Genomic DNA, 220,048 nt, shown 5'->3' with positions numbered 1-220,048 from the left:
GGCGGCGGCATGGTCAGCGTGACGCTGAAAGGCACCGGCGAACTCACCGCGGTGCGCCTCGACGAGAGCCTGCTCGCCCCCGGCGAGGGCGAGGTCGTCGCCGACCTGATCGTCGCCGCCCATGCCGACGCCAAGCGCAAGCTCGACGCCCAGCAGGCCGAACTCATGCGCGAAGCCGCCGGCCCGCTCGGCGCCATGGGCCTGCCCGGGCTCGGGTTCTAGAGCCCACCCCACCGGGTTGCGGATCTGCGCCCGCCGCTGCGCTCCCCCTCGACAGCGGCCGGTCCCGTGTGCTCGATCAGCGCGAACACTGCATCGGAGACACCTTGGCCGCGTCCGCAGGTCCCGAGATCGAACGGCTGATTTCGCTGCTGGCCAAGCTGCCGGGGCTCGGCCCCCGCTCGGCCAGGCGAGCGGCGCTGGCCCTGCTCAAGCGCCGCGACCAGCTCCTGAACCCGCTGTCCGAGGCGCTGGCCGACGCCGCCGCCCGGGTGAAGACCTGCGGCGTCTGCGGCTCGCTGGACACCCAGGACCCCTGCGCCGTCTGCGCCGACCCGGAACGTGACGCCAGCCTGATCTGCGTCGTCGAGGAGGTGGGGGCGCTCTGGGCCATGGAACGGGCCGGCGCCTTCCGCGGCCGCTACCACGTGCTGGGCGGGCTGCTGTCGGCGCTCGACGGCGTCGGGCCCGAGGCGTTGCGGATCGGACCGCTGGTGAACCGCGCGGCCGACGAGAAGGTGCGCGAGGTGATCCTCGCCTTGCCCGCCACGGTCGACGGCCAGACCACCGCCCACTACCTCGCCGAGCGGCTGGCCGGCACGGGCGTGGCGGTGACAATGCTGGCCCGCGGCGTGCCGGTAGGCGGGGAGCTCGACTGGCTCGACGACGGCACCATCGCCCAGGCGATGCGGGCGCGGCGGCCGGCCTAGAGGCGGGCGGCGGCGGTCCAGGCCTGCGTCCACCAATCCCGGTTCGGCAGGCCGGAGGCGGCGATCGCGTCCAGCACCTGTCCCGGATCGTAGGGGACCCGGAACAGTTCGAAGGAGAGGCCGTCGTCCGACCCGGCGAGGATGGCGTATTCCGCCCAGGCGGCGAAGCGCACCTCGCCGGGCGCGCCCGGGACGCGGTCGTAGGCCATCCCGACGCTCCCCGGGTTGACGAACACGGCCGCATCGATGCGCCGGAACATCTGCAGGTGGGTGTGGCCGCCGGCGTAGACCGCCGCCTCGTGCGCGGCGAAGGCCTCCCGGAACACCTCGTCGGGCGTCGCCGGCTTCAGCTCGGCGTTGAAGTCGGCGGGTGAGCCGTGGAACAGCAGCGCGGGGAAGCGTCCCAGCGTCAGCGACAGGCGGGGCGCGAAGCCCTGGATGAAGGCGCGGTCCTGCGCCGTCAGCTCGGACGCCGCCCACCGGGCGCTATCGGCGAACACCTGCATCTCCGGAGGAAAGTCGATCGGGTCCAGCCCGACGAGCTGCGCATCGGCGTTGCCCATGATCACCGGACAGCCGAGGCCGCGCAGCCGCTCCAGCACCTGCCGCGGCTGCGGCCCGTCCGAGGCCACATCGCCAAGGCAGACGATGCGATCGACGCTGCGGCGCGCGATGTCGGCCAGCGCCGCTTCAAGCGCCGTGAGGTTGCCGTGCAGGTCCGAGATCAGGGCGAGGCGCATGGTCGCTCCGCCCTCACCCTAGCCGCGATGGCCGACTCCGGCTATGGAACACAGCATGAACGCGGCTGTCCTCGTCGTCCTGATCGCCCTGGCGCTGGTCGCCATCGCCGCCATCGCCTGGGCCTGGAGCGAGCGGCGGCGCGCCGCTGCGGCGGAGGCGGGCGCCTGGGAGATGAAGTCCCGCGCGCTCGAGGCCGAGGCGCGGCTCAAGGCGCTGGAAGAGCAGTCGGCCATGCAGGCCGAGGTGCTGAAGGCCCAGGCGGCGCAGTCGGCGAACGCGGCGGCCGAAGCGCTGGTCAAGCAGACCGAGGAGACCTTCCGCAACCGCGAGCAGCTGGCCCAGGCCCGGCTCGAGGCCCAGCTGAAGCCGGTGGCCGAGACGCTGGCGAAGTTCCAGGAGCAGGTGACGGCGGTCGAGAAGGCCCGTGCGGAGGAGACCGGCGGCCTGAAGGAGCAGATCGCCCGCATGCTGGCCGCCTCCACGGCCACCCAGGAGGAGGCCCGCAAGCTCTCCGCCGCCCTGCGGCGCGGGGCGGGCGTGCAGGGACGCTGGGGCGAGCAGGCGCTGCGCAACGTGCTCGAGGCGGCGGGCCTGACCCACCACTTCGACTTCCACGAACAGACCTCCACCGACACCGAGGAAGGCCGCCGGCGTCCCGACGTGACCGTGCGCCTGCCGGGCGGGGCGGTGTTCGTGATCGACGCCAAGGTCTCCTGCAACGCCTACCTCGAGGCGCTGGACGCCACGGATGAGGCGGTGCGCGACGGCTGCCTGATGCGTCACGTGCAGAGCGTGCGCACCCACATCCAGGGGCTCTCGGCCAAGGCCTACTGGAACCAGTTCGACGCCTCGCCGGACTTCGTGGCGATGTTCGTGCCGTCGGACGCGATCCTCGCCGCCGCGCTGGACAAGAACCCGGAGCTGCTCACGGAGGCCATGGACCGGCGGGTGCTGGTGGTGACGCCCACCACCCTGTTCGCCCTTTGCAAGGCGGTGGTCTACGGCTGGCGGGTGGAGGAGCAGGCGGCCAACGCCCAGGAGATCGCCAAGCTCGGCCAGGACCTCTACAGCCGCATCTCGGTGATGGCCGGGCACATCGACGCGCTTGGCGACAGCCTCGGCCGGGCGGTGGGCAAGTACAACGCCTTCGTCGGCTCGCTGAAGGACCGGGTGCTGCCGCAGGCGCGCAAGTTCGAGCAGCTGGCCGCCGACCACCAGGCCAAGAAGATCCCCGATCCGGTCGAGCTGGAAGTCGCCCCGCGCGAGCTCGAGGCCCGCGGCAAGAGCTTGCTTTCGCAGGTGATCGGGGCAGACTCCAAACCCGCCCCCGCCTTGACGGACAAGGGCGGCTAACCTACCTGCCAGCCATGGCGATCCGCGAAATCATCACCGTCCCCGATCCGCGCCTGAAGTTGAAGTCGCAGCCCGTGGAGGCCGTGGACGACGAGCTGCGCGCGCTGATGGACGACATGCTGGAGACGATGTACGCCGCGCCGGGCATCGGCCTGGCGGCCATCCAGGTCGCCGTGCCCAAGCGGGTCATCGTCATGGACCTGGCCCGCGAGGGCGAGGAGCCGCAACCCCGCTACTTCGTCAATCCGGAGATCGTCTGGGCCTCCGAGGAGACCCAGCCCTACGAAGAGGGCTGCCTGTCGATCCCCGAGTACTACGACGAGGTCGAGCGGCCGGCGCGGGTGAAGCTGCGCTACCTGAACTATCAGGGCGAGCAGGTCGAGGAAGACGCCGAGGGCCTCTTCGCCGTCTGCATCCAGCACGAGATGGACCACCTCGAAGGCGTCCTCTTCATCGACCACCTCTCGCGCCTGAAGCGCGAGCAGGCGATCAAGAAGGTGAAGAAGCAGAAGGCGGCGTAAGCGCTGCGCAGGGTGACAGGTAGGCGCTCCGCGCCAACCAGTCACCGAAGGCCGCCGGTGACTGGTTGCCCGTAGGGCTACCTGTCACCCGTCCATCAGATCAGCGCTTGGCGTCCTCGGCCGCGTTGTCCGCCGCCGTCCTGGCGTCGCCGGCCTCTTCGGCGGTCTCGTCCCCGGCCCGCTCGACGCCTTGCCTGACGTCGCCGGCGGCGTCCTTGACGGCGCTGCCGACGTCGGAGGCGACCTCCTTGGTCTTTTCGGCGGCCTTCTCGATGTCGACGCTCTCGACCGCTTCCTTGAGTTCCGAACCAGCCGCGTCGGTGGCTTCCTTGGCCTCCTCGCCGGCGTCCTCGCGCTGGGCTTCAGTGCAGCCGGCGGCGGCGAGCGCCAGGGCGGCGGCGGAGGCGATCAGCAGGGTGCGCATGGGGAAACTCCTTTCGGCGAGTGCAACGGCCACGCTTGGCGAGCGGTTCCCGCCCTTCCCGGCCCGGCCCCCCGCGGGCTAAAGGCTTGCCCGTCATGCGCCTCGCCTTCCTCGGAACCCCCGACTTCGCCGCCCGCGCCCTTCAGGCGGTGCTGGAGGCCGGCCACGAGGTCGCCGCCGTCTATTCCCAGCCGCCGGCCCCGCGCGGCCGCGGCCAGGCGCTGCGGCCCTCGCCCGTGCACGCCTTCGCCGAGGAGCAGGGCCTTTCCGTCCGCACCCCCGCCTCGCTGCGCGATCCGGCCGAGGTCGAGGCCTTCCGGGCCCTTGGCCTGGACGCCGCCGTCGTCGTCGCCTTCGGCCAGATCCTGACCCGCGAGATCCTTGAGGCCCCGCGCCTCGGCTGCTTCAACGTCCACGCCTCCCTGCTGCCAAGGTGGCGGGGCGCGGCCCCGATCCAGCGGGCGATCATGGCCGGCGATGCCGTGACCGGCGTGCAGGTGATGCGGATGACCGAGGGGCTGGACGAGGGCCCGGTGCTGTCCACCGCCACCGTCCGCATCGGCCCGCTGGACACCGCCGGGAGCCTGCACGACCGCCTCGCCGAGGCCGGGGCCCGGCTGCTGGCGGAGACGCTGGAGGCCATAGCGCGCGGCGAGGCCGTCGAGACGCCCCAGGCGGAGGAAGGGGTCACCTACGCCAAGAAGATCAGCGCCAAGGCCGCCCGCCTGAAGTGGACCCGGCCCGCCGCCGAGATCGACCGCAAGATCCGTGGCCTGTCGCCCTTCCCCGGAGCCTGGTTCGAGGCGCCCACCGACAAGGGCCCGGTGCGGATCAAGGCGCTGCTGTCGCGCTACGAGGACGGGGAGGGGACGCCCGGCGAGGTGCTGGACGATGGGCTGCTGATCGCCTGCGGCGAGGGCGCCGTGCGGCTGCTGAAGGTGCAGCGCGAGGGGCGGGGGCCGCAGGACGCCGACGTCTTCCTGCGCGGCTTTCCGCTGAAGCCCGGGCAGAGGCTCTCCTGATGCCCCGCTACCGGCTGACGCTGGAGTACGACGGCGGTCCCTACCGCGGGTTCCAGGCCCAGGGCGATCTGCCGACCATCCAGGCCTCCGTCGAGCGGTCGGTGAAGGCGTTCAGCGGCGAGACCCTGCGCCTGCAGGCGGCCGGGCGCACCGACACCGGCGTCCACGCCACCGGCCAGGTGGTGCACATCGACCTGCAGAAGGCCTGGAAGCCGGACGTGGTGCGCGACGCGCTCAACGCCCACCTGGTCCCCGAGCCGATCGCCGTGCTGGAGGCGGTCGAGGCGCCGGAGGGCTGGCACGCCCGCTTCTCGGCGACCACCCGCCGCTATCTCTATCGCATTCTCAACCGCCGCAGCCCGCCGGCCCTGGGCCAGGGGCGGGTCTGGCACGTGAAGAAGCCGCTGGACGCGGGCCTGATGCACCAGGCGGCCCAGGCCCTCGTCGGCCACCACGACTTCACCACCTTCCGCGACCTGCAGTGCCAGGCCAAGAGCCCGATGAAGACCTTGGACCTGGCCGCCGTGCGCCGCGAGGGCGAGGAGGTGCTGCTGGAGTTCGCCTCGCGCTCCTTCCTGCACCGCCAGGTCCGCTCGATGACCGGCTCCCTCGTGGAGGTCGGGACCGGCCGCTGGCCCCCCGAACGCATCGCCGCCGCCCTCGCCGCCGCCGACCGCAAGGCCTGCGGGCCGGTGGCTCCGGCGCACGGGCTGTACCTGACCGGGGTGGAGTACTGAATCACCCTTCCTCTCCCATTCCATGGGAGAGGGGGACCGCCCGCCGAAGCCGGCGACGCCGGCCGAAGAGCGGGTGGGGGAGAGGGAAAGCCAAGCACACCGCGAGACGAACTGTGCTCACTGGAGCGGCGGCAGCGCCGCGCCCGCGGCTTGCCCTTTCCACCACCGGCTCTTCGCTCCGCTCGGCCGGCGGTCCCCCTTTCCCGTGAACGGGAAAGGAAAAACGGCTCACATCGCCTCGAAGTACCGCGCGATCAGCCGCTCATAGACCTGCTGCAGCTGGCGGATCTCGGCGACGGGGGCGCGTTCGTCGACGGCGTGCATGGTCTTGCCGACGAGGCCGAGCTCGACGACGGGGCACAGCGCGCGGATGAAGCGGGCGTCGGAGGTGCCGCCGGTGGTGGAGAGCTCCGGGTCGGCGCCGGTGACATCGCGGACGGCGGCGCAGATCAGGTCGGTGAAGGGGCCGGGCTCGGTCAGGAAGGCCTCGCCGCTGATCTGCGGCGTGACGGTCACCGTTCCCTTGAAGCCTTCCGCGACGGCCTTCGCCTCGCCCTCGATCCAGGCGGCGAGGCTGGCGCCGGTGTGGGCCGGGTTGAAGCGGATGTTGAGCCGCGCGCGGGCGGCGGCCGGGATGACGTTGGTGGCGGCATTGCCGACGTCGATGGTCGTGACCTCGAGGTTGGACGGCTGGAAGCCGGTGTAGCCCTCGTCCAGCACCTTGTCCTGCAGCCGGGCCAGCAGCCGGATCAGCACCGGCACGGGGTTGGCCGCCCGCTGCGGATAGGCCACGTGCCCCTGGATCCCGTCGACGCGGATGTCGACGTTGATGGAGCCGCGGCGGCCGATCTTGACCATGTCGCCGAAGCTCTCGGCGCTGGTGGGCTCGCCGACGATGCAGTGGTCGATGGCCTCGCCCTCGGCCTGCAGCGCCTCGACCACCTTCTTGGTGCCGTGGGTCGCGACGCCTTCCTCGTCGCCGGTGATCAGCAGGGAAAGCGAGCCGCGCACCTTGCCGGCGGCGATGGCGCCCGCGGCGGCGGCGGTGAACGCGGCCAGCGCGCTCTTCATGTCGACGGCGCCCCGGCCGATCAGCACATCGTCGACCACCTGGGCTTCGAACGGCCCCGCGCTCCAGGCCCCGGCGTCGCCCACCGGCACCACGTCGGTGTGGCCGGCGAAACAGAGGTTGGGCCGCTGGTTCCCGTAGCGGGCGTAGAGGTTCTCGATCTCGCCGAACTTCATCCGGCGGCAGGCAAAGCCCAGCGCCTCGAGCTCGCGCTGCAGGACGTCCATGGCCCCGGCGTCGGCCGGCGTCACCGAGGGGCGGCGGACGAGCTCGCGGGTGAGGGTGACGGCGTCGATCAAGCTTGGCCCCTGGCGGCGGTGTTCCTAAGGTCAGGGCTTCCTAGACCGGAAAGCCCCCATGAAGAAGATCGACGTTGCGTCCCTGCCGGAGCGCCGCGGCAGCGCCTATCCCGCGCCCTTCGACGAACCCTGCCGCGGCCGGAGCCGCCGAGCGTTGGGGAACGCCGCGGGCCTGACCCAGTTCGGCGTCAACCTGCTGACGCTGGAGCCCGGGGCCTGGTCTTCCCAGCGGCATTGGCATACGGCCGAGGACGAGTTCGTCTATGTGCTCGAGGGCGAGGTCGTGCTGGTGACGAACGCCGGCGAGGAGGTGCTGCGGCCCGGCGACTGCGCCGGGTTCAAGGCGAACGATCCGGACGGCCACCACATGATCAACCGGTCGGACCGCCCGGCCCGGCTCCTGGAGATCGGGACGCGCACGGAGGACGGCGTGGACGCGGTCGACTATCCCGACATCGACCTGATGATCCCGCTCGGCGCCGACGATTATCACCACCGCGACGGCACGCCCTACCCGGCCTAGCCGCAGCGTCAGATCAACCGATCCGCGAGTCAGGAGTCGCGCCCCGGCCGGCGCGATCCGCCGCCTTGCGCGCCGCCCGTCGCCCGTTCCGGGACGCCGTTCGGCAAGCTTAACGGCGGCCTCAAATTGGGGAGGTTCGCTCTATAGGCGAGCTTGGGGGTGCGGCATGATGCCCAAGTAAATCTGGCGCGGAGAGAAGTAAGCGTTGCTCGCGCTTTTCGGTGGATACGGTCACAAAGAGGCCACATTTCCTTGGCTGCGCCGGACGCACGCCGGGGATCTGGGCGAATCAAGAAGTTTCCGACCGGTCGCTTTGCGTAGGGTGTCTGAACTCGGCGAACTATACTTCGCCGTACGGTCAATGGGCGTGTCGACTAGTGGTTATCACGTCCTCCAGTACGCCTTCGTCGACAGCCGCGGCGAAGTCGTGATGAGCGCCTATACCCATGCCCCCAGTCCGGTGGCGCTCATCGGCTCGGCGCCGGCGAAAGTCGGCGCCGAGCCGCTATCCCCCGAGGCCTTCGAGCGGATGGCGACGCAGATCTGCGCGGGGGCGCGGCTGATCGGCTTCCACAAAAGGTTGCAGGGCGGCCTGCTGCCCGAGCGCGCCCGCCGGGCCGCCGCCGGGCTGCAGTGCGCCGCCCAGACGTTCGAGAAGAGGGTTGGCCGGGGCGAAGTGGGCGGCCGCGGCGAGGCCCCGAGCCTCGCCGCGTGCCTCGAGCACGCCGGGCTGCCCCAACCCGCCAGCGACGACGCCGAGGCCCAGGCCCTGGCCGTCCGCGACCTCTGGCGCTGGGCGACGGCGGCCTAGAGGCGCCAATTCCCTTGGAGACTGGTTGCCGCGTCCGGCGCGGCCATCGATCCACACGATAGGACGCGGCTAGCTGTCACCACTCGTTGCGCGGGGTGACAGGTAGAGGTGTCCCGCTGAGCGGCGGCGGATCGGCGCTGGGACACCTCAACCAGTCACCGGTCGCCGTGGGCCCTCACCGCTCCAGCTTGACGATGTCCCAGAGGGGCTTCAGCTCGTTGAGGACCTCGTCCACGCTGTAGGCGTCGCCGAGGTAATAGAGGCCCTCCTCGTCGCGGCGCAGGTAGCCGGCCTGGGCGAGGGCCAGCAGCTTGCGGCGGGCGGTCTCGCGCGGGATCTGGGTGATCTCGGAAAGGCTGAGGGCGTTCAGGCCGCGCTTGCGTCCCGACCCGTTCCCCGCGCTGGAGATCTCCTGCAGCACGAAGACGAGGTAGAGCAAGTATTGGTCGAGATCGCCGTCGAACCGGCTGCGGATGCGCACCAGGGCGGCCGAGAACTGGCCGGCCCAGCGGTAGAGGAAGCGGGCGGCGAGGGCCGGATCCGCGGCCTGCGGTTCGCTCCAGCTCGTCGGCTCCGACGCCGCCTCGGGCTTGCGGTTGGCGCCGCCGGAGAGGTCGTGAGGATCCGTCATCAACATGCGCGCCCCTCAAAGGCTTAACGAAGTATTAACCACTCGGTCCGTGGCGTCGCCTCCGAAGACATGCACATGCCAACGGACCTTAGCCTGCAAGGTTCCGTTGGTTATTGTTCAGATTATGGCGAGATGTCCCTGTTAACTATATTTCCGGTGGAAGACCGCCGGTTTCCAGCGGTCAACACTAACGTTAACCTATTCTCGCAGTAGCTCGTTGATGCTGGTCTTGGACCGCGTCCGCTCGTCCACCGTCTTCATGATAACAACGCAGTAGGTCGACGGCAGCCCCTCGTGGGGCGAGGGACGCGAGCCGGACATCACAACCGAGTAGGGCGGGATCTCGCCGGTCCAGGTCTCGCCGGTCTTGCGGTCGATGATCGGCGTGGTGGCGGTCACGTAGACGCCCATCGACAGCACGCTGCCGCGCCGCACGATGACGCCTTCGGCCACTTCCGACCGGGCGCCGATGAAGCAGTCGTCCTCAATGATGGTCGGGTTGGCCTGCAGGGGCTCCAGCACCCCGCCGATGCCGGCGCCGCCGGAGATGTGGCAGTTCTTCCCGATCTGCGCGCAGGAGCCGACGGTGGCCCAGGTGTCGACCATGGTCCCCTCGTCGACGTAGGCGCCGATGTTCACGAAGGACGGCATCAGGACGACGTTGCGAGCCACGAAGGCCCCCTTGCGGACCACGCAGCCGGGGACGGCGCGGAAGCCGGCGGCCTCGAACCGCTCGGGGGTCCAGCCTTCGAACTTGCCGGGCACCTTGTCCCAGAAGGGACCGGGCGTGGGGCCGTCGGTCAGCCGGTTGGGGTTCAGCCGGAAGGACAAGAGGATGGCCTGCTTGACCCACTGGTTGACCACCCACTGGCCCCCCTGGTTCTCGGCCACCCGCAGGTCGCCGGCGTCCAGCCGCTCCAGCGTCACCTCGACGGCGTCGCGGACGGCGCCCTTGGTTCCGGTGGTGACGGTGTCGCGCTGTTCCCAGGCGGCTTCGACGGCGCGCTGCAGGTCGGTGGTCATCGGGCGGCCTCCTTGAGTCTGGCCGTCATCAGGAACGGCGCGAGGTCTTCGGTGCGGTGGTGGATGAAAGGGGCGGTCGAGGCGGGGGCGTGCGGCCCCACCAGGACGGTGGTCATGCCGAGCTGCGCGGCGGGCGCCAGGTTACGCTCGGAGTCCTCGAAGAAGGCGGTGCTGGCCGGCTCCACGCCGTGGTTGGCCGCCATGCGCTCGAAGGGCGCGGGGCTGGGCTTGGGCGTGTAGTCGAAGCTGGCGATGTGGAAGACGTCCTCGAACAGGTCGCGCAAGCCCAGCCGCTCCAGCACCCGCTCGGCGTGGATGTCGTCGGCGTTGGTGAAGATCAGCCGCCGCCCCGGCAGGCGGGCGATCGACAGGACGAGGTCCGGATCGTGCGCCAGGGCCTCCAGCGACAGGTCGTGGAACAGGGCGTGGAACTCGTCCGGATCGACCCCGTGGTTCTCCATCAGGCCGCGCAGCGTCAGGCCGTGCTCGGCCAGGTACTTCTTCTGCAGGGCGTAGGCCTCGTCGCGCGGCAGGCCGGTGACCTTCTGGACGTAGGCGGTCATCCGCGCCTCGATCTCGCCCATGAAGCCGCTGGAGGCGGGATAGAGCGTGTTGTCGAGGTCGAACAGCCAGGTGTCGACGTGAGTCAGGTCCGCGCTCATGCGCGAACCAGGGTGCCCGCGCCGTGCTCGGTGAACAGCTCGACCAGCATGGCGTGCGGCCGGCGCCCGTCGAGGATGACCACGGCCTCCACGCCGGCCTCCACGGCGGCGATGGCGGTTTCCAGCTTGGGGATCATGCCGCCGGTGGCCACGCCCGAGGCGATCGCCTCGCGGGCCTCGCCGACGCTCAGCTGCCGCATCAGCTCGCCGTTCTTGTCGAGCACGCCGGGCACGTCGGTGAGCAGCAGCATGCGCTTGGCCTTCAGCGCCCCGGCCAGCGCCCCAGCGACCGTGTCGGCGTTGACGTTGTAGGTCTGGCCCTCTTTGGACACGCCGATCGGCGCCACCACGGGGATGTAGTCGTGGTCGGCGTGGATCAGGTTGAGGATCATCTGCGGATCGATCCGGGTGGGCTCGCCCACGAAGCCGAGGTCGATCTCCTCCTCGGCGCCCGTCTCTGGGTCCTTCCGCGTCTTGCGGGCCTTCTCGACGGTGATCAGCCGGGCGTCCTTGCCCGAGAGGCCCACGCCCCGCACGTCGGCTTCGGCGCCGGCCAGGGTGATCCAGTTGGCGATCTCCTTGTTGATGGCCCCCGACAGGACCATCTCGGCGACCTCCATGGTGGCCGCATCGGTGACCCGCAGGCCTTCGACGAAGGTGGACTCCACGCCGGCCCGCTTCAGCATGGCCGAGATCTGCGGCCCGCCGCCGTGCACGACGACCGGGTGCAGGCCCAGCATCTTCAAGAGCACCGCGTCGGCGGCGAACAGCTTGGCCACGGCCTCCTCGCCCATGGCGTGGCCGCCGTATTTGATGACCACGGTCTCGCGGTCGTAGTGCTGGATGTAGGGAAGGGCTTCCGCCAGAGTCTTGGCGGTGGCCCAACCCTGCTGTTCGGAGGTGTCGGTCACGAAAGGCTCCGGCGCATCGGAGCGTCCCGATAGCGAACGACGGCGGGGCTGTCGATACGACTCAGTCCGTCATCCCGGCCGAAGCGTATGAGTCCGCGTCGCGGCTCTCCGGGAGGACGGGGATGGGTTTAAGCCGGCGCCAGCTCCCGCGCGGCCTCCTCGACCTGGCCCAGCCGGTCCTTGCCGAAGAACATCTCCTCGCCGACGAAGAAGGTGGGGACCCCGAAGGCGCCGCGGGCGGCGGCGGCCTCGGTGTTGGCCATCAGCTCGGCCTTGACCTCGGGGTCCTGGGTCGCGGCGAGGAGGGCCTCGGCGTCGAGGCCGGCCTTCTGAAGCACGTCGCGCACGACGGCGGGATCGTCCATCTTCAGGCCCTGCTCCCACATGGCCGAGACCGCCGCCTCCAGGTAACGGTCGCCGACGCCCATCCGCCGGGCGGCGATCAGTCCGCGCATGATCAGCAGGGTGTTGACCGGGAAGTGGGGGTTCGAGCGGTAGGCGGAAAGCCCGTGTTTGGCCACGAACCGCTTCGTCTCCAATCCCTCGTAGGCGAGCTTGTTCTTGACGCCTGCGAAGGCCTCCACCGGCGAGCGGTTGTTGGTCAGCTTGAAGAGCCCGCCCAGCAGCACGGGGACGATGTTGACCTTGGCGCCGGTGCGCTCGGCGATGTTCGGCAGCACCTTCCAGGCAAGATAGCCGTTGGGGCTGCCGAAATCGAACAGGAAGTCGATGGTCGCGGGCATCTTTGGGCTCCTCCTCACCAGGGCTCGGACCAGGGGCGCAGGTCCATCTCGTGGGTCCAGGCCGAGCGTTGCTGCTTGTGCAGCCAGACGTAGTTGGCGGCGATCTCGTCGGGCTTGAGGATGGCGTCCTTCGCCAGCAGCTCCTCCACCTGATCGCCGCGGTTGGTGCGGGTGAAGACCCCGTCGATGGCGCCGTCGATCACCACGTGGGCCACGTGGATCCCCTTGGGGCCGAGCTCGCGCGCGAAGCTCTGGGCGGTGGCCCGCAGGGCGTGCTTGGCCGAGGCGAAGGCCGAGAGGCCCTGGCGGCCGCGGATGCTGGCGGTGGCGCCGGTGAACAGGATGGTGCCGCGGCCCCTGGGGAGCATCACCCGGGCCGCCTCGCGCGCCGCCAGGAAGCCGGAGTAGGCGGCCATCTCCCAGACTTTGGTGTAGACGCGCGTCGTCGTCTCCAGGGCGTCGAAGCGCACGTTCGCGCCGATGTTGAACACCACCACCTCCAGGGGCGCGACCTCGGCCTCGATCCGGTCGACCAGCGCGACCATCGCCGCTTCGTCCCGCGCATCGACGCCGAAGGCCCGCGCCTCGCCGCCTGCGCCGCGGATCTGGCCGGCCAGGGCCTCCAGCTGGTCGAGGTTGCGTTCCCTGCGGGTGACGCAGGCGACCAGCCCCTCGCGGGCGAAGGCCCTGGCGATCGCCCCGCCCACCCCGTCGCCTGCGCCGACCACCAGACACGCGCCCTGCTGAGCCATGATCACCAGTCCGTTTAATTTCTGGACGGACTGTGCTACCCGATTGCGAGACGAGTCAACCGAAGAGCCGAGCTGCGCGATGAAATGGGACGAGCTGCCGAAGGAGGCCTGCTCCGTCGCCCGGACGGTGGCGGTGATCGGCGACCGCTGGACGCTGATGATCCTGCGCGACTGCTTTCTGGGGGTCCGCCGGTTCGAGGCCTTCCAGGAACGGCTCGGCATCTCCCGCACCATCATCGCCGACCGGCTGAAGCTGCTGACCGACGAGGGCGTCCTGCGCCGCGAGGCCTACCAGGAGCGGCCGGTCCGCTACGAGTACCGGCTGACGCCCAAGGGGCTGGAGCTGCACCCGGTGCTGATGGCCATCGTCGGCTGGGGCGACCGCCACTACGCCGGCGAGGCCGGGCCGCCCGTCCTCAACCGCCACAAGGCCTGCGGCTGCGACTTCCACGCGGTGATGACGTGTTCGGAATGCGGTGAGGCGGTGGGCCCGCGGGACGTGCAGAGCCGGCCGGGGCCGGGAGCGCGGAACTAGCGGCAGCCCCCTCCACCGCCTTCGGCGGTCCCCCTCCCCCAAGGGGGAGGAGAGGTGGTGCGGCGCTGCTGCGATTCTCCTCCCCTTCTGGGGGAGGGGGGCCACCCGAAGGGTGGTGGAGGGGGCCTACTCCAGCCCGCAGGCCGCGATGATCTCGGCGCGGAGCTCGGCCAGGCCCGTGCCCTTCTCGGACGAGGTCGCCGCCACGCGCGGGAAGGCCGCCGGGCGCTTGGCGATGGCGGCGAGGGTCTTGTCGCGGACGGTCTCGAGCTCGGCCGGCTTGATCTTATCGGCCTTGGTGAGGACGATCTGGTAGGAGACCGCGGCCTGGTCGAGGGCGTCGAGGGCCTCGGCGTCCACCGCCTTGAGGCCGTGGCGGGCGTCGATCAGCAGGTAGGCGCGCTTCAGGTTCGGGCGGCCGCGCAGGTAGGAGCGGCCGAGGTTCTGGAACTTCTTCACCGCGGCCTTGGAGGCCTTGGCCCAGCCGTAGCCCGGCAGGTCGACGAGGCGGATCTTCTCGTCCAGCACGAAGATGTTCACCTCGCGCGTGCGCCCCGGCTCGTTGGAGGCGCGCGCCAGGTCCTTGCGGCCGGTCAGGGCGTTGATCAGGCTCGACTTGCCGACGTTGGAGCGGCCGGCGAAGGCCACCTCCGGCAGGTCCGGCGGGGGCAGGCCCTCCATCTGGACGACGCCCAGGGCGAAGACCGCCGGCCGGGCGAAGAGGACGCGTGCGGCCTCCAGCTCCTCGTCGGTGAAGGCCGGATCGGCGCTCACCCCACGGCCTTGGGTTTGCCGGTCAGCTTGCCGAGCAGCTGGTCGATCGGGTTGTCCACCTTGAAGCGGCGCATGATCACGTACTGCTGCAGGATCGAGAGCACGTTGCTCCAGGTCCAGTAGATCAAGAGGCCGACGGCGAACGGCGCCATGATGAAGGTGAAGATCAGCGGCATCAGCTGGAACATCCGCTGCTGGATCGGGTCCGGCGCCGGCGGGTTCATGGCCGTGGTCAGCCACATGGTGAAGCCGTAGAGGGTCGCCCAGGCGCCGATGCCCAGCGGGCCGGCGAGCAGGCCGCCCAGCAGGGGCGTTGCGGCCACGTCCCACGGGATGGCGCCGAACAGGTTCCAGATCAGCGTCGGGTCGCGGTCCGACAGGTCCTGGATCCAGCCGAAGAAGGGCGCGTGCCGCATCTCGATGGTGACGGTCAGCACCTTGTAGAGGGCGTAGAACACCGGGATCTGGACCAGCACCGGCAGACAGCCGGTCAGCGGGTTGATCTTCTCCCGCTGGTAGAGGCCCATCAGCTCCTGCTGCTGCTTGGCCGGGTCGTCCTTGAACTTCTTGCGCAGCTCCTCGACCTGGGGCTGCACCTTCTTCATCTTGGTGATCGACTCGTAGCTCTTGTTCGCCAGCGGGAAGAAGACGAGCTTCACCGCCACCGTCAGCAGCAGGATGGCGATCCCGAAGTTGCCGACGTGCCGGTAGATGAATTCCAGGAAGTAGAACATCGGCCGGGTCAGGATGAACAGGAAGCCCCAGTCCACCGCCCGGTCCAGCTCGGGGATGCCGAGGCTCTTCTGATATTCGCGCAACAGCGGCACGGTCTTGGCGCCGGCGAAGAAGCGGGTGGTCTCGGTGATCTGGCGCCCGGGCGCGATGGTCACGGGCTGGCCGACGAAGTTGGCGTCGTAGATGTTGAGGCCGCCGGCCCGGGTCACCCGGAACTGGCCCTTGAAGGCCTCGCCCTGCTCCGGGGCCAGCGCGGTCAGCCAGTATTTGTCGGTGATGCCGACCCAGCCCTCGTTCGACGAGAACTCCTTGCCGCCCTTCTCACGCCAGTTCTTGTACTTGTCGAGGCGCAGCTCGCCGTCCAGCCAGCCGATGGCGCCTTCGTGGACGATCTGGTTGGCGCCCAGACCGTCGGGCAGGCCCTGGCGCTGCACCGAGCCGTAGGGGGTCAGGCTGACCGGCCCGGCGCCCAGGTTGGCCACCGTGTCGGTGACGGTGAACATGAACTTGCCGTCCACCTCGATGCGGCGGGTGAAGGTCAGGCCGTTCGGCGCCTGGTGGCGCAGGGTCACCGGCCGGCCGGGAGCCAGCCGGTCGCCGGAGACCAGGGTCCAGACGGTGTCGGCGGTCGGCAGGCCGGGCAGGTTCTGGCCGGTCCAGCCGATGTCGGCGAACCAGGCGTGACGGGCGCCCTCGGGGCGCAGCAGCTCCACGGGCGGCGAGCTCTCGCTCACCGTTTGGCGGTAGTCCTTGAGGAACAGGTCGTCGACCCGGGCGCCGCGCAGCGACACCGAGCCGGCGAGGCTGGGCGTATCGATCGGGATCCGCGGGCTCGCCGCCACCGCCGCCTGGCGGGGCAGGTTGGCGACCTCGCCGGCCGCTGGGGCCGCGCCGGGCGCCTTGGCGGCGGCGGCGGCGGCCTGCTGCTGGGCGCGCTGGGTCTGCGCCTGCTTCGAAGCCGGCTCCAGGTAGAACACCTGGTAGAGGATCATGATGATCACCGCGCTCACGACGAAGATGATCGTGTTGCGGGTGTTGTCGTTCTGCATGGAGGTCGCGCTCAGGCGGGAGGGGAGGCGGCGGACCCCGCGGGCCGCCGGTCTTTGTCGGCGGCGAGGCTTATCAGCGCGCTTTTCACATCGTCAAGCAAGGCCGCCCAGGGGCGTGTCGTCACACTGCCTCTGGCGATGAACACATAGTCGTGGCCGGGCCGCCCGAGGAGCGGCACGAGCGCGCGGGCGGCCTCGCGCAGCCGCCGCTTGGCGCGGTTGCGCACGACCGCGCCGCCGATCCGCTTGGTGGCGGTGAAGCCGAGCCGCACGAGATCGCTCCCGTCGGCCCGGTCGCGGGCCTGGACGAGCACCGCCCCGCGGGGCGCGGCGCGCGCCTTCGCAGCGGCCAGGAAGTCGGCGCGCTTCTTCAGGCGTTCGATCGGGAAGGCGGCGTCCGTCACCCGGACACCATGACGGCCCTTAGGCCGACAGCCGCTTGCGGCCCTTGGCGCGGCGACGCTGAATCACCTTGGCGCCGTTCTTGGTCGCCATGCGCGCGCGGAAGCCGTGACGGCGCTTGCGCACGAGTCGCGACGGCTGATAGGTCCGCTTCACGAGATTGGCTCCGGTCTAAAATCGAGCGGCGGTCCTTAAGGGATGCCCTCTGGCGTGTCAACCTCGCCGGGCCCCGGCGCCCTCGATTGCGGAGGCGGGGACCTGCCGCTAGGTTCCGCCGCGCCGGCGAGCGCCGGCCGGGGGAGAGCATCCAAAGACAATGAGCGCGACGTCCAGCGCCGCCGAGGGCGGCCACATCACCGGTTTCGGCAGCAAGCCCTACCGCAGCTACGTGCTGACCGCGCTGCTCTTCATCTACATCCTCAACTTCGTCGACCGGGGCCTGCTGTCGGTCGTGGCGCCGGCGATGAAGCCGGAGCTGGGGATCAGCGACACCGCCTTCGGCCTGCTGACCGGCTTCGGCTTCGCCCTGCTCTACACCTTCGTCGGCATCCCGTTGGCCCAGTTCGCCGAGACCCGGCACCGGGTCTGGATCATGACCGTGTGCGTGGCCCTGTGGTCGCTGATGACCGCGCTGTGCGGCCTGGCGGCGGAGGTGACCATCGGCTCGATCACCATCGGCGCCTTCTGGATCCTGCTCGCCTGCCGGGTCGGCGTCGGCATCGGCGAGGCCGGCTGCACGCCCCCCGCCAACTCCCTGATCGCCGACTACTATCCCCCCAAGAGCCGCTCCACCGCGCTCGGCTACTACGCCATGGGCGTGACCCTGGGCGGCGTGCTGGCCAACGTGATCGGCGGGCCGATCACCGACGCCTTCGGCTGGCGCTGGGCCTTCTTCATCGTCGGCCTGCCCGGGATCCTGGTGGCGGTGATCTTCAAGGCGACCGTCAAGGAGCCGCCGCGCGGCTACACCGACCCGCCCGGCACGGTGCGGCGCGAGCGGGCCAGGTTCAGCGACGGCCTGCGCGAACTGGCCTCCAAGCCCTCCTTCTGGGCCATGGCCGTGGGGGCGACCATCGCCGCCTTCTGCGGCTACGGGATCGGCTCCTTCCAGTCGCTGTTCATCAACCGCTCGTTCGGCCTGACCGCCGGCGAGGCGGCGCTGTTCATCAACACGCCGGTGGGGATCGCCTCGGCGGTCGGCACGGTGGCCACGGGCTGGCTGGCCGAGAAGATGGCCGCCAAGAGCCCCAACGCCATCGCCTGGCTGCCGGCCATCGGCCTGACCGCCAGCGTGCCCTTCTACCTGCTGGCCTTCAGCACGGGGAACCTGATGATCTGCCTGGCCGCGCTCTCCATCGGCGGGGCCATCAAGTACGGCTACCTGGCGGCCCAGTACACCATCGGCCAGGGCGTGGTGTCGGCCCAGGTGCGGGCGGTGGCCACGGCCATCCTGCTCTTCATCGTCAACCTGCTGGGCTACGGCCTGGGGCCGCTGTTCATCGGCGCGATCAGCGACGTGCTGTTCACGCTCCAGGTGGCCGACCTGGGCGCCGCCGCCCTCACCCGTCAGGCCTGCGAAGGCGCCGCGCGCGCCGCGCTCGCCCAGGCCCAACAGGACGTCTGCGCCATCGCCCACCCGCAGAGCCTCGAGCGTTCGCTGCAGATCACCGCCTGCCTCTACGCCGTCGCGGGCCTCTTCTTCCTGATCACCACCCGCTGGCTGAAGCGGGACATGGTGGCGAAGTAGGGAACAGCGCCCCCTCCGTCTCGGCGCTGCGCGCCGATCCACCGCCGAAGGCGGTGGAGGGGGCGCTCACCTGACAACCCTGCTCCGCCGTGGCACGTTGGCGTCCCATGGAGACCTGGCTGATCGCGGGCCTGCTCGGCCTCGGCCTCGCCGCGGCGACGGGGCTGAAGACCTTCCTGCCGCTGCTGATGCTGTCGGCGGCGGCCCGGTTCCAGCTGTTCGGGATCGAGCTCTCGGGCGCCTTCGCCTGGCTGTCGTCGGATGCGGCGCTGATCGCCCTGGCCATGGCCGCCCTGGCCGAGTTCCTGGCCGACAAGATCCCGGTCGTCGACCACGCCCTCAGCGCCTTCGGGACGGTCGCGCGCCCGGCGGCCGGGGCGCTGGCCGCGGCGGCGGCGTTCAGCGGCCTCGATCCGGCCATGGCGGCCATCCTCGGCCTGATCGTCGGCGCGCCGACGGCGCTGGCCTTCAACACCGCCCAGACCGGCGCGCGGCTGACCAGCACGGCCACCACCGGCGGCCTCGCCAATCCGGCGGTCTCCTTCGCCGAGGACCTGCTGGCCTTCGTCACCGCCGGCCTGGCGCTGGCCGCCCCGCTGCTGATCCCGCTGGTGCTGGCGCTGATGCTGTTCGCCGCCTGGAGCCTGCTGCGCAGGCTGACCCGGCGCGCCGGCTAGGCCAGCGTCAGCACCATCGGCCCGTTCCGCGTCGCCACCAGCGTGTGTTCGTACTGCACCGTGGGCTCGCCGCCCGGCGGGCGCAGCGTCCAGCCGTCGTCCAGCTCGTCGACCCACTCGGCGCCCAGCGAGAGGAAGGGCTCGATGGTGAAGACCAGGCCCTCGGGGATGCGGCGCGCGTCGGCCGGCTCGTACCAGGTGGCGAGGTTCTCCGGCTCCTCGTGCAGCCAGCTGCCGACCCCGTGGCTCGCCAGGTTGCGGACCAGGGTGTAGCCATTCTTGCGGGCGAAGGACTCGATGCTGCGGCCGATCTCGTTCAGCCGCCCGCCGGCCCGGACCGCGCGGATGCCGGCCCACATGGCGCGCCGGCCGTCGCGGCACAGGCGCTCGATGCGCGGCGCGGTGGGCGGGACGGCGAAGCTCGCGCCATTGTCGGCGAAGAAGCCGTCGAGCTCGGCCGAGACGTCGATGTTGACCAGGTCGCCGGCCTCGATCCGCCGATCGCCGGGGATCCCGTGGGCCACGTCGGGTCCGACGGAGATGCAGGTCGCGCCGGGAAAGCCGACGCAGATCTGCGGCGCCGACTGCGCCCCCTCAGCCTCTAGCAGGCGGCGTCCCAGGGCGTCGAGCTCGGCGGTGGTGATGCCGGGCTCCAGGGCCTCGCCCATGGCCTTCAGGGTGCGCGCGACGAGGCTGCCCGCCGCCTTCAGCTTGTCGAGCTGGTCCTGGTTCTCGATGGTCATGAAAGGTCCGGTCGGATGATGGTCTTGCCGATGACCTGGCGATCGGCGAGCGAGTCGAACGCCGCGCGCCAGTCGGCCAGCGGGTATTCCTTGAAGACGCGGGGCTTCACCCTGCCCTGGCCGGCCAACTCCCAGATCGCCTGGGTGTTCTCGCGGCCCTTTTCGGGGAACTGGCGACCGTACTCTCCGGCCCGCACGCCCATCACCGAGAAGCCCTTGATCAGGGCGATGTTCACGGGAAGCGTCGGCAGCCGGCCGGAGGTGAAGCCGATCGAGAGGATCCGGCCGTTGAAGGCGATGCAGCGCGTGCTCTCGTCGAACACGTCCCCGCCGACGGGATCGTAGACGACGTCGGCGCCGTGGCCGCCGGTGATCTCCTTGACCCTCTCGCGGAAGCCGCCGGTGACGTTGACGGTCGCCTCCACGTCGTACTCCTGGGCGATGACCGCCAGCTTCTGGTCCGACGCCGAGGCGGCGATGACCTTCGCGCCCAGCACCTTGGCGAGGTCGACGGCGGCCAGGCCGACGCCGCCGGCGGCGCCGTGCACCAGCACCCACTCGCCGGGCTCCAGCTGCGCCCGGCGGACGAGGGCGACGTAGGCGGTCAGGTAGGCCGTGCCGTAGCCGGCGGCCTGGGCGAAGGACAGGTGCTCCGGCTTCTCGCGCAGGGCCATCGCCGGGCTGACGGCGAACTCGGAGAAGCCGCCCACCCGCGCGCCGCCGACCACGGGATCGCCCGGCCTGAAGCGGGTCACGCCCTCGCCGACCGCGTCCACCTCGCCGGCCACCTCCATGCCGGGGATGAACGGCAGCGGCGGCTTGTGCTGGTACTCCCCGCGGGTCTGCAACAGGTCCGGGAAGTTGACCGCGGCGGCCTTCACCCGGATGCGGACCTCGCCGGCCTTGGGCTCGGGGGTCGGGACCTCCTTCAGCACGCAGCCGGCGTAGTCGGCGGCGAGCTCTTCGACGACGAGGGCGCGCATCAGCAGATCCGTCCTTCCAGGCCTTCCCGCACCAGGCCCGCGATCTCCCGGCAGGCGATGTCGGCGGCCGGCACGGCGCCGGTGAAGGCGGTGAAGCCGTGGGCGAGGTGGTCGTAGCAGCGGTAGACCACCGGCACGCCCGCCTCGCGCAGCCGCAGGGCGTAGGCCTGGCCCTGGTCGAGCAGCGGATCGAACCCCGCGGTCACCACGACGGCGGGGGCCAGGCCCGAGAGGTCCTTGGCCTTCAGCGGCGACAGGCGCGGATCGGCCGGGTCGTCCTCCGGGCCCATGTAGTGGCCGATGAACCAGTCCAGGGTCGGCCGGTTCAGCGGAAAGGCGTCGGCGTAGGTGGTCATGGAGGCGCTCTCGCTGGCGACGTCGACGCACGGGTAGATCAGCAGCTGCAGCGCCGGCTGCGGCTCGCCCATGCGCTTCAGCTCCTGAGGTATCACGGCGGCGAAGTTGCCGCCCATGGAGTCGCCGGCGATGGCCACCGCCCCGTCCGGCGCGCCGAACCGGGTCGCATGCTCCCGCGCCCAACGGTAGGCGGCCAGCACATCCTCCAGCCCGGCGGGGAAGCGGTGCTCCGGGGCTAGCCGGTACTCCACCGAAAGCACCGGGGCGCGGGTGATGCGGGCCAGGATCTGGCAGAAGGCGTCGCTGATCTCCAGGTCGCCGATGACCCCGCCGCCGAAGTGGGCCCAGACGATCACCGGGCAGGACGGGTCCTGGTCCTGCGGCCTGTAGACCCGCAGCGGGATCGGAAAGCCCTGCCCCTCCAGCACCACCGGCTCCTTGCGCACGCCCGGCTCGGGCCTGCCGGCCAGGGGCGCAAAGCCCTCGGCGCCCGCCCGGCGGGCCTCCTCGGGCGTCATGCCGGTCATCGGCGGGGCGTTGCGGCTGGCGCTGGCCAGGAACTGCAGGCGCGGATCTAGAGTGCGCCCCCCGCGATAGACCACGCCGCCGCCGGACAGGGCCCTGAGGATCGGCGAGGGGAGGGACAGCAGGCTCCTCAGCACCAGCCGCCGGACGCCGGCCTCGGCCATCCGCCGCTAGCCCTTGGCGCCGGGCAGGGAGCGGGCGCCGCCCAGGATCATCGCCATCGTGAACTCGGCCGCGCCCTCGGTGTCGATCGGGCGGCGCTGCAGCATCTTCTCGCCGACCTCGCGGGCGATGGCGATGCAGGCGGCGGCCAGGTAGTCCGGGTCGGCGGCGGGCCCGCCGCGGCGGCTTTCCTCGACGATCGCGGCGCGGACCTCGGCGAACACCGCCTGCCCCTCGGGCGTCTCCGAGCGCAGATGCGGGTGCGGCTCGTCGGGCGGGCGGCGGGCGATCCAGTTGGCGTGCTCGTCCGCCAGGAAGCGGTAGTAGGCGCGGATGGCGCCGCGGACGAAGGTCTCGAAGTCCGGCGCCCGGGCCCGCTCGGCCTTCAGGATCGGCTGGAACTTGCGCGCGCCTTCCTCGGCGAGGGCGGCGAACACCTCCTCCTTCGACCGGTAGTAGTTGTAGAAGGTCCCGGCCGCCAGGCCGGTGCGGCGGATGATGTCGCGCACCGTCGCCGCCTCGTAGCCCAGCTCCCCGAACACCTCGCGGGCGGCGTCCAGGATGGCGGCGCGGTTCTGGAGCTTGGTCTGCTCGCGCTTACCGGCCGGCAGAAAGGCGACTTGCGACATCGGGTCTCGGAAATCTCTAAAGTGACGCGCGTCATTCTAGAGAGGCTTCTCGACCCGCGCCAACGCTTTGGCGCCGTTTCGACGAAATCGGCTCAACTTCTGCGCGCTTCGCACTTCGTGCGGCACTGGCCCCAGCTGGTCGGGCAGCTGTCGCCGTCGCCCGCGGACAGGCAGAAATAATAGGTGCGGTCGCAGGCCGCGCGGCACTGGCGGGCGGCCCCGTGGTCGGGCGGCGCCTTCCAGGTCACCGAGGCGGCGGCCCCGACGGGATCGGCAAGCTGCGGGTCGGCCGGCGCTTCCGGCCCGGCGGGGGCCAGCGGCGCCGTCACGGCCCGGGGCGCGGAGATGGGCCCGCGCAGCCCGGGCTCGCTCTTGGGCTGAGGCTTCACCATCACGAACCGGCTCTTCTCCTGGCCGGCGGCGGGGCCGGCCAGCGCAAGGCAAAGGGCGGCGAGGGCGAGGAGCGGGCGCATGGGCGAAAGCCTCCGCCGCGCCGCTTAAGCTGCGGTTAACTATACCGTCCGCTGGGCCCGGTCCTTCTCGTTGGTGGCGCGGATGGAGTCCCTGGCGGCCTGCCACTGCTCGTCGGTCCAGGCGCGCAGCGCGGCGAAGTTGCCGCCGGTCGCCTGGTAGGCGGCCCCGTCGATGGCGATCGCCTGGCCGTTCACATATTCCGACAGCGGATGGAGCAGGTAGACGGCCAGGTTCGCCAGCTCGCGCATCTCGCCCACCCGGCCCATCGGGTTGCCGGGGCGGGCGCTCTCGCCCATGTCGCGCGCCGCGCCGGGGTTCAGCCGCGCGCTCATCCCCTCGGTGGGGAAGGGGCCGGGCGCGATCGAGTTGAAGCGGATGCCCTTGCCGCCCCACTCCACGGCCAGCGACTGGGTCATGGCGTTGAGGCCGGCCTTGGACATGGCCGAGGGCACGGTGAACGGCCCGCCGTTCCAGATCCAGGTGGTCAGGATGGAGACCACCGAGGCCTTCCGACCCTCCGCGATCCAGCGCTTGCCGCAGCCGAGGGTGACGAAGAACGACCCGCGGAAGACGATGTTGGCGATGGCGTCGAAGCCGCGGGGCGAGAGGTCCTCCGTGCGGCTGATGAAGTTGCCGGCCGCGTTGTTGACCAGGCCCGTCAGCGCCCCGCCGTCGGCCCAGATGCGGTCCAGCATCTCCTCGATGGCCTCGGGCACGCGGATGTCGCAGGCGATGCCCACCATCTTGCCGCCGTGGGCGTCCGTCAGCTCCCGCGCCGTCTCGTCCAGCACCCCGCCGCGCCGGCCGCAGATGTAGACCTCCGCCCCCAGCATCAGGCAGGCCTCGGCCATCGCCTTGCCCAGACCCGTCCCGCCGCCGGTGATGAGGATCCGCTCGCCCCTCATCAGGCCGGGGCGGAACATCAGGTCGTCCATCGAAAGCTGCGGCATCGGGCGTCCTCCTGTTTTCGCCATCAGGCGGCAGCGTGGAGGGGGGCGCAAGCATGACGCCGGGGTAGGGCGGCGCCCTTTCCTCTCCCATTCATGGGAGAGGGGGACCACGGGCCGAGCGAAGCGGAGAGCGCGTGGTGGAGAGGGCAAGACACAGGCGCGGCGCTGCGGACCGCTCCAACCTGCACCTGTCGTTCCGGCGGAGCAAGACGGTTCGCCCCCTCCACCACCCGCTCTTCAGCCGGCGTGCGCCGGCTTCGGCGGGCGGTCCCCCTCCCCCGCTTCGCAGGGGAGGAAGGAGGGCCAAAGAAAAAGAGCGCCCGGTTTCCCGGGCGCTCTTCGTGACGCTTGGTTCGAGGCGGGCCTAGAACTCTTCCCAGCCCTCTTCCTCGGGCGCTGCGGTCGGCGCGGCGGCCAGGGCCGTGGCGCCGATGGTCTGCGGAGCGCTGGCGGCCGGCGGCGGCGACGAGGGCCGCGGGGCCGGCGCGGCGGCGGCGGACGGGCGCGGGGCGGGCTTGCGGTTCGGGTTCTCGACGCCGCTGACCTTGAAGCGGGCGACCAGCTTGCCGAGCTCCTGCGCCTCCTGGGCCAGCACCCGCGAGGCGGCGGTCGATTCCTCGACCATGGCCGCGTTCTGCTGGGTGACGTGGTCCATCTGGTTGACCGCCGTGTTGACCTGGTTGAGGCCGAGGGCCTCCTCCTTGGCCGAGGCGGCGATCTCGCCGACCACGTTGGAGATCTCGGCCACCTGGGTGACGATCCGCTCCAGGGCCTTGCCGGTCTCGCCGACCAGCGCCACGCCCTGCGCGACCTGTTCGGTGGAGGCCGAGATCAGGCCCTTGATCTCCTTGGCGCTCTCGGCCGAGCGCTGGGCGAGCGCCCGCACTTCCGAGGCGACGACCGCGAAGCCCTTGCCGCTTTCGCCGGCGCGGGCGGCTTCGACGCCGGCGTTCAAAGCCAGCAGGTTGGTCTGGAAGGCGATCTCGTCGACGACGCCGATGATCTGGCTGATCTGACGGGCCGACTGCTCGATCTCGTTCATGGCCACGACCGCCTTGCGGACGATCTCGCCCGAGCGCTCGGCGTCGGACTTGGCGCTGCCCACCGCCTCGCGGCCGTGGGTGGCGCCCTCGGCGGTCTTGTGGACCGTGGCGGTGATCTGGTCGAGGGCGGCGGCGGTCTCCTCGAGGGTGGCCGCCTGGTGCTCGGTGCGCCGCGACAGGTCGTCGGCGCCGTGGCTGATCTCGGTGGTGCCCGACTGGATCGAGTAGGTGGCCATGGCGATGGCGCGCATGGCGTCCTCGAGCTTGGCGACCGAGGCGTTGAAGTCGTCGCTGAGCTTCTTGTACTCGCCGGGGAAGGCGGTCTGCAGGCGGAAGGTCAGGTCGCCCATGGCCAGGCGGTCCAGGCCCTCGGCCAGCTGGCTGACGATGAGGTTCTGCTCCTCGGCCACGGCGGCGGCGGCCTCGGCGCTCTGCTTGCGGGTCTCTTCGGCGGCCTGGCGGGCGGCCTCCTGTTCCTTGCGCAGGCGCTCCATCTGCTGCTGGTTGTCGCGGAACACGACCAGCGAGGTGACGATGGCGCCGAGCTCGTCGCGGCGGAACAGCTTGTCGAGGTCGATCGAGTTGTCGCCGCGGGCCAGGGCTTCCGTCGCGCCGGCGATCTGCTTGACCTCCCGGCGCATGGTGATGACCGAGAAGAGGGTGATGGCGCCGGCCGCCAGCAGGGTCACCAGCGCCGCGATGAGCGTCATGGTCTGACCGGCCTGCGCGGCCTGGATGGAGGCGGCCGCGTTCTTGTCGGTGGCGGCGCTCTGCGCCTGGACGATCTTGTCCAGGTTGGCGTTCATCTTGGTGTACTGCTCTTCGAAGGGCGCGGCGAAGCCGGCGGCGGTGCCGAAATCGGTGGTGATCATCGCCGCGATCAGGTCGAGCGCGTCGCGCGTCTCCTTCAGGTCCTTGGTCAGCTGGTCGAAGGCCGGCTTCTGGGCGGCCGGGGCCGCCTTGCTGATCTCCGCCACTTCCTTCTGGATCGCGTCGACCTCGGCCAGCATGGCCTGGGACTGACCTTCGATCTTGTCGACGTCGATGGAGGCGGCCTGGTTGGTCAGCAGGAAGTAGAGCTCGCCATGGACGTCGGTGATGCGCTCGGAGATCTTCTGCAGGCGCATGGTGCTGGGCATGTCCTGCTCAACCACCCGGCGCAACTCGCCGGCCTGATCCTGCTGCAGCACGACGCTGCCCGCCGCCGACAGCGCCAGCATGATCAAGGCGAAAGCCGGCGCGAAACCGATCTTCACGATCAGCGGCAAGTCTACGAGCCGAAACCGCTTCACTTCATCCCCCCATGGAAGCCTGGACCCGAATCCGGGCTGCGACATCATGAATCGATGGTGCTAACGGAACGTCACCAAACCGTGTGCGGCGGGGCCCAGGCGCCTGCCCAACCTTGAGGTTTGCGGCCGCCTAACAATGTTAGGCTGATGTTTATCTGATGTTTACCTAGAATAGATTTGCCGGGTCAGTCTTTCTTAACCTGAATCCAGTTTGATCCGCACACTTCCGAGGAGAAGGAGTGGGGATGATGAAGAAACTCATCGCGATTGGCGGCGGCGTTCTTTTCAGTGTTGCGCTGGCGGGCGCCGCTTCGGCGGGCGTCTTCGAAGAGAAGATGGGCTCGTGCCTGGCCAAGCACGCGAACGTAAGGGATTCGGCTGCGGTCGTGCTCGAGTGCACGGCTGAGGGCGGCAAGCTCTCGGGCTGCACGGTGGTGAGCAACAGCGCCGGCGGCAAGGGCTTCGACAAGGCGGCCCTGTGCGTCGCCGAAGTGCTGCCGATCGGCTCCAAGACCGGCGTGGTCAAGGTTCCGGTGCGCTTCCCGGGCAGCTAAGCCCAAAGGCTCACGACCAGAATTCCAGAACGCCCCCGCGCCTCACGGCCGGGGCGTTCCTATGCGTGGGTCATCCGGCCGGAAGCTCGAGGCCCGCGGCCTCGAGTTCGCGACGCGACACCGCGGCGAAGCCGGTGATGTGAGGCGCGATCCGCAGGCCTACGTGGGCGCTGTCTCCATGGAGACCGCGGAGCGCGAGCTCGACGGCGCGGCCGTCAAGGGAGCTGGCGGGCGCGACGGTGCGTCCGCGCGCTGCGGCGCCAGACGCCTCATCGAGCAACAGGTGAAAACGCTCCGGGACGGCCATGGCGATGTCGCCGTCGAACCAGCCCCAGCCATAGATCGGCTCGAGTTCGATCCGTACGCTCACTTCGCGCAGGCGTCGGCCCCGCAGTCGGTGAGCTGCTCGCGCCAGCGGGCCAGTTCCTTCTCGTAGTCCCGCTGGGCGGCCTCGTAGGCTTCCAATGCGCCGGCGGCCTTCTTGGCGTTCTCCAGATTGAGGGCCCGCGCGCGGGCGACGCCGTCGTCCCGCTCGCCGACGAGCGCCGAGGCCTGCACGCCCTGGCTGGAGGCCGCGGGCGCGCCGAGCCGTCGCGGGTCGAAGGCGTCGGCGACGGTGAAGTCGATGTCGTGGGCGGCCTCGAACACCGGCTCCGGCTCCTCCTCCGCCGCGGCCAGGCCGTGGGCCGGCGGCAGGGTCTGGCGGAACTCGGAGCGGAACGCGGCGGCCATCTGCGAGAAGGCGGCCCGCAGCGAGGGCCGGGGCGTGGTCCAGGGGTTGCGCCAGGTCGGCCGCGAGGCCGGCGGGACGGCGCGCGGCGCCGGCGGCTCGGCCGGGCCTGGCGTGAAGGCGTCGGCGACGGTCATGTCGATCCCGGACTTGGCGGCCATCTCGGTGGTCCGCGCCACGTCCTGCAGCGAGGAGACGTCCTGCGCGGACGCCGCCGCAGCAGCGCAGAGCACGGCGACAGCACAGGCGGCGCCCATCGCCAGATTGCTTGAGTTCATCCCAGGCCCCCAGGCCGCGGCGCCCAGATTGGGCGCCGGCGTCACGTTAACCATTTCGCAATGGCGACGTAAAGCAAACCGCCGGAAGACTTGCGCCGGGGCTAGGTATTCACCCGCTTCAGCAGCTCCATGGCGGCGGCCGGCGCTCGGACCTTTCCTTCGTGGATGAAGAAGGCGAAGACGTCTCGGGGCGTCTTCTCAGGGGCCGTCTTGTCGATGGTCGGCAGGTCGTCCGGAACGGCGCCCTGGGCGTACTCGGTGAAGCGGCGGGCCCACAGGTCCAGCGCCTCGGGCGGGTAGGCGGTGGGGATGTCGTCGGAGCCGAGCTGCAGGCGGGCGTAGACGAAGTCGGCGGTGACGTCGGCGATCATCGGGTAGCTGGCGTGCTCGGCCAGGCAGATCCCGATCTTCCGCTCGCGGCACAGGGCGACGAACTCAGGGGTCATGAAGCTGTCGTGGCGCGGCTCGACCACGTGGCGCAGCTTCGCGCCCTCCCACTCCGGCGGCAGCAGGTCCAGGAAGCCCGCGAAGTCGTCCGGGTCGAACTTCTTGGTCCCCATGAACTGCCACAGGATCGGGCCGAGCTTGGGCCCCAGGCGGCTGAGGCCCTGCGAGAGGAAACGCTCGATCCCGGGGCCGGCCTCGGCCAGCACCTTGCGATTGGTGCAGTAGCGCGAGCCCTTGACCGTGAAGACGAAGTCGTCCGGCGTCTCGGCCGCCCACTTGGCCCAGCTCTCCGGCTTCTGCATGGAGTAGTAGGTGCCGTTGATCTCGATGACCGTGACGTGCCGGCTGGCGTAGGCCAGCTCGTCCTTCTGCTTGAGGTCGCCGGGATAGAAGACGCCGCGCCAGGGCTCGAAGGTCCAGCCGCCGATGCCCGCCCTGATCTTTCCCGCCATCAGCGCCGCTCCGCTTCGCTCGCCTCCCGGACCGCCTTGAACTCCGATCCGGCCTTCCACTCGGGCCAGATGTCGCTGTCGGCCAGGCGTCGGCCCAGAGCGTAAAGCAGCTCGGCGTCCGCGGCGATGCCGTCGAAGCGCCAGTCGGGCGACAGCTCGTCGGAGGGCTGGTGGTAGCGCTCGGCGGTGTAGGCCCGGCTCCAGGCCGACCCGGCCTCGGCGCCGCCCTCGACCAGCGTCTGGCCGGAGCCGAAGGAGATCGCCGGCACGCCGCGCTTGGCGAACGGGAAGTGGTCCGAGCGGAAGAAGCTGCCCGCCTCCGGCCGCGGATCGGGGCTGTAGGTGCGGCCGCGGGTCGTCGCCAGGGCGATCAGCTCGTCCTGCAGCGTCACCGGCGCGTTGCCGGAGGTGGTGAAGTCGCTCGCCGGCCCGACGGGCTTCAGGGCGTCCATGTTGATCACGCCCACGGTGGTGGCCAGCGGGTAGATCGGGTTTGAGGCGTAGTATTCGGAGCCGATCAGGCCCTTCTCCTCGGCGGTCACGGCCAGGAAGGCGACGGAGCGGGCCGGCGCCGGACCGGCGGCGAAGGCGCGCGCGATCTCCAGCAGGGCGGCGATGCCCGTCGCGTTGTCCACGGCGCCGTTGTAGATCGCATCGCCCGTGGCGTCGGGCAGGGCCACGCCCAGATGGTCCCAGTGGCCGGTGTAGAGGACCACTTCGTCCGGGCGGCTCCGGCCTTCCACCAGGCCGATCACGTTGCGGCTGACGATCTTCTGGGCCTTCACCGGGAAGCTGACGCTGGCCTTGGCGTTCAGCGGCACGGGGCGGAAATCGCGGCTCTGGGCGGCCCGCTTCAGCGCCTCGAAGTCGTGGCCCGACCTGCGCATCAGTTCGGCGGCGGCGTCACGCTGGATCCAGCCTTCCAGCACCGGGTGCACCTCGCCCGGCTTGTCGCGGATCACGTCGATGATGGTGTTGGTGTTGGAGTTCTTGACCGTCTCCCAGCCGTAGGAGGCCGGGGCGGTCTCGTGGATGACCAGCAGGCCGAGGGCGCCCTGCTTGGCCGCCTCCTCGTACTTGTACGGCCAGCGGCCGTACCAGGTCATGGCCTTGCCGCCGAAGTCGCCCTGGCCGGTCTCGAAGTCCGGGTCGTTGACCAGGGCGAGCGCGATCTTGCCCTTGAGGTCCACCCCCTTGAAGTCGTCCCAGTTCCGCTCCGGGGCGTGCACGCCGTAACCGACGAAGACGATCGGCGCGTCCTGGATGTCGACCTGGCTGGTCAGCTGCGAGGCGCGCAGGGCGACCTCGCGGCCCTGCTCCCAGGCCAGGTCGCCGCTGGCCGAGACCCGCACCGACACCGGGCCGGAGATGTCGAACTGGGCGAGGGGGACGTCCTGCGTCCAGCTGCGGGCGCCGCCCTTGAGCTTTCCGCCCGGCTTCACGCCGGCGGCTTTGAACTGGCCGACGAGGTAGTCGACGGTCTTGGTCTCGCCGGGCGTGGCCGGCGCACGGCCCTCGAAGGCGTCGGAGGCGAGGGTCTCGACGTGGGCCTTCAGCCGGTCGGGGGCGATGGTCTGGGCGGCCGCGGCCTGGGCGGCGAGGGCGAGGATCAGGGCGAGGGAGACGGTGCGCATGCCCAAGCCTCTAGGCGAGCGCGCGCCGTCGGCCAAGCTTTGCCGGCACGGTCCTGCCCCTGTGACCCGCGAGGCACAGAATGAGGAGGCGGATTTACAACGTATCGTTACTGTAATTTGCCTGAAGCGCCCGTGTGGTGGAGAACGACCCCCTCGTCGGGCGGACGCGCCCGTAGCCAAAGACGTAAAGACAGAATGCGCCCCTCTTCGCCTGCAGCCACGGCGGCTGTGCTGGCCGCGCTGGCCCTCACGGCCTGCGCCACCGGTCACCGCCAGCCCGAAGTCGCCCTCCCGGCGGCCTTCGAGGCGCCTGCGCCCGTGGACGGCGTCGTCGACCTCGACCGCTGGTGGACGGCTTTCGGGGACCCGCAGCTGACGACCCTGATCGAGGGCGCGCTGGTCGAGGGCTTCGACGCCCGCATCGCTGCGGCCCGCCTGGCTGAGGCGCGGGCCGTGCGCACCAGCCAGCTCACCGCCTTCCTGCCGCAGGGAAACCTGACCGGGTCGGCCCGCCGGACCGAGACCGAGCAGCTCGAGGGCGAGACCATCGACATCCCCGGCTTCTCGAACAGCGGGACGAGCGAGAACTATCAGGCCAACTTCAACGTCAGCTGGGAGATCGACCTCTTCGGCCGCATCTTCGCGGCCAACCGGGCCACCCGGGCCGACGTGGCCGCCGCCCGCTTCGCCTACGAGGGCGCGCGGGCCAGCCTGGCCGCCGCGGTGGCCGACGCCTACTTCCAGGCCAGGGGCCTGGCGATCCAGCTCGAGGACGCGCGCGAGACCGCCCGGGTCCGGAGCGAGCTGCTGCGGATCGCCAGGATCCGCGCCGAACGCGGGATCGCGGCGACCTCCGACGCGGACCGGGTCGCCGGCGACCTCGCCCAGGCCGAGAGCCAGGTCGAGGCTCTCCAGGCGGACCTGCAGGCCGCCCGGCGTTCGCTGCTGGTGCTGGTCGGGCGCGGGACCGATCCGCTCGCCAACCTGCCGGTGGGCGCCAGCGTCGGCGAAGCGCCGCCGGCGCCGCGCACGCTGCCGGGCGAGCTGCTGGCGCGGCGGCCCGACGTGTGGGAGGCGGAAGCCCGTTTCCGCGGCCAGCTCGGCCGCAAGGACCTGGCCGCCAAGGCCTTCTTCCCGACCTTCACGCTGACGCCGGGCCTCGGCATCCAGCGGCAGGTGCAGCCGAACTTCGAGTCCACCTCGTCGAACTGGTCGATCGGCGCCGGGGTCACCGTGCCGGTGCTCGACATTCCCCGCCTGCTGGCCGAGCTGCGCGCCCAGGATGCGCGGACGGAGCAGGCGGCCCTGACCTACGAGCGCGCCGTCCAGACCGCCTACGGCGAGGCCGAGAACGCGCTCGTCCTGCTGGACGCCGACCGCCGGCGCGTGGCCCTGCTGACCGAGGGCGAGCGGCGGGCCCGCAGCGCCTACGATGCGGCGCGGGTGCGCTACCAGCGCGGCTTGGGGGACCTGGAGTCGCTGCTGTCGGCCGAAGTGGCCTGGCGGCAGACCCGGGTGCTGTTGACGAACGCCCAGGTGCAGTCGGTGCGCCGGGCGGTGCAGGCGTATCAGGCGGTCGGCGGCGGCTGGCCTGCGTCCATTGCGAGCGCTCCGGGGGGAGTGGAATGAGAATGCGATCGTTGTTCCTGGCCGCCGGCCTCCTGGGCCTGGCCGCCTGCCACAGCCCGGAGGCGCCGGCGCCCAAGGCCGACGCCCAGGCCCGCGCGGTCAATGTGGTGACGGTCGAGCCCCGGGTACTGGCGGGCACCCTGTCGGCGTCCGGACCGCTGATCCCGCGCGAGGAGGCCGCCGTCGCCCCCGAGGTGACGGGGTACCGCGTCTCCCGCGTGCTGGTGGAGGAGGGCGCCTATGTCCGCCGCGGCCAGACCCTGGCCCAGCTCGACCCGGCGCTGATCGAGGCCCAGATCGCCCAGCAGGCGGCCCAGGCGCAGCAGGCTCAGGTCCAGGCCGAGCGGGCCCAGGCCGAGGCCGCCCGCGTGGAGGGCCTCGACGCCCAGGGCGTGCTCTCCAGCGAAGACGTGCAGGGCCGGCAGTTCGCCGCCCGCGCCGCCCGCGCCACCGCCGCCGCCCAGCAGGCCGCGCTGCGCGACCTGCGGACCCGGGCGGCCAAGCTGTCTGTGACCGCGCCCGTGGCGGGCCTGGTGCTGGAGCGCACGGTGCGCCCGGGCGACCTGGCCGCCGGCGGGGCGACGCCCTGGTTCCGCATCGCCCGCGACGGGCAGATCGAGCTGGAGGCCCAGCTCGCCGAGGCCGACCTCGCCCGTGTCCGCCCCGGCCAGTCGGTCGAGGTGGAGCTGACCGGCGGCGCCCGCGTGCAGGGGACCATCCGCCTGGTGGAGCCGGCGATCGATCCTCAGACCCAGCTGGGCGCCGTGCGCGTCAGCCTGCCGCCGCACCCGCAGGTGCGGGCCGGCGGCTTCGCCCGCGCCAACTTCGCCAGCGGCGTCACCCCCGTGCTGGCGGTGCCGGAGTCGGCCATCCGCTACGACGCCGACGGCGCCTCGGTGATGGTGGTCGGCCCCGACAACCGCGTGCGGCAGGTGGCGGTGAAGACCGGCGCCCGCGGCGACGGCTATGTCGAGCTGGTCAGCGGTCCCGCCGCCGGTTCGCGCGTGCTGCAGCGCGCCGCCTCGCTGGTGCTGCCGGGCGACGTGGTCAAGCCCGTCCAGGCCGCTCCGCCCGCCGCCAAGGCGGCGCCCCAACCGGCGGCCAAGCGATGAACGACGTGCGCCAGCTGAAGATCTCGGCCTGGGCGATCCGCAATCCCCTGCCGGTCACGGTCCTGTTCATCGGGCTGCTGATCTGGGGCGTGTTCGCCTACCTGATGCTGCCCATCAAGAACTTCCCGAACGTGGAGTTCCCGGCGGTGTCGGTGACGGTGACCCAGCCGGGGGCCGCCCCCTCCGAGATGGAGAACCAGATCACCCGGCCGGTGGAGAACGCCGTCGCAAGCCTGCCGAACATCGAGGCGATCGCCTCGACCGTGTCGCAGGGCGTCTCCACGACGATGGTCCAGTTCGAGCTCGGCCATGACCTGCAGCAGGCGACCGAGGACGTCCGCTCGCGCGTGGAGCAGGCGCGGACCGAGATGCCCAGCGGCATCGAGCCGCCGCTGGTCCAGCGCATCGAGTTCGACGACCAGCCGATCATCACCTACGCGGTGCTCGCCGACGGGATGAGCACGGCCGAGCTCTCCTGGTTCATCGACAACACCCTGGCCCGCGAGCTGCAGAGCGTGCAGGGCGTCAGCCAGGTGCGCCGGGTGGGCGGCGTCGAGACTGAGATCAACGTGATCATGGACCCGGTGCGGATGGCCGCCCTCGGCGTCACCGCCGCCCAGGTCAACCAGGCCCTGTCGCAGGTCAGCGTCGACGCCTCGGGCGGACGGGCGCAGGTGGGCGGGCGCGAGCAGACCGTGCGGGTGCTCGGCGCGGCCGTCACCGTCGACCAGATCCGCGAGCTGACCCTGCCGGCCCCCGGCGGGCGGATCGTGCGGCTGTCCGACGTGGCCGAGGTGGGCAACGGCGAGTCCGAGCCCAGGAGCCTGGCCCGCCTCGACAACCGCCCGGTGGTCGGCTTCCAGATCACCAAGACCAAGGAGGCCAGCGACGTCAAAGTCGAAGACCGGGTCGAGGCCAAGCTGGAGGAGCTCGAGGAGACCTATCCGAACGTCCGCATGGAGAAGATCATCTCCTTCGTGGACGACACCCGGGTGGAGTTCTCCGCAACCGAGCACACCCTGATGGAGGGCATGCTGCTGGCGGCGCTGGTGGTGTGGCTCTTCTTGCGCGACTGGCGGGCCACCCTCATCACCGCGATCGCCATGCCGGTGTCGCTGATCCCGACCTTCGCGGTGATGCACCTGGTCGGCTTCTCGCTGAACGTCGTGACCCTGCTGGCGCTGACCCTGGTCATCGGCATCCTGGTGGACGACGCCATCGTCGAGATCGAGAACATCGAGAAACGCATCCACCGCGGCCTACGCCCCTATCAGGCTGCGATCGAGGGCGCGGACGCCATCGGCCTGGCGGTGGTGGCGACGACCTTCACCATCGTGGTGGTGTTCACCCCCGTCTCGTTCATGCCGGGCATTCCGGGGCAGTTCTTCAAGGAGTTCGGCCTGACCGTCTCGGTGGCGGTGCTGTTCTCGCTGGTGGTCGCGCGCCTGCTGACGCCGTTGCTGGCGGCCTACTTCCTGAAGCCCAAGCCGGCCTCCCCGCGCCGGGAGCTGCCGGGCTTCTATCGCAACCTGCTGGAATGGGCGCTGGACCACCGGGTCGTCGCCAGCCTGGCCGGCCTGCTGATCTTCGTCGCCTCGGTGGCGCTGGTGGCGATCATCCCCAAGGGCCTGCAGCCCGAGGGTAACCCGAACTTCTACAACCTCGACATCGAGGGGCCGCCGGGCGCGAGCCTTGCGGACATGGAACGGACCGTGCGCGTCCTGACCGACAAGCTGAAGGAGCGGCCGGAGACCGCCGCGGTCTTCGCCAGCGTCGGCGGCAGCTCGTTCAACCCGTTCGGCGGCGGCGGGGGCGGGGGCGTCAACACCGGCACGGTCACCGTCGTGCTGAAGCGCGAGCGCGACCTGAAGGTGCCGGAGATCCGCGGCCAGCTGCTGCCCCTGCAGCGGGCGGTCCCCGATGCGCGGGTCACCTACGCCGGACAGGGCTTCGGCGGCTCGACGGTGCAGATGATCCTGACCACCGAGACCGGCGAGGGCCTGGAGGAGGCCGCGCTGCAGCTGCAACGGGAGATGGCCACCCTGGACCTGGTCCGCGACCCGCGGCTGGACACGCCCCCCAGCGGCCCCGAGATCATCATCACACCCCGCGTCGAGGACGCGGCCCGGCTGGGCGTCAATGCCCAGGACATCGCCCAGGCGGCGCGTATCGCCACCGTCGGCGACATCGACGCCAACGTCGCCAAGCTGACCCAGGGGGAGCGGCGCATTCCCATCCGGGTGCGCCTGCCGCAGGACGCCCGCGCCGACCTGTCGGTGATCCGCAACCTGCGGGTCCCCACCGCCGGCGGCGGGACCACGACGCTGGACGCGGTCGCCGACATCGAGTTCCGCGCCGGTCCCGGGCAGATCGACCGCTTCGACCGCAAGCGCCAGATCACCGTCCAGGCCGACCTCGCCCCCGGCGTGCAGCTCGGCGAGGCCACCACGGCGGTGCGTCAGCTGCCGATCATGAAGAACCTCCCGCCCGGCGTCGCCCCGGCCTCGGCCGGCGACCAGGAGGCCATGGCCCAGCTGTTCGGCGGCTTCGTGATCGCGATCTTCTCGGGGATCGGGCTGGTCTACGCGGTGATGGTGCTGCTGTTCGGCAGCTTCTTCAAACCGATCACCATCATCTCGGCGCTGCCGCTGGCGGTGGGCGGGGCGTTCCTGGGCCTGCTGATCATGGGCCAGTCGCTGAACATGCCGGCGCTGATCGGGTTCCTGATGCTGATGGGGCTGGCGGCGAAGAACTCCATCCTGCTGGTCGAGTACGCCATCGAGCAGGAGCGGGCCGGCATGCCCCAGCGCGAGGCGCTGCTGGAGGCCTGTCGCGAGCGGGCCCGGCCGATCATCATGACCACCATGGCCATGGCCGCCGGCATGCTGCCCACGGCGCTGGCCATCGGCCAGGGCGCCGAGTTCCGCCAGCCCATGGCGGTGGCGGTGATCGGGGGCCTGATCACCTCGACCCTGCTGTCGCTGGTCATGGTGCCGGTCGTCTATGAGTTCATCGACGACTTCGAGGAATGGCTGCGGCCGAAGTTCGCCCGGCTGATCACGCCCCGCGACGCGCCGGAAGGGGAAGCGCCGCCGGCGCACTAGCTCGTCGTCCCGGACAGCCGCAAGGCCGATCCGGGTCCCCGGCGGCGCCGCGCACGGAGTCTTTGTCCCGGCTCTCGGCTGCGCTTCGGCCGGGATAACGGTGGTTTAGAGTTCGCCCTGAACCACCCTGGCGAACAGCTCCGGATCCACGTTGCCGCCGGAGAGGATCAGGCCGACGGTCTTGCCCCGGGCGTCGAGCTTGCCGGCGAGGAGGGCGGCCAGGCCCACGCAGCCGCCGGGCTCGACGACCAGCTTTAGCATCGCGAACGCCAGGCGCATCGCCTCGGCGACTTCGGCGTCGCTGACGGCCACGACGCCGGCCAGGCAGCGCTTGATGATGGGGAAGGTGAGTTCGCCGGGCGCCGGGCTCTCCAGGGCGTCGCACAGCGAGCGGACCTGCGGCTTGATCGTCACCCGCTCGCCGGCCGCCAGCGAGCGGCGGGTGTCATCGTAGGCCTCGGGCTCGACGCCGAAGATCTGCGTCTGTGGGGACAGGGTCTTGATGGCCACCGAGCAGCCGGAGATCAGCCCTCCGCCGCCGACGGGACAGACGACCAGGTCGAGCGCCTCGCGCATCGCCTCGGCCTGGCGCACCAGTTCCAGCCCGACGGTGCCTTGCCCTGCGATCACATGCTCGTCGTCGAAGGCCGGGACGATGGTCGAGCCGCGATCGGCGGCGACCTCGGCGGCGATAGCCTCGCGGCTCTCGGTCATCCGGTCGTAGAAGCGCACCTCGGCGCCGTAGCCCTTCGTCGCCTCCACCTTCACCTTCGGCGCGTCCGACGGCATGACGATCAGCGCCGGGATCCCAAGCAGGCGGGCGGCCAGCGCCACGCCCTGGGCATGGTTGCCGGAGGAGAAGGCGACGACGCCGCGCGCCCGCTCCTCCGTCGACAGCTGGACCATCCGGTTGTAGGCGCCGCGGAACTTGAAGGCCCCGACCCGCTGCATCGTCTCGGGCTTGATCAGCACCTTGGCGCCCAGCCGCTCGTCCAGGGCCGGGCTGTGGATCAAAGGCGTGTGCACCGCCTGGCCCTCCAGGCGGGCCGCCGCCGCGCCGATCTCGACAAACGACACGCTCATCGGGCGAACACCATCTCGTCGCGGGCGAAGGCTTTGAATTCCAGGGCGTTTCCGGAGGGGTCGAGGAAGAACAGGGTCGCCTGCTCGCCGGGCTGTCCCTGGAAGCGGATCTGCGGCGGAATGACGAACTGCACGCCCGCCCGCTCCAGCCGGTCGGCCAAGGCCCGCCAGTCCTTCATCGGCAGGATCACGCCGAAGTGGCGCACCGGCACGTCCTCGCCGTCGACGGCGTTGGTTGAGCGGTGGCCGGCCTCCTGCGGCGCCAGGTGGGCGACGATCTGGTGGCCGTAGAAGTCGAAGTCGATCCATTGGCCGCTGGAGCGGCCCTCGGGGCAGCTCAACAGGCCGCCGTAGAAGGCGCGGGCTTCGGCCAGATCGCGGACCGGAAAGGCGAGGTGGAAACGCGGACGGGGCATCGTCAAAGGTCTTAGCCGTCCGCAAGGGGGTTGACGAGGCGCCCCTGCGCGAGGAAAAGGGCGCCGCCGTGCGGGCGCGCCGCGCCCCGGCCACAACCGATCTCACGTCCCCCCGCCGAGCGCCTGTCGAAGGGCGGGGTCAGACCCGCCCGGCAGGCTGGGAGATCGTATCTATGGGTAATGTCACCGTCATCGGCGGCCAGTGGGGCGACGAAGGCAAGGGCAAGGTCATCGACTGGCTGGCCAACCGGGCCGAGGTCGTCGTCCGCTTCCAGGGCGGCAACAACGCCGGCCACACCATCGTCGTCGGCAACTCCACCTACAAGCTGAGCCTGCTGCCGTCGGGCCTCGTGCAGGGCAAGCTGTCGATCATCGGCAACGGCGTCGTGGTCGATCCCTGGTCGCTGCTGGACGAGATCGAGCGGGCCAAGGCGCAGGGGCTGGCGATCTCGCCCGAGCTGCTGGTGGTGGCCGACAACGCCACCATTGTGCTGCCGCTGCACCGCGACCTCGACGCCGCCCGCGAAGCGCGGGCCGGCGCCGCCAAGATCGGCACCACCGGCCGGGGCATCGGCCCGGCCTACGAGGACAAGGTCGGACGCCGGGCGATCCGCTTCGCCGACCTGGCCGACAAGGAGGCGCTGGAGGTCAAGATCGAGCGGCTGCTGGCCCACCACGGCGCGCTCCGGGCGGGCTTGGGCCTGCCGCCCGCCACGCCTGAGCAGCTGATGGCCCAGCTCAGCGAGATCGCCCCCAAGGTCCTGCCCTACGTCAAGCCGGCCTGGCGGATCCTCGGACAGGCGGTGAAGGACGGCAAGCGGGTGCTGTTCGAAGGCGCCCAGGCCACCCTGCTGGACGTCGACCACGGCACCTATCCGTACGTCACCTCGTCCAACACCGTCGCCGGCCAGGCGGCGGCCGGTTCCGGCGTCGGCCCCTCGGCCGGCGGCTTCGTGCTCGGGATCGTCAAGGCCTACACCACCCGGGTGGGCGAGGGCCCGTTCCCGACCGAGCTGCACGACGCGACCGGCGAGCTGATCGGCACCCGCGGCAACGAGTTCGGCACCGTCACCGGGCGCAAGCGCCGTTGCGGCTGGTTCGACGCGGTGCTGGTGCGCCAGTCGATCGCCGTCGGCGGCATCGAAGGCGTGGTGCTGACCAAGCTCGACATCCTCGACGGGTTCGACACCCTCAAGGTCTGCACCGGCTACCGGCTCAACGGCGAGGTCATCGACTACCTGCCGGCCGGCCTGAAGGAACAGGCCGCCTGCGAGCCGGTCTACGAGGAGCTGGAGGGCTGGAAGGGCGCGACCCACGGGGCCCGCTCGTGGAAGGACCTGCCCGCCCAGGCGGTCAAGTACGTCCGCCGGATCGAGGAGCTGGTGGGCGCCCCCGTCGTGCTGCTCTCCACCAGCCCGGACCGGGACGACACCATCGTCATGCGCGATCCGTTCCAGGACTGATGGCGACGGTCCAGATGCGGTCCGGCGCGGCGAGCATCGTCGGCGCCGGGCCGCGGCCCGTCGACCTGCGACGGCGGCCGGCGGAACACGGATCGTTTACCGTGTAAGTGCGAGTATGGGCTCGGTTATTCGAGGTTGTGGCCGATGCTCAGCGAGGGCGACAAAATCCTTCAGCGCGTCGCGCAGGCGTTGCAGAAGGTGCTCATCATCGACCCGCAGCCGGCGGGCGCCAGAATGCTCGCCGATGCGCTCCGCAACCTCTACGCCTGCGAGGTGTGGATCGCGCCCACGCGGCAGAAGGCGATCGAACTCCTTCAGTCGGTGATGCCGCAGGCTGTCTTCGTCGAGCTGAGCGGGCCCGGTCTCGACGGCGTCGAGCTGACGCGCCAGCTGCGCAGGTCCGAGTTCGCCTGCCGCAAGGTTCCGGTGATCGTCACCACGGCCACGGCGACGGCCCAGTCGATCATCGCTGCGCGGGACGCCGGCGCCCACGAGTTCCTCCGCAAGCCCTACACCAGCAAGGACCTGCTCCGCCGGCTCGAGGCCGTGGCGCTCAAGCCGCGTCCCTGGGTCGAGGCGGTGGCCTACGTCGGGCCCGACCGGCGCCGGTTCAATTCGGGCGAGTACGCCGGGCGCCGCAAGCGCAAGGCGGATGTGAGCGAGACGCCGGAGGCGGCCAAGCTCGCCCAGGCGTTCAAGATCCTGAAATCGGCGAGCCTCGCCATGTCGGGCGACCCGAACCAGGCGCTGCGCTCGATGCGCGTCCAGGCCGACGATCTCTACGAGGCGGCGGTGGCGTTGAAGGACGTTCGGCTGGCCCGCGCCGCCGGCGAGCTCCAGAAATACCTGCGGGCCGTTCAGACGATCACGGCCGAGAACGCGCAGGCGCTCTCGGCCGTCGTCGGCGAACTGCTCAAGCTGGCTCCGGGCGAGCCGGCTCCGCGCCAGGCGATGAAGGCGGCCTGAGCCGCCCCCTTACGCGTCGACCAGGTTCCGCTCTTCGGCGGCGGCGCGCATCGACTTCTGCAGCTTCTCGAAGGCGCGGACCTCGATCTGGCGAACCCGCTCGCGCGAGACGCCGTACTGCGAGGCGAGCTCCTCGAGCGTCGTCGGGTCGTCCTTCAGCCGGCGTTCGGTGAGGATGTGCCGCTCCCGGTCGGTGAGCTCGGCCATCGCCTCCTCGAGCAGGCCCATGCGCAGCGAGCGCTCCTCGGTCTCGGCCAGCACGCTCTCCTGGCTGGGCGTGACGTCGTCCTGCAGCCAGTCCTGCCACTCGCTTTCCGAGTCCGAGCGCAGCGGCGCGTTCAGCGAGGCGTCCGGGCCGGAGAGGCGCCGGTTCATGGAGATCACTTCCTCGTCGAGCACGCCGAGCTTGGTGGCGATCTGGCGGACCTGTTCGGGGCGAAGGTCGCCTTCCTCCAGGGCGCTGATCTCGCTCTTGGCCTTGCGCAGGTTGAAGAACAGCTTCTTCTGCGCCGCGGTGGTCCCCATCTTCACCAGGCTCCAGGACCTGAGGATGTATTCCTGGATCGAGGCCCGGATCCACCACATGGCGTAGGTCGCCAGGCGGAAGCCCTTGTCCGGGTCGAACTTCTTCACCGCCTGCATCAGGCCCACATTGCCCTCGGAGATCACTTCCCCGATCGGCAGGCCGTAGCCGCGGTAGCCCATGGCGATCTTGGCGACCAGCCGCAGGTGGCTAGTGACGAGCCGGTGGGCGGCCTCGGGGTCCTCATGCTCGCGCCATCGCTTGGCCAGCATGAACTCCTCGTCCTTCGCAAGCATGGGGAACTTGCGGATTTCGTTCAGATATCGGCTGAGGCCGCCTTCCGGCGACATCACCACTGGCAAGCTGGCAGCCATGGTCTATCCCCTCATGCTTCCGGACATCGCTAGCCGCTGGTGTCGCCGCGTGGACCGTCCGCCCCCCCAACCAGGGGGGAGGGTCCTTGGTTGCGGGTGACGTATGGCCGCACGCGATGGGGGAGGGCGGCGGCGGCGATATCCGACTTCTTCGCTCAGGTATTTACTACAGTCCGATGAGGGCGCCTTCAAGGCGAGCGTTTCTCAACGGGACCGCAGTAAAGCTTGCAGGGCGCTGCTCTCTCCCAGCGCTTGCGACCCGCAAGCAGACGACTATATGGTGGACCGATTAGGTTTTGCAACTGGTGAGCCATGAACGCCGCCAACCGATCGGGCTGCCCGATCAATCTCACCCTCGAGGTGCTGGGCGACCGGTGGAGCCTGCTGGTGATCCGCGACATGATGTTCGGCGGCCGGCGGCGCTTCCGCGAGCTGCTCACCCGCTCGGAAGAGGGCATCGCGTCGAACATCCTGGCCGACCGGCTGAAGCGGCTGATGGACGCCGGGTTGCTGACCCGCGCCGATGATCCCAGCCACAAGCAGAAGGCCATCTACAGCCTGACCGAGGCGGCCATCCAGCTCGTCCCGGTGTTCGCCCAGATGGGCGCCTGGGGCCGCCGCCACCGGCCGGTCAGCGACGAGCTCAGCATCCGCGCCCAGCTGCTCGAGGAAGGCGGGCCCAAGCTCTGGGACCGGTTCATGGACGAGCTCCGCGCCGAACACCTGGGCGCGCCCGCCAACCCCGGGCCCACCGTGCGCGAGGAGCTGCAGGCGGCCTACGAGGAGGTCGCGGCTCGGGCCGGCTGACGCCTTCCCCTGAAGAGGAGGGAAAGCAGGGTCAGAGCGCCTCCAGCCCGCGCTCCAGCGTCGCCAGGTCGGCGGGAAGGGGGCTCTCGAAGGTGAGCCGCTCGCCGGTCACCGGGTGGACGAAGCCCAGCACCGCGGCGTGCAGGGCCTGGCGCGACAGGCCGGCGGCGGCGATGGCCTCGCGGATCGCGGCGGCCGGCTGGCCGGAGCCGTAGACCGGATCGCCCAGGCAGGGGGCGCCCTTGCTGGCCAGGTGGACGCGGATCTGGTGGGTGCGGCCGGTCTCCAGCCGGCAGGCGAGGCGCGCAGCCAGCGGCTTCTCGGCCGGCCCGAAGGCGCGCTCCACGACGTAGTGGGTGACGGCGGCCCGGCCGCCGCTCCGGACGATGGCCATCTTCTTGCGGTCGTGGGTCGAGCGGGCGATGGCGCCGTCGATGCGCCCGCGGGCCGGGTGCGGCGCGCCGCGGGTGAAGGCGATGTAGAGCCGCTCGATGTCGTGGGCGGCGAACAGCCTGGCGAGGCCCTGGTGGGCCGTGTCGGTCTTGGCGACCGCCAGCACCCCGGAGGTCTCCTTGTCGATCCGGTGCACGATCCCGGGGCGGGCCACGCCGCCGATCCCCGAAAGGCTGTCGCCGCAGTGGTGCAGCAGCGCGTTGACCAGGGTCCCGCTCTCGCTGCCGGGCGCGGGGTGCACGGCCATGCCGGCCGGCTTGTCGACGACGATGAGGTGCTTGTCCTCGAACAGCACCGCCAGCGGGATCGCCTCCGGCTGCGGGTCGGCCGGGACGGCGGCGGGGATCAGGATCCTGTAGGCGCCCGGTGCGGCCTTGCCGGAAGCGTTCCCGAGTGTCTGGCCGTCGCGGCTCACCCGGCCTTCGGCGATCAGCGCCTGGATGCGGGCGCGCGACAGCTCCGGCAGGCTGGCGGCCAGCGCCTTGTCGAGCCGCTCGCCGGCGTCCGCGGCCGTCAGCTCGACGACGCGCACGGCCGCATCGGCCGGCTCGACGTCGTCGTCCTCGATTTCGGGAGCTGGAGGCTCGATCAACCCTGCAGGTGTCCGCCGGCGCTGAGGCCCTTGGACATGCTGTTGGCCCAGCTGGACAGCAGGAACAGCTCGCCGACGCCGGCCTCGACCGCCTTCGGCCCGATGTCGCGGATCAGGTGGCGGCGGACGTCGTCGGGCAAGGTCTCGTCCGGCGCGGCCGGATCGGAGGCCAGAAGGTCGGCGCAGTGCTCGTCGTCGGCCTCCTTGTCGCCCGTCAGGTCGCCGATCCGCTCCATAATCACCGGGTAGGCCGACGGCGTGCGCGCCGCGTTCAGGGCCGCCGCCAGGATCAGGCCGTCGAGCTGGGCGGCCCGGTGCAGCGAGACGCCGTTGAAGATCAGGAACACCGGCGTCTGGCCGACGGTGTCGAACAGGATGGCGAACAGCTGGCCCTCGACCGGCAGCAGCCAGCCGTCGAACAGCAGGCCCGAGCCGCCCATCTTGAACGAGAGCAAGCCGTCCGGGCCTTTGCGGATCATGCCGTAGTCGTGGAAGAACCGGCCCGGCATGGCGATCGAGGGGCGGGTGGTGCGCCAGAATCCCTCGTAGGTCGCCGCGCGGCGCTCGGTGACCATCCGCACCAGGTCCAGCCCCGGCAGCGGCAGGCCGCCGGCGGCCGGCTGGGCGGCGGGCGCATAGGTGACGGTCGCGGGCGGCTCGATGCCGAAGACGTGGGCCAGGCCCGCCAGGTCGCGGTCCCAGTCGAGCATGGTGAAGCCGGCCTGCTTGCTGGCGATCAGCTTCGTCAGGTTCTCGAGGTTATGGGCCGACGGCGTCACCGCGCCCGAGCACCAGCGGCCGACCAGCGATTTGTCGACGCCCAGGTCGGCGGCCAGCCGGCCGCGGCTCATCGAAAGTGCCTTCAAAACAAGGTCGAGCTTCGCGGGAAAGGAATCCGGTGCGGTCATCCGACGTCCCGCCCCCAAATCTGAATCCGGATGCAACCGTTGCATGCAACCGTTGTAAAACTGCGCAAGCTCGCCTGCAACCCCCGTGCAACCGGTTGCGCCGCGATACGCACAGGTTGCTTGGCCCTCTGCAACGCTTGCGCACGTCGCCGAGCGTCGCTGCAACTGCACGTTCAGGGCGGCGCTCCATAAACCTCTCATTAACGAACAAGGTTCGTCGGGCTCAGGGGTGTCTCATGAAGACGCTGGTCCTTTCCATCGCTGTCGCGGGCGTCGCCGCGGCGATGGCTCTGACCGCCCCCGCCGATCCCGGTCGAGCCGTCGGAGGCGCTCCGGCGCCTTTGTTGAAGGTCGGGTTCGCTCGCTGAGTGAACGCGGCTCATTTTGGGATTGGGGAGAGGCAGATGGCGGATAAGTTCAAGACGGAGTTGGTCGCGTTGATGCCCCGGCTGCGGGGCTATGCCATGGCCCTGACCGGGTCGGCCGCGGAGGCCGACGACCTGGTGCAGGACGCCCTCGTCCGGGCCTGGCGCTTCCGCGACAGCTTCCAGGAGGGCAGCAACCTAAAGGCTTGGGTTTGCAAGATTTTGCGCAACACCTTCTACACCGCCGCGGTCGCCCGCCGGAACACGGTGCAGGACGTGGAAGGCAAGTTCGCCGCGCGGCTTTCCTGCGCGCCGGACCAGGAATGGCGGCTGCAGTATTCGGAACTCCTGGGCGCCCTCGAGGACCTGACCCAGGACGCCCGTGACGCGCTGCTGATGGTCGTCGCCGCGGGACTGTCCTACGAGGACGCGGCCGAGATCGCCGGCTGCCCGGTCGGCACCATGAAGAGCCGCGTGAACCGCGCCCGCGAGCAGCTGGCCGAGATGGTCGACATCGACCTGCCGAAGGCCCGCCGCCGGGCCGAGAAGAACGCCCGCGCCGGGACCGGCGTCCGCGGCGCGAGCCTGGTTCGCCCGCCGATCGCCGCGGCCCCGAACGTCGCCTGATCCGACTCCCCAATCTGAGCACTCCAGTCCGCCGGCGGCGCCCCAGGCCCGCCGGCGCCGCTTTTTCAGGCGTTGCGCAACCCCCCGCGCCGCTCATCTCCCAAAACCAGCCCTCGACACGCGACACGCGCCTGTCGTGAACTGCCCCTAAGGGCGAAGGCCGATCGGGGGAGGCTGGGGCATGACCATCCATCGCAGACAACTCCTGGCGCTGCTCGGCGTCTCGGCCGGCGCGCCCGCCGCCGCGCAGGCGCAAGGCCGCAGCGGACCTGTCGCATTCCGGCACGGCGTGGCCTCGGGCGATCCCCTGCAGGACAGGGTGGTGCTGTGGACGCGGATCACGCCGCTCCAGGGCGCTGGCGGGGCGATCGACTACCGGTGGCGCATCGACCCCGTGGACGGGGGACGCGGCCGCTCGGGCGCCGGCCGGACCGGCCCGGATCGGGACTACACCGTCAAGGTGGACGTGGCCGGCCTCCAGCCCGGACGCGAGTACCGCTACCGCTTCGAAGCGGCCGGCGCGGCCTCGCCGGAGGGCCGCACCCGGACCCTGCCCGACGGGCCGACCAGGGACGTGGTGCTGGCGGTCGCCTCGTGCTCGCTGTTCCCGAACGGCTACTTCAACGCCTACCAGGCCATCGCCGACGCGCCGCGCGTGGACGCGGTGCTGCACCTGGGCGACTACATCTACGAGTACGGCGGGCCCGGCAGCTACGGGATGGATTCGCCGGTGGCCGCGGAGCGCCTGCACGAGCCCAACCGGGAGATCATCTCGCTGGACGACTACCGGCGCCGCCACGCCCAGTACAAGTCCGACCCCCAGCTCCAGGCCGCCCACGCCCGCGCCCCCTGGATCGTCGTCTGGGACGACCACGAGAGCGCCAACGACAGCTACACCGCCGGCGCCGAGAACCACCAGGAGGGGGAGGGCGACTGGGCCAGCCGCAAGGCCGCGGCGCTGAAGGCCTACTTCGAATGGATGCCGATCCGCGAGCCGGCGAAGGGCCGCCCGCTGGATGCGGCCTGGCGCAGCTTCCGGTTCGGCGACGTGGCCAACCTGATCATGGTCGAGACCCGGCTCGCCGCCCGCGACGAACCGCTCAACTACCTGAAGGACCTGCCCGTCAGCGCCGGCGAGGCCGAAGTCGCCGCTTTCAAGACCAGGCTCGCCGACCCGCAGCGGCGGCTGATGAGCGAGGAGCAGCTCGACTGGATCGCCGCCGAGGCCGCCCGGCCCGGCCCGGTCTGGCAGGTGCTCGGCAACCAGGTGCTGATGGCCCGCATCCATCCGCCCGACATGATGGCCATGGTCGGCGAGGCGAAGATCGAGGAGCTGGGCAGGGCCGCGCCGGGCGTGAAGTCGCGGGCGCTGCGCATCTCCCGCCTCGCGCGCCTCGGCCTGCCCTACGGCCTGGACATGTGGGACGGCTATCCGGCCGCCCGCGAGACGCTGCTGCAGCGGCTGACGGCGGCGAAGGCCAACACCGTCGTCCTGACCGGCGATTCCCACGCCTTCTGGGCCAACGAAGTCCACACCGACGGCGGCCGCCGGGCCGCGGTGGAGTTCGGGACGACGTCCATCACCAGCCCCGGCGGCGGCGATGCGGTGAAGGAGGTCCCCGTCGCCCAGATGTTCGAGGCGGCGAACCAGGAGGTCCTGTTCACCGACCAGAGCGCCAAGGGCTTCACCCTGCTCACCCTCACCCGCGAGGCCGCCCTCGCCGAGTTCGTCGCTGTCTCGACCATCCACGACAAGGCGTTCGACACGAAGGTGGTGAAGCGCTACCGCGCCACGCCCGGGCCGGACGGCGTGTCGGGACTGACCGAGGCCTAGCGCCTTCTTCCCTCCCCTGAAGGGGAGGGAAAAAGTCAGGGCCGCTCGACGAGCTTGCCGTCCTCCACGACCCGGTAGAAGCAGGAGCGGAAGCCGACGTGGCAGGCGCCGCCGTCGCCCTGCGGCAGGCACTTCACCCAGACCGCGTCCTGGTCGCAGTCGATGCGGATCTCGACGACCTTCTGCACCTGGCCGCTGGTGTCGCCCTTGCGCCAGAGCTCGCCGCGCGAGCGGCTGAAGTAGTGCACGTCGCCGGTGTCCAGCGTGGCCTGCAGCGCCTCGGCGTTCATCCAGCCGACCATCAGCACCTCGCCGCTCTGGGCGTGCGTCGTCACCGCGCAGATCAGGCCGTTGGCGTCGAACTTCGGGGCGAGGATCTCGCCGCGCTCGAGGGCGTGCTTGTCGGGAGCGGTGGGGAAGGGGGGCATGGCGAGGGTCTATCTCACGGCCTGTGCCGATCGACCTCTCCCTCCGCGAGCGGAGGGAGAGGGTAGGGTGAGGGAGGACCGGCGGCGCCGTCGCGGCGGAGAGTCAGCAGGCCCCTCACCCTACCCTCTCCCCGCATGCGGGGAGAGGTCTCGCTAGCGCCGGTTCACGAAGTCCAGGAACCGCTGGCGCAGGGAGGCGTCGGTCTTGAAGACGCCGGTGAACTGGGTGGTGATGGTCGAGACGTGCCGGTGGTGGACGCCGCGGGTGGTCATGCACTGGTGGGCCGCGTCGATCAGCACGGCGACGCCGGCCGGGCGCAGGGAATCGGTGATCGCATCGGCGATCTGCTGGGTCATGGTCTCCTGGGTCTGCAGGCGGCGGGAGAAGATCTCCACCACCCGGGCGATCTTGGAGATGCCGACGACCCGGTTGGTCGGCATGTAGGCGACGAAAGCCTTGCCCAGGAACGGCGCCATGTGGTGCTCGCAGTGGCTCTCCACCTCGATCTCGCGCAGCATGACGATGTCGTCGTAGCCCTGCACGTCCTCGAAGGTGCGGGAGAGCTCCTTGGCCGGATCGGCGGCGTAGCCCTCGAACCACTCGGCGTAGGCGTCGACCACCCGCTTGGGCGTATCCAGCACGCCTTCGCGGCGGGGGTCGTCGCCGGCCCAGGCGATCAGCGTGCGGACGGCCTCCATGGCCTCCTCGCGGCTCGGGCGGCGGACAGGCTCCAGATCGTCGGCGACGCCGATCGATTTACGGTCGCGGCTCATGGCGTCCATGTACGGCAAGCTTCCCTGAGGGCTGAGTTGCGCCGGGACGAAGGCCCCGGAAATTACGCGTGCCACCCTCCTGCGGCGGTGCAGGATACTGAAGTGCAGGCCCCCGTGGCCTGACCGCCGGGCGCTCTGTATATGGGGCCAACCCGCATCCGGGCAACAGTCACGCCGCGTCAGCTGGAAATGACCCTCACCCTCTACGACACCATGGCGCGCGAGAAGCGCCCCTTCGTCCCGGCCGATCCTGCGCGGGTGACGATGTATGTCTGCGGGCCGACGGTCTACAACTACGCCCACATCGGCAACGCCCGGCCGGTGGTGGTCTTCGACCTGTTGTTCCGCGTCCTGCGCCATCTCTACGGCGAGGACGCCGTGCTCTACGCGGCCAACGTCACGGACGTGGACGACAAGATCAACCAGAAGGCCATCGAGGAGGGGGTGCCGATCGAGGTCATCACCGACCGCTACCTGGCCGCCTACAACGCCGACATGAGCGTGCTGGGGGCCCATCGGCCGACCTTCCAGCCCCGGGCCACCCAGACCATGGCGGCCATCGTCGACTTCATCGAACGGCTGGTGCGCAGCAACGCCGCCTACGCCGCCGAAGGACACGTCCTCTTCAACACCCAGGCCTTCACCGACTACGGCAAGCTGTCCGGCCGGCCGATGGACGAGATGATCGCCGGCGCCCGCGTGGACGTGGCGCCCTACAAGTCCCATCCCGCCGACTTCGTCCTGTGGAAGCCGTCCAAGCCCGGCGAGCCGGTGTGGGACAGCCCCTGGGGGCCTGGCCGGCCTGGCTGGCACATCGAATGCTCGGCGATGATCGAGCAGACGCTCGGCCTGCCCATCGACATCCACGGCGGCGGCATCGACCTGGTCTTCCCGCACCACGAGAACGAGCTGGCCCAGGGCATGTGCGGCAGCCACGCCCACGGCTACGCCAACTACTGGATGCACAACGGCTTCCTCAACTTCGGCGAAGAGAAGATGAGCAAGTCGCTGGGCAACGTGGTGCTGGTCCACGACCTGGTGACCAAGGTCCCCGGCGAGGCGATCCGCTGGGCGCTGCTCGTCGGCCACTACCGCCAGCCGATGGAGTGGAGCGGCGAACTGATCGAGCAGTCGAAGAAGTCGCTGGACCGGCTCTACGGCGCCCTGCGCCGGGCCGCCGATGTGACCCCGTCGACGGCCGAGCCTTCGCACGCCTTCCTGGCCGCCCTGCACGACGACCTCAACACGCCGCAGGCCTTCGCCGAGCTGTTCGCCCTGGCCTCCGAGCTGGAGACCGGCGATCCCGACCGCCGGGCCCGGGCCAAGGGCCAGCTGCTGGCCGCCGGCGCGCTCGCCGGCTTCCTGCAGGCCGACCCGGAGGCCTGGTTCCAGGGCGGCGCCGACCCGGCGCTCAAGGCCCGGGTGGAGGCGCTGATCGCCGCCCGCGCCGCCGCCCGCGCCGCCAAGGACTGGCCCGAAGCGGACCGCATCCGCGACGAGCTGGCCGCGCTGAATGTGGAGGTGATGGACGGCCCGGCAGGTGCGACCTGGCGGGTGCGCACCTAACTATGCGGGAAGACTGAAGGAGTTACGCCCGTCCCATGGCTCTCGCGCCCCCCGTCAGCACCTTGAGCGGCCGCAAGCAGGCCGCCGCCAAGATGAAGGCCACCGCCGGCCCCATCCCGGTGAAGGTCGAGCACCGCATAGGCGTGCAGGCGCCGCCCGAGGTGATCTGGGAGCTGATCTACGACCTGGCCGGCTGGTCCCGCTGGAACCCGCTCCACAAGGGCGCGGAAGGCGAGATCCGCATCGGCGGGCGGCTGCTCACCACCGAGATCCTGCCCGGCCTGCCCGAGCGGCCGGCGACCTTCCAGGTGATGGAATGGGTGCCGCTGGAGCAGCTGCACCTGCGCAACGCCGCCCTGGGCGGGTGGGTGAAGTCGATCCGCTACGTGGAGATCGAACAGCTCAGCGAGGCGGCCTGCATCGTCTCCACCGGCGAGATCTTCGCCCAGGGCATGCTGACCAGCCTGCACCTGAGGAAGCACCGCCGCCCCCTGCGACTCGGCTTCACCGCCCACGGCGAAGCCCTGAAAGCCGAAGCCGAAGCCCGCTGGCGCGAACGCCGCGGCGGCTAGGGCGGCGGCGCCTTCTCCCGACATTGGATCGGGGACCGCCAAGACCGCCAAGACCGCCAAGGACTCGAAGCGCGTGCGCGCGCGCGCCATCAAAGGACGCCGGGTTGTAAAGGTTCGCTTGGCTGCTCCGCAGCCTTGGCGGTCTTGGCGGTCTTGGCGGTCGACTGACCCGCGCACGGCGCAGGGTCTCGGGGCGCTGGAGGTCAGAGCACCAGGTAGGGGACGATCACGCTGGCGCCGCCGGCGAAGAGCACCCAGACGGCCACGCGCATCACCTCGCGCCGACGGTTCGGCGAGTTGGCGAGGGTCCGCCGCTTGGCGCGGGCGGACGGAGCGGAAGCGACGGGCGAGGGGGCCGGCACGGCGGTGGTCCTTGAGGTCTGATTCGCGCCCCAGCGGCGCGTCGGATGGCTCAGATATGGACCCGCCCGGGCGTCCACAATCGGCGTTTTCGCATACTGGCTCTGCAGGACTGCAAAGGTTCGCGGTGTTGCCCAAAAGCCGCGCTTATGTGGCGGTTGCGTGACGATCGCAGGTCAGGCCAGCGGCGTCGCCTGCAGCCGCGCGATCCACATCGCCGCCCGCTTCTTCAGCTCGTCGGCCCGCGCGAAGTCGGAGAGGTCGTCGGCCAGCCGGTCCAGCTGCTCGTAGCGGAACTCGGCCTCGCCGTGCTCGCGCCAGGCCGCCTGCAGCGTGGGCGTGCGGCAGCTGCCCAGCCGCAGGGTGAACCACAGCCCGTTCTGCTGGGTGTCGATGTGCCGGCTCTGCCCGACCCAGGCCTGGCCGGTGGCGTTGCAGATCACCGCGTAGACGCCGGCGACCGTCTTCTTCTCCTTGTAGGCGGCGACCAGCGCCTTGCGGTTGGGCCTGTCCATGGCGGGCTCCTATTTACCCGGATGGAAATAGCGCAACATATCACCCGGGTAAATAGCCGGCGGCGCGGCCGCGAGGGAACTTCACCCTGGCTCGACGTTTAGCGCCAAGGCGCCCGCGGCAGCGCGGAGGATGGGCCTCCGCGCGAAAGGCGCGCGCCGGAGGAAAGCGAACTTGCGCACCTTGATCCTTGGGGCGGCCGCGACGCTGGCGCTCGCCGGCGCCCTGTCGGCCTGCCAGCAGAACACCGCCGAGGAGCCGGCCCGGTCGGCCGAGGCGAGCGGCTCGGACGCCGACGTCACCATCAACCCGCCGGACAACGTCACCGTCGTCCAGCCCGACACGACGCCGGACGTGAAGATCGATCCGCCCGACGTGAACATCAATCCGCCGGACGTCGACGTCGACCCGCCCGGCGGGACCACCACCAAGGAGTCGACCACCGTCACCGTCCCCGGCGTCGGCTCCCACACCACCACGGTGGAGAAGCGGGACTAGCCCCCCGCCGCGCCTCCCGGCGGCCGCGAAGGCCCCGGGAGGCGCAGCATCGGCGCGGCGGGGGGCGGGCGCTGCGCGAGTCGGCTAGGCTGTGCGGCCTTCCCGCAGACCTCAGCCAGGCCCGCCCCATGATCATCGACTTCGAATGCGACACCCCCACCCGCGAGGCGGTGGAGGACACCGTCCGGCTGATCCAGCAGGGGCGCGGCTTCGACAAGGAAGGCTACGCCCAGATGATGGCCCCCGGCTGGGCCGCCCAGCTGGGCATGAGCCTGGAGGAGTTCAACGACGCCAAGGCCGCCCGCGGCCTCACCGCCCTGGCTTTGGAGCTGTGCGAGAAGGACATGGCCCGGGCCATGAGCCACCAGGACGTCATCGCCATGCTGGACGGCGCCGGCGTTTCCATGGCCTGCATCGGCAACGCGGGGCGCCGGGCCTCCAACGAGGACGTCGCCCGCTTCGCCGCCGAATACCCGGATCGCCTGATCCCCTGGTTCCGCATCTGGGGCGACGAGGGCGAGGCGGGCGCAGCGGCCCTGGAGCACGGCGTGCGCGAGCTCGGCTGCCGCGGCTTCGAGGTCTCCTGCTACCGCGAGAACCGGCGGATCAACGATCCGGCCTACTGGCCCTTCCTGGCCACGTGCGTGGAGCTCGACATCCCCGTGCGGATCACCGCCGGCATGCACCTGCTCTCCGACCGCGCCTACGACCTGGCACACCCCAGATACCTGGACGAGGTCGCCATCCGCTTTCCGGAGCTGCGCATCGTGGCGGCCCTGACCGGCTGGCCCTGGGTCGCCGAGACCTGCGCCATCGCCTCGCGCCACAAAAACATCTGGATCGACTTCGCCTGCCGCCGCGTGAAGCACATGCTCGCCCCCGGCGCCGGCTACGAAGCCCTGATCTACTACGGAGCCCGCAACCTCCAGGACAAGGTGATCTTCGGGTCGGGGTGGGGCACGCAGGCGGTGCCGCTGGCGCAGCTGGTGGCGGAGACGGCCGAGCTGCCGCTGAAGGAGAGCGTGCGGGCGAAGTGGATGGGCGGGAATGCGGCGAGGGTGTTGGGGGTGGGGTAGCAACATCCTCATAGGGGCGCTGCTGACTCATCCCTGACCTTCGGAAGGTCCGCTCGTCGGAGGGGTTCTGGAAAGTAAATCCAGTGCCGCTGGAGCTGACTCAGTTGAGACCCTCTCAAGCCCCGCTCCCGCGGCTAGCGGACCATGAGAGCTGACCCAACGAACCATGTTCAAGCTTTACGGGCCGAGCCCTTTTGAGTTGGGCGGGCGTGGACGAACCCGCCAGGAGCGTTGGCCCAGACCTCACCTGGTCGCTACCGGAGAGCGCCTCCTACGGCGGTAGGCCGCGACGTCGCTGGGCGGCGGCTTGCTTGCAAGCTGCGGGGCCATCTGAAACTCTGCTGTTGCGTAGGGGAGGGGGACAACCTGGCCGATCTTGCAAATCTCGACGGGCAAGGGCGCCGGGCGGTCGCTGAGGGCCTCTGGGACGCTTGGCGTGGGCAGGGTCGCTCCGCCGCGATGCTCATCGGCGTTTCCGGGGTCGGCAAGACCGACCGCGTCATCACGCCCCTGGTCGCTCGCGCAGGCGAGGCGAACATCGTCGCGGTCCAGATCGACGTTCCGGCCCAGCCGACGGATTTGGAGCGCGAACTTCTGGGGGACCTGGGCGCGGCCCTGCGGGACATAAGCGAGACGACACTGGCCGAGGTGGTGGGCTCCTCGCCAAATCTCGCCACAGGCCTGCGCGCCGTTTTTCGTCGTGGAGGGCTCGTCGTCATCGACGAGTTCCAGCGCCTTCTCCAGCCCCAATCGCCGGCGCCCATCGAGCCCTTCGCTGACCAGTTCGGCAAGCTCGCGCGGCGGCCCGCGGACGGAGGCGCCTTGTGGCTGGTCTCCAATCGGTCCGTCGACCCGCTGTGGAGCGAGCCATTCCACATCGCGCGTCTCGAACCCCCCGACGAGGTGAGCGATGCGGTCAGGATCGTTGTCGAGGCGATCGGTATGGGCGACGCCCGCGACCGTTTGCCCGAAGCCCGGCATGAGGAGGTGGCGCGGCGGTTCGGTCGGAATCCCCGCGCGTTGCGCCTGCTCGGCAATCTGTTGCGCGATCACGACCTGGACGAGCTGATAGGGCCTCCCCAAGTCGTTTCAGAGGGGCTCACGGACGAGGAGTTGGCCAACGACATAGAGCGCAGCCTGCTGACGCGGGCCCGCCAGGGCTTGTCCAATGCAGCAAGCGCGCTGTTGCGCGAACTCACCATCCTGCCAGAACCCGCGCCCCTGGGGTTGATCCAAGCGGTCGGCAGCCATCTCGGCCCCGTTACGCCCTTGCTAGCCGAGATTGCCGAGCGGTTCCTGCTCGAGCAGAGGCGCGCGCTGCGCCAGGTGCACCCCATTGTGCGCGAGGTGGAACTGCCCCGCTTCGCGGGACACGAACAGGCTTATCGCGCCGCCCATTTAACAGCGGGCCAATGGTACGCCGCCAGGCTCGCCCCGCCGGATTCATCCGCAGACGAAGCGGCGCTCGCGCGGAACCTTGCCGGCGCTCGCCACCATCTGCTAGCCGCCGCCGCGCCGGGTGATCTGAGGGCCGCGCTCGACACGATCCGCTCCTGGATCGACCGACGATTCCATTTCACGACAAGGCCACCGTCGAGCGCTCCGGAACGGGACGCGCAGATTTCGCTGCTGGAGTTGGTCCTGGAGGGGCCCGGCTCCCCGGCCGCCGAATTCTACTTGGCGAGACTCCTGCAAGTTCGTGGTGGTGCGGATGACCTAATCCGCGCGCGGGTTCACGCCGGACGCGCCACGGTGGGCGCAGACTTTTCCGATCCGTGGGTCCTGCGTCTTCAGCTTGCGTATGGACTGCAGGGCCCCCAAGCCGTCGTAGCCCTGGGACCGGAAGCCATCCAGGCGGTCAACCCCGCCAAGAGTCTGTACGCGGTCTATCAGGTCATGGCCGCCGCTCTGAATCATCTCGGCCGTGATGAGGAGGCGATCGAGCTTTGCCTGGAGGGTGCTGAACGCGCGCGGGGGAATGCAGCTCGACTTGTGGAAGGAGCGCTCGCCTGTGCGGCCGCGAGCGGGACCGATGCTGCGCTGAGGCGTGTGCAGGGCTGGGCCACAGCCCGAGGTGGGATGCAGCCTCAACTTGCCTTGGCCGACGTCCTTCTTATGGAGCGCGCTGGCCAATGGCGCGGCGGCGCCGAACGGGCGCAGATCGCACGGCGGGTCCATCAGAACTTCCTGCACCTGGCTTTGCATGAAGCCTTCTGCTGGCTGGCGGCCGAGGCGCCAGAGCAAGCGCAAGCCGCACTCGACGCGTTTCCGCGAGGCATCAGGTCGGTCGGTCGGGCTGGCTCCGTCTGGCTTGCCGCCCTGGTCGCGCTCCGGTGCGGTGACACCGCGCGCGCCCGAAGCCTCGCCGAGGTCTACCTTGAGGGGCCGGCACCCAGCTCGTCCGACAGGATCGAGAAGCGTCTCGTGTGGGAGTGGGACACGCGGGTCTCGACGCTAGGCGAGGCTAATCCGGCGCTGAGTTTCCCGATCCTGCCCCCGACGCTTTCCGGCCTCCCGGCTGCCGCCATCCGACCTCAGCATGGCCCGGTCGTGCTCCCGCAACATCGCAGCGCCGCGGCGGCGGTCAAGGCCATCAGCCGGACAAGGGTGCTCGCAGTCGCCACCGAGTGGGCGTCGGGCCAAGGCGGGCTCAGCACCTTCAACCGACAAGTTTGCCGTGCGCTGGCCGCGGCCGATGTGGATGTGACCTGCATTGCCATCGATCCAGGCGCGGCCGAGATCGAGCAGGCCCGCGACGCAGGCGTCACCCTCATTCCTGCCAAGCGGACACCGGGGGTCGAGCGACGGGAATGGCTGGCGCGGCGCCCTGACGAGCTGCATGCGGACTACGCACCCGACTTCATCATCGGCCACGGCCGCATCACCGGCCCCGCCGCACTGAGGTTGAACGACGTCTTCCCGGACGCCAAGCGCCTGCACTTCGTGCACATGGCGCCGGATGAGATCGAGTGGCACAAAGCGGATCGCGAGATCCCCGCAGGGATCTCAGCGGAGACGCGAACCCAAGACGAACTCAAGCTTGGGAAGAGCGCCCACCGAGTGATCGCTGTCGGCCCTCGGCTGTTCGAGCGCTATTCACGCGACCTGCACCCCCACGGCCCGCCGATCCGGTTCGATCCGGGTTTCGACGCGCAGGAGGAAGGTGCGTCCGGACCGCCGCCCGGCGCTCCCTGGAAGGTGCTGCTGATGGGGCGAATGGAGGACTATCCCCTCAAGGGCGTCGACCTTGCCGCGCGGGCGCTCGGGCAGGTGGTGGAAGGCCGGTACGGCAAAGGATTGCCCGAGATAGAGTTCTACGTGCGCGGGGCCAAGCCGCAGGAGGTGAACGACCTTCGCCAGAAGCTGATCGCCTGGGCAGTCTCGCCGCGCCTCTCTATCGTGGTTCGGGCCTACACCGCCGATGAAGCAAGCCTCTCGGACGAGCTTCGAACATCCAGCCTCGTGCTGATGCCATCGCGAGCCGAAGGCTTCGGCCTTGTGGGGCTGGAAGCCATCATCATGGGGACGCCGACGCTGGTCAGCAGCAGGAGCGGTCTTGCCCAGATGTTAAGTGACGAGCTCAAACCCGAGGAGGCTGCCCGCGTCATCGTCGAGACGACAGGGGGCGACGGTCCCGGCGATGACGATGATGTCGAAGAATGGAGGCGCGCGATCGATCGCGTCCTCAGCGATCGCGACGCCGCCTTTGGCAGGGCGGCTGCTCTCAAAGCCGACCTCGGCGCCCGCCGCACGTGGCAACGCTCCATCGAAGAGTTCCTGGCTGCGCTTAGGTAGGCGCTTGGCCCAGGTAGGCGGTGGGCGAGCGAATGCGCGGCAGCATCCATAGAGGCTTGAGTTCACGCGCCCATGGCACCCCACCCAAGTTGGCGCGCTGCACCGCAGAAGCCAGCGAGGGTTCATGCGCCGTCGACTTTGGAACTGAGACACCGTGAGGCGGCACGACGGGAGATCCGTCGGTGAGCTGGTGCATCTCTGATGTTGGCGTCCACAAAGCGGATGAAGGTCCGCTCTTAGGCCAAGTGCTAACGTCAGCTCCTGGCGCATGCCCGACACGTGCTCACCCCCCCCATTTGACATCCGCCTCCGCCGCCCCGACCTATCTCCCATGATCGACGACCTCTACTCGGCGAAGGTCCTCAAGCTCGCGGCGAACCTGCCGCGCGTCGGCCGCCTGCCTGCGCCGCACGCGAGCTCCGAGAAGGTGTCCAAGCTGTGCGGCAGCCGGGTGGTGGTGGACGTGACGGTCGACGGCGAGGTGGTCACGGGCTTTGCGCAGGACGTGAAGGCCTGCGCGTTGGGGCAGGCGTCGGCGGCGGTGCTGGGGGCGGCGGTGGTGGGGGCCTCGCTCTCGGAGATCGAGATGGCCCGGGATGCGTTCCGTGCTATGTTGAAAGAGGGCGCAGCTCCGCCCGAAGGACGTTTTGCGGATTTGGCCATGCTGGCGCCGGTGAAGGATTATCCCGCCCGTCATACCTCGACGCTGCTGGCGTTCGAGGCGGCGGCCGAGGCTGTCCGGCGCGCCGTGGAGCGAACTAGCCGCGCCGGCGCGGCTTGATCTGAGGCCCCTCGCGCGCTCTAAGCGCTCGACTATTCGCCAAGTCCGCGAGCCGGCATGACTCTCTACGAGACCTGCGTCACAGGCGCCCTTCGCGCCTACAAGCTGACGCTCTCGCCCCTGATCGGGCGCCAGTGCCGCTTTGCTCCGACCTGTTCGGAGTACGCCGCCGAGGCCCTGATCAGCCACGGCCCCTGGCGCGGATCCCATCTCGCCGCCCGGCGGCTGTGCCGATGCAACCCCTGGGGCGGTTCCGGCTACGACCCGCCGCCCCCGCCGCGCCCCAAGGCCGAGCGCCCGGCGCGGAAATGGACGTGTGAGACATGATCGAGCTGATTTTCCCCGACGGCTCCAAGCGCCAGTACGAATCCGGCGTCACGGGCCGCGACATCGCCGCCTCCATCTCCAAGTCGCTGGAGAAGAAGGCGATCCTCATCAAGCTGGACGGCGAGCTCTTGGACCTCGACCGGCCCCTGGAGAAGGGCGGCCGCTTCGAGATCCTGACGCGCGAGGCGCCTGAGGCCCTGGAGACGATCCGCCACGACGTCTCCCACATCATGGCCGAGGCGGTGCAGGAGCTGTTCCCCGGTACGCAGGTGACGATCGGCCCCTCCATCGAGGACGGCTTCTATTACGACTTCGCCCGCGACGAGCCGTTCAGCCTGGAGGACCTGGCCAGGATCGAGCAGCGGATGAAGGAGATCGTCGACCGCGACGAGCCCATCAAGCGCGAGGTCTGGAGCCGCGAGGAGGCCATCGAGCACTTCAAGTCGATCGGCGAGAAGTACAAGGCCGAGATCATCGAGGGCTTCCCCGAGGGCGAGACGATCACGGTCTACCGCCAGGGCCAGTGGAAGGACCTGTGCCGCGGGCCGCACCTGCCGTCCACGAAGCACGCCGGCAAGGCCTTCAAGCTGACGAAGCTGGCCGGGGCCTACTGGCGGGGCGACCACCGCAACGCCCAGCTGCAGCGCATCTACGGCACGGCCTGGGCCTCCGAGGCCGACCTCGAGGCCTACATCAAGCGGCTGGAGGAGGCCGAGAAGCGCGACCACCGCAAGCTCGGCCAGGCCATGGACCTCTTCCACATCCAGGAAGAGGGCAAGGGCATGATCTTCTGGCACCCGAAGGGCTGGACGCTCTACCGGACGCTGCAGAACTACATGCGCCGGCGCATGGAGGCCGAGGGCTACGAGGAGGTGAAGACGCCCCAGGTCCTCGACAAGACGTTCTGGGAGCAGTCCGGCCACTGGGCCAAGTTCCGCGAGAGCATGTTCGTCTGCGAGGAGGAGGACGGGTCGGTCTCGGCCGTGAAGCCGATGAACTGCCCGGGCCACGTGCAGGTGTTCAAGCACGGCCAGCGTTCGTACCGCGACCTGCCGATCCGGCTGTCGGAGTTCGAGGCCCTGCACCGCAACGAGTCCTCCGGCTCGCTGCACGGCCTGCTGCGCGTGCGCCAGATGTGCCAGGACGATGCGCACATCTTCTGCACGGACGAGCAGATCGAGGCGGAGTCGATCGCCTTCATCCGCCTCCTGAAGCAGGTCTACGAGGACCTGGACGTGGAGCTGCACGCGGTGAAGCTGGCGCTTCGCCCCGACCAGCGGTTCGGCACGGACGAGCAGTGGACGATCGCCGAGGACACGCTGGAGCGGGCGGCCAACGCGGCGGGCGTCGAGGTGGAGCGCATCGAGAACGAGGGCGCCTTCTACGGGCCCAAGCTGGAGTTCCACCTGAAGGACGCCATCGGCCGCACGTGGCAGTGCGGCACGCTGCAGCTCGACTACGTGCTGCCCGAGCGGCTGGACGCCTTCTACATCGGCGAGGATGGGGCCAAGCACCGGCCGGTGATGCTGCACCGGGCGATCTGCGGCTCGCTGGAACGCTTCCTGGGCGTGCTGATCGAGCACTATGCGGGCGCCTTCCCGCTGTGGCTGGCGCCGACGCAGGTGGTGGTCGCCACAATTACGTCAGACGCCGATGACTACGCTCGCGAAGCAGTACAGGCGTTCCGAAAGGCTGGGCTTCGCGTGGAGAGCGACCTCCGCAACGAAAAGATCAACTACAAGGTCCGCGAGCACAGCCTGGCGAAGACGCCGGTGATCGCTGTCGTCGGCCGCCGTGAGGCGGAAGAGGGCAAGGTTGCGCTGCGGCGCCTCGGGTCGGATCGTCAGGTAATCCTGTCTCTTGCCGAGGCCGTTAAGACTCTTGCCATAGAGGCGAGTCCGCCTGATCTTGCGATTCGCGCATTAGGCGAGGAGTCGTCTCGCCGCACCTCGGTCGCGGCCATGGAGGCTGGATGAACGGCATCGCCGCACCGATCGTCGCCGTAGAGCCCGCCCCTGAGTCGGTCTTCTGGTCGCCCCGCCGCCGCGTGTCGGTGGTGATGGTCGTCTACATGACCGGCGAGGCGCTCGAGCAGAGCGTGCAGTGCGTGCTCTCCGACCCGCTGGTGGACGAGTTCGTCATCGTCGACAACGGCTCGCCGGGACGCCAGGCGGCCAGGCTGCAGAGCCTGGCCGAGCGCGACCGGCGCGTGGTGCTGATCTCCGGCCACGGCAACGTCGGCTTTGCGCGCGGCGCCAACCTCGGCGCGCGCAAGGCCAGCGGCGACATCCTGGTGTTCCTCAACCCCGACGCCTTCCTGCAGCCGGGCTGCATCGCCAGCCTGGTGCGCGAGACCGAAAGCCGGCCCTCGCCCTGCATCGTCGGCGGCCGGGTGCTGAACGCCGACCGCACCGAACAGCGCGGCGCGCGGCGGGGCGACATCACCCCGATGACCGCCCTGCTCTCGCTCAGCCGCCTGGCCCGCAAGGTCCCCGGCTGGCGCCGCTACGAGGTGCACTGGGAGGACGAGGCCGCCCCCGAGACGGTGGCGCCGGTGCCGACCATCTCCGGCGCCTGCTTCTGCATGCGCCGCACCGACTTCGACAGCGTGGGCGGCTTCGACGAGGGCTACTTCCTGCACGTGGAGGACGTGGACCTGTGCTGGCGCGTGCGCCAGGCCGGCGGTCAGGTGCTGTTCCACCCCAAGGCCGAGGTCATCCACCTGGGCCACACCAGCCAGGCCAGCCCGGTGAAGGTCGAGTTCCACAAGGGCCTGGGCCTGGCCCGCTACTTCCGCAAGCGCAGCGTGCGGCCCGCCGAACGCGCGCTCGCCTGGGCGCTCTCGCCGCTCATCGTCTGCACGGCGGTGCTGCGGCCGGTCGTCTGGCGCCTGCGCGGCCGGGCGGCGTAGCCCCCTATCCGCTCATCCCAGCGGAGGACGGGACCCAGAATGGCGGGCGCAGACTTACGGCGTCCAATCCGAGAGCTCTTCCAGCGACTGAGATCCGGGCGGGATGAGCGCTGAGCATCCACGGCCCGCCTCTTCGCTTTCCATCTGGGTCCCGGCCTCCGCCGGGATGAGCGGAGCTGGAAGTGAAGATCGCCACCTTCAACATCAACAACGTCGTCAAGCGGCTGCCCAACCTGCTCGAGTGGCTGGCGGAGGCGCAGCCGGACGTCGCCTGCCTGCAGGAGCTGAAGGCGACGGACACGGCCTTCCCGGCTGCGGCGCTGGAGGCGGCCGGCTACGGCGCGGTCTGGCGGGGCGAGCGCAGCTGGAACGGCGTCGCCATCCTGGCGCGCGGCGCCGAGCCGGTGATGACGCGCAATGCGCTGCCCGGCGATCCCGACGACCGCCAGGCCCGCTACATCGAGGCGGCGGTGAAGGGGGTGCTGGTCGCCTCCATCTACCTGCCCAACGGCAATCCGCAGCCCGGGCCGAAGTTCGCCTATAAGCTGGCCTGGTTCGAGCGGCTGATCGCCCACGCCCAGGGGCTGCTGGAGAGCGGCCACCCGGTGGTGCTGGCCGGCGACTACAACGTCGTGCCGACCGACTTCGACATCTATCCGACCAAGAACTGGAAGGATAACGCCCTGCTGCAGCCGGAGCCCCGCGCGGCCTACCGGCGGCTGTTGGACCAGGGCTGGACCGACGCCCTGCGGGCGCTGCACCCGGGCGAGCCGATGTTCACCTTCTGGGACTACAAGCGGAACCGCTGGCCGCGCGACGCGGGCCTGCGCCTCGACCACCTGCTGGTCAGCCCCAGCCTCGCCCCGCGCCTGGCCGCCGCCGGCGTCGACCGGGGCGTCCGCGGCCGCGACAACGCCAGCGACCACGCCCCGGCCTGGATCGAGCTTGAGTAACGCCCCCTCCGTCTCGTCGCTCCGCGCCGAGCCACCTCCCCCGTCCTCTGCGGGACGGGGGAGGAGCTTGGGTCAGATCCTCCCCCGCAGCGCAGACTGCGGGGGAGGGGGACCGCCGAAGGCGGTGGAGGGGGCGCAGGCCTCAAGCGGTCGCCGGCGCCTTGACCGGGTCCTCGGCGAACTGGCGGGCGCCGTCGCAGATCTCGTACCAGGCCGGCTTGGCGCTGACCCACTCGTGGAAGCGGTTGCGCACGATCGGGTCGTCGTCGAGGCAGTGGGCGTTGAGCGGAAAGCCCGCGCCCTCGGTCGCGAACGGCTCGCCCAGCGCGGTGCCGCAGCGGCGGCAGAACTGTCGCGCTAGGGTGAAGGGCGGGTCGGGATAGAAGGTCTCCACCAGTTCGCGCCCGGCCACCCAGCGGAAGGTCTCGCGCTTGACGAACACCAGGTTGCTGGCCCCGGCCTTGCGGCAGCGCGAGCAGTGGCAGGTTCCCATCATGGTCGGCGGGGCGGCGAGCTCGAACCTCACCCCGCCGCAGCAGCAGCTTCCGCGGATCATCTGGTCTCTCCGTCCTCGTGGGGCGGGGAGTCTGGCGAGGGGCTGCTGACGGCGTTGTGTCAGCAGCGGCGCACGCTCAGGCGCTGTTGCGCACCAGCTGCAGCTGGCCGCGGCCGTGGTCGAGGACGGCGCGGAAGCGGCGCAGGGCGCCGACGCCCAGGAGGCCGCTGGGGAAGCCGGGCATCGGCTGGCGCTGGTAGATGTGGACCGGCACGTCGCGCAGGACCTCGCCGCCGAACGCCAGGGTGCTGACCGTCACCATCCGGCCGGAGGCGACGCCGCCGAGCACCATGCTGCGGGCCGGACGGACTTCCCGCCCGGAGAGCAGGCCCGCCTCTTCGGCCACGTCGTGAGCCAGCACCAGGGCCGAGGAGGCGCCGGTGTCGAGCACCGGCTCGAGCGGCGCGCCCTCGACGCGGACCTGGGCGAGCAGGGCCCGGCCCTTGCGGCGGGCGGGGACGGCGAAGGCGCCGGCCGGCGCCTCGTACGCCTCCGGCTGCACGAAGCGCACGCGCCGGCCCGGGAAGTCGATGTCGGCCACCACCTCGCTCAGCAGGTCCTGGCCGAGCACGAACGGGACCGACAGGCCTAGCCCGCCGGAGATCGGCCCCAGGTCCAGCACCGCCGCCCGCAGCGCCGGCACGGCCAGCCCGCCGACGGCCACGTCCAGGCTGACGCCGCGCCCGAGCTGCGGCTTGCCGCCCACCCCGTAGGCGATCATCGGGGCGGCGAAGGCGCCGGGCAGGCCGAGCTGGGCGGCGAAGGCGGCGTCGATCACCGAGTACTGCGCCCCGCTGTCCACCAGGGCCCGGACCGGCCGGCCGTTGACCGTGGCGTCCACCGTCACCGCGGGGCCCCGCCGGCCGGCGAAGTCGAGCCAGCCGCTGGAGCCTTCCCCGCGGGCGAACTGCGGCTCGGGCCGGCGCCAGAGGATCTGGTCGCGCAGCAGGAAGGCCGCCCCGCCCACGAGGGCGAGGGAGCCGAGCTGGCCTAGGATGGAGCGCCGGGTTCTCAAGCCTCTAGACTTGGACCTTGCGGCCGCCGGGCGCCAGGGGAGGGGGCCGTCAGTCGGCGATGTGGATCAGCATCTTGCCGATGTTCCGCCCCTCGAAGAGGCCGATCAGCCCCTCGGGCGCACGCTCGAAGCCCTCCAGCACCGTCTCCTGGTACTTGATGCGGCCGCTCTTCAGCCACTCGGTCATGTCGGCCTGGAAGGCGGCGTTCAGGTGCGGGAAGTCGGAGGCCACGAAGCCCTCCATCCGCAGCCGGCCGTAGATCATGCTGAACAGGTTCCGCACGCCCTCGCCGCCGCCGTTGTAGGTGGAGATCATCCCGCAGACCGGGATCCGGCCACGCACGTTCATCCGCGGCAGGGCCGCGTCCAGATGCGCGCCGCCGACGTTCTCGAAGTAGACGTCGATGCCGTTGGGGGTGGCCGCCTTCAGCGCCTCGGCGATGGGCTCGGCCTTGTAGTTGATCACCGCATCCAGCCCGACCTCGTCCTTCAGCCAGCGGACCTTGTCGTCCGAGCCGGTGGATCCGACCACATAGCAGCCCTTGATCTTGGCGATCTGGGCGGCGACCGAGCCCACCGCGCCGGCCGCGGTGGAGATGAACACCTGCTCGCCGTCCTTCAGCGCGCCGATCTCCAGGAGGCCGCCATAGGCCGTCAGGCCCGTACCGCCGAGGGCGTGCATGTAGACGGTGAGCGGCAGGTCCGGATCGCGCTTCAGCACCGAGACGCCGCGGCCGTCGGAGACGAACCGCTCGCGGAATCCCGCGCCGTGGCGGACGATGTCGCCCTCCTGGAACTTCGGATTGCGGGAGCGGACCACCCGGCCGATGCCGCCGCCCAGCAGGGGCTGGTCCAGCGGCTGGTCGGCGTCCAGCCGCGGGCGCATGTAGGGGTCCACGGACATGATCAGGGCCGCGACCTCGATCTCGCCCTCGCTGGGCTCGGCCACGTCGGCCTCCACCAGCGCGAAGTCTTCCAGCACCGGCATGCCCTTGGGGCGGCGCACGAGGTGGATCTGGCGGGTGGCGGTCATGGTCGGTCCCTCACTCACTGTGTCGTTCCGCCCAGGCGCGACTCAGGCGGCCGGCTCTGGTCCTAGCTGGCGGGAAAGCCGCCGGCGCGGCTGACGCTGGCGGTGGGCGGCTTGCCCAGCACGCCGGCCATCCATTGGGCGGTCTCGATGAGGGCCGCAAGGTCGTAGCCGGTTTCGAAGCCGGCCCGCTCCAGCATGTAGACCAGGTCCTCGGTGCCGATGTTGCCGGTGGCGTTCGGCGCAAACGGGCAGCCGCCGAGCCCGCCGCAGCTGGCGTCCAGCACGTCGACGCCGGCCTCGACGCTGGCGTAGGCGTTGGCCAGGCCCGTGTTGCGGGTGTCGTGGAAGTGCATGCGCAGGCGCGCGTCCGGCGCCGCCCTGCGCGCCGCCTCGACCCGGCGGCGGACCATCCAGGGATCGGCGACCCCGATGGTGTCGGCCAGCGCGATCTCCGGCACGCCCAGGGCGCCCGCCTCGCGCACCAGGGCTATGACCTGGTCCTCCGGCACCTCGCCGTCGAACGGGCAGCCGAAGGCGACGGAGAGGGTCATGGTGATCGGCGGGCCGCCCTCGGTCTTCCGCCGCGCCACGATGTCCGCGAGCGCCTGCATCTGCTCGGCCGTGGAGGCGCCTTGGTTGCGGATGCCGAAGCCGTCGGTGGCGCAGACCACCACATTGGCTTCGTCGCAGCCGGCCGCCACGCACCGGTCCCAGCCGCGCATGTTGAGCACCAGGCCGATGCGCGAGACCGCATTGCTGGGGGCCAGCTCGGCCATGATCTCCTCGGCGCCGGCCATCTGCGGCACCCGGCGCGGATTGACGAAAGAGACCGTCTCGATCCGCCGCGCGCCCGCGGCCTCGAGCCTGCGGATGAACTCCAGCTTCTGGGGCGTCTCCAGGACGGCGGACTCGTTCTGCAGCCCGTCCCTGGGCCCGACCTCGACGATCTCGATGCGCCGGCTCATGGGGCTCTAACCGGCGAGCGCGGGGCGTAGATGCGCAGGTCCATCTCGTCGCCGTTGGAATAGTCGAGGCCCTGGACGCGGCCGACCAGCGCGGCGCGGGCGCGCAGGATCTCGAGACCGGCCTGGAAGGCGGCCTCCTCGCGTCCCTCGACCACCGCCGGGCGGCCGGCGGCGATCGCCGCGGCGGCGTCGCCCGCATCGCCGAGGTCGGTGGGCGTGCCCAGGGCGAACACCAGGCTGGGCTCGGCGTAGCCGGCCACGGCGACGGGGGCCGGGGCGATGCCCTGGCGCGGCAGCAGCCGGCGCGCGGCGAGCGCTTCCTCGACCTCTCGCGACAGCCACAGCGGCTCGAGCCGGGGCAGGAAGGCGGCGGCCAGGGCCCCGTGCGCCAGGATCGCCAGCGCCCCGGCGGTGAGCAGCGCCCCGCGTACGGCCTTGCGGGCCAGCATGTAGGCCCCCGCGCCGCCGGCGGCGACGAACAGCCCGGCGGCCAGCGCCGCGGCGCCGACGTCGGACGGGTCGCCGTACTCGCTGGCCAGGTAGAAGATCAGTCCTGCGAACAGCGCGCCGGCCAGCAGGCTGACCACCACCCCGCCCCAGCGCCCGACCTTGCCCATCGGCGCCAGCAGGGCCGCCGTCGCCAGCCACGCCAGGCCCCCGAAGCCGGGCAGGGTGTAGTGGACCAGCTTGGTCGGGGCGATCTCGAAGGCCAGCCAGGTGGGGATCACCCAGGCCAGGGCGAAGCGCACCCCCGGCTCGTCGCGGTACTTCCACCCCGCGATCAGCGCCGCCGGCAGGAGCAGCGAGCCGGGGAAGAACAGGAAGGGCGTCAGCAGGGCGTGGTAGCCGGGCGGGCCCCAGTGGCGCTCGTGGCCGCCGACCAGCTTAGGGGCCAGGTCGCCGCCGATCGCGGTCAGCCAGAAGCCGCCGTCGGTGGCCACCGTCACCGCCGCCGACCAGGGCCCGACCACGGCCGCGAACAGGATGACGCCCCAGTCCCAGGCGAGGTTGCGGAACCAGGGCGCCTTGCGGTCCATGATCCACAGGGCCAGCATCGCCAGGCCGACGACCATCAGCCCCACCGGTCCCTTGATCAGCGCCGCCATCGAGACGCCGATCCAGAACATCAGCTTGGTGGGCCAGCCGACCGGTGCTCCCCCGTTGGCCGCCCCGTAGACCCGCGCCAGCGCGGCCATCGCCAGGGTGGTGAAGCCGCACAGCGCCGCGTCCGTCTTGGCGATGAAGGCTTCCGTCGAGAGCAGGATGGAGGCGCCCAGGATCGAGCCGGCGATCATCCCGCCGGGCCGACCGAAGAAGGCCGCCGCGCCCCAGGCGCAGGCCGCCGCCGCCAGCATCGCCCCCAGCAGCGAGGGGATGCGGTAGGCCCAGATCTCCCGCGCCGCCTCGTCGGAGAGCAGGGAGACGCTGGCCGCCTGCATCCAGTGGATGCCCACCGGCTTCTTGAACCTGGGCTCGTCCTGGAAGCGGATCACGACGTAATCGTCGGTCTCCAGCATCTGGGCGGTGGCCTGGGCGAAGCGCGATTCGTCGCGATCCAGGGGCGGGACGGTGAAGACGCCCGGGAGGCCGGCCAGGAAGGCGACCAGCGCCGCCACGGCCATGCCGCGCCATCCGCGGCTCAGCCGCTCCAGGTGTCCCTCCAGACTCATGTGCGGCTTGATAGCACGATCCTTCCGCGGGCCGACTTTTCCGCTATGGAGGGACGATGGCGAACGCCCCCGAAATCTCCGTCGTGGTCCCCGTCTTCGACGAGGAGGGCGCCGCCGCCGCGCTGGCGCGCGAGATCGCGGCCGCCTTTGCGGGCGCCGACTATGAGATGATCTTCGTCGACGACGCCAGCCGCGACGCCACCCGCAAGGTGCTCAGCAAGCTGAAGTCCGAGATCCCGCAGCTGCGCGTGCTGGCCCACCGGGCCAACTCCGGCCAGAGCCGGGCGATCCGCACCGGCGTGCTGGGCGCCCGGGGCGACATCGTCGTCACCCTGGACGGCGACGGCCAGAACGACCCGGCCGACGCGCCGCGGCTGGTGGCGGCGCTGAAGGCCGGCCCGCCGAGCCTGGCGATGGTCGGCGGCGAGCGGGTCAAGCGCCAGGACAGCCAGGCCAAGAAGGTCGCCTCCAAGGTCGGCAACGGCGTGCGCAAGGCGCTCCTGAAGGACCAGGCGAACGACACCGGCTGCGGCCTGAAGGCCTTCCGGCGGGAGGTGTTCCTGAGGCTTCCCTACTTCGACCACATCCACCGCTACCTGCCGGCGCTGATGCTGCGCGAGGGCTACGAGGTGGCCTTCCAGCCGGTGCACCACCGTCACCGCGAGACCGGCCGGTCGAAATACACCAACCTCGGGCGCCTGGTCGCCTCGCTGTCGGACCTGCTGGGCGTCGTGTGGCTGCGCTCGCGGGCGCGGCTGCCGGGCGCAATCGACGAGCTCTAGGTTTCGCGGCATCCTCGCCGGGCGAGGGGAGGGGTTCGATGATCGCTGCGCTGCCGCTGCTGGCCCTGCCGGTGCTGGTCTACAACCTGATCGCGCTGACGGGCGGGGCCGCGGGCCTGACCCTCACCCTGTTCTCGGTCCGCATGGCGTCCGGCGCCGACTGGCCGGTCACGACGGGCGACCTGCTGCTGGCGGCGAGCCTGGTGGTGCTGTTCGTCGAGCTCCTGAAGTCCACCAACAGCCGGCGGGCGGCCATCGTGAACCACGGCCTGTCCATGCTGCTGTTCGTGGTCTGCCTGGTGGAGCTGCTGCTGGCGCCGGCCTTCGCCACCTCGACCTTCTTCCTGATCACCCTGATGGTGCTGCTCGACGTCCTGGCCGGTTTCATCGTCACCATCCTGGCGGCGCGCCGCGACGTCGACTTCGGCGCCGGCGTCGGGCTCTAGGTGAAGGCGGTGAAGATCAGGGCGACGATGAAGACGTCGATCAGGCGGGTGGCGAGCGCGGTCATCGGGAGCCCCGGCGTTGGATTCACCCGCGGTTAAGCAAGACCGGCGCCAAGCCTGATGGCCCTCTTCTTCGACGCCGAATGGTTCGATGCGCGCCTGGCCGAGCGGGGGATCTCCCGCACCGTGCTGGCCGCCGCCGCCGGCATGGCCGAGGCGGACCTGATCTTGGCATTCAAGGACCAGCGCGAGCTCTCCGCGGCCGAGGTGCAGGCCTTCGCCGACGTGTTGGGCGTTCCCGCCGCCGAGGTGGCGAACCGCGCGGGCGTCTCCACCCCCGTCCCGGGCGGCGACCGGATCTCCGAGTTGGAGCGGCGCGTGGCGGCGCTGGAGGCCGAGGTGGCGCGGCTGAAGCGGGGTGACAGGTAGGGCCATGCCGGCCCAACCAGTCACCGATGGCCGCCGGTGACTGGTTGGCCGAAGGCCTACCTGTCACCCTCTGCTCAGATCTCTTTCTTGGTCAGCGCGCCCTTGGGCGTGCGGCGGTCGGCAGAACCGGACCATTTGGTGCGCACATAGGCAGTCTTGGCCGCCTTGAGCACGGGCTCGCCGCCGCGCAGGCCGCGGCGTTCGCCTTCGCCCATCAACTGGACGGCGACCGCGATCTCGGGCTTGGGGGCCGGCGCCGGGGCCTTGGCGATCGGGACCGGCAGGGTCTGGGCCGGCTCGGCCGCCTGGCCGCGCGCCACCAGGGCGCGCTTGGCCCGGCGGATTCGTTCGGCTCTGCGGATCGGGTCGATCGGCGTGGTCATGGCGGCCTCATCCTCACCCGGGCGCGTTAAGAAACGCTCGACCGCGCCCGCCGCCGCATCTTGGCCGCAGGTCCATGCGGCGGCTCAAGAGGCGGGCGGCCCAGCCTGGGCTAGCGCTTGGCCAGCTTCTCGATCTGGGCCTGCATCTCCTCGAGCCGCTTGCGCAGCTCGGCGACGGCGTCCTCCTGCGCAGGCGGGGCCGCCGCCGCCGGCGGAGCCGTCGGCGCCGCCTCGGGCGCCTTGGCGGCGGACGGGGCGTCTTCGGGCCGGGCCGGATAGGCGAAGGGGGTGAACATCTTCATCGCCCGGTCGAACATCTGCATGTTCTGGCGGATCTGCTCGTCGAACGGCCCGCCGCCCTGGCCCAGCTTGGCGAACTGGGCGCGCATCGCCTCCTGCTGCTGGGCGAAACTGGCCAGGCTCATCTCCAGATACGAGGGGAGGAAGGCCTGCATCGAGTTGCCGTAGAAGCCGATCAGCTGCCTGAGGAACTGGATCGGCAGCAGGTTCTCGCCGCGGCTCTCCTCCTCGAAGATGATTTGGGTCAGGACCGTGCGGGTGATGTCCTCGTTGGTCTTGGCGTCGTAGACGACGAAGTCCACGCCCCGCTTCACCATGTCGGAGAGGTGGTCGAGGGTGACGTACGAACTCGAGGCCGTGTTGTAGAGCCGGCGGTTCGCGTACTTCTTGATGACGACCCGTTCGTCGCCCTGGGGTTTGTTTCCGCTGGTGTCGGGCATTTGGCCCCCTTTTCGCGGGCGCCGCGGGCGCGGCTCCGCCTTCTTGCAACGCAGTATCGCTGTTGCGAGCAGAATGGCAATTCTCTTCAAGGTGTAAGCCCGCGGCCTTGCCCTCGGCGCTTCCAGGCCCCTAGATGGCTCTCGACCTTCCTCTCCCAAGGACAGTTCCCATGACCGACGTCGTCATCGTTTCCGCCGCCCGCACCCCGGTCGGCTCGTTCAACGGCGCGCTCGCCTCGCTGCCGGCCCACGAGCTCGGGAAGATCGCCATCAAGGCCGCGGTCGAACGGGCTGGGATCGAGGCGGCCGAGGTGAACGAGGTGGTGCTGGGCCAGGTCCTGCAGGCCGGCGCCGGCCAGGGCCCGGCCCGCCAGGCGGCGGTCAACGCCGGCATCCCGGTGGAGGCGCCCGCCTGGAGCCTCAACCAGCTCTGTGGTTCGGGCCTGCGGGCGGTCGCCCTCGCCGCCCAGCAGATCGCCGACGGCTCGGCCGGGATCGTCGTCGCGGGCGGCCAGGAGAGCATGAGCCAGTCGCCGCACGCGGCCCACCTGCGCTCGGGCCAGAAGATGGGCGACCTGTCGTTCGTCGACACCATGATCAAGGACGGCCTGTGGGACGCCTTCCACGGCTACCACATGGGCCAGACGGCGGAGAACATCGCCGCCCGCTGGCAGATCACCCGCGAAGACCAGGACCGCTTCGCCGTCGCCTCGCAGAACCGCGCCGAGGCGGCCCAGAAGGAGGGCCGGTTCAAGGACGAGATCGCGCCCGTCACCATCAAGGGCCGCAAGGGCGACACGACCGTCGAGAACGACGAATACATCCGCCACGGCGCGACGCTGGAGAGCGTGGCGGGCCTGCGTCCGGCCTTCACCAAGGACGGCACGGTGACCGCCGCCAACGCCTCGGGCATCAACGACGGCGCCGCGGCGCTGGTGCTGATGAGCGCGGCCGAGGCCCAGCGCCGCGGGCTGAAGCCGCTCGCCCGCATCGCGTCCTGGGCTCACGCCGGCGTGGAGCCGGAGATCATGGGCACCGGCCCCATCCCGGCCAGCCGCAAGGCGCTGGAGAAGGCCGGCTGGAACATCGCCGACGTCGACCGGATCGAGTCCAACGAAGCCTTCGCCGCCCAGTCGCTGTGCGTGGTGCGCGACCTGGGCCTGGACCCGGACAAGGTCAACGTCAACGGCGGCGCCATCGCCATCGGCCACCCTATCGGCGCCTCGGGCGCGCGGATCCTCACGACGCTGCTGTACGAGATGCGTCGCTCGAGCGTTCAGAAGGGACTGGCCACCCTCTGCGTCGGCGGAGGCATGGGCGTGGCGATGTGCGTCGAAGCGGTGTGACGCGCCGGGCTCAACCGGCGCGCTCCAGTTAGGGAAGAGGTGACCATGGCGAGGGTGGCGTTTGTCACGGGCGGGACCCGTGGCATCGGGTATGCGATCTGCCAGCGGCTGCAGAACGAGGGGATCCGGGTGGCGGCCGGCTACTCGGGCAACGACGAAGCCGCCCAGGCCTGCGCCCGGGACCTCAAGTGCATGGTCGTCAAGGGCAACGTCGGCAACTTCGAGGACTGCAAGCGGGCCGTCGAGTTGGTCGAGCAGGAGCTCGGGCCCGTCGACATCCTGGTCAACAACGCCGGCATCACCCGCGACGGGGTGTTCCACAAGATGACCCCCGAGCAGTGGAGCGACGTCATCCGCGTGAACATGGACAGCGTGTTCAACATGACCCGCCAGGTGATCGAGGGCATGCGCGACCGAGGCTGGGGCCGGATCATCAACATCTCCTCGATCAACGGCCAGAAGGGCCAGATCGGCCAGACCAACTATTCCGCCGCCAAGGCCGGGATGATCGGCTTCACCAAGGCGCTGGCCCTGGAGAACGCCCGCAAGGGGGTGACGGTGAACTGCATCGCCCCCGGCTACATCGACACTGAGATGGTGCAGGCCGTTCCGGAGAACGTGCTGCAGTCCATCATCAGCCAGATTCCCGTCGGCCGGCTTGGCAAGGGCGAGGAAATCGCCGACATGGTGGCCTTCCTCGCCGGGGAGCACGCCGGGTATGTGACCGGCGCGACACTCTCCCTTAACGGCGGTCAGTACATGGTCGGGTGACGACTTAGGGTGTCCAAAAAGCGCCCTAGTCGCTCGGCAATGGGTAGAACGCCATGGCGAGCGGAGAGACTAGGGTCCTGAGACGGGGCGTCATAGGGTTGGCGTTCCTGACGGCCCTCAGCGGATTCGCCTGGGAGGCGAGTGCGCAACCGAGCTCGCTGCGCGAAAGGCTGCAGCCACGCGGGCCCGCCTTCCGCCGGGACGTCACCCCGCCCATCGGTCGGTATGTGACCGAGGACGGACGCGCGTTCGTCTTTGATCGGAGCACCTCGCGTCCGCTGCTGAAGTTCGAGAACAGCTACGAGGTCTGGGCGCTGCAGCCCCAGGCCGCGCCGCGCGGCGACATCATCTACAAGAACGACCTGGGCCAGCCGGTGCTGCGGGCGACGCGCCTGGGCGGCCTGACCCTGTTCAGCGCCACCCAACCGGGCGGCAGCGCCGCGGCCCTGTCCGGCAATGGGGATCCCCTGCGCCTGCCGACGCTCGGCCCGCAGGCTCTCCTCGAGAAGCTGGCCCAGGCCAGCGCCCGCGCGAGCCGCGCCGCCCGCCGGTTGATCCCCTTCGACGCCGACGCCGATCCGTCCTCCGCCGCGCTGGTGGCCGACGCGGCGATGATCACCGCCGAGGCGGTGGTCCGCATCTCGCGCCGCCCCGACGGCCGCGCGCGCCTGGCGCAGGTCAAGAAGGTGCAGCTGGTGCAGGGAAACCGCGCCGCCGCGACGCTCAACAGCGACGTCATGCGCATCACCGTCGCTCCCGGCCAGGGCCTCGCCGGCCGGCCGTCGTCCGACCGCATCGCCTATGCGGTGGGGGTGCGGTGAGTCCTTGCCTCCCCTTCATGGGGAGGCAAGAGGCTAGCCTTTGAAACCATCCTTCGCCGCGCGCACCGCCGCGAACGCCTCGTGATCCGGCCCCTGGACGCCCAGCGCCGGCGCCAGCAGGGGCGCGCGGAGGAACGGGTTGGTGGCCTTCTCCAGGCCGATGGTGGTGGGCACGGTCGGCTCCCCGCGCTCGCGGGCGGCGAAGATCTCGTCGGCGCGGGCCTTCAGCGCCGGCGCCTGGTCGACGGAGAGCGCGAAGCGGGCGTTGGAGGCGGTGTACTCGTGGGCGCAGTAGACGACCGTCTCGTCGGGCAGGGCGGCCAGCCGCTGCAGGCTGGTCCACATCTGCTCGGCGGTGCCTTCGAACAGCCGCCCGCAGCCCAGGGCGAACAGGGTGTCGCCGACGAAGGCGACTTTGTCGGCCTCGTCGAAGTAGGCGATGTGGCCGAGCGTATGGCCGCCGGAATCGATCACTCGGAAACGCGTGGCCCCGAGCTCGACGACGTCGCCGTCATTGACCTCGCGGTCGAGGGGAGCGATCCGCGTCACCTCCTTCGGGCCCACGATCTGACAGCCGGTGGCGGCCTGGATCTCGGCGTTGCCGCCGGCGTGGTCGGGGTGCCAGTGGGTGTTGAGGATCAGGGCCAGCTTCCAGCCGGTCTTCTCCAGCTCGGCGAGGATCGCCTTGGCGTCGGGTGTGTCGACGCAGGCGGCCAGGCCGCTCTCCCGGTCGCGGACCAGGAAGCCGTAGTTGTCCGAAAGGCATGGGAACTGGTGGACGTCTATGGCCATTGCGCTCGCTCCGCCCATCTGAGGACAAGTTGACGCCCGACGTTTTAGGTTGGGCCCCCGAGCCGAGTCGAGAACAGCCTGTCGAATGCGCCGCGACGTCCTGGAGCTCCGCGAGTTCTACGCCAGCCCCCTGGGCGAGGCGGCGCGCCAGATGGTCGGGCGAAAGGTGTCCGAAGCCTGGGGCGAGACGACCGGCCTCGACATCCTGGGCCTGGGCTACGCCACGCCCTTCGTCGGCTTCTTCCGGCCGGTGGCCCGGCGGGTGGTGGCCGCCATGCCCGCCCAGCAGGGGGTCGAGGTCTGGCCCGCGGGCGAGAAGAACCTCACCTGCCTGGCCGGCGAGGACAGCCTACCCTTCGCCAACGCCCTGTTCGACCGGATCCTGGCGGTGCACGCCCTGGAGGAGAGCCCCGATCCGCTGGCCCTGCTGCGCGAGGTCTGGCGGGTGCTGGCGCCCTCCGGCCGGGTGATCGTGGCCGTCGCGGCGCGCAACGGCCTGTGGGCAAACTCCGAGGCCACCCCGTTCGGACACGGCCGCCCCTACAGCCGCAGCCAGCTGGCCGAGCTGCTGCGCGAGGCCGAGCTGGAGCCGTCCGGCTGGACCCGGGCGCTCTACGTCCCGCCGGTCTCCTGGATGAGCCGCTGGGCGGAGGGGTTCGAGCAGGCCGGCTCGCGCGTCTGGCCCAAGTTCGCCGGCGTCGTCCTCACCGAGGCCGTCAAGCAGACCTTCGCGGTCAAGCCCAAGGGCGCCCGCGCCCGGGTGCGCATCGCCCCGCCGGTCCTGACGCCGGCGCCGGCCGGTCCGCGGGTGCTGGTGGAGCCCCGCGCCGGCGCCCCCCTTGGAGCGGGTGAAACTTCGCCCTAGCTTGCAGATTGATGTGTGCCCGCGCGATGCGGGCGAGACGGACGTATCGGAGACCTCCCGCATGAAGATGATCGTCGCGGTCATCAAGCCCAGCCGCCTCGACGCCGTGCTCGAGGCCGTCACCGAGGCCGGCGCCTCGGGCCTCACCGTCACCGAGGTCCGCGGCTACGGCCGGCAGCGGGGCAAGACCGAGGTCTACCGGGGCGCCGAGTACGAGGTGAAGCTGCTGCCGAAGGTGAAGCTGGAGATCGCCGTGCCCTCCGATATCGCCGACCGGGTGGTCGAGGCGGTCGCCAAGACCGCCAACACCGGCAAGATCGGCGATGGCAAGGTGTTCGTTCTGGACCTGGAGCAGGCCATGCGCATCCGCACCGGCGACAGGGACGCGGCCGCCATCGCTGGGTGAGGAGCGGCGCCTTGCGCTAGGCAAGGCGGCGATCGATCCGGGGGATCGATCGCAGCGACGAACGCCCGGAGCGCAAGCGTAGGGCCGGGCGCCTTTCCTCCCCTTCAGGGGAGGGTGGCCCGGAGCTCAGCGACGGGAAGGGGGGGAGTCCCGGCCAGGGCTTCGCAGTTCGACACTCCCCCACCCCGCGATGCCTCGCATCGTCGGCCCTCCCCTGAAGGGGAGGGAAGGAGATCACCCGAACAGATCCGCCTTGTCGGCCTTAGGCGCCGGCGCGTCCGCCCGCCGGCGGCTGAGCAGGAACAGCGCCTGTTCGGACCGCCAGTTCTCCACCGGCTTCCAGGGATCGATCGGCCGGGCGGGGCGCCCTTGCGCGAAGGCCGAGCAGGCGTCGACGCGCAGGTCGAGGTCCTCGCAAAGGTCGGTGAAGTCGCGCAGGGTGCACAGGTGGATGTTGGGGGTGGAGTACCAGGGCTCGGGCAGGGCGCCGGTCTCCGGCATCCGGCCGGTGGTCATCAGCGCCCAGCGCACCCGCCAGTGGCCGAAGTTCGGCACCGAGACGACGGCCCGCTCGGCGATGCGCAGCAGTTCGGCCAGCACGTGCTTGGGTTCGCGCATCTGCTGCAGGGTCTTCGACAGGATCGCGTAGTCGAAGGCCCTGGTGGGGAAGTGGTCGAGGTCGCGGTCGCCATCGCCCTGCACGACGGCCAGGCCCTTCTTCAGGCAGGCGGCGACGCCCTCCTGGCTGATCTCCAGCCCCTGGCCGTCGACCCCCTTCTCGCGGGCCAGGAGCTCCAGCAGCTCGCCCTCGCCGCAGCCCACGTCGAGCACGCGCGAGCCGGGCCGCACCAGCCGCAGGATCTCGCGGAAATCCTCGCGCAGGCCGTTCACGAAAGGCCCCGCGCCTCGGCCTGGGCGTTGAGGAAGCCGCGCAGAGTGGCGTCCAACTGCGGCTCGTCGAGGAAGAAGGCGTCGTGGCCCTTGTCGGTCTCGATCTCCACGAAGCTGGCCCGGCAGCCGGCGGCGTTCAGCGCGCGCACGACGTCGCGGCTCTCGGCCGTCGGGTAGAGCCAGTCGGAGGAGAAGGAGAGCACGCAGAACTTCACGTGCCGGGCCCGCTCGAAGGCCCGCGCGAGCTGGCCGTCGAAGCTGGCGGCCAGGTCGAAATAGTCCAAGGCGCGGGTGATGTAGAGGTAGGAGTTGGCGTCGAACCGGTCCACGAACGCGGCCCCCTGGTGGCGCAGGTAGCTCTCCACCTGGAAGTCGGCGTCGAAGCCCCAGGACAGCCCGTCCCGCTGCAGCTCGCGGCCGAACTTGCGCTGCAGCGCCGCCTCGGAGAGGTAGGTGATGTGCGCGGCCATGCGCGCGACCGCCAGCCCCTTCTCCGGCCGCACGCCGTGAGAGAGGTAGTCGCCGCCCCGCCAGTCGGGGTCGGCCATGATCGCCTGCCGGCCGACCTCGTGGAAGGCGATGTTCTGGGCCGAGTGGCGCGCCGCCGCGGCGATGCACACCGCCGAGAACAGCTTCTCCGGATAGTCCGAGGCCCAGCGCAGCACCTGCATGCCGCCCATGGAGCCGCCCACCGCCGCGAACAGGGTCTCGATGCCCAGCGCCTCGATCAGCATCGCCTGGGCGCGGACCATGTCGGCGATGGTGATCATCGGGAAGGTCAGCCCGTAGGGCTTGCCCGTCGCCGCGTCGATCGAGGAGGGACCGGTCGAGCCCATGCAGCCGCCGATGACGTTGGTGCAGATGATGAAGTAGCGGGCCGGGTCGAGCGGCAGGCCGGGCCCGATCACCCGGTCCCACCAGCCGGGCTTGCCGGTCACCGGGTGCACCGAGGCGGCGTGCTGGTCGCCGGTCAGCGCATGGCAGACCAGAACGGCGTTGGACTTGTCGGCGTTCAGCGCCCCATAGGTCTTGTAGGCGATCTCCAGCGAGGCCAGCACGCCGCCGCCGTCCAGGCGCAACGGCTTGTCGGCGGGAAAGCGCATCACGCCTCCGCCGGTCAGCAAGCCGCCGTTGACCGAGCCGGTATCGTCCATGGCCGCGTTGGAGCCTCGATCGTATGCGCAGTCAACCGCTTCGCGCGGGCGCGAGCTTTAGCTAAGACCTCGCCCATGAGGATGCGATGGACCGCCTGATTCTCTTTCGCCACGGGGACGCCGAGCGGCAATCGGCCAGCGGCGAGGACTTCGACCGGCGGCTGACGTCGACGGGACGGCGCGAGTCCCTGGAGACTGGCGAGAACCTGGCCCACCTGGGCTTTGCGCCGGACGTGACGCTGGTCTCCGGCGCCGCGCGCGCCCGCGAGACCTGGGCGTCGGCCCAGCCGGCCCTGCCGTGCCGCGAGGTGCGCTTCGACGACCGGCTCTACCTGGCCGAGGCCCCGGTGATCCGCGAGGCGGCCGAGACCGCTGGGGAGGCGGCCCGCACGGTGATGGTGGTCGGGCACAATCCCGGGCTCCAGGAACTGATCGTCGGCCTGCTGATCGAGGGGGCTTCGGCGCCCCAGCTGATCGCCCGGGCGAAGGCCGGCTTCCCGACCGGCGCGGCGGCCGTCTTCCTGATCGACGCCAACGGCCGCCCGGCCTTCGACGGCCTCCTGCTGCCGAGCGGCCGGAGCCGCTGATGCGGGTCTACAAGATTCTCGCCCGCGCCGAATGGGAGGCCGCCTGCGCGGCCGGCCGCTATGAGGGCTCGGCCGTCGACCTGAAGGACGGCTTCATCCATCTCTCCACCGCCGCCCAGGCGCCCGAGACCGCCCGCCGCCACTTCGCGGGGCAGGCGGGGCTGGTCGTCGTGGAACTGGAGACCGACGACCTCGGCCCCGCCCTGAAATGGGAGCCCTCCCGCGGCGGCGACCTTTTCCCCCACATCTACGGTCCGCTGGACCCGGCCAAGGCGCTCTCGGTCCGCGACGCCGCGCTGGGCGAGGACGGCGTCCCGAATCTGGGGCCGCTGACATGATCCACGACCTGGCGACCCGCGTGCTGCACCGCTACGAGCCGGAGCGGGCGCACGAGATGACCATCAAGGCGCTGAAGGCGGGGCTGGGGCCGAAGGCGGGGCCGAGATTCGATCCGGTGCTGGAGACGACGCTGGCCGGCATCCGCCTGCCCAACCCCATCGGCCTGGCCCCCGGGTTCGACAAGAACGCCGAGGTGTTCGGACCCATGCTGCGGGCCGGCTTCGGCTTCGTGGAGGCCGGGACGGTGACTCCGAAGGCCCAGGAGGGGAACCCCAGGCCTCGCCTGTTCCGGCTCGCCGAAGACCGGGCGGTGATCAACCGCATGGGCTTCAACAACGAGGGACTGGAGCCGTTCGCCGAGCGGCTGGCCCGGCGCGGACGCGGCGTCGTGGGGGCCAACATCGGGGCCAACAAGGACTCCGAGGACCGCATCGCCGACTATGTGGCGGGCCTCACCCGCCTGTGGGGCCTGTGCGACTACTTCACCATCAACATCTCCTCGCCCAACACCCCCGGGCTTCGGGCGCTGCAGACCAAGGACGCCCTCGAGGAGCTGCTGGGGCGGATCTCGGAGGCCAGGGCCCAGCTGCCGGCGCGCGGCCGGGTCCCGGTGTTCCTCAAGGTCGCGCCGGACCTCGACGACGCCGAAATCGAGGCGATCGTCGAGACCGCGGTGGCCGAGGAGCTTGCGGCCATCATCGTCTCCAACACCACCCTCTCGCGGCCGGCCCTGCGCTCGGCGCACGCGGGCGAGGCCGGCGGCCTGTCCGGCGCGCCGCTGTTCGAGCTCTCCACCCAGGTGCTGCGCCAGTTCCACGCCGCGGCGGAGGGACGGATCGCCCTCATCGGGGCCGGGGGCGTCGGATCGGGCGAGGCCGCCTACGCCAAGATCCGGGCCGGCGCCTCGGCCGTGCAGCTCTACTCCGCCCTCGTCTACCAGGGCCCGGGCCTGGTCGGGCGGATCGCCAGGGATCTGGCGGCCCGCCTGAAGGCGGACGGCTTCCTTTCCGTGGCCGAGGCTGTAGCGTCGGGATAGCCGTCGCCGATGGCGGCTCGCGCCAAGGCTGCGCCGCGTTGCCGCCAAAGCGTTAGTGCAGTAACGGGTTCGTCATGGCGGACGCCCCCTCGCCGAAGGAGCCGACCAGGCCGCACCGGCGCCGCTTCTATTGGCCAGGCGGCCTGTCCGCGCGCCTGCTGATCCTCACCGCGCTGTTCGTGGCGTTCGGCGGCCTGCTGGTCGTGCCGCCGGCGCTGGCCGCCTTCGAGGAGCAGTGGCTGCTGGAGCGCGTCCGGGCCGCCGAAATGGCGGCGCTCGCCGCCGACGTGGCGCGCGGACAGGTGACGGTGCAGCACCGCACCCAGCTGTTGCGCGCCGCCGGCATCGAGCGGGTGGCGACCCAGGACCCGGACGGGGTGCGCCGGCTGGTGCTGGGCGGCGGGCGGGCGCTGGAGAACCCCTACCTCGTGGACCTGCGCGAGCAAGCGGTCGGCTCGTGGCTGGCCGCGCCCTTCCAGACCCTGACCGCCCCGCAGGACGCCAGCGTGCGCGTGCTGGCCGAGCCGCGGCAGATGCAGGTGGATTTCATCGAGGTGGTGGCGCCGCACGCGGCCCTGAAGGCCGAGCTGCAGAACTACCTCGGCCGCCTGCTGTTGATCGTGCTGTTCGTGTCGGGCACGGCCGGCGTCTTCGTCTACTTCACGCTGAACTTCTTCCTCGTCCGCCCCATGCAGCGGATCACCCGGGCCATGGAGCGGTTCCGGGCCGATCCGGAGGATCCGGCCGCCCACGTGGAGCTGTCCGGGCGGCGGGACGAGATCGGCCGGGCCGAAGCCGAGCTCGATCGCATGCAGGCCGACCTGCGCGCGGCGCTGAACTCGCGCGCCCGGCTGGCCGCCCTCGGCGAGGCGGTGGCCAAGATCAACCACGACCTGCGCAACATGCTGACCAGCGCTCAGATCGCCTCCGAGCGGCTGGCGGCGCTGGACGACCCCAAGGTCAGCCAGGCGCTCCCCAGGCTCGAGCGGGCCCTCGACCGGGCCGTGAAGCTCGCCTCGGACGTGCTGACCTACGGGAAGACCGAGGAGCCGGCGCCGGACGCCCGGCCGCTGGCGCTGCTGCCGGCGCTGGAGACGGCGGCCGAGGACGCGCGGCTGTCGGATCAGGGGGTTCGGCTGGTCGCCGAAGTCGACCCGGCCGACCAGGTCCGCGCCGACCCGGACCAGCTGCACCGGATCCTCGTCAACCTGATGCGCAACGCCCGCGAGGCGATCGAGGCCCAGGAGGGCCGCAAGGGCCCCGGCCATGTCCGCGTCTCGCTCGCCGAGGCCGAGGGGATCAGCCGCGTCCGCCTGGCCGACAACGGCCCGGGGCTGTCGGAGCGGGCCCGGACGCGACTGTTCGAGCCGTTCGCCGGCTCCTCTCGCCCGGGCGGCGCGGGCCTGGGCCTGGCCATCGCCCGCGAGCTCGCCGAGAAGCACGGCGGCGCCCTCACCCTGGCCGAGACCGGCCCCGCCGGCACGACCTTCGAACTCCAGCTCCCCGGCGCGCCCGGCCGCCTGCGCCCCCGCCGCCGCGCGCCGGCCAAGGCCAAGGGAGAGTAACGGCGCGGCGGCCCTTTCCTCCCCTGCGAAGCGGGGGAGGGGGCGAGCCGCCGGCGCGGAGGTTGGGGAGAGTGCGGATTGGAGCGGCGGCCAGCGCCGCGCCTGTGGCTTGCCCTTTCCACCACCCGCTCTTCGCTGGCGCTCGGCGGGCGGTCCCCCTTTCCCATGAATGGGAAAGGAAGGGCTCTAGAACCCCTTCGCCACGCCCTCGCGGCGGGGATCGGCGCCGCCGATCAGGCCGGCCGGGGTCGCCTGGACGCCGTGCAGGCCCGAGCCCTCGGCCGCGCCGCCGCCGCGCAGGGTGACGCCCTTGGCGGCGAGGCCCTCGACGACCTCGGGCGAAAACTTGTCGACCTCTGCGCCGTAGGTCTCGCCCCGGGCGATCAGGTTCGGAAGGTCGATCGCCTGCTGCACCGGCAGCTCCCAGTCGAGCACGCCGACCAGGGTCTTGAGGTTGTAGGCCAGGATGGCCGGCCCGCCCGGCGAGCCGGCGGCCAGCACGAAGCGCCGGTCCTTGTCCAGCACGATGGCCGGGGCCATCGACGAGCGGGGCCGCTTGCCGGGGGCCACCGAATTCGCCGCCGGGGCGCCGTCGCGCGTGCGCGGCGAGAACGAGAAGTCGGTCAGCTGGTTATTCAGGAAGAAGCCGCCGACCATCCGCCCGGAGCCGAACACGCTCTCCACCGTCGTGGTCATGGAGACCGCGTTGCCGGCGGCGTCGACGACGACGAAGTGCGAGGTGCCGGCCGGCTCCAGCGTGGCGTCGGCGGCGAGGGCCGGCGCTCCCTTGGGCTGTCCGGGCGCGGGCGCCGGGCCGGCCCGCTCCCCGATCAGCGCCGCGCGCTCGGCCAGATAGTCCTTGGCCAGCAGCCCCTCGACCGGCACCTGCACGAAGGCCGGATCGCCGATGTAGCGGTCGCGGTCGGCGTACATCAGCCGGCTGGCCTGGCTCAGCAGGTACCAGGCCTCGGCGTCGGCCGGGCCGAAGTCGGCGATCTTCGTCCGCTCGAGGATGCCCAGGCCCTCCAGCACCGCCGGTCCGCCGGACGGGGCGTCCGGCGTGCAGACGATGAAGACGCGGTAGGGGCGGCAGAGCGCCGGCCCGGCCTTGGGCCGGTAGGCCTTGAGGTCCGCCAGGGTCATGGTCCCGGGGCGCGGGCCCTCGGCGACCTTGGCCACGATCGCCTCGGCGATGGCGCCCTCAAGCAGCGCCTTCGGCCCCTCGGCGGCGATCTTGCGGACGGTCTCGGCGTAGGCCGGGTTGCGCCAGGTCTCGCCGGCCTGGACCTTGGTTCCGTCGGGCTTGGTGAAATAGGTCCGGGCGTCGGGCGTGCCGGCCTGCGGCGCGGGCGAGGCGGCCGCCGCAGCCATGCGGCGGGGAACGGGGAAGCCCTGGTCGGCCAGCCGCTCGGCTTCGCCGAACAGATCCTTCCACGGCAGCTTGCCGTGACGGTCGTGGGCCATCGCCAGCATGGCGACCGCGCCGGGCACGCCGGTGGAGCGGCCGGAGAGGACCGCGTCCCGGAAGTTCAGCGGCTTGCCGGCCTCGTCGAGGAACATGTCGGGGCTGGCGCCGGCCGGGGCGACCTCGCGTCCGTCGAAGGCGGTCACCTGCCGGGTGCGGGCGTCGTAGTAGGTCATGAAGGCGCCGCCGCCGAGGCCCGAGCTCTGCGGCTCGACCAGCCCCAGCACCGCCTGCACGGCGATGGCCGCGTCCACCGCCGAGCCGCCGGCTTGCAGAACCTTCAGCCCCGCCTCCACCGCCATCGGGTTGGCGGCGGCGACCATGGCCCGCGGGCCCGGGGCGGCGGCCTCGGTCGGCGCGCCCGCCGGCTTGGGCGCGCCGGCGCAGGCGGCGAGCGTCAGGGCCAGGGCGGCGGCGAGCAGGCGGGGCAAGCGGATCAAGGACGAACTCCGGAGTGGGGACGGGGCGACAATAGCTGTGCAGGCGTGGACAACAATCGCCGCCCCGTGCGAGGCAGGCCATCCATGACCGGCGCCCCTGGACGACGCAACCTGATCACCGATGTGCCCGGTTTGGCGGTGGGCCAGGCCGAGGACGCCGCCGCGCGCACCGGCGTCACCGTCATCCTGCCCGGCGATCGGGCGGTGGCCGGCTGCGACGTGCGCGGCGGCGGGCCCGGCACCCGCGAGACCGACGCCCTGGCGCCGGAGAACCTGGTGGAGGCGGTGGACGCCATCGTCCTGGCCGGCGGCTCGGTCTACGGCCTGGCCGCCGCCGACGGGGTGGTCGCCTGGCTGGGCGCGCAGGGCCGCGGCTTCGGCCTCGTGCGTCGGGACGGCGTGCCGCTGTCGCCGGTCGTGCCGGCCGCCATCCTCTACGACCTGGCCAACGGCGGCGACAAAGCCTGGGGCGAGGAACCGCCCTATCGCCGGCTCGGCCGCGAGGCCGCCGCAGGGGCCGGCGAGGCGTTCGCCCTGGGGACCGCCGGGGCCGGGGCCGGCGCAATGGCCGGGGCGCTCAAGGGCGGCACGGGCTCGGCGTCCTGGATCCTGGACGACGGCGTGGCGGTGGGCGCGCTGGCCTGCGTCAACAGCCACGGCTCGGTGCTGGCGCCGGGCGGGCGGACCTTCTGGGCCGCGCCGTTCGAGGTAGGCGCCGAGTTCGGCGGCCTGGGACCGGCGGGGCTGTCGGCCGCGCCGGGGGACTGGGGCCCGTCCAAGGGTTCGGCCGTCCCGCGCCAGAACACCACCATCGCCTGCGTGGCCACCGACGCGTCGCTGACGCCCGCGCAGGCCAAGAGGATGGCGATGATGGCCCAGGCCGGGCTCGCCCGCGCCATCCGCCCGGCCTTCGCGCCGTTCGACGGGGACGTGGTCTTCGCCCTCTCGACCGGCGGTCGGCCGCTGACCGGCGGGGAGGCCCAGCTCGCCCGCATCGGTTCGATCGCCGCCGACTGCCTGGCGCGGGCCGTGGCGCGGGGCGTCTACGAGGCCGCCGCCTGGCCGGGGGCGGCGGCGTGGCGCGATCTGCCGGCCTGACGCGAGGGCGACGGTTCCCTTCCGGAAACTATGACAAAACAGTAACTTCCTCGCCGCCTAGCGGCGTTCGGCCACCCCTGCTAGGTTCCCCGGCAAGCTGATTTGGAGAACCTGTTCTATGGCTTGGGGGCGTAAGGCGCTGCTGGTGACGGCGGCGGCGGCATTGGCGGGCACGGCGACGGCCCAGCCGGCGAACCGGGGCGGCCCGGTGGCGACCTATTGGATGAGCGCGGCGACCGCGACCGGCTTCGGCGCCGGCATGCAGCCCGGCGCGCGGCCCTCGATGGGCCAGATCATGGGGATGATGAACGGCGGCGGCGGCAATGTCGCCAAGACCCTGACCCTGCAGCTTGGCTCCTCGCGCCGCCCGACCGGCGAGCCGCAGGCCGACCACCTGCCCCCGTCCAGCCTCGGCGCGGGCCAGATGCTGCCGCTGGTGACGCCGCGCAGGACGCCGCCGGGGCCCGAGACCCCCTACATTCCGCACGAGTACCAGAAGCCCAAGGGCCGGATGCTGATCTTCTGGGGCTGCGGCGAGCGCGCCCGGCCCGGCCAGCCGCTGGTGCTCGACTTCGCGCAGATGGCCGAGGGCAAGCTGCCGCCCGGCATGCAGAACCTGTCGCAGGTCTTCGCCTCGAGCCAGAACCCGCCGTCCCTGGACCGGAACACCACCTACGGCGAGTGGCCCAACGAGCGCACGCGGATCAACGTGCCGGCCAACGGCTCGCTGGTCGGCGAGCATGTGGTGCGCGGCAACTACAGCCCGGAGATCAAGTTCGCCCTGGCCCAGAACCAGGACTTCATGGGCCCCTTCAACCTGACCACCAACCGCAAGAACCCGTCGGGCTCGGGCCAGCTCGGCTGGCAGCCGGTGCAGGGGGCCAAGGCCTACCACGCCATCATGATGGGCGGCGGCGAGAACGACACCGTGGTGATGTGGAGCTCCAGCGAGGTCCAGGCCATGGCGATGATGCCGGACTACCTGTCCGACGGCGAGATCAGCAGGCTGGTCGCCCAGAAGGCGCTGATGGCCCCGACGACGACCAGCTGCGCCATCCCCAAGGAGGCCATCGACGCCAGCCCCAGCGGGGTGGTGCAGATGGCGGCCTACGGCGGCGAGGCCAACTTCTCCTACCCGCCGCGGCCGGCCAAGCCGCCCCCCGGCTGGGCGCCGGAGTGGGTCGCCAAGGTGCGCTACAAGTCCACCACCGGGGGGATCTTCGGCATGGACATGGCCGACATGGGCGGCGGCGACGATGACGCCCGTCCCCGTCCCGGCGCCCGCCCGCGCCCCGGCCAGCCCTCCCAGGGCGAGCGGCCGCAACCGGCCCCGCGCCGGCCCGGCCTCGGCGACGTGATCCGCGGCGGCCTCGGCCTGCCCGGCCTCTAGGAAAGACCGACGGGGCGTCGGCGCGACATTTCCCGCCGACGCCCCGCTTGATCTTCGCGCGGACCGCCACTAGGTTCCGCGCCTCGCCGCAAGGCGGTGCGCGCCCGTAGCTCAGCTGGATAGAGCATCAGACTACGAATCTGAGGGTCGGACGTTCGAATCGTTCCGGGCGCGCCATTCTTCTTCCCCCACGAAGGCGATCTCTGCGGCTCCGGCCGTCCGCCGCCGCGTGCCTGGCCCGCGAGCCTCGTGGCGGCGATCCCGGCGACGGGTGAGACGCGCGGGGGACCTCTCGCGGGCCGAACGCGGTCTCGCCGCCTGTTCCGCCTGCCCCGGCCCGTTCACCATCCCCGCCAACCCATCGGCCACCAAGCTCGCCAACCCGCGGTTGACGGGGCGGGGGCAGACTGCCGCGCATGGAAGAGCTGTTCGGTCTTACCCGGACTCTTTGGCGGCTGGGCGATGCGGTCAGCCACCTGCTGCTGGTCGCCGCTGCGGTCGCGGCGGGGGCGGGGCTGGTGATCAGTCCGCACCTGCGCGGGGTCGCCTTCGCCACCGCGGCAGGACTGGCGGCGCTGCACCTGCTGCATTGAGGCCGCGCCCCGGCGCCTGAGCGCCCGACGCCTACCAAGCGCCACTGTGGCGCCGATATCGCATGCCTCCCGCTGAACATCAGGGCCCCGTCCCAGAATGAAACTCGCGCACCGCGCGAGGGTTTGGGGGGCCGTTCAGGTGCAGGGAGTTGTGGGGCGATGGCCTTCTATTCGTTCGATTCGATCACCGCAGCGCAGGCGCTGGCGTACAGCGCCGCCGCCGACCAGCTGCATTTCGGTCCCGGCCAGCGGGCGAACCAGGTGTGGGTCGGCTTCCTGCCGGCCGCCGACGGCGAGCCGGAGCGGGTGACGCTGACCTGGGGCGGCCGCACCGTCACCTTCGGCGCCAGCCTCTACGGCGAGAGCGACTTCGTGTTCGCCGACGGCTCGCGCCTGTTCGTCGGCACGCCGAACGCCGACCTGGAGTCGGCCGAGCTCGACACCGGCGATGCGCTGTTCGGCGGCCTGGGGACCGACACCCTCGAAGGCGGCCGCGGCGACGACCTGATCCACGGCAACATCGGCGACGACGTGATCGACGGCGGCCTGGGCAACAACACCCTCGTGGGCGGCCAGGGCGCCGACATCATCGAGGGCGGCGACAACGCCGACTACATCCTCGGCAACCTCGGCAACGACCAGCTGGAGGGCGACGACGGCGACGACACCATGCTGGGCGGCCAGGGGAACGACTTCATCGACGGCCAGAGCGGCGCCGACCTGATCTTCGGCGACATGGGCGACGACCAGATCTTCGGCGGCGACGGCGACGACTCCATCCAGGGCGGCGACGGCGCCGACTCGATCGCCGCCGGCCAGGGCGGCGACTTCCTGCACGGCAACACCGGCGACGACTATCTCGACGGGGCGTCGGGGAACGACACCCTGCTCGGCGGTCAGCAGAACGACCGGGCGTTCGGCGGTTCGGGGGCGGACCTGCTCCAGGGCAACCTGGGCGACGACACCCTCGAGGGCGGCCTCGACAACGACACGCTGTCCGGCGGCCAGAACAACGACGACCTGTTCGGCAACAGCGGCGACGACCTGGTGTTCGGCGGCCTCGGCTCGGACGAGCTCCGCGGCGGCTCGGGCGCCGACACCCTGTGGGGCGAGGGCGACGCCGACCGTCTGGACGGCGACTCCGGCGCCGACGTGCTGATCGGCGGCGACGGGGTGGACAACCTGACCGGCGGGACCAACGCCGACACCCTGACCGGCGGGGCCGGCGCGGACCGATTCATCTTCGAGGCCGGCGCCTCGAGCGTGGACGAGGTGGACGTGATCACCGACTTCGCCGGCGACGCCTTCTGGGTCGGCATCCAGGGCACGGCGGCCAACTACCTGGAGACGTCGGCGGCGAGCTTCGCCGAGGCGACCACCGCGGCGCAGGGCCAGATCGGCTCCAACGCCAAGGACATCGTCGCCGTGCAGGTGGGAGCGGACGTCTACCTCTACGTGGACTCCGGGACCAACGCGCTGGGCGCCGTCATACGGTTGCAGAACGTCAACCTCAGCGGGCTGAGCGAAGCCAACTTCCTGCTGAACTAGGCGGCTGGCAGGGGCCGCCGCGCCGGCGGCCCGCCCTCAGCGCCGGGAGGGGCGGAGCAACCGCTCCTTCCACTCGTCCTCGCGGATCATGATGTAGCGGGGCTCGGCCAGCCGCCGGACATAGTCCCCGGCCGCTTCCAGGGCCTGGCGCTGGCTGTCGTATTGGCCGATCTCGAAGGCGCGTTCGTCGAGCAGGACCCAGCGCGCGCCGACCGGAAACAGAGTCATGTCCGACATGGGCGACCTCGTCCGGGACACTCTGCCGCGCAAAGGGTTAAGGGGCCGTTAGCCTTTCCTTAAGGCCAAGCTGCTTCGCCCCCGGCGGTTCGCGCGTTGCGGCGGGGCATGGACTTCATCTCCCAGACCGTACAGCTCGGATCCGGCCGCTCCCTCCATCTGCTCAGGAGCGACGGGGAGCCGGCCGCCGCGCCGGCCGCGCTGCTGATCCACGGGGCGCTGGCCACCGCCCACGACTGGCTGAGCGGCCCGGCGGACGTGCTGGCGCAGGGCGGCCCGGTGGCCGTCGTCGATCGCCCGGGGCACGGGTCGAGCCGCCGCCCGCGGTTCGCCTCGGCGCCGCGCGACCAGGCGGCCCAGATCCGGGACGGCGCAAGGGCGCTTGGGCTGGAGGCGCCGATCCTGGTCGGCCACTCGTTCGGCGCGCTGGTCGCGCTCGCCTGGGCCGAGCAGTGGCCGGACGAAGTGGGCGGGCTTCTGCTGCTCAGCCCGATCGCCTTCCCCGAGGTGCGGCCGCTGGAGCACGCCTGGCTGGCGCCTCGCTCGGCGCCCATCGTGGGGCCGATGTTCGCCGAGGCCGGCCGCTGGACGGGCGATGCGCCGATGCTGCGGCTGGCCCAGCGGCTGATGTTCGCCCCGGACCGTCCGCCGCCGCGCTGGCTGGCCAGCTATCCCTATCGCCAGATCCTCGACCCGCGCCAGATGGTGGAGGAGGGCGAGGACGCCGCCAGCCTGTTTCCGCCGACGGGACAGGCGCTTGTCGATTTTCGGCGGATCACCGCCGAGGTGACGATCCTGGCCGGCGAGGCCGACCTGGTCGCCGATCCGAGCCGCCACGCCCGGCGGCTTCATGCGGTCTTGCCGGGCTCGCGGCTGGTCACGTTCCCGGGCGCCGGACACATGATCCACCACGCCGCGACGGCCGCCGTGGGGGCCGAACTGGACCGTCTCCGCGCCGGTTGCATGGCCCAACGATCCGGCTTGGGAGTTGCGTTTTGCCGAGGTAAGGTTGGCTCGCGAGCGAGGGTGGAAAGCGACGAAGCCCTGAAACTGCCGGCAAACGCGAGCGCCGGCGCGATCTTCCGAAAGAGCACTTGATGGAAAGCGGTACGGTAAAGTGGTTCAACACGGCGAAGGGCTTCGGTTTCATCCAGCCTGACAACGGGGGACCCGATGTCTTCGTGCACGTCTCGGCCGTGGAGCGGGCCGGGATCGGCGGCCTGAACGAAGGCGACAAGGTGACCTACGACCTCGAGCCGGACCGCCGGTCCGGAAAGATGGCGGCGGAAAACCTGACGGTGACCGAGCACGGGACCGGCGGCGGCGGCGGCGGCGGTTTCGGCGGCGGCCGGGCCCGTGAGCCCCGCGGCGGCGGTTACGGCGGCGGCGGATACGGCGGCGGCGGCGCGCGTGGCGGCTACGACAGCGGCGGCGGCGGCGGAACCGGCGAAAGCGCCAGCGGCACCGTGAAATGGTTCAACTCGACCAAGGGCTTCGGCTTCATCCAGCCGGACGGCGGCGGCCAGGACGTGTTCGTGCACATCTCGGCGGTCGAGCGCTCGGGCCTGGGCGCCCTGAACGAGGGCCAGACGGTCACCTTCGAACTGGGCCGCGACCGGCGGACCGGCAAGACCAGCGCCGAGAACATCCGGGTCACCGGCGAAGGCGCCGGCCCGGCCCGCGGCCCGCGCGCCCCGCGCCGGGAGCAGGAGCGCTGGTAGGCCCAGGCCTCTCAGCCTGACCACAAGACGGAAAGGCCCGCCCTCTCGCCGAGGGCGGGCCTTTTTCTTGGTCCGCGAAAGCGGGCCGCTACTTCGCGGCGGTCTCGGCCTTCACCGGCTGGGCGGCCATCGGCGGGCGGCCGATCCAGATCTGGCCGCTCTTGGCCATCACCTTGCCGGCGGCATCGAAGAGGGCCACGCCGGAGAAGTACTTGCGGCCGTCCACCTCGCGGGCCCAGGCCAGCACGATGTAGTCCTCGCCGGCCTTGGGCTTTTCCAGCACCTCGCCGGACATGGTGCCCAGGAGGCCCACCGGCGTGCCGGTCTTGATGTACCAGGCCATCGAGCCGGAGCAGTCCAGGGCGCCCCAGGTGATCTCGTCGGGCATCCGACCGTCGGCGTCGGCGAAGTTGGCGTGCGGGCGCCAGACGCCGGCGCAATGGCCGGCCGGCGCGCCCTCGATCTGGCCGACGAACACCCCCAGGCCCTCGCCGTCCTCGCGCTCGATGCAGCAGGAGAAGCAGCCCCGGTGCAGGGACTTGGCCGCGAACGGCGAGGTCGCGGCGAAGCGGCGGGCGTCCTCCAGGCTCGGCGGCGCCGGCGGCTCGGGGATCGCGCCCTCGGCGAGCGGCTTGGCGGTCGCCACCAACTGGCCCTCGGCGTTGGTGAGGAAGGCTTCGCCGTCCTCGCCGTGGCCGAGCTTGTGCGGCTGGTCGACCAGCACGCCGGCGCGCAGCATCGCCGTGCCCTTGCCGCCGACGGCGTTGGCCATCACGCCGCAGATGTAGCCCCCGTTGGCGGTGACCGGCGGTCCGCGGAACTGCCGCGGGACGAGAACCTCGGACATCAATCAGTCCCTTGAAATGCGGCGGGCGCCAGCGGCCCCGCGGACGAAGTATGGGCGTCGAGCCGCACGGCCGCGAAATGAGCGGCGCGCGTACCGGCAGATCGGAGGAACCCCCGGGCCTCGACGGCGAATCTCATAGCCGCCGGGCCGGTGGGGGACAAGCTGCGCCGGTCGCTACTCGCCGGGCGGCTTGGTGGTCATCGGCGCGTCCGGGTCGCTCGGCGGCGGGGCGGCCAGGCGGATGGCGATGGGCGGCTCCACCGGCGGCGGGACGACCGGCGTCGGGTTCAGCGCCACGGCCGGCGGGGCGGCCTCGGCTGGCGGCGCGGCGGCGGGCGGCGGCGCGGCGGCGGGCGGAGGCGCCGGCGCGATGGCCAGCCTCGGGGCGCTCGGCGGATCCGCTTCCCGCCGGGCGGGCTCGCGCGAAACGGCCGCGGCGGCGAGGGGCCGGCTTGTGGGCGCAGGCGCCGTGGGCGCGGCCGACGGCGCCGAGGCGAGCTCGGCGGCCGGCGCCGCCGGGGCGGCGGGCTCGCTCGGGAAGGTGGTCTCCGGGGCCAGGGGCGCAAGCGCCGCCTGGGCGGGCTCCGCCGGCGGGGCCGGGTCGCGGTCCATCAGCACGAAGGCGGCCGCGGCGCTGGCGGCCACCGCCGCGCCGGCCCCGATCAGCGCGGGCGCGCGGCCCGCGCGGCGGCGAGCGGGCCGGCGGCCCGGCGCGGCGGGGATGGCGAAGCCCGCCTCGGTGGCCGGGGGCGGCGAAGGCTCCACCGGGATCCGGCGTTCCATCGCCGGCTCGGGGGCGCGGGCCGCCGCCGGCTGCGGCGCCTCGGCGGGCCGGGGCGCGGCGGGGGCGCGGGCCGCGGGCGCGGGCGTCGGCCGCGGCTGGGGCGGGATGACGCCGGCCGGCCGGTGCGGATTGGCCGTCGGGTCGGCGACGGGGCGCGGCTGGGCGGTCGCCAGGCCCGCGCCGGTCAGCACGCCGCCCGGCAGGGTCACGGCCGGCGAGGGCCGCGGCGCCAGGGCCGAGCCCATCAGGATGCCGGCCCCCGGCTGGACGCCCGGCGTGGGCGTCGGCACCACGATCGGGGTTCCGGCGATCCGCGACGGCTGCGGCGCGGGCGCCTGCGCCTGGGCCGTGGGGCCGGGCCCCTGCGCGGGCGGCGCAGCGCCGGGGATCGGCACGGTGATCGGCGTCAGCTTGGGCCGGGGCGGCGGCGGCGCCGCCGCCTTGGGCAGCGGCCCCACGCGGAACGGCGCGGCCTTGGGCTGGCCATACGGCGTGCGGCGCGCGAACGGGTTCGGCTTCTCGTCGGTGTCGGGAGGTGACGGCATAGGTGTCCTGCGCCTGGTGGGCGGCGCTTGTTAAGTCCCCTTGGCCTCGAGTGATGTACGCCCTCGCGGCGGCGGGTCAATCCTCGCCGGGAGTTGGCCGGTTCTGTGGCCGCGGCCAAGGTCAGTTCGCCGCAGGCGTGGGGCGGCCTGCCCAAGCCGGGCGTTCGGCGCTAGTGTGGCCTCAGTCGGACCGGGGACCGCCGCCCATGCCCAAGCTCTCTCGCGTCGGCCTGATCGGCTTCGGCCAGGTCGGCCAGATCCTGGCGCGGGAGCTGGCCGCCGCCGGCGCCTCCGAAATCGCCGCCTTCGACCTGCAGTTCGCCGACCCGGAGAGCGGGCCCAGCCGGGCGCTGGACGGCTGCGCGGCCCACGACTGCGCCAGCGCCGCCGAGGCGGCCGACGGGGCCGAGCTGGTCGTCTGCGCGGTGACCCCGGCGCAAGGCCTGGAGGCCGCCCGGGCCGCGGCCTGGGGTGTCGAGAAGGGCGCCTACTATCTCGATCTCAACTCGGCCGCGCCCAGCCTGAAGCAGCTCAGCGCCGGCGCGATCGAGGGCCGCGGCGGCCGCTATGTCGAGGCCGCGGTGATGGCCCCCATGGCCGAGGCGCGGCTGGCGGCGCCGATGCTGCTCGGCGGCCGCTACGCCCCGGCCTTCCTCGACCTGGCCCGGCCCCTCGGGTTTTCCGGCGCCGTCCTGTTCTCCGACCAGGTCGGCAAGGCGGCGGCGGCGGAGATGTGCTGCAGCGCCATGCTCCGGGGGTTCGAGGCGCTGCTGGCCGAGTCCCTGCTGGCGGCGCGCCGGCATGGCGTCGAATCCACGGTGCTCAGCGTGCTGACCGACCTCGCCCCCGCCGCCGACTGGCCGGCGCTGGCGCGGGAGATGATCGCCGGCTCGCTGGAAGGCGGCGCCCGGCACGCCGCCGACCTGTCGGAGATCGCCCGCACCCTCGAGGAGGCGGGCGTCGCGCCGCTGATGACCCGGGCGGCCGCCCGCCGGCACGACTGGGCCGCCGCGCTCGGCCCGTCGGCCGTCGACGAGGACCTGACCGCGGCGCTCGACCGGGTGCTGGGCCGGATCGACCAGGCCTGACGCCCGGCGTGGCTGGACCGCATCGCCACCGCATGGAATAGCCGGGCGATGGCTGGGGTCGGAGATTTCAAGCGCCTGGTTGGGCAGGCGGTCGGCGCCGCCGACCGTTTCGGCGACCGGCTGGGCGGGTTCGGCGAGGTCCTGCGCGCGGTCGGCCGCCCGGTGGTGCGCTGGATGAACCAGGCCGGGCTTCCGGTGGCCGAGCAGGCCCGGCTGGACCCGCGCACCTATGGCCAGTGGGCCCGCGCCTTCGACACCCTGGGCGGCGACGAGCGCAAGGCCGTCGCCCAGGCGGTGGAGGCGCTGCCCCGCCGTCCGGTGTTCAGCCTGGTGGCCCTGGGCGGCGCGGACGTGGCGGGCCTGCAGGCGCAGATCTACAGCGACTGGGAGCTGATCCTGCCGGCCGGCGCCGCGGCCGAGGGCGATCCCCGTATCCGCACCGCCGCCCCGGGGGCCACCGCCCAGGCCGCGCTCGCCGAGGCCCGCGGGCACTGGATCGGCCTGATCGGCGAGGGGGTGAGGCTGCGGCCGCATGCCCTGGCCGCTGTCGCCCTGGCGCTGAACGGCGCCCCCGAGGCCGAGCTCGCCTTCGCGGACGAGGACCGGCTCGGCCCCGGCGGAGAGCGGCTGGCGCCGTGGTTCAAGCCGAGCTTCGACCTGGAGCTGATGCTGGGCGGCCAGGACCTGGTGGGCGGCGGCCTGGCCCTGTTCCGCCGTGAGGCGCTCGCCCGGGTGGGCGGCCTGCGCGGGGGGACCGAGGGGGCCGAGGCCTTCGACCTGGCGCTGCGGATCGCCGGGCCCGCGCCGGCGCGCGCGCTGCATCTGCCGTTTGTTCTCGCCCACCGGCTGGCCGAGGCGCCCGACGCCCTGGCGGCGCGCCGCCGCTGCGTGCAGGACTTCCTTCAGGAACACCCCCTCCCGCACGGGGCGGGACGCGTGGAGGCGGCGCCGAAGGGCGGCCTGCGCATCGCCTGGCCCGTGCCCGATCCGGCGCCGCTCGTCTCGATCATCGTGCCCACCCGCGACAGGGCCGAGCTGCTGCGGACCTGCGCCGAGGGTGTGCTGTCGCGCACGGACTACCGCGAGATCGAGTTGCTGATCGTCGACAACGGCAGCGTCGAGCCCGCGACAATGGCGCTGTTCGACAAGCTGCGCGCCGACCCGCGGGTGCGGGTGATCGAGGATCCCGCGCCGTTCAACTACTCGCGCCTCAACAACCTGGCCGCCCGCGAGGCCAGGGGCGAGGTGCTGGTGCTGCTCAACAACGACATCGACGTGATCGGACCCGGCTGGCTGACCGAGCTGGTCGGCCAGGCGCTGCGCCCGGACGTCGGCGCGGCGGGCGCGCGGCTGCTGTTCGCCGACGGGCGGGTGCAGCACGCCGGCATCGCCCTGGGGATCGCCGGGGTCGGCAGCTACTACCATCCCTACGTGGAGCGGGAGGCGCGGGGCTATCGCGACGCCCTGGTGCTGACGCGCGAGGTCTCGGCCGTCACCGGCGCCTGCCTGGCGCTGCGCCGCGAGGTTTACGAGCGCGTGGGCGGCCTCGAGGAAGAGCACCTGGCGGTGGCCTTCAACGACATCGACCTGTGCCTGAAGGTCCGGGAGGCGGGGCTGCGCGTCGTGGTCACGCCCTTCGCCGAGCTGCACCACTACGAGTCCGCCTCGCGCGGCCGCGATCGCTCGGCCGAGAATCGCGAGCGCTACGCCCGGGAGAGCGCCTACATGCGCCAGCGGTGGGGCAAGGTCCTCGACGAAGACCCCTTCTACAACCCCAACTTCTCCCTGCGCAGCGGCGGCTTCAAGCTGGCGAGCCCACCGCGCGCAAGGAAGCCGTGGGGCGGCTAGGGCCTGCCGTCAGGGTCCGCTTCCTGCCGGAGTTCCGTCGTCCGCTTTCGACCGTACCGGACATTGCATCCGCTCAGCCGTCGCGACAGCATGTCGTCGCTGCGGTCTTTTCCTGGGGGGATGCATGAGCTTCCGTACGGTGCGGCTCGGGTTTCGAGCCTTCGCAGCGGCGTTCCTGCTGACAGCGACCGCGACGTGGGCCCAGTCGCCCGTTCTTGGTTCCGGTCGCGGCGTCGATCACGTGACGATCCTGTCCAAGAGCCTGGTCAGGCTCTCGCGGACGTACGCCGATCTGGGGTTCACGATCTACCCGTACGGTAGCGACGAAGGTGGGTTCGAGAACAGCGTCGTGTACTTCCCGGACGAAACCTACCTCGAACTGTACGGCATCCATGACATTGCCGCGGTTGCTAAGAGCTCAGAGCCACATGCCGCCACCGCGCCGGAGGGGCTCACGTGGTTGACGCTTCACACCAGCTCCGCTGACCGCACCGCCACACATCTGAGAGGGCGGGGTCACAAGCTATTTGGCCCGGACACGATCAAGGGAAGCACCGGCGAGTGGTCCTACAAGCTCACCGGCCTTGAGACGGATGCCTTGCCTGGCGCCAAGGTGTACTTCATCGAGTACAACGAGCCGGTCCTTAACGCGAGCCGCCAGCGACGGATCGACATGATGCGAGCGCGGGAGACTCACCGGAATGGCGCGCAAGGCCTTCACGCGGTTTGGGTAGGAGTGAAGAGCCTCGCAGACGCCGAGAAGGCATACCGAGACGCTGGTTTTGCTGTCGGGGAGCGGTTTGCGCTCCGCGCATTGGCTGCGTCTGCGCGCGAGATAAGGACCGGTGGGAGGGCTCTCCTGCTGGTCGAGCCGTCGACGCCAGAGAGCCCGGTTCGGCAACTGCTTGGATCGAGAACGGCGGCGTTCATTGGATACAGCGTCAATGTCGTTGAACTGCAGCAGACGCGGTCTGTCCTCACCGAACGGGATCTTCCCGTTGCGCCCGACTATCAAGGCAGGTTCGGACGAAGCATCTTGATCCCGCCTGAACAGGCGGGCGCCGCATGGCTTGAGTTCTTTGAGCGTCCTGCGGCGGAGCCGCGCCCGTCGCGGCGCTGACGTCCGCTTTCCACCCATGTCAGACGTTCGCAGCGTCCGATTCTCGGCCCCTAGGCCGCCGCCTTGGCCCAGGTCCGCGGGTGCTGGCTGCGGAAGCCGACGGCGATGCGGTTCCAGGCGTTGATGGTGGTGATCAGCAGCGTCAGGTCGACGATCTCCGCCTCGGTGAAGCAGGCGCGCAGCGGCTCGAAGTCCGCATCGGGGGCGGCGGTGTCGGCGATGCGGGTCAGCGACTCGGCCCAGGCCAGCGCCGCCCGCTCCCGGTCGGTGTAGAGGCTGGACTCGCGCCAGGCCGCCAGAAGGTGCAGCCGCTCCTCGCTCTCGCCGGCCGCCCGGGCGTCGCGGCTGTGCATGTGCAAGCAATAGGCGCAGCCGTTGATCTGGGAGACGCGCATCTTCACCAGTTCGATGAGGCTGTGCTCCAGCCCGCAGCCGGCGAGATAGGCCTCCATGTCCAGCATCGGCTGCAGGGCCTTGGGCGAGATCTGGTGGGGATTGATGCGTGCGCGCATGAGAGCCTCCTGTTGATGCAGGCAAGACGGATGAGCGCGCTCAGTTGTGACATGGCGGGCCGCTCGCCCGCCATTTTCAGGCGGCCAGCAGCTCGCCGATCTTGCGGATGGGCACGATCTCGGAGGCGACGCCGCCTTCCATCCGCATGACCTTGTTGCAGTAGAGCTTGAGCAGCTCGATGTCGTGCGAGGCGAGCACCAGGATGCCGGCCCGCTCGACGAGGTTGAGCAGGCGCTCGTGGGCGATCTTCTGGAAGTCGGAGTCGCCGACCGAGATCCACTCGTCCATCAGCAGCACGTCGGCCTCGACCGAGGTGGAGACGGCGAAGGCGAGCCTGGCCTGCATGCCGGCCGAATAGGTCTTCATCGGCATCGCCAGGAACGGGCCCAGGCCGGTGAAGGCGGCGATCTCCTCGAGCCGCGCGTCGATCTCCCTGGACGACAGGCCGGCGATCCGCCCGCGCAGGCGGATGTTGTCCAGGCCCGTGGCCGATGGATCGAGGCCCAGCGAGAGGTCGAGCAGGGCGGCGATCCGGCCGAAGATCTCGATCTGGCCCTCGTCGGGCTCGTAGGCGCCGGACAGGGCCCGAAGCAGGGTGGTCTTGCCCGAGCCGTTGTGGCCGATCAGGCCCAGCCGGTCGCCGGCCTTGAGCTGGAAGTTGATCTTCGACAGCGCCGTCACCTCGGTGGCGCCGGCATGCGAGGAGCCCAGCCGGCCGCCCACGGCGACCTGGGCCAGGTACTTCTTCAGCGACTTGGCGTCGGCGCCGTAGACCGGGAAGCGGAGCGTCAGGTCGGTGACCTTGATCGAGACCGCGGGCGGCTTGATGGGGATGGCGGTCATCAGAGGTAGTGCACGATCCGCCGGCGCGTCCGGCTGAAGAGGAAGAAGGCGCCGGCCCAGCCGACGAGCGCCATGACCACCAGCACCACCCAGGTGATCCCCGGCACGGCCTCGCCCAGCAGGGGGCCGCGGACCGCCTGCAGCATGTGGGCGAAGGGGTTGAACAGCAGCACCGCGTGCCGCTCAGGGAAGACGGTCGGCAGCCAGAACACCGGCGTCATGAAGATGGCGAACTGCATGATCGAGGCGACCACCGGCGGGATGTCGCGGAAGCGGGCCGAGACGATCCCCGCCACCATGCTGAGCCAGCCGGCGTTGAGCAGCAGCAGCAGGGCCCCGAGCGCCGCCAGCGGCAGGTTCATGCCCCGCCAGGCGCCGAAATAGGCCAGCACGGCGGCCACGATCACCAGGTGGTGGGCCAGGTTGATCGCGTTCCGGAAGATGGTCCGCCAGACGAAGGTGAACATCGGGATCGCGGTCTGGCTGAGCATGCCGCGGGCCAGCACGAAGGTGTCGCAGCCCTCGGTGATGATCCCCGACATGGTCTGGAAGAACACCAGGCCAAGGGCCACGAACGGCAGGAACTGGTCGATCGGCTGCCTGAACAGCGAGGCGTAGAGGAAGCCGATGCCCAGCACCATCAGGCCCATGGACAGGGTGATCCAGAAGGGGCCGAGGATCGAGCCGCGGTAGCGGGCGACGACGTCGTGACGGGCGAGCGACCACGCCAGGCCAAGACGCTTCAGCGACCCGTTGAGGTCGGCGGCCGCCATCTCGAACTCGAACCGCGCGCCGCGCCGGCCGATCCGCAGCAGATGTTGGGCCGCTTCCATTGAGTCTCCCGACAGGCGGGCTCCGGTAACAGTCGCCGCCAGAGCGTGCAAGCGCAGCCGCCTCCACCCGATATGACGGATTGAAGCGCCCGATTCGGGCCGAATTCCGCGGACTTGGGCAGAGATTGGCGCTTGGCCGGCGCCCATGCTAGCCCTGCTGGCGGCTTTCTCACCCATGTCCACGCTCCGCCCCTCCTTCGCATCCGCGAGCCCGGCCCCTCCGGCGCCGGCCGCGCCGCCGTCGCTGGCCAGCGCGGGCGTGTGGCTGGTGGTGCCCTGCTACCGGGTTGTCGCCCACGTGCTGCGGGTGATCGAGAAGACCCCGGCCTGGGTGGAGGGGATCGTCTGCGTCGACGACGCCTGCCCCGACCGCTCCGGAGATTTCATCGAGGCCAACGCCAAGGACCCGCGGGTCGTGGTCGTGCGGCTGCCGCAGAACCAGGGCGTCGGCGGGGCGACCATGGCCGGCTACCGCGAGGCGGACGCGCGCGGCGGGCGGATCTTCGTCAAGGTCGACGGGGACGACCAGATGGACCTTTCCTACCTGCCCCAGCTGATCGCGCCGATCTTGCTCGGCGAGGCCGACTACGCCAAGGGCAACCGGTTCACCTCGGCCAGCCACCTGTCGAACATGCCGCCGATCCGGGTGTTCGGGAACGCCGTGCTGAGCTTCCTGTCGAAGGTCTCCAGCGGCTACTGGAACGTCTTCGATCCGACCAACGGCTTCACCGCCATCGAGGCCAGCGTCGCCCGGCGCGTGCTCGAGAAGAAGATCGCGCAGCGCTACTTCTTCGAGACCGACCTGCTCTACCACCTGGGCACCCTGCGCGCCGTGGTGCGCGACGTGGCCATCCCCGCCCGCTACGGCGAGGAGGTCAGCAACATCAGGATCGGCCGCATCGTCGGCCCCTTCGCCCTGCGCCACCTGCACAACTTCGTCCGGCGGATCGCGGGCCAGTACTTCATCCGCGACTTCAACGTGGCCACGGTGGAGGCCATCGCCGGCGTCGCCTCGATGATGTTCGGGCTGTCCTACGCCCTGTGGTGGATCAGCGTGCGCGAGCCCGGCCAGGCGGCCTCGGCGGGCGTGGTCATGGCCGCCGCCCTGCCGGTGATCGTCGGCGTGCAGCTGCTGCTGCAGGCGCTGAACTTCGACGTGCTCAGCGTGCCGACGCGGCCGATCCATCCGCACCTGCGGGCGGTCGAGCAGCTCACCGAGACCTGAGCTTGCGCGCGGCCGACCTCGCGCGCCTGGCCGCCTACGCCGCCATGGTTCCGGTCGGGCAGGTGCTGTTCAAGCTCGCGAGCCTGAAGCATCAGGACCTGGACGGTCCGATCCTGTGGCGCCTGATCCAGAACCTGCCGCTCCTGGCCGCCTTCGCCTGGTACGGCCTCTCGGCGGTGCTTTGGCTGGCGATCCTGAAGCGCACGCCGCTGTCCGTCGCCTATCCCGCCGCCATCGTCGGCGCGGCGCTGGTGCCGCCGCTGGCCTGGGCCGCGTTCGGCGAGCCGCTCTCCTGGACCATGGCCGGCGGCTACCTGCTGATGCTGGCGGGCCTTTGGCTGCTCAGCCCGAGATCAGCCTAGGGCGTCCAGCGCCGCCCGCACCTCCTCGTAGGGCACCTTGTACATGCGTTCGTACAGCAGCGGCCCGGCGTGCGGCCGCTCGCGGACCCGCTCGGGCGCCAGCCTCTGGTAGCCGTAGCCGGAGGTCGCGAAGGTCGCGAACATGGCGGGCCACAGGCCGGCCCAGGTGCGCCACTGCGAGGGAAAGCAGCGGACCGCGTCGGCATAGAGCGCCCAGTCGGCGGCCGACAGGCGCGCCCGCTCCACCGGCCCGTTCTCCGGCAGGGGCGATGCGCCGCGGAACAGCCGGCCCGGCAATCCGCGGCCGTGGTAGAGCGAGACCTGGTCGATGGGAACGCCGCCCGCGGCCGCGCTGAGCCGCACCGCCAGGAAGGCCAGGCTGTCGTGGTCGGGATGGCCGCCCTCCCAGGCCGGGACCACCAGCCGCTCGATCTCGTCCAGGCCTTCGGCCGACTCCCGCAGCACCGCCTCGGCGGCCGGCAGCGCGCGGTGCAGGGCGCCGTCGAGGACGCCCGCGCCCCGTCCGGCGTGGCGGGCCGCGTCGGCGGGCAGGCCGATGCGCTCCAGCAGCCGGCGGGTCTCCGAGAAGCGCCGCTCGGCCAGCGCTGGCGACGCGTAGTCGGCGACGTAGACCAGCCGCTGCTCCACGCCCGCCCGCGCCCGCGCCAGCAGCAGCGGCAGGGCGGCGTACTCGTCGTCGAAGTGGGCGAAGAGGTATAGGACGGTCATCGGGGCGTGCGCGACCACACCACGATCCCCCGCGCCGGCCAAGCCGGGCTTTTCAGCCGCCGCGCCGCAGCTTAACCCCAGCCCGTCATCCCGCTCGGCCTTGCAGGTTGTCCAGGATGACGGTGTTTGTCGCTGATGGTCGGAGGCGGGGAGGCGATGGGGGAACGGCGGCCAGGCTCATCGGCGGCCCTCGCGTACCGCGCCGCCCTGGCGGCAGGCTTCGTCGCCATGCTGGTCCTCAGCTTCCCCGGCCACCTGACCTACGATTCCGTCACCCAGCTCGCCGAGGGCCGAGCCAACGCCCAGCAGTCCTGGGGGCCGGCGATCTACGCCTGGGTGCTGGGCCTCTCGGACCGGATGGGCGGCGGGACCGGCGCCTACCTGCTGGCGAGCGCCGCCCTGCTGCTCGTCAGCCTCTGGTCGCTGCCGGGGCTGCGGCGACGGACCTCCTGGGCCGCCGCGGCGGCCGCGGCGCTCGTCGCCGCCACGCCGGCGGTGGTGCTCTACCAGGGCATCGTCTGGAAGGACGTTCTGTTCGCCAATCTGGCGGTCGCCGGCTTCGTGGCCCTGGCCCACGCGGGCGAGGCGAGGGGCGGGGCCGGTCGCTGGATCGCCCTGGCGCTGGCGGCCCTGGCGCTGGCGCTCGCCAGCCTGGTCCGCCAGAACGGGCTGATCGTGGTCGTGATCGCCGCCCTGACCGTGGGGCTGATGGTGCGGCGGCGCGGATGGGTGCGGGCGGCCCTGGCGGCGGCCGGCAGCTCGGCCGCCGTGCTCCTGCTGGCCCTGGCCATCGATGCGGCCATCCAGCCGCCGAACGCCGACCCCGGCCGGCGCACCGACACCGGCCTTCGCATCCTGCTGCACTACGACATCCTGGGCGCCGTCGCCCGTGACCCGACCATCCCGCTGCCGCACATCGACGCCGCCAATCCGGCCGCCGACGACCTGATCCGCGCCAAGGCCGGGCTCGCCTATTCGCCCGAGCGGGTGGACCAGCTGGAGCAGCATCCGGACGTGCGCCGCAGCTTCTGGCGTACGCCGGCGCCGGCCATCCGCGCCCAGTGGCTGGAGGTCGCGAGCCAGCATCCGGGCGCCTACCTCGGCCATCGCCTGGAGGCCTTCCGCTGGGTCTTCCTGACGCCCAGGCTCGAGCGCTGCCTGCCGGTGGCGGTGGGGGTGGAGGGCGTTCCGGCCCAGCTGGAGACCCTGGGCCTCACCGCCGGCCAGGACGCCAACGACCGGCGGCTGGCGGCCTATGCGCTGCGCTTTGCGGACACGCCCATCTATTCGCACGCGGCCTACGCGCTGCTCGCCATGGTGCTGGCGGGGCTGTTCCTCGTCCGAGGCGGGGCGGCGGACCTGGCCATGGCCGGGATGCTGGCCGCGGGCCTGGCGACGGCGGCGAGCTATTTCGCCATCTCCATCGCCTGCGACTACCGCTACCTCTACATCCTCGACCTGACGGCGCTGACCGGCCTGCTCTACTTCGCCCTCGATCCGTCTCTGAGGCGGGTCAGGCGGTCTTCCTGAGCCACAGCCCGCCGCCGGGATTGTCCAGGAAACGGGGCAGGGTGGCCCGGGCGTGGTCCGCGTGATGGCGGCCGAAGTAGTCGTTGAAGAACAGGATCTCGAAGGCGCTGTTGAAGGCCAGGAAGGCGCGCAGGGCGTAGGCCTCGTTCCACGAGCGCCGTTGCCGGAAGATCCAGTCTTCGGGGTACTCGAACGGGTAGAAGATGTCGTGCACGTGCACGACCACGCCCGGCTTGAGCCGCGGCAGGATCTCGAACAGCTCGAAGTTGACGTCCGAGCCGGCCTTGCTGACGTGGGTGGAGTCGATGAACAGGACGTCGCCGGGACCGAGCGCCTCGTAGAGCTCCGGCCCGGTCGCCTGGACGGGAACCTCCAGCAGGGTGCAGCGGGCCCGGTCGGCCTCGGTCAGCAGCCCCTTCAGCCGGTCGGCGTAGGGCTCCACGAAGGTAAAGGCGGTGGAGAGGCCCATCGCGTCCACCAGGTCCAGCATGCAGGCCGAGGAGAATCCCGAGCCGATCTCGACGATCCGGCCGGGCCGGTGGGCCGCCAGCATCGCCGCCAGCACATAGGCGTCGCCCCAGGAGTAGAGGTCGTTGCGCGCATAGTACCGCCGCCCCGGCGTTTCCTCTTCGGGGAAGTCCGCGGCCCGCATCGCGGGCAGCTGTTCGTCCCAGAAGCGCACCATCCGGTCCGGGTCCATGGCCAGGCCAGGCAGGGCCGACGGCGGGACGTCGCGGTCGACCGAGAAGCCCGAGGCGGCGAGGGCCTCCGGGTCGACGACCGGAGAATAGAAGTGGCCGGCGTAGAACTCCGAGCGCCGCGCGACGCGATTGCGGTGCTGGAATTCGTCGGAGCCGAACATCAGGTCGAGCACCTTGCCGGGGCCGATTTCGCCGGCGGTGCGGGCCCAGTGCTCCAGCTCGTCCGGCGTGGGCTCGCGCTGCAGGATGTTGCGGAAGGCGCTCAGCGCGAACTCGCGGCGGCGATCGGCCTCGTTGGCCGGCGGCGCCCCGCCCAGCAGGCGCACGAGCAGTCGTCTGACGCCCATCTCCGGCTCAGGCCGCCGCCTGGTCCTGCTCGGCCAGCCAGCGCTTGAAGCCGCGGGCGTCGAACGGGTCGGGATAGGCGGCCTGCAGGTCCGGCCGGGTGCGGTAGAGGACCCGGTGCGCCTTGGCGATCGGCGAGCCGTCCGAATAGGCGCCATAGGCCCAGTAGCGGGCGGGCAGGCCGGGCAGGGCCTGGCTCTTCACCTGCCGGCGGTACCAGTCCCAGATCTCGTAGACCTGGAAGTTGTCGCCTGCGTACTTCTGGGTCATCGCATCGCCCAGCGGTCCGAGCTTGGTGAAGTGCCAGAAGCGCAGGGGGACGCCGTTCACCTGCACTTCGCCGTCGTGGCCGATCGCCACTTTGCGGCGCGACAGGTTCCAGCTGGCGACGTTGTAGCCGGGGTCGCGCAGGACCGCGTAGTTGTCGAAGAAGCTGGGGATGTGGTCGCCCCAGCGCTGGTCGGTGAACAGGCCCGCCGGGATGTCGTCGTAGCAGTAGTCGCGCAGCATGCGCGCCCACCAGGCGGCGAACTTGGCCCCCTCGCCGCGCGTGCGCATGGCCACGAAGCCGAAGTTGAAGACGCCGGTCCGCAGGGCCGAGATGTCGTTGTCGAGGATCGCCTCGTGGCCCTCGTTCGGCTCCACGAGGTGGGGCGTGACCAGGATGTCGGCGCGCTCCAGCGCCTGTTCGATCGGATCCAGGCTCGAGAAGACCGCGATGTCGGGGTCGAGGTAGACCACGGCGTCGGCCTCCCCCTGACGGCAGACCATCTCGGCGAACGGGCCCTTCACGGCCGTGCAGGCCTCGACCACGTCGTGCTTGAAGAGCCAGGCCGGGAAGTCGGGCAGGCCCAGGTCCTCGGCCCAGACCACCCGGTCGAACGGCTCGTCCTCGATGCGGAAATCCACGCCGGCCGGCGGCCTGTCGGTGATCAGCGCGACGCGCGTCCAGCCCGGCTGGTGGCGCTTCACCGTCTCGAACAGCACCCGGGCGCGATCCAGGTAGCTGAAGGTGAAGCTCGAGAAGCAGACGACGTTCATCGGAGGGCCAAGTCCGCCTGACGGCTGGGGTTTCGGGCGCCGCCCGGGCGCGGGCCGTGTGTGGAGCATGTCGCCGCAGCAGGCAAGCGCGCTTGGCGCCGCCCGCCGTTCCGCTTACAGCCGCAACCGATGACCTCCGCCGGAACCGCGCGCGCCGTCTACCTGGTGCTGGGCATGCACAGGTCCGGGACCTCGGCCCTGACCAAGGCGCTGGCCGCCCTGGGGCCCGACCTTCCGGCCCACACCATGCCGGGGGACGAGCACAACGAGGCGGGCTACTTCGAGTCCTGGCCGATCGCGGTGCTGAACGACCAGTGGCTGCGCGCCGCCCACAGCGCCTGGGACGACCCGTTCGCGTTTCCGCTGGAGCCGCTGCCGGCCGTGCTGAACGAGGCGTGGGTCCGCAAGGCGTCCGACCTGTTCGACGAAGAGTTCGGCCAGGCGCCGCGGCCGCTGCTGAAAGACCCGCGGATCTCGCTGCTGGCCCCCGCCTGGTTCGAGCTGTTCGACCGGCGGGACATCGCCGTTCGCAACGTGATCTCGATGCGCCGGCCCATCGCGGTGGCCAAGTCGCTGCAGCGGCGCGACGGCTTCGCCCTGGAGCGGGGCGTGCTGATCTGGATCAGCTACATGCTGGCCGCCGAGCGCCACAGCCGCGGTCGGGCGCGCATCTTCGTCTCCTACGAGCAGCTGCTGGAGGACTGGCGGGCGCAGGCCCTGCGGGTCGCCGCGGCCTTCGGCGAGGAAGGGCTGGACGCGTCCAAGCTCGGGCAGGAGGAGGCCGTCTCCAAGGCCCTGCGCCACCACGCCGGCGACGACGACCTCAGCGGCCTCGGCGAGACCGGCCAACTGGCCGCCCGCCTGACCGACTGGATGGAGCGGGCGTGCGCCGACGCCGCGCCGCCGGCCGAAGAGATCGACGCGATCGCCGCCGACTTCGCGGCCCTGAAACGGCGCCTCGGCGGCCTCGTCTCGCCGATCGCCCGCGACCTCGACCAGACGCGGGCGGACCTGCTCTTTCAGCGCCAGCTGGTCGACTTCCAGCGCAACCGCCTGGAGAACGAGGTCCGCGCCGTCGCCGCCGAACTGCACGCGGTCCGCGCCGAGCGCGACGAGCTAGCCCGCAGGCTGCAGGCGGCTCCGGCGGCGGATGCGCCCGCCGCGCCGAGCCGCGTGGACATCGCCGGCTACGGCCCGCCCGACCAGCTGATCGAGCGCTTCCACCGCCCGGAGTACCGCGAAGTCTGGACGGCCCTCGACCCGGAATTCTACCTGGCGAGCTATCCGGACGTGCGCGGCTTCGACCCCGTCGCCCACTACCTGGAGGTCGGCTGGCGCGAGGGACGCGACCCCAACCCGTGGTTCTCCACGCGCGCCTACCTGGAGGCCAAGCCGCAGCTCGGCCCGCTGGGGATCAACCCGCTGGTGGACTACCTGCGCGGCGGCATGGACGCCCCGCCGAAGCCGCGGCCGCCCTCGGCCCCGGTCGCACCCGCCGCCCGGCAGTCGACCAGCTTCGACGAGCAGCGCGCGGTGGTGGAGCCGGCCTTCGACCGCGACTACTACCTCGACCTCTACGTCGACATCGCCCAGTCCGGCGCCGACCCTTTGACCCACTACCTGGAGAGCGGCTGGCGCGAGGGGCGCGACCCGAGCCCGGCCTTCTCCACCCGGCACTACCTCGAGGCCTATCCCGAGGTGGCCGACGCGGACATCAACCCGCTCTACCACTACCTGACCATCGGCCGGGCGGCCGGCTACCGGCCGCGGCCGCACCTGGGCTGGCGCTACGACATCCTGGAGAAGCTGCAGGACGTGGAGGCGCGCACCGCCTGGGCCGCCAAGAAGCGCGGCCCGGTGGAGATCCGCGATCCCCACATCCTGCGGGAGGCGTTGGCGGGGCTGGCGAAGGCGCACCTCACCGTCAGCCACGACGATTTCACCGACAAGGTCGGCGGCGTGCAGCTGTGCATCGCCCGCGAAGGCGCGGCGCTGCGCGAGGCCGGGCGGGCCCACATCCACATCTTCCCCAGCGTCCCCGCGCCGGTGCTGATCGAGGACCGCGACTATCCCATCGCCGTGCTGGTCGAGGGCCGGATGGTCGGAGACTTCCGGGCCGGCGACGTCCGGCAGGTCGCGGCCGAGGCGCTGGCCGGCGTCGACCTGACCGCCGCGATCCACAACCTGCTGGGCCACCAGGCCGACGCCGTGGCCGAGATCGTCGAGGCGGCCGCCCCGTCCGAGACCTTCTTCTGGGTGCACGACTTCGCCGCGGTCTGCGCCGGCTACACCCTGCTGCGCAACGACGTGGAGTTCTGCGGCGCGCCGCCGGTCGGCAGCACGGCCTGCGGCCTGTGCATCTACGGCGGCCACCGCGTGCGGCACATGGAGGGCTACCGGCGCCTGTTCGAGCGGCTGTCGCCGACGCTGGTCTCGCCCTCGCAGGCGGCGCTGGACATCTGGCGCAAGGGCGGGGCGCCGCGCGCGGCGGTGGAGATCGTCCATCCGCACGCGACGCTGACGCCGCGCGGCGAGCGCAGCCGCCGCAAGGGCCCCGTGGTCGTCGCCTTCCTGGGCCTGCCGGTCAGCCACAAGGGCTGGCCCGCCTACCGCGATCTCGCCGCCAAGGTCCGGGGCGACGAGCGCTACGAGTTCTACCAGCTGGGCGATGCGCCCGATCCGTCGGCGCCGGTGGAATTCCGCCGCGTGGCCATCGCGCCCGACCATCTGGACGCCATGTACAAGGCGGTCGAGGCGCTGCAGGTCGACCTCGTGGTGATCTGGTCCATCTGCCCGGAGACCTTCTGCCTGACCGCCTTCGAGGCGCAGGCGGGCGGGGCCGGCCTGGTGGCCTTCGCCGACAGCGGCAACGCCGCGGCGGTGACCGCCGCCACCGAGGCGGGCGTGGTGCTGGGCTCGGAGGCCGAACTGGTCGAGTTCTTCGCCTCGGGACGGGCCGCCGAGATCGCCGAGGGGCGGCGGCGGACGCTGCACGACCTGACCCTCAGCCGGATGAGCGCCGACCTCGCCGAGGCCGCCGGGGCCGCCCGGCGGCGGCGCGACATGGGCGCCCGTTGACCCTCATATTTGCGACGTGTAGCGACGGCCCAGCCTTGCGGCCCCATGGCGGCCGGCGAGGGCGATTCTGCGCCGCAACGGGGGCGGCCCCAATGAAGCCCACCACAATCCGATGAGCGAGCTGCCGGTCAGGGTGCTCAGCCGCGCCGGCGCCGGCGCGCGTCCGGAAGAGGCCGCTTCTCCGGTGGCGACCGCGCCGCTGTTCGAGCGGCCCATCCGCTCGAGCATCGCCGCGCCCGCCCTGGCCAGCCCCGCCACCCTGGTGCGCGTGCAGTTCCCCAGGGCCGGCGCCCGCTTCGCCCTGCATTCGCTCGTGCTGCGCGGCGAGGATGGCGCGGACCTCTACCGCTGGGCCGGGGCCGGCGACCTGTTCCGCCAGGCGCGCGACGTGCGCACCGAGCGCTGCGGCAAGGCCGTGGTGGTCGAGTGCCTGAGCGACGCCACCGAGCTGGAGATCGAGCTCGATCCGCGCCTCTCGTCACGGGCGATCACCGCCTTCGTCACCGTCTCGGCGGCCGCCCAGGGCGAGGCCGCGCCCGCCGCGCGCACCGAGGGCGCCGACGACCTGGCCGGTCTGTGCCGCGAGCTCGCCGACGTCGCCGAGAGCCTGCGGGCGATCCGCGACGACGTGGCCGCGAGCCAGAGCCAGCTGACCGCCCATCGCCAGTGGCTGGAGCGGCAGTTCGAGATCGAGCGCCGGCGCAGCGACATGCAGGCGGCGATGGCCGAGATGCAGTACCGGGCGCTGACCAAGCGGATCGGCGACTACGAGGAGGCCCAGCGCCAGCTGGAGAGCGTCTACGGCTCGGCCTCCTGGCGGCTGACGCGGCCCCTGCGCGGCGCGGCGCGGGTGATGCGCGGCGACATCCCGGCCGGCCAGGCCGCCCGCCGGGTGTTCCTGGCGCTGCTGCGGCGCGCGCCGCTGCGGCCGGAGCTGAAGGCCAGGCTGCGCGAGCGGTTCACGCCCGGCGCCGCGCCCGCCGCCCGCCCCGCCGCAGCGGACGGCGAGGCCGAGAAGGATGGCCCGGCCGGTCCCGTCGCCTTCCCGCTGCCCGGGCGGATCCTGACGCTGCCGGAAGTGGCCGGCGAGACGCCCGAGCCGCTGAACCTGACCGTCTCGGTGGTGATCCCGACCCTGAACGCCGGCGACGAGTTCTACTGGCTGCTGCGCAAGCTGCGCGCGCAGAAGGGGCTGAAGGGCGTCGAGATCGTGGTCGTCGACTCCGGCTCGAGCGACGGCACCGATGCGATGGCCGAGGCGTTCGGGGCCACCCTCGTGCGGATCCCCAACAGCGAGTTCTCGCACAGCCACGCCCGCAACCTGGGGGCCGACGCCGCCCGCGGCGACCTCTTCCTGTTCATGGTCCAGGACGCCTATCCGGTCGGCGACTGGTGGCTGCATTCCCTGGCCAAGGCGCTGGTCCACCCGCGCAACGAGGCCGAGCGGCTGGCGGCGGTGTCCTGCGCCGAGTTCCCGCGCAAGGACTCCGAGCTGCTCTACAACGCGGCCATCGACACCCACTACCGGTTCCTCGGCTGCTGGGACAAGGACCGGATCGGGGCTTACGCCGGGGCCGACCACGAGTCCCTGCGCGCCCAGGGGCAGGTGAGCGACGTCGCCTGCATGATGAGCCGCGAGATCTTCGAGGCCTACCGCTACCAGGGCCGCTACGCCGAGGACCTGATCCTGGGCGTGCGGCTGATCAAGGACGGCCGGCGGACCGGCATGCTCTCGTCGGTGAAGGTGGTGCACTCGCACAACCGCAAGACCGGCTACTACCTGCGCCGCGTGTTCGTGGACGTGGTCTTCCTGACCGAGGTGTTCCCGGACTTCGCGACGCCGCAGGCGCGCTCGTTTTCCGGCGCGCTGCTGGGCGCGGACCGGCTGAAGCAGGTCGTCGAGGCCTGGCGCCCGGCGCTCGGCGTCCCGGCGGCGGCCAGCCTGCGCGCGCTCGCCAACAAGGCCAGGGACATCAAGCTCTCGGGCCGCCCGCCCGCCAGTCCGGACGACTTCGGCCACGCGCCGATCCGGCCCTGGTTCGAGCGCGTCGTGGCCGAGGAGGGCCAGGCGGGCCTGACCGACGCCGAGCAGGTGCGGACCATGTTCGTCGACCGCATCGAGCACACCGCCGCCTTCGTGGAGGCGGTGTTCACCGAGGTGGACGAGCACCTGGCCGAAGAGCTGGTCGCCACCGCCCAGAAGACGCTGGCCATGAGCCTCGGCGCCCAGCTCGCCTACATCTACCTGCACAACCGGCCGAACGCGGCCGGGGCGGAGGCCGAGCGGCTCGACGCCCTGCGCGACATCCTGCTGGCGGGCATCTGATGCGCATCCTCTACCTGGTCCACCAGTTCCTGCCCGAGTTCGCCGGCGGCACCGAAAAGGTGACGCTGAACCTGGCCCACGCGGCCCAGTCCGAAGGCCACCACGTGGAGGTCTTCACCACCTCGCACCGTCCCGGGCCGCCGTGGCGGGAGGCGGCGGGGCTTCGCACCTGCCTGGTGCAGGGGGTGCCGGTGCATGCGCTGCCGCACCAGGACGGGCGGCCGCTGGACGACCTCGGCTTCCGGCCCATCGACGGGCTGCGCCAGAGCTTCGAACGCTTCCTGGACTCCCGCCCGCGCTTCGACGTGGTGCATGTGATGCACGCCCTGCGCCTGGCCGACGCGGTGGAGCTGCTGCGCGACCGGCGGGCGGGCTATGTGGTGACGCTCACCGACTTCCACCTGATCTGCCATCGGATCAACCTGATCCGGCTGGACGGTTCGCTCTGCGAAGGGCCGGCGGGCGGGCGCAACTGCCAGCTCCACTGCTGGTCCCCGGAGATCGGCGAGCGCGAGTTCGCCGGCCGCATCGAGCGCCTCGGAAGCCTGCTGCGCGGCGCCTCGGCGGTGGTCGCCGTCTCGCCCTATGTGGCCGAGCGCTTCGCGGCCGAGCATCCGGACCTCCAGATCCGGGTGGTCGGCAACGGCGTGGACCTGCTGTCCTTCCCGCGGCCCAAGGCCCGGACGGCGGACGGGCCGCTGACCTTCGGCTACCTGGGCACCGTTTCGGAAGCCAAGGGGGCCGGCCTGATCGCCCGCGCCTTCGCCCAGGCGGCCCGCCCCGACGCGCGCCTGCGGATCGTCGGGCCCTGCTACGAGCCCGAGCTGGCCGCGCGCATCGCCGCCGAGGCGGGCGGGGCGCAGATCAGCGTCGAGCCGGCGGTTCCGGCCGCCGACGTCCCGCGCCTGCTGCAGGAGTTCGACGTGCTGTGCGTGCCTTCGCAGGTGCCGGAGTCCTACAGCCTGGCCTTGCACGAAGGCTTCGCCGCCGGCCTGCCGGCGCTGGTCTCCGACCTAGGCAACGCCGGCCGGGTGGTGCGCGAGCACGGCTGCGGCGCCGCGCTGCCGGCGACCGACGCGGCCGCCTGGGCCGAGGCCATCGCCCGCCTCTGCGACGACCGGGCCCGCCTCGCGGCCTGGCGCGACAAGATCCCGCTGCCGCCGCGTGTCGAGGAGGAGGGGTTCATCTACACCCAGCTCTATCGCGCCGTCGTCGCCTCGCGCCGCACCGCGGCCGCCTAGATTCCCAGCGCCTTCAGCTGGCGCAGCACGTCGCGGTAGTAGTCCGGGATGTAGTGGAAGGGGCTGAGGCCCCAGCGGTGGTTCTCGTCGGCGATCAGGACCTTCGGGTCGGCCTTCACCCGCACCAGGCCGTGGATCAGGTCGTCGATGCGGCCCTGCGTGTCGGCCAGCAGGGCGTTGTGCTCCGAAAGGCTGGCCGGCAGGCCTTCCCAGACCTGCAGGGCGTCCGGCAGCTCCTGGCGTCGCCCCTCCGTGTCGAGATAGGTCTGCGCCCACTGGGCCTCGTGCAGGATGATCCTGGCCTTCAGCAGCCCGTGGCGGCGCAGCGCCTCGACGAAGGTCGGCGCGGCGGTACGCCACAGGGCGCGCGCCTCGTCCGAAGTCCGGGGGATGCGCCGGGCGGCCTTCGCCCAGGGCTGTTCGAGGTAGCCGGACTCCTTCAGGTCCCAGCTGTGGGTGATCACCGACCCGCCGACCTGCAGCAGGTCGTAACGCTCGTCGATGAAGTCGAGGATGATGTGCGTCGGCTCGAACGCGGCCAGGCTCGCCAGGGCGGTCTTCTGCAGGTCGGCCAGCACCGAATTGCGCTGTGAGCGGCTGATCCCGCCGTGCGGCTGATCGGCGATCGGCTCCAGGCCCTCGACGGGCGCCGAAACCAGGCTCGGCAGGGACGTGCGCGACAGGTACAGGAGCTCGGGCGTGGGCTCTTCGAGGATGGGCCAGATGTCGCGGGTGATGCAGCTGCCGATGATGGCGACCTTGGCCACGGACACTCCATTTGCGCAGGTTCTGTCGCGCTTCGATTGCGGCTGTCTAACACAGGGCCCGTAAGGTCGGCGCCATTGACTTCAATCCGCCGGCCAATCATCTGTCGCCGACGTTCGACGGCGCCTGTCCACCACAGGGCTGTTGAAGGATTGTGGCCGAACGGGCTTCAATAGGGCGTCGCCTTCGGGTGGGCGCGCCACGTCGGCACGCGATACGGGAACGGTCCAGCCAGCATGAAGATCATCAACCTGTTGGGCGCGTTGCCGGACAACCTGCTGAGCCGCGCCCTGAAGGAAGGCTACGTTCCGCTGGCCGTGGCGGGGGCGTTCTCGCTGGTCAGCAACATGCTGTACCTGGCCCTGCCGATCTACACCTTCCAGGTCTACGGCCGGATCCTGTCGAGCTACAGCGTCTCCAGCCTGGTGGTGCTCACCTTCATCGTGCTGGCGACCTTCGCCATCTCGGGCGTCATCGAGGAGTTCCGCACCAAGGTGCTGGTCAACTACGGCCAGGTGCTGGACCAGCGCGTCTCCGGCCACGTCTTCTCGGCGCTGTTCGAGGCGGCGGTGCGGGGCAACCCGGGCGTCCGTTCGCAGGCCCTGCGCGACGTCGACACCTTCCGCCAGATGCTCACCGGGCCGGCCTTCGGGGCGATCTTCGACCTGCCGCTGATGCCGGTGTTCATGATCATCCTGTTCCTGATCGACCCATGGATCGGACTGGTCACCCTGTTCGGCATGGTCGCGCTGTTCGGCCTGACCATCATGCAGGACCGCCTGAGCCGGCCGCCGCTGCAGGAAGCCAACGAGGCCGCCCTGCGCAGCTACGCCTTCACCGACGCGGCCCTGCGAAACTCCGAGGTCGTCCGCGCCATGGGCATGGTGCAGCCGCTGGGCAACCGTTGGGCCGGCTTCCGCGCCGTCACCATGGAGCGCAGCGCCTCGGCCAGCGGCCGGGCCAGCAACATGCAGGCGCTCAGCAAGTTCCTGCGCCAGGCGATCCAGGTCGGCACCATCGCCCTCAGCGCCTTCCTGGTGATCCGCGGCGACATGCACCCGGGCCTGCTGTTCGCCAACATGATCCTGGCCGCCCGCGCCCTGCAGCCGATCGAGCGGCTGGTCGGTTCGTACGACAACATCATCAACGGCATGCGCGCCTACGAGCGGCTGAACGCGCTGGTGTCCCAGTACCAGCCGCCGAAGGCCGGCACCGCCCTGCCGCGGCCGGTCGGCCAGCTCAGCGTCGAGGGGCTGAACTTCGCCCCGCCGGGCGCCAACCGGTTCATCCTGCAGGGGGTGACCTTCAAGATCGAGCCGGGCGAGACCCTGGGCATCGTCGGGCCCTCGGGCGCCGGCAAGTCGACCCTGGCCCGCCTGCTGGTCGGCATCTTCCGCCCCAACAACGGCCACGTGCGCCTGGACGGCGCCGACGTGTTCGCCTGGGACCGGGCCGACTTCGGCCGCCACGTGGGCTACCTGCCGCAGGACACCGAGCTGTTCGCCGGCACCATCCGCGACAACATCGCCCGGTTCCGCACCGACGTGACGGACGAGGAGGTGGTGGCGGCCGCCCAGATGGCCAACGTCCACGAGCTGATCCTGCGCCTGCCGGCCGGCTACGAGACCGAGCTGGGCGACGGCGGCTACATCCTCTCGGCCGGACAGCGGCAGCGGGTGGGCCTGGCGCGCGCCCTGCTGGGCGACGTGCGCCTGCTGGTGCTCGACGAGCCCAACGCCAGCCTCGACGAAGAGGGCGAGCGCGCGCTCGTCCAGGCGCTCGAGGCGCTGAAGGAACGCGGCTGCACGGTGGTCGTCGTTTCCCACAAGCCGAGCATCTTCCGCTCGGCAGACAAGATGCTCGTCCTTCGGGACGGACGGGTGCAGATGTTCGGGCCGCGTGATCAGGTCATGAGCCGCGTGATCCAGCCGGCGCCCGTCAGACCAATCGAGGCCAACGGATGAACAGGCAAGTGGGACCGGCGCGGCCCTTCCAGGCGCCCGCCTTCACCGTCGAAGACGCCGACGTCGTCGACCTGGAACTGAAGCGCCGGCTGCGCCGGCCGATGGTGATGGGCGGCGCCGTGGTCGGCGTCTTCGTCCTCGGCCTGGGGTTGTTCTCGGCGGTGGCGCCGCTCAACGCGGCCGTCCTGGCGCCCGGCCAGGTGCGCGTCGAGGCCAACCGCAAGACCCTGCGCCACCTGACCGGCGGGACCGTGCGCGAGATCCTGGTGCGCGAGGGCGAGCAGGTGAAGGCCGGCCAGCCGCTGCTGCGCATGGACGAGGTCCAGGCCAAGGCGGCCTACGACGTGCTGCGCAGCCAGCAGGACGCCCTGCTGGCCCAGATCGCGCGGCTGCAGGCCGAGTCCAGCGGCCAGCGGTCGATCACCTTCCCGCCGGAGCTGACCTCGCGGATGTCCGATCCGGCGGTCGCGGCGGTGGTGCGCGACCAGGAGTTCCTGTTCAACTCCCGCCTGTCGCTCTACGAGAGCCAGTCGAGCATGCTCTCGCAGCGGGTGCAGCAGTTCCAGGCCCAGGCCGGCGGCATCCAGGCCCAGCTCGAATCCATCGCCGAGCAGACCCGCCTGACCAACGAGGAGCTGGCCGGCTACAAGACCCTGCACGAGAAGGGGTTCGCGCCCAAGACGCTGATCCTGCGCTACGAGCGCAACCTGGCGGATCTCGCCGGGCGCCGCGGCCAGCTGCTGGGCGAGCTCGGCCGCAATCGCGAGCAGATGGCCGAGGCGCAGATCCAGCTGGCCGCGCTGCGCGAGGAGCGAATCACCAAGGGCGCCGAGGCGCTGCGCGAGGCGCAGGTCAGGCTGGCCGAGGTGACGCCGCGACTCACCGCGGCGACTCAGTCGTTCCAGCAGACGGTCGTCCGCTCGCCGGCCGACGGCTACGTGCTCAACATGACGACCCACACCCCCGGCGGCGTGGTCGCCGCCGGCGAGGTGATGATGGACGTGGTGCCGTCCAACGCGCCGCTGATCGTCACCGCCCGCCTCAAGCCGGAGGAGATCGACGACGTGCGCCCGGGCATGGACGCGCGGGTCCGGCTGTCGGCGTTCAACTATCGCAAGGTGCCGCCGGTGGACGCCAAGGTGGTGACCGTGTCCGCCGACGCCCTGGTGGACCAGAAGACCGGCGTCTCATACTTCAACGCCGACCTGCGTATACCTGTCGAAGAGTTGCGTAAGCTTCCGAAGGGCGTGAAGCTCGCCCCCGGCATGCCGGCCCAGGCGATGATCACGACCGGCCAGCGGACCATCCTCGGCTACATCATGGGGCCGATCACCGACACTGTCCGGACGGCCCTGCGCGAGGAGTGATTCCAGGTAAAACGTGGCGCCGAGGCCACGGTCCTTGAGAGCGGATTCAGCGGCGTTTTTTGCTGTTGCGCGACGCACGCCCTTCCGATACGTCTTCCACGGGCTCGTTTAACCTTCCGCCGCGAAGCTGCGTGGTAGGAGGCGAGGGCCGCTGGGGACCGCTTCATCCTTCGATGTTGACTGGCGCCTCCGGGGCTCGAGTGACACAGACTGGAGAGAAGAATGGCGACTTTTACTTTTGAATCGATCACGCAAGCGCAGGCGTCGACCTACGGGGCGACCGACGTGCTCGTGTTCGGTGCGGCCGGCGCTTCGGCCAGCAACGCGACCGTGGCCTATCAGGTCACCGCGGCGACCGTCACCACGCCCGAAGTCACGAACGTGGTGATCAGCCACGCCGGCAAGAGCGTGACCTTCCCGCTGGCGACCATCGGCGGCGACACCGCCGTGTTCACGGCCGGCACCGGCCAGCTGATGATCGGCACGGCCGGTAACGACACCTTCACCGGCAGCGACCTCGGTGACGCGATCTACGCCGGCAACGGCGACGACGACCTGTACGGCGCCGGCGGCAACGACTTCATCCACGGCAACATCGGCGACGACGACATCACCGGCGGCTCGGGCAACGACACCCTGGTCGGCGGTCAGGGCATCGACACCATCCGCGGCAACACCGGCAACGACTACATCGTCGGCAACCTGGGCAATGACGTCCTGCAAGGCAACGAGGGCAACGACACCATCCTCGGCGGCCAAGGCGACGACAACATCCAGGGCAACGACGGCAACGACGTCATCTACGGCGACCTCGGCGACGACACCCTCAGCGGTGCCGACGGCGACGACACCATCAGCGGCGGCGGCGGTGCCGACAACATCACCACCGGCAGCGGCGTGAACTTCGCGCACGGCAACGTGGGCAACGACACCATCGCTGGCGGCACGGGCAACGACACCCTGCTCGGCGGTCAAGACGACGACGTCATCACCACCGGCACGGGCAGCAACTGGGCCCAGGGCAACCTCGGCAACGACCTCATCACCGGCAACACCGGTGCTGACACCCTGTCGGGCGGCCAAGGCAACGACACCCTCACGGGCGCTGCCGGCAACGACGTCCTGCTCGGCGACGCCGGCAACGACACCATCATCGGCGGCCTGGGTCAGGACACCATGACCGGCGGTGCGGGTGTGGACACCTTCTTCTTCACGGGTCCGCTGGTGGGTCCGCCGGCCGTTGCGTCTGAAAGCCCGGCGACTGCCGGTGCGCTCGACCAGATCACCGACTGGACGGTCGCTGACTTCATGGATATCGGCGTGGCCGCGGTTTACGACGAGACCGCCAGCACCCTCGGGTGGGACGATCTCCTCGCGGCCGTGAACGCCGAAATGGCCGGCACGGGCACGCTCACCGCTTCGGCGGCGACCGAGAACGTGATCGCCGTCCAGCAAGGCAGCAACGTGATCGTGTTCATGAACCTGGACGCGACCGCGGGCGCCGACACGGCGGTCCTGCTGACCAACACGAACCTCGACGCGATCTCCGCGGCGAACTTCGTGGTCTAAGACTTCGATCCTTCGGGATCGGGAAGGGGCCGCCCTCTGGGCGGCCCCTTTTGTTTTGGCCGGACGGCCCGTTGCCGGGTCGCGCAAGGGATGCGATCTCGCAAGTAGGGCGCCCGCGATCCGCGGGCGGGGCTGGGAGACGTGGGCGTGTCCAACGCGGCCATCATGATTCATCCGGACGCCTACGACACGCAGGGGCGCCGGCTGATGGGACGTCAGTCCGCAGGCGAGAGCTTCCTTCGGGGCCTGCTGCGCCACGCCGACGTCGACCGCTTCCACTTCTGGAACGCCACGCGCCAGCCAGCCGCCGAGCTCGAGCAGATGGTGGCGCGGATCGAGCCGCCTCCGCGCCCGGTCCGGTGGCTGGCCACGCGGCCCGAGCTGGCCGACCCCGGCGTCGCCTTCCTGCCGGGCGCCGGCTTCGGCAAGGAGCCCTGGTTGCGCAGGTCCGTGGGGGCCCGGCGTTACGGGCTCTGCGGGGTCACCCATACGACGGCGACGCACCGGATCATGGATTCCTTCGCCGAGCTGGTCGCAGGTCCGGTCGAGCCGTGGGACGCGCTGATCTGCACCTCCACCGCGGTCCGTCAGAGCACGGAACATCAGTTCGAGCTGGTCCGCCAGGATCTGCGGGAACGCCTGGGCGCCACCCGCTTCGCCACGCCCCTGGTGACGACCATTCCGCTGGGGGTGCACGCCGCCGACTTCGCGCCCAGACCGGAGGCCCGCAAAAGCTGGCGCGAGCGGCTGGGCATCCCCGAGGACGCCCTGGCGGCCTTCTCCATGGGACGGCTGTCCGCCAGCAGCAAGATGAACCCCGCCCCCGCGGCGCTGGCCCTGGAGCAGGCGGCGCAGCGCACCGGCGCCAGGCTCTGCTGGATCGTCGCCGGCTGGAGCGAGACCGAGGCCATGGCCGAGCGCCTGCACGCCCTGACGCGGGCGCTCTGCCCCTCGGTGACCTACATTCCCGTGGACGGCCGGCCCCCGGACGTGCGGTTCTCCATCTGGTCGGCCGGCGACATCTTCATCTCGCTGTCGGACAACATCCAGGAGACCTTCGGCCTGACCCCCGTCGAGGCCATGGCCGCCGGCCTGCCGGTCGTGGTCAGCGACTGGAACGGCTATCGCGACACCGTCCGCCACGGGGTCGACGGCTTCCGCATCCCGACCAGCGCCCCGCGCCCGGGCCTCGGCCGCGACGTCGCCTTCCAGTACGCCGCCGAGCGGCTGACCTACGACGCCTACATCGCGGTGACGACCCAGGTGACCGCCGTCGATCCCGCCCTGACCGTCAGCGCCCTCACGCGCCTGATCCTCGATCCGCAGCTGCGCCGCCGGATGGGCGAGGCGGGCCGCAAGCGCGCGGCGGAGGTGTTCGACTGGTCCGTGGTGATCCCCCAGTACCAGGCGCTGTGGGCCGAGCAGACCGCGCGGCGGCTGGCGGCCATCGAGGCGGGCGGGCCGGTGCTCGGCCCCGCCGACGATCCCGCCCGGCCCGATCCCTTCACGCTGTTCGCCGGCTATCCCACCCGGACCCTGCGGCCCGACCATCGGCTCGCCATCGCGCCCGGGCTCAGCTGGAGCGGGGCCAGGGCCCGGCTGAGCCACGACCTGGCGGCCATGATGAGCGGCTTCCTGCCCACCCTTGAAGAGGCCGAGCAGGTGTTCGAGGCGCTCTCCAGGGTCGGCCATGCGAGCGTCCGCGACATCGTCGCGCCGTTCGGCCCGCGGGCGAGCGTGGTCGAGCGCGGCCTCACCTGGATGCTGAAGTTCGAGGTCCTGAGCCTGCTCGGGCAGCAGGAGCTGCCGCGCCAGGCCGACACGGCCGACTGAAAAAGCACCGCTCTGCTGGACAAGACTCGCCGCGATTCCCTAAGGTCCGCGCGCGTTAACAGGGGGATCTCGCCGAGCATGCCGGTCATCGCCGTCACCAAGGAGCGCCGCGCCGGCGAAACGCGCGTGGCGGCCACGCCGGAGACGGTGAAGAAGCTGGTCGGCTCGGGCTTCTCCGTGACCGTCGAGCGCGGCGCGGGCGCGGGCGCGTCCTATCCCGACGACGAGTACGAGGCGGCCGGCGCGGCCCTGGCGCCCGGCGCGGCCGAGGCGATCGGCGCCGCCGACATCCTGCTGAAGGTCCGCGCGCCGGTGGACGAGGAGATCGCCGCGCTCAAGGCCGGCGCCATCGTCGTGGGCCTGCTCAATCCGCACCAGGAGAAGGACGCCCTGAAGGCCCTGGCGGCCAAGGGCGCCACCGCCTTCGCCATGGAGTTCGTGCCGCGGATCACCCGTGCCCAGGTGATGGACGCGCTTTCGTCCCAGGCCAACCTCGCCGGCTACCGCGCGGTCATCGAGGCCGCCGCGGCCTACGGCAAGGCTCTGCCGATGATGATGACCGCCGCCGGCACCGTCGCGCCCGCCAAGGTGTTCGTGATGGGCGCAGGCGTCGCCGGCCTGCAGGCCATCGCCACCGCCAAGCGCCTGGGCGCCGTGGTCACCGCCACCGACGTGCGCCCCGCCGCCAAGGAACAGGTGGAGAGCCTGGGCGGCAAGTTCGTCGCCGTCGAGGACGAGGAGTTCCGGCAGGCCGAGACCGCCGAGGGCTACGCCAAGGAGATGAGCCCCGAATACCAGGCCAAGCAGGCCGCGCTGGTCTCCGACCACATCCGCAAGCAGGACATCGTCGTCACCACCGCCCTGATCCCCGGCCGGCCCGCACCGCGGCTGGTCACGGCCGAGCATGTGGCCTCCATGCGCCACGGTTCGGTGCTGGTGGACCTGGCGGTCGAGCAGGGCGGCAACGTCGAGGGCGTGCGCCCGGGCGAGATCTTCCAGACCGAAGGCGGGGTGACCATCGTCGGCCTCGCCAACCTGCCCGGCCGGGTGGCCGCCGACTCCTCGGCCCTCTACGCCCGCAACCTGTTCGCCTTCGCCGGCCTGTTCCTCGACAAGGAGGGCGGCTTCGCCCCCGACTACGAGGACGAGATCCTGAAGGCGGCGCTGGTCACCCGCGACGGCGCCGTCGTCCACCCCGCGCTTCAGTAGGGCGCGAGCCTTGTCGCGTCTTCCGATGCCCCTTCCCTTGAGGTTCTGACCATGGATGCGGTCGATCCCACAGTCTTCCGGCTGGCGATCTTCGTGCTCTCGATCTTCGTGGGCTACTACGTGGTCTGGAGCGTCACCCCGGCGCTGCACACGCCGCTGATGGCGGTGACCAACGCCATCTCCTCGGTGATCATCGTCGGCGCCCTGCTGGCCGCCGCCGCCCACGCCGAAGGCGGAGAGCTGACCCGCAACGTGCTGATCTCCAAGGGCTCGGGCGCGATCGCCGCGGCCCTGGCCGCCGTCAACATCTTCGGCGGCTTCCTGGTCACCCAGCGGATGCTGGCGATGTACAAGAAGAAAGAGAAGTAGGCGCGCCATGAACGCCAACCTCGCCGCGCTCGCCTACCTCGTCTCGGGCGTGCTGTTCATCCTGGCCCTACGCGGCCTGTCCAGCCCCGCCTCCAGCCAGGCCGGCAACCGCAACGGCATGATCGGCATGGCCATCGCCGTGGGCACCGTGCTGCTGACCCTTTGGGGGCAGGGGGCGCTGGACGCCCTGACGCTGGGCCTGATCGGCGCCGGCGTGGCGGTCGGCGGCGTGATCGGCGCGGTGATCGCCAAGCGCGTGGCGATGACCTCGATGCCCCAGCTGGTCGCCGCCTTCCACAGCCTGGTCGGCCTGGCCGCCTGCCTGGTGGCCGTCGCGGCCATCCACACGCCGGCCGCCTACGGCATCGTCGACGCCGCCAGCGGCCACGTCCACCTGATCTCCCTTGTCGAGCTCTCGCTGGGCCTGGCCATCGGCGCGGTGACCTTCACCGGCTCGGTGATCGCCTTCGCCAAGCTGAACGGCAACATGAGCGGCGCGCCCATCCTGCTGCCCGCCCGCCACCTGCTGAACATCGCCCTGGGCCTCGGCATCGTGGCCCTGGTGGTGGTGCTGGTGATGAGCGGCGGCGAGGCGCTGTGGGCCTTCTGGGGCATCTTCGCCCTGGCGCTGATCATCGGGATCACCCTGATCATCCCGATCGGCGGCGCCGATATGCCGGTCGTGGTCTCGATGCTGAACAGCTACTCGGGCTGGGCGGCGGCGGCCCTGGGCTTCACCCTCGAGAACATCACCCTGATCATCACCGGGGCGCTGGTCGGCTCCTCGGGCGCGATCCTGTCCTACATCATGTGCAAGGGGATGAACCGCAGCTTCGTCTCGGTGATCCTCGGCGGCTTCGGCGGCGAGACGGCCGCCGCCGCGGGCGGCAAGGTCGAGACCCGGCCGGTCAAGCAGGGCTCGGCCGACGATGCGGCCTTCATCATGAAGAACGCCTCCAAGGTGATCATCGTCCCCGGCTACGGCATGGCCGTGGCCCAGGCCCAGCACGCCCTGCGCGAGATGGCCGACCGCCTGAAGGAAGAGGGGGTGGACGTCGCCTACGCCATCCACCCGGTCGCCGGCCGGATGCCCGGCCATATGAACGTGCTGCTGGCCGAGGCCAACGTGCCCTACGACGAGGTGTTCGAGCTGGAGGACATCAACTCCGAGTTCGCCACCGCCGACGTCGCCTTCGTCATCGGGGCCAACGACGTGACCAATCCCTCGGCCAAGACCGACCCCGCTTCGCCGATCTTCGGCATGCCGATCCTCGACGTGGAGAAGGCCCGCACGGTGCTGTTCATCAAGCGCGGCATGGGCTCGGGATATGCGGGCGTCGAGAACGAGCTCTTCTTCCGCGACAACACGATGATGCTGTTCGGCGACGCCAAGAAGATGGTCGAAGGCGTGCTCAAGGCGCTTTAACAAACGCTGTAAAACTCGCCCAAGACGAGAGTCGACCTCTCCGCTTCGCCCAGCAAATTCCGTAGGTAAGCGACTCAGAGCTTGCCTCTCCGCCCTGTTTTCGCCCAGAACAGAGTTAACGTGGCCCCGCCTAGACGGGTCCGACAGTCGCAAGCCGACCGCTTACACCTTTTCGGGTCGGCCCACTTGTACGACGGTTCGAAAAAGGGGTTCTCGTTGACTCAGCAAAGCTTGGCGGCTGAGGGCCGCACGCCGAACTGGATCGCCGATCTCGTCGTCGGGGGAACCGCCGCCCTCCTGGCCATCACCGTCGCCCAGGCGGCCCTGCCGGACCAGGGCCAGCGCCTGCCCAAGCTGACCATCTCGCAAGGCCCGGCGGCCGTCGACGAGGCCGAGCCCGCCGCCCCCGCCCCGCCCGCGGAGCCGCAGGGGATCGTGTTCGGCGAGCCGGTGCCGGGCTATCCGATCATCTCGCCGTTCGGGCTCCGCAAGCTGCCCTGGGAAGAATACGGACGGCTGCACCAGGGCGTCGACATCGCCGCCCCCGCCGGCCTGCCGGTGCAGGTGATCGCCGACGGGGTGGTGGTGCGGGCCGGCCAGGACGGCGCCTACGGCCGCTTCGTCGAGGTGCGCCACGCCGACGGCCTCAACTCCTTCTACGCCCACCTCGGCGGCTTCTCGCCGAACGCGCGGGCCGGGATCGCGGTGAAGCGCGGCGCCTCCATCGGCCAGGTCGGCTCCACCGGCTCGTCCACCGGCGCCCACCTGCACATCGAGGTCCGCCGCAACGGCCGGCCGCTGAACCCCAGCTACTTCATCGGCAAGAGCTACGAGAGCGCCGAGGAACTCCCCTTCCGCCAGGCCAGCTACGTGCCCCGCCGGGTGCGGATCGCCTACGTCTCCTACATCCCCAAGAGCAAGCGGGAGAAGATGGAGGCGCGGGAGGAGGCCAAGATGCTCGCCGCCGAGGAGGCCCGCGCGGCCAAGGCCCTGGCCGAGGAGACGCGCCGGCTCAACCTGATGGCCCAGAACGAGGCGCGGCTGACGGCGCTGGCCAAGCTGCCCGGGGCCCGCCCCGAGACGATGGAGCGGATGCCCGCCACGCCGCCGAAGGTCGATCTGCCGCCGATCGTCGACATGCCGGTGAAGAAGGCCGAGCCCGCGGCCCAGCCGGCCGCCCAGCCCGCCACGCCCCCGCCGGCCACCGTCACCATCGACACCGACGCCAACGGCCGGGTGCGCGCGACGATCGATCCCGCCGGCTGAGCCGGCCCGCGGCGCGCGCGCCCGCGTTCCGATGTTCTGGCCCGCCGCCGGCGATGCTAGGTTCCCGGCCCTGCGCCGAGGGCTGACCGGGTCTCCATGGAAGACGACAAGTTCAAGCGAAACTACGACCGCACGCGCGGCTATCTCGACGACATGGGCGGGCTCGATCCCCGGGCGGTGCTCAACTCCGTCTACAACGTGTTCCCGCTCGCCTTCGATACGCCGGAACGCCAGGAACAGGTGCGCCGGCTCTATCCGCCGCCGGACCGCCGCCTCACCGCCTTCGACATCAACCTGGCGCGCACCTTCGTCAAAGGGAACGGTCTGAAGGTGGCGGTCTGCTGCATGCCGAAGTCCGGCTCGACCCACCTGATGACCTCGATCCAGCGGATCCCCGGGCTGAAGCTCCCGGTCGCCTACCTGCACAAGCCCTACATGAACCCGGACTTCGTCGGAGCGATGTCGGTCGAGCACGAGATCGACGAGCTGTCGCTGCTGTTCCTCGAGCTGCGGGGCGGCGACTGGATCTCCCACATGCACACCAAGTGGACGCCCTACACCGAGCAGGTGTTCAAGGCCCACGACATCCGGCCCATCGTCGTCTTCCGGAACATCTTCGACGCCATCGTCAGCATGGACGACATGCTGCGGAAGGACGAGGTCAGCGGCTTTTCGATGATCCGCGTGCCGCAGAACTACGCCGCCATTCCGGACGAGGAGCGGCTGGCCTTCCTCTGCGGCTATGTGGGGCCCTGGTACCTCGACTTCGTGGTGTCCTGGTCGCGCATGCGCACGCCGCATCTGAAGCTCCACTACGAGGAGGACGTGCTGGGCTTCGGGCCGGCCACGATGACCAGGCTGCGCGACTTCCTCGGGCTGACGGCCACCGACGCCGAGCTGGCGCAGGCCTTCCAGCTGACCGACGAGGTCAAGGGCCGGTCCCGCTGGAACCAGGGCGTCGCCGGCCGCGGCGAGCGCATCCCCGCCGAGGCGCGCGAGCGGCTGCGCCAGCTCAGCCGGATCTACGGGCCTGAAGTCGATTTCTCGAAGGTGCTCTGAGCGGCCCTGGCGGTGCAAAGGAAGCTTAACCATATGTCGAGGGTGAGCCAGACCTTCGAGCGCCTCTCGACGGCGGACCGGACCGGCCGGTCGGGCCGGGGCGAGCTGATCGACATCGGCGGGCGCCGGCTGCGGATGGTCCGCGCCGGCCCGGCCGACGCCACGCCCACCATCGTCTGCGAGCACGGGGCGTTCGGCTGCGCGGCCGACTGGGCCGAGGTGCAGCGCCGGCTGGCGGCGAAGGGGCTGAAGAGCCTGGCCTACGACCGGGCCGGCCTGGGCCTGTCCGATCCGGGGCCGCCGCCGCGCAACGGCCCGGCGCTCGCGCAGGACCTGGAGCGGCTGCTGGAACGGGCCGGCGAGCCTGGTCCCTACATCCTGGTCGGCCACTCCATGGGCGGGCTGATGACCCGGATCTTCGCCTGCCGCCATCCCGACCAGGTCAAGGGCGTGGTGCTGGTGGATGCGGCCACGCCCCAGGTCTGGGACATGCGGCTCGTGCCGCGGGTGCTGGGCGCCTACCACGCCGGGATGCGGGTGCTGGGCGCCGGCGCCCGGGTCGGCCTGATGCGTCCGGTCGCGATGGTGTTCGGCAACCTGATCGGCCTCACCGGCGAGGCGGCGGTCGAGAAGCGGCGCATCTACGGCTCGCCCTCCCATGCCCGCGGGGCGGCGGAAGAGGTCGGCCGCTGGGCCGAGATCTCCGCCTGCGCGGGAGAGCTGGACTTCGACCCCGAGCTGCCGATCGCCGTGGTGACCGCCGGCCACGAGAACCTCTGGCCGCGCCTGAAGGCGCTGCAGGTCGCCCCCGCGCTCGCCTCCCGCCACGGCTACGTGGAGCACGTCGCCGGGGCCGACCACGCGAGCCTGCTCGGCGTCCGCTTCGCCGATCCCATCGTGCGGGGCGTGGAGCACGTGCTGCGGGCGATCTGAGAGGCGCCGGTGACGGATCGGCCGCGCAGCGGCCTGCGGGGTGACAGGTAGCGCCAGGTGGCGCAACCCGTCACCGGTCAGGCTCGCGCTCCACCGCGCCGCAGGCGGCGAGAAGGCGGGCGTGGGCCAGGAAGGCCGCGCTCGCCGCAGAGGGCCCCAGGAGCGGCGAGTGGACGGCCTCGCCGGCCACGATCAGCGGCAGGGCGCCCCGGGCGCCGGCGCGGATGGCGGAGAGCGCACGCTGCTGGCCGGGGCTCAGACGGGCGGCTGCGCCGGCCAGCCGGCGAATGGCCGCCGGCTCTGGGGTGCAGATCTCGTACCGGCCGTCCCAGACGAGCCGCGCGCCCGCCGGAATCGCCATCTCCGCCAGCCCGCCGCGTGCGGCCTCGCCGGCTTCGCGCGTCAGCCAGACGCTCTCACCATCGGCTTCGATCCGGGCGCCGGCCAGGGTCGCGATCACGCCCGCCTCGCCACGAAGGCGCGCCGCCAGGGCCTCGACGCGCTCGCCCCGGGGCGGGCGCTCGCCGCCGCCGGCGCAGAGGCATGCGGCGGAGAGGAAGGCGTGCGCCGCCTCCGGCGCGGCCTGACCGAGGCGGTCCCGCTCCACGCGCATGACGTCGCCGGCTTCAAGAGTGACGGCCCGGGCGATGTCCGCGGTTCCGGGCCCCAGCGGCTCGGCCCGCGCGCCGCCCTGGGCGCCGGCGGCGCGGGCCCGGGCGCGGGCGTAGCGCAGGTCGGCGTTCGCCGGGTCGTCGATCCAGCTTTCCCCGAGGGCCGTGAGCCAGGCGCGGATCTCCGCCCGCTCAAGCGCCAGCAGCGGCCGAAGCAGGAAGACGCCGCGGCCCTCCGGCCAGACCGGGGAGGGGCCCCACTCGCGCGCCAGCGGCGTCGTGGAGCCTTCGGCCCGCATCGCCAGCGTCTCGGACAGGTCGTCGGCGGTGTGGCCGAGCAGCATCACCCGCGCGCCGGCCTCGCGCGCGGCCTTAGCCAGCAGTCGGTGCCGCGCCAGCCGGGCGGCGGCCGGCAGCCCCCGGACGGGCTTCTCGCCGCGCCAGGCGAGGGTGCGGAAGGGAACGTCCAGCCGCGCGGCGGCTTCGGCGCACCAGGCCGCCCACGCCGCGCTCTGCGGCTGAAGCTGGTGATCGACATGGAGGGCGATCAGGCGCCGCCCATGCGCCTGCGCCCAGCCGCTCGCGGTCAGCAGCAGGGCGAGGGAGTCGCCCCCGCCTGAGAAGCAGACGGCGATGGGCGCCTGGGCGTCGGACCGCAGTCGCCGGTCCAGCGCCGCACGGGCGCGCGTCTGGATGTCCGCGGGTTCGGCGGCGTGGGCGGCTGAGGCGCGCCTCAGGCGGCGCACTTGGCCTGGGCGCGCGCCGAGGCGGCCCGGCTCTTCACGGCCGCGGCCGCGTTGGGGTACCGGCGCGAGAGCTCGGCCAGCGTCTGGCAGGCCTGGCTCGTACGCTTCAGCGCGATCAGCGAGCGGGAGAGCTCGACCACCGCGTCCGGCGCCCAGTTGGTCTTGGGCCAGCCGCGGATGGATTCGATGTAGGAGGCGGCCGCCTCCACGTGGGCGTTGCGCACCGCCTGGGCCTTGGCCAGCCAGTAGTGGGCCTCGGCCGCGCGCGGGCTGTCGCCGTGCTGCTCGAGGAAGGCGGCGAAGGCCTGTTCGGCGGCGTCGAAGTCGCCGGCGTCGATCAGCGCCTTGGCCCCGCGAAAGGCCTCCTGCGGGTCGGCGCTCACGGGGGGCGGCGGCGGCGGCTCGGCCGTGCGCTGCTCAAGCACCTGCAGGCGCTCGGTCAGGGCCTTGTTCTCCGCCTGCAGCGTCTCGCTGCGCCGGCGCGCCTGGTCGAGCTCGAAAGTGGTGGTCTCCAGCTGGCCGTTGATCCGGGTGAGCGCCAGCTCGAGGTCGGCGAGGCGCCGGTTCAGCTCCTGGATCTGGTAGTCGGTCTCGGCCGGCTGGACGACGACCGGCTTACCCGTGTCGCGGCCCTGGTAGACGATCGAGCGCAGCTCGCGCACCACCTGCTCCATGCGGTCCAGCCGGCGCGCGTCGCGTGCGTCCAGCGGGTCGGGCATGGGCGTCTGGGCGAGCGCCGGGAGCGCGGCGCCGAGCATGAGCGCCAGGGCGGTGGTGGCGGCGAAACGGCGGATCGTCATGGTCCGGATCATCTGGGATGCGGCGCGCGGAACCGCGGCCGGGAACTGGGGTGCAGCGAGTCGGCGGGGGGACCGTCGGCCGATCCCCCCGCCTGGTCGGTCTAGCGGGCGCCGCCGGTGATCGCCGTGCGGGCGTTCCGATTGCGCTGGTAGGCTTCCTCGCTGGCGCCCGGATCGATGGGCTGCTCCTTGCCGTAGGAGATGGTGGTGATCCGGCCCGCGGAGACCCCGCGCGAGACCAGGTAGTCGCGCACCGAGTTGGCGCGGCGGGCGCCGAGGGCGAGGTTGTATTCGCGGGTGCCGCGTTCGTCGGCGTTGCCTTCGATCCGCACGCGGACCGCCGGATAGCGGTTCAGCCAGGCCGACTGGGCGTCGAGCACCGGGCCGGCGTCGGCGCGGATCTCGTAGCTGTCGAAGTCGAAGTAGACCCGGTCGCCGACGTTGATGACGAAGTCCTGCTCCGAGCCGGGCACGGCGGCCTGGCCGACGTCGCCGGGCTGGCCGGGGATCACCGGGCTTTCGGGCCCCTGGGCGCCGGGGGCGGGGCCGGTGGGGCCGGCCGGCTGCGGCTTCGGCTTGGAGGCGCAGGCCGCCATCGAGGCGGTAGCCGCGACGACCAGGGCCAGTCGTAGGACGCGATGGGTGGAAAGGCTCGTCATCAGCACTTAGCCGTCTCCTCGTGGAGGTTGTGAATTCGGGAGCCGCCTGCGGCGGCGATCAGGCGCACAGGCGCCATGATTTTGGCGAGATTGCGAACTTTCGCGATGGTCCCTGAAGGTGCGGTCACGATCGTATCAGTTGAGCAACGGCGACCACGCCGGGTCCGAGGCGGAGTAGGGGTAGGGGGCGGCCGCCGAGATCCGGCCGGTGACGTCCACGGTCCACAGCCGGGGCGCGCCGCCCGGCGTCTCGCGCGAGAACATCAGCACCCGCCCGTTGGGCGCCCAGGTGGGGCCTTCGTCGAGGTAGCTGGAGGTCAGGATCCGCTCGCCCGAGCCGTCGGCGCCCATGACGCCGATGTGGAACTGCCCGCCCTGCTGCTTGGTGAAGGCGATCAGGTCGCCGCGCGGGCTCCAGACCGGGGTGGTGTAGCGGCCCGAGCCGAAGGAGATGCGCCGCACGCCGGTGCCGTCCACGTTCATGACGTAGAGCTGCGGGCTGCCCCCGCGGTCGGAGTTGAAGACGATCCGCGACCCGTCCGGCGAGAACGACGGCGAGGTGTCGATGGACGGATCGGCGGTCAGCCGCCGGCTGGCCCGGCTGCGCAGGTCCATCACGTAGACGTCGGAATTGCCGCCGCGCTCGACGGAGAAGGCCACCTTGCTGCCGTCCGGCGAGAAGCGCGGCGCGTAGACCATGCCCGGGAACTGGCCCAGGCTCTCGCGCCGGCCGGTCTCCAGGTTGAACAGCCAGATCGCCGAACCCTCCGGGCGCAGCGACATGTAGGTGATCTCCTGGCTGGTCGAGGAGAACCTCGGCGACATGACGATGTACGAGCCGTCGGTCAGGTACTCGGGGTTGGCCCCGTCCTGGTCCATGATGGCCAGCCGCTTCACCCGGTTGGTCCGCCCGCCGCTCTCGGCGACGAACACCACGCGGGTGTCGAAGTAGCCCTTCTCGCCGGTCAGCCGCTCGTAGATGGCGTCGGAGATCTTATGGGCCACCCGCCGCCAGTTCTCCGGCGTGGAGGTGAACTCGAAGCCCGAGAGCTGCTGCTCGCCGAACACGTCCCACAGCCGGAATTGGGCGCGCAGGCGCCCGCCGGGCTCGACGGTGACCTGACCGTTGACCAGCGCCTGGGCGTTGATCGCCTTCCAGTCGCCGAACCTGGGCTGGATGGCGACGTTGAGGTCCCGCTCGATGTAGCTGCCGGGGTCCAGCGGCCGGAACAGGCCCGAGCGTTCCAGGTTGTTGCGGATCACGTTCGAGATGTCCGCGCCGACCTGCCCGCCGCCGAAGGCGGGGATGGCGATCGGCAGCGGCTGGACGTTGGCGCGGTTGACGTCGATCTCGACCTGGGCCTGCGCGGCCATCGGGGCCGCGGCGAAAGCGGCGACGGCGGCGGCGACGGCCAGGGTCAGGGCGCGAAATCGCATGTGAGACTTCTCCTTCAGCCGCGCCCGAAGCTTTGCAGCTCCAGGTGCGCAGATTCGCGATGAACGGCGTATGACGGCCATTTTATGGATTCATCAGCCGGCGCACCCCTTGGTGGGGTCGAAGTTGGCGGTGATCGGTTTTCCATAGTTGGACCGGGGCACCATGGTCAGCGGCGCGGCCTGGCGCACGGCGCGGATCGCCCGCTCGGCGGCGACCCGGACGACGGGGTTCGACGAATTCTCGAGGCCGCCGGCCGTGGGCGGGTTCTCCCGGTCGATGACGCCGCCTGGGCCGACGACGAAGGTCACGCGCACGCGCACGTCGCGGCCCCCTTCGACGGTGCAGTTGGGGTTCCAGACATCCTCCAGCCGCTCCTGCAGGCCGGGGATGGAGCTGGCGGCCATGCCTTCGCCGGCGTTCGGCCGGGCCTCGCGCGCGGTCTCCGGCCGGTTCTGGCCCTTCTGGGCCGAGGAGCGGCTGCCCCCGGAGGGGCGCATCTTCGCCAGGCTGTTGGCCAGGGCGTCCAGGTCGAGCGAGTCCTCGGTCTTCTCGGCCGGTCGCTTCTGAGCCGGGGCCTTGGGCGCGGGCGCCTTGGGGGCCGGAGTGGGGGTCGCCTTCTGGGGCGGCGCCTTGGGCGCAGGGGTGGGCGTCGCCTTCTGGGGCGGCGCCTTGGGGGCGGGCGTCGGAGCCGGCGCCGTCTTCTGAGGCGGCGTCTTGGGCGCCGGGGTCGGCGCGGGCGCGGGCGTCGGCGGGGCCGGGTCCGGGATCGGGGCGACGGTCTCCAGGGGCGCGTCGGGGACCGGCGACTCCGTCTGGGCCGTCTGCTCGGCGGGCGCCTCGATGGCGGGCCGAAGGTCCGTCTGCGAGGCGTTGGTGATGATCTTCACCGGCACCACCGTGCCGCCCTGCATGTCGCGGCTGTTCCAGCTGACCAGCGCCGCGGCGATCAGGGCGCCGTGCAGCAGCACCGAGCCCAGCCACGCTGTCGGAAACTCACGCTCGCGCGTGGCGGCGGTCACGGCTGCGGCGTCTCCGGCGCGATCGCGGCGGCGCCCGACGAGGGGCCGCCCGTGTCGGTGAGCAGGTTGATCGAGGTGAAGCCCGAGGTCGACAGCGAGGCCATCACCTGGGCGACCGTCTCGTAGGCGGCGCGGCCGTCGGCCCGCACGAACACCGGCCGCTCGCGGTCCGCGCCGGCCACCGCGGCGAGTCGCTCGCCGAGGCTCTGGAACGGCACCTGGTCCTCCTGGATGAAGATCGCCCCGTCCTCGCGGACCGAGACGCTGATCGGCTCCGGCTGGTCCTCCATCGCCGCCGCCTCGGTCTTGGGCAGCTCCAGCGGAATGCCGGCGGTCAGCAGGGGCGCCGAGATCATGAAGACGATCAGCAGCACCAGCATGACGTCGACCAGCGGGGTGACGTTGATCTCGGAGAGGGCGCCTCTGCGGCCGCGGCGGCGCCGGCCGCGCCGGCCGCCGGCGGCGAAGGCGTCATGGACGGAGAGCGCCACGGCTCAGGCCCTTTCCGCCAGCCGCCGCTGGATGGCGGTGGAGAGGTCGTCGGCGAAGTGCTCGAGCCTGGCGGTGAAGCGGCCGGCGTCGGTCGAGAACTTGTTGTAGGCGATGTAGGCGGGGATGGCCGCGGCCAGGCCGATGGCGGTGGCGAACAGCGCCTCGGCGATGCCGGGCGCCACGACCGCCAGGTTGGTGTTCTTCTCCACGGCGATGGCCTGGAAGGACCGCATGATCCCCCAGACGGTGCCGAACAGGCCGACGAACGGCGAGGCGGTGGCGACGATGGCCAAGAGGCCCAGGCCGTCCTCGATGCGCTGCGACTCGCGGGCGATCACCGTGTCCAGCACCCGGTCGATGCGCTGGATCAGGAACGCCGCCTGGCTGTCGGAGCCGGGCTTGCCGCGGGCCTCGCGCCATTCGCGCAGGGCGCCCTGGAGCATGCGGGGCAGGGCGTGGCGGGGCGCCTCCCCCGCTTCCGCGGCCAGATCCTCCAGCGGCCGGCCGGCGGCCACCGCGTCCTCGAAGCGGTTGGCCTCGCGGTTCAGCGCGGAGAAGCGGAACAGCTTGTCGAGGATCACCGCCCAGGAGGCGAGCGAGGCCAGGGCCAGCCCGATCATCACCAGCTTCACGACCCAGTCCGCGCGCAGGAACAGGTTCAGGAAGGTGAAGGACTCAGGCGTGACTTGGGCGTCCAAGGGCAGGGCTCCGGATGCTTTCGGGGTGGGGTGGGTGTGATTCGTCCCGGTGGCGAACTTAAGGCGAATCGCAGGGAGCGCGTCCCGCAAAAGTCGTCGCCGGCTCTGTGAAAATGACGCGCTCCAACGCCAGAAGCTGAGCCATTTCCGATCCTATTCGGACCGGGAACGGCTCGGGCCCAGCAGAGGGCGAACCGCCTCGAGCAAGACGCTCGGGGGCTTGCGCGCCCGGCCGGTGCGAAGGTCGATGCAGGCGGCCTGGACCAGCGCCTCGGCGATCAGCTCCTGGCCGCGCAGGATCCGCTGGCGGACGAATAGCCGCGGCCCCTTCATCGCCTCGTAGGCCGTGCGCACCGCAAGGGCGTCGTCGATCCGCGCCGCCTTGCGGAAATCCACCTCCATCCGGACCACCGCGAACCCCGCCGGCTCCGGCCCCGCCGCCAGCTCGGCGTGATGGACCCCGATCGCCCGCAGACAGTCGCTCCGTCCCCGCTCGAAGAAGCGGACGTAGGCGCCGTGGTAGACCACGCCGGTGAAGTCGGTGTCCTCGTAGTAGACGCGCACCGGCAGCACGTGCTCGGCGCCGTCGAACCAGCCGGCGGTGGGGGTGGGGTCGGACATGACGGCCTCTTAGCCTTTCCCTCCCCGTCAGACACCCCTTGCTCCCTCGCGAAGCGGGGGAGGGGGACGACGCGCCGAAGCCGGCGGACGCCGGCTTCGGCGGGCGGTCCCCCTTTCCCATGAAGTGGGAAAGGAGCGACTACTCCTCGAACAGCCCGGGCTGCGCCTTCGCCGGCGGCACGACCACCGGCGGCGGGGCGGTCAGGCCCAGGTGGGCGTAGGCCTTGGCGCAGGCGGTGCGGCCCCTCGGCGTGCGCTGGATGAAGCCCTGCTGCATCAGGAACGGCTCGATGACGTCCTCGACGGCGTCGCGGGCCTCGGCGATGGCGTAGGCCAGGGTCTCCACGCCGGCCGGGCCGCCGGCGTAGTTCTCGATCAGCGCGCGCAGGTACTTGCGGTCGAGGGCGTCGAGGCCGGCCTCGTCCACGTCGAGGCGGGCCAGCGCCTTGGCGGCGGCCTTCTGGTCGATGACCTTGGCGCCGTCGGCCTCGGCGAAGTCGCGCACCCGGCGCAGCAGCCGGCCGGCGACGCGGGGCGTGCCGCGCGAGCGGGCGGCGATCTCGGCCGCGCCGTCCTGCGCCAGGTTGACGCCCATCTTCCCCGCCCCGTGGGCCAGCACCTTCTGCAGCTCGGCCGGCGTGTAGAACTCCAGCCGCAGGGGGATGCCGAAGCGGTCGCGCAGGGGCGTGGCCAGCAGTCCCGCCCGAGTGGTCGCCGCCACCAGGGTGAACGGGGCCAGGTCGATGCGGATCGAACGGGCCGAGGGGCCGTCGCCGATGATCAGATCGAGGACGTGGTCCTCCATCGCCGGATAGAGGATCTCCTCCACCGGCGCGGCCAGGCGGTGGATCTCGTCGATGAACAGGACGTCGCGCGGCTCGAGATTGGTGAGGATGGCCGCCAGGTCGCCGGCCTTGGCCAGCACCGGGCCGGAGGTGGCGCGGAAGTTCACCCCGAGTTCGCGGGCGACGATCTGCGCCAGGGTGGTCTTGCCCAGGCCCGGCGGGCCGAACAGCAGCACGTGGTCCAGCGCCTCGCCGCGCGACTTGGCCGCCTCGATGAACACCGACAGGTTGCCCTTGGCCGCCTCCTGGCCGACGAATTCGGACAGAGTCTGGGGCCGCAGGGCCCGGTCGGAGGGCTCCATCGGCTCGGCCTCGCCGGAGACGATGCGGGTCATCGGCCGAGCTCCTGCAGGGCGGCCTTGATCAGGGCGGGCGCCTCGGCCTCTTCACCCAGCCGGCCCAGGGCCTGCTCGATGACCCGGCGGCCCTGCGCCTCGGCGACCCCCAGGCCCATCAGCGCGGCGACCGCCTCGCCGGCGGCCGACGGTCTGGCCGCGGCGCGCGCCGTGGCGGCGACTTCGGCGTGGAAGGCTGCGGCGGGCGTATCGGAGATCGGCTTGCCCTTCAGCTCGGCGACGATGCGGGCCGCGAGCTTGGGGCCGACGCCGGAAGCGCGGGCCACGGCGGCCTTGTCGTCCCGGGCGGCGGCGGCGGCCAGCTCGGCCGGCGGCAGCACGTCGAGCACGGCCAGGGCCGCCTTGGGCCCGACGCCCTGGATGTCCTGCAGCATGACGAAGGCGCGCCGCTCCTCGCGGGACAGGAAGCCGTAGAGCCGAAGCCCGGTCTGCTCGCCGAACTGGCTCTCCACGTGGATCACCACCTCGGAGCCGAGCTCGGGCAGGCGCGACAGGGTGCGGGCGCCGCAGCGGACGAGGTAGCCCACGCCCATCACGTCGATCAGGGCCTCTTCCTCGCCGACCTCGGCGACCTGGCCGCGCAGCCGCCCGATCATCCGGCCCTCGCCCGGGCCGAGACGGCCGTCAGCTTGCGCGAGTTGGCGTGGGTGATGGCGACCGCCAGGGCGTCGGCCGCATCGGCGCTCGCCTGCCCGGCCGAAGGCAGGATGCGGCGGACCATGAAGGCCACCTGGGTCTTGTCCGCCGCGCCGGTGCCGACCAGCGCCTTCTTCACCACCGTGGCCGCGTATTCGGCGACCGGCAGGCCGGCCTGGGCGGGCGCGATCATGGCCGCCGCCCGGGCGTGGCCCAGCTTCAGGGTCGAGGCGGGGTTCATGTTGACGAAGGTCTCCTCCACGGCCGCCTCATCGGGCGCATGCTCGGCGATGATTGCGCAGATCGCCTGGAAGAGGTGCAGCAGCCGCTCGGAAAACGGGGCCGTCTCGGACGGGACGATCACCCCGTGGGCCACGTGCGACAGCCGCGCGCCGTCCAGGCTGACGACGCCCCAGCCGGTGCGGCGCAGGCCGGGGTCCAGCCCCAGGATGCGGACGGGCGCGGGTCCGGCCCGGGCGGCGGCGAGAATCATCGCGTTCGGCATTCGTTCCAAGTGTACTTGGCCGATGAAGGGGGCGGTAGGGTTAAGGATGGATTGAGGGCTGCGACCGATCTTCCGGCCCCGCGCTTTGACTCCGGGGACGTCGGGTGGAAGCGTGGCCTTATGAGCGCCTCCGAGCCCCCCTGGTCGCCAGGCCAGGCCATTCCGATCCGCCACGTGCAGCAGGGCAAGGTCTGGTTCGCCATGGCCGCGACGGTGGTCAGCGACACGCCCGAGCTGCTGGCGCGCACGTGCCGCTGAGCGCGGGGATGCAGTGGGGGCGGGTCGACTGGGAGAAGGGGCTCATCGAGGAGCCGAAGCCGACGCGCTGGACCACCACCGAGACGCTGCGGCTGTTCCCGGCCGGCGCCCGGCACATGGTCACCCTGATGTGGCGGGGCGGCAGCGGCTATGGCGCGGGCGGCGATTTCCTGTGCTGGTACGTCGACCTGGCCGAGCCCTGGCGCAAGGCGGGCGGCGGGGTGGTGACCTTCGACCGTTCGCTGGACATCGTCATCGGGCCGGACCGCCGCTGGCGCTGGAAGGACGAGGACCATTTCGCCTGGATCCAGGATTTCGGCTGGATCACGGCTGAAGAGGCCGCCGTCCTGCGGGCCGAGGGGGAGCAGGTGATCGCGCTCGCCGAGGCCGGCGAGCCGCCGTTCGACGAAAGCTGGCTGTCCTGGACGCCGGATCCGGCCTGGGCCGTCCCCGAACTGCCCCAGGACTGGGCGCGCGTGCCCTGAACGCAGGGGCCGGCGGACCCCGCCCCATTCTGAACGCGTTTTTGGTCAAAGGGCCGCAGGCATGAGACCAAGAGCGACTATCGTGAAGACGGCGTGGTGGGCGGCGGCGGCCCTGATGCTGGCCGGGTGCGGCCAGGGCGGCGGCGCAGACTCGGCCGATCCGTATGCGGGCCTCGACGCTGCGATCAAGGACTGGCGCGCGGAGATCATCAAGACCGACGCGGCCTGCCAGCAGGCCAAGGGCCCCGAGGGCGAGGCCTGCCAGCGGTTCGAAGTGACCTGCAAGGTTGAGAGCCCGATCGACGAGGCCGAGCGGACCGCCGGCGTGACCCAGAAGGTGCTGGCGGCGATGACCTGGACGGCGCGCAACCCGGCGATGAACGAGCAGCAGCCGGCCTCGGCCACGGCGACCTTCTCGCGCACCTCCGACGGCTGGACCCGCAAGGCCGCGGACCCGGTGAACCTGCGGACCTGCGCTCCGGCCTAGAGCCTCTAGTCGTTGCGCGGCGCGAGGGAGAATTCCAGGACCCGCGCATCGGCCTTCAAGCGCTCCGCCAGGGCGGCCGTCTCGGCCCCCTTGGCGGCATGCAGGGTGGCCGCGAACTCCACCACTTCGCCGGAGTCGACGAGCCGGTGGCTGACGCCGCCCATCCGGAACCCCTGCTCCCGCATTGCGGCGCGGAACTCATCCTCGGTGGCCGCCTGGCCGCGGCGATAGCGGACGGCCGCGTCGATCACCCGCAGGCTGGGGAACCGCTCGTCGCACAGGCGCAGGACGGCCAGCACGATGAGGGTCGCGATGGTCCCGGTGACCGCCAGCCCGTAGGCGGCGACGCCGAAGAGGGTGCCGAGCGCCGAGGTGATCCACAGCGAGGCGGCGGTGGTCAGGCCGTGCACCGACAGGCCGTGGCGGAAGATCACCCCGCCGCAGAGGAAGCCGATGCCGGTCAGGATGCCGTGCGCCATCCGCACCGGGTCGATGCGGATCACCTCGGGGCTGGTGTCGCGCATCCACTCGACCTGGTTGACCGCGCCCAGCATCAACAGCGCCGAGGCCAGGCAGACCAGGATGTGGGTGCGGAACCCCGCCGGGCGGCCGCGGTACTCCCGTTCGAAGCCGATCAGGGCCCCGGCGATGATCGCGCCCGCGATCGGGCCCACATAATCCCACAGCCAGTGCTCGAGCATCGCGCCTCCGCTTCGTCCGGATGCGGAACGCCCAAGGTCCGGGTTGGGTGCGCGCGGGGGCGTGCTAAGGAGCCTCCATGGCCGACGCCTTCGAGAGCCTCTACGAGCAGGGCTTCCAAGCCTTCCACATCGGGAACTACGAGGCGGCGACCGCGGCGCTGGTCCAGGCCCTGCAGCTTCGCCCGGACCATCAGCGGGCGATCGCCGGGCTCGGCATGGCGCTGCTGGGCCGCGGCCTCTACCCCCAGGGCTGGGCGCTCTACGAGGCGCGCAAGGCGCTCGATCCCACGCCCCTGGACGGCGGCGCCGTTCCGGAGTGGGACGGCGGCCCGCTGGAGGGCCGCAGGCTGCTGGTCTGGCCCGAACAGGGCCTGGGCGACGAGATCCAGATGGCGCGCTACATCCCGCACCTGCGGGGGGCGGGGCCGATCACCCTGGCCTGCTCGCCGCCGCTCGCACGCCTGTTCGAACAGCTGGGCGTCGACGTCTTCGCCCGCACCGAGGGCGCCGCCCCGCCGCCGGCCGATGTCTTCGTCCGCAATTTCTCGCTGCCCGGCCTGCTCGGCACGACGCTCGAGACCATCCCGCCCGCGCCCTACCTGCGCGCGCCGTCCGAGCCCCGGCGGGGCGGGGTCGGCTTCGTCTGGCGGGGCGATCCCACCCATCCGAACGATGCGCGGCGCTCGCTGCCCTCGCCGGACGTGCTGGCGCCGCTGGGCGCGGTCGCCGAACTGGTGGACCTGCAGGCGCCGCGCGGCGACTTCCTGGACACCGCAACGCGCATCCAGGCGCTGGACCTGGTGGTCACGGTCGACACCTCGATGGCCCATCTGGCCGGCGCGCTCGGCGTCCCCTGCTGGGTCATGCTGCCGGCCCACGGGACCGACTGGCGCTGGCTGCGCGGGCGCAGCGACAGCCCCTGGTATCCCTCGCTGAGGCTCTACCGGCAGGCGATCCCCGGCGACTGGGCCGAGGTGGTGGCGCGGATGAAGGCGGACCTGGCGGCCGCCCGCCGCTAGCTCGCCAGCCGCTCCAGCTCGTCGGCGGCGATGTCGTAGTTGCCCCAGACGTTCTGGACGTCGTCGTCGTCCTCGAGCGCGTCGAGCAGCTTCATCAGGGTGGCGGCGGCGTCGCCCGAAACCGGCGTCAGGGTCTTGGGCCGCCAGGCGATGGCGGTGGACTTGGCCTCGCCGAGCTTGGCCTCCAGCGACTGGGCGACTTCCGACAGCTGTTCGAAGGCGGTGTAGATGGTGTGGGACTCCTCGTCCGACTCCACGTCCTCGGCGCCGGCCTCGATGGCCGCCTCCATGACCTCGTCCTCGCTGCCGGCCGAGGCCGGATAGACGATCTGGCCCACCCGGTCGAACATGAAGGAGACGGCGCCCGTCTCGCCCATGTTGCCGCCGTTCTTCGAGAAGATCGCCCGAACGTTGGCCGCCGCGCGGTTGCGGTTGTCGGTCAGCACCTCGACGATGATGCCGACGCCGCCGGGCCCGAAGCCCTCGTAGCGGATCTCGTCGTAGGTCTCGGCGTCGCCGCCGCTGGCCTTCTTGATCGCCCGCTCGATGTTGTCCTTGGGCATGGACTCGGCCTTGGCGTTGGCCACGGCCAGCCGCAGGCGCGGGTTCATGGCGGGATCGGGCAGTCCCGACTTGGCCGCCACGGTGATCTCGCGGCTCAGCTTGGAGAAGAGCTTCGAGCGGATCGCGTCCTGGCGACCCTTCTTGTGCATGATGTTCTTGAACTGTGAGTGTCCGGCCATCGGGCTCTCTTGGCTCTCAGCGATGATGCGTCAGCGCGCTTCTACAGCCCGGAACGGGGCAAGGCCAGCGTCGCCCCCGCGCGGAACCGTCGCTGTCCGTGCTAGTTTGGCCTCGGGTAGCGGGAGCGCGACATGAGCGAATACGTCCTCGACGACGACTTCTCCGAAGAGCCGGACAACGAGGTGGTGCAGTGGATGGCGCCCAAGCCGGTAAGCATGGGTCCCGCCGGCATCGCCAGCGTCGCGAGCGCCGCCTTCGTGCTGGGGGCGATCACCGCCGTGGGCGTGCTCGCCGCCCTCCACTGGATCGAGCCCCGCGGCCGCGACACCGGCTGGCGGCCGAGGCTGCACTAGCTCAGGCCCCAGGGCGACAAACTCCCAAGCTTCGTCATCCCGGACGGCCCGTAGGCCGATCCGGGATCCAGCTACGGCGCTCGCGCCCTCCTGGGTCCCGGCTCTTCGGCCCGCTCGCGCGGGATGACGGTGTGAGTTCAGCGCGGGTCCTGGACGCAGAAGGGATTGCCCTCCGGGTCGAGCATGACCGTGTAGCCGTCGTGGTGCTCGCGCACGGCAGCGCCGAGCCCGGCCAGCCGCTCGACCTCCGCGGCGCGCGGGCCGCCGACGAGGTCCAGGTGGACGGGATTGCGGGCCAGGTCCGGCTTGTCCACGCGCTGGAAGCAGAGGGTGGGGCCGGGCCCGTCCACCATCACCGTGGGATCGGTCTCCGGCGTGAGGCCGAGGGCGGCCAGGCGCGCGATCTCCGCCTCGTCGTAGGGCCTGACCGCATACCCTTCCAGCGCCGCCGCCCAGAAGCGGGCCAGGCGCGCCGGACAGCGGCAGTCGAAGACGATCTCCTTGATCCGCATGGCCGCATGTTGGGGGCGGAGCGCCGCCCGCTCAACTCCTACCTCCCCCGCGAAGCGGCGGGAGGGGGACCAGTCGCCGAGCGCAGCGAAGAGCGACTGGTGGAGGGGGCGGGCCCAGGCAAAGCGCTGCGGCTCGCGACCAACACTCGCGCACCGATCAGGTGGAGAGGCGGAGCGTGTGGCTCGCCCCCTCCACCCCCCGCTCTTCAGCCGGCTTTCGCCGGCCTCGGCGGGCGGTCCCCCTCCAGCCGCTGCGCGGGGGAGGTAGGAGGCGTTCTCTGCGCTTCCGCAGGACAGTCGATGCGCTCGATGCGGCCGTCCGCCAGTCGGAAGACGGCGTCCTGCGGCACGTCCAGCTCCAGCATCGCCTGGCGGGAGAAGCCGCCGTAGAGGCCGCGCAGGACGCGGCCGGCCATGCCGTGGGAGACGGCGACGACCCGGCGGCCGGAGGCTCCGATCTCGGCGAGCCAGTCGGCGATGCGGGCGGAGATCGCCTCGAAGCTCTCCCCGCCGGGCGCATGCAGCTGCCGCTCCCAGACGCCGGCGCCGGGCGGAAGCTTGTGCACGACCTCGTCGATCAGCAGCCCGTCCCACTCGCCCAGGCTGATCTCGCGCAGCCGATCGTCGAAGCCGAGCGGCAGCCCGAGGCGCGCGTTGATGATCTCCGCCGTCCGCCGGGCGCGCCCCTGCGGGCTCGCCGCCATCGTCCAGCCCGCGCCGTCCAGTAGCCCTTCCAGCAGCGCGCCGATCCGCTCCGCCTGGCGCAGGCCGTGTTCGGTCAGCGGCGAATCCAGCGCGCCCTGGTAGCGGCGGGCGAGGTTGAACTCGGTCTGGCCGTGGCGGACGAGGTAGATCACCGCTTGCCGCGGCGCGCGACCGGGTGGGAGGAGGACAGGCCCCCGTCCACGACGATCGCCTGGCCGTTGACGTAGGAGCTGTCGTCGGAGGCCAGGAATAGCGCCGCGTGGGCGATCTCGGACGGCTCGCCGCCGCGGGCCAGCGGGTTGAGCTGGCCGATCCGGTCGGCGGTGCCCTTGGCGCGGGCGTATTCGTAAACGCCGCGGGTCATGCCGGTCTCGATCAGGCCGGGGCAGATGGCGTTGACCCTGACGCCCGTCCCGTAGAACTCGTTGGCGGTGGTCTGCACGAGGTTGATCACGCCCGCCTTGGAGGCCGAGTAGGGCACGCCGCCCGCGCCCGAGCGCAGGCCCGCCACCGAGGCGGTGCAGATGATCGAGCCCTTGCCGGCCGGGATCATCACCTTCGACGCGTGCTTGATGGCCAGGAACGGGCCGATCAGGTTCACCTTCAGCACCGTCATCCAGTGCTCGGCGGTGAGCTCGGCGAAGCCGGCCTGGCCGGCGCTGGAGATGCCGGCGTTGGCGTAGCAGGCGTCCAGGCCGCCGAAGTCGGAGACGGCCCGGGCGATGAAGCTCTCCACGAACGCCTCGTCCGAGACGTCGCCGGTCATCGCCACCGCCCGGCCGCCCGCGTCGGTGATCTGCTTCACCGTGTCGGCCACGGCCTCGGCCCTGTCGACGCAGACCACCGTGGCGCCTTCCTGGGCGAACAGGATGGCGCTGGCCCGGCCGATGCCGCTGGCGGCGCCGGTGACGACGGTCGAGCGGCCTTGCAACCTGCCCATGGCTAATCCCCTCTTCTGTTCTCGTTCAGCTGCGGTCGGTCAGGCCGGCGCCTTGGCCCGCGCGGCGGCGGCGAAGATGGCGTCGGCCACGGTGTCGTACAGCGCCGGCGGCAGGTCGTGGCCCATGCCCGGGATCACCCGCAGTTCCGCGCCCGGGATCGTCGCCGCGGTGCGTTGGCCGCCGGCCAGCGGGACCAGCGGATCGGCTTCGCCGTGGAGCACGACGGTCGGGCAGGCGATGGTCTTGCACCACTCGGTGCGATCGCCGGTCGCCCGGATCGCCGCCAGCTGCCGGGCGACGCCCGCCGGGTTGTAGGCCCGTTGGTACTCCGACGTGACCCGCTGGCGGATCTGCTCGTCCGTCCAGGGATAGCCCGGGCTGCCGATGGTGCGGGCGTTGCGCATCCCGTGCGCCACGAAGGCCTCGAAGTCCTTGGTCGGATCCGGCGCGGGGGTGTTGAGGACGGCGCCCGCTTCCGGGGTGGAGCGCATGCCCTCCGGATCGCCCATGGCCGACATGATCGACGTCAGCGACAGCGCCCGGTCCGGATACTTCGCCGCGACGGTCTGGGCGATCATCCCGCCCATCGAGACGCCGGCCAGATGCGCCCTCTCGATGTTCAGGGCGTCCAGCAGGCCGACGGCGTCGGCGGCCATGTCCTCCAGCCGGTAGGAATCGCCCGGCTTGAACCAGGTGGAGAGGCCCACGTCGCGGTTGTCGTAGCGGATCGCGAAATAGCCCTTCGCGGTCAGCTTCCCGCAGAAGGCTTCCGGCCAGCGGGTCATCTGCGAGCCGAGGCCGTTGATCAGCAGGACCGGCGCGTTCGCCGGATCGCCGAAGGTCTCGTAGTAGATCTCGATCCCGTTCGCCTTCGCCTTCGGCATGGGGGTTTCCTCCTGTTGTGGTTCTTATCTTCGTCCGTGATCTGGCGGGGCGCCAGCACCTAGACCTCTCCCCGCTTGCGGGGAGAGGGTAGGGTGAGGGGCCTGAGCCTCTGCGCGAGCGCCGCGTGGCCCGGCGGCCCCCCTCACCCAACCCTCTCCCCCCGCGGGCGGGGGGAGAGGTCTAAGATCACGGGATCAGCAGCACGCGCCCCACCGCCTGGCGGCTTTCGATGTAGCGGTGCGCTTCGGCGGCCTCGGACAGCGGGAAGGTGCGGTCGATGACGACCTGCAGCTCGCCGCGGGCGACCTGTTCGATCAGCCGCTGGATGTTGTTGTAGACCCGGTCGGTGGCGATCTCGGCGCCCAGGAAGACGCCGGAGAGGCTCTGGTTGCCGCCCATCATCGCGCCCACGTCGACCTTCATCGGCTCGCGGCCGGCGGCGCCGACCATGGACACCCGGCCGCGGTAGGCCAGCGAATTGATCGAGCCCTGCAGGGTCGAGCCGCCGACGCTGTCGACGACGACGTTGGCGCCCTTGTTGTCGGTCAGGCGGCGGACCTCGGTCGCGACGTCCTTTTCCTTGTAGTTGATGCCGTGGTCGAGCCCGAGGGGCTTCAGCATCTCCAGCCGCTCGTCGGACGAGGCGGTGGCCAGCACCAGCGAGGCGCCGCCTTGCTTGGCGAGCTGGATGGCCGCGACGCCCACGCCGCTCGCGCCGGCCTGGACCAGCACCACGTCGCCCTTCTGCATCCGGCCGAACTCGAACAGGCAGTCGTGGGCGGTGCCGAACGGCACGGGGATGGCGGCGGCTTTCTGGATGTCCATGCCGTCGGGGATCACCCAGGCGCTGCGGGCGGGGACGGCGCGCAGCTCGGCGTGGCTGCCGTGGTTGCCGCTGGTCACCACCTTCTGTCCGACCTTGAGGTTCGTCACCTCCTCGCCGACCTCGACGATCTCGCCGGCGGCCTGGTAGCCGACGATGTGCGGGTTGGCAGCCATCCGGCCGCGGAAGCGGTTCAGGGTGTCGCCGCCCTCGATGGAGACCGCCTCGACGCGGACGATCACGCCCTTGCGGTGGCAGACGGGGTCGGGAACCTCCTCGTACTTGAGAACCTCGGGCCCGCCGGTTTCATAATAGACCGCCGCCTTCATCACGCGCTCCTCACACCACGATTGTTTGACAGGGTGCTTGTCACGGCGAAGGTGGGGGCGCAACCGGACAAGACACGCATGGACCTCGCCAAGCCCCAGGTCGACATCGGCCTCTCCACCAACGACCTCGAACCAATGCTGCGGTTCTGGCAGGAGGAGGTGCGGGTCCCGTTCGACCATCTGCTGAAGATCCGCCGCGGCCAGGACCAGCACCGGCACGACGTGCTGGGCACGGTGCTGAAGATCAACCACCACGCCGAGCCGCTGCCGGACGCCCCGCCCAGCGGCTACCGCGAGCTGATCATCGCCCGGCGCGGCGTCGCCTCGCCCCAGCCGATGGCCGATCCGGAGGGCAACCGGGTGCGGCTCGTCCCGCCGGGGACGGAGGGCGTCACCCAGATCGGGGTGCGGGTCGCCGTGCGCGACCTGGCCGCCCACCGCCGCTTCTACGGCGAGGCGCTGGGCCTGCCGGAGGAGCCGTCGGCCACCGGCGCGGCCTTTCGCGCCGGCGAGAGCCTGATCCTGCTGGAGGAGAGCCCGGACGCCCCTTCGGACGCCGGCATGCGCGGCCGCGGCTGGCGCTACATCACCTTCCAGGTGTTCAAGGTCGACGAGGTCCACGCCGCGGTGCTGGCCAAGGGCGGGCGCGAGGCCATGGCCCCGACCACGCTGGGGACCACCGCGCGCATCTCGATGGTGCGCGACCCGGACGGCAACTGGATCGAGCTGTCACAACGCGCCTCGATCGTGGGCGCCCTCGACTGACCAAGGGAGGACGACGAGCATGACGACGCGCGCACTGGTGCTGGGCGGCGGCGGCCCGGTGGGGATCGCCTGGGAATGCGGCCTGATCGCCGGCCTCGACGCGGCGGGCGTGAAGCTGGCCGAGGCCGACTTCATCATGGGCACCTCCGCCGGCTCCTTCGTCGGGGCGCGGCTGGCCATGGGCGTGGAGCCGAAGACGCTGGCCGGCGCCATCCTCGCCGAGGCCGAGCGGGCGCGCCCCGCGGCGCCGGCGAACGGCGCCTCAGCGTCCGAGCGGCCGGCGGACACCAGCGCCCTGATGCAGATGCTCTCGGGCGAGGGCATGGCGGGCCTCTCGCCCCAGGAGACGATGCAGCGCATCGGCGCCTTCGCCCTGGGCGCGAAGACCATGGACGAGGACGCCTTCATCGCCACCTTCGGCAAGAGCTTTTCGACCCTGCCGCCGGACGCCTGGCCCGAGCGGGGCTTCGCCTGCACGGCGGTCGACGCCGAGAGCGGCGAGTTCCGGCTGTGGACCGGGGAGGCGGGCGTGGGCGTGACCCGCGCCGTCGCCTCCAGCTGCTCGGTGCCGGGCGTCTATCCGCCGGTGACCATCGAAGGCCGCCGCTACATCGACGGCGGCATGCGGTCTGGGACCAACGCCGACCTCGCCAAGGGCTACGACAAGGTGCTGATCGTCGCCCTGCGCATCGGCGGGACCGGCCCCGCCGCCGAGCGCGCCGCCCAGCGCCTCGCCTCCGAGGTGGAGGCGCTGAAGAGCGCCGGCGCGGCCGTGGAGGTGATCACCCCCGACGAGGCCAGCCAGGCCGCCTTCGGCCCCAACCTCATGGACTTCCGCCGCCGCCCCGACGCCGCCCGCGCCGGCCTGGCCCAGGGCGAGTGCGAGGCGGAACGGGTCGGCGGGTTCTGGGGCTAGGTCGCCGAGCCGGACCTCCTCTCCCCCGACGCGAAGCGCGAGGGGAGAGGATTGAGGAGAGGGGCGACGCAGGCGCTGCAGCCGCACCGGATAGTTGGGCGAGGTTCCGGGGCGGTGGGCCCTTGGGCGGCCGCCTCGCAATCCGAGAGGCCGCTCCACCCCTCTCCCGGCCTCTCCCCTCGGGCTTCGCCTCGGGGGAGAGGAGGGAGTGGCGTCAGGCCTTCACGACCTTGTCCGACAGCTCCGCCGGCAGCTTCGCGGTCGCGTTACGGGTGTCGACCACAAGGGGGACGGTCTGGACCAGTTCGGCGTAGTCCACCGCGTCGTGGTCGGTGCAGATGACGGCGCAGTCGTAGGCGGCCAGCGCCTCGCGGCTCCAGGCGATGCTGGACATCCCCGCCACCTCCGGGTGCTCGGGCATGTCGAGGGCGTGGGGGATGAAGGGGTCGTGGTAGTCGACCTCGGCGCCGCGGCCGCGCAGCCGCTCGATGATCTCCAGCGAGGGGCTCTCGCGCATGTCGTCGACGTTCTTCTTGTAGGCCAGGCCGACGACCAGCACGCGGGCGCCGCGCACCGCCTTGCCGAGCCGGCTCGACAGCGCCTCGGAGACCTGCCCCACCACCCGCCTGGGCATGGCGGTGACCACGTCGCCGGCCAGCTCGATGAACCGGGTCGCCTCGCCGTGCGCCCGGGCCTTCCAGGTCAGGTAGAAGGGGTCGATGCCGATGCAGTGGCCGCCCAGGCCGGGGCCCGGATAGAAGGGCATGTAGCCGAACGGCTTGGTCTTGGCCGCGTCGACGACTTCCCAGATGTCGATGCCGAGGCTCTCGTAGACGACCTTCAGCTCGTTCACGAGGGCGATGTTGACGAGGCGGAAGACGTTCTCGGTCAGCTTCACCGCCTCGGCGGTCTTCAGGTCGCTGACCGGCACCACCTGGGTCAGCGTCGAGTAGAGGGCGATCGCCATCCGCCGCTCGGGCTCGGTGTCGGCGCCCACCACCTTGGGGATCGAGGTCGCGCCGAACTGGATGTTGCCGGGATCCTCCCGCTCGGGGCTGTAGGCCAGGGCGAAGTCGGCGCCGGACTTCAGGCCGCCGGCCTCGAGGATCGGCCGGATCAGCTCCTCGCTGGTGCCGGGATAGGTGGTGGACTCCAGTACGACGAGCTGGCCGGGACGCAGGTGGGCCGCGATGGTCCGCGCGCAGGCCTCGACGAACGACAGGTCCGGCTCGCGGTGAACGTTCAGCGGCGTCGGCACGCACATCAGAAGCGCGTCGGCCTCGGCCAGGCGGGCCGGATCGGTGGTCAGCGCCAGCCGGCCGCTATCGCGCATGGCCGCCACCCGGGCGTCGTCGATGTGGCGGATGTAGGTGCGGCCGGCCTCGATCGCGGCGATCTTCTCCGCGTCCGGGTCGAAGGCCAGCACCTTGAAGCCCTTGCCGAGGAAGGCCTCGGTCAGCGGCAGGCCCACGTAGCCCAGGCCGAGGACGCCCACGACCAGCTGGCGGGCGGCGGCCCGGCGCTCGAATTCGGCCGCCATGGCCTCGGCGGCGGCGACCGGCGTCGGCGCGTTCATGCGGCCTTTCCGTGGAAGCTGCGGACCGCGTCGATGATCTGCGACTGCACCTGCGGCTCCAGATAGGGGTGCATGGGCAGGCTGATGACCACGCCCGACTTGGCCTCGGTCACCGGCAGTCCGCCGGGCGCCTTGGGGAAGCCAGCATAGACGGCCTGCTGGTGGATGGGGATGGGGTAGTAGACGGCGGTCGGAACGTCCCGGCTCTTCAGATGGGCGGCCAGGGCGTCCCGGTCCGGCGTCTCGATGGTGTACTGAGCCCAGACCGAGCGGCCGCCTTCGATCACCGTGGGGACCTTCACCACGTCCGACAGCGCCTGGGCGTAGCGGTCGGCGACCTCGTTCCTGAGGCGGATCTCGTCCTCGAAGATCTTCAGCTTCTCCAGCAGGACCGCGGCCTGCAGGGTGTCCATCCGGCTGTTCATGCCGATGCGCAGGTTCAGGTAGCGCGGGTCGTGGGCGAACTCGCGGCCCTCCACGTCCGATTTCACCGCCTGGCCGTGCACCCGCAGCGAGACCAGGATGTCGTGCAGCCGCTCGTCCTTGGAGAGCACCGCCCCGCCGTCGCCGTAGCAGCCGAGCGGCTTGGCCGGGAAGAAGCTGGTGGTGGCCACGTCCGCCCAGTGGAGGGGGTGCTTGCCCTCCAGGGTGCAGCCGAAGCCCTGGGCGCTATCGGCGATCAGCTTCAGGCCGTGCTTCTGGGCGGTGCGGGAGATGGCCGGATAGTCCGCCGGCTGGCCGAACAGGTCGACGGCGATGATCGCCTTCGGCGTCAGCCGGCCTTCGCGCTTCACCGCCTCGATGGCGGCCTCGAGGCTCTCGGGATCGAGGTTGTAGGTGTCCGCGTCGATGTCGACGAACACGGGCTCGGCGCCCACCAGGGGCACGACCTCGGCGGTCGCCGCGAAGGTGAAGCTGGGGCAGAACACCGCGTCCCCGCGGCCGACCCCGAAGGCCATCAGCGGCAGGATGAGGGCGTCGGTGCCGTTGCCGCAGGAGAGGGCGAAGGGCGCCTCGCCGAACGCCGCCAGCTCGCGCTCGAACTGGCCGATCTCCGGGCCCATGATGTAGGCGCCCGAGCGCACCACCTTCAGGATGGCGGCTTCCAGCGGCTCGCCCAGGCGGCGGCGCTGGGCCTGCAGGTCGATGAAGGGAATGGCCATGCGCCGTCCTCAAGTCTTGAAGCGGGCGCCTTTTACGCTGCGTCGCGGGGCGTCTCCAAACACGCTTGGTGACGCGGTGTTGCCGCCCGCCGCCGGCCTGGGCCAAATGCGCGCCCGAACCGGAGGAGGGCCATGGCCGAGCGCAAGCACCGTTACGAGGTCGATGTCGTCTGGACCGGCAATACGGGCGAGGGGACGAAGACCTACCGCAGCTACAGCCGCGACCACGAGATCCGCGCCGAGGGCCGCCCGCCGATCCCCGGCACGTCGGACCCGCTATTCCGCGGCGACAAGAGGCGCTGGAACCCCGAACAGCTGCTGATCGGCGCCCTCTCGGCCTGCCACAAGCTCTGGTACCTGCACCTGGCCGCCGAGGCCGGCGTGGTGGTCCTCGCCTACGAGGATCGCGCGGAGGGACTGCTGCTGGAGAGCGACGAGGGCGGCGGGCGGTTTTCGAAGGTCGTCCTGCGCCCGGTGGTGACCATCGCGCCGGGCAGCGATCCCGAGGTCGCCCAGCGCCTGCACGGCCCCGCAGCCGAGAAGTGCTTCATCGCCTGCTCGGTGAACTTCCCCGTGGAGCACGAGGCGCGGGTGGTGGTGGTGGGTTCATGACCTCTCCCCGCGCAGCGGGGAGAGGGTAGGGTGAGGGGCGAGGCGCGGTCGGCTTGCCGGCCGCGGCGGCCCTGAGCGTAGCGAAGGGCTCGCAGGTGGTTGGGTGCGGAGACGCCCCCCTCACCCAACCCTCTCCCCCCGCCGAGCGGGGGGAGAGGTCTAGTTCTAGATCTGCCGGGTGCGGCCCGCCCAGAAGGGCTCGCGGACCTTCTTGCGCTGGATCTTGCCGGCCGGGCTGCGGGGCAGCTCGTCGACGAAGTCGAGGGTCTTGGGGATCTTGTAGCCGGCCAGGGTCTGGCGGGCGAACTGCAGGATCTCCTGCTTCAGCTCCTCGGACGGCGTGAAGCCCTCGCGCAGCTGGACCAGGGCCTTGACCTCCTCGCCCCACTCCTCGTTGGGCACGCCCACGCAGCAGACGTCGTCCACCGCCGGGTGCTTGACCAGCTCGTTGTCGATCTCCTGCGGGTAGATGTTCACCCCGCCCGAGATGATGGTCTCGGCGTCGCGGCCGGTGAGGAACAGGTAGTCGTCCTCGTCGAAGTAGCCGACGTCGCCCAGCGTGAAGAAGTCGCCGACCCGGCTCTTGGCCGTCTTCTCCGGGTCCTTGAAGTACTGGAACCCGCCGCCCGGCGGCAGCTGGTGGTAGATGGTGCCCGGCACGCCGGTCGGGCAGTCCTTGCCCTCGTCGTCCAGGATGCGGACCTGCAGCAGCTGCGGGCGCTTGCCGACGCTGCCCGGCTTCTTCAGCCACTCCTCGGCCGTGATGAAGAAGCCCGCGCCGCCTTCGGAGCCGGCGTAGTACTCGTGGATGATCGGGCCGAACCACTCGATCATCGCCTTCTTCACCTCGGGCGGGCAGGGCGCCGCGCCGTGGATGATGTATTTGACGTGGCTGACGTCGTACTTCTTCTTCACCTCGTCCGGCAGCGCCAGCAGGCGCTGGAACATGATCGGGACGAGGTGCATGTGGGTCACCTTCTTCTCCGCGATCGTCTTCAGGACGAGCTCGGAGTCCCACTTGTCGATGAACACCAGCGGCACGCCGTTGGCCATCGAGGCGCGCACGTCGAAGGCCAGCGGCGCGGCGTGGTAGGCCGGCCCGGCGCACATCTGGACGTGCTCATCGCGGTTGTAGTCGGCCCGCGTGGACGAGGCGGTCGCGGTGGGGACCACCGGGTTGGGGCGGTAGACGCCCTTCGGCCGGCCGGTGGTGCCCGAGGTGTACATCATCTGGTTGCCCAGCGAGGGGTCGGTGATGTTGCTCGGGTCGAGCGGGGCCAGGGCCTCGTCGTAATTCAGGAAGCCTTCCACGTCGCCGTCGATGGCGACCTTCAGCAGCAGCTGGGTGGATTCGTCGCCGGCGACCTTGCCGGCCGGGTAGCGGGCCTCGGCGAACAGCGCCTTCGCCTCGCAGTCGGAGACGATGTAGGAGACTTCGTCCGCCTTCAGGTGCCAGTTCACCGGGGTGATCCGGAAGCCGGCCCGCTGGCACGCCGACAGCACTTCCACGAACTCGGCCCTGTTGGAGCAGAGCAGGGCGACCGCATCGCCCGCCTTCAGCCCGGCGTTGCGCATCAGGCGCACCAGGCGGTTGGCGTTGTCGTTGACCTGCTTGAAGGTCCGCGTCCGTCCGGACGGCTCAAAGATCTGCACCTTGTCGGGCTGCACGTCGGCCCAGACGGCCTGGGTCATGCCCGTCACGGCCGCCTCGGCGAGCCGATCCGTCAAATCCGCAACGCGGTCCTGAACATCCGTCATCAAATTCCTCCCGGGCGCGCCCGCTCATTGGACTCGGCGGGGGCGTCAAAATGAATGGCGAGGGCGGCGACCATTGCGGGTCGCCCGGACCAATATGTCCGCGAAAGGCCGCCCGCACCGTCCTCTGGCCCCACTATGGCGGGGGATTGCCGCATGGGCAATTCCGCGCGCCAATTCTGACGCACGCGTCAAAACCACCGGCGGGCCCGCTATTTCGCCAGGCTCTGCTCCACCCAGTCGAGGCGCGCCTTCAGGTGATGCTCGCGCACCGCTATTCCGTCGGACCCGAACTCCAGCGACGGCCCGCGGGCGGCGTCGAACCGCGGCCAGGCCGGCCCGCCGGCGGCGTCCGGATCGCCGGCCCTGGCGAACGCGGCCCAGTAGGCGTTCATCGCCTGCGCCAGCGGCGCCTCATCGGCGGTGAGGTTCTGGGCCGGGCCGCCGAACACGTAGCGGATCTCGGCCGTGTGGCGGGCGCCCAGGGACGTGGCCCGCCGCTCGGGCGGCACGTAGGAGAAGTAGTAGAGCCAGGTCGGCGCGGCCTTGCTGTGCAGGCGGGCGAGGTTCCGGTCTGGCTCGGTGACCAGCTGGGCGGTGACCAGGTCGTTGACGATCCGGTTCTTGTCGCCCGTCCCTTGCGGATCGAAGACGGCCAGCATGGCGTCCCGTCCTTCGACGATCGCGTCCAGCTGCGGCGGCTGCGGGCGCACCAGGCTCGCCTCGTTGGAGTTGCCGCCGATGATCAGCGGGATCTTCATCTGCCGGCCGGCCGCGAAGCCCTCGGCGATCCCGCCCTGGATCAGACGTCCGTCGAGGATCGGGAAGGGGCCGTCCGGCGCGCCGATCAGCGGCCCGCTCGGGAAGGCGCTGAGCGGCAGCTTGCGCAGCGCCGCAGCGGCGGCGGCCTCGTCGCCGGTGACGCCGGCCTTGGCGGCGGCTGCGGCGCCAAGCGCCTCCATCTCGGCCAGCGGCTTGGGCTCGGTGCGGGCGAAGCCGGACTGCACGACCGCTTTGTGGAACAGCCCCTTGGCCTCGGGCGCCAGCATCAGGAACAGGATGGAGATGCCGCCCGCCGACTCGCCGAAGACGGTGACGTTGCGCGGGTCGCCGCCGAACGCGGAGATGTTGTCCTTCACCCACTTGAGGGCCTGGACCTGGTCCATCAGCCCGTAATTGCCGACCGGGCCGCCTTCCTTGGTCAGAGCCGGGTGGGCGAACCAGCCGGCGCGGCCGAGCCGGTAATTGATCGTGACGAGGACCACGTCCTTCCTGGCGAACTCGCCGCCGTCGTGCACCGCGCCGAAGCCGGCGGTGGAATCGCCGATCGCGAACGCCCCGCCGTGGATCCAGACCATCACCGGCAGCTTCGCGCCCGGCTTGGCGCCGGCCGGCCTGGTGACGTTCAGGTAGAGGCAGTCCTCCTGCCGGGCGCAGCCGACGGCCGGGGCGGCGGCGTCGCGCACCTGCGTCCAGGCCGCGGCGGGCCGCGGCGCGCGCCAGCGCAGGTCGCCCACCGGCGGGGCGGCGTAGGGCACCCCCTGGAAGCGGGCGACGCCATCCTCGATCGTCCCGCGGACCGGTCCGGACCGGGTCTTGACGACCGGCGCGGCGGACGCGGCGGCGGGCGCCTCCTGGGCCGGGGCCGTCGCCGGCGAGAGCATGAGGGCCACCGCCGCTGCGGCGGCCACAAGGCGACTGACGACCATCGAAACCTCCCCCGATTTTTCGAAGTTTCGGTCTACCAGCCTGCGGCCGCCAACGTGTGTCGCCGGCGAAAATCGGCGTTCCTTGACCCGCCCGGGCAGGACGGTGACAGTCCGGCTGTCACAAAAGGGGGCGGCCATGATCGTCGAGCGTCCGATGGCCGAGGCCGTCTACATCGTCACCGACATCGAGGCGGACGGACCGGCGCCGGGGCGTAACTCGATGCTGGCTTTCGCCTCCGTCGCCGTCACGGCGGACGGCGAGGAGAGGGGCGCGTTCGAAGCCGTGCTCGAGCCTCTGCCCGGCGCGGCGCCGGACCCCGACACCTACGCCTGGTTCCAGACCCAGCCGCAGGCCTTGGCGGCGGCCACCCGCGATCCGCGGCCGGCCGAGGCGGTGATCGCCGACTATGTGGCCTGGGTGCGCGGCTTCTCGGGCGGGCGGGTCTTCGCCGCCTATCCGCTGGCCTTCGACGGCCTCTGGCTCGACCACTACCTGCGGCGCTTCACGCGGCACGCGCTGGTGGAGGGCCACTACGCCCGCGACCGGCTGTTCGACGGCTCGGGGCTGTGCCTGAAATCCTACGCAGCGGCGATCACCGGCCGCCCGCCGTGGGACTGCGCCCCGCGCGACCTTCCGCCCGACTGGTTCGGCGGCCACAGCCACACCCACCGGGCCATCGACGACGCCCGTGGGTACGCGCATCTGCTGGGCGTGCTGATGCGGCGCGGCGCCGAACGGGGCTGGCAGGCTTCCAGCCGCCGCGATAGTTAGGTAACCTACCTAACTTCGGGGGTTGGCGGCGCCGCATGTGGCGCGGCACAATCAGGGTCGATGGGACGACGGACAATTGCGTATGAGTGATTCACGCCCCAGCCGGCGGTGTGCGGGCCATGACTGACTCTGCGGCTCCGAGCTTCGGGCAGGTGGACGTCAAGGCGATGCCGGGGGTCCTGAAGCGGATCATCCGGCTGGCCCTGCGCTATCCCGGCCGCGTCGCCCTGGCCATCGGCTGCTCGCTGGGCTCGGCGATCGCCAGCCTGACGCTGCCCAAGCTGTTCGGCCACGCGGTGGACCAGGCGACGCGCCTGCTCTCGCAGGGGCCGGCGCTCGCCGACGAGGCGCGGGACGCCCTGCTGGTCACCGCCGGACTGGTGATCCTGGCCTCCAGCGTCCGCGGCTTCCTCACCGGCTTCGGCGGCTACATCGCCGAGGTGGTCAGCCAGAAGGTCGGCTACGATCTGCGGATCGCCTTCTTCCAGCAGCTCCAGCGGCTGTCCTTCGGCTTCCACGACCGCATTCATTCCGGGGACCTGATCACCCGCGGCATGCTCGACCTGGAGGGCGCGCGCGCCTTCATCCAGGGCGGCATGATGCAGACCTTCACCCTGGTGCTGCTGCTCACCGTCGCGACGGCGATGATGTTCGCCACCGACCCGGGGATGGCGGTCGTCGGCCTGCTGTTCGTGCCGATCGCCGGCTTCGCCCTGGCGCGGATGGGTTTCCTGCTGCGGGTCACCTGGCTGAAGGTCCAGCAGCTGCAGTCGATCCTGACCTTGAAGATGGAGGAGAACCTCCAGGGGATCCGGGTGGTCCGCGCCTTCTCCGGCAAGGCGCACGAGCTGGGCAAGTTCGACGCCGCCGCCGAGGACGTCCTCAAGTACTCCTACAAGCGCATCACCCTGCGCTTCCGGGCCATCTCGGCGATGACCCTGTCGTTCTACGGCTCGATGGCGCTGCTGCTCTGGTTCGGCGGGCACAAGGTGGCGGCCGGCCAGATCTCGGTGGGCAAGCTCACCGAGTTCCTCACCTACATGACCCTGCTGCAGACCCCGATCCGGCAGATCGCCATGATCTTCGCCTCGGCGGCCCGGGCGACCTCCTCCGGGGGGCGGCTGTTCGAAGTGCTGGACCTGGAGCCCGACATCGCCGACGCGCCCGGGGCCCAGCCGCTGAACCCCGCGCGCGGGGTGCTGCGGTTCGAGCATGTGGACTTCGCCTACGACGCCGGCCGGCCGATCCTGAAGGACATCAGCTTCCAGGTCGGCCCCGGCGAGACGGTGGGCATCGTCGGCCCGCCGGGCAGCGGCAAGTCGACCATCGCCCAGCTGATCCCGCGGTTCTACGACGTGACCGGCGGCCGGATCACCATCGACGGGACCGACATCCGCGAGGTCACCCTGCCGTCGCTGCGCGAGTACGTGGGCCTGGTGCAGCAGGAGGCCTTCCTGTTCGACACCACCATCACCAACAACATCGCCTACGCCGATCCCTGGGCCAGCGAGGACCGCATCGTCGGCGCCTCGCGCACGGCGCAGCTGCACGACTACATCGCCGCCCTGCCCGGCGGCTACGAGACCCGGGTCGGCGAGCGGGGCGTGGCCCTCTCCGGCGGCCAGCGCCAGCGGATGAGCATCGCCCGCGGCGTGGTGCCCGGGCCGGGGATCATGATCTTCGACGATTCCACCGCCGCCATCGACGCGGTGACCGAGAAGAAGGTGCGGGACGGGATCAAGCAGGCCACCCGGTCGATGGCCACAGTGATCATCGCCCACCGGCTCTCCTCGCTGATGCACGCCGACGAGATCCTGGTGATCGACGAGGGGCGGGTGATCGAGCGCGGCACCCATCCCGAGCTCCTGGCCAAGGGCGGGGTCTACGCCGACCTCTACGCCCTGCAGACCCGCACCGAGCAGGGCGGCGTGATCGACGACGAGGTCGCGGTCGAAACCGTGGAGGCGGCCCGGGCATGAGCGACTTCGCCTTCGAACGCGACGGTGCGGCGGCCTCCAGCGCCCCGCGACGTCCCCGCGCCAGCCTCGGCTCGGCCGAGGCCGAGGAGATCTTCGCCTCCTTCGACCCGAAGATCCTGCGCCGGTTCTTCGCCTTCCTGAAGCCGCACAAGACCTACCTGGTCCTGGCCCAGATCGCCGTGCTGACCTCGGCGGCGACGGCCATGTCGATCCCCTACATGATCGGCCGGGCGGTGGACGCGGCCGCCAAGCGCGACCCCTCGCGGCTCGACCAGCTGCTGATGGTGTTCGCCGGCCTGGTGGTGCTGAACGCCGGCGCCTTCTTCCTCGAGCAGTGGATGAGCGCCCGGCTGGCCCAGAAGGTGATCTTCGACGTCCGGCGCGCGATGTTCAGCCACTTCCAGGACGTGTCGCTGTCGTTCATGGACAAGACCCACGTCGGCCGGATCATGGCCCGGCTGCAGGGCGACGTGAACGCGTTGCAGGAGTTCCTGGAGAGCACCACCGGCGCGCTGGGCGACCTGGTCCTGCTGGTCGGCATCGCCATCGTGCTGCTGGCCACCGACCTGCAGCTGGGCCTTTTGACCCTGACGGTGATCCCGATGCTGATCGCCGTGCGGGCGATCTGGCTGCCGTTCTCCAAGAAGACCTTCCGCCAGGCCCGCGACGCCAGCTCCTCGGCCAACTCGGCGCTGGCCGAGAACATCCAGGGCATCCGCACGGTGCAGGAAACCCGGCGCGAGGCGATGAACTTCGACCTCTACGAGGAGAAGGCGCGCGAGAACATGCAGGCCCAGGTCGGCTCGGCCAAGCTGACCCAGGTCATGGTGCCGACGGTCGACGTGCTGACCGGCTTCGCGATGGCCATCGTCATCGTGGTGGGCGGCAACGCGGTGCTGGGCGGGCGGCTCGACGTCGGCGTGATGGTCGCCTTCATCTTCTATGTGCAGCGGTTCTTCGACCCGGTCCGCATGCTGTCGATGCAGTACACCATCATGCAGCGGGCGATGGCCGCCGGGCACCGGATCTTCGAGGTGCTCGACGTGCCGGTGACCATCAAGGACAAGCCCGGCGCGGCGCCGCTCGGCCGCGACATGGAGCCGACGGTCGAGTTCCGGAACGTCACCTTCGGCTACGACCCCAAGCGGCCGGTGCTGCACGACATCTCGTTCAAGGTCCGGCCGCACGAGGTGGTGGCCCTGGTCGGCCCGACGGGCTCGGGCAAGACCTCGATCATGTCCCTGACCCACCGGTTCTACGACGTGGACAGGGGCCAGGTGCTGGTCGGCGGCCAGGACGTGCGCGACGTGGAGCTGGACAGCCTCGGCCGGGTGATCGGCATGGTGCTGCAGGAGCCGTTCCTGTTCACCGGCACGATCGAGGAGAACATCCGCTACAACACATCGGCCTCGCTGGAAGAGATCATCGAGGCGGCCAAGGCGGTCAGCGCCCACGACTTCATCATGCGCCTGCCGGAGGGCTACCAGACGAGACTCGGCCAGCGCGGCCGCAACATCAGCCTGGGCCAGCGCCAGCTGGTCAGCTTCGCCCGGGCGCTGGTGGCCGATCCCAAGATCCTGATCCTCGACGAGGCCACCGCCAACATCGACAGCTTCACCGAGCAGGCCATCCAGAAGGCGCTGAAGGTGCTGTTCGCCGGCCGCACCTGCATGGTCATCGCCCACCGGCTGGCGACCATCCGCGACGCCGACCGGATCATCGTGCTGCAGCAGGGCCGGATCATCGAGGAGGGGCCGCACGATGAACTGATGGCCCAGGACGGCCTCTACGCGAGGCTCTACCGCTCGGCCCACGCCTCCTTCGACGACGCCACGGTCGCCGCGACCGGCGACGCCGAGTTCGCGATGCGGACGTAAGGGGCCCCGCCTGCGCTACGCCTTCCGGAAAACGAACACCTCGCCCGAGGCGCCGAGCGGGACCGGGTCGCGCTCCGGCTCCAGCCCGGCCTCGATCGCGAAGGGGGTCGGGTCGCCGGCGTAGAAGGTGAGGCGTTCGGTGGAGCGCCGCTCCTCCTGGCCCCGGGCGTTCAGCAGCACGTAGTCGAGCACCTGGTCGTAGCGCCCGATGTCCGGACGGCGCCGCCGCTCGCGGATGAACAGCTGGAGCGTGCGCCCGCCGTCCACGCGGACCGACAGCACCGCATCCTTCGGCCCCTTCGGCGGCGGCTGGTCCAGCGAGGCCTCCACAGGCATGTGGAAGGCCGCCAGGGCGCCGGGCGCCAGCCGCGGCGAAAGGCCCGCGAACACGTTGCGCCAGGCAGAGCCGCGTGGCGCGTGCGAGAGGGTGAAGAAGGGGAAGATGGCCGCATCGAACGGCCCCTCGACCGCCAGCGCGGTCATGTCCCCCTGCACGAAGGTGATGCGGGCGGCCACCTGCGGGTCGGTCGCCGCCTGCTTGGCCCGGGCCTGGCGAAGCATGGTCGGGGCGAGGTCGACGCCGACCACCTGGAAACCCCTCTCCGCCAGGGCGAAGGCGATGCGGCCGGTGCCGGTCCCGACTTCCAGCAGGCGCCCGCCCGCCGGCGCGAGGCCGGCGTAGAGCTCGATATCCCCCGCAAGCGTCCCGTCGAGGGCGGTCAGCAGGTCGTAGTAGGCCGCGCTCAGGCTCTGCTCGGCATAGTAGGGACGGACCTGGACCATCGATCGTGCGTTAGGGCCTCGCGATTGCGCCAAGTCAATCCTGCGACCATGCTGTCAGGCCAAGCTTGCCGAGAGACCCACGCCGAACAAGGAGCGCCGCCGTGATCCTTAGCCGCCTCGCCCGCCTGGGCCTGCTGATCGCCCTGCCGCTGGCGCTCGCCGGCTGCGGCTACAACACCATCCCCACCAAGGAGGAGCAGGCGAGGGCCGCCTGGGCCAACGTGCAGGCTGCCTACCAGCGCCGCGCCGACCTGATCCCGAACCTCGTCGAAACGGTCCGCGGCTACGCCGCCCAGGAGCGGGCGGTGCTGACCGAGGTGACCCAGGCGCGGGCGCGGGCGACGGCGGTCAGCGTCGACGCCTCCACCCTCACCGATCCGGCGGCGATGGAACGCTACGCCGCGGCGCAGGACCAGCTCTCCGGCGTTCTCGGCCGGTTGCTGATGATCCAGGAGCGCTATCCGGACCTGAAGTCGAACCAGAACTTCATGGCCCTGCAGCACGCGATCGAGCAGGCCGAGAACCGGATCAACATCGCCCGGCGCGACTACAACGAGGCCGCTCGGGACTACAACACCTCGCTCCGCACCTTCCCGACGGTGATCTGGGCCAAGACCGCCCACGCCGGCTCCAAGCCGATGCAGCTCTTCACCGCCTCGGCGAGCGCGCAGACCGCGCCCACCGTGGACTTCGGAACCGTCGGCGCGCCGGCCGCCGGGACAGCTCAGCCGACCGCGCCCGGCGGCGGCGCGGCGCCCGTGACGCCCGGCTCGGCCCCGCCGCCGGCGGCCCAGCCCGCGCCGGCGCAATGAGCCTTGCGGGGACCGCGCGCGGCGCCGTCCTCGCCGCCCTGATCCTGCTGCTCGGCGCGGCGGCCGCCCTCGCCGCGCCGAAGTTCCCGCCGCTGACCGGCCGGGTGGTCGACCAGGCCGGCATCCTCTCGGCCCCGACCGAGGCGCAGCTGACGGCTGAACTCGCCCAGCTCGAACAGCAGACGGGACGGCAGATGGTGGTCGCCACCATTTCCGACCTCGGCGGCTATCCGATCGAGGACTATGGCTACCAGCTCGGCCGCGCCTGGGGGATCGGCCAGAAGGGCGAGGACGACGGCGTCCTCTTCATCGTCGCGCCAGACGACCGGCAGGTGCGCTTCGAGGTCGGCTACGGCCTGGAGCCGGTGTTCACCGACACCCTGGCCTTCCTGATCCTGCAGGAGCGCGTGCTGCCCAGGTTCAAGGCCGGCGAAATGGAGGAGGGCGTCGTCGCGGGGACCCAGGCGGCCATCGCCCAGCTCAGCCTGCCGGAGGGCGAGGCCAAGGCCCGGGTCGCGGCGGCGGCGCAGGCCCGTGCGGCGGAGACCGACGACGGCGGCGGCGTCCCGGTGTTCCTGTTCATCCTCTTCATCTTCTTCGTGCTCAGCATGCTCGGCGGCGGGCGCCGCCGGCGGCGGGGGCTGTGGTGGCTGTGGCCGATCATCTTCTCCGGCGGCGGCCGGGGCGGCGGCTGGAGCAGCGGCGGCGGAGGCTGGAGCAGCGGCGGCGGCGGCTTCTCCGGCGGCGGCGGATCGTTCGGCGGCGGCGGCGCTTCGGGCAGGTGGTGAGATGCTGACCGATCAGGAGCGGGCGGACATCGCCGCCGCCATCGCCGCGGCCGAGCAGCGCACCAGCGGCGAGATCTACTGCGTGCTGGCCGCCCAGTCCTCCGACTACCGCGAGACCCCGCTGGCCTGGGCCGCCGGGGCCGCCCTGCTGGCTCCCGCCCTCCTGCTGCTGGCCGGGGTCGAGGTCGCGGCCCCAGCCGCGGTCACCGGCTGGACCGCCGCCCAGGCCGGCGCGGCCGCCGAGACGGCGGTGCGGGGCGCGCTGATCGGCGCGGTCCTGTTGCAGGCCCTGTTGTTCGCGGCCGTCGGCCTGCTGGTCGCCTGGCGTCCGGTGCGGCTGTTCCTCACCACGCCCGGACTGAAGGCCGAGCGGGTGCGCCAGCGGGCGCAGGAGCTGTTCCTTTCCAAGGGCGTGCACGAGACCGCCGGGCGGACCGGCGTCCTGATCTACGTCTCGCTCGCCGAGCACCGCGTGGAGCTGGTCGCCGACGAGGCGGTCGACGGGGTGGTGGACCCCGGCGCCTGGGACGCCGTGGTCGCCGACCTCGTCAAGGAACTGCGCCTTCGCCGCACCGCCAAGGGCCTGATCGACGCCGCGGCCCGCTGCGGGGAGATCCTGGCGGCCCGCTTCCCGCCGGGACCGCAGAACCCGAACGAGCTGCCGAACGCAGTGGTCGAGCTGCCCTGACTCCTTCCCCCCCTTCAGGGGAGGGAAGGGGCTACTGAGACTGCAGCCTGGCGAACTCGGCGTAGGCGCCGCCGCGGGCCATCAGTTCGGCGTGGGAGCCCTGCTCGCGGACCTTGCCGTCCTCCAGGAAGACGATGCGGTCGGCGTGGACGATGGTCGACAGCCGGTGGGCGATGATGATCACCGCGCGGTCCTTCGAGGCCTCCTCCAGGGCCGCCACCAGATAGCGTTCGGTCTCGGGATCGAGTGCCGAGGTGGGCTCGTCGAGGATCAGGATCTTCGATTCGCGCAGCAGGCCGCGGGCGATGGCGATCCGCTGCTTCTGGCCCACCGACAGCTTGCCGCCCTTGGCGCCGAGGTCGGTGTCGTAGCCCTCCGGCAGGGCGGTGATGAAGCCGTGCGCGCCGGCGATCTTCGCGACGGCCTCGATCTCCTCACGGCTGGCGCCCGGCTTGGCGTAGGCGATGTTGGCGGCGATCGTGTCGCCGAACAGGTGGGTCTCCTGGAAGACGTAGGTGACCTGCCGCCTCAGGCTCTCCAGCTTCACCTCGTCCAGGTCGTAGCCGTCGATGGTCACCTTCCCGGCGGTGGGACGGTGGAAGCGCGGGACCAGGTAGGCGAGGGAGGTCTTGCCGGCCCCGGTGGGACCGACGATGGCGACGATCTCGCCGATGCGGGCCTCGAAGTCCACGTCGTCCAGCGCCTTGCGGCCGTCCGGATAGACGAGGGTGACGGCCTCCATCTTCACGCCCTGCTGGATCGGCGGCAGGACCTTGGTCCCCAGGTCCTGCTCGACGGGCATGTCCATCAGCTCGAACACCCGCTTCAGGCCGGCGGCGTTGTCCTGCAGGTCGACCCAGAGGCGGCCGGTGAGGATGGCCGAGCCGGCCATGCTGGCGAAGTAGATGGTGATGACCATGTAGTCGCCGACCGACATCTCCCCGGCGATGATCTGGGCGCTCACCACCAGGAAGACCGCCGAGAGCAGCAGCTGCTGGGCCAGGCCCGAGGCGACCAGCACCAGGATGTTGGCCAGCACCACCCCGCGGAACCGCCGGAAGGACTCGGCGCTGGCGGCCGCGAACCGCGCCCGCTCGCGCTTCCACCCGCCGAGGCTCTGGATGGCCAGGATGTTGCTCATCCCCTCCTCGATCGCGCTGGTGGTGTCGCCGCCGGCCAGCCGCGACTGGGTCGAGCGGCGGCGTGCGAAGCCCGCCAGCGGCAGGGTCATGAGGAAGGCGGCGGGCGCCACCGCCAGCGCCGCCCACACCACCTCGGGGGCGTCGCCGAAGCTGAAGGTCAGCACGTAGCCGAGCGCGGCGATGGTCAGCAGGGTGGTGATCGGTTGCTGGATCAGCGTCTGGCAGACCGCGCTGATCATCGGCGTGTCGTACATGACCCGGTAGAGGCTGTCGCCGATCCGGCGGTCCTCCAGGGTGGTCATCGGCAGCGCCTTGATCCGCTCGAACAACTGGCAGCGGTAGTAGTGGTTGAGCGCCTGGGAGAAGCGCAGCTCCCACCGGTACTCGAGAAAGCCCCAGATCCCCGACGCGTAGCTGCGACCGCGGTTGGCTTCGTTCTCGGTCCGGGTGGCCGTGTCCTGGCCCTCGGCCAGCTGGGCGTCCGTGGTGTCGCGGCCGGCCGCGCCCTGCCCGAATACGCCGAAGGTCAGGAGGAAGCTCGCCGCGAGCAGGATGGTGGCGAAGGCCACCTGCTGGGGGCTCCAGCCGATCATCATCTCCATGAACCACTGCAGGAAGGGCGGGAACTTCTCCACTTCCGCTTCGGTGATCGGCTTCCTCAGCACCACGTAGTCGGTGAGGATCTTCAGCGGCCAGGGCGCGACGATCGAGGCGACCACCGCGATGCTCGCCAGCGCCAGGCCGACGAAGAACCGGCCCCGCATGGGCCAGATGTAGGTCAGCGCCCGTCCCATCAGCCACAGGGTCTCTCTGAGGCCGATGCGTTCGGCGCGGTCCTGCGCAGGGCCCGCCGCGGCGGCGGGGGCGAGGCTCTTGAGGGCGGCGTCGGTCATTCGGCGGCTCCGGCGAGCGCCGGCTCGCTCTCGGCGGTGACCAGCTTGCGATAGCCGCCCCCCGCCATCTGCATCAGCTCGGCGTGGCTGCCGGCCTCGCAGACCTTGCCGCCGGACAGGTAGAGGATCTGGTCGGCCTGGCGGATGGTGGACAGCCGGTGGGTGACGATGAAGATCGCCCGGCCCTGTCCCCAGTCGTGCAGGTTCTTGAGCACCTGGTGCTCGGTCGCCGCATCCAGCGCCGCGGTGGGCTCGTCGAGGATCAGGATCGGGGCGTCCTTGATCACTGCGCGGGCGATCGACAGCCGCTGCCGCTGGCCCGCCGAGAGCCGCCCGCCGCGGTCGCCGAGCACGGTGTCGTAGCCCTCCGGCAGGGCCATGATGAAGTCGTGGGCGCAGGCCACGCGCGCGGCCGCCTCGACCTCGTCGCGGCTGGCGTCCGGTACGACGTAGCGGATGTTGTCGGCGATGCTCATGCCGAACAGGATGTTCTCCTGCAGGGCGATGGAGATGTTGTCGCGCAGGCTCTCCACCTGCAGATCCCGGATGTCGCGGCCGTCGACGGTGATGCGGCCGCCCTCGGGGTCGAACAGGCGCAGGGCCAGCGCCATCAGCGTGCTCTTGCCCGACCCGGTCGGGCCGACGATGGCGGTGATCGTCCCCGGCGTGGCGGTGAACGAGACCTCCGACAGGATCGGCCGCTCCGGCTCATAGCCGAAGCTCACCTTCTCGAAGGCCAGCGCCGTCTCGAACGGCGGCATCGGGATGGCGTCCGGCTTGTCCTGGACGTCCGGCTCGATGTCCAGGATGTCGAACACCCGGTGCAGGCCCATCGCCTGGTCCTGGGCGAAGGTCCACTCGCGAGAGAGGGTGCGCACGTCGACGGCGCTCTCGAAGAACTTGTCCTGCACCCAGCGGAAGGACTGCACGTTCCAGACGGTGAAGGACAGGCCCACGAGCCCGATCAGCCCCGCCGCCGCCGCCGGCCGGCGCTCGGCGGCCCAGACGGCCATGAAATAGAGGCCGACCAGCAGCACGACGCCGGTCAGCACGAAGCTGACGATCATCGTCAGGGCCGCCAGGCTGCGGGCCTTGAAGGCGGCGTTGAAGGCGACCACCGACTCGTCCTCGAACCTGGCCTGCTCGGCGTCCTCGCGGCCGTAGGCCTTGATCACCCGAAGCCCGGAGAAGATCTCCTGGATGCGGCTGGTCAGGTCGCTGTTGCGCTCGCGCGCGACCAGGGCGCGGGTGCGCAGGCGCGGCGAGAACCAGCGCGCCCAGGCCAGCACCGGAAGACCGATCCCCGCCGCCAGCAGGGCGAGGAAGGGGTCGAAGAACATCAGCAGGAAGACCGCCGAGACCAGGGCGGTGATCATCGAGAAGGCGGTGACCAGCCGGGTGATCACCTGGGTCACCTGGGCGCTGTCCTGGTAGATCCGGTAGACCGCATCGCCCACCCGCTGCTCGGCGTGGTGGCGCATGGACAGCTTGTGCCAGCGCTCAACCAGGGCGACCCGCAGGTCCTGGTTGATCATCTGCTGGATCCAGGTGGAGTAGTAGCGCAGCGCCAGCGCGCCCGTGCGCTCCAGCAGGAAGGCGCCCAGCGCCAGGCCGATCCACCACCACTGCAGCGACAGGCGCTGGTCGGTCGTGAGCCGGGCCGCCTCGCCATCGGCCATGCCCGAACCGCCGATGATGCCGGCGAGCAGCGGGCTCAGCGGCTCGCCCACCAGGATGGACTTGTAGAGCAGGTCGGCGACGATGGCCGTCAGCAGGGCCAGCACGAACTTCCGGACCCAGTCGATCAGGTAGTAGTAGAGCAGGTGGCTGCCGACCCGGAACGACACCACCGTGGCCCCGTCGCGGCGCTCGAAGCGCACGAACCAGCCGGCCGCATAGGCCGCCCAGGTCCCCAGCGCAGTGAATTTCGGCCCGTAGCCTTCCGACGTGACCCAGAACAGGAAGGTCGCCAGGAAGCCGGCGAGCGCGCCGGCGATGGCGAAGACGGCCTGCAGCCGGTTGCGGGTCGCGAGCGTCGCCCAGGCGCAGGCGGCCATGGCCACGAACAGCCCTTCGCCGATCAGGCTCCAGCGCGCCGCGCTCTCGCTCGTCGCGGTCTGGGCGCCCAGCACCAGCCAGGCGACCAGGCCGGTCACCAGGAACGGCATGTAGAGGTAGCCCGTCGGGTGGGAGTCCCGGGCGGCCTCGGCCGGCCCGCTCAGCGCCCGGCTCGCCCAGCGGCCCTCGATGTAGCGGTAGAGGAAGGGCCAGGCGCGCCAGACCAGCTTGAACACGCCGCCGAAGCTGTAGTGGTCCGCCCGGTGGTCCCGGTCACGGTCCTTCGGCAGGGGCGCATCGCCCCAGATCGGCAGGACTCGTCCCCTGCGCGCCTCGTCCAACATGGCGCCGATCCTCCCAGATCGACCCCCTCCGGATCCGGCCGCTCGAGCGCCTTGCAACGCCCTTCGGCCGTTATGCGGTCCGGATTGGGCTTTCCTGTTTTTGTAGTCAGAAGTGTCGGTAGGGCTTCGCGGGGCGTCAAGCGAAGTTCGATGACGCGCCTGAAACAGGCGCCCAAACATTGGGCGCCGCTGCCTTTCGGCCGCCATCGCGCAGACGGTCGATTGATCTGCCGGCCGGACCCGGCCATGCGGGGCCTCGATGCGGGTGCTTATCATTGATCCGGACGAGGCGCGGGCGGCGCTGGTCGCCGAGGGCCTGAGCGAAGTTCATCCGCTCGAGGTGACGCGCGCCTCGACGTTGGAGGAGGTGGAGGCCGACCTTCCCCGCCTCGCGCCCGACGTGATCGTGATCGCCTGCGAGAGCCCCGACCGGGACACCCTGGAGAGCCTGCGCGAAACCAGCCAGATCAACCCGCGCCCGGTGGTGATGTTCGTCGACCGCTCCACCCCGGGCCTGGCGGAGGCGGCGGTGCAGGCGGGCGTCGCGGCCTATGTGGTCGACGGCCTGGCGCCGGGCCGCGTCCGCCCGGTGCTGGAGGTGGCGATGAGCCGCTTCTCGATCATGCAGCGGATGCGGGCGGACCTGGAGAAGGCCAAGGCGGATCTGGCCTCCCGCAAGACGGTCGAGCGGGCCAAGGGCCTGCTCATGAAGGAACGCGGGCTGGACGAGGACGCGGCCTATCGGACCCTGCGCAAGCTGGCCATGGACACCGGCCGGCCGCTCGGCGCGGTGGCCACCGACCTCCTGACCTTCGCCGGCGTCCTCAAGGGAGACGACAAGTGAGCCTCGAGCAGCGCGAGCTTCGGCTCGGCTTCATCGCCCTGAACGACTGCGCGCCCCTGGTGGCGGCCCAGGAGAAGGGCTTCTTCGAGGACGAGGGCCTGGCGGTGTCGCTGAGCCGCGAGGCCTCCTGGGCCAACATCCGCGACAAGGTGGCGATGGGCGCGCTGGACGGCGCCCACATGCTGGGGCCGCTGCCGCTGGCGGTGAACCTCGGCGTCTGCGGCGAGCCCACGCGGATGATCGCGCCGCTGTCGCTGAACCTGAACGGCAGCGCCATCACCGTATCCACGGCCCTGGCCGAGGCCATGCGCGAGGTCGATCCGCAGGGCATGGCGGCGCGCCCGCGCTCGGCCCGGCCGTTGAAGAAGCTGATCGAGGCGCGCCGGGCCCGGGGCGAGACGCCGCTGATCTTCGCGGTGGTCTTCCCGTTCTCGGTCCACAACTACCAGCTCCGCTACTGGATGGCGGCGGCCGGGATCGACCCGGACCGGGACGTCCACGTCGTCGTGGTGCCGCCGGCCCGCATGACCGCGCGCCTGGCGGTGGGCGAGATCGACGGCTACTGCGTCGGCGCGCCCTGGAACGCCGCCTCGGTCGCCAGCGGCCACGGCGAGATCATGATCTACGCCTCCGAATTCTGGCGCGTCGGCCCCGACAAGGTGTTCGGCCTGAAGGAAGCCTGGGCGAAGCAGAACCCGCAGACGCTGCAGGCGGTCCTGCGCGCCCTGCTGAAGGCCGCCGCCTGGTGCGACCTGCCCGAACGGCGCGCCGAGCTGGCCGCCACCCTGGCCCGCCCCGAGTACGTGGACGCCCCGGAGGAGGTCATCGCCCGCTCGCTGGTGGGCTCGCCGCCCTACGCGGCGGACGAGCCGGGGCCCGACAGCCTCGACTACATCATCTACCACCGCTACGCGGCGAGTTTCCCCTGGCGCAGCCACGCCGTCTGGTTCCTGACCCAGATGCGGCGCTGGGGCCAGATCGGGCCTGAGGTGGACATCCTGGCCGCCGCCGAGGCCGCCTACCGGCCCGACCTCTACCGGACGGCCGCGGCGGACCTCGGCGCGCCGGCGCCCGTGGTCGACGAGAAGGTCGAGGGGCTGCACGCCGCCCCCTGGACCCTGGACGAAGCCACCGCGCCCATCCCCATGGCCCCCGACCTGTTCTTCGACCAACGCGCCTTCGACGCGGCCCAGCCGGACCGCTACGTCGCCGGCTTCGAGATCGGCCGGGCCTGACGCCGTCTCCTCTCCCCCCGGGGCTTCGCCTGGGGAGGAGGCGCGCCGACGCGGCTCAGAAAATGTGCGGCGGCGCACAATCGGGCGCCCGCGCTGCAAGCAAATCGCGCCGCGGCCGGAAGAAGCGTCGCCGCAGTCTCTTTCGCACTTGCGAGACAAACCGCCGGCTGGCGCCCTCCTGCCCGGCGCGGAGCAAGGATGTTTCGCTTGGCCCGAGAGGGTCCCGGGGCAGCGACGCGCCGGCAACGAGAGGACACTGACGTCCAAGCAGGGGGGCCCCCTCCCTGCCTGGGCGTCTTTTTTTTGGGTCTGGAGGGGATGGATGGCCGGAGAATCGTTGCGGGCCCTTGCGGCGGGCCTTGCGCTCAGCGCCGCCTGCGGGGCGGCGAGCGCGCAGGAGGCGGCGTCGCCGCCGGCTGCGCTGGCGGCGGGCAAGCCGATCCTCGAGATCCGCCAGCGCTACGAGCACGTGGACCAGGCGAACATCGCCCGGGACGGCGAGGCGCTCACCGTTCGCTTGCGCCTGGGGTACGAGACCGGCGTCTGGAACGGGCTGAAGGGCCTGGTGGAGTTCGAGGGCGTCGCCGATCTCCTCGACGAGGACTACAACTCGACGATCAACGGCAAGACCCAGTATCCGGTGATCGGCGACCCCGAGGTCGCGGAGATCAACCGGCTGCAGGTCAGCTGGAACCCGAGCCCCGCCTTCGGCGCCACGCTGGGGCGCCAGCGGATCAACTTCGACGACCAGAGGTTCGTCGGCAGCGCGGCCTGGCGCCAGGACGAGCAGACCTTTGACGCCGTCCGCGCCGACCTGGCGCTCGGCAAGGTGAAGGGCTCGCTCGTCTACGTGGACCGCGTGAACCGGGTGTTCGCCGAGGACCTGGACTGGAAGAGCGACAGCTGGCTGGTCAACGTCGCCTACGCCGGGCCCGAGGCCTTCAAGGCCGCCCTGTTCGTCTACGCCCTCGACTTCTCGAACGCGCCGGGGAGCTCCAGCCTGACATCGGGCGTGCGGGTGACCGGCAAGGCCAAGGCCGGGTCCGTCGCCCTCGGATACGCGGCCAGCTACGCCCGCCAGAGCGACCACGCGAACAACCCGGCCGACTTCGACCTCGACTACTGGGCGGCGGAGGTCTCCGGAACGTCGGGGATGTTCACCGTCCGCGGCGCCTACGAGTCCTTCGAAGGGAACGGCGCGCGCGCCTTCCAGACCCCGCTCGGCACGCTGCACGCCTTCCAGGGCTGGGCCGACGTCTTCCTGACCACGCCGCCGAACGGGCTCGAGGACGCCAACGTCGGACTGACGATCAAGCCGGCGTGGAAGGCCGACCACCTGTTCAACATCGAGCTGACGGCCCGCTACCACAGCTTCGAGGCGCAGCGCGGCGGCGCCGATCTGGGCGACGAGTTCAACCTGCTGGCCCAGGCCGCGGTCACTAGGCAGATCACGGTGCTCGCCAAGTGGGCCGACTACGACGGCGCGCCGGGTTTTCCGAGCCGCCAGCGGTTCTGGCTCGGTTTCGAATTCAAGCTGTGAGAGGCCCTACCGCGCCAGGCTGGCGATCAGCAGGATGAGCAGCACCAGGCTGACGATCTGCCAGAAGCGGAGCGGATCGCGGTCGTAGAGCGACAGCGGCCGCGGCCTGGCCGGCGGGGCGCCGAGGGCGCCGTTCTCCAGGGCCGAGAGCAGCTCGAAGGCGTCCTGGAACCGCTCGTCCGGATCGGGAGCGACCGCCCTGGCGAGCGCGGCGTCCAGCCAGGCGGGCAGGTCAGGGCGGTGCGAGGAGGCGGGGGCGGGCCGGCGCAGCTTGGGCGTCGAGAAGGGCTCGATCTCGCCGTAAGGGTAGGCCCCGCCGGTGAACAGCCGGTAGAGGGTCACGCCCAGGGCGAAGACGTCGGTGCGCACGTCGCCCGCGCCCCCGGCGTGGAGCTCGGGCGCCATGTAGCTGGCGGTGCCGGGGATTTCGGGGGCCGGGAAGGCCTCCAGGTGGGGCAGTCGCGCGACGCCCAGGTCCACCAGCTTCAGCCCGGCCTCCGGCTCGAGGATGACGTTGTCGGGCTTGATGTCGCGGTGGATCACCCCGGCCCGGTGCAGCGCCGCCACCGCCTTGCAGAGCTTGGCCGAGAGCTCCAGGCCGGCCGGCAGCGGGATGGGCGTGCGGGAGAGCCGCCGCTCCAGCGTCTCGCCCTGGTAGAAGGGCTGGACGAGATAGAGGCAGGTGCGCCGGCCGGGCTCCGGCTCGATCACGCGGCCAACCCAGGGGCTCGCCACCCGGCTCGCCACCCACGATTCCCGCAGGAAGGCCGAGCGGGCGCTGGCCTCGGCGCCCAGGGCCTGGGGCTTGGGGAACTTCAGCAGCACCGGCTGCTCGCTGCGCCGGTCCATGGCGCGGAACACGCGGCTGTAGCGGCCGTCGGCCAGCAGCGCGTCGAGGCGATAGTCGTCCACCGTCTCGCCGGCGGCGGGCGGCTGGCGCATGGGCAGGGCCGAGACCGCCTGGCCGAGGTCGGTCAGGTCCACCGCCGGCAGCTCCAGCACATCGATCACCAGGGCGGTGGCGTCGTCCTGTCCGCCGGCGGCGACGGCCGCGTCCACGAGCTCGCGGGCGCTGGCCTCCGCGCCGCCGCGCCGGCCGAGCGCCTCGGCGATGCGCTTCTCGCCGAGCGGGCCGTGCACGCCGTCGCTGCACAGCAGGAGCCGGTCGTGGGCCAGCAGCTCTTCGCTGGCGTAGTCGATGGCGATCCGCGCCTCGCCGATCGACCTCGACAGCGCGTTCTCGAACCCGGGCACCCGGTGGTCGTCCGTCAGCCGCGCGACCTTGCCGTCGCGCAGCCGATAGAGGCGGCTGTCGCCCACGTGCAGCACGTGCAGGCGTCGGCCGCGCAGCACGACGGCGGTCAGCGTGGAGGCCATCCCCTCCAGCTGCGGGTCCGTGCAGCCTTGGGCGTGGATCCAGCGGGAGACCGCGTCGATCGCCCGCCCGGCGCTCTGCCGGACCGGCAGCGTCTCGCTCTGGCCGAAGTAGCCGTCGAAGAAGCCGCGCACGGCGGTCTCGGCGGCGACGCGGCCGCCTTTGGCGCCGCCGACCCCGTCCGCTAGGGCGGCGGTCAGGCCCGCCAGGCGGCCCGGCTCCTCCAGCTGGACGGCCGCAAAGTCCTCGTTGAGGCGCTTGCCCGGCCCCATCGCCGTCGCGTGGCCGACCTGCACCTTCAGCTGCGCCGCCTGTTCCATGGGCCTCTGTGGGCCACCGCCCGGCCGCCAAGTCCAGCCCGCCGCCAATCGCTGGGCGCCCGCCGGCGCATTCCGCCCAAGCCTTGGGCAATCGCGTTTTTGCAGGTGCGAACGCCGCCGCCGCGGTTCAGGCCTCCGCCGGCCGCGCGTAGGGAAGAGACGCCCCTGCGGCGGGGCTGGCGCCAATGCGGGCGTCGGCGGTCAGGACGCTCTGACGTCGCGACGGGTTTCCTCCCCCGATTCGCGGCTTCGGCCGGAGCAAAGAGCGTTCACATGATCGGCAAGGACTTCATCAAGGCCGGACACGCCCCGACGCTGTTCGCCGCCTTCCTCTACTTCGACATGAGCTTCATGGTCTGGGTGGTGCTGGGCGCGCTCGGCGTGCAGATCTCCACCGACCTGTCCCTCACCCCGGCCGAGAAGGGCTTCATGGTCGCCGTGCCGGTCCTGGCCGGGGCGCTGCTGCGCCTGGTCGCCGGCGTGCTGGTCGATCGCATCGGCCCCAAGCGGGCGGGGATGATCTGCCAGCTCGTCGTGATCGGCGGTCTGCTCGCCGCCTGGGCGATCGGCGTCGACACCTACGCCGAGGTCCTGGCCGTGGGCGTGGTGCTGGGCGTCGCAGGCTCGTCCTTCGCCGTGGCCCTGCCGCTCGCCTCGCGCTGGTATCCGCCGCAATACCAGGGGATCGCCCTGGGGATCGCCGGCGCCGGCAACTCGGGCACGGTGTTCGCCAGCCTGTTCGCCCCCTCGCTCGCCGCAGTGGTCGGGTGGCAGAACGTGCTGGGCCTGGCGACCCTGCCGCTGGCCGCAGCCTTCGTGGTCTACTTCTTCTGCGCCAAGGACAGCCCCGACCAGCCGCCGCCCAAGTCCCTGCCGGAGTACCTTGCGGTGCTGAAGATCCCCGACGCCTGGTGGTTCATGTTCTTCTATGGCGTGACCTTCGGCGGCTTCGTGGGCCTGTCCTCCTCGCTGACCATCTTCTTCAACTCCGAGTACGGCCTGACGCCGGTCATCGCCGGCTTCTTCACCGCCGGCTGCGTCTTCGCCGGCTCGATGTTTCGCCCGCTCGGCGGCGCGCTCGCCGACCGGATCGGCGGAATCCGCACCCTCTCGATCATGTACCTGGCCGCGGCCGCCGCCCTGGCGGTGGTGAGCTTCGGTCCGGCCTCGCCCTGGACGGCGCTAGTGGTGATGATCGCCGGCATGGGCGCGCTCGGCATGGGCAACGGGGCGGTGTTCCAGCTGGTGCCGCAGCGCTTCCGCGCCGAGATCGGGGTGATGACCGGCTTCGTCGGGATGACCGGCGGCATCGGCGGCTTCTACCTGGCCTCCAGCCTCGGCCTCGCCAAGCAGGCCACCGGCAGCTACCAGGCGGGCTTCCTCGCCTTCGCCGCCCTGGCCCTGGTGGCGCTGGTGGGACTCACCTCGATCAAGCGGCAGTGGCGCACCACCTGGGGCGCGGCGACCGCCACCACCGCCCGGGTCTAGCGGGCGCCCGCGGCTTGGTCAGCGTCTGGGCGCCCTCGCGGCAGGGCGCCCATTTCGCGGGCGCCGCACCAAATAAGGGCACCTCTGCTGCATTGCAGCACGCCGCCCTCCAACACAGGGCGCTAACCTGGCTTCGAACGGGCCAACGAAGGTCCGAGTAGAGCTTCCCCGGCGCGGCCGGGTCGTAGGGCAAAGGCGTCCGATCCATCTGGTTTTCGGGCCCGCCGCTTCGGCGCCGGGCAAGGTTCGGAGAGCGGCGATGCCCAAGCAACGTCTGGTCGTCATCGGCAACGGCATGGCCGGGTGCCGCGCGGTCGAGGAGGTCCTGAAGCGGGACCCGGGCCGCTACGAGGTCACCATCTTCGGCGCCGAGCCCAGGGTGAACTACGACCGCATCATGCTCTCGCCGGTGCTGGCGGGAGAGAAGACCTTCGAGCAGATCGTGATCAACGACATGGCCTGGTACGAGGCCAACGGCATCACCCTGCACGCCGGCCGGGCGGTGACGCGGATCGACCGCGAGGCCCGCACGGTGGAGGCCGAGGGCGGTCTCTCCGTCCCCTACGACAAGCTGATCCTGGCGGTGGGCTCGGACCCCATCCGCCTGCCCCTGCCGGGCGCGGACCTTCCGGGCGTGGTCACCTTCCGCGATCTGGACGACGTGCAGGCGATGACCGAGGCGGCCGGCAAGGGCGGCCGGGCGGTGGTGATCGGCGGCGGACTCCTGGGGCTGGAAGCCGCCTACGGACTCTCCAAGCGCGGCATGCACGCCACCGTCGTCCACCTGATGGACGTCCTGATGGAACGCCAGCTGGACGAGAGCGCCGGCTATCTGCTGCGCGAGGCCCTGGCCGAGCGCGGGGTGGAGACCCTGCTCGAGGCGCACTCCGAAGCGATCCTTGGGGAGGACGGCCGGGTGTCGGGCCTGAAGCTCAAGGACGGCCGCACCATCCCCTGCGACCTCCTGGTCATGGCCGTCGGCATCCGGCCGAACACCCGCCTGGCGGCGGATGCGGGCCTCAACGTCGCCCGCGGCGTGGTGGTCGACGACCAGATGCGCACCTCCGATGAGGCCATCTTCGCCATCGGCGAGTGCGCCGAGCACCGCGGGATCGCCTACGGCCTGGTGGCCCCGATCTGGGAGATGTGCCGCACCCTGGGCGACGTGCTGACCGGCAAGGACGGGGCCTACGAAGGCTCGATGCTGCAGACGAGGCTGAAGGTCTCCGGCGTCGACGTCTTCTCGGCCGGCCGCTACGCCGGCGGCCCGGGCTGCGAGGACGTGGTGTTCCGCGACGCCGGCCGCGGCGTCTACAAGCGCGTGGTGCTGGAGAACGGCAAGATCGCCGGCGCGGTGCTGTTCGGCGATGCGGCCGACGGCGGCTGGTATTTCGATCTGATGAAGCGGGGCGAGGACGTCTCCGACGTCCGCGACACCCTGATCTTCGGCCAGCAGATCACGGAGGCCCTTCGGGGAGTGGACCCTAAGGCGGCCGTTGCGGCCATGCCGGACTCCCAGGAGGTCTGCGGCTGCAACGGCGTGTGCAAGGGCGCCATCGTCGAGGCCATCGGCGAGAAGTCCCTGACCACCCTGGACGGCGTGCGCGCCCACACCAAGGCTTCGGCCTCGTGCGGCACCTGCACCCCGCTGGTGGAGAAGATCCTGCAGCTGACACTGGGCGACGCCTTCGAGGCCCAGACCGGCCCGGCCGCCGTCTGCAAGTGCACCCACCACGGCCATGACGCGGTCCGCAAGGCGATCGTCGAGTACGAGCTGAAGTCCATGCCGGCGGTGATGCAGGCGATGGAGTGGACGACGCCGGACGGCTGTTCGTCCTGCCGTCCGGCGCTCAACTACTACCTGCTCTGCGCCTGGCCCGGCGAATACCGCGACGACAAGCAGAGCCGGTTCATCAACGAGCGGGCCCACGCCAACATCCAGAAGGACGGCACCTATTCGGTGGTCCCGCGGATGTGGGGCGGCATGACCTCGGCTTCCGAGCTGCGGGCCATCGCCGACGTGGTCGAGAAGTTCGACATTCCCTCGGTGAAGGTCACCGGCGGCCAGCGCATCGACCTGCTGGGCGTCAAGAAGGACGACCTGCCGGCCGTCTGGGCGGACCTCAACGCGGCCGGCATGGTCTCCGGCCACGCCTACGGCAAGGCGCTGCGCACGGTGAAGACCTGCGTCGGCTCGGACTGGTGCCGGTTCGGCACCCAGGACTCCACCGGCCTGGGCGTGCGGCTCGAGAAGTTCATGTGGGGCTCCTGGACCCCGGCCAAGGTCAAGCTCGGCGTCTCCGGCTGCCCGCGCAACTGCGCCGAGGCGACCTGCAAGGACATCGGCGTGATCTGCGTCGACTCTGGCTACGAGATCCACGTGGGCGGCGCGGCCGGCCTGCACATCCGCGGCACCGAGCTCTTGACCAAGGTCGCCAGCGAAGAAGAGGCGGTCTGGACCATCTGCGCCATCACCCAGCTCTACCGGGAAGAGGCCTGGTACCTGGAGCGGATCTACAAGTGGATGGACCGGGTGGGCCTGGATCACATCCGGGCCGCGGTCGAAGACCCCGAGCGCCGCAAGGCCCTCTACGACCGCTTCGCCTACTCGCAGCGCTTCTACCGGATCGACCCCTGGGCCGAGCGCGTCGCCGGCCGCCACCAGGACGAGTTCAACCCCCTGTCGCGTCGAATGGAGTTCGAGCCCGCATGAACGCCCTCGTGAAGGAACCCGTGGTCGCCTGGACCGATGTGGGCGCGGTCACCGACGTGCCGCTCCGGGGCGCGCGCCGCGTGCCGGCCCCCGGCGGCGACATCGCCGTCTTCCGCACCGGCGACAACCAGATCTTCGCCCTGCGCGACAAGTGTCCCCACAAGGGCGGGCCGCTCAGCCAGGGGATCGTCCACGGTCACGCCGTCGCCTGCCCGCTGCACAACTGGTCGATCGAGCTGGCCACCGGCGAGCCGTTGGGCGCCGACCGCGGCAAGGGCTGCGCGCCCGTCGCCCCGGTCAAGGTCGTCGACGGCCGCATCCTGCTGGGCGTGGTGAGGGGGTAGGGCCTTGGAGGCGCAACGCCTCACCACCTGTCCCTACTGCGGCGTCGGCTGCGGGATCGCGGCGCAGCCGGGGGAGGCCCGCGCGCTGACGCTGAAGGGCGATGCGGCCCACCCGGCCAACCTCGGCCGGCTGTGCTCCAAGGGCACGGCCCTGGCCTCGACGGTCAGCCTGCAGGGCCGGCTGCTGCACCCGATGATCAGCGAGGCCCGCACGAGCTGGGCCGCCGCAACCCGGCTGGTGGCCGACACCTTCGCCCAGACCATCGCCGAGCACGGGCCTGATTCTGTAGCCTTCTACGTCTCCGGCCAGCTGCTGACCGAGGACTACTACGCCGCCAACAAGCTGATGAAGGGCTTCATCGGCTCGGGGAACATCGACACCAACTCCAGGCTCTGCATGGCCTCGGCGGTGGCGGCCCACAAGCAGGCGTTCGGCGCGGACCTGGTCCCCGGCTGCTACGAGGACCTGGACCTGGCCGACCTGGTGGTCTTCTCCGGCCACAACGCCGCCTGGACCCACCCGGTGCTGTTCCGCAGGCTCGAGCAGGCGAGGGGCCGCGGCCAGAGCTGGATCGTGATCGACCCACGCCGCACCGACACCGCCGAGGGCGCCGACCTCTTCCTGCCGATCGCGCCGCAGACGGACGTGAGGCTGTGGAACGGCCTGCTGGCCTTCCTCGACGCCCATGGCCACGTGGACCGCGCGTTCGTCGACGCCCACGTCGCGGGCTTCGGCGAGACGCTCGCGGCGCTCGGCGCCGACGACCAGAGCCTCTCCGCCATCGCCGCCGACTGCGGCCTGCCGGAGAAGGCGGTGGCCGACTTCTACCGGGCCTTCGCCGCCACGCCCCGCACCGTCACCCTGTTCAGCATGGGCTCCAACCAGTCGGCGCAGGGCGTGGCCAAGGCCCTGGCCGTGATCAACGCCCACCTGGCGACGGGGAAGATCGGCAAGCCGGGCGCGGCGCCCTTCTCCATCACCGGCCAGCCCAACGCCATGGGCGGGCGCGAGACCGGCGGCATGGCCACCACGCTGGCCGCCCACATGGACTTCTCGCCCGAAGAGCGCGACCGCGTCGCCCGCTTCTGGAACGCGCCGCGCATCTCCAAGCGGCCGGGCCTGAAGGCCGTGGAGATGTTCGAGAAGGTCCGCTCGGGGCAGGTGAAGGCGCTCTGGGTGATGGCCACCAACCCGGCCGTGAGCCTGCCGGACGCCGGGAAGGTGCGCGAGGCGCTCGCCGCCTGCCCGTTCGTGGTGGTCTCCGACTGCATGACCCGGACCGACACCTCCGCCTTCGCCCACGTGCGCCTGCCGGCCCTGGCCTGGGGCGAGAAGGACGGCACGGTCACCAACTCCGAGCGCCGCATCTCCCGCCAGCGGGCGCTGTTCCCGGCGCCCGGCGAGGCCCGCGCCGACTGGCGGATCGTCGCCGACGTCGCCCAGGCCATGGGTTTTTCCGACGCCTTCGCCTGGAGATCGCAGGCCGACGTGTTCCGCGAATACGCCGAGCTCACCGGGTTCGAGAACGCCGGGCGCCGCTACCTCGACCTCGGCGCGCTCGCCGGCCTCTCGGACGCCGAATACGAGGCGATGACGCCGGTCCAGTGGCCGGTGAAGCCCGACGGCGGGACGGATCGTCTGTTCACGGACGGCCGCTTCCAGACGAGCGACGGCCGGGCCCGGATGATCCCCGTGGCGGCGAAGGGACCGGCGAGCGCAGTCAGCCCCGACTTCCCCTTCGCGCTGAACACCGGCCGGGTGCGCGACCACTGGCACACCATGACCCGCACGGGCCTGGCGGCCGAGCTCTGCCGCCACACGCCCGAGCCGATGCTGGAGGTCCACCCGGCGGACGGAGCCGCCGCCGGGCTCACCGACGGCGAGCTCGCGCTGGTGGAGACGCCGGCCGGGCGGGCGGTGGTGACGGCGAAGTTCACCGACCGCCAGCGGCGCGGCGGCCTCTTCCTGCCGATGCACTGGACGGACGCCTTCGCCCCTTCCGGCAAGGCCAATCCGCTGATCGAGGCGAAGGTCGACCCGACCTCGGGCCAGCCGGAGTTCAAGCACACCCCGGCCCGCGTCGCGCCCTACGGCGAGACCTGGCGCGGCTTCTTCGTCGCCCGCGATCCGTGGGCGGCCCCCGCCGGCTTCGACCTCGTCTGGCGGCGCACGCCCTACGACGGCTGCCACGTCCACGAGTTCGCCGGCCGCGGCGAGGAGGCTGAGCGGCAGGGCGTGCTCAATGCGCTGCTGGCCGGCGCGGCCGGCGAGGTGCTGGCCATGGACGATCCGGCCCGGGGCGCCATGCGCCGGGCGCTGGTGCTCGAGGGCCGGCCCGAGCGGGTGCTGGTGATCACCAAGATGGGCGCCCTGCCGGCCCGCGGCTGGATTGCCGACCGTTTCCTGGACGATGCTTTGGCGCTCACCGACCGCGTCGCCCTCCTGGCCGGCCGGGCGGCGGACGCCGTCGATCCCGGCCGCATCGTCTGCGCCTGCTTCCGGGTGGGGGAGCGCGCCATCGCCGCGGCCGCCGCGGACGGGGCGCGGACCCTCGACGCCATGGGCGAGGCCACCGGCGCCGGCACCAACTGCGGCTCCTGCCGCCCCGAGATCGCACGCCTCCTGAAGGAGACTGTCCATGCCCATGCCGCCTGAAGCCGGCCGCGTCCTCCTGGTGGGCGCCGGCCCCGGGGCCGTCGACCTGATGACCGTCCGCGCCATGAGGGCGGTCCAGGGCGCGCAGGCGCTGCTGTACGACGCGCTGGTGCCGGACGAGATCCTGGCGCTCGCGCCCGCGACCTGCCTTCGCATCCAGACCGGCAAGCGGGCCGGCAAGGCTTCGATGAAGCAGGAGACCATCAACCGGCTGATGCTGCGCCTGGCGCGGCGGGGCCTGGAGGTCGTGCGGCTGAAGGGCGGCGATCCCTCGGTGTTCGGCCGTTCGGGCGAGGAGCGCGCCTTCCTCGAGGCGCATGGGATCGCGGTCGAGGTCGTGCCCGGCGTCACCGCCGCCAGTGCGGCGGCCGCCCAGTTCGGCTTCCCCCTGACCCATCGCGGCGAGGCCCGCCGCGTGGCCTTCGCCACCGCCCGGGTGCAGGACGGCTCCATCGTCGAGGAGGGCTGGACGGCCCTGGCCGACGCCGAGACCACCGTCGCCCTCTACATGGCCCGCGACGCCGCCGCCGCGGTCGCCGAGCGGCTGATCGGGGAGGGGCGGAGCCCCGCGACCCCCGCCGTGGCGGTCGAGAACGCCGGCCGCGCCGACGCCCGCCTCGTCCAGAGCACGCTCGCGGCGCTGCCGCAGGCGCTGGCGGCCCACGCCTTTAGCGGCCCGGTGGTGCTGGTCATCGGCGAGGCGGTCGCCCAGGCCCGCGCGCTCGCGACCGAAGCTGCGGAGCGCCGCCGCTTCACCGCCTGAGGCTTCCCGCCCGCGGCGTTTACGGCCAAGCTTGGCGGAACGCCGGCGTCCTCGAGTCCGGTGACTTGGGGAGGCTTCGTCCGCGCGTGCTCGCCGTTCTCGCGTTCGCCATGGTGGCGAGCTTCATGGCCCTGATCATGTCGGGGCGCGTCTCGGCCCTGGTCGCCCTGATCCTGGTCCCCATCGCCTTCGGCCTGGCCGCGGTCGGACTGGGTTACGCGCCGGGCGACGAACTCGGCGCCATGATGCTGAACGGGGTGCGGGAGCTCGCGCCCACCGGCGTCATGCTGGCCTTCGCCATCCTCTACTTCGGGCTGATGGTGGACGCCGGGCTGTTCGACCCGCTGGTGCGGCTGATCGTGCGGCTGGTGGGCGGCGACCCGGTGAAGATCACCACCGGCTCGGCGGTGCTGGCCCTGCTGGTCTCCATGGATGGGGACGGCTCGACGACCTACATCATCTGCTGCTCGGCCATGGTCCCGCTCTACCGGCGGGCCGGGCTCGACATGCGGATCCTCGCCTGCCTGCTGATGCTGGCCTGCGGGGTGACCAACATCACCCCCTGGGGCGGGCCGACGGCGCGCGCCGCCAGCGCCCTGCAGCTCGACCCGGCGGACATCTTCGTGCCCCTGATCCCAGCCATGCTGGTCGGCGCCGCCTCGGTGATCGGCCTGGGCTGGTTCCTCGGTCGGCGAGAACGGGCCAGGCTCGGCGTGCTCAAGGGCCCGGCCATCTCGGCCGGCCTGCCCGACGACCCCGTCGCCTTCAACGACGAGACCCAGCGGCCGGACCGCATCTGGATCAACCTGGCGCTCACCGCCGCCCTGCTGACCGGGCTCGTCATGGGCGTCCTGCCGCTGCCGGTGCTGTTCATGATCGCTACGGCGATCGCCCTGCTGGTGAACTATCCCGCCGTCGCCATGCAGAAGGCCCGCATCGCCGCCCACGCGCCTAACATCCTGGCCGTGGTCTCGGTGATCTTCGCCGCCGGGGTGTTCACCGGCATCCTCAACGGCGCGGGCATGACCGACGCCATGGCCCGCAGCGTGGTGGACGTGATCCCGCCGGAGCTCGGCCGCTACATGGCCCCGATCGCGGGCCTCGTCTCCATGCCCTTCACCTTCTTCATCTCCAACGACGCCTTCTTCTTCGGCATCCTGCCGATCCTGGCCGAGGCCGGCGGCCACTACGGCGTGGCGCCGGTGGAGATGGCCCGGGCCTCGCTGACCAGCCAGGCCGTGCACCTGTTGAGCCCGCTGGTGCCCTCGACCTACCTGCTGGTGGGGCTGGTCGGCATCGACATCGGCCAGCACCAGCGGTTCACGCTCATCTGGGCCGCCTTGCTGTCGCTGATCCTTCTTGCGGCGGCGATACTGCTCGGCGTGGTCCCGCTGGCCGGCTGATCTTTCCTTGCCGGTGGGGTGCGCGGCGCTCTAGGATTCTGCGCGTGTAAGGGGAGGCATGGCATGCCCTACAGTCTGAATGTGAACGGCAAGTCCCAGACGGTCGACGTCGACGAGGACACGCCTCTGCTCTGGGCGCTGCGCGACAGCCTCGGGATCGTGGGGCCGAAGTACGGCTGCGGAGTGGGCCTGTGCGGCGCCTGCACGGTCCACATGGACGGCCAGCCCGTGCGCTCCTGCAGCCTGCCGGTCTCCGCCGTCGGCGCGGCCAAGATCACCACCATCGAGGGCGTCGGCGCCAACCCGATCGGCAAGAAGGTGCAGGACGCCTGGATCGAGCTGGACGTCGCCCAGTGCGGCTATTGCCAGCCGGGCCAGATCATGAGCGCCACCGCGCTGCTGGCCTCCAACCCCAAGCCCACCGACGCCGACATCGACGCGGCCATGAGCGGCAACCTGTGCCGCTGCGCGACCTACACCCGCATCCGCAACGCCATCAAAAAGGCGTCCGGCCAGCCCGTGACGAAGGAGGCCTGAGATGACGCCCTTTGACGGACTCGCCACCGACCGCCGCACCTTCCTGACGGTCAGCGCCGCCGCCGGCGGCCTGGCGCTCACCTACGACATCGCCGCCGCGGCCGCCCAGGGACAGGACGGGGCCAAGATCGGCGCCTACCTGACCGTGGCCCCGAACGGGCAGGTGACCATCGTCTCCAAGAACCCGGAGATCGGCCAGGGGGTGATGACCTCGCTGCCGATGCTGATCGCCGAGGAGCTGGACGTGGACTGGAAGAACGTCCGCGTGCACCAGGCCGGCAACAATCCCAACGCCTTCGGCCGCCAGTTCGCCGGCGGTTCGATGGCCACGCCCCTCCACTGGGAAGAGCTGCGCCGGGTCGGCGCGGCCGGCCGGAACATGCTGATGCAGGCGGCCGCCCAGCAGTGGAACGTGCCGGTCGCCGAGCTCTCCACCGAGCCCGGGTTCGTGGTCCACAAGGCCTCGAAGAAGCGCGCCTCCTTCGGCAGCCTGGCGGCCAAGGCCGCGGCCCTGCCGGCGCCCACCAAGGAACAGGTCGCCGCGCTGACGCTGAAGGATCCGAAGGACTACCGGATCATCGGCAAGTTCACCCCGCAGGTCTCCTCGCCGCAGATCGTCACCGGCCAGCCGCTGTTCGGCATCGACACCCGCCTGCCGGGGATGGTCTACGCCACCTACGAGAAGGCGCCGGTGTTCGGGGCCAAGGTCGCCAAGGCCGACCTCGACGCCGCCAAGTCGGTGAAGGGCGTCCGGGACGCCTTCGTCATCGAGGGCGGCGACCAGCTCGACGGCCTGCTGCCGGGCGTCGCCGTCGTGGCCGACACCTGGTGGGCCGCCAACAAGGCCCGCCAGAAGCTGAACGTCCAGTGGGCGGACCATCCCACCTCGGCCCAGTCCAGCGCCGGCTTCGCCGCAAAGGCGGCCGAGTTCGCCAAGGGCGCGCCGGCCCGCAGCCTGCGCGCCGACGGCGACGTGGCCGGGGCGCTGAAGGGCGCGGCCAAGACCGTCGAGGCCGCCTACTACTACCCCTTCCTGGCCCACGCGACGCTGGAGCCGCAGAACTGCACGGCCCACTTCAAGGACGGCAAGATGGAGATCTGGGCGCCGACCCAGCTCCCGGAGCCCGGCCAGCAGCTGGTCTCCAAGACGCTCGGCATCGCGCCGGAGAACGTCATCATCCACATGACCCGCTCCGGCGGCGGGTTCGGGCGCAGGCTCTCCAACGACTACATGGTCGAGGCCGCGGCCATCGCCCAGAAGGTCGGGGCGCCGGTCAAGCTCGTCTGGACGCGTGAAGACGACATGCGCCACGACTTCTACCGCCCGGCCGGCTTCCACCACTTCAAGGGCGGGGTAGATGCGGCGGGGAACCTGGTCGCCTGGGAAGACCACTTCGTCAGCTTCGGCGAGGGCGAGGGCTTCGCCCGCAGCGCCAACATCAGCCCGACGGAGTTCCCGGCCCGGTTCGTGCCGAACTACAAGCTGGGCGTCTCGACCATGCCGCTGGGCGTGCCCACCGGCCCGCTGCGCGCGCCCGGCTCCAACGCCATCGCCTTCGTGGTGCAGTCATTCATCGACGAGCTGGCCCATGCGGCCGGCGCCGACCCGGTCGCCTTCCGCCTCAAGCTGCTGGGCGACCAGCCGGTGGTCGGCGGGCCGGGGCCGGGCGGCTACGCGGCCGGCCGTATGGCGGGCGTGCTGAAGCTCGTCGCCGAAAAGAGCGGCTGGGGCCAGCCGCTGCCCAAGGGCACGGGCAAGGGCGTCGCCTTCCACTACAGCCACCTGGGCTATTTCGCGGAGGTGGTGCAGGCCACCGTCGCGGCCGACGGCGCGGTCAAGGTCGACAAGGTCTGGGTCGCGGCCGACGTGGGCGGCCACATCATCAACCCGGCGGGCGCCTACAACCAGGTGCAGGGCTCGGTGCTGGACGGCCTCTCGGAGGCGCTGCACCAGGAGATCACCATCGAGAACGGGGCGGTCCAGCAGACCAACTTCAACGACTTCCCCCTGCTGCGGATGAACGAGGCGCCGCCGATCGAGGTGCACTTCCTCAAGACCGACAACCCGCCCACGGGCCTGGGCGAACCCGCCCTGCCGCCGGTGGTCCCCGCGCTCACCAACGCCATCTTCGCCGCCACCGGCAAGCGCATCCGCGCCCTGCCGATCCGCGCGGAGATGCTGAAGGCCTAAAAACTTCACGTCATCCCGGACGGCCCGCCAGGGCCGATCCGGGACCCAGGGCGCACCGAGCTGGGTCCCGGCTCTCCGCTTCGCTCCGGCCGGGATGACGGGCGGGTTATTCGGGCGCTAAGGTCTGGCCAAGAGGCGGCGCGAGACCGCCGAGCCAGGGACGCCCCGATTGAAGAAGCTGCTGATCGCCAACCGCGGCGAGATCGCCGTGCGCATCGCGCGCACCGCGGCGGAAATGAACATCCCCACCGTCGCCGTCCATTCCGAGGACGATGCGGCCTCGCTGCACGTGAAGAAGGCCGATGCGGCCGTGGGGCTGACGGGCTCCGGCCCCGCGGCCTACCTCGACCAGGCGCAGATCATCGCCGCGGCCCGGCAGCACGGCTGCGACGCCATCCATCCCGGCTACGGCTTCCTCTCGGAGAACGCGGCTTTCGCGCGGGCCTGCGCTGAGGCGGGGATCGCCTTCGTGGGGCCGAGCCCCGAGACGCTCGAGCTGTTCGGCGACAAGGCCAAGGCGCGGGCGCTGGCCATCGCCCATGAGGTCCCGGTTCCTCCGGGCACGGACGGACCCGTCGACCTGGCCGGCGCGCGCCGCTTTTTGGAGAGCCTCGGCCCCGGCGGGGCGGTGATGGTCAAGGCGGTGGCCGGCGGCGGCGGGCGTGGCATGCGGCCGGCCGCCTCCATCGAGGAGCTGGAGCAGGTGTTCGACCGCTGCCGCTCAGAGGCCGAGGCGGCGTTCGGGGACGGCGCCGTCTACGTCGAGCAGTTCCTGCCCAAGGCGCGGCACGTGGAGGTGCAGATCGTCGGCGACGGGGCGGTCGTCTCCCACCTCTGGGACCGCGAGTGCAGCCTGCAGCGCCAGCGCCAGAAGATCGTCGAGGTCGCCCCCGCGCTCGTCCTGCCCCTGGAGGTGCGCGAGCGGCTGTTCGAGGCCGCCGTGGCCCTCGGCCGCGCCGCCCGCTACCGCAGCCTGGGCACCGTCGAGTTCCTGGTGGAAGCGGGCGCCGCCGAGCCGAACATCGTCTTCATCGAGGCCAACCCCCGCCTGCAGGTGGAGCACACGGTCACCGAGGAGGTCACCGGCCTCGACCTCGTGCGCCTGCAGCTGGAGATCGCCCGTGGCCGCATCCTCGCCGACATCGGCCTGACCCAGAGCCAGGTCCCGGCGCCGCGCGGCGTGGCCCTGCAGGCCCGGGTGAACCTGGAGACCATGGCGGCGGACGGCTCCGCCCGGCCGGCGGGCGGCGTGCTCTCGGCCTACGAGCCGCCGTCAGGGCCGGGCGTGCGGGTCGACGGCTTCGGCTACGCCGGCTATCGCACCAGCGCCCGGTTCGACGCCCTGCTGGCCAAGGTGATCGTCCACGCCCCGCTGGGCGGGGTGGAGGCGGCCTCCGCCAAGGCCTACCGGGCGCTCGGCGAGTTCCGCATCGCCGGGGCGGCCACCAACCTCGGCTTCCTGCAGAGCCTGCTCTCGCACCCCGAGGCGGCGGCCGGCCAGGTGCACACCCGCTTCATCGACGAGCACGTCCGCCTGCTGCTGGAGAAGGCGGGCGAGCACCGCCGCCTCTACTTCGAGACCGCCGCGGGTCCGCAGGCCAAGCGCGCCGGGACCCAGGTCGACACCATCGACCCCCTGGCGGTGCTGGACCTCGGCAAGCAGCAGGTGGACCGGTCCGTCGACGAGGAGGAGGAGATCGAGGGGCCGGAGGGCACGCTGGCCCTGCGCGCGCCGCTGCAGGGCACCGTCGTCTCCATCTCCGTCGCGCCGGGCGAGACGGTGAAAGCGGGCCAGCCAATCATGGTCATGGAGGCCATGAAGATGGAGCACGTGATCGCCGCCGAAGCCGGCGGCGTGCTGCGCGAGATCACCGTCGCGGCCGGCGACACTGTGTTCGAGGGCCACCCGCTGGCCTTCGTGGAGCCGCGCGAGGACGTCGGCGGCGCCTTCCAGGCCGAGGAGAACCTCGACCCCGACTATATCCGCCCCGACCTGGCCGAGGTGCTGGAGCGCCACCGGCGCACGCTCGACGAGGCGCGGCCCGAAGCCGTGGAGCGCCGCCGCCGCACCGGCCAGCGGACCGCGCGGGAGAACATCGAGGATCTCTGCGATCCCGGGACCTTCACCGAGTACGGCCCGCTGGTCGTGGCCGCCCGCCGGCGGCGCAACACGATCGAGGAGCTGATCGCCCAGACGCCCGCCGACGGGCTGGTCATGGGCCTGGGCCACATCAACGGCGACAAGTTCGCCGAGGAGGCCAGCCGGGCGACCGTGATGGCCTACGACTACACGGTGCTGGCCGGCACCCAGGGGGCGCACAACCACGACAAGCTCGACCGCATGGCCGAGGTCGCCCTGCGCTGGCGCCTGCCGACGGTGTTCTTCACCGAGGGCGGGGGCGGGCGGCCCGGCGACACCGAGGGCGGCGGCTTCACCCGCGGGTTCGAGTTCTGGGGCCGCCTGTCGGGCGCCGTGCCTCTGGTGGGGATCAGTTCCGGCCGCTGCTTCGCCGGCAACGCGGCCATCCTCGGCTGCTGCGACGTGATCATCGCCACCAAGGACTCGGCGCTCGGCATGGCCGGCCCGGCGATGGTCGAGGGCGGGGGCCTGGGCGTCTTCCGGCCGGAGGAGATCGGGCCAATCAACGTCATGCAGGCCAACGGCACCATCGACGTGCTGGTGGAGGACGAGGCCGAGGCGGTGGCCGTCGCCAAACAGTACCTCTCCTACTTCCAGGGCCCGCTGAAGGACTGGACCTGCGCCGACCAGCGGCTGCTCCGCCGCGCCGTGCCGGAGAACCGGCTTCGGGTCTACGACGTGCGCAAGGTGATCGAGCTGATCGCCGATACCGGCAGCGTGCTGGAGCTGCGGCCCAAGTTCGGCCTGGCCATGATCACCGCCTTCATCCGCATCGAGGGCCGCCCCGTCGGCGTCATCGCCAACAACCCGGCCCACATCGGCGGGGCGATCGATTCTGACGCCTCGGACAAGGCCGCCCGCTTCATGCAGGTCTGCGAGGCCTTCGACATCCCCATCCTGTCGCTCTCGGACACGCCCGGGAACATGGTCGGGCCGGAGGCGGAGAAGACGGGGCTCATCCGCCACTGCTCGCGGCTCTTCGTCATCGGCGCCAACCTGACGGTGCCGATCTTCTCGGTGATCCTGCGCAAGAGCTACGGCCTGGGCGCGATCGCGATGACCGGCGGCAGCTACCAGGCCTCGATGTTCTGCGTCTCCTGGCCGACCGGCGAGTTCGGCGGCATGGGGCTGGAGGGCTCGGTCAAGCTCGGCTACCGCAACGAGCTCGCCGCGATCCAGGATCCGGTCGCCCGCAAGGCCCGCTTCGACGAGATGGTCGCCAACGCCTACGAGCGCGGCAAGGCCCTCTCCCGCGCCATGGGCCCCGCCCTCGACGACGTCATCGACCCCGCCGACACCCGCCGCTGGGTCGTCGCCGGCCTGAAGGCCCAGCCGCCGAAGCCGGTGCGCACGGAGAAGAAGCTGCCCTGGATCGACGCTTGGTGACTCAGACCCCGTCATCCCGGACGGCCTGAAGGGCCGATCCGGGACCCAGATGCGGCGCTGGGACTTCTGGGTCCCGGCTCTCCAGTCCGCTGGCGCGGACTTCCGGCCGGGATGACGGCGGGAGTTAGCGCGCGGCCAGAGCCGTGATGAGTTCGCTGATCGCCAGGGCCGTCTCGCCGGGGCGGAGGAACGGGTCGAGGTGGGTGCCGGCGAGGCTTTGGACGGGCCAGCCGCGGGCGCTGGCCGCTTCGGCCTGATCGGCGAGGCGCGGGGAGGTCTGGAGGTAGCCGGCGCGCAGGTGGTCCCAGGGCGGGGTTTCGATGACGTCGTCGAACCATTCGGGGCGCAGGCGGGGCAGGTCGGCCTCGAAGGCCTCCCTTGTCCACCGGTCCGGGATGAGGGTGGCCATCCCGCCCGGGCCCCACCACTGCGACCACCTGGGCAGCCGGCCCTGCTCGACCGGCAGGGCCTTCACGAAGGCGTCGAACTCGGGCTCGGCGGGCGGCGTCGGCCCCCGAGGCGGCGGAATGCGCCCGTCGAGGAAGATCATCCCCCAGGCCTCGAGCGGTCCGGCCAGGGCGGGCAGCAGCAGGCACCCGGCGCTATGGCCGACGAGCAGGGGGCCGGAGAGTTCCGGCAGCGCCGCCAGCACAGCGCCCGGCGCGTCCCGCCAGGCCACGTCCGAGCCCTCGATGCAGGGGGTGTAGGAGCGGAACCCCCGCCGCTCCAGCGCCTCGGCCGTCGGCGCGAGGGAGGAGGGGCCCACGAGCGGGGAGTGGACCAGCACGATCTCGCGGGGCGGCGGCGCGGGCATGGGGGATTGCTAGCATGTTCGATCCTCCCCCGCAGGGGGAGGGGGACCGCGAAGCGGTGGAGGGGGTGTACGACCGCCGCGCCGGGACTGGGCAGCTCCTGGACGCGGTGCGCGTGAACCCCCTCAGTCGCTTCGCGACAGCTCCCCCTGTGGGGGAGCAGCTTCGCTAGTGCGCCACGTAGGTGCGGAGCACGTCTTCGACGATGCGCTCCAGGCCCTCCAGCGTGTTGCAGGTCTTGGCCACGTGGCAGAACCGCTCGTAGCGGTGCATCACGCTATCGCCCTGGCCCCAGTAGGCGTCGGGCTCGGGGTTCAGCCAGATGACTGAGCGGACCCGCTGCTGGATGGTGTGCATCAGGTCCAGCCGCGGGTCGGCGAAGTTGGAGCGGCCGTCGCCGAGGAAGATCACCGTCGTGTGCCGGTCGAGCCGGTCGAGGTGGTTGTCGCAGAAGTCCTCCAGCGCCTTGCCGTAGTCGGTCTGCTGGAAGCCGATGCGCTTGAGCACCTCCAGGATCGCCCCGTCGACGCCGTACTCGTTGAGGATGTCGTCGACCGGCACCAGGCGGCCGGAGAAGGCGTAGCTGTCCAGCCGGTCGACCACCTCGTTCAGCGAGTAGAGGAAGGTCAGCAGGAACTGGGCGGCGGCGGCCACCGATTTTGAGACGTCGCAGATGCAGACGATCGACGGCTTTTCGATCTTCTCCCGCTTCCAGACGATCTCGAACGGCACCCCGCCGTAGCCCATCGACCGGCGCAGCGTGCGGCGCACGTCCAGGTGGCCCTTCTTGGCGCGGTTGCGGCGGCGGCTGTAGCGGTCGGCCAGGCGCTTGGCCATCTTCCGCACCAGCGCCTGCATCATCATCTGATCGACGGGGTCGATGCCGCCTTCGGAGTTCAGCGCCTTCCGGGCCAGCAGCTCCTCGCGCATCTTCTGGCCCGAGCCGGCGGCATAGAGCTCGTGCTGGCGCTCGACGTAGCGGGTGGCCTCGGCCATCAGCCCCTTGCGCCGCTCCTCCAGCCGCTTGGCCAGGCCCTCGCCGTGCTCGGTCTGCAGGCGCTTGGCGGCGGAGATGATCTTCTCGATCTCGGCCAGGCCCATCTCCTCCAGCAGCCGGCGGGTCATCCGGCTGCGCTGGGTGGAGAGGCGGATCTCGGTGACGCCGGCCCGCTGGGCGGCCTCCTCCATCGCCTGGGCCAGGCCCGCGGCGTCGCCCAGCAGCAGCATCTGGGCCAGGGGCGAGCCCTGCACCTCCTCAGGCAGCTGGTCGGACCGCTCGCCGCCTTCGCGGCCTTCCGGCGGCGGCGCGGACATGAAGTTGTCGCGCTTGAAGAAGGTCTCGAAGGTGGAGTCGAACCGGTCCACCTCGTCGGCGCTCTTGGCCAGCGTCGCGCAGAGGGCGTCCTTCAGGAGCGCCCGGTCGGTGAAGCCCACGGCGGCCACGGCCCGGTGGGCGTCGATCGCCTCCACGGGGGAGACGCGCACGTCCGCCGCGCGCAGCGCCCGGATGAACTCCTCGAGGGAGCGCTGCATGACCGATCAGCCCGCGTTGGCGGGCTTGCGCATCAGCTCGCCGATCTGCGGCTCCACCGCGGCGATGTCCTGCTCGAACTTCAGGATCACGTTCAGGGTGTCGCGGACCATCTCCGGCTCGAGGCTCTCGGCGTTGAGCAGGATCAGGGCGCGGGCCCAGTCGACGGTCTCGGAGATCGACGGCGCCTTGCGCAGGTCGATGGTGCGCAGGCTCTGGACGAAGGACACCAGCTGCTTGGTCAGGGCCGCCTCGATGCCGGGCACGCGGCTGGCGACGATCCGCTCTTCCAGCGAGGCGTCGGGCAGCGGGATGTGCAGGTGCAGGCAGCGGCGCTTCAGGGCGTCGCCCAGGTCGCGCACGTTGTTGGAGGTCAGGAAGACCAGCGGCGGGGTCTTGGCCTTGATGACGCCGAGCTCGGGCACCGAGACCTGGTAGGCCGACAGCACTTCCAGCAGGAAGGCCTCGAACGCCTCGTCCGACTTGTCGATCTCGTCGATCAAGAGGACGCAGCCGTCGTTCTGCCGCAGCGCCTGCATCAGCGGGCGCGGCTCCAGGAAGGGCTCGGAGAAGAACAGGTCGCCCATGCCGTGCAGCCGGTCCATGGCGTCGTCCATGGTCTTGGCGTCGGCCAGGGACTCGCCCATGCGGTCCTTCAGGATCTGGGTGTAGAGCAGCTGCTTGCCGTACTTCCACTCGTACAGCGCCTTGGACTCGTCGAGGCCCTCGTAGCACTGCATGCGGATCAGCGGCAGGCCGAGCAGGTTGGCGGTCGAGAGCGCCAGCTCGGTTTTGCCGACGCCGGCGGTGCCTTCCACCAGGATCGGCTTTTGCAGGTTCACCGCCATGTAGAGCGAGGTCGCGATCCGCTGCGAGGCGATGTAGCCGACGCTGGCGAGCCCCTCGATCAGGGCCTGAACGGACGATAGGGGATCGGCGGTGGGCGCAAGACGCGCCGCCTGGCTGGAAACGGTCAAAGGCTCATGCTTTCAAAATTAAGACGCGCGCGCGCCGACGTTCGGTAATGCGCGCGATTGTGCCAACCGAGCGTAGGCCAACGCAACCCTCAATGACCTCTCGCCCGCGCCATGCGCGCCTAGACCTCTCCCCCCGCTTGTCGGGGGGAGAGGGTAGGGTGAGGGGGGACTCTGGGCGTCGCCGAGTTCCGTCGCTTCGCGCCGGGCGCGGCCTGTGGCCGCGCACCCCTCACCCAACCCTCTCCCCGCGAGCGGGGAGAGGTCTGGCGGCGCACAGCGGCGGAGTTAGAGCCCGTACGGCCGGTAAGGCCCCGCGATCAGCTGTTCGAACACGCCCAGGCCCTCCTGCGGCGCTTCGCCCGGCGTCTCCAGCCTGACCCGCGAGAGCGCCTGGATGTGCCAGTTCTCCGGTGAGCCCATGTTCACCTCGGAAAGGCGGATGTCCTCGCGCCCGACGGCGAGCTCGCCCTTGAACATGCCGTGCCGCCACTCGCCGCCGTATCCGATGCCGCGCATCAGGAAGGTGAGGAAGGGCTCGAACGAGATCTTCGCCTCGCCCTGGTCGAGAGGGATCGCGAGCCGTCCGGTGCGGGCGTGGCGCGTGCCCGGGATCAGCTCCACGTCCTCCATGCGGCAGGCGGAGGTCTCGTAGCCGCCGTCGGGGCCGGCGCCGTCGGGCAGGATGACCGCCCGGGTGTTCCAGGGTCGCCCGTCGGGATCGGCGTTGACGTGGAAGAAGACGCTTCGGTCGGCGAAGTTCAGCGGCGTCCACTGCCAGAAGAAGCCGGTGACGGTCTGCGGCACGGCCGGTTGCGGGTCCGGCGCACCGACGGGGCGGATTCCCCAGGATCGGTCGCGCGAGCCGAACCAGCCGTCGATCGCCTGGCGGCGCCCGTCCACGTCCAGCCAGCCGGTGCAGCGCACGTTCTGGGTCAGCCGGGTGTAGTCCATGAAGGCGCGCGGCCCGTTCCGGCGGATGAAGCGCGGCTCCTCGATGGGGAAGGCGCGGCCTTCGAAGACGATCTCGGCCGACAGCCCCTCGGCGGCGGCCACCGTGACCTTCAGGCGCTGCAGCGGCTCCAGCACCTCGATGCGGATGGGCCCGACCGTCAGGTCGAGGCGGTCGGACAGCAGCGCCGAGACGTGCAGGCAGTGCTGGACCCCGCCCCGGACGACGGAGAAGTGCGCGTCGGCGACGTTCAGGTGCGGATAGACCCCGAAGGCGACGGCGAAGAAGGTCTCTCCGTCGGGCGCGTAGCCGTTGAAGAAGTAGCGGTCGTAGAAGTTGCGGTCGGTGCCCGCGTAGGCGATCGGCTCGGCGGTCTGGTGGATGGGGTAGTCGTCGCCCTTGGTGAGCATTTGCGCCTCCTCGCTTGCGTCGACGTATTGCCGCCGCGCCATTTGCGGCAGTATCAATTGAGCCAAGAAAAGAACACAAGGGAGGCGTCGGCGTCCTTGACGCGGCGTAAGGTCAGGCGGGGCCCGCTCCAGTCTTGACCTGCGCCGTCTGGGTGCGCGGGCGATGGAGATGCCGTCATCTGACCTGAAGATTCCCGCCGAGCACGCCTCGAACCTAGTAAATCCCGCAGCTTATGCGGGCCCGCGCATCCACGAGACCTATGCCTGGCTGCGCGCCAACCAGCCGCTGGGGATCGCCGAGATCGAGGGCTTCGACCCGTTCTGGGTGGTCACCCGCCACGCCGACATCCTGGAGGTCAGCCGGCAGAACGCGCTTTTCCTGAACGGCGCCCGCTCGCCCACCATCGTCAATAAGGAGATCGACCAGCGGGTCCGGCAGATGATGGGCGGCTCGCCGCACCTGCTGCGCACGCTGATCCACATGGATGCGCCGGACCATCCCAAGTACCGCATCCTGACCCAGGCCTGGTTCCTGCCGCAGAACCTGCGCCGCATGGAGGAGCGGATCCGGATCATCGCCCGGGCGGCGGTGGACCGGATGCTGGCCACCGGCGGGCGCTGCGACTTCGTCCGCGAGGTGGCGCTGCACTATCCGCTGCACGTGGTCATGGACATCCTCGGCGTGCCCGAGGAGGACGAGCCGCGGATGCTGCAGCTGACGCAGGAGCTGTTCGGCGCTTCCGACCCAGAGCTTCGCCGCAAGGACGAAGAGCAGACCGACGAGGCCAACCAGCTGCGCCGGGGGGTGATCGCCGACTTCTACAACTACTTCGCCAAGCTCTCGGCGGCGCGCAAGGCCGAGCCGCGCGACGACCTGGCCAGCGTCATCGCCAACAGCCAGATCGACGGGCGGCCGATCTCCGAGTTCGAGGCGATGAGCTACTACATCATCGTCGCCACCGCCGGGCACGACACGACGTCGTCGTCCACCGCGGGCGCCCTGTGGGCGCTGGCCGAGCGGCCGGCCGAGCTGGCCAAGGTCAAGGCCGACCCCTCGCTCATCCCCGGCCTGGTGGACGAGTCCATCCGCTGGACGACCCCGGTGAAGACCTTCATGCGCACGGTCGCGGAGGATGTCGAATTCGCCGGCCGCCAGATGCGCAAGGACGACTGGATGATGCTCTGCTACGCCTCGGGCAACCGGGACGAGGCGGTGTTCGACGATCCGCAGGAGTTCCGCGTCGACCGCAGCCCCAACAAGCACCTGGCCTTCGGCTACGGCGCCCACGTGTGCCTCGGCCAGCACCTGGCCAAGATGGAGATGCGCATCCTCTGGGAGGAGCTGCTGCCGAAGATCGACCAGCTGGAGCTGGCCGGCGAGCCGAAGATGAGCGAGGCGGCCTTCGTCAACGGGCCCAAGACCCTGCCGGTGCGGTTCGAAGCGGCGTGACCCATCCGCTGGAGCCCCGCCTGGCCGCCTACCTGGCCGGGAAGATGCCGCAGGCCGCCGAAGTCGCCGTCGACCAGCTCAGCCGCATCTCCGGCGGCGCCTCGCGCGAGACCTACCGATTCCGGCTGACCTGGAGCGAGGGCGGCGAGCGGCGCGAGCGGCGGCTGATCCTTCGGCGCGACCCGCCCGCCAGCCTCATCGAGACCGAGCGGCGGATCGAGTTCGAGGCCTACCGCGCGTTTCGCAATACGCCGGTGCCGGTGCCGGAGATGCTCTACCTGGAGGAGGAGAGCGACGCCCTCGAGCACCCCTTCTTCATCGCCGAGGAGATTTGCGGCTTCCAGGCGGGGCCCGGAACCTTGTGGACCGAGCCCTACCTCGGCCGCCACGCCGAGCTCGGGCGGCGAAAATGGGCGATCCTCGGCGAGATCGCCAAGGCCGACCCGCAGGCGCTGGGCCTGACGGACGTGCTGGCGCCGGTGGCTCCGGAAGACTGCTGGCGAAGCCAGCTGGACCACTGGGAGGGGGTGCTCGACGAAGACGAGACCGAGCCCCTGCCGATCGTCCGCGCCGCCATCCGCTGGCTGCGCGCCAACCCGCCCCCGCCGCCGGCCCGGATCAGCGTGGTGCACGGCGACTACCGGACCGGCAACTTCCTGTTCGACACCGAAGGCGGGGTGCACGGCATCCTCGACTGGGAGATGTGCCACCTGGGCGATCCGCTGGAGGACCTGGGCTGGAGCTTCAATCCGGTCTGGAGCTTCGGGCGCGACCTGATGGGCGGCCTGCTCCCCCGCGAAGAAGCGGTCGCCGCCTGGGAGGCCGCCAGCGGCCTGACGGCCGACCCGGCCGCCCTGCACTGGTGGGAGCTGATGGGCTGCGTCAAAGGCCAGGCGATCTGGATCTCCTCCGGCAAGGCCTGGATCGACGGCGGCAACCGCGAGCCGATCATGGTCTATCCGCCCTGGGCGCTGCAGAACGCCCAGGACCGGGCGATCCTCAAGGTGATGGGGCGGCTATGACACCCAAGGTCCCGGAAGTCCTCGGCGAGATCGCCGGCCTGATCGGCCGCAGCCTCGTCCCCGGCGGCGATCCGGCCGAAAAGGCGGCCCACCTCGGCCTCTCGGCCATGCTGCTGGGCCTGGCCGCCCAGCGCTGGGACGGCATGGCCCACGCCCTGGTGGAGGAGAACCGGGCGATCCGGCCGATCCTGGCCCGCGGCGCCGATCTGCTGGGGGAGGGGCGCTGGCGGGCCCTTTCCCAGACCACCGACGAGGATTTCCGCATCTCCGCCCTGGAGAAGGCGAACTCCGAACTCCGCGGCGCCCTGCTGGCCCTACACGAGGCGGTGGAGACGGCGCAGGGGGAGGCGGCGCGCGAACTCGAGGGCCTCATCTGGGCCGAGCTGCGCGCCTCGACCGAGCGGCGCATGGTCGCCGGCTCGCCCGTCTAGGAACCGCACCGCAAAGAAAAGGGCCCGCCCCGGAGCGCGGGCCCTGACACCGGTCGTCCGTATGCGGACTAGTGGCGGAAAGTCAGCGTCAGCATCCAGGTCTGCGGCGCGCCGTAGTAGGCGGTGCGAATGCCGCCGACGGACGAGAACTCCTGGGCGTCGGTCTTGTAGACCTCGTCCGTCAGGTTCTTGCCGTAGAGGCCGGCCGAGAGGGTCTTGTCGGCGTTCTCCCAGACCAGCTGGGCGTCGACGAGCCAGAAGTCGTCCTGCCACATGCCGGCGAAGCGCTGGCGGGTGACGAGGTCGGCGTTGTCCACCGCCAGGGCCGCTTCCGACCGGTAGCGGGTCTGGGCGCCGAGCGTGACCGAGCCGGCGTCGCCGAGCTCGAACTCGTAGGCGCCGGCGAAGCGGGCCGTCCATTCCGGCGCGAAGGCCGGGGTCTGCCAGCTGCGGTCCAGGGGGATGAAGACGCCCGGCGTGCCCGTCGGGCGCTCCTCGAAGAACTCCCCGTATTCGGCGTTGAGGTAGCCGATCTCGGCGTTGAGGGTCAGCTGCGGGACCGGGTTGGCGGCGATCTCCAGTTCGGCCCCCCAGATCTCCAGCTGGCCGGCGTTGAGCACGGCGAAGTCCACCGAGGGCACCGGCTGGTTTGGCGAGACGATCGCCCGCCCGACCCGGGCCTGGAAGTCCTGGTAGTCGTTGTAGAAGACCGTCGCATTGGCCCGCATCCGCCCGTCCAGCAGGGTGCTCTTCAGGCCGGCTTCGTAGGAGACCATGGTCTCCGGATCGTAGGGGAGCTCCTCGCCCGGATTGTTGGCCCGGCCGTTGAAGCCGCCCGACTTGAAGCCCTTGGCGATGCGTCCGTAGAGGAACAGGTCGTCGGTCGCCTGGTAGTCCACCGACACCATCGGCGAGACGTCGTCCCACTCCTCGGCGCCCTGGAAGGCGAAGGTGGTGTTCAGCGCCGCCAGGTTCGAGAGGACGGTGGTGGTCCGGTAGTAGTCCTTCTCCTCCATGGTGTAGCGCAGGCCGCCGGAGAGCCGCAGGCGCTCGGTCAGCGCGTAGCTGACGTTGCCGTAGGCGGCCCAGCTGGTGGTCTCCAGGTCGTCGCCGACCAGCCGCCGGAAGGTGAAGGGGGCGGTGAAGGCGTCGGCGTCCGCGATCTGGAACGAGCCGACGTTTTCCTTGAGGTAGTAGAGGCCGCCGACCGCCTGCCACGGGCCGCTGTCGTAGGCGAGCTGCAGCTCCTGGCTGAGCTGGTCCTGGTCCACCGCGACAAGCGCGCTGGTGACCTCGATCTCGGTGGCGTCGAAATCGATGTAGTCGTCGGAATCGAGGTTCCGGTAGGCGGTGATCGACTTGAAGGTCAGCGCCTCCGACAGCTCGTGGGTCACCGTCGCCGCCACGCCCCAGTGCTCGAACTTGGTCGAGTTGGGCAGGCCCGGATCGGTGCGGGCCGTGAAATCGAACTCCGGCGGGTTGGCCGGGATCACCCGCAGCACCTGGCCGAAGGCGGTGGTCAGGGTGTTGGTGGCCTGGCCCACCGTCAGGGACGAGTCGTCCTTGGTGTAGTCGGCGGTAAGGTCGACCGTGGTCGCGTCGGTGGGCGTCCAGGCCAGGGCCGAACGCAGGCTGAGCGTCTTCTTGTCGTTGTAGTCGCGGCCGGTGACCGGATCCTCGACGTAGCCGTCGCGGGCCGAGCCGGAGGCGGCGAAGCCGGCGGCGAGGGTGTCGGTGAGCGGGCCGGAGAGGGCCAGCTTGCCCTCGAACAGGCCATAGTTCCCCACGCTGGCCGACGCCTGCGAGCGAACCTCCTGGCCGGGCCGGCGGGTGACCAGCTTCAGGGCGCCGCCGATGGTGTTCTTGCCGTACAGCGTGCCCTGCGGCCCGCGCAGCACCTCGACCCGCTGAAGGTCCAGAAGGTCGAACTGGGTGCCGCGGATCCGGCTGATGTAGACGTCGTCGATGTAGACGCCGACGGCCGGGTCGAAGGTCTGCAGCGCGTCCGGCTGGCCGACGCCGCGGATGTAGATGTTGGTGGAGTTGGACGAGGCCCGGCCTTGCACGAGGTTCAGGTTGGGCACCGCGCCCTGCAGGTCGGTGATCTGGGTCGCGCCCTGCCGCTGGAGGGCGGCCTCGGAGAAGGCGGAGATGGCCACCGGCGTGGTCTGCAGGTTCTCCTCGGTCCGGCGGGCGGTGACCACCAGCTCCTCGACCTGGGTCTCCTGGGCCAGCGCCTGGCCTGCCCAAACGCTAAGCGCCGCGCCGGACGCCAGCGCCACTTTCTTACTCAACTTCAAAGGAATGCCTCCCAAGTCCCGCGCGGACGCGCGGTCAGTGAACGGCGTTTAGCCAAGCTGTTGAGTCGCGTCGAACATGCCCCAGCGGAATGGGCGCATATGACGCAAGCTTGGCTGTGGGCTCGTGCCTCCTCTCCCCCGAGGCGAAGCCCGAGGGGAGAGGTCGGGAGAGGGGTGGAGCGGCCTCTCCATTTCCGAACGGGCGGATCAAGGACCCGCCGCCTGAGGGCGTTGGCGGACCATCCGTGCGGCCGCAGGTCCTGCGTCGCCCCTCTCCTCAAATCCTCTCCCCCCGCGCTGCGCGTCGGGGGAGAGGAGGCTTTGGCTCAGCGCCGGAAACGGGCCTTCAAGCGACACCGCTTATCGACAAGCCGGCCAACCTCGTCTTTGTTGTCGCCGCCCGGTCCGCCGGGATTTGAAGCCAACGAATTTCAAGGGGACGGAATTTCATGCCACCGAGGATGGCGCCCCAGCCCACGCCAGAGACCCAACATTTCTGGGACGGCTGCAAGCAAGGCGAGCTTCGCCTGCAACGCTGCAAGGAGTGCAGCAACACCTACTTCCCGCCCAGGCCCTTCTGCCCGAAGTGCGCCTCGCGGGACGTGGAGGTCTTCAAGGCCAGCGGCCGCGGCGTCCTCTGGAGCTATGTGATCAACCACCGCCCGCGCCCCGACCTTGGGACCGAGCCCCACTCGATCGCGGTGGTGAAGCTCGATGAAGGCGTGCAGATGATGACCAACATCGTGAACTGTCCGCAGACGCCCGAGGCGCTGAAGCTGGACATGCCGGTGAAGGTGACCTTCCTGCCCGTGGGCGAGACCGCCCTTCCCCTGTTCGAGCCGGCGGAGGGCTGAGCCGATGAAGCCGAAGACCGTAGCCGTCGTCGGGGCGGCCGAAACCACGCGCCTGGGCAAGATCCCGGACATGTCGGTGATCCAGCTGCACGCCGACGCCGCCCTCAACGCCATGGCCGACGCCGGCCTCAAGCCGTCCGACATCGACGGCGTGGCCACCGCCGGCGAGAGCCCCACCGCGCTCGCCCACTACCTGGGCATCACGCCCAAGTACGCCGACGGCACCAGCGTCGGCGGCTGCTCCTTCATGCTGCACGTCCGCCACGCGGCGGCGGCGATCAATGAGGGGCTCTGCGAGACCGTGCTGATCACCCACGGCGAGAGCGGGCGCTCGCGCGTCGGCGCCGGCGGGCGGATGATGGGCGGCTCCAGCCTCAACGGGCAGTTCGAGATGCCGTTCGGACCGGTGGGCCCGCCCACCATGTTCACGGTTCCGGTGCTTCGCTACATGAAGACCTACGGGGTCACCGAGGAGGACCTGGCCAACGTCGCGGTCATCCAGCGCGAGTGGGCGGCCAAGAACCCCCGCGCCAGCTTCCGCGATCCGATCACGGTCGACGACGTCCTAAACTCGGACATGATCGCCTGGCCGTTCCGCAAGCTGATGTGCTGCCTGGTCACCGACGGCGGCGGCGCGCTCATCCTGACCAGCGCCGAGCGGGCCAAGGACTTCCCGCACAAGCCGGTCTACATCCTGGGCACCGGCGAGAGCGTCGAGACCCCGATGGTCAGCCAGATGGAGGACTTCACCTCGTCCAAGGCCTTCCGGGTCGCGGGCAAGAAGGCCTTCGAGGAGGCGGGCATCACCCACAAGGACGTGGATCACCTGATGATCTACGACGCCTTCGCCCACCTGCCGCTCTACGGCCTGGAGGACCTCGGCTTCTGCAAGCCGGGCGAGGCCAAGGACTTCATCAACGAGCGCAACACCGCCATCGGCGGCAAGCTGCCGCTGAACACCAACGGCGGCGGCCTCTCCTACATGCACTCGGGCATGTACGGCATGTACGCCATGCAGGAGAGCATCCGTCAGATGCGGGGAACGGCGCCGGCCCAGGTGGAAGGCGCCAAGATCAGCGTCAGCCACGGCGTCGGCGGCATGTTCGCCGCCTCCGGCACGATCATCTGGTCGAACGAGGCGCCGTAAGGCCTCTCTTCGTCATCCCGGACGGTCGCAAGGCCGATCCGGGACCCAGAGGCCTCACGCGGGCGCCTGGGTCCCGGCTCTCCGCTTCGCTCCGGCCGGGATGACGAAGTTCGCTACTCCGCCGGCGCTTCCTCAGCCGGCTCCTTGTACTTGTCGGTGACCTTCCACAGGCCGTCCACGACGGGGCGGAACTGGGCGGTGTTGCGCGGGTCGACGCCGTAGATGAGCTTCAGGGCCTCCACGTGGACGGCGACGGCCGACCAGTCGACCTTATCCTGCGTGCGCAGCCGGTCGGTGAGTTCGCAGAGGCTGTAGGCGGCGTCGCAGAGGATCCGCTCGTCGAACAGGCCGGCGACGTCGATGACCGCCGTGGCCACGTCGTAGACGGCGTCCATGCCGCCCGTCTGTTCCTTACACAGCTGCTCCAGCTGGGAGAGGCTCTCGCCCACCACCTCGCGCGAGCGGCCCTCCTCGGCCGACATCTCGTGGGTGACGCGCTGGATGGCGATCTGGGCGGTCATGCCGCCCGGCCGGTCGACCTGCTCCGACAGCCGCGAGGTGACCTTGAACAGGTTGGGGTCGCTCATAGGATCACTTTCTGCGGCTTCATCAGCGAATCGATTTCGTACTGTTCCATGTTCGGGTCCTTCGCAGCCCCGACCTTCAGGGACAGATCGGTGGAACGGCGGCCCTTCTTGCCGGGAGGCGGGCCAAGGTTCCGCACCCGCCGGTCCGGGCCGACGTAGCCGGCGGTGCGCACGAACTGCCGCTCGTCCTTGGCCACCCAGAACACCCGCTGCAGCAGCACCTGGGGCGTGAACGGCTTGGAGATGACGAAGTTGGCGCCGCAGTCGCGGCTCTTCTCGACGAGGCTGCGGGCCGCGTGGCCGGTCATCAGGATGGCCGGGATGTAGGCCGCATCGCCCGGACCCTGGGTGCGCAGCCATTTGACGAAATCGTAGCCGTCCATGTCCGGCATGCCGCAGTCCATGACGATCAGGTCCACCTCGCGCGAGGTGACGATCCCCATCGCCTCCTTGGCGTTGCTGGCCTTGTACTGCCGGTGCATGCCGAAGCCGCGGAACATCGCGCTCTCGACCGACAGGGCCTGCTCGTTGTCGTCGCACAATAGGAGCCGCGTGCGCTCCAAGTTGATGCGCATCTCGGGAGGCAGGCCGAATGTGCTCATTGGCTCAGAAGAGCTGCAGCTCTCCCTCCTCGTGTCCGGGTCCGTGGGCGCCGCTCGCCTGACCCGTTTCGGCCGCGAGTCGTGCGGCCAGGGCGGCGAGGGTGATGGTCTTCAGGGCCGGGGCGACGTCGTAGCCGACGGGGCCCTTGCCCTGCTGCGAGAGGGTCTCGACGAAGCCGGCCAGGCCCCGCAGGGTCTGTCCCAGCGCGTCCACCGCCTGGGCGTCGCGCATGGCGTCCTCGGGGGCGGCCGAGCCGCTGGCCTCGACCAGCCGGGCCATGACCGTCTCGAGCTGGTCGCACAGCTCCCCGGCGCGTTCCAGTTCCAGGGCCAGCGCCCCGAAGATGTCTGCTGAGGGGACGGCGGCGTTCATCAGAACAGCTCCAGGTCGCCTTCGGCCACGACGGGCGGCGGGGCGGCCTTCAGGTTCAGCTGGGTCAGCTCGGCCTTGTCTTCGACGATCTTCTGCTGGGCCCGGCCGCTCACCGGCCAGTACTTCAGCCGCCGCGCGCCGACGCCGCCGAGACTGGCGCTGGCCACGTTGATGCCCTCGTCCCGCAGGAAGCGTTCGGCGAAGGCGGCGTTGGCCGCGCCGACGTCCGACAGGCCGTTGAACATGCGCGCCCCGCCGAACAGCTTGGCCTCGAGGCGGCCGCGCTGGGCGCCCTGGTGGAGCAGGGCGTTGATCAACAGCTCCATGGCGTGCACGCCGTAGCGGCGGGCGTCGTCGTGGGAGTCGGCCTGGCCCTCGGGCAGCAGGAAGTGGTTCATGCCGCCCACCCCGCGGTCGGGATCGCGCAGGCACACGGCCACGCAGCTGCCCAGCACCGTCGTGAGGAACACGTCCGGATCGTTCGACACCAGGTACTCGCCCTGGATGACGTTCAGGCGGCGCTGCGGCCGGGAGGAGAGGACGGTGTCCGTCATGTCAGGGCGCCGAACACCGCTTCGATCTTTTCTTTGAGGGTCTGCGTGGTGAAGGGCTTCACCAGGTAGTTGTTGACGCCGAACTGCACCGCCCGCTGCACCAGCTCGCGGTCGGCCCGGCCGGTCAGCATGATCACCGCGGTCTTGGCGATCGGCGGGTGGGCGCGGATGGCGCGCAGCAGGCCCAGGCCATCCAGCTTGGGCATGTTGTAGTCGGTGATCACCAGGTTCACCTGGGCGGTCAGCAGGAAGCGGAGGGCGTCCTCCCCGTCCGGGACTTCCTTGGTGTTGCTGATGCCGAGCGCGTGCAGGCTGGTGCGGACGAGGCTCCGCATCGTCTGCTGATCGTCGACGATGAGCGTCTTGAGGGAAGAGGCGGCGGGCATCAGGCGCTCCGTTGCGGCTCTTTGGCCGCGCACAGGTTCAGGATCGCGTTGCTCAGGCGTTGGAGCGGCAGCTCCTTCTCAACGGCCCCGCGTTCATAAGCGGCCCGGGGCATGCCGTAGACGACGCAGCTGGCCTCGTCCTGGCCCAGCGTGTGGGCCCCGTTCCGGCGCATGGCCAGCAGGCCTTCGGCGCCGTCGCGGCCCATGCCGGTCAGGATCACGCCGACCGCGGCCCGCTTCAGCCGGGCGATCGAGTGGAACAGCACGTCCACCGACGGGCGATGGCCGTTGACGGGGTCGCCGGCGACCAGCCGGCAGGAGGGGGCGCTCTGGTGGACGACCTCCAGGTGGCTCGCGCCGCCGGGGGCCAGCCAGATATGGCCGGGCTTCAGCCGGGCCCCGTCGTGGGCCTCGGCGACGCTCGCCGCGCACACCCGGTTCAGCCGCTCGGCGAAGCTCTTGGTGAAGGCGCCGGGCATATGCTGGGTGATCACGGTCGGCGGGCAGTTGGCCGGGAAGGCGGAGAGCAGGGTCATCAGCGCCTCCACCCCGCCGGTGGACGAGCCGATGGCGACGACCACGTCTTCGGGGATGTACTCCGGCTTGGGCGGCGGCTCGGGCGCGGTGACCGGCCCCTCGTAGGGGCGCACCTGCGAGCGGGCCGCGGCCTTCACCTTCTCGGGCAGGTCGAGGAAGGCCTCGGACGCGGAGACCCCGCCGGCCGGCTTGCCGATGCAGTCGACGGCGCCGAGCTGCAGGGCCGAGATCGTCGCCTCGGCGCCTGCCTGAGTCAGGGTCGAGACCATCACCACCGGCATCGGCCGAAGGCGCATGATCTTCTCCAGGAAGTCGAGGCCGTTCATGTGCGGCATCTCGACGTCCAGGGTGATGACGTCGGGGTTGAGGCGCTTGATCGCCTCGCGGGCCTCGATGGGATCGTTGGCGAAGCCGAGGACCTCGATCTCGGGGTCCATCCGCAGCGACGCAGCGATCAGGCTGCGCATCGTCGCGGAGTCGTCGACCACCAGTACGCGGACGGTCATGCGGCGTTCCTCAACTGATAGGCGGTCAGGCCGCAGGTCTCGAGCTGGTGGGCCGCCCGGCCCGTCACGCGCTCGGAATGGCCGATGTAGAGCACGGCGCCGGGCTCCATGGCCGGCACGAAGCGCTCCCAGATGCGCTCCTGGGTCTCGTCGTCGAAGTAGATCACGACGTTGCGGCAGAAGATGACGTCGAACCGGCCCTTCATCGGCCAGGGGCCGACGAGGTTAAGTTCGCGGAACGCCACCAGGCTGCGCAGCTCCGGGGCCACCGACCAGCCGTTCGCGGCCTTCTCGAACCAGCGGCGGCGGTGGTGCAGCGGCAGGGCCGAGAGGGCCTCGTCGCTATAGGTCCCCGCCTTGCCCTCGGCGATCATGTTGGGGTCGATGTCGGTGGCCAGGATCTTCACGTCCAGGTCGCAGGCCTCCGGCAGCGCCGACAGCACCGTGATGGCGATGGAGTAGGGCTCCTGGCCGTTCGAGCAGGCCGCCGACCACAGCCGCACGCGGCCGCCCGCGCGGGCCCGGCGGGCCAGGGCCGGCATGACGTCGTGCTCCAGGTGCTCGAAGTGGTGCGGCTCGCGCATGAAGCGGGTGACGTTGGTGGTCAGCGCGGCGGTCATCGCCTGGCGCTCGTCGACGCCCTCGGCGGTCTCCACCAGCTTGCAGTATTCGCGGAAGTTGCGCAGCCCCAGCGCGCGCAGCCGCTTGGCCAGCCGCGAGTAGACGAGCGCGGCCTTGCCCTCCGGCAGGTGGATGCCGGCGTGCGCATGGACGATCTGGGCGATCGTCCGGAAGTCGCTGGCGGTCAGCAGGAATTCCCCCTCGACGATGCCGGGGCCTGCCGCCTGCTCGTTAGGGCCGGAAGTCCTGGTCATGCAGCCTCGGCTTCGGTCTCCGGCAGCACACGGTCCAGGGCGATGAGGCTGACCATCCGGCCTTCCAGGGCGAACAGCCCTTTCACGAAGGTCTTCACCTGGTCGCAGGCGACGTCCGGCGTCGGCTGCACCATGTCCTCGGTCAGGTTGATGATGTCGCTGACCGCATCGACCAGCAGGCCGAGGGTCCGGTCGCCGATCTTCACCACCATGATCACGTGCCGGGCGGTGGGCGCCGAGGTCTCCAGGCCCAGGCGCGCGCCCAGGTCGATGATCGGCAGCACCGCGCCGCGCAGGTTGATGACGCCCTTCACGAACGAGGGCGTGCGGGGCAGGGGGGTGGCCGGCGTCCAGCCGCGGATCTCCCGCACCGACATGATGTCGACGCAGAACTCCTGGTCGCCGATGCGGAACGAGATCAGCTCGCGCCGCTGGCCGGTTCCTTGCGGGGCTTGGGTCTCGGTCATGTTCAAACCGCCATTCGCTTTTCACGGGGCGCCGGCTTGCGGCGCGAAGTTGAGACGAGCGCGTCGACATCGAGGATCAGGGCCACCCGGCCGTCGCCGAGGATGGTCGCGGCCGCGACCCCGTCCACGTGCTGGTAGTTGGCCTCCAGGGATTTGATGACCACCTGGCGCTGGCCCTGGATGGCGTCGACCAGCAGGGCCGCCTTCCCGCCGCCCTCGCTCTCCACGAGGATGGCGACGGAGTCGGCGGCGTTCAGGGGCGCGTCGCGGAAGCCGAGGGCGCGGCCGACGTCGATCAGCGGCACGAAGGTGTCGCGGATGCGGATCACCGCATCCTGGCCGCCGATGTAGTGCACCTCTTCGGCCTTGGGCGTCAGGCTCTCCACGATGTTGGACAGCGGCGCGACCAGGGTCTGCTCGGCGCTGGTCACCACCATGCCGTCCAGCACCGCCAGCGTGAGCGGCAGGCTCATGGTGAACTTGCTGCCCTTGCCCGGTTCGGAGCTGATCGAGATCCGCCCGCCCAGGGCCAGCACCGAGCGCTTGACCACGTCCATGCCGACGCCGCGGCCGGAGAGGTCGGAGATGGTCTCGGCGGTGGAGAAGCCGGGCAGAAAGATCAGGTTGTCGGTCTCGTCCTCGGTCAGCACCGCGTCCTCTGCGATCAGACCCTTGGAGACGGCGATGTTGCGGACCCGCTCGCGGTTGATCCCGCGCCCGTCGTCCGAGACCTCGATGACGATGCGCCCGCCCCGGTGCAGGGCGGCCAGCCGCACGGTGCCTTCCGGCGGCTTTCCTTCCATCTCCCGCTCGTCCGGCGGCTCCAGGCCGTGGTCGATGGCGTTTCGCAGCATGTGGGTGATGGGATCGGAGAGACGCTCGATGACCGTCTTGTCGACCTCGGTGTTCTCGCCCTCCATGACCAGCCGGACCTTCTTGCCGGTCATGTCGGCGGCCTCGCGGACCAGCCGCGGCATCCGCTGGAACACCGACTTCACGGGCTGGGCCCGGATGGCCATGACGCTGTCCTGGATCTCCCGGGTCAGCAGCTCCAGGTCCTCGAGGCCCAGCGCAACGGCGGAGGAACGGGCCAGGCCGCTTTCGATCACCCGCTGGGACAGCATGGCCTGCTGGATGACCAGCTCGCCGACGGCGTTGATCAGCCGGTCGACCCGGTCGAGATCGACGCGGATGGTCGGCGCGGGGGCGGCGGCGCTCGCCGCCGCCGGGGCGGACGGGGCGGACTGGACGGGCTTCGTCTCGGCCTTGGGCGCAGGCTCCGGCGCCTGCTCGACGCCGGTGCTGGCCTTCTGGGCCAGGGCGATCAGGCCGGCGACGTCCATCGCCTCGGAATCGGCGGCGGCCGCCGCCTCCGGCGCGGGCGGCGTCTCGGCCGGGGCCTCGGCGGCGGCGGGCTCGCCGGTCAGCCGGGCCAGCAGCGCGGCGGGGTCGAAATCGTCCTGGGCCGGGACCACGGCGGGCGGCTCGTCCTCGAAGCCGCCCCCGGCGCCCTCCTCGACCATGGTGAGGATGCAGTCGTCCTCGACGAACTCGAAGACGTCGCGGATCGCCGCCTCGTCCTGGTCCGTGACGAGCTTGATGTTCCAGCGCAGGTAGGCGTGCTCGGCCATCATCTGGTCGAGCGGCGGGACCTCGGCGCCGTCCAGCTCCACCTCGATGCGGCCCAGGCGCGCGAGCTCGCGCAGCACCAGCCCCGCTTCGTTGGCCTTGGCGTACATTTCCGCCTTGGGCTGGAACTCGATGCGCCAGATGCGCTCGCCGGGGACGGCCGCCTCGGGCGCGGCCGGCTCCGGCGCGGCCTCGTCGGCGTCCTCGACGACCATCTGCACGGGCGTGAAGCCGAAGTCGTCCTCGTCCTCGTCGCCGCCCTCCAGGGCCGCGGCGGCGTCCGCCCCGATCAGCGACTGCAGCTCGTCCAGCATCGCCGCCGAGCGCGAGTGCTCCACCGCGCCGTCGCTGCGGGCGGCCTGCACATGGTCGGCCAGCACGTCGTTGGCGCGCAGCAGGATCTTCACGACCTCGTCCGTCGGCTCGATCTTGTCCGAGCGGATCAGGTCCAGCGCGGTCTCGAAGACGTGGGCGAAGCGGATCAGCTCTTCCAGGCCGAAAGCCCCGGCGCCGCCCTTGACGGAGTGCACCGCCCGGAAGACGGCGTTGATCGTCTCGGAGTCCTTCTCGCCCCTCTCCATGGCGAGCAGCCCCGACTCGAGATCGGTCAGCAGCTCTTCGCATTCCTGGAAGAAGGTCGCCTTGATGCTCTCGAACGGGTCCAAGTGGCGCTCCCGACTGGGGTCCTAGTGCCTTGAGGTCAGGCCGCGACGCGCCGAACGGCGTCGATCAGCTTGACCGGATTGAAGGGCTTCACGATCCAGCCGGTGGCTCCGGCCTGGCGGGCGCGTTCCTTCTTGGCGACGTCGCTCTCGGTGGTCAGCACCAGGATCGGCGTGGCGCGATGGTCCGGATTGGCCCGCACGCCCTCGATCACGCCGAAGCCGTCGAGCCGGGGCATGTTGATGTCGGTGATGACGACGTCGGCGCCCTCGCTCTTGAGGATCTCCAGCCCTTCCACGCCGTCGACGGCCTGGATCACGCGGTAGCCCGCCTGCACCAGCGCCATGCTCAGCATCTCGCGCATGGTGCGCGAGTCGTCGATCGTCAGAACTGTCTTGGTCACGAAGCTCCCCCTTCGGGCAGGAAGCGCAGCTCGGGATCGCCGAAGCTGGCCAGTTGTTCGGTGAACGCCTCCGACGGCTCGTCCACGGAAAGCGGATGGCCGTCCTCGGCCCAGGTCTTCTGGGCCGAGATCAACACCTGCAGGCAAAGGCCGCCGAGGCGGCTGACCTGCGACGCATCGATGCTCAAGGGGCGTCCCCTCAGCACCATGAGTTCGGCCCGCAGCGGCTCGGCCGCCTGCAGGTCGAGGATCGGGGCGAGGCTGAGCACGGCCGCGTCCGTCATCAGAATTCCTCCCAGCCGTCTTCGGCTTCGACGTGGGCCGGCTCGGGCTTGCGCGCCGCGCCGCCGCGGCCGGCGGTCTTCAGGGCCGGGACCGGCGCATGGGCCATGCGAGGCGCGATCGGGGCGGCCTCGCTGAGCTTGAAGCGCTCGATGCTGCGGGCCAGGGCGTCGGCCTCGGTCAGCAGCGCATGGCCCGAGGCGGCGCCCTGCTCGACCTGTACGGCGTTGCGCTGGGTCACCTGGTCCATCTCGTTGATGGCCGTGTTGACCTGCGCCAGGCCCGTGGACTGTTCCTTGGCCGATGCGGCGATCTCGGCCACTAGGGTCGAGATCTCGGCGACCTTGGTGACCATCCGGGTGAGGGCCTCGCCGGTCTGGCCGACCAGTTCGACGCCGGAGCCGACCTGCTGGCTCGAGGCGCTGATCAGCGCCTTGATCTCCTTGGCGGCCTCGGCCGAGCGCTGGGCCAGGGCCCTCACCTCGGAGGCCACGACGGCGAAGCCGCGGCCCGCCTCGCCGGCGCGGGCGGCTTCCACGCCGGCGTTGAGCGCCAGCAGGTTGGTCTGGAAGGCGATCTCGTCGATCACCCCGATGATCTGGCTGATCTGCTTGGCCGACTGCTCGATGCCGCTCATCGCCGAGACGGTCTCGCTGACCACCTCGCCGCTCCTCTCGGCTTCGGCCTTGGCCTCGCGGGCGGCGCCGTCGGCCTGGGCGGCGCCTTCGCTGGTGCGCTTCACCGTGGCGGTGATCTGGTCGAGGGCCGCGGCCGTCTCCTGCAGGCTGGCCGCCTGTTGCTCGGTGCGGCTGGCCAGGTCGTCGGAGGCGCCGGCGATGGCCTCGGCCCCGCTGCGGATCGCCGCGGCGTTGGCCTGGATCACCGTCATGGCGTCTTCCAGCCGGGCGGCCGCCTCGTTGAAGTCGCGGCGCAGCTCGTCGTACTCGCCGGGGAAGGCCTGCTCCAGGCGGAAGGTCAGGTCGCCGCGCGCCAGCCGATCCAGCGCCTCGGCCAGGCCCCCGACGACGGTCCTCTGCTCGTTCTCGGCCTTCTCCTGGGCGGCGCGGGCCTCGGCGCGGGCGCGCTCGGCGCCTTCGAGGTAGACCGCCAGGCCCAGCTCCAGGTCCAACATCGCGGTCTTGATCAGGGCGCCGACGCCGTCGATCGCCTTGTCGCGGTCGGCCTTGCTGACGCCGCCGAAGCCGCCGGTCTTGATCGTCTCGGACAGCACGCCGCGGACCAGCTGCTCCAGGATCACAGCGTAGCCGCCCATGTACCAGCGGGCGTCCATGCCGAGCTTGGCGTTGGATTCGCCCAGGGCGCGGGCCCGGCGGGCGAAGTCGGCGTCGAGCTGGCCGGTGGCGAGCGCCGCCCAGTGGTCCGCCTGCCGCGCGGTCGCGCGCGTCACGTCCACCTGGGCGAACACCTCGCGGGTGTCCGGGAAGTCGTTGAGCTTGGAATAGAGGCCGGCCACCACTTCGGGCAGGATCCGGCGGGCGATGGGCGCGGTGGCGGCCAGCCGGCCGCGCGCCGCCTCGTCCAGCCCGACGAACGCCAGGCGGCGTTCCAGGTCGTCCGCCGAAGCGGTCCTCAACGGCTCACTCATACGCGATCCCCAGTCGGGGACGAGATTCGCTGCGCGCGCCGGCGGTCGCCATCTGCTCCGAACGAATCATTTCCCCCGCCCCGTTCACTCAGCAGGGCCGAACAGCGCCGCTGAACGCGTTGTCTTTGAACGCGAACGTCCCCCGGGTTGCGTAACCCTGACGCGTTGAAGAAATGGTTACCCGCCCACTTCGGGCGAGAGTGAACGCCGGCGCGGCGTCAGGCCGGCTCGAGCGCCTGGAGCGGCGGGGCCGTGAAGCCGCGGCCGAGCTCGCGCTCCACCGCCGCGGCGAAGGCGAGGCTCGTGCGGTCCTCCAGGAATGGCCCGATCGCCTGCAGGCCGACGGGCAGGCCGGTGTCGCTGAGGCCGGCCGGGAAGACGGTGGCGGGCAGGGCGCCGAACAGGGCCACGCTCGGCCAGGCCAGCTGGACCCCGTAGGGCGTCTTCGCGCCGTCGATCAGCAGGCCCCGCTCGCCCCAGGCGAGGTCGGTGTGCGGGAAGGCGAGGGCGCCGAACACCGGCGCCAGCACCACGTCCACATCGCCGAACACCTGCGCCCATTTGGCGCGGACGCGGTTCTGCGCGTCGAGACAGTCGAGATAGGCGTGGGCCGAGATCGGCTCGGCGTCGGGCCGGCCGCGGGAGACGACGCTGTTCAACAGGCCGAGGTAGGCGTCCATCGCGGCGCCCAGGTCCGGCAGGTCCGGATGGCTGCGCACCACCCTGGCGCCGGCGCGGGCCAGCTCGTCCGCCAGGCCGTTCAGGGCCGACAGGATGGCCCCGTCGGTGGCCGCAGCCGGGTGCCGGTCGAGGATCAGCACGCGGAAGCCGGAGAGCCGCGTCTGGCGCGGGGCGGGCAGGGCCAGGCGATAGGCGATGGCCATGTCCTCGTCGGGGCCGGCGACGACGTCCAGCGCCAGGGCCAGGTCCTCGGCGGTGCGGGCCAGCGGCCCGACGACCGCCAGCGGCGCATCCTCGCCCTCCAGGGCGGGCGGGCCGTGGCCGCGCATGGGCACGAGCTTGTAGCTGGGCTTGTGGCCGAACACGCCGCAGAAGGCCGCGGGCACGCGGATCGAGCCGCCGATGTCCGAGCCGAACTCCAGCGGCGCGTAGCCGGCCGCCAGGGCCGCCGCCGAGCCGCCGGAGGAGCCCCCCGGCGAGCGGGTCAGGTCCCACGGGTTGCAGGTGCGCCCGAACAGCGGATTGGTCGACTGCCAGTCGGCCAGCATCGGCGGCACGTTGGTCTTGCCCAGGATCACCGCCCCGGCCGCCTTCAGCCGCGAGACCGCGACCGCGTCCTCCACCGCCACCACCTCGCGGAACATCTCCGATCCCCAGGTGTGCGGCAGGCCGGCGACGCCGAAGGACTCCTTGACCGTCATCGGCACGCCCAGCAGCGGGGCCCGCTCGCCGGCCCGGATCGCCATGTCCGCCGCCCGGGCCGTCGCCAACGCCCGCTCGAAGTCGCGGACCACGACGGCGTTGATCGGCCCGTCCAGCCGCTCGATGCGGGCGATGGCCGCCTGCGCCAGTTCCTCGGCGCTGACCTCGCGCGCATCCAGCGCGGCGCGCAGCTGGCGGACGGTGGCGGCAGGGTAGTCGATGGCCATGGCGCTTCTCCCTTGCCGGGATTGAGGCGCCCCTGAGCGGCGGCGTCAAACCCTGCGGCGCGCCTTGCGCAGGCGCCGGGGCCGTGCATCTTGGCCGCAACCAACGACAAGAGAGAGGGAGGCGCGCATGCGTCTGACGGCGCCCAGGATCCAGCCTGTCCGCGACGAGGAGCTGACCCCGGATCAGAAGGAGCAGCTGGAGCCGTTCGGCGGGCGGGTGCTGAACATCTTCCGCACGCTGGTCCGCGAGCCGAAGGCCATGCGCGGCTTCATGGGCTGGGGGAACTACATCCTCTCGCGCCGCAACGGCCTGCCGGCCCGCGAGCGGGAGATCGTGATCCTGCGCATCGGCTACCTGTGCAAGTCGGGCTACGAGTGGACCCAGCACGTGCCGATCGGCGAACGCTCGGGCCTGACCAGGGACGAGATCGAGCGCATCAAGCAGGGCGCGGACGCGCCCGGCTGGAGCGAGGCCGACCAGGCGCTGCTGCGGGCCGCCGACGAGTTGCACCACGACCAGTTCATCACCGACGCCACCTGGGCCCTGCTCGGCAAGCACTTCGACCAGAAGCAGCAGATGGACGTGGTCTTCACCGCCGGCCAGTACACCCAGGTCTCGATGATGCTGAACAGCTTCGGCGTGCAACTGGACGAGGGCCAGACCCTCGATCCCGACCTGAAGGGTTTCTGAGCATGGCCGGCCGTCTGGAAGGCAAGGCCGCCATCGTCTCCGGCGCCGGCCAGACGCCGGGGGAGACCATCGGCAACGGGCGGGCCATCGCCGTGCTGTTCGCCCGCGAAGGGGCCGAGGTGCTTTGCGTCGACCGGGTGCTCGAACGCGCCCAGGAGACGGCGGCGATGATCGAGGCCGAGGGCGGCAAGGCCTTCGCCCTGCAGGCCAACATCGTCAAGGCGGGCGAATGCGAGGCCGTGGCCAAGGCGGCCATCGACCGCTGGGGCCGCGTCGACATCCTCGTCAACAACGTCGGCATCGGCGGCGGCGACGGGCCGGCCCACCGGATCGAGGAGGCCGCCTTCGACCGCATCCTCGACGTCAACCTCAAGGGGACCTGGCTGATGACCAAGGCCGTGCTGGGGCCGATGCGCGAGAAGGGCGGCGGCGCGATCGTCAATATCTCGTCCCTCGCCAGCATCGCCGGCGGCGGGCAGGTGGCCTACGAGGTCTCCAAGGCGGGCGTGAACCGGCTGACCACCTCGGTCGCCCAGGCCAACGGCCGCTACCGCGTCCGCTGCAACGCCATCACGCCGGGCCTGATGGATACGCCGATGGCGATCGAGGGCATCGCGCGGGCGAGCGGGCGCACGCCGCAGGCGGTCCGCGACGAGCGCAACGCCCGCGTGCCGCTCGGCGGCATGATGGGCACGGCCTGGGATACGGCCTACGCCGCCCTGTTCCTCGCCTCCGACGAGGCGAAGTTCATCACCGGCGCCATCCTGCCGGTGGACGGGGGCGGGAGCGTGCGGATCGCTTGATGACCTCTCCCTCCGCTCGCGGAGGGAGAGGGTAGGGTGAGGGAGGTGCGGCGGCCGCGCATCACCGCCGAGGCCGGCGCGCGCGGAGAGTCCCCCCTCACCCAACCCTCTCCCCCCGCCGAGCGGGGGGGAGAGGTCTATTCCCCTTCCGGCGCGTCCGACTTGAAGTAGGGCTCGACCTTGCCTTCGAGCTTCAGCGTCAGGGGGTTGCCCTTGCGGTCGACCTTGTTGCCGACGGCGACGCGGATCCAGCCTTCGCTGACGCAGTACTCGTCGACGTTGGTCTTCTCCTCGCCGTTGAACTTGATGCCGACCCCGCGCATCAGCAGGGCCTCGTCGTAGAAGGGGCTCTTCGGGTGGGCGGAGAGGCGGTCGGGCGGGGTGTCGCTCATGGGGCGGCTCGCAAACTGGATTTGCGCCCCTCCTAGGGCCTGTTCGCCGGCTTGCATAGATGGGGCTGGACAGACACATAGCCGGATGGTTATGGATCAACTCATAGCCAACGGATTATCGATCGCACATGCCGGACGCCCGCGACCTGCTGTTCAAGACCCTCGCCGATCCGACCCGGCGGGCCCTGTTCGAGCGCCTGTGCCGCGAGGGCGAACAGACCGTCGGGGCGCTGACGGCTCAGGCCGGCGTCTCGCAACCGGCCGTCTCCAAGCATCTCGGGGTGCTGAAGCAGGCCGGGATGGTGCAGGATCGCCAGCAGGGCCGCCAGACGCACTACAGCGCGCGGATCGAGGCTCTGGCCCCCCTGATCGACTGGACCAGCGAGATGTCGGCCTTCTGGCGAAGCCGGTTCGACAGCCTGGAAGACCTGCTCAAGAGGATGGACCAATGACCGAAGCCCAGACCGAGACCCTTTCCGTCGTCGTCGAACGGGAGCTGCCGCATCCTCCGGAGAAGATCTGGCGCGCGCTGACCCAGCCGCACCTGATCGAGGAGTGGCTGATGAAGGCCGACTTCAAGCCGGACGTGGGTCACGACTTCAGCCTGCGCGCCGACTGGGGCTCCATCGCCTGCAAGGTCCTGGAGGTCGAGCCGAACCGGACTTTGGCCTATACCTGGGACGCCTATGCGCTGAAGAGCGTGGTCACCTGGACCCTGACGCCGACCGACGCGGGCACCCGCCTGCGTATGGAGCAGTCCGGCTTCCTGCCCAACCAGCCGCAGTTCTACGAGGGCGCCAAGGCCGGTTGGCCGCAGTTCTTCGGCAAGCTGGAGCAGGTCCTGGAGCGGCTGGACTGAGGCCCCTCGAGAAGGAGTGAAGCTTTGGAGACCAAGACCGGCGGCAAGTCCGCCAAGGCGGCCGCGCCTGAGAGCGGCGCGTCCGCCTCGCGGCTCATCGACCAGCGGATCGCCGACCTCGGCGGATGGCGGGGTCAGACGCTGGCCCGCATGCGGGCGCTGATCCTAGAGGCGGACCCGCAGGTCGTCGAGGAGTGGAAATGGAACAATCCCGTCTGGTCGCGCCACGGGATCATCTGCACCGGCGAGGCCTACAAGAAGGCGGTGAAGCTCACCTTCGCCAAGGGCGCCCGGCTCGCCGATCCGGCGGGCCTGTTCAACTCCAGCCTGGAAGGTAATCTCCGCCGGGCGATCGACATCCCCGAAGGCGCCGAGGTCGACGCGGCGGCGTTCAAGACGCTGGTCACGGCCGCCGTGGCGGAGAATGCGGCCGGCGCCAAGACCAGGTGAGGTCAGGCCGATGAGCAAGCAGGTTGGCGAGAACGGCGTCGTCCTCCTCTCGGGCGGCAATCCGCAGATCCCCAAGGGCGACGGCGACGGGCCGGTGCAGGCCTACATCGCCGCCATGCCCGGGTGGAAACGCGGGGTGGGCGAACGGCTCGATGCGCTGATCGTCAAGACCGTCCCCGACGTGCGCAAGGCGGTGCGGTGGAACTCGCCGTTCTATGGGGCGCGGGAAGGCGACTGGTTCGCCTCGTTCCATTGCCTGACCCGCTACGTGAAGCTGACCTTCTTCAACGGCGCCGCGCTGAAGCCCCTTCCGCCCGGAGGCACGCCGAAGAGCGGCCAGGGGCGCTGGATCGACATCTACGAGGGCCAGGAGATCGACGAGACGCAGCTGGCCGACTGGATCCGGCAGGCCGCCGCGCAGCCGGGCTGGAGCTTCGGCGACAAGTCCTGAGCTAGTGGCGCAGCCGCCGGGCGATCGCCTCGGGCAGCAGTCCGCCGGTCTTCGCCTCGCCGACGGTGTCGGCCATCTCCGCCCCGCGGGCGCCCATGGGCTGTTCCGGGCCTTCGGTGGTGTCCTTGGCTGTCTGGTGCTCGATCTCGGAGTTGATCTCGGCCCCGAAGAGCACGACCACGGCCGACAGCCACAGCCACATCAGGAAGCCGAACACCGCGCCCAGCGAGCCGTAGGTCTCGTTGTAGTTGGCGAAGTTGGCCAGGTACCAGGAGAACAGCGCCGAGCCGACGATCCACATCACCGTCGCGGCCACGCTGCCCCAGCTGACCCAGCGCCACTGCGCCTTGTCGCGGCTCGGGCCGTAGCGGTAGAGCGCCGAGAGCCCGAACATCACCACCGCCAGCAGCAGCGGCCAGCGCAGCAGGGCCAGCAGCTCCGCCGCCCCGCCCAGGCCCAGCGCCTGCATCACGATCGGCACGACCACGACCGCGCCCATCGCCAGGCTGATGAAGACGATGGCGCCGACGGTGAACGCCAGGGTGATCAGGTTGAGCTGGATGAAGCCGCGCTTCTCCTCCTCGTCGTAGGCGATGTTCAGGCCCTTGAAGAGCGCCTTCATCCCCGCGTTGGCGCTCCACAGCGACAGCAGCACGCCGACAAGGAAGGTCAGGCCCAGCCCCGCGTCGTTGGCCGCGGCGATCCGCACCATCTGGTCGCCGATGAAGGTCGCCGCGTCGGCCGGGATGACGCCGGTCAGGCCCGCCAGATGGCCGCGCGCCGTCTCGATATCGGCGAACAGTCCGTAGATGGCGACGAACGCAGCCAGCGCCGGAAACAGCGCCAGGATGCCGGAGAAGGCGATGCTGCGCGCCCATGAGGCGACGTCGTCGTCGCCGTACTCCTTCCAGGCCCGCCAGAGGATGTCCTTCCAGCCCCTGGCCGGGATCTCGGACGGCTTCTCGGCCTGGCGGCCGCGGTCGGCATCGTCGGCGGCGCCCGGATCGGCCGCGGGTCGCGCTGGGCGCGCCTTAGCAGGCGCGAAGCTGCGCTCCGCCTCGGCGGGCGCGGGCGCGGCCGCCCCCCGCTCGATGAGGGGCGCGCGCCGGCGCTTGCGGGCGGCGAGCACGAGCCCCAGGCCAAGCCACGGGGCGAGGCCGCGCCGGCGCGAGATGTCGAGGTCCTTCTGGCCGGCCATTGCGGCTGATCCTGTCGGTGGCGCGGTGGCTTCCGCTGCACCAATGATCAGGCCCGGCGCAGCGTTCCGGAGAGCTTTTCGAAGGACTGCCGGACCGCGCCGCGGGCCTTGGGGCTGGCGGCGAGCGCGGCGGCGAGGCCGATCAGCGCGAGGGCCGCGGTCGAGGCCAGCGGCCGGGACCGGGCCTGGTCGAGGCCGTTGCGGCCGACCTGGGCGGCGAGGGCGGCGCGGGTCCCGACGGGGCGGGCGGCGCGCCGCAGTTGCTCGGTGATCCGGCTCCGGCGCTGCAGGCCGGTGGGCAGGAGGGTCATGGATCGGGGGCTCCTCGTGACGGCGTCAGCGGGAGCAACGCGGCGGGGCGCCGGAGCGATCCATCAAATGAGACCCCACTGTGCAGCTTACCTGGGCCCTGGGCGTTGAACCCTGGCCATGGTCGCCAGCATCAGCAACGAGACCTACGCCATCGGCCTGGCCCGCGCGTTCGGCGGGGCGGTGCTGTTCGCCTTTCCGCTGCTGATGACCATGGAGATGTGGGACCTGGCCTCGTCCATCCAGCCGGTGCGGCTGGCCCTGTTCCTGGCCGTCAGCCTGCCGTTCCTGCTGGGTCTGTCCTACTATTCCGGCTTCCGCGAGACCTTCGGCTGGCTCGACGATGCGCTGGACGCCTTGGCGTCGCTGGCGGTGGGCTTCATCGCCGCCTTCGTGCTGCTCGTGCTGTTCGGCGTGGTGACCCCGGACGACAGCCTCTACGAAGCGGCCGCCAAGACCGCGCTGCAGGGCGTGCCGGCGGCCATCGGCGCCCTGCTCGCCCGCCGTCAGCTGCGCGGCGGCGAGAAGGGCGGCCCGGACGATCCCGAGGAGGAGATCGAGCGGCGGGAGGGCTATCTCTCCCAGCTCTTCCTGATGCTGGCCGGCGCCCTCTTCGTCGCCTTCAACGTCGCCCCGACGGAGGAGGTCAGCCTGATCGCCTTCCAGTCCAGCTCCTGGCTCACGCTGGCGCTGCTGGGCGTCTCGATCGTGGCGCTGCACGCCATCGTCTACACCGTGGGCTTCGCGGGGCAGGAGGCGCACGAGAACCCGCTGCAGGCGGCGCTGCACTACACCGTCCCCGGCTACGCCATCGCCCTGGCCGCCAGCCTCTATGTGCTGTGGACCTTCGGGCGGACCGACGGGGTCCCGCCCGGCGACGTGCTGCGCCTGGGGGTCGTCCTCGCCTTCCCCGGCGCGCTTGGCGCGGCCGCGGCCCGCCTGCTGGTCTAGCCATGGCCCGCAAGCCGCCCGCCCGCGCCGCCGCCAAGACCGCCGCTTGCAGGACGCCGCTGCTCGAGTGGATCATGGCCGGGCTCGGGCTCGTGCTGCTGCTCGGCGCGATCGGCGTGATCCTCGCCGACGCCCTGGCGGCCGACGGGGAGCCGCCCACGCTGAGCGTCGAGCGGCTCGGGGCCACGCGGACGCCGGCCGGCTGGGTGGTCGAGTTCCGGGCCCGCAACGCCAGCCAGCGTCCGGCCGCCGAGGTGCAGGTCACAGGCGTCCTGAGCGCCGGCGGCGCCGAGGTCGAGCGCCGCTCCGCCACCCTCGACTACCTGCCCGGCGGCGGCGACCGGCGCGGCGGGCTGCTCTTCCGCAACGACCCGGCCGCCGGCGAACTGGAACTCTCGGCCGAGGGTTACCGGGCCCCCTGAGGAGCACGGCGAGGTTGGACCTGCGGGGAGCGTAGAAGAAGGTCTGGTCGATGCGGGCCGGGGGCTGCGCCGGCGCGCTGATCCGCCCTTCTCCCCCTTGTGAGGAGGGGGCCTGCGAAGCCGGTCGCGAGCCCACTCAGGAGGCTCTTCGGGCGCCTCCCCCCGCCCACACGGGGCGAGGGGGGAGCCAACTCACTCGCGCCACGTTCTCCGGGCTCAGCGGAGGCCCAAGCCCTTGTCGAATGATGGAATCCTCGACGCCGTCGTGGTCGGCGCCGGCCCTGCGGGGCTGACCGGCGCCATCTACCTGGGTCGGTTCAAGCGCAGCTTCGTGGTCCTCGACTCCGGGGAGAGCCGGGCGGGCTGGATCCCGGTCAGCCACAACCACCCGGGCTTCCCCGACGGCGTGAACGGGCTGGAGCTTTTGCGCCGCATGCGGGTGCAGGCCGAGAAGTACGGCGCCGTCATCCGTCCCGGCCGCGCCCAGGCGCTGAAGGTGGAGGACGGCCTGTTCCGCCTGGCGGTCGACGGCGAGGAGGTCCGCGCCCGCAACGTGCTGCTGGCCTGCGGCGTGGAGGACGTCGAGCCGCCGCTGCCGGACATCGAGGGCTGCGTGCGCCGCACCCTGATCCGCATCTGCCCGATCTGCGACGGCTACGAGGTTCAGGGCCAGAGCGTGGGCGTGATCGGGCAGGGACCCCACGCTGCGGCCGAGGCGATCTTCATCACCACCTATTCCGACCGCGTCGCGCTGATCCATATCGGCGACCCCGACAGTCTCGACGGCGCCTGGCGCGACAAGCTCGCCCGCGCCGGGGTCGAGGTCATCGAGACCTCCTGCGAGCGGGTGGTGCTGGAGAAGGAGAAGATCCAGGCCCTGCACTTCGGGCCCGGCGAGCCGCGGCGGTTCGACGTGATCTACTCGGCCATGGGCGTGCGCCCGCGCACCGAACTCGCCCAGCAGGCCGGTGTGCCGCTCGACAGCTCCGGGCGGCTGATGGTCGGCGAGCACCAGGAGACCAGCGTGCCCGGGCTCTACGCCGCCGGCGACCTGGTCCGCGGCCTCAACCAGATCAGCACCGCCGAGGGGGAGGCGGCGATCGCGGCGACCCACATCCACAACAGCCTGCGGGCGCGCGAGCTGTAGTTCCGGCCTACGCTAAGTGCCGAAGCTTGCACATTAATTCTACATGTTCAGGAACGCGGCCGCCGGGCCGCCGTTCTCCAGGGCCTGTGAACGGTTGAGGAGTCGCCGATGCCTTCCGAAGCGGAGTTCGGCTATCGCATCGAGCCCTGCGACGAAGGGTGGGCCTGGACCGCGTTCGACGAGGCCGGCGAGGTGCAGGCGAGCGGGGCGGCTCCGACCAAGGCCATTGCGGCCGCCTGCGTGATCCGCGAGATCGCGCGCTCCGTCGACGGATCCGGCGACGGCGGCGCCTGAGGCTTTCGCCGCGCGCGCCGGCGCGGATGTGGCATAGTCGGCCGCCGATGAGCCCCAGCGAGCCGCCCGAGCAGGTCGACAAGCCCAGACGCGCCCGCGGCCGCGCGGAGGTGCTGTTCTACCGCGCCTTCGGAGTGGTCTGCGTGGGGCTGGCGGCGATCGGCGCGGTGCTGCCCCTGATGCCGACCACCGTCTTCCTGCTGCTGGCCGTGTGGGCCTTCGCGCGCGGCGCGCCGGAGCTGGGCGAGCGGCTTTACGCCGATCCCCGCTTCGGCCCGCTGCTCAGGGACTGGGACGAGCGGCGGGCGATCCCGGTGCGCGCCAAGATCATCGCCGTGATCGGCATGGCCGCGGGCCTTGCGATCGTCATCTGGCGCTCGGACGGGCCCATCGCCCCGGCGATCGCCTCGGTGGTGATCCTGGCGGGGGCCGCCTTCGTGCTGAGCCGCCCGAGCTGATCTCCAGCGGCCGGCTTGCTTGCGGGCGACCTTTGCCTTATCTGCACGCGCCAAGTCATCGCGCGCAATGACCTGCTTTAGCAGCACTCGAATGCTGCGAGTGCCAAAGTATCCTTCATTGTCTATTCATACGAGTCGGCGCCACACTCGACCTTGCGCGTTATGTCTTCGATGCGACAAGTCGAGGTGAATAGATGACCGCTTCGATCGAGTTCCGTAAGCAGCTCGACGGTTATGGCCTGACCACGGCCGAGATCCTCTACCACATGCCGGACCACCCGGCCCTTCTCCAGAGCTACATCTGGCAGGAATACGACCTGTTCCCGGAGTTTCCGGTGCTTCACAAGTTCCTGGATTTCTGGGCCCACAAGCTCGACGGCGTCCTCCACTCCGTCACCGTCGGCCACGCCCGCCTGATCCGCCCCGCCGAGCTGAAGGCCGTCGGCGCCAGCTTCAAGCTGAACTGACGCCGGGAAGGCGCTAGCCTTCTCCCATGACGTTCACCAAGCGGCTGCACGCCCCGATCATGCGCGGCGAGGTCACCTGCAGCGTGCGGATCTGGAGGCATCCGCGGGTGCGGGTCGGCGGGCGCTATCCGCTCGGGCCGGGGTTCGTGGAGGTGACGGGCCTGACCGAGATCGACGGTTCCGACGTCACGCCCGAACTGGCGAAGCGGTCCGGGTTCGACAGCCTCGAGGATCTGATGGCCACCGCGCGGCACGGGCGGGGCGAGCGCGTGTTCCTGGTCGAGTTCGTTTACCAAGGAGAAGGGGCCGGCGGGGAAGGATGAGGCTTGGGCCACGGCCCAGCCTGAGGAGCCTTCCCGCGGACGCGCCCCGCCGCGACGAAAAGCGCCAAGACAACAGGCGGTTGTTGTGTCAAAAACCGATCAAGAGCTGGGGGCGGCTCTTGGGCGCCGAAGAGCGTCAGGACGGAGTGGAACGCCCCATGGCCAGACGCGAGATGCACCTCGTGGTCGGCGGACGCCTTCCCAGGATCCCGCTCGGAGTCTTCACCAGCAAGGAGCTGGCCGAAGCCTACTGCGCGCGCCACAACGCCTGGTTCGGCGCCGAACATCCGCTGAGCCCGCTCGAGGTGCGGCCGGTGGAGGTGGACCCCGAGCCCTTGCCGCTCACCGAGCCGCGCAACGACGAGGCGCACCAGCAGGTCGTCCAGCTGGCGGCCATCGGTCCGACGGAACGCCACGTGGAGCGCCCGGCCCACGCCGGCGAGTTCGGCCAGGTGCTGCGTCTGCGGCGGTCCTGACGCCGAAACCGGCGCGCCGCCTCTCGACATCTCCGCCGCGCGGGCCGATTGATCGGCCCCCATGCGCCAGGCGCTTCATCACCTCCGCATCGACACCTCCGGGCGCGGCCTCGTGGAGATCACCGGGCAGGTGCGCCGATGGGCCGAGGGACAGGGGATCGGCGAGGGCCTGCTCACCCTCTTCTGCCGCCACACCTCCGCTTCGCTGACCATCCAGGAGAACGCCGACCCGGACGTGCGCCGGGACCTGGAGGCCTTCTTCGACCGGATCGCCCCCGAGGCGCCCGGCCGCTACATCCATGACGCCGAAGGCCCCGATGACATGCCGGCCCACATCCGCTCGGCGCTGACCGGCGTGCAGCTTTCGGTGCCGCTCAGCGGCGGGCGGCTGGCGCTGGGAACCTGGCAGGGCGTCTACCTGTTCGAGCACCGCCGGGCGCCCCACCGGCGCCAGGTGGTGCTGCATCTCCTGGGTGAATGACCGGAACAAAGCTGCGCTGCGGCTGTTCCCACAACAATTCAAACGGGAGATGCCCATGATCCGTCCGATCCTCTGCGGCGTGGCCGCCGCGGCTCTGATGCTGGCCGGCTGCCAGCGCAACGAGACCGCCGAGAGCCCCGGCCAGACCGAACCGGTGAACGCGGCGCAGGACGCGATGAGCGCCGCCGTCGGCGCAGCCTCGTCCGCCACCCTCGGCCAGACGACCGAAGGCTTCGCGACCAACGCCGCGATCAGCGACATGTACGAGATCGAGGCCGGCAAGCTGGCCCAGGAGAAGGGCCAGTCCCAGGCGGTGAAGGACTTCGGCGCGATGATGGTCAAGGACCACACCGCCAGCTCCACCGAGATGAAGCCGCTCGCACAGGCGGCCAACGTGACCCTGCCCACTGAGATGGATCAGCGCCGCAAGGGCCTCATCGACAACCTGCGCGCGGCCAACGGCGCCGATTTCGACGAGGCCTACATCGACCAGCAGGTCGCCGCCCACGAGGAGGCGCTCAACCTGCTCAACGGCTACGCCCAGGACGGCGGCGACGCCGGCCTGAAGGCGTTCGCGGCCAAGACCGCGCCGGTGGTCCAGAAGCACCTGGACCAGGTGCGCGCCATGGACAGCGCCGCCGAGGCCGCGCCGGCCGGCCAGACCGCGCCGGCCAAGTAGACCGACCGGTTTTCGCCCCGCCGCGTCGGTTGGACGCGCGCGGGGCGAGTGCGCCTGTCGTATATCCATAGGTGGGCGCTGCGGTTGGGCGCCCGCCTACGGCGAGCAGATGACAAGCGCTCACGACCCCACCTTTGTCGGCCTATCGCTGCTGGTCGCGGTGCTGGGATCGTGGACCGCGCTCGACCTGTTCCGGCGCGTGCGCGCCCACATCGCCCAGGCGCGGATGATCTGGCTCGCGGCCGCGGCGGTGGCCATGGGCGTCAGCATCTGGTCGATGCATTTCATCGCCATGCTGGGCTTCGACCCGGGCTCGCCGGTCCGCTACGACCTGGGCCTCACCCTGCTGTCGCTGGCCCTGGCGGTCGGGGCGACCGGCTTCGCCTTCTTCTGGGCGGGCGGCGGATCGGCCGGCCTGCGCCGGCTGGCGATCGCCGGAACGGCGATGGGCGCGGGCATCTGCCTGATGCACTACGTCGGCATGGCGGCGCTGCGTACGGCGGTCGCTCTCGGCTATGAGCCGCGGCTCGTCGCCCTGTCGTTGGTGGTCGCGGTGGTGGCCTCCACCGCTGCGCTGGTCGCCGCCCGGCGGGAGCGGTCGATCGGCTGGCGGGCGGTCTCGGCCCTCGTGCTGGGCGGGGCCATCGTCGGCATGCACTACACGGCCATGGCGGCCCTGCGGCTGACGCATCAGGGACACGCGCAGGCCTCGTCGGGCGACCTCTCGCCGATCCTGCTCGCCACGGCCGTGGCGCTGGGCACCCTGGTGCTGCTGTTCTTCGCGCTGCTGGCCTCGCTGTACGACCGCCGGCTGGAGGTGCTCGACGCGCTCCAGGCGGGCAAGATCGGCTACTGGGAGCTGGAACTGCCGCGCATGCGGCTGCACGTCTCGCCGCGGGGCAAGGAGATCTTCGGGCGACGTCCCGACCAGCCGTTCGGCTATGCCGACCTGCTGGCGGCCTTGAGGCCCGGGCAGGGCGCCGCCCAGGAGACCGGGCTGACCCAGGTCTGGGAGAGCGGCGAGGACTACGACGTGGAGATCCCCGTCCGACCGGCGGACGGCTCGGAACGCTGGGCCAACCTCCGCGGCCGGGTGATCGCCGACCGCAGCGGGCGGCCCCGCCGGCTGCGCGGCGTCATCCTCGACGTCACCGACCGGCGGCAGGCCTTCGCCGCCATGGCCGAGAGCGAGCGCCGCTTCCAGCTGGTGGCGGACAGCGCCCCGGTGTTCATCTGGATGAGCGACGAGCAGGGCGCCCTGACCTTCGCCAACCGCCACTTCCAGGAGGTGTTCGGCCGCCGACCCGATCAGATCCTCGGCCGCGGATGGATCGAACTCTTCCTGCCCGAGGACCGCGACGCCTTCCGTCCGGCCTCGGAGGCGTTCGAGCAGCGCAAGCCCTTCACGATCACCGCCCGGGCCCAGGCCAGGGACGGCCGGATCCTCTGGCTGCGCTGCGACGGCGCGCCGAGGTTCGAGGAGGGCGGCCGTTTCCTCGGCTACGCCGGATGCAACGTCGACATCACCGAGGCCCACACCTCGCTGGAGCGCCAGCAGCTGCTGGTCAACGAGCTGAACCACCGGGTGAAGAACACCCTGGCGACCATCCAGTCGATCGCCGCCCAGACGGCCAAGGGCGCGCCCTCGCCGGCGCAGTTCCGCGAGGCCTTCGAGGCGCGGCTGGTGGCCCTCTCCCAGACCCATAACGCCCTGACCCGCGGCGGCTGGGAGCGGGCCAGCCTGCGCCAGCTGCTGACCCAGGAGCTGCAGCCCTACTCGGCCGATCAGACCCGGCTCGACGGGCCGGACGTCGACCTGCCGCCGCGGGCGGCGCTGTCGCTCGGCATGGTGCTGCACGAGCTGGCCACCAACGCGGCCAAGCACGGGGCGCTGTCGACGCCCGCCGGCTGCGTCCGGGTGAGCTGGAAGCTGCAGCAGCGCGGCGGCGCGCAGCGGCTGGTGCTGGACTGGCGCGAGGAGGCGGGGCCGCGCGTCGAGACGCCCAGCCGCCGCGGCTTCGGCTCGCGGCTGATCGAGACCAGCATCGTGCGCGACCTCGCCGGCGTGGCCGAGCTGAAGTTCGCGCCGCGCGGCGTCGCCTGTCGGCTCGAGATCCCGCTGGTGGAACAGCCCGACGCCCTCGCCGCGGCGAGCTGATCCTCCCTCCCCATGAGGGGGAGGGAAGGGCGTCACCGTCCGGCGAGCCAGCGCATGCGGTAGCCGTTGATCGCGTACTGGCCCAGGCGGTCGAGGAGCCGCCAGTTGACCACCGCCCCCACCGGGGCGCCGACCACCGGCAGCAGCTGGGCGAGCTTGGCCAAGTCGATGTAGTCCCGGTACTCCTGCTGGAACCTGCGCCAGTCGAAGGCCTCGAAGCTCGTCGGGCAGTCGGCCGGGTCCCAGTCCTCGATCCGGCGGAAGACGTCGGCGCGATGCTCGGGACTGGAGAAGGCCAGCTCGAAGAGATGCAGGATGAACACCCGCTCGCCGAACACCTCGCCGGAGTGGCCGTAGATGGCCGCCAGGTCGAACAGCAGCTTGATCTTGATGCCGATCAGGATCGGGAAGTCGGCGGCCGCCATCAGGAAGCCGCCGGCCCCGGCGACCCCGCCCTCCACCGCGGCGGTGGTGCGGTAGTTCTTGATGTAGTCGGCCGCGCGCCGGTCGCGCTCTTCCAGGGACAGGCCCTGCAGCGGATCGGCGGTCGTGACGTCGGCGCCCACAAGAATGCCCCGGGTCATCCGCTCCATCACCGCGGTGACCGCCTGGTGCACCTTCTCCGGGATGGCGCGGGTGATCCGCTGCTGCACGCCGCGCGTGGCCCGGTTCCAGGCGTTGGGGGGGCTGAGCATCTTCTCGCGCCAGCGCGCGACCTCGCCCTGGGCCCAGTGCTCGTAGGCGGTCTCGGAAACGAAGACGGGCGGACCTGAGGTCATCAGGCCCGCCCTTTAGAGCTTCCGACGGTTGAGGTCGACTAGGGCGCGCCGCCCCCTGCCACCAGGTTGTTGCGCCGCCGGCCCATCAGGGCCTGCGCGGCGGCCAGCTCGTCCTGGCTGAGGCCGCCGTCCTTGTCGGTGTCGATCATCGCGAAGTTGGTCCGGATGAGGTTCCCCATGCGGCCCCGCGCCTCGGTGAGCTGGAGCTTGCGGTCGAGGTTGTCGTCCATCATCCCCAGCATGGTCGACGCCTGCAGGGCCTGGTCGTACTCGGGCTTGAGGTCGTCGGAGGTCTCCTCCACCCAGCGGTAGCGCAGGGCGGTGAAGAACATCTCCTCGAACGACTGGTCGCCCCAGGTCACCACCTTCTCCGGGTCCGGGTTGGCCGGGTTCCGCTTGGAGTTGTCGTAGGTGTAGGTGGCGATCAGCCGCGAGCCCGCCGGGACCTTGATCGGCTCGGCGAATTCATAGGCCCGCTGCCAGTTGAAGTCGTACTTGGGCAGGCTGAGCAGCAGCTTCCGCGTCCCGTCCGGGTACTCGATCGTCAGGTCCGACGAGTGGCCCCGGTAATGGGCGTGCGGGAAGGCCGAGTAGAGCAGGGCGTCCTTCGGGAAGATCAGGTAGGCGACTTCCTTGTGCCGCGCCGTGTTGGCCGGGATGGTGATGGTCGGGTCCATGATGGTGATCCCGCGCATGACCATCTTCGGCTTCTGCCCCTCGGGGTAGAAGTAGAGGGCGATCTTCGAGCGGTCGGTCGCCGCCTTGCCGAACGGGGTGTAGTGGTTCTGGAAGCCGATCGCCCCGCCGCCGGGCACATAGGTGCCCACGTCGTCCGGCGAGATGGTCGACTCCGAGCCCACCGCATAGCCGCCCACCGAGGCGCCCCAGCGGCTCTCGTTGCCTTTGCCGTCGGCCGGCATCTCCTTCATGTAGCCGGTCAGGATGTGGTGCACGCCCTGACGCTGCTCGACCTTGATGGTCGAGGCGCGCAGCCAGCGGCCCTCCGTCAGCGGCCAGGGGATCGCCGGGCGCTGGTAGTCGACGATGCCGGTCTCGGGGATGTCGTAGGCCGGGATGTCCAGCACC

Annotated in this window: 217 protein-coding genes, 1 tRNA gene and 4 pseudogenes (2 of these 222 only partly in view); 117 read left to right on the top strand and 105 right to left on the bottom strand. The window is 71.2% G+C overall.

Annotated elements, in window-relative coordinates:
- Window positions 1–222 carry the 3' portion of a YbaB/EbfC family nucleoid-associated protein gene (locus tag ACFSC0_RS05535; protein WP_377282625.1) on the top strand. Its footprint begins 102 nt before the window's first position, so only the last 222 of its 324 coding nucleotides appear in the window; its start codon lies beyond the left edge, outside the window; the stop codon is at window positions 220–222.
- A gap of 104 nt (window positions 223–326) precedes the next feature.
- Complete coding sequence (gene recR, locus ACFSC0_RS05530) at window positions 327–929, top strand: recombination mediator RecR (RefSeq protein ID WP_377282626.1); 603 nt, start codon at window positions 327–329, stop codon at window positions 927–929.
- Here recR and ACFSC0_RS05525 read toward each other — a convergent pair.
- Complete coding sequence (locus ACFSC0_RS05525; RefSeq protein WP_377282627.1) at window positions 926–1,669, bottom strand: metallophosphoesterase family protein; 744 nt, start codon at window positions 1,667–1,669, stop codon at window positions 926–928. The two genes, recR and ACFSC0_RS05525, sit on opposite strands and share 4 nt — an antisense overlap.
- A 55-nt stretch (window positions 1,670–1,724) precedes the next feature.
- Between ACFSC0_RS05525 and ACFSC0_RS05520 the strand changes: the two genes are divergently transcribed.
- On the top strand, window positions 1,725–3,023 hold the full coding sequence (locus ACFSC0_RS05520) for a DNA recombination protein RmuC (RefSeq protein ID WP_377282628.1): 1,299 nt from the start codon (window positions 1,725–1,727) through the stop codon (window positions 3,021–3,023).
- Window positions 3,024–3,037: 14 nt separating this feature from the next.
- Complete coding sequence (locus tag ACFSC0_RS05515; RefSeq protein ID WP_377282629.1) at window positions 3,038–3,544, top strand: peptide deformylase; 507 nt, start codon at window positions 3,038–3,040, stop codon at window positions 3,542–3,544.
- A 100-nt stretch (window positions 3,545–3,644) separates the two neighbouring features.
- On the opposite strand, the gene ACFSC0_RS05510 is transcribed toward ACFSC0_RS05515, so the two are convergent.
- Window positions 3,645–3,968 (bottom strand): hypothetical protein, encoded by a 324-nt coding sequence (locus ACFSC0_RS05510; RefSeq protein WP_377282630.1) that lies wholly within the window; start codon window positions 3,966–3,968, stop codon window positions 3,645–3,647.
- 95 nt (window positions 3,969–4,063) lie between these two features.
- On the opposite strand from ACFSC0_RS05510, the gene fmt reads away from it, so the two are divergent.
- The gene (gene fmt, locus ACFSC0_RS05505; RefSeq protein WP_377282631.1) at window positions 4,064–4,990 is read left to right on the top strand and encodes a methionyl-tRNA formyltransferase; all 927 of its coding nucleotides are present in this window, start codon (window positions 4,064–4,066) and stop codon (window positions 4,988–4,990) included.
- Window positions 4,990–5,727, top strand: a complete 738-nt coding sequence (truA, locus tag ACFSC0_RS05500) for a tRNA pseudouridine(38-40) synthase TruA (RefSeq protein WP_377282632.1) — start codon at window positions 4,990–4,992, stop codon at window positions 5,725–5,727. The genes fmt and truA overlap by 1 nt, the downstream gene beginning before the upstream one ends.
- 228 nt (window positions 5,728–5,955) lie before the next feature.
- Here truA and dapE read toward each other — a convergent pair whose 3' ends face one another.
- Window positions 5,956–7,095: a succinyl-diaminopimelate desuccinylase gene (dapE, locus tag ACFSC0_RS05495; RefSeq protein WP_377282633.1), complete on the bottom strand. Its 1,140-nt coding sequence runs from the start codon at window positions 7,093–7,095 to the stop codon at window positions 5,956–5,958.
- A gap of 58 nt (window positions 7,096–7,153) precedes the next feature.
- Here dapE and ACFSC0_RS05490 point away from each other — a divergent pair, with 58 nt between their 5' ends.
- A complete protein-coding gene (locus ACFSC0_RS05490) occupies window positions 7,154–7,618 on the top strand; it encodes a cupin domain-containing protein (protein WP_377282634.1) in 465 nt (154 codons plus the stop codon).
- A gap of 361 nt (window positions 7,619–7,979) precedes the next feature.
- On the top strand, window positions 7,980–8,429 hold the full coding sequence (locus tag ACFSC0_RS05485; protein ID WP_377355098.1) for a hypothetical protein: 450 nt from the start codon (window positions 7,980–7,982) through the stop codon (window positions 8,427–8,429).
- Window positions 8,430–8,604: 175 nt separating this feature from the next.
- Here ACFSC0_RS05485 and ACFSC0_RS05480 read toward each other — a convergent pair whose 3' ends face one another.
- From ACFSC0_RS05480 to ACFSC0_RS05455, 6 genes are all read right to left on the bottom strand, one after another.
- Window positions 8,605–9,060, bottom strand: coding sequence for a hypothetical protein (locus ACFSC0_RS05480; protein ID WP_377282636.1), 456 nt, complete (start codon window positions 9,058–9,060; stop codon window positions 8,605–8,607).
- Window positions 9,061–9,258: 198 nt separating this feature from the next.
- Window positions 9,259–10,083: a 2,3,4,5-tetrahydropyridine-2,6-dicarboxylate N-succinyltransferase gene (gene dapD / locus ACFSC0_RS05475; RefSeq protein WP_377282637.1), complete on the bottom strand. Its 825-nt coding sequence runs from the start codon at window positions 10,081–10,083 to the stop codon at window positions 9,259–9,261.
- Complete coding sequence (locus ACFSC0_RS05470) at window positions 10,080–10,745, bottom strand: pyrimidine 5'-nucleotidase (RefSeq protein ID WP_377282638.1); 666 nt, start codon at window positions 10,743–10,745, stop codon at window positions 10,080–10,082. Before ACFSC0_RS05470 ends, dapD begins: the two co-directional genes overlap by 4 nt.
- Window positions 10,742–11,656: an acetylglutamate kinase gene (gene argB / locus ACFSC0_RS05465; protein WP_377282639.1), complete on the bottom strand. Its 915-nt coding sequence runs from the start codon at window positions 11,654–11,656 to the stop codon at window positions 10,742–10,744. Before argB ends, ACFSC0_RS05470 begins: the two co-directional genes overlap by 4 nt.
- A gap of 128 nt (window positions 11,657–11,784) precedes the next feature.
- Window positions 11,785–12,399, bottom strand: a complete 615-nt coding sequence (locus tag ACFSC0_RS05460) for a 2-hydroxychromene-2-carboxylate isomerase (protein ID WP_377282640.1) — start codon at window positions 12,397–12,399, stop codon at window positions 11,785–11,787.
- 14 nt (window positions 12,400–12,413) lie between these two features.
- Window positions 12,414–13,154 carry an SDR family NAD(P)-dependent oxidoreductase gene (locus tag ACFSC0_RS05455; protein ID WP_377282719.1) on the bottom strand — a complete coding sequence of 247 codons (741 nt, stop codon included), beginning with the start codon at window positions 13,152–13,154 and terminating at the stop codon, window positions 12,414–12,416.
- Window positions 13,155–13,194: 40 nt separating this feature from the next.
- Here ACFSC0_RS05455 and ACFSC0_RS05450 point away from each other — a divergent pair, with 40 nt between their 5' ends.
- Window positions 13,195–13,686 carry a winged helix-turn-helix transcriptional regulator gene (locus tag ACFSC0_RS05450; RefSeq protein ID WP_377355097.1) on the top strand — a complete coding sequence of 164 codons (492 nt, stop codon included), beginning with the start codon at window positions 13,195–13,197 and terminating at the stop codon, window positions 13,684–13,686.
- Window positions 13,687–13,812: 126 nt separating this feature from the next.
- On the opposite strand, the gene yihA is transcribed toward ACFSC0_RS05450, so the two are convergent.
- The 4 genes from yihA to rpmH are packed head-to-tail and all read right to left on the bottom strand — an operon-like array spanning window position 13,813 to window position 16,802.
- Entirely contained in the window at window positions 13,813–14,460 is a 648-nt protein-coding gene (gene yihA / locus ACFSC0_RS05445) for a ribosome biogenesis GTP-binding protein YihA/YsxC (RefSeq protein ID WP_377282642.1), read from the bottom strand.
- Complete coding sequence (gene yidC / locus ACFSC0_RS05440; protein ID WP_377282643.1) at window positions 14,457–16,244, bottom strand: membrane protein insertase YidC; 1,788 nt, start codon at window positions 16,242–16,244, stop codon at window positions 14,457–14,459. The genes yihA and yidC overlap by 4 nt, the downstream gene beginning before the upstream one ends.
- 11 nt (window positions 16,245–16,255) lie before the next feature.
- On the bottom strand, window positions 16,256–16,648 hold the full coding sequence (rnpA, locus tag ACFSC0_RS05435; RefSeq protein ID WP_377282644.1) for a ribonuclease P protein component: 393 nt from the start codon (window positions 16,646–16,648) through the stop codon (window positions 16,256–16,258).
- Between the two features lie 19 nt (window positions 16,649–16,667).
- Window positions 16,668–16,802, bottom strand: a complete 135-nt coding sequence (rpmH, locus tag ACFSC0_RS05430; protein ID WP_320359505.1) for a 50S ribosomal protein L34 — start codon at window positions 16,800–16,802, stop codon at window positions 16,668–16,670.
- A 160-nt stretch (window positions 16,803–16,962) separates the two neighbouring features.
- On the opposite strand from rpmH, the gene ACFSC0_RS05425 reads away from it, so the two are divergent.
- Both ACFSC0_RS05425 and ACFSC0_RS05420 read left to right on the top strand, forming a co-directional pair.
- Window positions 16,963–18,393: a spinster family MFS transporter gene (locus ACFSC0_RS05425; protein WP_377282645.1), complete on the top strand. Its 1,431-nt coding sequence runs from the start codon at window positions 16,963–16,965 to the stop codon at window positions 18,391–18,393.
- Window positions 18,394–18,500: 107 nt separating this feature from the next.
- Window positions 18,501–19,070: a DUF4126 domain-containing protein gene (locus ACFSC0_RS05420; protein ID WP_377282646.1), complete on the top strand. Its 570-nt coding sequence runs from the start codon at window positions 18,501–18,503 to the stop codon at window positions 19,068–19,070.
- On the opposite strand, the gene map is transcribed toward ACFSC0_RS05420, so the two are convergent.
- The 7 genes from map to ACFSC0_RS05385 all read right to left on the bottom strand — a co-directional run bounded on the left by map (window position 19,067) and on the right by ACFSC0_RS05385 (window position 26,192).
- Window positions 19,067–19,813 carry a type I methionyl aminopeptidase gene (gene map, locus ACFSC0_RS05415; protein ID WP_377282647.1) on the bottom strand — a complete coding sequence of 249 codons (747 nt, stop codon included), beginning with the start codon at window positions 19,811–19,813 and terminating at the stop codon, window positions 19,067–19,069. The two genes, ACFSC0_RS05420 and map, sit on opposite strands and share 4 nt — an antisense overlap.
- Window positions 19,810–20,796 carry an NADPH:quinone oxidoreductase family protein gene (locus tag ACFSC0_RS05410; RefSeq protein ID WP_377282648.1) on the bottom strand — a complete coding sequence of 329 codons (987 nt, stop codon included), beginning with the start codon at window positions 20,794–20,796 and terminating at the stop codon, window positions 19,810–19,812. Before ACFSC0_RS05410 ends, map begins: the two co-directional genes overlap by 4 nt.
- Window positions 20,796–21,842, bottom strand: a complete 1,047-nt coding sequence (locus ACFSC0_RS05405) for an alpha/beta hydrolase (RefSeq protein ID WP_377282649.1) — start codon at window positions 21,840–21,842, stop codon at window positions 20,796–20,798. The genes ACFSC0_RS05410 and ACFSC0_RS05405 overlap by 1 nt, the downstream gene beginning before the upstream one ends.
- A 6-nt stretch (window positions 21,843–21,848) precedes the next feature.
- Window positions 21,849–22,469, bottom strand: coding sequence for a TetR/AcrR family transcriptional regulator (locus ACFSC0_RS05400; RefSeq protein WP_377282650.1), 621 nt, complete (start codon window positions 22,467–22,469; stop codon window positions 21,849–21,851).
- Between the two features lie 92 nt (window positions 22,470–22,561).
- The gene (locus ACFSC0_RS05395; RefSeq protein ID WP_377282651.1) at window positions 22,562–22,942 is read right to left on the bottom strand and encodes a hypothetical protein; all 381 of its coding nucleotides are present in this window, start codon (window positions 22,940–22,942) and stop codon (window positions 22,562–22,564) included.
- 39 nt (window positions 22,943–22,981) lie between these two features.
- Window positions 22,982–23,893, bottom strand: a complete 912-nt coding sequence (locus ACFSC0_RS05390) for an SDR family oxidoreductase (RefSeq protein WP_377282652.1) — start codon at window positions 23,891–23,893, stop codon at window positions 22,982–22,984.
- A gap of 364 nt (window positions 23,894–24,257) precedes the next feature.
- Window positions 24,258–26,192 (bottom strand): methyl-accepting chemotaxis protein, encoded by a 1,935-nt coding sequence (locus tag ACFSC0_RS05385; protein WP_377355095.1) that lies wholly within the window; start codon window positions 26,190–26,192, stop codon window positions 24,258–24,260.
- Window positions 26,193–26,476: 284 nt separating this feature from the next.
- On the opposite strand from ACFSC0_RS05385, the gene ACFSC0_RS05380 reads away from it, so the two are divergent.
- A complete protein-coding gene (locus ACFSC0_RS05380) occupies window positions 26,477–26,782 on the top strand; it encodes an energy transducer TonB (protein WP_377282720.1) in 306 nt (101 codons plus the stop codon).
- A gap of 70 nt (window positions 26,783–26,852) precedes the next feature.
- Here the strand turns inward: ACFSC0_RS05380 and ACFSC0_RS05375 are convergent, their stop codons facing one another.
- The 4 genes from ACFSC0_RS05375 to ACFSC0_RS05360 form a co-directional block, all read right to left on the bottom strand.
- Window positions 26,853–27,152 (bottom strand): hypothetical protein, encoded by a 300-nt coding sequence (locus tag ACFSC0_RS05375; RefSeq protein ID WP_377282654.1) that lies wholly within the window; start codon window positions 27,150–27,152, stop codon window positions 26,853–26,855.
- The gene (locus tag ACFSC0_RS05370) at window positions 27,149–27,790 is read right to left on the bottom strand and encodes a hypothetical protein (RefSeq protein ID WP_377282655.1); all 642 of its coding nucleotides are present in this window, start codon (window positions 27,788–27,790) and stop codon (window positions 27,149–27,151) included. Before ACFSC0_RS05370 ends, ACFSC0_RS05375 begins: the two co-directional genes overlap by 4 nt.
- A gap of 101 nt (window positions 27,791–27,891) precedes the next feature.
- Complete coding sequence (locus ACFSC0_RS05365; RefSeq protein ID WP_377282656.1) at window positions 27,892–28,689, bottom strand: DUF72 domain-containing protein; 798 nt, start codon at window positions 28,687–28,689, stop codon at window positions 27,892–27,894.
- On the bottom strand, window positions 28,689–30,323 hold the full coding sequence (locus tag ACFSC0_RS05360; protein ID WP_377282657.1) for a M28 family metallopeptidase: 1,635 nt from the start codon (window positions 30,321–30,323) through the stop codon (window positions 28,689–28,691). The genes ACFSC0_RS05365 and ACFSC0_RS05360 overlap by 1 nt, the downstream gene beginning before the upstream one ends.
- Before the next feature lie 195 nt (window positions 30,324–30,518).
- Between ACFSC0_RS05360 and ACFSC0_RS05355 the strand changes: the two genes are divergently transcribed.
- From ACFSC0_RS05355 to ACFSC0_RS05345, 3 genes are read left to right on the top strand one after another with little or no spacing between them, the layout of a single operon-like run.
- A complete protein-coding gene (locus ACFSC0_RS05355) occupies window positions 30,519–31,952 on the top strand; it encodes an efflux transporter outer membrane subunit (RefSeq protein WP_377282658.1) in 1,434 nt (477 codons plus the stop codon).
- 2 nt (window positions 31,953–31,954) lie between these two features.
- Complete coding sequence (locus ACFSC0_RS05350) at window positions 31,955–33,064, top strand: efflux RND transporter periplasmic adaptor subunit (protein ID WP_377282659.1); 1,110 nt, start codon at window positions 31,955–31,957, stop codon at window positions 33,062–33,064.
- Window positions 33,061–36,168, top strand: coding sequence for an efflux RND transporter permease subunit (locus ACFSC0_RS05345; protein WP_377282660.1), 3,108 nt, complete (start codon window positions 33,061–33,063; stop codon window positions 36,166–36,168). The genes ACFSC0_RS05350 and ACFSC0_RS05345 overlap by 4 nt, the downstream gene beginning before the upstream one ends.
- Before the next feature lie 105 nt (window positions 36,169–36,273).
- Here ACFSC0_RS05345 and ACFSC0_RS05340 read toward each other — a convergent pair whose 3' ends face one another.
- A complete protein-coding gene (locus tag ACFSC0_RS05340) occupies window positions 36,274–37,251 on the bottom strand; it encodes a threonine ammonia-lyase (RefSeq protein WP_377282661.1) in 978 nt (325 codons plus the stop codon).
- A complete protein-coding gene (locus tag ACFSC0_RS05335) occupies window positions 37,248–37,667 on the bottom strand; it encodes a VOC family protein (protein ID WP_377282662.1) in 420 nt (139 codons plus the stop codon). Before ACFSC0_RS05335 ends, ACFSC0_RS05340 begins: the two co-directional genes overlap by 4 nt.
- Window positions 37,668–37,840: 173 nt before the next feature.
- Here ACFSC0_RS05335 and ACFSC0_RS05330 point away from each other — a divergent pair, with 173 nt between their 5' ends.
- Entirely contained in the window at window positions 37,841–39,130 is a 1,290-nt protein-coding gene (locus ACFSC0_RS05330) for an adenylosuccinate synthase (RefSeq protein ID WP_377282663.1), read from the top strand.
- Window positions 39,131–39,328: 198 nt separating this feature from the next.
- Window positions 39,329–40,096, top strand: a complete 768-nt coding sequence (locus ACFSC0_RS05325) for a response regulator (RefSeq protein WP_377282664.1) — start codon at window positions 39,329–39,331, stop codon at window positions 40,094–40,096.
- A 9-nt stretch (window positions 40,097–40,105) separates the two neighbouring features.
- Here ACFSC0_RS05325 and rpoH read toward each other — a convergent pair whose 3' ends face one another.
- Window positions 40,106–40,993: an RNA polymerase sigma factor RpoH gene (gene rpoH / locus ACFSC0_RS05320; RefSeq protein ID WP_377282665.1), complete on the bottom strand. Its 888-nt coding sequence runs from the start codon at window positions 40,991–40,993 to the stop codon at window positions 40,106–40,108.
- 312 nt (window positions 40,994–41,305) lie between these two features.
- On the opposite strand from rpoH, the gene ACFSC0_RS05315 reads away from it, so the two are divergent.
- The gene (locus ACFSC0_RS05315) at window positions 41,306–41,800 is read left to right on the top strand and encodes a winged helix-turn-helix transcriptional regulator (RefSeq protein WP_377282666.1); all 495 of its coding nucleotides are present in this window, start codon (window positions 41,306–41,308) and stop codon (window positions 41,798–41,800) included.
- Window positions 41,801–41,831: 31 nt separating this feature from the next.
- On the opposite strand, the gene ACFSC0_RS05310 is transcribed toward ACFSC0_RS05315, so the two are convergent.
- Together ACFSC0_RS05310 and ACFSC0_RS05305 are read right to left on the bottom strand one after the other, a co-directional pair.
- Complete coding sequence (locus ACFSC0_RS05310) at window positions 41,832–42,845, bottom strand: RluA family pseudouridine synthase (protein ID WP_377282667.1); 1,014 nt, start codon at window positions 42,843–42,845, stop codon at window positions 41,832–41,834.
- Window positions 42,842–43,696 (bottom strand): helix-turn-helix domain-containing protein, encoded by an 855-nt coding sequence (locus tag ACFSC0_RS05305; RefSeq protein WP_377282668.1) that lies wholly within the window; start codon window positions 43,694–43,696, stop codon window positions 42,842–42,844. The genes ACFSC0_RS05310 and ACFSC0_RS05305 overlap by 4 nt, the downstream gene beginning before the upstream one ends.
- Window positions 43,697–44,157: 461 nt before the next feature.
- Here ACFSC0_RS05305 and ACFSC0_RS05300 point away from each other — a divergent pair, with 461 nt between their 5' ends.
- Both ACFSC0_RS05300 and ACFSC0_RS05295 read left to right on the top strand, forming a co-directional pair.
- Window positions 44,158–44,745 carry a sigma-70 family RNA polymerase sigma factor gene (locus ACFSC0_RS05300; protein ID WP_377282669.1) on the top strand — a complete coding sequence of 196 codons (588 nt, stop codon included), beginning with the start codon at window positions 44,158–44,160 and terminating at the stop codon, window positions 44,743–44,745.
- Window positions 44,746–44,926: 181 nt separating this feature from the next.
- Window positions 44,927–46,579 (top strand): alkaline phosphatase D family protein, encoded by a 1,653-nt coding sequence (locus ACFSC0_RS05295; protein ID WP_377282670.1) that lies wholly within the window; start codon window positions 44,927–44,929, stop codon window positions 46,577–46,579.
- Window positions 46,580–46,614: 35 nt separating this feature from the next.
- Here the strand turns inward: ACFSC0_RS05295 and hisI are convergent, their stop codons facing one another.
- Window positions 46,615–47,007: a phosphoribosyl-AMP cyclohydrolase gene (hisI, locus tag ACFSC0_RS05290; RefSeq protein ID WP_377282671.1), complete on the bottom strand. Its 393-nt coding sequence runs from the start codon at window positions 47,005–47,007 to the stop codon at window positions 46,615–46,617.
- Window positions 47,008–47,160: 153 nt separating this feature from the next.
- Window positions 47,161–47,790: a GTP cyclohydrolase I FolE gene (gene folE / locus ACFSC0_RS05285; RefSeq protein ID WP_377282672.1), complete on the bottom strand. Its 630-nt coding sequence runs from the start codon at window positions 47,788–47,790 to the stop codon at window positions 47,161–47,163.
- 180 nt (window positions 47,791–47,970) lie between these two features.
- Here folE and cysS point away from each other — a divergent pair, with 180 nt between their 5' ends.
- Both cysS and ACFSC0_RS05275 read left to right on the top strand, forming a co-directional pair.
- Window positions 47,971–49,347, top strand: coding sequence for a cysteine--tRNA ligase (gene cysS, locus ACFSC0_RS05280; RefSeq protein WP_377282673.1), 1,377 nt, complete (start codon window positions 47,971–47,973; stop codon window positions 49,345–49,347).
- Window positions 49,348–49,382: 35 nt separating this feature from the next.
- Window positions 49,383–49,919, top strand: coding sequence for an SRPBCC domain-containing protein (locus ACFSC0_RS05275; protein ID WP_377282674.1), 537 nt, complete (start codon window positions 49,383–49,385; stop codon window positions 49,917–49,919).
- Between the two features lie 203 nt (window positions 49,920–50,122).
- On the opposite strand, the gene ACFSC0_RS05270 is transcribed toward ACFSC0_RS05275, so the two are convergent.
- Entirely contained in the window at window positions 50,123–50,281 is a 159-nt protein-coding gene (locus tag ACFSC0_RS05270; RefSeq protein WP_377282675.1) for a hypothetical protein, read from the bottom strand.
- Window positions 50,282–50,455: 174 nt separating this feature from the next.
- Window positions 50,456–50,794: a GIY-YIG nuclease family protein gene (locus tag ACFSC0_RS05265; RefSeq protein ID WP_377282676.1), complete on the bottom strand. Its 339-nt coding sequence runs from the start codon at window positions 50,792–50,794 to the stop codon at window positions 50,456–50,458.
- Window positions 50,795–50,966: 172 nt separating this feature from the next.
- On the opposite strand from ACFSC0_RS05265, the gene ACFSC0_RS05260 reads away from it, so the two are divergent.
- The 8 genes from ACFSC0_RS05260 to ACFSC0_RS05225 all read left to right on the top strand — a co-directional run bounded on the left by ACFSC0_RS05260 (window position 50,967) and on the right by ACFSC0_RS05225 (window position 61,133).
- Window positions 50,967–51,290 (top strand): hypothetical protein, encoded by a 324-nt coding sequence (locus ACFSC0_RS05260; RefSeq protein WP_377282677.1) that lies wholly within the window; start codon window positions 50,967–50,969, stop codon window positions 51,288–51,290.
- 128 nt (window positions 51,291–51,418) lie between these two features.
- A complete protein-coding gene (locus ACFSC0_RS05255; RefSeq protein WP_377282678.1) occupies window positions 51,419–52,366 on the top strand; it encodes an amidohydrolase family protein in 948 nt (315 codons plus the stop codon).
- A 459-nt stretch (window positions 52,367–52,825) separates the two neighbouring features.
- On the top strand, window positions 52,826–56,161 hold the full coding sequence (locus ACFSC0_RS05250; RefSeq protein WP_377282679.1) for a glycosyltransferase: 3,336 nt from the start codon (window positions 52,826–52,828) through the stop codon (window positions 56,159–56,161).
- Between the two features lie 331 nt (window positions 56,162–56,492).
- The gene (locus ACFSC0_RS05245) at window positions 56,493–56,942 is read left to right on the top strand and encodes an iron-sulfur cluster assembly scaffold protein (RefSeq protein ID WP_377282680.1); all 450 of its coding nucleotides are present in this window, start codon (window positions 56,493–56,495) and stop codon (window positions 56,940–56,942) included.
- A gap of 57 nt (window positions 56,943–56,999) precedes the next feature.
- A complete protein-coding gene (yidD, locus tag ACFSC0_RS05240; protein WP_377282681.1) occupies window positions 57,000–57,269 on the top strand; it encodes a membrane protein insertion efficiency factor YidD in 270 nt (89 codons plus the stop codon).
- Window positions 57,266–59,245, top strand: coding sequence for a threonine--tRNA ligase (thrS, locus tag ACFSC0_RS05235; RefSeq protein WP_377282682.1), 1,980 nt, complete (start codon window positions 57,266–57,268; stop codon window positions 59,243–59,245). The genes yidD and thrS overlap by 4 nt, the downstream gene beginning before the upstream one ends.
- Entirely contained in the window at window positions 59,242–60,180 is a 939-nt protein-coding gene (locus tag ACFSC0_RS05230; RefSeq protein ID WP_377282683.1) for a glycosyltransferase family 2 protein, read from the top strand. The genes thrS and ACFSC0_RS05230 overlap by 4 nt, the downstream gene beginning before the upstream one ends.
- 182 nt (window positions 60,181–60,362) lie before the next feature.
- Entirely contained in the window at window positions 60,363–61,133 is a 771-nt protein-coding gene (locus ACFSC0_RS05225; RefSeq protein ID WP_377282684.1) for an exodeoxyribonuclease III, read from the top strand.
- Between the two features lie 142 nt (window positions 61,134–61,275).
- On the opposite strand, the gene ACFSC0_RS05220 is transcribed toward ACFSC0_RS05225, so the two are convergent.
- From ACFSC0_RS05220 to ACFSC0_RS05200, 5 genes are all read right to left on the bottom strand, one after another.
- Window positions 61,276–61,689, bottom strand: coding sequence for a GFA family protein (locus tag ACFSC0_RS05220; RefSeq protein WP_377282685.1), 414 nt, complete (start codon window positions 61,687–61,689; stop codon window positions 61,276–61,278).
- Window positions 61,690–61,765: 76 nt separating this feature from the next.
- The gene (locus ACFSC0_RS05215) at window positions 61,766–62,704 is read right to left on the bottom strand and encodes an aspartyl protease family protein (protein WP_377282686.1); all 939 of its coding nucleotides are present in this window, start codon (window positions 62,702–62,704) and stop codon (window positions 61,766–61,768) included.
- Between the two features lie 49 nt (window positions 62,705–62,753).
- Window positions 62,754–63,737 carry an NADP-dependent oxidoreductase gene (locus tag ACFSC0_RS05210; protein WP_377282687.1) on the bottom strand — a complete coding sequence of 328 codons (984 nt, stop codon included), beginning with the start codon at window positions 63,735–63,737 and terminating at the stop codon, window positions 62,754–62,756.
- A gap of 62 nt (window positions 63,738–63,799) precedes the next feature.
- Window positions 63,800–64,702, bottom strand: a complete 903-nt coding sequence (locus tag ACFSC0_RS05205) for a hydroxymethylglutaryl-CoA lyase (protein ID WP_377282688.1) — start codon at window positions 64,700–64,702, stop codon at window positions 63,800–63,802.
- Entirely contained in the window at window positions 64,699–66,372 is a 1,674-nt protein-coding gene (locus tag ACFSC0_RS05200) for an ArnT family glycosyltransferase (RefSeq protein WP_377282689.1), read from the bottom strand. Before ACFSC0_RS05200 ends, ACFSC0_RS05205 begins: the two co-directional genes overlap by 4 nt.
- 56 nt (window positions 66,373–66,428) lie before the next feature.
- Here ACFSC0_RS05200 and ACFSC0_RS05195 point away from each other — a divergent pair, with 56 nt between their 5' ends.
- The 3 genes from ACFSC0_RS05195 (at window position 66,429) to ACFSC0_RS05185 (ending at window position 68,029) form a co-directional block, all read left to right on the top strand.
- Window positions 66,429–67,154 (top strand): glycosyltransferase family 2 protein, encoded by a 726-nt coding sequence (locus ACFSC0_RS05195; protein ID WP_377282690.1) that lies wholly within the window; start codon window positions 66,429–66,431, stop codon window positions 67,152–67,154.
- A gap of 38 nt (window positions 67,155–67,192) precedes the next feature.
- Complete coding sequence (locus ACFSC0_RS05190; RefSeq protein ID WP_377282691.1) at window positions 67,193–67,600, top strand: hypothetical protein; 408 nt, start codon at window positions 67,193–67,195, stop codon at window positions 67,598–67,600.
- 120 nt (window positions 67,601–67,720) lie between these two features.
- Window positions 67,721–68,029 (top strand): DNA-binding protein, encoded by a 309-nt coding sequence (locus tag ACFSC0_RS05185; RefSeq protein ID WP_377282692.1) that lies wholly within the window; start codon window positions 67,721–67,723, stop codon window positions 68,027–68,029.
- A gap of 74 nt (window positions 68,030–68,103) precedes the next feature.
- On the opposite strand, the gene ACFSC0_RS05180 is transcribed toward ACFSC0_RS05185, so the two are convergent.
- Both ACFSC0_RS05180 and phaR read right to left on the bottom strand, forming a co-directional pair.
- A complete protein-coding gene (locus ACFSC0_RS05180) occupies window positions 68,104–68,412 on the bottom strand; it encodes a hypothetical protein (protein WP_377282693.1) in 309 nt (102 codons plus the stop codon).
- Window positions 68,413–68,522: 110 nt separating this feature from the next.
- Window positions 68,523–69,152 carry a polyhydroxyalkanoate synthesis repressor PhaR gene (gene phaR, locus ACFSC0_RS05175; protein ID WP_377282694.1) on the bottom strand — a complete coding sequence of 210 codons (630 nt, stop codon included), beginning with the start codon at window positions 69,150–69,152 and terminating at the stop codon, window positions 68,523–68,525.
- 170 nt (window positions 69,153–69,322) lie between these two features.
- On the opposite strand from phaR, the gene ACFSC0_RS05170 reads away from it, so the two are divergent.
- The 3 genes from ACFSC0_RS05170 to ACFSC0_RS05160 are packed head-to-tail and all read left to right on the top strand — an operon-like array spanning window position 69,323 to window position 72,090.
- Window positions 69,323–70,498 (top strand): acetyl-CoA C-acetyltransferase, encoded by a 1,176-nt coding sequence (locus ACFSC0_RS05170; RefSeq protein WP_377282695.1) that lies wholly within the window; start codon window positions 69,323–69,325, stop codon window positions 70,496–70,498.
- 45 nt (window positions 70,499–70,543) lie between these two features.
- On the top strand, window positions 70,544–71,269 hold the full coding sequence (gene phbB / locus ACFSC0_RS05165) for a beta-ketoacyl-ACP reductase (protein WP_377282696.1): 726 nt from the start codon (window positions 70,544–70,546) through the stop codon (window positions 71,267–71,269).
- Between the two features lie 53 nt (window positions 71,270–71,322).
- Window positions 71,323–72,090, top strand: a complete 768-nt coding sequence (locus ACFSC0_RS05160; RefSeq protein ID WP_377282697.1) for a DUF4908 domain-containing protein — start codon at window positions 71,323–71,325, stop codon at window positions 72,088–72,090.
- Window positions 72,091–72,123: 33 nt separating this feature from the next.
- On the opposite strand, the gene gloB is transcribed toward ACFSC0_RS05160, so the two are convergent.
- Complete coding sequence (gloB, locus tag ACFSC0_RS05155; RefSeq protein WP_377282698.1) at window positions 72,124–72,882, bottom strand: hydroxyacylglutathione hydrolase; 759 nt, start codon at window positions 72,880–72,882, stop codon at window positions 72,124–72,126.
- An 85-nt stretch (window positions 72,883–72,967) separates the two neighbouring features.
- On the opposite strand from gloB, the gene ACFSC0_RS05150 reads away from it, so the two are divergent.
- Window positions 72,968–73,747 carry a class I SAM-dependent methyltransferase gene (locus ACFSC0_RS05150; RefSeq protein ID WP_377282699.1) on the top strand — a complete coding sequence of 260 codons (780 nt, stop codon included), beginning with the start codon at window positions 72,968–72,970 and terminating at the stop codon, window positions 73,745–73,747.
- 61 nt (window positions 73,748–73,808) lie between these two features.
- Entirely contained in the window at window positions 73,809–74,153 is a 345-nt protein-coding gene (locus ACFSC0_RS05145) for a P-II family nitrogen regulator (RefSeq protein WP_377282700.1), read from the top strand.
- Window positions 74,154–74,387: 234 nt separating this feature from the next.
- Here ACFSC0_RS05145 and metW read toward each other — a convergent pair whose 3' ends face one another.
- Window positions 74,388–75,044, bottom strand: a complete 657-nt coding sequence (gene metW, locus ACFSC0_RS05140; RefSeq protein WP_377282701.1) for a methionine biosynthesis protein MetW — start codon at window positions 75,042–75,044, stop codon at window positions 74,388–74,390.
- Window positions 75,041–76,198 carry a homoserine O-acetyltransferase MetX gene (gene metX / locus ACFSC0_RS05135; RefSeq protein ID WP_377282702.1) on the bottom strand — a complete coding sequence of 386 codons (1,158 nt, stop codon included), beginning with the start codon at window positions 76,196–76,198 and terminating at the stop codon, window positions 75,041–75,043. Before metX ends, metW begins: the two co-directional genes overlap by 4 nt.
- 86 nt (window positions 76,199–76,284) lie before the next feature.
- Here metX and ACFSC0_RS05130 point away from each other — a divergent pair, with 86 nt between their 5' ends.
- From ACFSC0_RS05130 to ACFSC0_RS05115, 4 genes are all read left to right on the top strand, one after another.
- Complete coding sequence (locus tag ACFSC0_RS05130) at window positions 76,285–76,785, top strand: SixA phosphatase family protein (protein WP_377282703.1); 501 nt, start codon at window positions 76,285–76,287, stop codon at window positions 76,783–76,785.
- Window positions 76,782–77,123 (top strand): DUF952 domain-containing protein, encoded by a 342-nt coding sequence (locus ACFSC0_RS05125; protein WP_377282721.1) that lies wholly within the window; start codon window positions 76,782–76,784, stop codon window positions 77,121–77,123. The genes ACFSC0_RS05130 and ACFSC0_RS05125 overlap by 4 nt, the downstream gene beginning before the upstream one ends.
- Window positions 77,120–78,160, top strand: coding sequence for a quinone-dependent dihydroorotate dehydrogenase (locus tag ACFSC0_RS05120; protein WP_377282704.1), 1,041 nt, complete (start codon window positions 77,120–77,122; stop codon window positions 78,158–78,160). Before ACFSC0_RS05125 ends, ACFSC0_RS05120 begins: the two co-directional genes overlap by 4 nt.
- Window positions 78,161–78,234: 74 nt before the next feature.
- Window positions 78,235–79,725, top strand: a complete 1,491-nt coding sequence (locus ACFSC0_RS05115; protein WP_377282705.1) for a sensor histidine kinase — start codon at window positions 78,235–78,237, stop codon at window positions 79,723–79,725.
- Window positions 79,726–79,911: 186 nt separating this feature from the next.
- Here ACFSC0_RS05115 and ggt read toward each other — a convergent pair whose 3' ends face one another.
- Window positions 79,912–81,630, bottom strand: coding sequence for a gamma-glutamyltransferase (gene ggt, locus ACFSC0_RS05110; RefSeq protein ID WP_377282706.1), 1,719 nt, complete (start codon window positions 81,628–81,630; stop codon window positions 79,912–79,914).
- Window positions 81,631–81,714: 84 nt separating this feature from the next.
- Here ggt and ACFSC0_RS05105 point away from each other — a divergent pair, with 84 nt between their 5' ends.
- From ACFSC0_RS05105 to ACFSC0_RS05085, 5 genes are all read left to right on the top strand, one after another.
- On the top strand, window positions 81,715–82,728 hold the full coding sequence (locus tag ACFSC0_RS05105) for a P1 family peptidase (protein ID WP_377282707.1): 1,014 nt from the start codon (window positions 81,715–81,717) through the stop codon (window positions 82,726–82,728).
- A gap of 118 nt (window positions 82,729–82,846) precedes the next feature.
- Window positions 82,847–84,118, top strand: a complete 1,272-nt coding sequence (locus tag ACFSC0_RS05100; protein WP_377282708.1) for a hypothetical protein — start codon at window positions 82,847–82,849, stop codon at window positions 84,116–84,118.
- A 100-nt stretch (window positions 84,119–84,218) separates the two neighbouring features.
- Window positions 84,219–84,295: transfer RNA gene (locus ACFSC0_RS05095), tRNA-Arg, on the top strand.
- A gap of 239 nt (window positions 84,296–84,534) precedes the next feature.
- The gene (locus ACFSC0_RS05090; protein ID WP_377282709.1) at window positions 84,535–84,711 is read left to right on the top strand and encodes a hypothetical protein; all 177 of its coding nucleotides are present in this window, start codon (window positions 84,535–84,537) and stop codon (window positions 84,709–84,711) included.
- Between the two features lie 159 nt (window positions 84,712–84,870).
- Window positions 84,871–86,259, top strand: coding sequence for a calcium-binding protein (locus ACFSC0_RS05085; RefSeq protein ID WP_377282710.1), 1,389 nt, complete (start codon window positions 84,871–84,873; stop codon window positions 86,257–86,259).
- A 36-nt stretch (window positions 86,260–86,295) separates the two neighbouring features.
- On the opposite strand, the gene ACFSC0_RS05080 is transcribed toward ACFSC0_RS05085, so the two are convergent.
- Complete coding sequence (locus ACFSC0_RS05080; protein WP_377282711.1) at window positions 86,296–86,496, bottom strand: hypothetical protein; 201 nt, start codon at window positions 86,494–86,496, stop codon at window positions 86,296–86,298.
- Between the two features lie 108 nt (window positions 86,497–86,604).
- Here ACFSC0_RS05080 and ACFSC0_RS05075 point away from each other — a divergent pair, with 108 nt between their 5' ends.
- From ACFSC0_RS05075 to ACFSC0_RS05065, 3 genes and pseudogenes are all read left to right on the top strand, one after another.
- Window positions 86,605–87,594: an alpha/beta fold hydrolase gene (locus ACFSC0_RS05075; RefSeq protein WP_377282712.1), complete on the top strand. Its 990-nt coding sequence runs from the start codon at window positions 86,605–86,607 to the stop codon at window positions 87,592–87,594.
- Window positions 87,594–87,791 (top strand): annotated as a pseudogene (locus ACFSC0_RS05070) (cold-shock protein); the annotation flags it as partial. The gene ACFSC0_RS05075 and the pseudogene ACFSC0_RS05070, both read left to right, overlap by 1 nt.
- Before the next feature lie 171 nt (window positions 87,792–87,962).
- Window positions 87,963–88,148, top strand: a pseudogene (locus ACFSC0_RS05065) (cold-shock protein); the annotation flags it as partial.
- Between the two features lie 157 nt (window positions 88,149–88,305).
- Here the strand turns inward: ACFSC0_RS05065 and ACFSC0_RS05060 are convergent.
- Both ACFSC0_RS05060 and ACFSC0_RS05055 read right to left on the bottom strand, forming a co-directional pair.
- Window positions 88,306–89,064 carry a hypothetical protein gene (locus ACFSC0_RS05060; RefSeq protein ID WP_377282713.1) on the bottom strand — a complete coding sequence of 253 codons (759 nt, stop codon included), beginning with the start codon at window positions 89,062–89,064 and terminating at the stop codon, window positions 88,306–88,308.
- A 174-nt stretch (window positions 89,065–89,238) separates the two neighbouring features.
- Window positions 89,239–90,393 (bottom strand): hypothetical protein, encoded by a 1,155-nt coding sequence (locus tag ACFSC0_RS05055; protein ID WP_377355093.1) that lies wholly within the window; start codon window positions 90,391–90,393, stop codon window positions 89,239–89,241.
- A 206-nt stretch (window positions 90,394–90,599) separates the two neighbouring features.
- On the opposite strand from ACFSC0_RS05055, the gene ACFSC0_RS05050 reads away from it, so the two are divergent.
- The 3 genes from ACFSC0_RS05050 to ACFSC0_RS05040 all read left to right on the top strand — a co-directional run bounded on the left by ACFSC0_RS05050 (window position 90,600) and on the right by ACFSC0_RS05040 (window position 94,449).
- Window positions 90,600–91,481, top strand: a complete 882-nt coding sequence (locus tag ACFSC0_RS05050; protein ID WP_377282425.1) for an NAD(P)-dependent oxidoreductase — start codon at window positions 90,600–90,602, stop codon at window positions 91,479–91,481.
- A 48-nt stretch (window positions 91,482–91,529) separates the two neighbouring features.
- The gene (locus ACFSC0_RS05045; RefSeq protein WP_377282424.1) at window positions 91,530–93,329 is read left to right on the top strand and encodes a glycosyltransferase family 2 protein; all 1,800 of its coding nucleotides are present in this window, start codon (window positions 91,530–91,532) and stop codon (window positions 93,327–93,329) included.
- Between the two features lie 124 nt (window positions 93,330–93,453).
- On the top strand, window positions 93,454–94,449 hold the full coding sequence (locus ACFSC0_RS05040; RefSeq protein WP_377282423.1) for a VOC family protein: 996 nt from the start codon (window positions 93,454–93,456) through the stop codon (window positions 94,447–94,449).
- Between the two features lie 50 nt (window positions 94,450–94,499).
- Here ACFSC0_RS05040 and ACFSC0_RS05035 read toward each other — a convergent pair whose 3' ends face one another.
- The 3 genes from ACFSC0_RS05035 to ACFSC0_RS05025 form a co-directional block, all read right to left on the bottom strand.
- Entirely contained in the window at window positions 94,500–94,961 is a 462-nt protein-coding gene (locus ACFSC0_RS05035; protein ID WP_377282422.1) for a carboxymuconolactone decarboxylase family protein, read from the bottom strand.
- A gap of 76 nt (window positions 94,962–95,037) precedes the next feature.
- The gene (locus ACFSC0_RS05030; protein ID WP_377282421.1) at window positions 95,038–95,805 is read right to left on the bottom strand and encodes an ABC transporter ATP-binding protein; all 768 of its coding nucleotides are present in this window, start codon (window positions 95,803–95,805) and stop codon (window positions 95,038–95,040) included.
- A complete protein-coding gene (locus ACFSC0_RS05025) occupies window positions 95,805–96,638 on the bottom strand; it encodes an ABC transporter permease (protein WP_377282420.1) in 834 nt (277 codons plus the stop codon). Before ACFSC0_RS05025 ends, ACFSC0_RS05030 begins: the two co-directional genes overlap by 1 nt.
- A 175-nt stretch (window positions 96,639–96,813) precedes the next feature.
- On the opposite strand from ACFSC0_RS05025, the gene ACFSC0_RS05020 reads away from it, so the two are divergent.
- Together ACFSC0_RS05020 and ACFSC0_RS05015 are read left to right on the top strand one after the other, a co-directional pair.
- Complete coding sequence (locus ACFSC0_RS05020) at window positions 96,814–97,863, top strand: glycosyltransferase family 2 protein (protein ID WP_377282419.1); 1,050 nt, start codon at window positions 96,814–96,816, stop codon at window positions 97,861–97,863.
- 2 nt (window positions 97,864–97,865) lie between these two features.
- On the top strand, window positions 97,866–98,225 hold the full coding sequence (locus ACFSC0_RS05015; protein ID WP_377282418.1) for a hypothetical protein: 360 nt from the start codon (window positions 97,866–97,868) through the stop codon (window positions 98,223–98,225).
- On the opposite strand, the gene ACFSC0_RS05010 is transcribed toward ACFSC0_RS05015, so the two are convergent.
- Window positions 98,217–98,972: a PIG-L family deacetylase gene (locus ACFSC0_RS05010; RefSeq protein ID WP_377282417.1), complete on the bottom strand. Its 756-nt coding sequence runs from the start codon at window positions 98,970–98,972 to the stop codon at window positions 98,217–98,219. The two genes, ACFSC0_RS05015 and ACFSC0_RS05010, sit on opposite strands and share 9 nt — an antisense overlap.
- A gap of 108 nt (window positions 98,973–99,080) precedes the next feature.
- On the opposite strand from ACFSC0_RS05010, the gene ACFSC0_RS05005 reads away from it, so the two are divergent.
- Window positions 99,081–100,484, top strand: coding sequence for a hypothetical protein (locus ACFSC0_RS05005; RefSeq protein ID WP_377282416.1), 1,404 nt, complete (start codon window positions 99,081–99,083; stop codon window positions 100,482–100,484).
- Here ACFSC0_RS05005 and ACFSC0_RS05000 read toward each other — a convergent pair.
- Both ACFSC0_RS05000 and ACFSC0_RS04995 read right to left on the bottom strand, forming a co-directional pair.
- Window positions 100,468–101,532, bottom strand: a complete 1,065-nt coding sequence (locus ACFSC0_RS05000; protein WP_377282415.1) for a class I SAM-dependent methyltransferase — start codon at window positions 101,530–101,532, stop codon at window positions 100,468–100,470. The two genes, ACFSC0_RS05005 and ACFSC0_RS05000, sit on opposite strands and share 17 nt — an antisense overlap.
- Window positions 101,533–101,539: 7 nt before the next feature.
- Window positions 101,540–102,571: a hypothetical protein gene (locus ACFSC0_RS04995; protein WP_377282414.1), complete on the bottom strand. Its 1,032-nt coding sequence runs from the start codon at window positions 102,569–102,571 to the stop codon at window positions 101,540–101,542.
- Window positions 102,572–102,700: 129 nt separating this feature from the next.
- On the opposite strand from ACFSC0_RS04995, the gene ACFSC0_RS04990 reads away from it, so the two are divergent.
- The 3 genes from ACFSC0_RS04990 to ACFSC0_RS04980 all read left to right on the top strand — a co-directional run bounded on the left by ACFSC0_RS04990 (window position 102,701) and on the right by ACFSC0_RS04980 (window position 109,216).
- Entirely contained in the window at window positions 102,701–105,649 is a 2,949-nt protein-coding gene (locus tag ACFSC0_RS04990) for a hypothetical protein (protein ID WP_377282413.1), read from the top strand.
- Window positions 105,650–105,761: 112 nt separating this feature from the next.
- On the top strand, window positions 105,762–107,975 hold the full coding sequence (locus ACFSC0_RS04985; protein ID WP_377282412.1) for a glycosyltransferase family 2 protein: 2,214 nt from the start codon (window positions 105,762–105,764) through the stop codon (window positions 107,973–107,975).
- The gene (locus ACFSC0_RS04980) at window positions 107,975–109,216 is read left to right on the top strand and encodes a glycosyltransferase (RefSeq protein WP_377282411.1); all 1,242 of its coding nucleotides are present in this window, start codon (window positions 107,975–107,977) and stop codon (window positions 109,214–109,216) included. The genes ACFSC0_RS04985 and ACFSC0_RS04980 overlap by 1 nt, the downstream gene beginning before the upstream one ends.
- Here the strand turns inward: ACFSC0_RS04980 and ACFSC0_RS04975 are convergent.
- Entirely contained in the window at window positions 109,213–109,983 is a 771-nt protein-coding gene (locus tag ACFSC0_RS04975; RefSeq protein ID WP_377282410.1) for a DUF6270 domain-containing protein, read from the bottom strand. The genes ACFSC0_RS04980 and ACFSC0_RS04975 overlap by 4 nt on opposite strands.
- A gap of 234 nt (window positions 109,984–110,217) precedes the next feature.
- On the opposite strand from ACFSC0_RS04975, the gene ACFSC0_RS04970 reads away from it, so the two are divergent.
- The 10 genes from ACFSC0_RS04970 to ACFSC0_RS04925 all read left to right on the top strand — a co-directional run bounded on the left by ACFSC0_RS04970 (window position 110,218) and on the right by ACFSC0_RS04925 (window position 122,976).
- Window positions 110,218–111,945: a type I secretion system permease/ATPase gene (locus ACFSC0_RS04970; RefSeq protein WP_377282409.1), complete on the top strand. Its 1,728-nt coding sequence runs from the start codon at window positions 110,218–110,220 to the stop codon at window positions 111,943–111,945.
- The gene (locus tag ACFSC0_RS04965; RefSeq protein ID WP_377282408.1) at window positions 111,942–113,312 is read left to right on the top strand and encodes an HlyD family type I secretion periplasmic adaptor subunit; all 1,371 of its coding nucleotides are present in this window, start codon (window positions 111,942–111,944) and stop codon (window positions 113,310–113,312) included. Before ACFSC0_RS04970 ends, ACFSC0_RS04965 begins: the two co-directional genes overlap by 4 nt.
- 222 nt (window positions 113,313–113,534) lie before the next feature.
- Window positions 113,535–114,881, top strand: coding sequence for a calcium-binding protein (locus tag ACFSC0_RS04960; protein ID WP_377282407.1), 1,347 nt, complete (start codon window positions 113,535–113,537; stop codon window positions 114,879–114,881).
- Between the two features lie 147 nt (window positions 114,882–115,028).
- Window positions 115,029–116,714 carry a glycosyltransferase family 4 protein gene (locus ACFSC0_RS04955; RefSeq protein WP_377282406.1) on the top strand — a complete coding sequence of 562 codons (1,686 nt, stop codon included), beginning with the start codon at window positions 115,029–115,031 and terminating at the stop codon, window positions 116,712–116,714.
- A 78-nt stretch (window positions 116,715–116,792) separates the two neighbouring features.
- On the top strand, window positions 116,793–117,923 hold the full coding sequence (locus ACFSC0_RS04950; RefSeq protein WP_377282405.1) for a Re/Si-specific NAD(P)(+) transhydrogenase subunit alpha: 1,131 nt from the start codon (window positions 116,793–116,795) through the stop codon (window positions 117,921–117,923).
- A gap of 51 nt (window positions 117,924–117,974) precedes the next feature.
- Window positions 117,975–118,292, top strand: a complete 318-nt coding sequence (locus ACFSC0_RS04945) for a proton-translocating transhydrogenase family protein (protein ID WP_320360360.1) — start codon at window positions 117,975–117,977, stop codon at window positions 118,290–118,292.
- A gap of 7 nt (window positions 118,293–118,299) precedes the next feature.
- Complete coding sequence (locus ACFSC0_RS04940; protein ID WP_377282404.1) at window positions 118,300–119,718, top strand: NAD(P)(+) transhydrogenase (Re/Si-specific) subunit beta; 1,419 nt, start codon at window positions 118,300–118,302, stop codon at window positions 119,716–119,718.
- 216 nt (window positions 119,719–119,934) lie between these two features.
- Entirely contained in the window at window positions 119,935–120,984 is a 1,050-nt protein-coding gene (locus ACFSC0_RS04935; protein ID WP_377282403.1) for a M23 family metallopeptidase, read from the top strand.
- 96 nt (window positions 120,985–121,080) lie between these two features.
- A complete protein-coding gene (locus tag ACFSC0_RS04930) occupies window positions 121,081–122,043 on the top strand; it encodes a sulfotransferase family protein (protein WP_377282402.1) in 963 nt (320 codons plus the stop codon).
- A 33-nt stretch (window positions 122,044–122,076) separates the two neighbouring features.
- A complete protein-coding gene (locus ACFSC0_RS04925; RefSeq protein WP_377282401.1) occupies window positions 122,077–122,976 on the top strand; it encodes an alpha/beta fold hydrolase in 900 nt (299 codons plus the stop codon).
- 70 nt (window positions 122,977–123,046) lie between these two features.
- Here ACFSC0_RS04925 and tilS read toward each other — a convergent pair whose 3' ends face one another.
- The 11 genes from tilS to ruvC form a co-directional block, all read right to left on the bottom strand.
- A complete protein-coding gene (gene tilS / locus ACFSC0_RS04920; protein ID WP_377282426.1) occupies window positions 123,047–124,324 on the bottom strand; it encodes a tRNA lysidine(34) synthetase TilS in 1,278 nt (425 codons plus the stop codon).
- A complete protein-coding gene (ybgF, locus tag ACFSC0_RS04915) occupies window positions 124,321–125,145 on the bottom strand; it encodes a tol-pal system protein YbgF (protein ID WP_377355092.1) in 825 nt (274 codons plus the stop codon). Before ybgF ends, tilS begins: the two co-directional genes overlap by 4 nt.
- A gap of 89 nt (window positions 125,146–125,234) precedes the next feature.
- On the bottom strand, window positions 125,235–125,792 hold the full coding sequence (gene pal, locus ACFSC0_RS04910) for a peptidoglycan-associated lipoprotein Pal (RefSeq protein ID WP_377282399.1): 558 nt from the start codon (window positions 125,790–125,792) through the stop codon (window positions 125,235–125,237).
- Between the two features lie 135 nt (window positions 125,793–125,927).
- A complete protein-coding gene (gene tolB, locus ACFSC0_RS04905) occupies window positions 125,928–127,229 on the bottom strand; it encodes a Tol-Pal system beta propeller repeat protein TolB (protein WP_377282398.1) in 1,302 nt (433 codons plus the stop codon).
- A gap of 93 nt (window positions 127,230–127,322) precedes the next feature.
- Window positions 127,323–128,249, bottom strand: coding sequence for an energy transducer TonB (locus tag ACFSC0_RS04900; RefSeq protein WP_377282397.1), 927 nt, complete (start codon window positions 128,247–128,249; stop codon window positions 127,323–127,325).
- The gene (locus ACFSC0_RS04895) at window positions 128,246–128,740 is read right to left on the bottom strand and encodes an ExbD/TolR family protein (protein WP_377282396.1); all 495 of its coding nucleotides are present in this window, start codon (window positions 128,738–128,740) and stop codon (window positions 128,246–128,248) included. The genes ACFSC0_RS04900 and ACFSC0_RS04895 overlap by 4 nt, the downstream gene beginning before the upstream one ends.
- A gap of 3 nt (window positions 128,741–128,743) precedes the next feature.
- A complete protein-coding gene (tolQ, locus tag ACFSC0_RS04890) occupies window positions 128,744–129,439 on the bottom strand; it encodes a protein TolQ (RefSeq protein WP_377282395.1) in 696 nt (231 codons plus the stop codon).
- Between the two features lie 153 nt (window positions 129,440–129,592).
- Window positions 129,593–130,060 (bottom strand): YbgC/FadM family acyl-CoA thioesterase, encoded by a 468-nt coding sequence (locus ACFSC0_RS04885; protein ID WP_377282394.1) that lies wholly within the window; start codon window positions 130,058–130,060, stop codon window positions 129,593–129,595.
- Window positions 130,061–130,199: 139 nt separating this feature from the next.
- On the bottom strand, window positions 130,200–131,240 hold the full coding sequence (gene ruvB / locus ACFSC0_RS04880; protein ID WP_377282393.1) for a Holliday junction branch migration DNA helicase RuvB: 1,041 nt from the start codon (window positions 131,238–131,240) through the stop codon (window positions 130,200–130,202).
- The gene (gene ruvA, locus ACFSC0_RS04875; RefSeq protein WP_377282392.1) at window positions 131,237–131,857 is read right to left on the bottom strand and encodes a Holliday junction branch migration protein RuvA; all 621 of its coding nucleotides are present in this window, start codon (window positions 131,855–131,857) and stop codon (window positions 131,237–131,239) included. The genes ruvB and ruvA overlap by 4 nt, the downstream gene beginning before the upstream one ends.
- Window positions 131,854–132,402: a crossover junction endodeoxyribonuclease RuvC gene (ruvC, locus tag ACFSC0_RS04870; protein WP_377355091.1), complete on the bottom strand. Its 549-nt coding sequence runs from the start codon at window positions 132,400–132,402 to the stop codon at window positions 131,854–131,856. Before ruvC ends, ruvA begins: the two co-directional genes overlap by 4 nt.
- 120 nt (window positions 132,403–132,522) lie before the next feature.
- Here ruvC and ACFSC0_RS04865 point away from each other — a divergent pair, with 120 nt between their 5' ends.
- From ACFSC0_RS04865 to ACFSC0_RS04855, 3 genes are all read left to right on the top strand, one after another.
- Window positions 132,523–132,660 (top strand): hypothetical protein, encoded by a 138-nt coding sequence (locus ACFSC0_RS04865; protein WP_377282390.1) that lies wholly within the window; start codon window positions 132,523–132,525, stop codon window positions 132,658–132,660.
- The gene (locus tag ACFSC0_RS04860; protein WP_377282389.1) at window positions 132,651–133,145 is read left to right on the top strand and encodes a DUF402 domain-containing protein; all 495 of its coding nucleotides are present in this window, start codon (window positions 132,651–132,653) and stop codon (window positions 133,143–133,145) included. The genes ACFSC0_RS04865 and ACFSC0_RS04860 overlap by 10 nt, the downstream gene beginning before the upstream one ends.
- A gap of 82 nt (window positions 133,146–133,227) precedes the next feature.
- Window positions 133,228–133,632 (top strand): hypothetical protein, encoded by a 405-nt coding sequence (locus tag ACFSC0_RS04855; RefSeq protein ID WP_377282388.1) that lies wholly within the window; start codon window positions 133,228–133,230, stop codon window positions 133,630–133,632.
- Between the two features lie 5 nt (window positions 133,633–133,637).
- Here the strand turns inward: ACFSC0_RS04855 and ACFSC0_RS04850 are convergent, their stop codons facing one another.
- Entirely contained in the window at window positions 133,638–134,333 is a 696-nt protein-coding gene (locus ACFSC0_RS04850; RefSeq protein WP_377282387.1) for an MgtC/SapB family protein, read from the bottom strand.
- Between the two features lie 77 nt (window positions 134,334–134,410).
- On the opposite strand from ACFSC0_RS04850, the gene ACFSC0_RS04845 reads away from it, so the two are divergent.
- Window positions 134,411–135,352 carry a hypothetical protein gene (locus tag ACFSC0_RS04845; RefSeq protein ID WP_377282386.1) on the top strand — a complete coding sequence of 314 codons (942 nt, stop codon included), beginning with the start codon at window positions 134,411–134,413 and terminating at the stop codon, window positions 135,350–135,352.
- Here the strand turns inward: ACFSC0_RS04845 and ACFSC0_RS04840 are convergent.
- A complete protein-coding gene (locus ACFSC0_RS04840) occupies window positions 135,349–136,095 on the bottom strand; it encodes a YebC/PmpR family DNA-binding transcriptional regulator (protein WP_377282385.1) in 747 nt (248 codons plus the stop codon). The genes ACFSC0_RS04845 and ACFSC0_RS04840 overlap by 4 nt on opposite strands.
- A 132-nt stretch (window positions 136,096–136,227) precedes the next feature.
- On the opposite strand from ACFSC0_RS04840, the gene ACFSC0_RS04835 reads away from it, so the two are divergent.
- Window positions 136,228–136,449 (top strand): hypothetical protein, encoded by a 222-nt coding sequence (locus ACFSC0_RS04835; RefSeq protein WP_377282384.1) that lies wholly within the window; start codon window positions 136,228–136,230, stop codon window positions 136,447–136,449.
- 137 nt (window positions 136,450–136,586) lie between these two features.
- Here the strand turns inward: ACFSC0_RS04835 and ACFSC0_RS04830 are convergent, their stop codons facing one another.
- The 5 genes from ACFSC0_RS04830 to ACFSC0_RS04810 all read right to left on the bottom strand — a co-directional run bounded on the left by ACFSC0_RS04830 (window position 136,587) and on the right by ACFSC0_RS04810 (window position 140,644).
- Window positions 136,587–136,961, bottom strand: coding sequence for a VOC family protein (locus tag ACFSC0_RS04830; protein WP_377282383.1), 375 nt, complete (start codon window positions 136,959–136,961; stop codon window positions 136,587–136,589).
- A gap of 206 nt (window positions 136,962–137,167) precedes the next feature.
- Window positions 137,168–137,818 (bottom strand): histidine phosphatase family protein, encoded by a 651-nt coding sequence (locus ACFSC0_RS04825; protein ID WP_377282382.1) that lies wholly within the window; start codon window positions 137,816–137,818, stop codon window positions 137,168–137,170.
- The gene (locus ACFSC0_RS04820; RefSeq protein ID WP_377282381.1) at window positions 137,815–138,606 is read right to left on the bottom strand and encodes an SDR family NAD(P)-dependent oxidoreductase; all 792 of its coding nucleotides are present in this window, start codon (window positions 138,604–138,606) and stop codon (window positions 137,815–137,817) included. Before ACFSC0_RS04820 ends, ACFSC0_RS04825 begins: the two co-directional genes overlap by 4 nt.
- Before the next feature lie 39 nt (window positions 138,607–138,645).
- A complete protein-coding gene (locus ACFSC0_RS04815) occupies window positions 138,646–139,491 on the bottom strand; it encodes an alpha/beta fold hydrolase (protein ID WP_377282380.1) in 846 nt (281 codons plus the stop codon).
- A 187-nt stretch (window positions 139,492–139,678) separates the two neighbouring features.
- Window positions 139,679–140,644, bottom strand: coding sequence for a quinone oxidoreductase family protein (locus ACFSC0_RS04810; RefSeq protein WP_377282379.1), 966 nt, complete (start codon window positions 140,642–140,644; stop codon window positions 139,679–139,681).
- Window positions 140,645–140,722: 78 nt separating this feature from the next.
- Here ACFSC0_RS04810 and ACFSC0_RS04805 point away from each other — a divergent pair, with 78 nt between their 5' ends.
- Together ACFSC0_RS04805 and ACFSC0_RS04800 are read left to right on the top strand one after the other, a co-directional pair.
- Window positions 140,723–141,409: a VOC family protein gene (locus tag ACFSC0_RS04805; RefSeq protein WP_377282378.1), complete on the top strand. Its 687-nt coding sequence runs from the start codon at window positions 140,723–140,725 to the stop codon at window positions 141,407–141,409.
- 19 nt (window positions 141,410–141,428) lie between these two features.
- A complete protein-coding gene (locus tag ACFSC0_RS04800) occupies window positions 141,429–142,325 on the top strand; it encodes a patatin-like phospholipase family protein (protein ID WP_377282377.1) in 897 nt (298 codons plus the stop codon).
- Window positions 142,326–142,539: 214 nt separating this feature from the next.
- Here the strand turns inward: ACFSC0_RS04800 and ACFSC0_RS04795 are convergent, their stop codons facing one another.
- Both ACFSC0_RS04795 and ACFSC0_RS04790 read right to left on the bottom strand, forming a co-directional pair.
- Window positions 142,540–143,901, bottom strand: a complete 1,362-nt coding sequence (locus ACFSC0_RS04795; protein WP_377282376.1) for a nucleotide sugar dehydrogenase — start codon at window positions 143,899–143,901, stop codon at window positions 142,540–142,542.
- Window positions 143,898–145,064: a DegT/DnrJ/EryC1/StrS family aminotransferase gene (locus tag ACFSC0_RS04790; RefSeq protein WP_377282375.1), complete on the bottom strand. Its 1,167-nt coding sequence runs from the start codon at window positions 145,062–145,064 to the stop codon at window positions 143,898–143,900. Before ACFSC0_RS04790 ends, ACFSC0_RS04795 begins: the two co-directional genes overlap by 4 nt.
- A gap of 132 nt (window positions 145,065–145,196) precedes the next feature.
- Between ACFSC0_RS04790 and ACFSC0_RS04785 the strand changes: the two genes are divergently transcribed.
- Window positions 145,197–145,676, top strand: a complete 480-nt coding sequence (locus ACFSC0_RS04785; protein WP_377282374.1) for an OsmC family protein — start codon at window positions 145,197–145,199, stop codon at window positions 145,674–145,676.
- 165 nt (window positions 145,677–145,841) lie between these two features.
- Here ACFSC0_RS04785 and ACFSC0_RS04780 read toward each other — a convergent pair whose 3' ends face one another.
- Both ACFSC0_RS04780 and ACFSC0_RS04775 read right to left on the bottom strand, forming a co-directional pair.
- Window positions 145,842–147,434, bottom strand: coding sequence for an AMP-binding protein (locus tag ACFSC0_RS04780; RefSeq protein WP_377282373.1), 1,593 nt, complete (start codon window positions 147,432–147,434; stop codon window positions 145,842–145,844).
- A 209-nt stretch (window positions 147,435–147,643) separates the two neighbouring features.
- Complete coding sequence (locus ACFSC0_RS04775; protein WP_377282372.1) at window positions 147,644–149,140, bottom strand: carboxylesterase/lipase family protein; 1,497 nt, start codon at window positions 149,138–149,140, stop codon at window positions 147,644–147,646.
- A 136-nt stretch (window positions 149,141–149,276) separates the two neighbouring features.
- Between ACFSC0_RS04775 and ACFSC0_RS04770 the strand changes: the two genes are divergently transcribed.
- The 3 genes from ACFSC0_RS04770 to ACFSC0_RS04760 all read left to right on the top strand — a co-directional run bounded on the left by ACFSC0_RS04770 (window position 149,277) and on the right by ACFSC0_RS04760 (window position 153,768).
- Complete coding sequence (locus ACFSC0_RS04770; protein WP_377282371.1) at window positions 149,277–149,912, top strand: 3'-5' exonuclease family protein; 636 nt, start codon at window positions 149,277–149,279, stop codon at window positions 149,910–149,912.
- Window positions 149,913–150,031: 119 nt separating this feature from the next.
- The gene (locus ACFSC0_RS04765) at window positions 150,032–151,891 is read left to right on the top strand and encodes an ABC transporter ATP-binding protein (protein ID WP_377282370.1); all 1,860 of its coding nucleotides are present in this window, start codon (window positions 150,032–150,034) and stop codon (window positions 151,889–151,891) included.
- Window positions 151,888–153,768 carry an ABC transporter ATP-binding protein gene (locus ACFSC0_RS04760; RefSeq protein ID WP_377282369.1) on the top strand — a complete coding sequence of 627 codons (1,881 nt, stop codon included), beginning with the start codon at window positions 151,888–151,890 and terminating at the stop codon, window positions 153,766–153,768. Before ACFSC0_RS04765 ends, ACFSC0_RS04760 begins: the two co-directional genes overlap by 4 nt.
- Before the next feature lie 15 nt (window positions 153,769–153,783).
- On the opposite strand, the gene ACFSC0_RS04755 is transcribed toward ACFSC0_RS04760, so the two are convergent.
- Entirely contained in the window at window positions 153,784–154,551 is a 768-nt protein-coding gene (locus ACFSC0_RS04755) for a class I SAM-dependent methyltransferase (protein WP_377282368.1), read from the bottom strand.
- Between the two features lie 101 nt (window positions 154,552–154,652).
- On the opposite strand from ACFSC0_RS04755, the gene ACFSC0_RS04750 reads away from it, so the two are divergent.
- Genes ACFSC0_RS04750 through ACFSC0_RS04740 form a run of 3 tightly spaced genes read left to right on the top strand, consistent with a single transcriptional unit; the run spans window position 154,653 to window position 156,839 of the window.
- Window positions 154,653–155,363, top strand: coding sequence for a LemA family protein (locus ACFSC0_RS04750; protein ID WP_377355090.1), 711 nt, complete (start codon window positions 154,653–154,655; stop codon window positions 155,361–155,363).
- Window positions 155,360–156,151, top strand: a complete 792-nt coding sequence (locus ACFSC0_RS04745) for a TPM domain-containing protein (protein WP_377355089.1) — start codon at window positions 155,360–155,362, stop codon at window positions 156,149–156,151. Before ACFSC0_RS04750 ends, ACFSC0_RS04745 begins: the two co-directional genes overlap by 4 nt.
- Window position 156,152: 1 nt before the next feature.
- On the top strand, window positions 156,153–156,839 hold the full coding sequence (locus tag ACFSC0_RS04740; RefSeq protein ID WP_377282365.1) for a TPM domain-containing protein: 687 nt from the start codon (window positions 156,153–156,155) through the stop codon (window positions 156,837–156,839).
- Between the two features lie 31 nt (window positions 156,840–156,870).
- Here ACFSC0_RS04740 and ACFSC0_RS04735 read toward each other — a convergent pair whose 3' ends face one another.
- The gene (locus ACFSC0_RS04735; RefSeq protein ID WP_377282364.1) at window positions 156,871–158,874 is read right to left on the bottom strand and encodes an ABC transporter ATP-binding protein; all 2,004 of its coding nucleotides are present in this window, start codon (window positions 158,872–158,874) and stop codon (window positions 156,871–156,873) included.
- The gene (locus ACFSC0_RS04730) at window positions 158,871–161,276 is read right to left on the bottom strand and encodes an ABC transporter ATP-binding protein (RefSeq protein ID WP_377282363.1); all 2,406 of its coding nucleotides are present in this window, start codon (window positions 161,274–161,276) and stop codon (window positions 158,871–158,873) included. Before ACFSC0_RS04730 ends, ACFSC0_RS04735 begins: the two co-directional genes overlap by 4 nt.
- Before the next feature lie 259 nt (window positions 161,277–161,535).
- On the opposite strand from ACFSC0_RS04730, the gene ACFSC0_RS04725 reads away from it, so the two are divergent.
- The 3 genes from ACFSC0_RS04725 (at window position 161,536) to ACFSC0_RS04715 (ending at window position 164,895) form a co-directional block, all read left to right on the top strand.
- A complete protein-coding gene (locus tag ACFSC0_RS04725; RefSeq protein WP_377282362.1) occupies window positions 161,536–162,120 on the top strand; it encodes an ANTAR domain-containing response regulator in 585 nt (194 codons plus the stop codon).
- Window positions 162,117–163,355, top strand: a complete 1,239-nt coding sequence (locus ACFSC0_RS04720) for a CmpA/NrtA family ABC transporter substrate-binding protein (RefSeq protein WP_377282361.1) — start codon at window positions 162,117–162,119, stop codon at window positions 163,353–163,355. The genes ACFSC0_RS04725 and ACFSC0_RS04720 overlap by 4 nt, the downstream gene beginning before the upstream one ends.
- A gap of 322 nt (window positions 163,356–163,677) precedes the next feature.
- A complete protein-coding gene (locus ACFSC0_RS04715) occupies window positions 163,678–164,895 on the top strand; it encodes an alginate export family protein (protein ID WP_377282360.1) in 1,218 nt (405 codons plus the stop codon).
- Between the two features lie 6 nt (window positions 164,896–164,901).
- On the opposite strand, the gene ACFSC0_RS04710 is transcribed toward ACFSC0_RS04715, so the two are convergent.
- Window positions 164,902–166,590 (bottom strand): bifunctional protein-serine/threonine kinase/phosphatase, encoded by a 1,689-nt coding sequence (locus tag ACFSC0_RS04710; protein WP_377282359.1) that lies wholly within the window; start codon window positions 166,588–166,590, stop codon window positions 164,902–164,904.
- A gap of 273 nt (window positions 166,591–166,863) precedes the next feature.
- Here ACFSC0_RS04710 and ACFSC0_RS04705 point away from each other — a divergent pair, with 273 nt between their 5' ends.
- The 8 genes from ACFSC0_RS04705 to ACFSC0_RS04670 all read left to right on the top strand — a co-directional run bounded on the left by ACFSC0_RS04705 (window position 166,864) and on the right by ACFSC0_RS04670 (window position 178,685).
- A complete protein-coding gene (locus tag ACFSC0_RS04705) occupies window positions 166,864–168,078 on the top strand; it encodes a nitrate/nitrite transporter (protein WP_377282358.1) in 1,215 nt (404 codons plus the stop codon).
- A 259-nt stretch (window positions 168,079–168,337) separates the two neighbouring features.
- Complete coding sequence (nirB, locus tag ACFSC0_RS04700; RefSeq protein ID WP_377282357.1) at window positions 168,338–170,791, top strand: nitrite reductase large subunit NirB; 2,454 nt, start codon at window positions 168,338–168,340, stop codon at window positions 170,789–170,791.
- Window positions 170,788–171,135 (top strand): nitrite reductase small subunit NirD, encoded by a 348-nt coding sequence (gene nirD, locus ACFSC0_RS04695; RefSeq protein ID WP_377282356.1) that lies wholly within the window; start codon window positions 170,788–170,790, stop codon window positions 171,133–171,135. Before nirB ends, nirD begins: the two co-directional genes overlap by 4 nt.
- 4 nt (window positions 171,136–171,139) lie before the next feature.
- Window positions 171,140–173,791: a nitrate reductase gene (locus tag ACFSC0_RS04690; RefSeq protein ID WP_377282355.1), complete on the top strand. Its 2,652-nt coding sequence runs from the start codon at window positions 171,140–171,142 to the stop codon at window positions 173,789–173,791.
- Window positions 173,775–174,554, top strand: coding sequence for a uroporphyrinogen-III C-methyltransferase (gene cobA, locus ACFSC0_RS04685; RefSeq protein WP_377282354.1), 780 nt, complete (start codon window positions 173,775–173,777; stop codon window positions 174,552–174,554). Before ACFSC0_RS04690 ends, cobA begins: the two co-directional genes overlap by 17 nt.
- Before the next feature lie 86 nt (window positions 174,555–174,640).
- On the top strand, window positions 174,641–175,957 hold the full coding sequence (locus tag ACFSC0_RS04680; RefSeq protein WP_377282353.1) for a CitMHS family transporter: 1,317 nt from the start codon (window positions 174,641–174,643) through the stop codon (window positions 175,955–175,957).
- A 63-nt stretch (window positions 175,958–176,020) separates the two neighbouring features.
- The gene (locus ACFSC0_RS04675) at window positions 176,021–176,494 is read left to right on the top strand and encodes a (2Fe-2S)-binding protein (RefSeq protein ID WP_377282352.1); all 474 of its coding nucleotides are present in this window, start codon (window positions 176,021–176,023) and stop codon (window positions 176,492–176,494) included.
- A gap of 1 nt (window position 176,495) precedes the next feature.
- Window positions 176,496–178,685: a xanthine dehydrogenase family protein molybdopterin-binding subunit gene (locus ACFSC0_RS04670; protein ID WP_377282351.1), complete on the top strand. Its 2,190-nt coding sequence runs from the start codon at window positions 176,496–176,498 to the stop codon at window positions 178,683–178,685.
- On the opposite strand, the pseudogene ACFSC0_RS04665 reads toward ACFSC0_RS04670, so the two are convergent.
- A pseudogene (locus ACFSC0_RS04665) lies at window positions 178,686–178,788 on the bottom strand (hypothetical protein); the annotation flags it as partial. It lies immediately after the preceding gene.
- A 66-nt stretch (window positions 178,789–178,854) separates the two neighbouring features.
- On the opposite strand from ACFSC0_RS04665, the gene ACFSC0_RS04660 reads away from it, so the two are divergent.
- The gene (locus ACFSC0_RS04660; RefSeq protein ID WP_377282350.1) at window positions 178,855–182,211 is read left to right on the top strand and encodes a carboxyl transferase domain-containing protein; all 3,357 of its coding nucleotides are present in this window, start codon (window positions 178,855–178,857) and stop codon (window positions 182,209–182,211) included.
- Window positions 182,212–182,335: 124 nt separating this feature from the next.
- Here the strand turns inward: ACFSC0_RS04660 and ACFSC0_RS04655 are convergent, their stop codons facing one another.
- From ACFSC0_RS04655 to ACFSC0_RS04640, 4 genes are all read right to left on the bottom strand, one after another.
- Window positions 182,336–183,025 (bottom strand): hypothetical protein, encoded by a 690-nt coding sequence (locus ACFSC0_RS04655; protein ID WP_377282349.1) that lies wholly within the window; start codon window positions 183,023–183,025, stop codon window positions 182,336–182,338.
- 166 nt (window positions 183,026–183,191) lie between these two features.
- Entirely contained in the window at window positions 183,192–184,556 is a 1,365-nt protein-coding gene (locus ACFSC0_RS04650) for a vWA domain-containing protein (RefSeq protein WP_377282348.1), read from the bottom strand.
- Window positions 184,557–184,562: 6 nt separating this feature from the next.
- Window positions 184,563–185,531 carry an AAA family ATPase gene (locus tag ACFSC0_RS04645; RefSeq protein ID WP_377282347.1) on the bottom strand — a complete coding sequence of 323 codons (969 nt, stop codon included), beginning with the start codon at window positions 185,529–185,531 and terminating at the stop codon, window positions 184,563–184,565.
- A 285-nt stretch (window positions 185,532–185,816) separates the two neighbouring features.
- A complete protein-coding gene (locus ACFSC0_RS04640) occupies window positions 185,817–186,890 on the bottom strand; it encodes an Rv3169 family protein (RefSeq protein ID WP_377282346.1) in 1,074 nt (357 codons plus the stop codon).
- Between the two features lie 169 nt (window positions 186,891–187,059).
- Between ACFSC0_RS04640 and ACFSC0_RS04635 the strand changes: the two genes are divergently transcribed.
- The 3 genes from ACFSC0_RS04635 to ACFSC0_RS04625 are packed head-to-tail and all read left to right on the top strand — an operon-like array spanning window position 187,060 to window position 189,793.
- Window positions 187,060–188,340, top strand: a complete 1,281-nt coding sequence (locus tag ACFSC0_RS04635; RefSeq protein WP_377282345.1) for a cytochrome P450 — start codon at window positions 187,060–187,062, stop codon at window positions 188,338–188,340.
- Entirely contained in the window at window positions 188,337–189,362 is a 1,026-nt protein-coding gene (locus ACFSC0_RS04630) for a phosphotransferase family protein (protein WP_377282344.1), read from the top strand. Before ACFSC0_RS04635 ends, ACFSC0_RS04630 begins: the two co-directional genes overlap by 4 nt.
- Window positions 189,359–189,793 carry a hypothetical protein gene (locus ACFSC0_RS04625; protein ID WP_377282343.1) on the top strand — a complete coding sequence of 145 codons (435 nt, stop codon included), beginning with the start codon at window positions 189,359–189,361 and terminating at the stop codon, window positions 189,791–189,793. The genes ACFSC0_RS04630 and ACFSC0_RS04625 overlap by 4 nt, the downstream gene beginning before the upstream one ends.
- 68 nt (window positions 189,794–189,861) lie before the next feature.
- Here ACFSC0_RS04625 and ACFSC0_RS04620 read toward each other — a convergent pair whose 3' ends face one another.
- Window positions 189,862–192,087 (bottom strand): TonB-dependent receptor, encoded by a 2,226-nt coding sequence (locus tag ACFSC0_RS04620; protein ID WP_377282342.1) that lies wholly within the window; start codon window positions 192,085–192,087, stop codon window positions 189,862–189,864.
- Between the two features lie 467 nt (window positions 192,088–192,554).
- On the opposite strand from ACFSC0_RS04620, the gene ACFSC0_RS04615 reads away from it, so the two are divergent.
- Window positions 192,555–192,947: a Zn-ribbon domain-containing OB-fold protein gene (locus ACFSC0_RS04615; RefSeq protein WP_377355087.1), complete on the top strand. Its 393-nt coding sequence runs from the start codon at window positions 192,555–192,557 to the stop codon at window positions 192,945–192,947.
- Window positions 192,948–192,951: 4 nt separating this feature from the next.
- Window positions 192,952–194,094 (top strand): thiolase C-terminal domain-containing protein, encoded by a 1,143-nt coding sequence (locus ACFSC0_RS04610; RefSeq protein ID WP_377282340.1) that lies wholly within the window; start codon window positions 192,952–192,954, stop codon window positions 194,092–194,094.
- Here the strand turns inward: ACFSC0_RS04610 and ACFSC0_RS04605 are convergent.
- From ACFSC0_RS04605 to ACFSC0_RS04540, 14 genes and pseudogenes are all read right to left on the bottom strand, one after another.
- A pseudogene (locus ACFSC0_RS04605) lies at window positions 194,069–194,197 on the bottom strand (hypothetical protein); the annotation flags it as partial. The gene ACFSC0_RS04610 and the pseudogene ACFSC0_RS04605 sit on opposite strands and share 26 nt — an antisense overlap.
- Before the next feature lie 10 nt (window positions 194,198–194,207).
- On the bottom strand, window positions 194,208–194,681 hold the full coding sequence (locus tag ACFSC0_RS04600) for a hypothetical protein (RefSeq protein ID WP_377282339.1): 474 nt from the start codon (window positions 194,679–194,681) through the stop codon (window positions 194,208–194,210).
- Complete coding sequence (locus tag ACFSC0_RS04595; protein ID WP_377355086.1) at window positions 194,678–195,256, bottom strand: response regulator; 579 nt, start codon at window positions 195,254–195,256, stop codon at window positions 194,678–194,680. Before ACFSC0_RS04595 ends, ACFSC0_RS04600 begins: the two co-directional genes overlap by 4 nt.
- Before the next feature lie 31 nt (window positions 195,257–195,287).
- Window positions 195,288–195,656 (bottom strand): hypothetical protein, encoded by a 369-nt coding sequence (locus ACFSC0_RS04590; RefSeq protein WP_377282337.1) that lies wholly within the window; start codon window positions 195,654–195,656, stop codon window positions 195,288–195,290.
- Window positions 195,656–196,210: a chemotaxis protein CheD gene (locus ACFSC0_RS04585; RefSeq protein ID WP_377282336.1), complete on the bottom strand. Its 555-nt coding sequence runs from the start codon at window positions 196,208–196,210 to the stop codon at window positions 195,656–195,658. The genes ACFSC0_RS04590 and ACFSC0_RS04585 overlap by 1 nt, the downstream gene beginning before the upstream one ends.
- Window positions 196,207–196,596, bottom strand: coding sequence for a response regulator (locus ACFSC0_RS04580; RefSeq protein WP_377282335.1), 390 nt, complete (start codon window positions 196,594–196,596; stop codon window positions 196,207–196,209). The genes ACFSC0_RS04585 and ACFSC0_RS04580 overlap by 4 nt, the downstream gene beginning before the upstream one ends.
- Window positions 196,596–197,639: a protein-glutamate methylesterase/protein-glutamine glutaminase gene (locus tag ACFSC0_RS04575; protein WP_377282334.1), complete on the bottom strand. Its 1,044-nt coding sequence runs from the start codon at window positions 197,637–197,639 to the stop codon at window positions 196,596–196,598. The genes ACFSC0_RS04580 and ACFSC0_RS04575 overlap by 1 nt, the downstream gene beginning before the upstream one ends.
- Window positions 197,636–198,514: a CheR family methyltransferase gene (locus tag ACFSC0_RS04570; RefSeq protein WP_377282333.1), complete on the bottom strand. Its 879-nt coding sequence runs from the start codon at window positions 198,512–198,514 to the stop codon at window positions 197,636–197,638. The genes ACFSC0_RS04575 and ACFSC0_RS04570 overlap by 4 nt, the downstream gene beginning before the upstream one ends.
- Window positions 198,511–198,981 carry a chemotaxis protein CheW gene (locus ACFSC0_RS04565; protein ID WP_377282332.1) on the bottom strand — a complete coding sequence of 157 codons (471 nt, stop codon included), beginning with the start codon at window positions 198,979–198,981 and terminating at the stop codon, window positions 198,511–198,513. The genes ACFSC0_RS04570 and ACFSC0_RS04565 overlap by 4 nt, the downstream gene beginning before the upstream one ends.
- A 2-nt stretch (window positions 198,982–198,983) precedes the next feature.
- Entirely contained in the window at window positions 198,984–201,275 is a 2,292-nt protein-coding gene (locus tag ACFSC0_RS04560; protein WP_377355084.1) for a chemotaxis protein CheA, read from the bottom strand.
- Between the two features lie 35 nt (window positions 201,276–201,310).
- Window positions 201,311–201,676, bottom strand: a complete 366-nt coding sequence (locus tag ACFSC0_RS04555) for a response regulator (RefSeq protein ID WP_377282330.1) — start codon at window positions 201,674–201,676, stop codon at window positions 201,311–201,313.
- On the bottom strand, window positions 201,673–201,960 hold the full coding sequence (locus ACFSC0_RS04550; RefSeq protein WP_377282329.1) for an STAS domain-containing protein: 288 nt from the start codon (window positions 201,958–201,960) through the stop codon (window positions 201,673–201,675). The genes ACFSC0_RS04555 and ACFSC0_RS04550 overlap by 4 nt, the downstream gene beginning before the upstream one ends.
- Window positions 201,960–203,564: a methyl-accepting chemotaxis protein gene (locus tag ACFSC0_RS04545; protein WP_377355082.1), complete on the bottom strand. Its 1,605-nt coding sequence runs from the start codon at window positions 203,562–203,564 to the stop codon at window positions 201,960–201,962. The genes ACFSC0_RS04550 and ACFSC0_RS04545 overlap by 1 nt, the downstream gene beginning before the upstream one ends.
- A gap of 218 nt (window positions 203,565–203,782) precedes the next feature.
- Window positions 203,783–205,174 (bottom strand): amidase family protein, encoded by a 1,392-nt coding sequence (locus ACFSC0_RS04540; RefSeq protein ID WP_377282327.1) that lies wholly within the window; start codon window positions 205,172–205,174, stop codon window positions 203,783–203,785.
- A gap of 127 nt (window positions 205,175–205,301) precedes the next feature.
- Between ACFSC0_RS04540 and ACFSC0_RS04535 the strand changes: the two genes are divergently transcribed.
- Both ACFSC0_RS04535 and ACFSC0_RS04530 read left to right on the top strand, forming a co-directional pair.
- Complete coding sequence (locus ACFSC0_RS04535; RefSeq protein WP_377282326.1) at window positions 205,302–205,865, top strand: carboxymuconolactone decarboxylase family protein; 564 nt, start codon at window positions 205,302–205,304, stop codon at window positions 205,863–205,865.
- Window positions 205,866–205,867: 2 nt separating this feature from the next.
- Window positions 205,868–206,668, top strand: coding sequence for an SDR family NAD(P)-dependent oxidoreductase (locus ACFSC0_RS04530; protein WP_377282325.1), 801 nt, complete (start codon window positions 205,868–205,870; stop codon window positions 206,666–206,668).
- Between the two features lie 137 nt (window positions 206,669–206,805).
- On the opposite strand, the gene ACFSC0_RS04525 is transcribed toward ACFSC0_RS04530, so the two are convergent.
- Window positions 206,806–207,060 carry a DUF3297 family protein gene (locus tag ACFSC0_RS04525; RefSeq protein WP_377282324.1) on the bottom strand — a complete coding sequence of 85 codons (255 nt, stop codon included), beginning with the start codon at window positions 207,058–207,060 and terminating at the stop codon, window positions 206,806–206,808.
- A 128-nt stretch (window positions 207,061–207,188) separates the two neighbouring features.
- Between ACFSC0_RS04525 and ACFSC0_RS04520 the strand changes: the two genes are divergently transcribed.
- From ACFSC0_RS04520 to ACFSC0_RS04505, 4 genes are read left to right on the top strand one after another with little or no spacing between them, the layout of a single operon-like run.
- Window positions 207,189–207,512 (top strand): ArsR/SmtB family transcription factor, encoded by a 324-nt coding sequence (locus ACFSC0_RS04520; RefSeq protein ID WP_377282323.1) that lies wholly within the window; start codon window positions 207,189–207,191, stop codon window positions 207,510–207,512.
- The gene (locus ACFSC0_RS04515) at window positions 207,509–207,919 is read left to right on the top strand and encodes an SRPBCC family protein (protein WP_377282322.1); all 411 of its coding nucleotides are present in this window, start codon (window positions 207,509–207,511) and stop codon (window positions 207,917–207,919) included. Before ACFSC0_RS04520 ends, ACFSC0_RS04515 begins: the two co-directional genes overlap by 4 nt.
- A 24-nt stretch (window positions 207,920–207,943) precedes the next feature.
- The gene (locus ACFSC0_RS04510; RefSeq protein WP_377282321.1) at window positions 207,944–208,369 is read left to right on the top strand and encodes a DUF1801 domain-containing protein; all 426 of its coding nucleotides are present in this window, start codon (window positions 207,944–207,946) and stop codon (window positions 208,367–208,369) included.
- A gap of 10 nt (window positions 208,370–208,379) precedes the next feature.
- Window positions 208,380–208,820, top strand: a complete 441-nt coding sequence (locus ACFSC0_RS04505; RefSeq protein WP_377282320.1) for a DUF1801 domain-containing protein — start codon at window positions 208,380–208,382, stop codon at window positions 208,818–208,820.
- A gap of 1 nt (window position 208,821) precedes the next feature.
- Here ACFSC0_RS04505 and ACFSC0_RS04500 read toward each other — a convergent pair whose 3' ends face one another.
- Both ACFSC0_RS04500 and ACFSC0_RS04495 read right to left on the bottom strand, forming a co-directional pair.
- On the bottom strand, window positions 208,822–210,018 hold the full coding sequence (locus ACFSC0_RS04500) for a YihY/virulence factor BrkB family protein (RefSeq protein WP_377282319.1): 1,197 nt from the start codon (window positions 210,016–210,018) through the stop codon (window positions 208,822–208,824).
- 47 nt (window positions 210,019–210,065) lie between these two features.
- Window positions 210,066–210,329, bottom strand: a complete 264-nt coding sequence (locus ACFSC0_RS04495) for a hypothetical protein (protein ID WP_377282318.1) — start codon at window positions 210,327–210,329, stop codon at window positions 210,066–210,068.
- Window positions 210,330–210,447: 118 nt separating this feature from the next.
- On the opposite strand from ACFSC0_RS04495, the gene ACFSC0_RS04490 reads away from it, so the two are divergent.
- The 11 genes from ACFSC0_RS04490 (at window position 210,448) to ACFSC0_RS04440 (ending at window position 218,183) form a co-directional block, all read left to right on the top strand.
- Complete coding sequence (locus tag ACFSC0_RS04490) at window positions 210,448–211,278, top strand: TIGR02587 family membrane protein (RefSeq protein ID WP_377282317.1); 831 nt, start codon at window positions 210,448–210,450, stop codon at window positions 211,276–211,278.
- A 2-nt stretch (window positions 211,279–211,280) separates the two neighbouring features.
- Window positions 211,281–211,700 carry a hypothetical protein gene (locus ACFSC0_RS04485; RefSeq protein WP_377282316.1) on the top strand — a complete coding sequence of 140 codons (420 nt, stop codon included), beginning with the start codon at window positions 211,281–211,283 and terminating at the stop codon, window positions 211,698–211,700.
- A gap of 235 nt (window positions 211,701–211,935) precedes the next feature.
- A complete protein-coding gene (locus ACFSC0_RS04480; RefSeq protein WP_377282315.1) occupies window positions 211,936–212,847 on the top strand; it encodes an NAD(P)/FAD-dependent oxidoreductase in 912 nt (303 codons plus the stop codon).
- Between the two features lie 108 nt (window positions 212,848–212,955).
- Window positions 212,956–213,141 carry a hypothetical protein gene (locus ACFSC0_RS04475; RefSeq protein ID WP_377282314.1) on the top strand — a complete coding sequence of 62 codons (186 nt, stop codon included), beginning with the start codon at window positions 212,956–212,958 and terminating at the stop codon, window positions 213,139–213,141.
- Window positions 213,142–213,188: 47 nt separating this feature from the next.
- Window positions 213,189–213,599, top strand: a complete 411-nt coding sequence (locus ACFSC0_RS04470) for a YbaN family protein (protein WP_377282313.1) — start codon at window positions 213,189–213,191, stop codon at window positions 213,597–213,599.
- Between the two features lie 194 nt (window positions 213,600–213,793).
- Window positions 213,794–214,066 (top strand): usg protein, encoded by a 273-nt coding sequence (locus tag ACFSC0_RS04465; protein WP_377282312.1) that lies wholly within the window; start codon window positions 213,794–213,796, stop codon window positions 214,064–214,066.
- A gap of 26 nt (window positions 214,067–214,092) precedes the next feature.
- Window positions 214,093–214,389 carry an ASCH domain-containing protein gene (locus ACFSC0_RS04460; RefSeq protein WP_377282311.1) on the top strand — a complete coding sequence of 99 codons (297 nt, stop codon included), beginning with the start codon at window positions 214,093–214,095 and terminating at the stop codon, window positions 214,387–214,389.
- Between the two features lie 158 nt (window positions 214,390–214,547).
- Window positions 214,548–214,865 carry a hypothetical protein gene (locus ACFSC0_RS04455; protein ID WP_377282310.1) on the top strand — a complete coding sequence of 106 codons (318 nt, stop codon included), beginning with the start codon at window positions 214,548–214,550 and terminating at the stop codon, window positions 214,863–214,865.
- Window positions 214,866–214,926: 61 nt separating this feature from the next.
- Window positions 214,927–215,346, top strand: a complete 420-nt coding sequence (locus tag ACFSC0_RS04450) for a secondary thiamine-phosphate synthase enzyme YjbQ (protein ID WP_377282309.1) — start codon at window positions 214,927–214,929, stop codon at window positions 215,344–215,346.
- A 55-nt stretch (window positions 215,347–215,401) separates the two neighbouring features.
- Entirely contained in the window at window positions 215,402–216,025 is a 624-nt protein-coding gene (locus ACFSC0_RS04445; RefSeq protein WP_377282308.1) for a DUF4142 domain-containing protein, read from the top strand.
- A gap of 109 nt (window positions 216,026–216,134) precedes the next feature.
- The gene (locus ACFSC0_RS04440; protein ID WP_377282307.1) at window positions 216,135–218,183 is read left to right on the top strand and encodes an MHYT domain-containing protein; all 2,049 of its coding nucleotides are present in this window, start codon (window positions 216,135–216,137) and stop codon (window positions 218,181–218,183) included.
- 32 nt (window positions 218,184–218,215) lie between these two features.
- Here ACFSC0_RS04440 and ACFSC0_RS04435 read toward each other — a convergent pair whose 3' ends face one another.
- Complete coding sequence (locus ACFSC0_RS04435; RefSeq protein WP_377282306.1) at window positions 218,216–218,962, bottom strand: EcsC family protein; 747 nt, start codon at window positions 218,960–218,962, stop codon at window positions 218,216–218,218.
- A gap of 38 nt (window positions 218,963–219,000) precedes the next feature.
- Window positions 219,001–220,048 carry the 3' portion of a redoxin family protein gene (locus ACFSC0_RS04430; RefSeq protein WP_377282305.1) on the bottom strand. It continues 1,046 nt past the right edge of the window, so only the last 1,048 of its 2,094 coding nucleotides appear in the window; the start codon falls outside the window, past its right edge; its stop codon occupies window positions 219,001–219,003.

The sequence above is a fragment of the Phenylobacterium terrae genome (assembly GCF_042681205.1).
GTDB lineage: Bacteria > Pseudomonadota > Alphaproteobacteria > Caulobacterales > Caulobacteraceae > Phenylobacterium > Phenylobacterium terrae.
This window is presented reverse-complemented; position numbering and strand designations above follow the sequence as displayed.

Bases quoted from the DNA above. Each gene is read 5' to 3' on its own strand.
- ACFSC0_RS05525 (WP_377282627.1), bottom strand. From the start codon at position 1,669: ATGCGCCTCGCCCTGATCTCGGACCTGCACGGCAACCTCACGGCGCTT.
- ACFSC0_RS05520 (WP_377282628.1), top strand. From the start codon at position 1,725: ATGAACGCGGCTGTCCTCGTCGTCCTGATCGCCCTGGCGCTGGTCGCC.
- ACFSC0_RS05515 (WP_377282629.1), top strand. From the start codon at position 3,038: ATGGCGATCCGCGAAATCATCACCGTCCCCGATCCGCGCCTGAAGTTG.
- ACFSC0_RS05510 (WP_377282630.1), bottom strand. From the start codon at position 3,968: ATGCGCACCCTGCTGATCGCCTCCGCCGCCGCCCTGGCGCTCGCCGCC.
- fmt (WP_377282631.1), top strand. From the start codon at position 4,064: ATGCGCCTCGCCTTCCTCGGAACCCCCGACTTCGCCGCCCGCGCCCTT.
- truA (WP_377282632.1), top strand. From the start codon at position 4,990: ATGCCCCGCTACCGGCTGACGCTGGAGTACGACGGCGGTCCCTACCGC.
- ACFSC0_RS05490 (WP_377282634.1), top strand. From the start codon at position 7,154: ATGAAGAAGATCGACGTTGCGTCCCTGCCGGAGCGCCGCGGCAGCGCC.
- ACFSC0_RS05485 (WP_377355098.1), top strand. From the start codon at position 7,980: ATGGGCGTGTCGACTAGTGGTTATCACGTCCTCCAGTACGCCTTCGTC.
- ACFSC0_RS05480 (WP_377282636.1), bottom strand. From the start codon at position 9,060: ATGACGGATCCTCACGACCTCTCCGGCGGCGCCAACCGCAAGCCCGAG.
- dapD (WP_377282637.1), bottom strand. From the start codon at position 10,083: ATGACCACCGACCTGCAGCGCGCCGTCGAAGCCGCCTGGGAACAGCGC.
- ACFSC0_RS05470 (WP_377282638.1), bottom strand. From the start codon at position 10,745: ATGAGCGCGGACCTGACTCACGTCGACACCTGGCTGTTCGACCTCGAC.
- ACFSC0_RS05460 (WP_377282640.1), bottom strand. From the start codon at position 12,399: ATGCCCGCGACCATCGACTTCCTGTTCGATTTCGGCAGCCCCAACGGC.
- yidC (WP_377282643.1), bottom strand. From the start codon at position 16,244: ATGCAGAACGACAACACCCGCAACACGATCATCTTCGTCGTGAGCGCG.
- ACFSC0_RS05425 (WP_377282645.1), top strand. From the start codon at position 16,963: ATGAGCGCGACGTCCAGCGCCGCCGAGGGCGGCCACATCACCGGTTTC.
- ACFSC0_RS05420 (WP_377282646.1), top strand. From the start codon at position 18,501: ATGGAGACCTGGCTGATCGCGGGCCTGCTCGGCCTCGGCCTCGCCGCG.
- map (WP_377282647.1), bottom strand. From the start codon at position 19,813: ATGACCATCGAGAACCAGGACCAGCTCGACAAGCTGAAGGCGGCGGGC.
- ACFSC0_RS05410 (WP_377282648.1), bottom strand. From the start codon at position 20,796: ATGCGCGCCCTCGTCGTCGAAGAGCTCGCCGCCGACTACGCCGGCTGC.
- ACFSC0_RS05405 (WP_377282649.1), bottom strand. From the start codon at position 21,842: ATGGCCGAGGCCGGCGTCCGGCGGCTGGTGCTGAGGAGCCTGCTGTCC.
- ACFSC0_RS05400 (WP_377282650.1), bottom strand. From the start codon at position 22,469: ATGTCGCAAGTCGCCTTTCTGCCGGCCGGTAAGCGCGAGCAGACCAAG.
- ACFSC0_RS05395 (WP_377282651.1), bottom strand. From the start codon at position 22,942: ATGCGCCCGCTCCTCGCCCTCGCCGCCCTTTGCCTTGCGCTGGCCGGC.
- ACFSC0_RS05390 (WP_377282652.1), bottom strand. From the start codon at position 23,893: ATGCCGCAGCTTTCGATGGACGACCTGATGTTCCGCCCCGGCCTGATG.
- ACFSC0_RS05380 (WP_377282720.1), top strand. From the start codon at position 26,477: ATGAAGAAACTCATCGCGATTGGCGGCGGCGTTCTTTTCAGTGTTGCG.
- ACFSC0_RS05370 (WP_377282655.1), bottom strand. From the start codon at position 27,790: ATGAACTCAAGCAATCTGGCGATGGGCGCCGCCTGTGCTGTCGCCGTG.
- ACFSC0_RS05365 (WP_377282656.1), bottom strand. From the start codon at position 28,689: ATGGCGGGAAAGATCAGGGCGGGCATCGGCGGCTGGACCTTCGAGCCC.
- ACFSC0_RS05360 (WP_377282657.1), bottom strand. From the start codon at position 30,323: ATGCGCACCGTCTCCCTCGCCCTGATCCTCGCCCTCGCCGCCCAGGCC.
- ACFSC0_RS05355 (WP_377282658.1), top strand. From the start codon at position 30,519: ATGCGCCCCTCTTCGCCTGCAGCCACGGCGGCTGTGCTGGCCGCGCTG.
- ACFSC0_RS05350 (WP_377282659.1), top strand. From the start codon at position 31,955: ATGCGATCGTTGTTCCTGGCCGCCGGCCTCCTGGGCCTGGCCGCCTGC.
- ACFSC0_RS05345 (WP_377282660.1), top strand. From the start codon at position 33,061: ATGAACGACGTGCGCCAGCTGAAGATCTCGGCCTGGGCGATCCGCAAT.
- ACFSC0_RS05340 (WP_377282661.1), bottom strand. From the start codon at position 37,251: ATGAGCGTGTCGTTTGTCGAGATCGGCGCGGCGGCGGCCCGCCTGGAG.
- ACFSC0_RS05335 (WP_377282662.1), bottom strand. From the start codon at position 37,667: ATGCCCCGTCCGCGTTTCCACCTCGCCTTTCCGGTCCGCGATCTGGCC.
- ACFSC0_RS05330 (WP_377282663.1), top strand. From the start codon at position 37,841: ATGGGTAATGTCACCGTCATCGGCGGCCAGTGGGGCGACGAAGGCAAG.
- rpoH (WP_377282665.1), bottom strand. From the start codon at position 40,993: ATGGCTGCCAGCTTGCCAGTGGTGATGTCGCCGGAAGGCGGCCTCAGC.
- ACFSC0_RS05315 (WP_377282666.1), top strand. From the start codon at position 41,306: ATGAACGCCGCCAACCGATCGGGCTGCCCGATCAATCTCACCCTCGAG.
- ACFSC0_RS05305 (WP_377282668.1), bottom strand. From the start codon at position 43,696: ATGAGCCGCGGCCGGCTGGCCGCCGACCTGGGCGTCGACAAATCGCTG.
- ACFSC0_RS05300 (WP_377282669.1), top strand. From the start codon at position 44,158: ATGGCGGATAAGTTCAAGACGGAGTTGGTCGCGTTGATGCCCCGGCTG.
- ACFSC0_RS05295 (WP_377282670.1), top strand. From the start codon at position 44,927: ATGACCATCCATCGCAGACAACTCCTGGCGCTGCTCGGCGTCTCGGCC.
- hisI (WP_377282671.1), bottom strand. From the start codon at position 47,007: ATGCCCCCCTTCCCCACCGCTCCCGACAAGCACGCCCTCGAGCGCGGC.
- folE (WP_377282672.1), bottom strand. From the start codon at position 47,790: ATGGACGCCATGAGCCGCGACCGTAAATCGATCGGCGTCGCCGACGAT.
- cysS (WP_377282673.1), top strand. From the start codon at position 47,971: ATGACCCTCACCCTCTACGACACCATGGCGCGCGAGAAGCGCCCCTTC.
- ACFSC0_RS05275 (WP_377282674.1), top strand. From the start codon at position 49,383: ATGGCTCTCGCGCCCCCCGTCAGCACCTTGAGCGGCCGCAAGCAGGCC.
- ACFSC0_RS05265 (WP_377282676.1), bottom strand. From the start codon at position 50,794: ATGGACAGGCCCAACCGCAAGGCGCTGGTCGCCGCCTACAAGGAGAAG.
- ACFSC0_RS05255 (WP_377282678.1), top strand. From the start codon at position 51,419: ATGATCATCGACTTCGAATGCGACACCCCCACCCGCGAGGCGGTGGAG.
- ACFSC0_RS05250 (WP_377282679.1), top strand. From the start codon at position 52,826: ATGCTCATCGGCGTTTCCGGGGTCGGCAAGACCGACCGCGTCATCACG.
- ACFSC0_RS05245 (WP_377282680.1), top strand. From the start codon at position 56,493: ATGATCGACGACCTCTACTCGGCGAAGGTCCTCAAGCTCGCGGCGAAC.
- yidD (WP_377282681.1), top strand. From the start codon at position 57,000: ATGACTCTCTACGAGACCTGCGTCACAGGCGCCCTTCGCGCCTACAAG.
- thrS (WP_377282682.1), top strand. From the start codon at position 57,266: ATGATCGAGCTGATTTTCCCCGACGGCTCCAAGCGCCAGTACGAATCC.
- ACFSC0_RS05230 (WP_377282683.1), top strand. From the start codon at position 59,242: ATGAACGGCATCGCCGCACCGATCGTCGCCGTAGAGCCCGCCCCTGAG.
- ACFSC0_RS05220 (WP_377282685.1), bottom strand. From the start codon at position 61,689: ATGATCCGCGGAAGCTGCTGCTGCGGCGGGGTGAGGTTCGAGCTCGCC.
- ACFSC0_RS05210 (WP_377282687.1), bottom strand. From the start codon at position 63,737: ATGACCGCCACCCGCCAGATCCACCTCGTGCGCCGCCCCAAGGGCATG.
- ACFSC0_RS05205 (WP_377282688.1), bottom strand. From the start codon at position 64,702: ATGAGCCGGCGCATCGAGATCGTCGAGGTCGGGCCCAGGGACGGGCTG.
- ACFSC0_RS05200 (WP_377282689.1), bottom strand. From the start codon at position 66,372: ATGAGTCTGGAGGGACACCTGGAGCGGCTGAGCCGCGGATGGCGCGGC.
- ACFSC0_RS05195 (WP_377282690.1), top strand. From the start codon at position 66,429: ATGGCGAACGCCCCCGAAATCTCCGTCGTGGTCCCCGTCTTCGACGAG.
- ACFSC0_RS05190 (WP_377282691.1), top strand. From the start codon at position 67,193: ATGATCGCTGCGCTGCCGCTGCTGGCCCTGCCGGTGCTGGTCTACAAC.
- ACFSC0_RS05185 (WP_377282692.1), top strand. From the start codon at position 67,721: ATGGCCCTCTTCTTCGACGCCGAATGGTTCGATGCGCGCCTGGCCGAG.
- ACFSC0_RS05180 (WP_377282693.1), bottom strand. From the start codon at position 68,412: ATGACCACGCCGATCGACCCGATCCGCAGAGCCGAACGAATCCGCCGG.
- phaR (WP_377282694.1), bottom strand. From the start codon at position 69,152: ATGCCCGACACCAGCGGAAACAAACCCCAGGGCGACGAACGGGTCGTC.
- ACFSC0_RS05170 (WP_377282695.1), top strand. From the start codon at position 69,323: ATGACCGACGTCGTCATCGTTTCCGCCGCCCGCACCCCGGTCGGCTCG.
- phbB (WP_377282696.1), top strand. From the start codon at position 70,544: ATGGCGAGGGTGGCGTTTGTCACGGGCGGGACCCGTGGCATCGGGTAT.
- ACFSC0_RS05160 (WP_377282697.1), top strand. From the start codon at position 71,323: ATGGCGAGCGGAGAGACTAGGGTCCTGAGACGGGGCGTCATAGGGTTG.
- gloB (WP_377282698.1), bottom strand. From the start codon at position 72,882: ATGGCCATAGACGTCCACCAGTTCCCATGCCTTTCGGACAACTACGGC.
- ACFSC0_RS05150 (WP_377282699.1), top strand. From the start codon at position 72,968: ATGCGCCGCGACGTCCTGGAGCTCCGCGAGTTCTACGCCAGCCCCCTG.
- ACFSC0_RS05145 (WP_377282700.1), top strand. From the start codon at position 73,809: ATGAAGATGATCGTCGCGGTCATCAAGCCCAGCCGCCTCGACGCCGTG.
- metX (WP_377282702.1), bottom strand. From the start codon at position 76,198: ATGGACGATACCGGCTCGGTCAACGGCGGCTTGCTGACCGGCGGAGGC.
- ACFSC0_RS05130 (WP_377282703.1), top strand. From the start codon at position 76,285: ATGGACCGCCTGATTCTCTTTCGCCACGGGGACGCCGAGCGGCAATCG.
- ACFSC0_RS05120 (WP_377282704.1), top strand. From the start codon at position 77,120: ATGATCCACGACCTGGCGACCCGCGTGCTGCACCGCTACGAGCCGGAG.
- ACFSC0_RS05115 (WP_377282705.1), top strand. From the start codon at position 78,235: ATGGCGGACGCCCCCTCGCCGAAGGAGCCGACCAGGCCGCACCGGCGC.
- ACFSC0_RS05105 (WP_377282707.1), top strand. From the start codon at position 81,715: ATGACCGGCGCCCCTGGACGACGCAACCTGATCACCGATGTGCCCGGT.
- ACFSC0_RS05100 (WP_377282708.1), top strand. From the start codon at position 82,847: ATGGCTTGGGGGCGTAAGGCGCTGCTGGTGACGGCGGCGGCGGCATTG.
- ACFSC0_RS05090 (WP_377282709.1), top strand. From the start codon at position 84,535: ATGGAAGAGCTGTTCGGTCTTACCCGGACTCTTTGGCGGCTGGGCGAT.
- ACFSC0_RS05085 (WP_377282710.1), top strand. From the start codon at position 84,871: ATGGCCTTCTATTCGTTCGATTCGATCACCGCAGCGCAGGCGCTGGCG.
- ACFSC0_RS05080 (WP_377282711.1), bottom strand. From the start codon at position 86,496: ATGTCGGACATGACTCTGTTTCCGGTCGGCGCGCGCTGGGTCCTGCTC.
- ACFSC0_RS05075 (WP_377282712.1), top strand. From the start codon at position 86,605: ATGGACTTCATCTCCCAGACCGTACAGCTCGGATCCGGCCGCTCCCTC.
- ACFSC0_RS05060 (WP_377282713.1), bottom strand. From the start codon at position 89,064: ATGTCCGAGGTTCTCGTCCCGCGGCAGTTCCGCGGACCGCCGGTCACC.
- ACFSC0_RS05055 (WP_377355093.1), bottom strand. From the start codon at position 90,393: ATGCCGTCACCTCCCGACACCGACGAGAAGCCGAACCCGTTCGCGCGC.
- ACFSC0_RS05050 (WP_377282425.1), top strand. From the start codon at position 90,600: ATGCCCAAGCTCTCTCGCGTCGGCCTGATCGGCTTCGGCCAGGTCGGC.
- ACFSC0_RS05045 (WP_377282424.1), top strand. From the start codon at position 91,530: ATGGCTGGGGTCGGAGATTTCAAGCGCCTGGTTGGGCAGGCGGTCGGC.
- ACFSC0_RS05040 (WP_377282423.1), top strand. From the start codon at position 93,454: ATGAGCTTCCGTACGGTGCGGCTCGGGTTTCGAGCCTTCGCAGCGGCG.
- ACFSC0_RS05035 (WP_377282422.1), bottom strand. From the start codon at position 94,961: ATGCGCGCACGCATCAATCCCCACCAGATCTCGCCCAAGGCCCTGCAG.
- ACFSC0_RS05030 (WP_377282421.1), bottom strand. From the start codon at position 95,805: ATGACCGCCATCCCCATCAAGCCGCCCGCGGTCTCGATCAAGGTCACC.
- ACFSC0_RS05025 (WP_377282420.1), bottom strand. From the start codon at position 96,638: ATGGAAGCGGCCCAACATCTGCTGCGGATCGGCCGGCGCGGCGCGCGG.
- ACFSC0_RS05020 (WP_377282419.1), top strand. From the start codon at position 96,814: ATGTCCACGCTCCGCCCCTCCTTCGCATCCGCGAGCCCGGCCCCTCCG.
- ACFSC0_RS05000 (WP_377282415.1), bottom strand. From the start codon at position 101,532: ATGGGCGTCAGACGACTGCTCGTGCGCCTGCTGGGCGGGGCGCCGCCG.
- ACFSC0_RS04995 (WP_377282414.1), bottom strand. From the start codon at position 102,571: ATGAACGTCGTCTGCTTCTCGAGCTTCACCTTCAGCTACCTGGATCGC.
- ACFSC0_RS04990 (WP_377282413.1), top strand. From the start codon at position 102,701: ATGACCTCCGCCGGAACCGCGCGCGCCGTCTACCTGGTGCTGGGCATG.
- ACFSC0_RS04985 (WP_377282412.1), top strand. From the start codon at position 105,762: ATGAGCGAGCTGCCGGTCAGGGTGCTCAGCCGCGCCGGCGCCGGCGCG.
- ACFSC0_RS04980 (WP_377282411.1), top strand. From the start codon at position 107,975: ATGCGCATCCTCTACCTGGTCCACCAGTTCCTGCCCGAGTTCGCCGGC.
- ACFSC0_RS04970 (WP_377282409.1), top strand. From the start codon at position 110,218: ATGAAGATCATCAACCTGTTGGGCGCGTTGCCGGACAACCTGCTGAGC.
- ACFSC0_RS04965 (WP_377282408.1), top strand. From the start codon at position 111,942: ATGAACAGGCAAGTGGGACCGGCGCGGCCCTTCCAGGCGCCCGCCTTC.
- ACFSC0_RS04960 (WP_377282407.1), top strand. From the start codon at position 113,535: ATGGCGACTTTTACTTTTGAATCGATCACGCAAGCGCAGGCGTCGACC.
- ACFSC0_RS04950 (WP_377282405.1), top strand. From the start codon at position 116,793: ATGCCGGTCATCGCCGTCACCAAGGAGCGCCGCGCCGGCGAAACGCGC.
- ACFSC0_RS04945 (WP_320360360.1), top strand. From the start codon at position 117,975: ATGGATGCGGTCGATCCCACAGTCTTCCGGCTGGCGATCTTCGTGCTC.
- ACFSC0_RS04940 (WP_377282404.1), top strand. From the start codon at position 118,300: ATGAACGCCAACCTCGCCGCGCTCGCCTACCTCGTCTCGGGCGTGCTG.
- ACFSC0_RS04930 (WP_377282402.1), top strand. From the start codon at position 121,081: ATGGAAGACGACAAGTTCAAGCGAAACTACGACCGCACGCGCGGCTAT.
- ACFSC0_RS04925 (WP_377282401.1), top strand. From the start codon at position 122,077: ATGTCGAGGGTGAGCCAGACCTTCGAGCGCCTCTCGACGGCGGACCGG.
- ybgF (WP_377355092.1), bottom strand. From the start codon at position 125,145: ATGATCCGGACCATGACGATCCGCCGTTTCGCCGCCACCACCGCCCTG.
- pal (WP_377282399.1), bottom strand. From the start codon at position 125,792: ATGACGAGCCTTTCCACCCATCGCGTCCTACGACTGGCCCTGGTCGTC.
- tolB (WP_377282398.1), bottom strand. From the start codon at position 127,229: ATGCGATTTCGCGCCCTGACCCTGGCCGTCGCCGCCGCCGTCGCCGCT.
- ACFSC0_RS04885 (WP_377282394.1), bottom strand. From the start codon at position 130,060: ATGTCCGACCCCACCCCCACCGCCGGCTGGTTCGACGGCGCCGAGCAC.
- ruvB (WP_377282393.1), bottom strand. From the start codon at position 131,240: ATGACCCGCATCGTCTCCGGCGAGGCCGAGCCGATGGAGCCCTCCGAC.
- ruvA (WP_377282392.1), bottom strand. From the start codon at position 131,857: ATGATCGGGCGGCTGCGCGGCCAGGTCGCCGAGGTCGGCGAGGAAGAG.
- ruvC (WP_377355091.1), bottom strand. From the start codon at position 132,402: ATGCCGAACGCGATGATTCTCGCCGCCGCCCGGGCCGGACCCGCGCCC.
- ACFSC0_RS04865 (WP_377282390.1), top strand. From the start codon at position 132,523: ATGAGCGCCTCCGAGCCCCCCTGGTCGCCAGGCCAGGCCATTCCGATC.
- ACFSC0_RS04850 (WP_377282387.1), bottom strand. From the start codon at position 134,333: ATGCTCGAGCACTGGCTGTGGGATTATGTGGGCCCGATCGCGGGCGCG.
- ACFSC0_RS04845 (WP_377282386.1), top strand. From the start codon at position 134,411: ATGGCCGACGCCTTCGAGAGCCTCTACGAGCAGGGCTTCCAAGCCTTC.
- ACFSC0_RS04840 (WP_377282385.1), bottom strand. From the start codon at position 136,095: ATGGCCGGACACTCACAGTTCAAGAACATCATGCACAAGAAGGGTCGC.
- ACFSC0_RS04835 (WP_377282384.1), top strand. From the start codon at position 136,228: ATGAGCGAATACGTCCTCGACGACGACTTCTCCGAAGAGCCGGACAAC.
- ACFSC0_RS04830 (WP_377282383.1), bottom strand. From the start codon at position 136,961: ATGCGGATCAAGGAGATCGTCTTCGACTGCCGCTGTCCGGCGCGCCTG.
- ACFSC0_RS04820 (WP_377282381.1), bottom strand. From the start codon at position 138,606: ATGGGCAGGTTGCAAGGCCGCTCGACCGTCGTCACCGGCGCCGCCAGC.
- ACFSC0_RS04815 (WP_377282380.1), bottom strand. From the start codon at position 139,491: ATGCCGAAGGCGAAGGCGAACGGGATCGAGATCTACTACGAGACCTTC.
- ACFSC0_RS04810 (WP_377282379.1), bottom strand. From the start codon at position 140,644: ATGAAGGCGGCGGTCTATTATGAAACCGGCGGGCCCGAGGTTCTCAAG.
- ACFSC0_RS04805 (WP_377282378.1), top strand. From the start codon at position 140,723: ATGGACCTCGCCAAGCCCCAGGTCGACATCGGCCTCTCCACCAACGAC.
- ACFSC0_RS04800 (WP_377282377.1), top strand. From the start codon at position 141,429: ATGACGACGCGCGCACTGGTGCTGGGCGGCGGCGGCCCGGTGGGGATC.
- ACFSC0_RS04795 (WP_377282376.1), bottom strand. From the start codon at position 143,901: ATGAACGCGCCGACGCCGGTCGCCGCCGCCGAGGCCATGGCGGCCGAA.
- ACFSC0_RS04790 (WP_377282375.1), bottom strand. From the start codon at position 145,064: ATGGCCATTCCCTTCATCGACCTGCAGGCCCAGCGCCGCCGCCTGGGC.
- ACFSC0_RS04785 (WP_377282374.1), top strand. From the start codon at position 145,197: ATGGCCGAGCGCAAGCACCGTTACGAGGTCGATGTCGTCTGGACCGGC.
- ACFSC0_RS04780 (WP_377282373.1), bottom strand. From the start codon at position 147,434: ATGACGGATGTTCAGGACCGCGTTGCGGATTTGACGGATCGGCTCGCC.
- ACFSC0_RS04775 (WP_377282372.1), bottom strand. From the start codon at position 149,140: ATGGTCGTCAGTCGCCTTGTGGCCGCCGCAGCGGCGGTGGCCCTCATG.
- ACFSC0_RS04770 (WP_377282371.1), top strand. From the start codon at position 149,277: ATGATCGTCGAGCGTCCGATGGCCGAGGCCGTCTACATCGTCACCGAC.
- ACFSC0_RS04765 (WP_377282370.1), top strand. From the start codon at position 150,032: ATGACTGACTCTGCGGCTCCGAGCTTCGGGCAGGTGGACGTCAAGGCG.
- ACFSC0_RS04760 (WP_377282369.1), top strand. From the start codon at position 151,888: ATGAGCGACTTCGCCTTCGAACGCGACGGTGCGGCGGCCTCCAGCGCC.
- ACFSC0_RS04755 (WP_377282368.1), bottom strand. From the start codon at position 154,551: ATGGTCCAGGTCCGTCCCTACTATGCCGAGCAGAGCCTGAGCGCGGCC.
- ACFSC0_RS04745 (WP_377355089.1), top strand. From the start codon at position 155,360: ATGAGCCTTGCGGGGACCGCGCGCGGCGCCGTCCTCGCCGCCCTGATC.
- ACFSC0_RS04740 (WP_377282365.1), top strand. From the start codon at position 156,153: ATGCTGACCGATCAGGAGCGGGCGGACATCGCCGCCGCCATCGCCGCG.
- ACFSC0_RS04735 (WP_377282364.1), bottom strand. From the start codon at position 158,874: ATGACCGACGCCGCCCTCAAGAGCCTCGCCCCCGCCGCCGCGGCGGGC.
- ACFSC0_RS04730 (WP_377282363.1), bottom strand. From the start codon at position 161,276: ATGTTGGACGAGGCGCGCAGGGGACGAGTCCTGCCGATCTGGGGCGAT.
- ACFSC0_RS04725 (WP_377282362.1), top strand. From the start codon at position 161,536: ATGCGGGTGCTTATCATTGATCCGGACGAGGCGCGGGCGGCGCTGGTC.
- ACFSC0_RS04715 (WP_377282360.1), top strand. From the start codon at position 163,678: ATGGCCGGAGAATCGTTGCGGGCCCTTGCGGCGGGCCTTGCGCTCAGC.
- ACFSC0_RS04710 (WP_377282359.1), bottom strand. From the start codon at position 166,590: ATGGAACAGGCGGCGCAGCTGAAGGTGCAGGTCGGCCACGCGACGGCG.
- ACFSC0_RS04705 (WP_377282358.1), top strand. From the start codon at position 166,864: ATGATCGGCAAGGACTTCATCAAGGCCGGACACGCCCCGACGCTGTTC.
- nirB (WP_377282357.1), top strand. From the start codon at position 168,338: ATGCCCAAGCAACGTCTGGTCGTCATCGGCAACGGCATGGCCGGGTGC.
- nirD (WP_377282356.1), top strand. From the start codon at position 170,788: ATGAACGCCCTCGTGAAGGAACCCGTGGTCGCCTGGACCGATGTGGGC.
- cobA (WP_377282354.1), top strand. From the start codon at position 173,775: ATGCCCATGCCGCCTGAAGCCGGCCGCGTCCTCCTGGTGGGCGCCGGC.
- ACFSC0_RS04675 (WP_377282352.1), top strand. From the start codon at position 176,021: ATGCCCTACAGTCTGAATGTGAACGGCAAGTCCCAGACGGTCGACGTC.
- ACFSC0_RS04670 (WP_377282351.1), top strand. From the start codon at position 176,496: ATGACGCCCTTTGACGGACTCGCCACCGACCGCCGCACCTTCCTGACG.
- ACFSC0_RS04655 (WP_377282349.1), bottom strand. From the start codon at position 183,025: ATGCCCGCGCCGCCGCCCCGCGAGATCGTGCTGGTCCACTCCCCGCTC.
- ACFSC0_RS04650 (WP_377282348.1), bottom strand. From the start codon at position 184,556: ATGCAGCGCTCCCTCGAGGAGTTCATCCGGGCGCTGCGCGCGGCGGAC.
- ACFSC0_RS04640 (WP_377282346.1), bottom strand. From the start codon at position 186,890: ATGCTCACCAAGGGCGACGACTACCCCATCCACCAGACCGCCGAGCCG.
- ACFSC0_RS04635 (WP_377282345.1), top strand. From the start codon at position 187,060: ATGCCGTCATCTGACCTGAAGATTCCCGCCGAGCACGCCTCGAACCTA.
- ACFSC0_RS04625 (WP_377282343.1), top strand. From the start codon at position 189,359: ATGACACCCAAGGTCCCGGAAGTCCTCGGCGAGATCGCCGGCCTGATC.
- ACFSC0_RS04615 (WP_377355087.1), top strand. From the start codon at position 192,555: ATGGCGCCCCAGCCCACGCCAGAGACCCAACATTTCTGGGACGGCTGC.
- ACFSC0_RS04610 (WP_377282340.1), top strand. From the start codon at position 192,952: ATGAAGCCGAAGACCGTAGCCGTCGTCGGGGCGGCCGAAACCACGCGC.
- ACFSC0_RS04600 (WP_377282339.1), bottom strand. From the start codon at position 194,681: ATGAGCGACCCCAACCTGTTCAAGGTCACCTCGCGGCTGTCGGAGCAG.
- ACFSC0_RS04595 (WP_377355086.1), bottom strand. From the start codon at position 195,256: ATGCGCATCAACTTGGAGCGCACGCGGCTCCTATTGTGCGACGACAAC.
- ACFSC0_RS04590 (WP_377282337.1), bottom strand. From the start codon at position 195,656: ATGAACGCCGCCGTCCCCTCAGCAGACATCTTCGGGGCGCTGGCCCTG.
- ACFSC0_RS04585 (WP_377282336.1), bottom strand. From the start codon at position 196,210: ATGACGGACACCGTCCTCTCCTCCCGGCCGCAGCGCCGCCTGAACGTC.
- ACFSC0_RS04580 (WP_377282335.1), bottom strand. From the start codon at position 196,596: ATGCCCGCCGCCTCTTCCCTCAAGACGCTCATCGTCGACGATCAGCAG.
- ACFSC0_RS04575 (WP_377282334.1), bottom strand. From the start codon at position 197,639: ATGACCGTCCGCGTACTGGTGGTCGACGACTCCGCGACGATGCGCAGC.
- ACFSC0_RS04570 (WP_377282333.1), bottom strand. From the start codon at position 198,514: ATGACCAGGACTTCCGGCCCTAACGAGCAGGCGGCAGGCCCCGGCATC.
- ACFSC0_RS04565 (WP_377282332.1), bottom strand. From the start codon at position 198,981: ATGACCGAGACCCAAGCCCCGCAAGGAACCGGCCAGCGGCGCGAGCTG.
- ACFSC0_RS04550 (WP_377282329.1), bottom strand. From the start codon at position 201,960: ATGACGGACGCGGCCGTGCTCAGCCTCGCCCCGATCCTCGACCTGCAG.
- ACFSC0_RS04545 (WP_377355082.1), bottom strand. From the start codon at position 203,564: ATGAGTGAGCCGTTGAGGACCGCTTCGGCGGACGACCTGGAACGCCGC.
- ACFSC0_RS04540 (WP_377282327.1), bottom strand. From the start codon at position 205,174: ATGGCCATCGACTACCCTGCCGCCACCGTCCGCCAGCTGCGCGCCGCG.
- ACFSC0_RS04535 (WP_377282326.1), top strand. From the start codon at position 205,302: ATGCGTCTGACGGCGCCCAGGATCCAGCCTGTCCGCGACGAGGAGCTG.
- ACFSC0_RS04530 (WP_377282325.1), top strand. From the start codon at position 205,868: ATGGCCGGCCGTCTGGAAGGCAAGGCCGCCATCGTCTCCGGCGCCGGC.
- ACFSC0_RS04525 (WP_377282324.1), bottom strand. From the start codon at position 207,060: ATGAGCGACACCCCGCCCGACCGCCTCTCCGCCCACCCGAAGAGCCCC.
- ACFSC0_RS04520 (WP_377282323.1), top strand. From the start codon at position 207,189: ATGCCGGACGCCCGCGACCTGCTGTTCAAGACCCTCGCCGATCCGACC.
- ACFSC0_RS04515 (WP_377282322.1), top strand. From the start codon at position 207,509: ATGACCGAAGCCCAGACCGAGACCCTTTCCGTCGTCGTCGAACGGGAG.
- ACFSC0_RS04505 (WP_377282320.1), top strand. From the start codon at position 208,380: ATGAGCAAGCAGGTTGGCGAGAACGGCGTCGTCCTCCTCTCGGGCGGC.
- ACFSC0_RS04500 (WP_377282319.1), bottom strand. From the start codon at position 210,018: ATGGCCGGCCAGAAGGACCTCGACATCTCGCGCCGGCGCGGCCTCGCC.
- ACFSC0_RS04495 (WP_377282318.1), bottom strand. From the start codon at position 210,329: ATGACCCTCCTGCCCACCGGCCTGCAGCGCCGGAGCCGGATCACCGAG.
- ACFSC0_RS04490 (WP_377282317.1), top strand. From the start codon at position 210,448: ATGGTCGCCAGCATCAGCAACGAGACCTACGCCATCGGCCTGGCCCGC.
- ACFSC0_RS04485 (WP_377282316.1), top strand. From the start codon at position 211,281: ATGGCCCGCAAGCCGCCCGCCCGCGCCGCCGCCAAGACCGCCGCTTGC.
- ACFSC0_RS04475 (WP_377282314.1), top strand. From the start codon at position 212,956: ATGCCTTCCGAAGCGGAGTTCGGCTATCGCATCGAGCCCTGCGACGAA.
- ACFSC0_RS04470 (WP_377282313.1), top strand. From the start codon at position 213,189: ATGAGCCCCAGCGAGCCGCCCGAGCAGGTCGACAAGCCCAGACGCGCC.
- ACFSC0_RS04465 (WP_377282312.1), top strand. From the start codon at position 213,794: ATGACCGCTTCGATCGAGTTCCGTAAGCAGCTCGACGGTTATGGCCTG.
- ACFSC0_RS04460 (WP_377282311.1), top strand. From the start codon at position 214,093: ATGACGTTCACCAAGCGGCTGCACGCCCCGATCATGCGCGGCGAGGTC.
- ACFSC0_RS04455 (WP_377282310.1), top strand. From the start codon at position 214,548: ATGGCCAGACGCGAGATGCACCTCGTGGTCGGCGGACGCCTTCCCAGG.
- ACFSC0_RS04450 (WP_377282309.1), top strand. From the start codon at position 214,927: ATGCGCCAGGCGCTTCATCACCTCCGCATCGACACCTCCGGGCGCGGC.
- ACFSC0_RS04445 (WP_377282308.1), top strand. From the start codon at position 215,402: ATGATCCGTCCGATCCTCTGCGGCGTGGCCGCCGCGGCTCTGATGCTG.
- ACFSC0_RS04440 (WP_377282307.1), top strand. From the start codon at position 216,135: ATGACAAGCGCTCACGACCCCACCTTTGTCGGCCTATCGCTGCTGGTC.
- ACFSC0_RS04435 (WP_377282306.1), bottom strand. From the start codon at position 218,962: ATGACCTCAGGTCCGCCCGTCTTCGTTTCCGAGACCGCCTACGAGCAC.